Origin of the sequence: Streptomyces buecherae (assembly GCF_014295035.1) — a bacterium.
Lineage (GTDB): Bacteria > Actinomycetota > Actinomycetes > Streptomycetales > Streptomycetaceae > Streptomyces > Streptomyces youssoufiensis.
Window position 1 is genome coordinate 6601891 of sequence record NZ_CP060404.1, and the last position, 230686, is coordinate 6832576.

General features: G+C 73.5%; 183 protein-coding genes, 3 pseudogenes and 2 riboswitches (2 of these 188 running past the window's edge). Of the genes and pseudogenes, 104 read left to right on the forward strand and 82 right to left on the reverse strand.

Annotation, left to right across the window (positions count from 1 at the left end; genetic code table 11):
- Both H7H31_RS26245 and H7H31_RS26250 read right to left on the reverse strand, forming a co-directional pair.
- On the reverse strand, nucleotides 1-588 hold the 5' portion of the coding sequence (locus H7H31_RS26245) for a DsbA family oxidoreductase (RefSeq protein ID WP_187064235.1). Its footprint begins 147 nt before the window's first position; 588 of the gene's 735 nt are visible here — the first part of the coding sequence; the start codon lies at nucleotides 586-588; its stop codon lies off the left edge, out of view.
- Between the two features lie 158 nt (nucleotides 589-746).
- Nucleotides 747-1724 (reverse strand): XRE family transcriptional regulator, encoded by a 978-nt coding sequence (locus H7H31_RS26250; protein ID WP_187064236.1) that lies wholly within the window; start codon nucleotides 1722-1724, stop codon nucleotides 747-749.
- A 74-nt stretch (nucleotides 1725-1798) separates the two neighbouring features.
- Here H7H31_RS26250 and H7H31_RS26255 point away from each other — a divergent pair, with 74 nt between their 5' ends.
- From H7H31_RS26255 to H7H31_RS26265, 3 genes are all read left to right on the forward strand, one after another.
- Nucleotides 1799-2977, forward strand: a complete 1179-nt coding sequence (locus tag H7H31_RS26255) for a helix-turn-helix domain-containing protein (protein WP_187064251.1) — start codon at nucleotides 1799-1801, stop codon at nucleotides 2975-2977.
- A gap of 170 nt (nucleotides 2978-3147) precedes the next feature.
- Nucleotides 3148-3531: a hypothetical protein gene (locus H7H31_RS26260; protein ID WP_187064237.1), complete on the forward strand. Its 384-nt coding sequence runs from the start codon at nucleotides 3148-3150 to the stop codon at nucleotides 3529-3531.
- Nucleotides 3531-4004, forward strand: coding sequence for an NUDIX hydrolase (locus tag H7H31_RS26265; protein ID WP_187064238.1), 474 nt, complete (start codon nucleotides 3531-3533; stop codon nucleotides 4002-4004). Before H7H31_RS26260 ends, H7H31_RS26265 begins: the two co-directional genes overlap by 1 nt.
- Before the next feature lie 157 nt (nucleotides 4005-4161).
- Here H7H31_RS26265 and H7H31_RS26270 read toward each other — a convergent pair whose 3' ends face one another.
- Complete coding sequence (locus H7H31_RS26270) at nucleotides 4162-4560, reverse strand: DUF3307 domain-containing protein (RefSeq protein WP_187064239.1); 399 nt, start codon at nucleotides 4558-4560, stop codon at nucleotides 4162-4164.
- A gap of 235 nt (nucleotides 4561-4795) precedes the next feature.
- On the opposite strand from H7H31_RS26270, the gene H7H31_RS26275 reads away from it, so the two are divergent.
- Both H7H31_RS26275 and H7H31_RS26280 read left to right on the forward strand, forming a co-directional pair.
- Nucleotides 4796-5491, forward strand: coding sequence for a hypothetical protein (locus H7H31_RS26275; RefSeq protein WP_187064240.1), 696 nt, complete (start codon nucleotides 4796-4798; stop codon nucleotides 5489-5491).
- A 230-nt stretch (nucleotides 5492-5721) separates the two neighbouring features.
- On the forward strand, nucleotides 5722-5979 hold the full coding sequence (locus tag H7H31_RS26280; RefSeq protein ID WP_187064241.1) for a YrhB domain-containing protein: 258 nt from the start codon (nucleotides 5722-5724) through the stop codon (nucleotides 5977-5979).
- Between the two features lie 146 nt (nucleotides 5980-6125).
- Here the strand turns inward: H7H31_RS26280 and H7H31_RS26285 are convergent, their stop codons facing one another.
- Nucleotides 6126-7880 (reverse strand): NAD+ synthase, encoded by a 1755-nt coding sequence (locus H7H31_RS26285; RefSeq protein ID WP_187064242.1) that lies wholly within the window; start codon nucleotides 7878-7880, stop codon nucleotides 6126-6128.
- Nucleotides 7881-7945: 65 nt separating this feature from the next.
- Nucleotides 7946-8770 (reverse strand): helix-turn-helix transcriptional regulator, encoded by an 825-nt coding sequence (locus H7H31_RS26290; RefSeq protein WP_217202231.1) that lies wholly within the window; start codon nucleotides 8768-8770, stop codon nucleotides 7946-7948.
- An 84-nt stretch (nucleotides 8771-8854) separates the two neighbouring features.
- Between H7H31_RS26290 and H7H31_RS26295 the strand changes: the two genes are divergently transcribed.
- Entirely contained in the window at nucleotides 8855-9772 is a 918-nt protein-coding gene (locus tag H7H31_RS26295; protein ID WP_187064243.1) for an NAD(P)H-binding protein, read from the forward strand.
- 263 nt (nucleotides 9773-10035) lie between these two features.
- Here H7H31_RS26295 and H7H31_RS26300 read toward each other — a convergent pair whose 3' ends face one another.
- The 4 genes from H7H31_RS26300 to H7H31_RS26315 all read right to left on the reverse strand — a co-directional run bounded on the left by H7H31_RS26300 (nucleotide 10036) and on the right by H7H31_RS26315 (nucleotide 15451).
- Nucleotides 10036-11688 (reverse strand): multicopper oxidase family protein, encoded by a 1653-nt coding sequence (locus H7H31_RS26300; RefSeq protein WP_187064244.1) that lies wholly within the window; start codon nucleotides 11686-11688, stop codon nucleotides 10036-10038.
- A gap of 153 nt (nucleotides 11689-11841) precedes the next feature.
- Nucleotides 11842-12411, reverse strand: coding sequence for a hypothetical protein (locus H7H31_RS26305; protein WP_187118102.1), 570 nt, complete (start codon nucleotides 12409-12411; stop codon nucleotides 11842-11844).
- 121 nt (nucleotides 12412-12532) lie between these two features.
- A complete protein-coding gene (locus H7H31_RS26310; protein ID WP_187062160.1) occupies nucleotides 12533-13267 on the reverse strand; it encodes a GntR family transcriptional regulator in 735 nt (244 codons plus the stop codon).
- A gap of 186 nt (nucleotides 13268-13453) precedes the next feature.
- On the reverse strand, nucleotides 13454-15451 hold the full coding sequence (locus tag H7H31_RS26315; protein ID WP_187062161.1) for a collagenase: 1998 nt from the start codon (nucleotides 15449-15451) through the stop codon (nucleotides 13454-13456).
- A 364-nt stretch (nucleotides 15452-15815) separates the two neighbouring features.
- Between H7H31_RS26315 and glnA (H7H31_RS26320) the strand changes: the two genes are divergently transcribed.
- The 5 genes from glnA (H7H31_RS26320) (at nucleotide 15816) to H7H31_RS26340 (ending at nucleotide 23512) form a co-directional block, all read left to right on the forward strand.
- Nucleotides 15816-17177, forward strand: a complete 1362-nt coding sequence (gene glnA, locus H7H31_RS26320) for a type I glutamate--ammonia ligase (RefSeq protein WP_187062162.1) — start codon at nucleotides 15816-15818, stop codon at nucleotides 17175-17177.
- Between the two features lie 438 nt (nucleotides 17178-17615).
- On the forward strand, nucleotides 17616-17906 hold the full coding sequence (locus tag H7H31_RS26325) for a WGxxGxxG family protein (protein WP_187118103.1): 291 nt from the start codon (nucleotides 17616-17618) through the stop codon (nucleotides 17904-17906).
- A 191-nt stretch (nucleotides 17907-18097) separates the two neighbouring features.
- Nucleotides 18098-18241, forward strand: a complete 144-nt coding sequence (locus H7H31_RS26330; protein ID WP_187062169.1) for a hypothetical protein — start codon at nucleotides 18098-18100, stop codon at nucleotides 18239-18241.
- Between the two features lie 230 nt (nucleotides 18242-18471).
- A complete protein-coding gene (locus H7H31_RS26335; protein WP_187062164.1) occupies nucleotides 18472-19731 on the forward strand; it encodes a serine hydrolase domain-containing protein in 1260 nt (419 codons plus the stop codon).
- A 493-nt stretch (nucleotides 19732-20224) separates the two neighbouring features.
- On the forward strand, nucleotides 20225-23512 hold the full coding sequence (locus H7H31_RS26340; protein WP_187062165.1) for a bifunctional [glutamine synthetase] adenylyltransferase/[glutamine synthetase]-adenylyl-L-tyrosine phosphorylase: 3288 nt from the start codon (nucleotides 20225-20227) through the stop codon (nucleotides 23510-23512).
- A 34-nt stretch (nucleotides 23513-23546) separates the two neighbouring features.
- Here H7H31_RS26340 and H7H31_RS26345 read toward each other — a convergent pair whose 3' ends face one another.
- Both H7H31_RS26345 and H7H31_RS26350 read right to left on the reverse strand, forming a co-directional pair.
- A complete protein-coding gene (locus tag H7H31_RS26345) occupies nucleotides 23547-24581 on the reverse strand; it encodes a phosphatase PAP2 family protein (protein ID WP_187062166.1) in 1035 nt (344 codons plus the stop codon).
- An 86-nt stretch (nucleotides 24582-24667) separates the two neighbouring features.
- Complete coding sequence (locus tag H7H31_RS26350; RefSeq protein WP_187062167.1) at nucleotides 24668-25753, reverse strand: LacI family DNA-binding transcriptional regulator; 1086 nt, start codon at nucleotides 25751-25753, stop codon at nucleotides 24668-24670.
- Nucleotides 25754-26209: 456 nt separating this feature from the next.
- Between H7H31_RS26350 and H7H31_RS26355 the strand changes: the two genes are divergently transcribed.
- Entirely contained in the window at nucleotides 26210-28027 is a 1818-nt protein-coding gene (locus tag H7H31_RS26355; RefSeq protein ID WP_232110093.1) for a glycoside hydrolase family 13 protein, read from the forward strand.
- Nucleotides 28028-28079: 52 nt separating this feature from the next.
- Here the strand turns inward: H7H31_RS26355 and H7H31_RS26360 are convergent, their stop codons facing one another.
- From H7H31_RS26360 to H7H31_RS26405, 10 genes are all read right to left on the reverse strand, one after another.
- On the reverse strand, nucleotides 28080-29036 hold the full coding sequence (locus H7H31_RS26360) for a hypothetical protein (protein WP_187118104.1): 957 nt from the start codon (nucleotides 29034-29036) through the stop codon (nucleotides 28080-28082).
- 213 nt (nucleotides 29037-29249) lie between these two features.
- Nucleotides 29250-30266, reverse strand: coding sequence for a DUF4253 domain-containing protein (locus H7H31_RS26365; RefSeq protein WP_232110094.1), 1017 nt, complete (start codon nucleotides 30264-30266; stop codon nucleotides 29250-29252).
- A 209-nt stretch (nucleotides 30267-30475) separates the two neighbouring features.
- The gene (locus H7H31_RS26370) at nucleotides 30476-31342 is read right to left on the reverse strand and encodes a TetR/AcrR family transcriptional regulator (RefSeq protein ID WP_232110095.1); all 867 of its coding nucleotides are present in this window, start codon (nucleotides 31340-31342) and stop codon (nucleotides 30476-30478) included.
- Nucleotides 31343-31381: 39 nt separating this feature from the next.
- A complete protein-coding gene (locus H7H31_RS26375; RefSeq protein WP_187062882.1) occupies nucleotides 31382-32485 on the reverse strand; it encodes a PDR/VanB family oxidoreductase in 1104 nt (367 codons plus the stop codon).
- Nucleotides 32486-32487: 2 nt separating this feature from the next.
- On the reverse strand, nucleotides 32488-33417 hold the full coding sequence (locus H7H31_RS26380) for a metal-dependent hydrolase (RefSeq protein ID WP_187062883.1): 930 nt from the start codon (nucleotides 33415-33417) through the stop codon (nucleotides 32488-32490).
- A 223-nt stretch (nucleotides 33418-33640) separates the two neighbouring features.
- On the reverse strand, nucleotides 33641-35593 hold the full coding sequence (locus H7H31_RS26385; protein ID WP_187062884.1) for a hypothetical protein: 1953 nt from the start codon (nucleotides 35591-35593) through the stop codon (nucleotides 33641-33643).
- 84 nt (nucleotides 35594-35677) lie between these two features.
- Nucleotides 35678-38851 carry an alpha-N-acetylglucosaminidase gene (locus H7H31_RS26390; protein WP_187062885.1) on the reverse strand — a complete coding sequence of 1058 codons (3174 nt, stop codon included), beginning with the start codon at nucleotides 38849-38851 and terminating at the stop codon, nucleotides 35678-35680.
- 96 nt (nucleotides 38852-38947) lie between these two features.
- Entirely contained in the window at nucleotides 38948-39595 is a 648-nt protein-coding gene (locus tag H7H31_RS26395) for a LuxR C-terminal-related transcriptional regulator (protein ID WP_187062886.1), read from the reverse strand.
- A 161-nt stretch (nucleotides 39596-39756) separates the two neighbouring features.
- Nucleotides 39757-40584: an RluA family pseudouridine synthase gene (locus H7H31_RS26400; RefSeq protein WP_187062887.1), complete on the reverse strand. Its 828-nt coding sequence runs from the start codon at nucleotides 40582-40584 to the stop codon at nucleotides 39757-39759.
- A gap of 222 nt (nucleotides 40585-40806) precedes the next feature.
- Entirely contained in the window at nucleotides 40807-42087 is a 1281-nt protein-coding gene (locus tag H7H31_RS26405) for a sensor histidine kinase (RefSeq protein ID WP_187062888.1), read from the reverse strand.
- A 236-nt stretch (nucleotides 42088-42323) separates the two neighbouring features.
- Between H7H31_RS26405 and H7H31_RS26410 the strand changes: the two genes are divergently transcribed.
- Nucleotides 42324-44672, forward strand: coding sequence for an MMPL family transporter (locus H7H31_RS26410; RefSeq protein WP_187062889.1), 2349 nt, complete (start codon nucleotides 42324-42326; stop codon nucleotides 44670-44672).
- A gap of 201 nt (nucleotides 44673-44873) precedes the next feature.
- Here the strand turns inward: H7H31_RS26410 and H7H31_RS26415 are convergent, their stop codons facing one another.
- Together H7H31_RS26415 and H7H31_RS26420 are read right to left on the reverse strand one after the other, a co-directional pair.
- On the reverse strand, nucleotides 44874-45413 hold the full coding sequence (locus tag H7H31_RS26415; RefSeq protein WP_187062890.1) for a hypothetical protein: 540 nt from the start codon (nucleotides 45411-45413) through the stop codon (nucleotides 44874-44876).
- A 55-nt stretch (nucleotides 45414-45468) separates the two neighbouring features.
- Complete coding sequence (locus H7H31_RS26420; protein WP_187062893.1) at nucleotides 45469-46047, reverse strand: winged helix-turn-helix domain-containing protein; 579 nt, start codon at nucleotides 46045-46047, stop codon at nucleotides 45469-45471.
- Between the two features lie 975 nt (nucleotides 46048-47022).
- Here H7H31_RS26420 and H7H31_RS26425 point away from each other — a divergent pair.
- From H7H31_RS26425 to H7H31_RS26495, 15 genes are all read left to right on the forward strand, one after another.
- A complete protein-coding gene (locus H7H31_RS26425; RefSeq protein WP_187062957.1) occupies nucleotides 47023-47736 on the forward strand; it encodes a hypothetical protein in 714 nt (237 codons plus the stop codon).
- Nucleotides 47737-48000: 264 nt separating this feature from the next.
- Complete coding sequence (locus tag H7H31_RS26430) at nucleotides 48001-48612, forward strand: sigma-70 family RNA polymerase sigma factor (protein ID WP_187062958.1); 612 nt, start codon at nucleotides 48001-48003, stop codon at nucleotides 48610-48612.
- A 288-nt stretch (nucleotides 48613-48900) separates the two neighbouring features.
- Nucleotides 48901-49653: an aspartyl/asparaginyl beta-hydroxylase domain-containing protein gene (locus H7H31_RS26435; protein ID WP_187062959.1), complete on the forward strand. Its 753-nt coding sequence runs from the start codon at nucleotides 48901-48903 to the stop codon at nucleotides 49651-49653.
- A gap of 1027 nt (nucleotides 49654-50680) precedes the next feature.
- Nucleotides 50681-52096 carry an MFS transporter gene (locus tag H7H31_RS26440; protein ID WP_187062960.1) on the forward strand — a complete coding sequence of 472 codons (1416 nt, stop codon included), beginning with the start codon at nucleotides 50681-50683 and terminating at the stop codon, nucleotides 52094-52096.
- Nucleotides 52097-52315: 219 nt separating this feature from the next.
- Complete coding sequence (locus H7H31_RS26445; RefSeq protein ID WP_232110370.1) at nucleotides 52316-53368, forward strand: beta-ketoacyl-ACP synthase III; 1053 nt, start codon at nucleotides 52316-52318, stop codon at nucleotides 53366-53368.
- Complete coding sequence (locus H7H31_RS26450; RefSeq protein WP_187062962.1) at nucleotides 53365-53607, forward strand: acyl carrier protein; 243 nt, start codon at nucleotides 53365-53367, stop codon at nucleotides 53605-53607. The genes H7H31_RS26445 and H7H31_RS26450 overlap by 4 nt, the downstream gene beginning before the upstream one ends.
- Before the next feature lie 64 nt (nucleotides 53608-53671).
- Nucleotides 53672-54559 (forward strand): (3R)-3-[(carboxymethyl)amino]fatty acid oxygenase/decarboxylase, encoded by an 888-nt coding sequence (gene scoE, locus H7H31_RS26455; RefSeq protein ID WP_187062963.1) that lies wholly within the window; start codon nucleotides 53672-53674, stop codon nucleotides 54557-54559.
- Complete coding sequence (scoD, locus tag H7H31_RS26460; RefSeq protein ID WP_187062964.1) at nucleotides 54559-55116, forward strand: (2E)-enoyl-ACP glycyltransferase; 558 nt, start codon at nucleotides 54559-54561, stop codon at nucleotides 55114-55116. Before scoE ends, scoD begins: the two co-directional genes overlap by 1 nt.
- Nucleotides 55117-55212: 96 nt before the next feature.
- The gene (locus H7H31_RS26465) at nucleotides 55213-56850 is read left to right on the forward strand and encodes a long-chain-fatty-acid--CoA ligase (protein ID WP_187062965.1); all 1638 of its coding nucleotides are present in this window, start codon (nucleotides 55213-55215) and stop codon (nucleotides 56848-56850) included.
- A 45-nt stretch (nucleotides 56851-56895) separates the two neighbouring features.
- Complete coding sequence (locus H7H31_RS26470; protein WP_176161270.1) at nucleotides 56896-57153, forward strand: phosphopantetheine-binding protein; 258 nt, start codon at nucleotides 56896-56898, stop codon at nucleotides 57151-57153.
- On the forward strand, nucleotides 57140-61864 hold the full coding sequence (locus tag H7H31_RS26475) for a non-ribosomal peptide synthetase (protein ID WP_187062966.1): 4725 nt from the start codon (nucleotides 57140-57142) through the stop codon (nucleotides 61862-61864). The genes H7H31_RS26470 and H7H31_RS26475 overlap by 14 nt, the downstream gene beginning before the upstream one ends.
- Nucleotides 61865-61937: 73 nt before the next feature.
- The gene (locus tag H7H31_RS26480) at nucleotides 61938-62990 is read left to right on the forward strand and encodes an ABC transporter substrate-binding protein (protein ID WP_187062967.1); all 1053 of its coding nucleotides are present in this window, start codon (nucleotides 61938-61940) and stop codon (nucleotides 62988-62990) included.
- 269 nt (nucleotides 62991-63259) lie between these two features.
- Nucleotides 63260-64225 (forward strand): FecCD family ABC transporter permease, encoded by a 966-nt coding sequence (locus tag H7H31_RS26485; RefSeq protein WP_176165977.1) that lies wholly within the window; start codon nucleotides 63260-63262, stop codon nucleotides 64223-64225.
- A 175-nt stretch (nucleotides 64226-64400) separates the two neighbouring features.
- Complete coding sequence (locus H7H31_RS26490; RefSeq protein WP_187118105.1) at nucleotides 64401-65315, forward strand: ABC transporter ATP-binding protein; 915 nt, start codon at nucleotides 64401-64403, stop codon at nucleotides 65313-65315.
- A 616-nt stretch (nucleotides 65316-65931) separates the two neighbouring features.
- On the forward strand, nucleotides 65932-66504 hold the full coding sequence (locus H7H31_RS26495; protein ID WP_232110097.1) for a DJ-1/PfpI family protein: 573 nt from the start codon (nucleotides 65932-65934) through the stop codon (nucleotides 66502-66504).
- A gap of 201 nt (nucleotides 66505-66705) precedes the next feature.
- Here H7H31_RS26495 and H7H31_RS26500 read toward each other — a convergent pair whose 3' ends face one another.
- Nucleotides 66706-67074 (reverse strand): arsenate reductase family protein, encoded by a 369-nt coding sequence (locus H7H31_RS26500; RefSeq protein WP_187059951.1) that lies wholly within the window; start codon nucleotides 67072-67074, stop codon nucleotides 66706-66708.
- A 131-nt stretch (nucleotides 67075-67205) separates the two neighbouring features.
- Here H7H31_RS26500 and H7H31_RS26505 point away from each other — a divergent pair, with 131 nt between their 5' ends.
- The 6 genes from H7H31_RS26505 to H7H31_RS26530 all read left to right on the forward strand — a co-directional run bounded on the left by H7H31_RS26505 (nucleotide 67206) and on the right by H7H31_RS26530 (nucleotide 76752).
- Complete coding sequence (locus H7H31_RS26505; RefSeq protein ID WP_176161264.1) at nucleotides 67206-67490, forward strand: hypothetical protein; 285 nt, start codon at nucleotides 67206-67208, stop codon at nucleotides 67488-67490.
- A gap of 313 nt (nucleotides 67491-67803) precedes the next feature.
- A complete protein-coding gene (locus tag H7H31_RS26510) occupies nucleotides 67804-68667 on the forward strand; it encodes a HalD/BesD family halogenase (protein ID WP_187059952.1) in 864 nt (287 codons plus the stop codon).
- Between the two features lie 377 nt (nucleotides 68668-69044).
- Nucleotides 69045-71027: a choline/carnitine O-acyltransferase gene (locus H7H31_RS26515; RefSeq protein WP_187060258.1), complete on the forward strand. Its 1983-nt coding sequence runs from the start codon at nucleotides 69045-69047 to the stop codon at nucleotides 71025-71027.
- A gap of 470 nt (nucleotides 71028-71497) precedes the next feature.
- On the forward strand, nucleotides 71498-73648 hold the full coding sequence (locus tag H7H31_RS26520; RefSeq protein WP_187118106.1) for a glycosyltransferase family 4 protein: 2151 nt from the start codon (nucleotides 71498-71500) through the stop codon (nucleotides 73646-73648).
- Nucleotides 73649-74038: 390 nt separating this feature from the next.
- Nucleotides 74039-75070 (forward strand): DUF5954 family protein, encoded by a 1032-nt coding sequence (locus tag H7H31_RS26525; RefSeq protein ID WP_187061243.1) that lies wholly within the window; start codon nucleotides 74039-74041, stop codon nucleotides 75068-75070.
- Nucleotides 75071-75435: 365 nt separating this feature from the next.
- Nucleotides 75436-76752: a hypothetical protein gene (locus H7H31_RS26530; RefSeq protein WP_232110098.1), complete on the forward strand. Its 1317-nt coding sequence runs from the start codon at nucleotides 75436-75438 to the stop codon at nucleotides 76750-76752.
- 223 nt (nucleotides 76753-76975) lie between these two features.
- Here the strand turns inward: H7H31_RS26530 and glnA (H7H31_RS26535) are convergent, their stop codons facing one another.
- Nucleotides 76976-78385 carry a type I glutamate--ammonia ligase gene (gene glnA, locus H7H31_RS26535; RefSeq protein ID WP_187061244.1) on the reverse strand — a complete coding sequence of 470 codons (1410 nt, stop codon included), beginning with the start codon at nucleotides 78383-78385 and terminating at the stop codon, nucleotides 76976-76978.
- A gap of 253 nt (nucleotides 78386-78638) precedes the next feature.
- On the opposite strand from glnA (H7H31_RS26535), the gene H7H31_RS26540 reads away from it, so the two are divergent.
- Entirely contained in the window at nucleotides 78639-79106 is a 468-nt protein-coding gene (locus H7H31_RS26540) for an RDD family protein (RefSeq protein ID WP_187061245.1), read from the forward strand.
- A gap of 420 nt (nucleotides 79107-79526) precedes the next feature.
- Here H7H31_RS26540 and H7H31_RS26545 read toward each other — a convergent pair whose 3' ends face one another.
- From H7H31_RS26545 to lipB, 4 genes are all read right to left on the reverse strand, one after another.
- Nucleotides 79527-80207, reverse strand: a complete 681-nt coding sequence (locus H7H31_RS26545; RefSeq protein WP_176161242.1) for a DUF4191 domain-containing protein — start codon at nucleotides 80205-80207, stop codon at nucleotides 79527-79529.
- Nucleotides 80208-80217: 10 nt separating this feature from the next.
- Nucleotides 80218-80439 carry an SCO2195 family GlnR-regulated protein gene (locus H7H31_RS26550; protein WP_176161241.1) on the reverse strand — a complete coding sequence of 74 codons (222 nt, stop codon included), beginning with the start codon at nucleotides 80437-80439 and terminating at the stop codon, nucleotides 80218-80220.
- Nucleotides 80440-80697: 258 nt separating this feature from the next.
- The gene (lipA, locus tag H7H31_RS26555) at nucleotides 80698-81648 is read right to left on the reverse strand and encodes a lipoyl synthase (RefSeq protein WP_187061246.1); all 951 of its coding nucleotides are present in this window, start codon (nucleotides 81646-81648) and stop codon (nucleotides 80698-80700) included.
- 116 nt (nucleotides 81649-81764) lie between these two features.
- Nucleotides 81765-82574, reverse strand: coding sequence for a lipoyl(octanoyl) transferase LipB (gene lipB / locus H7H31_RS26560; protein WP_187061247.1), 810 nt, complete (start codon nucleotides 82572-82574; stop codon nucleotides 81765-81767).
- A gap of 562 nt (nucleotides 82575-83136) precedes the next feature.
- Between lipB and H7H31_RS26565 the strand changes: the two genes are divergently transcribed.
- A complete protein-coding gene (locus tag H7H31_RS26565) occupies nucleotides 83137-84759 on the forward strand; it encodes a regulator (RefSeq protein WP_187060260.1) in 1623 nt (540 codons plus the stop codon).
- Nucleotides 84760-84931: 172 nt separating this feature from the next.
- Here the strand turns inward: H7H31_RS26565 and H7H31_RS26570 are convergent, their stop codons facing one another.
- Together H7H31_RS26570 and H7H31_RS26575 are read right to left on the reverse strand one after the other, a co-directional pair.
- Complete coding sequence (locus H7H31_RS26570) at nucleotides 84932-86248, reverse strand: FAD-dependent oxidoreductase (RefSeq protein ID WP_187060261.1); 1317 nt, start codon at nucleotides 86246-86248, stop codon at nucleotides 84932-84934.
- A gap of 381 nt (nucleotides 86249-86629) precedes the next feature.
- Entirely contained in the window at nucleotides 86630-87523 is an 894-nt protein-coding gene (locus H7H31_RS26575; RefSeq protein WP_187060262.1) for a TIGR01777 family oxidoreductase, read from the reverse strand.
- Nucleotides 87524-87673: 150 nt separating this feature from the next.
- Here H7H31_RS26575 and H7H31_RS26580 point away from each other — a divergent pair, with 150 nt between their 5' ends.
- Nucleotides 87674-88306, forward strand: a complete 633-nt coding sequence (locus tag H7H31_RS26580) for a GNAT family N-acetyltransferase (protein ID WP_187059760.1) — start codon at nucleotides 87674-87676, stop codon at nucleotides 88304-88306.
- A 45-nt stretch (nucleotides 88307-88351) separates the two neighbouring features.
- Here H7H31_RS26580 and H7H31_RS26585 read toward each other — a convergent pair whose 3' ends face one another.
- The gene (locus tag H7H31_RS26585) at nucleotides 88352-88879 is read right to left on the reverse strand and encodes a DUF4240 domain-containing protein (protein ID WP_187059762.1); all 528 of its coding nucleotides are present in this window, start codon (nucleotides 88877-88879) and stop codon (nucleotides 88352-88354) included.
- A gap of 247 nt (nucleotides 88880-89126) precedes the next feature.
- Between H7H31_RS26585 and H7H31_RS26590 the strand changes: the two genes are divergently transcribed.
- Nucleotides 89127-90089, forward strand: a complete 963-nt coding sequence (locus H7H31_RS26590) for an SDR family oxidoreductase (RefSeq protein ID WP_187059761.1) — start codon at nucleotides 89127-89129, stop codon at nucleotides 90087-90089.
- 187 nt (nucleotides 90090-90276) lie between these two features.
- Here H7H31_RS26590 and H7H31_RS26595 read toward each other — a convergent pair whose 3' ends face one another.
- The 9 genes and pseudogenes from H7H31_RS26595 to H7H31_RS26635 all read right to left on the reverse strand — a co-directional run bounded on the left by H7H31_RS26595 (nucleotide 90277) and on the right by H7H31_RS26635 (nucleotide 104490).
- Complete coding sequence (locus H7H31_RS26595) at nucleotides 90277-91242, reverse strand: helix-turn-helix transcriptional regulator (protein WP_187061238.1); 966 nt, start codon at nucleotides 91240-91242, stop codon at nucleotides 90277-90279.
- A gap of 223 nt (nucleotides 91243-91465) precedes the next feature.
- Complete coding sequence (gene aceE, locus H7H31_RS26600; RefSeq protein WP_187061239.1) at nucleotides 91466-94210, reverse strand: pyruvate dehydrogenase (acetyl-transferring), homodimeric type; 2745 nt, start codon at nucleotides 94208-94210, stop codon at nucleotides 91466-91468.
- 351 nt (nucleotides 94211-94561) lie between these two features.
- Nucleotides 94562-95218 (reverse strand): response regulator, encoded by a 657-nt coding sequence (locus H7H31_RS26605; RefSeq protein ID WP_187061240.1) that lies wholly within the window; start codon nucleotides 95216-95218, stop codon nucleotides 94562-94564.
- Nucleotides 95215-96513, reverse strand: coding sequence for a sensor histidine kinase (locus H7H31_RS26610; protein ID WP_187061241.1), 1299 nt, complete (start codon nucleotides 96511-96513; stop codon nucleotides 95215-95217). Before H7H31_RS26610 ends, H7H31_RS26605 begins: the two co-directional genes overlap by 4 nt.
- A gap of 544 nt (nucleotides 96514-97057) precedes the next feature.
- Complete coding sequence (locus H7H31_RS26615; protein ID WP_176161228.1) at nucleotides 97058-97681, reverse strand: GntR family transcriptional regulator; 624 nt, start codon at nucleotides 97679-97681, stop codon at nucleotides 97058-97060.
- Between the two features lie 240 nt (nucleotides 97682-97921).
- A pseudogene (gene sucB / locus H7H31_RS26620) lies at nucleotides 97922-99728 on the reverse strand (2-oxoglutarate dehydrogenase, E2 component, dihydrolipoamide succinyltransferase).
- Nucleotides 99729-99778: 50 nt separating this feature from the next.
- Nucleotides 99779-101167: a dihydrolipoyl dehydrogenase gene (gene lpdA, locus H7H31_RS26625; protein WP_176161226.1), complete on the reverse strand. Its 1389-nt coding sequence runs from the start codon at nucleotides 101165-101167 to the stop codon at nucleotides 99779-99781.
- Between the two features lie 471 nt (nucleotides 101168-101638).
- On the reverse strand, nucleotides 101639-103171 hold the full coding sequence (locus tag H7H31_RS26630; RefSeq protein WP_187060389.1) for a leucyl aminopeptidase: 1533 nt from the start codon (nucleotides 103169-103171) through the stop codon (nucleotides 101639-101641).
- A 401-nt stretch (nucleotides 103172-103572) separates the two neighbouring features.
- Nucleotides 103573-104490: an adenosylcobinamide-GDP ribazoletransferase gene (locus H7H31_RS26635; RefSeq protein WP_187118107.1), complete on the reverse strand. Its 918-nt coding sequence runs from the start codon at nucleotides 104488-104490 to the stop codon at nucleotides 103573-103575.
- Nucleotides 104491-104523: 33 nt separating this feature from the next.
- On the opposite strand from H7H31_RS26635, the gene H7H31_RS26640 reads away from it, so the two are divergent.
- The gene (locus tag H7H31_RS26640) at nucleotides 104524-105261 is read left to right on the forward strand and encodes a hypothetical protein (RefSeq protein WP_187063306.1); all 738 of its coding nucleotides are present in this window, start codon (nucleotides 104524-104526) and stop codon (nucleotides 105259-105261) included.
- Here the strand turns inward: H7H31_RS26640 and H7H31_RS26645 are convergent.
- From H7H31_RS26645 to H7H31_RS26660, 4 genes are all read right to left on the reverse strand, one after another.
- Nucleotides 105192-106124 carry a hypothetical protein gene (locus H7H31_RS26645; RefSeq protein ID WP_187063307.1) on the reverse strand — a complete coding sequence of 311 codons (933 nt, stop codon included), beginning with the start codon at nucleotides 106122-106124 and terminating at the stop codon, nucleotides 105192-105194. The two genes, H7H31_RS26640 and H7H31_RS26645, sit on opposite strands and share 70 nt — an antisense overlap.
- The gene (locus H7H31_RS26650) at nucleotides 106121-107887 is read right to left on the reverse strand and encodes a phosphatidylglycerol lysyltransferase domain-containing protein (RefSeq protein WP_187063308.1); all 1767 of its coding nucleotides are present in this window, start codon (nucleotides 107885-107887) and stop codon (nucleotides 106121-106123) included. The genes H7H31_RS26645 and H7H31_RS26650 overlap by 4 nt, the downstream gene beginning before the upstream one ends.
- A gap of 135 nt (nucleotides 107888-108022) precedes the next feature.
- The gene (cobT, locus tag H7H31_RS26655; RefSeq protein WP_187063309.1) at nucleotides 108023-109069 is read right to left on the reverse strand and encodes a nicotinate-nucleotide--dimethylbenzimidazole phosphoribosyltransferase; all 1047 of its coding nucleotides are present in this window, start codon (nucleotides 109067-109069) and stop codon (nucleotides 108023-108025) included.
- A gap of 109 nt (nucleotides 109070-109178) precedes the next feature.
- On the reverse strand, nucleotides 109179-110390 hold the full coding sequence (locus tag H7H31_RS26660) for a bifunctional adenosylcobinamide kinase/adenosylcobinamide-phosphate guanylyltransferase (RefSeq protein WP_187063310.1): 1212 nt from the start codon (nucleotides 110388-110390) through the stop codon (nucleotides 109179-109181).
- Nucleotides 110391-110608: 218 nt separating this feature from the next.
- On the opposite strand from H7H31_RS26660, the gene H7H31_RS26665 reads away from it, so the two are divergent.
- The gene (locus H7H31_RS26665) at nucleotides 110609-110830 is read left to right on the forward strand and encodes a hypothetical protein (RefSeq protein WP_187063311.1); all 222 of its coding nucleotides are present in this window, start codon (nucleotides 110609-110611) and stop codon (nucleotides 110828-110830) included.
- 93 nt (nucleotides 110831-110923) lie between these two features.
- Here the strand turns inward: H7H31_RS26665 and H7H31_RS26670 are convergent, their stop codons facing one another.
- The 4 genes from H7H31_RS26670 to H7H31_RS26685 form a co-directional block, all read right to left on the reverse strand.
- Nucleotides 110924-112045, reverse strand: coding sequence for a S1C family serine protease (locus tag H7H31_RS26670; protein ID WP_187063312.1), 1122 nt, complete (start codon nucleotides 112043-112045; stop codon nucleotides 110924-110926).
- Between the two features lie 137 nt (nucleotides 112046-112182).
- A complete protein-coding gene (locus tag H7H31_RS26675) occupies nucleotides 112183-114036 on the reverse strand; it encodes an ABC transporter ATP-binding protein (protein ID WP_187063322.1) in 1854 nt (617 codons plus the stop codon).
- 168 nt (nucleotides 114037-114204) lie between these two features.
- On the reverse strand, nucleotides 114205-114915 hold the full coding sequence (locus tag H7H31_RS26680; RefSeq protein WP_187063323.1) for a class I SAM-dependent methyltransferase: 711 nt from the start codon (nucleotides 114913-114915) through the stop codon (nucleotides 114205-114207).
- 80 nt (nucleotides 114916-114995) lie between these two features.
- Nucleotides 114996-115592: a DUF3043 domain-containing protein gene (locus H7H31_RS26685; RefSeq protein ID WP_232110099.1), complete on the reverse strand. Its 597-nt coding sequence runs from the start codon at nucleotides 115590-115592 to the stop codon at nucleotides 114996-114998.
- 273 nt (nucleotides 115593-115865) lie between these two features.
- On the opposite strand from H7H31_RS26685, the gene H7H31_RS26690 reads away from it, so the two are divergent.
- The 4 genes from H7H31_RS26690 (at nucleotide 115866) to H7H31_RS26705 (ending at nucleotide 119303) form a co-directional block, all read left to right on the forward strand.
- Nucleotides 115866-116663: a PspA/IM30 family protein gene (locus H7H31_RS26690; RefSeq protein ID WP_187063314.1), complete on the forward strand. Its 798-nt coding sequence runs from the start codon at nucleotides 115866-115868 to the stop codon at nucleotides 116661-116663.
- A gap of 93 nt (nucleotides 116664-116756) precedes the next feature.
- Nucleotides 116757-117035 carry a PspA-associated protein PspAA gene (gene pspAA / locus H7H31_RS26695; protein ID WP_176161213.1) on the forward strand — a complete coding sequence of 93 codons (279 nt, stop codon included), beginning with the start codon at nucleotides 116757-116759 and terminating at the stop codon, nucleotides 117033-117035.
- A 154-nt stretch (nucleotides 117036-117189) separates the two neighbouring features.
- Complete coding sequence (locus H7H31_RS26700; protein WP_232110100.1) at nucleotides 117190-118617, forward strand: sensor histidine kinase; 1428 nt, start codon at nucleotides 117190-117192, stop codon at nucleotides 118615-118617.
- Nucleotides 118614-119303, forward strand: coding sequence for a response regulator (locus tag H7H31_RS26705; protein WP_187063316.1), 690 nt, complete (start codon nucleotides 118614-118616; stop codon nucleotides 119301-119303). The genes H7H31_RS26700 and H7H31_RS26705 overlap by 4 nt, the downstream gene beginning before the upstream one ends.
- Before the next feature lie 181 nt (nucleotides 119304-119484).
- Here H7H31_RS26705 and nadA read toward each other — a convergent pair whose 3' ends face one another.
- Nucleotides 119485-120687: a quinolinate synthase NadA gene (gene nadA / locus H7H31_RS26710; protein WP_187063317.1), complete on the reverse strand. Its 1203-nt coding sequence runs from the start codon at nucleotides 120685-120687 to the stop codon at nucleotides 119485-119487.
- 243 nt (nucleotides 120688-120930) lie between these two features.
- Between nadA and H7H31_RS26715 the strand changes: the two genes are divergently transcribed.
- Entirely contained in the window at nucleotides 120931-121284 is a 354-nt protein-coding gene (locus H7H31_RS26715) for a HesB/IscA family protein (RefSeq protein WP_187063318.1), read from the forward strand.
- A 277-nt stretch (nucleotides 121285-121561) separates the two neighbouring features.
- Here the strand turns inward: H7H31_RS26715 and H7H31_RS26720 are convergent, their stop codons facing one another.
- Both H7H31_RS26720 and H7H31_RS26725 read right to left on the reverse strand, forming a co-directional pair.
- Complete coding sequence (locus H7H31_RS26720; RefSeq protein ID WP_222625330.1) at nucleotides 121562-123289, reverse strand: hypothetical protein; 1728 nt, start codon at nucleotides 123287-123289, stop codon at nucleotides 121562-121564.
- Nucleotides 123290-123504: 215 nt separating this feature from the next.
- Complete coding sequence (locus tag H7H31_RS26725) at nucleotides 123505-123720, reverse strand: hypothetical protein (RefSeq protein ID WP_187063319.1); 216 nt, start codon at nucleotides 123718-123720, stop codon at nucleotides 123505-123507.
- Nucleotides 123721-123908: 188 nt separating this feature from the next.
- Between H7H31_RS26725 and H7H31_RS26730 the strand changes: the two genes are divergently transcribed.
- Nucleotides 123909-124895, forward strand: a complete 987-nt coding sequence (locus H7H31_RS26730) for a carbohydrate kinase family protein (RefSeq protein WP_187063320.1) — start codon at nucleotides 123909-123911, stop codon at nucleotides 124893-124895.
- A gap of 323 nt (nucleotides 124896-125218) precedes the next feature.
- On the opposite strand, the gene H7H31_RS26735 is transcribed toward H7H31_RS26730, so the two are convergent.
- Nucleotides 125219-126775, reverse strand: coding sequence for a cysteine desulfurase/sulfurtransferase TusA family protein (locus H7H31_RS26735; RefSeq protein WP_187118108.1), 1557 nt, complete (start codon nucleotides 126773-126775; stop codon nucleotides 125219-125221).
- A 506-nt stretch (nucleotides 126776-127281) separates the two neighbouring features.
- Here H7H31_RS26735 and ctaC point away from each other — a divergent pair.
- The 4 genes from ctaC to H7H31_RS26755 all read left to right on the forward strand — a co-directional run bounded on the left by ctaC (nucleotide 127282) and on the right by H7H31_RS26755 (nucleotide 131766).
- A complete protein-coding gene (gene ctaC / locus H7H31_RS26740; RefSeq protein WP_176161205.1) occupies nucleotides 127282-128244 on the forward strand; it encodes an aa3-type cytochrome oxidase subunit II in 963 nt (320 codons plus the stop codon).
- Complete coding sequence (ctaD, locus tag H7H31_RS26745) at nucleotides 128241-129974, forward strand: aa3-type cytochrome oxidase subunit I (RefSeq protein ID WP_176161204.1); 1734 nt, start codon at nucleotides 128241-128243, stop codon at nucleotides 129972-129974. The genes ctaC and ctaD overlap by 4 nt, the downstream gene beginning before the upstream one ends.
- Nucleotides 129971-130369 (forward strand): cytochrome c oxidase subunit 4, encoded by a 399-nt coding sequence (locus H7H31_RS26750; protein ID WP_187064191.1) that lies wholly within the window; start codon nucleotides 129971-129973, stop codon nucleotides 130367-130369. The genes ctaD and H7H31_RS26750 overlap by 4 nt, the downstream gene beginning before the upstream one ends.
- Nucleotides 130370-130512: 143 nt before the next feature.
- Nucleotides 130513-131766 carry a L,D-transpeptidase gene (locus H7H31_RS26755; protein WP_187064192.1) on the forward strand — a complete coding sequence of 418 codons (1254 nt, stop codon included), beginning with the start codon at nucleotides 130513-130515 and terminating at the stop codon, nucleotides 131764-131766.
- 204 nt (nucleotides 131767-131970) lie between these two features.
- Here the strand turns inward: H7H31_RS26755 and H7H31_RS26760 are convergent, their stop codons facing one another.
- Nucleotides 131971-132372: a DNA-binding transcriptional response regulator gene (locus H7H31_RS26760; protein ID WP_187064193.1), complete on the reverse strand. Its 402-nt coding sequence runs from the start codon at nucleotides 132370-132372 to the stop codon at nucleotides 131971-131973.
- Nucleotides 132373-132643: 271 nt separating this feature from the next.
- Here H7H31_RS26760 and ctaE point away from each other — a divergent pair, with 271 nt between their 5' ends.
- From ctaE to H7H31_RS26790, 6 genes are all read left to right on the forward strand, one after another.
- Nucleotides 132644-133264: an aa3-type cytochrome oxidase subunit III gene (gene ctaE / locus H7H31_RS26765; RefSeq protein ID WP_176161200.1), complete on the forward strand. Its 621-nt coding sequence runs from the start codon at nucleotides 132644-132646 to the stop codon at nucleotides 133262-133264.
- An 81-nt stretch (nucleotides 133265-133345) separates the two neighbouring features.
- A complete protein-coding gene (gene qcrC / locus H7H31_RS26770) occupies nucleotides 133346-134158 on the forward strand; it encodes a cytochrome bc1 complex diheme cytochrome c subunit (protein ID WP_176161199.1) in 813 nt (270 codons plus the stop codon).
- The gene (gene qcrA / locus H7H31_RS26775) at nucleotides 134155-135210 is read left to right on the forward strand and encodes a cytochrome bc1 complex Rieske iron-sulfur subunit (RefSeq protein ID WP_176161198.1); all 1056 of its coding nucleotides are present in this window, start codon (nucleotides 134155-134157) and stop codon (nucleotides 135208-135210) included. Before qcrC ends, qcrA begins: the two co-directional genes overlap by 4 nt.
- Nucleotides 135207-136835, forward strand: a complete 1629-nt coding sequence (gene qcrB / locus H7H31_RS26780) for a cytochrome bc1 complex cytochrome b subunit (RefSeq protein ID WP_176161197.1) — start codon at nucleotides 135207-135209, stop codon at nucleotides 136833-136835. The genes qcrA and qcrB overlap by 4 nt, the downstream gene beginning before the upstream one ends.
- Before the next feature lie 126 nt (nucleotides 136836-136961).
- A complete protein-coding gene (gene trpD / locus H7H31_RS26785) occupies nucleotides 136962-138086 on the forward strand; it encodes an anthranilate phosphoribosyltransferase (protein WP_187064194.1) in 1125 nt (374 codons plus the stop codon).
- Nucleotides 138087-138323: 237 nt separating this feature from the next.
- A riboswitch (SAM riboswitch) is annotated at nucleotides 138324-138441 on the forward strand.
- 267 nt (nucleotides 138442-138708) lie between these two features.
- Nucleotides 138709-140169, forward strand: coding sequence for an aminotransferase class V-fold PLP-dependent enzyme (locus tag H7H31_RS26790; RefSeq protein ID WP_187064195.1), 1461 nt, complete (start codon nucleotides 138709-138711; stop codon nucleotides 140167-140169).
- 127 nt (nucleotides 140170-140296) lie between these two features.
- Here the strand turns inward: H7H31_RS26790 and H7H31_RS26795 are convergent.
- The 5 genes and pseudogenes from H7H31_RS26795 to H7H31_RS26810 all read right to left on the reverse strand — a co-directional run.
- Nucleotides 140297-140560, reverse strand: a pseudogene (locus H7H31_RS26795) (glycerate kinase); the annotation flags it as partial.
- Nucleotides 140556-141089, reverse strand: a pseudogene (locus H7H31_RS34375) (two-component sensor histidine kinase); the annotation flags it as partial. The pseudogenes H7H31_RS26795 and H7H31_RS34375, both read right to left, overlap by 5 nt.
- Complete coding sequence (locus H7H31_RS26800; protein ID WP_187064196.1) at nucleotides 141076-141408, reverse strand: small secreted hydrophilic protein; 333 nt, start codon at nucleotides 141406-141408, stop codon at nucleotides 141076-141078. The gene H7H31_RS26800 and the pseudogene H7H31_RS34375, both read right to left, overlap by 14 nt.
- A gap of 184 nt (nucleotides 141409-141592) precedes the next feature.
- A complete protein-coding gene (locus tag H7H31_RS26805; protein WP_176161189.1) occupies nucleotides 141593-141874 on the reverse strand; it encodes an Lrp/AsnC family transcriptional regulator in 282 nt (93 codons plus the stop codon).
- Nucleotides 141871-142611: a rhomboid family intramembrane serine protease gene (locus H7H31_RS26810; RefSeq protein ID WP_187064197.1), complete on the reverse strand. Its 741-nt coding sequence runs from the start codon at nucleotides 142609-142611 to the stop codon at nucleotides 141871-141873. The genes H7H31_RS26805 and H7H31_RS26810 overlap by 4 nt, the downstream gene beginning before the upstream one ends.
- 288 nt (nucleotides 142612-142899) lie before the next feature.
- Here H7H31_RS26810 and H7H31_RS26815 point away from each other — a divergent pair, with 288 nt between their 5' ends.
- The 6 genes from H7H31_RS26815 (at nucleotide 142900) to H7H31_RS26840 (ending at nucleotide 150400) form a co-directional block, all read left to right on the forward strand.
- Nucleotides 142900-143139 (forward strand): hypothetical protein, encoded by a 240-nt coding sequence (locus tag H7H31_RS26815; protein ID WP_187064198.1) that lies wholly within the window; start codon nucleotides 142900-142902, stop codon nucleotides 143137-143139.
- A gap of 155 nt (nucleotides 143140-143294) precedes the next feature.
- Nucleotides 143295-144584: an NYN domain-containing protein gene (locus H7H31_RS26820; protein ID WP_222623741.1), complete on the forward strand. Its 1290-nt coding sequence runs from the start codon at nucleotides 143295-143297 to the stop codon at nucleotides 144582-144584.
- A 591-nt stretch (nucleotides 144585-145175) separates the two neighbouring features.
- Nucleotides 145176-146243, forward strand: coding sequence for a C40 family peptidase (locus H7H31_RS26825; RefSeq protein ID WP_187064200.1), 1068 nt, complete (start codon nucleotides 145176-145178; stop codon nucleotides 146241-146243).
- A gap of 441 nt (nucleotides 146244-146684) precedes the next feature.
- Nucleotides 146685-147803 carry a C40 family peptidase gene (locus tag H7H31_RS26830; protein ID WP_372456049.1) on the forward strand — a complete coding sequence of 373 codons (1119 nt, stop codon included), beginning with the start codon at nucleotides 146685-146687 and terminating at the stop codon, nucleotides 147801-147803.
- Between the two features lie 160 nt (nucleotides 147804-147963).
- Nucleotides 147964-149190, forward strand: a complete 1227-nt coding sequence (locus tag H7H31_RS26835; RefSeq protein WP_254391494.1) for a hypothetical protein — start codon at nucleotides 147964-147966, stop codon at nucleotides 149188-149190.
- A 67-nt stretch (nucleotides 149191-149257) separates the two neighbouring features.
- Complete coding sequence (locus tag H7H31_RS26840; protein WP_187064202.1) at nucleotides 149258-150400, forward strand: glycosyltransferase family 4 protein; 1143 nt, start codon at nucleotides 149258-149260, stop codon at nucleotides 150398-150400.
- Between the two features lie 301 nt (nucleotides 150401-150701).
- On the opposite strand, the gene H7H31_RS26845 is transcribed toward H7H31_RS26840, so the two are convergent.
- Entirely contained in the window at nucleotides 150702-152498 is a 1797-nt protein-coding gene (locus tag H7H31_RS26845; protein ID WP_187064203.1) for an AMP-dependent synthetase/ligase, read from the reverse strand.
- A 260-nt stretch (nucleotides 152499-152758) separates the two neighbouring features.
- Between H7H31_RS26845 and H7H31_RS26850 the strand changes: the two genes are divergently transcribed.
- From H7H31_RS26850 to H7H31_RS26875, 6 genes are all read left to right on the forward strand, one after another.
- Nucleotides 152759-153538: a metallophosphoesterase family protein gene (locus H7H31_RS26850; protein WP_187064204.1), complete on the forward strand. Its 780-nt coding sequence runs from the start codon at nucleotides 152759-152761 to the stop codon at nucleotides 153536-153538.
- 101 nt (nucleotides 153539-153639) lie between these two features.
- Nucleotides 153640-154089, forward strand: a complete 450-nt coding sequence (locus H7H31_RS26855; protein WP_176161181.1) for an SRPBCC family protein — start codon at nucleotides 153640-153642, stop codon at nucleotides 154087-154089.
- Nucleotides 154090-154094: 5 nt separating this feature from the next.
- Nucleotides 154095-155480 carry an ArsA family ATPase gene (locus H7H31_RS26860; RefSeq protein ID WP_187064205.1) on the forward strand — a complete coding sequence of 462 codons (1386 nt, stop codon included), beginning with the start codon at nucleotides 154095-154097 and terminating at the stop codon, nucleotides 155478-155480.
- 103 nt (nucleotides 155481-155583) lie between these two features.
- On the forward strand, nucleotides 155584-156168 hold the full coding sequence (locus H7H31_RS26865) for a DUF5304 domain-containing protein (protein ID WP_187064206.1): 585 nt from the start codon (nucleotides 155584-155586) through the stop codon (nucleotides 156166-156168).
- Between the two features lie 56 nt (nucleotides 156169-156224).
- Nucleotides 156225-157166 carry an ROK family glucokinase gene (locus H7H31_RS26870; protein WP_187064207.1) on the forward strand — a complete coding sequence of 314 codons (942 nt, stop codon included), beginning with the start codon at nucleotides 156225-156227 and terminating at the stop codon, nucleotides 157164-157166.
- Nucleotides 157167-157466: 300 nt separating this feature from the next.
- Complete coding sequence (locus H7H31_RS26875) at nucleotides 157467-158282, forward strand: endonuclease/exonuclease/phosphatase family protein (RefSeq protein ID WP_187063811.1); 816 nt, start codon at nucleotides 157467-157469, stop codon at nucleotides 158280-158282.
- 145 nt (nucleotides 158283-158427) lie between these two features.
- On the opposite strand, the gene H7H31_RS26880 is transcribed toward H7H31_RS26875, so the two are convergent.
- Both H7H31_RS26880 and H7H31_RS26885 read right to left on the reverse strand, forming a co-directional pair.
- The gene (locus H7H31_RS26880; protein ID WP_372456039.1) at nucleotides 158428-158961 is read right to left on the reverse strand and encodes a hypothetical protein; all 534 of its coding nucleotides are present in this window, start codon (nucleotides 158959-158961) and stop codon (nucleotides 158428-158430) included.
- A gap of 459 nt (nucleotides 158962-159420) precedes the next feature.
- Nucleotides 159421-160209, reverse strand: coding sequence for an alpha/beta hydrolase (locus H7H31_RS26885; RefSeq protein WP_187063812.1), 789 nt, complete (start codon nucleotides 160207-160209; stop codon nucleotides 159421-159423).
- A 267-nt stretch (nucleotides 160210-160476) separates the two neighbouring features.
- Between H7H31_RS26885 and H7H31_RS26890 the strand changes: the two genes are divergently transcribed.
- The 4 genes from H7H31_RS26890 (at nucleotide 160477) to H7H31_RS26905 (ending at nucleotide 164593) form a co-directional block, all read left to right on the forward strand.
- Nucleotides 160477-161277, forward strand: a complete 801-nt coding sequence (locus tag H7H31_RS26890) for a lysophospholipid acyltransferase family protein (protein ID WP_187063813.1) — start codon at nucleotides 160477-160479, stop codon at nucleotides 161275-161277.
- Between the two features lie 135 nt (nucleotides 161278-161412).
- Nucleotides 161413-162705, forward strand: coding sequence for a MacS family sensor histidine kinase (gene macS, locus H7H31_RS26895; RefSeq protein ID WP_232110102.1), 1293 nt, complete (start codon nucleotides 161413-161415; stop codon nucleotides 162703-162705).
- Nucleotides 162702-163376, forward strand: a complete 675-nt coding sequence (locus H7H31_RS26900; protein ID WP_187063814.1) for a response regulator — start codon at nucleotides 162702-162704, stop codon at nucleotides 163374-163376. The genes macS and H7H31_RS26900 overlap by 4 nt, the downstream gene beginning before the upstream one ends.
- A 188-nt stretch (nucleotides 163377-163564) precedes the next feature.
- Complete coding sequence (locus H7H31_RS26905; RefSeq protein ID WP_187063815.1) at nucleotides 163565-164593, forward strand: 6-phosphofructokinase; 1029 nt, start codon at nucleotides 163565-163567, stop codon at nucleotides 164591-164593.
- Nucleotides 164594-164714: 121 nt separating this feature from the next.
- On the opposite strand, the gene H7H31_RS26910 is transcribed toward H7H31_RS26905, so the two are convergent.
- The gene (locus H7H31_RS26910; RefSeq protein ID WP_187063816.1) at nucleotides 164715-166781 is read right to left on the reverse strand and encodes an anthranilate synthase family protein; all 2067 of its coding nucleotides are present in this window, start codon (nucleotides 166779-166781) and stop codon (nucleotides 164715-164717) included.
- 415 nt (nucleotides 166782-167196) lie between these two features.
- On the opposite strand from H7H31_RS26910, the gene H7H31_RS26915 reads away from it, so the two are divergent.
- The gene (locus H7H31_RS26915; protein WP_187063817.1) at nucleotides 167197-168540 is read left to right on the forward strand and encodes a class II 3-deoxy-7-phosphoheptulonate synthase; all 1344 of its coding nucleotides are present in this window, start codon (nucleotides 167197-167199) and stop codon (nucleotides 168538-168540) included.
- A gap of 161 nt (nucleotides 168541-168701) precedes the next feature.
- Nucleotides 168702-168974: a (2Fe-2S)-binding protein gene (locus H7H31_RS26920; protein ID WP_187063818.1), complete on the forward strand. Its 273-nt coding sequence runs from the start codon at nucleotides 168702-168704 to the stop codon at nucleotides 168972-168974.
- A gap of 56 nt (nucleotides 168975-169030) precedes the next feature.
- Here the strand turns inward: H7H31_RS26920 and bfr are convergent, their stop codons facing one another.
- Complete coding sequence (gene bfr / locus H7H31_RS26925; protein ID WP_187063819.1) at nucleotides 169031-169510, reverse strand: bacterioferritin; 480 nt, start codon at nucleotides 169508-169510, stop codon at nucleotides 169031-169033.
- 157 nt (nucleotides 169511-169667) lie between these two features.
- Between bfr and H7H31_RS26930 the strand changes: the two genes are divergently transcribed.
- Nucleotides 169668-170291 carry a sulfite oxidase-like oxidoreductase gene (locus H7H31_RS26930; protein WP_187063820.1) on the forward strand — a complete coding sequence of 208 codons (624 nt, stop codon included), beginning with the start codon at nucleotides 169668-169670 and terminating at the stop codon, nucleotides 170289-170291.
- Between the two features lie 36 nt (nucleotides 170292-170327).
- Here H7H31_RS26930 and H7H31_RS26935 read toward each other — a convergent pair whose 3' ends face one another.
- From H7H31_RS26935 to thiO, 5 genes are all read right to left on the reverse strand, one after another.
- Nucleotides 170328-171203 carry a deoxyribonuclease IV gene (locus tag H7H31_RS26935; protein ID WP_232110103.1) on the reverse strand — a complete coding sequence of 292 codons (876 nt, stop codon included), beginning with the start codon at nucleotides 171201-171203 and terminating at the stop codon, nucleotides 170328-170330.
- A 136-nt stretch (nucleotides 171204-171339) separates the two neighbouring features.
- Nucleotides 171340-173349, reverse strand: coding sequence for a Stk1 family PASTA domain-containing Ser/Thr kinase (pknB, locus tag H7H31_RS26940; RefSeq protein WP_187063821.1), 2010 nt, complete (start codon nucleotides 173347-173349; stop codon nucleotides 171340-171342).
- A gap of 197 nt (nucleotides 173350-173546) precedes the next feature.
- The gene (locus H7H31_RS26945; RefSeq protein WP_232110373.1) at nucleotides 173547-174290 is read right to left on the reverse strand and encodes a thiazole synthase; all 744 of its coding nucleotides are present in this window, start codon (nucleotides 174288-174290) and stop codon (nucleotides 173547-173549) included.
- Nucleotides 174291-174447: 157 nt separating this feature from the next.
- Entirely contained in the window at nucleotides 174448-174672 is a 225-nt protein-coding gene (thiS, locus tag H7H31_RS26950) for a sulfur carrier protein ThiS (RefSeq protein ID WP_176161167.1), read from the reverse strand.
- Between the two features lie 3 nt (nucleotides 174673-174675).
- Entirely contained in the window at nucleotides 174676-176316 is a 1641-nt protein-coding gene (gene thiO / locus H7H31_RS26955) for a glycine oxidase ThiO (RefSeq protein ID WP_232110104.1), read from the reverse strand.
- Nucleotides 176314-176425, reverse strand: a riboswitch (TPP riboswitch). Its footprint overlaps the gene before it by 3 nt.
- A 179-nt stretch (nucleotides 176426-176604) precedes the next feature.
- Here thiO and H7H31_RS26960 point away from each other — a divergent pair.
- From H7H31_RS26960 to H7H31_RS26980, 5 genes are all read left to right on the forward strand, one after another.
- Nucleotides 176605-177885, forward strand: coding sequence for an NAD(P)/FAD-dependent oxidoreductase (locus H7H31_RS26960; protein WP_187063823.1), 1281 nt, complete (start codon nucleotides 176605-176607; stop codon nucleotides 177883-177885).
- Between the two features lie 321 nt (nucleotides 177886-178206).
- Nucleotides 178207-178572 (forward strand): helix-turn-helix domain-containing protein, encoded by a 366-nt coding sequence (locus tag H7H31_RS26965; protein ID WP_176161165.1) that lies wholly within the window; start codon nucleotides 178207-178209, stop codon nucleotides 178570-178572.
- 188 nt (nucleotides 178573-178760) lie between these two features.
- Entirely contained in the window at nucleotides 178761-179447 is a 687-nt protein-coding gene (gene thiE / locus H7H31_RS26970; RefSeq protein ID WP_187063824.1) for a thiamine phosphate synthase, read from the forward strand.
- A 122-nt stretch (nucleotides 179448-179569) separates the two neighbouring features.
- A complete protein-coding gene (gene metF, locus H7H31_RS26975) occupies nucleotides 179570-180487 on the forward strand; it encodes a methylenetetrahydrofolate reductase [NAD(P)H] (RefSeq protein ID WP_176161163.1) in 918 nt (305 codons plus the stop codon).
- Nucleotides 180488-180532: 45 nt separating this feature from the next.
- Nucleotides 180533-181708, forward strand: coding sequence for a hypothetical protein (locus H7H31_RS26980; RefSeq protein WP_187063825.1), 1176 nt, complete (start codon nucleotides 180533-180535; stop codon nucleotides 181706-181708).
- 219 nt (nucleotides 181709-181927) lie between these two features.
- Here H7H31_RS26980 and H7H31_RS26985 read toward each other — a convergent pair whose 3' ends face one another.
- The 4 genes from H7H31_RS26985 to H7H31_RS27000 all read right to left on the reverse strand — a co-directional run bounded on the left by H7H31_RS26985 (nucleotide 181928) and on the right by H7H31_RS27000 (nucleotide 187868).
- The gene (locus H7H31_RS26985) at nucleotides 181928-183487 is read right to left on the reverse strand and encodes a phytoene desaturase family protein (RefSeq protein ID WP_187063826.1); all 1560 of its coding nucleotides are present in this window, start codon (nucleotides 183485-183487) and stop codon (nucleotides 181928-181930) included.
- A 460-nt stretch (nucleotides 183488-183947) separates the two neighbouring features.
- Entirely contained in the window at nucleotides 183948-184616 is a 669-nt protein-coding gene (locus H7H31_RS26990) for a TetR/AcrR family transcriptional regulator (protein ID WP_187059679.1), read from the reverse strand.
- A 44-nt stretch (nucleotides 184617-184660) separates the two neighbouring features.
- Nucleotides 184661-186883 (reverse strand): YhgE/Pip domain-containing protein, encoded by a 2223-nt coding sequence (locus H7H31_RS26995; protein WP_187118109.1) that lies wholly within the window; start codon nucleotides 186881-186883, stop codon nucleotides 184661-184663.
- Nucleotides 186855-187868 carry an ATP-binding cassette domain-containing protein gene (locus tag H7H31_RS27000; protein ID WP_187059686.1) on the reverse strand — a complete coding sequence of 338 codons (1014 nt, stop codon included), beginning with the start codon at nucleotides 187866-187868 and terminating at the stop codon, nucleotides 186855-186857. The genes H7H31_RS26995 and H7H31_RS27000 overlap by 29 nt, the downstream gene beginning before the upstream one ends.
- A 479-nt stretch (nucleotides 187869-188347) precedes the next feature.
- Between H7H31_RS27000 and H7H31_RS27005 the strand changes: the two genes are divergently transcribed.
- The 3 genes from H7H31_RS27005 (at nucleotide 188348) to H7H31_RS27015 (ending at nucleotide 190470) form a co-directional block, all read left to right on the forward strand.
- Nucleotides 188348-188869, forward strand: a complete 522-nt coding sequence (locus tag H7H31_RS27005) for an SAV_6107 family HEPN domain-containing protein (RefSeq protein ID WP_187061488.1) — start codon at nucleotides 188348-188350, stop codon at nucleotides 188867-188869.
- 115 nt (nucleotides 188870-188984) lie between these two features.
- Nucleotides 188985-189758, forward strand: coding sequence for a class I SAM-dependent methyltransferase (locus H7H31_RS27010; RefSeq protein ID WP_176161157.1), 774 nt, complete (start codon nucleotides 188985-188987; stop codon nucleotides 189756-189758).
- A 304-nt stretch (nucleotides 189759-190062) separates the two neighbouring features.
- Nucleotides 190063-190470, forward strand: a complete 408-nt coding sequence (locus H7H31_RS27015) for a DUF3040 domain-containing protein (protein WP_176161156.1) — start codon at nucleotides 190063-190065, stop codon at nucleotides 190468-190470.
- Between the two features lie 558 nt (nucleotides 190471-191028).
- Here the strand turns inward: H7H31_RS27015 and H7H31_RS27020 are convergent.
- The 4 genes from H7H31_RS27020 to H7H31_RS27035 all read right to left on the reverse strand — a co-directional run bounded on the left by H7H31_RS27020 (nucleotide 191029) and on the right by H7H31_RS27035 (nucleotide 196721).
- A complete protein-coding gene (locus H7H31_RS27020) occupies nucleotides 191029-193458 on the reverse strand; it encodes a transglutaminase family protein (protein WP_187061489.1) in 2430 nt (809 codons plus the stop codon).
- Nucleotides 193455-194819 (reverse strand): DUF58 domain-containing protein, encoded by a 1365-nt coding sequence (locus H7H31_RS27025; protein WP_187061490.1) that lies wholly within the window; start codon nucleotides 194817-194819, stop codon nucleotides 193455-193457. Before H7H31_RS27025 ends, H7H31_RS27020 begins: the two co-directional genes overlap by 4 nt.
- A complete protein-coding gene (locus tag H7H31_RS27030) occupies nucleotides 194819-195817 on the reverse strand; it encodes an AAA family ATPase (RefSeq protein ID WP_176161153.1) in 999 nt (332 codons plus the stop codon). Before H7H31_RS27030 ends, H7H31_RS27025 begins: the two co-directional genes overlap by 1 nt.
- 346 nt (nucleotides 195818-196163) lie before the next feature.
- Nucleotides 196164-196721 (reverse strand): beta-class carbonic anhydrase, encoded by a 558-nt coding sequence (locus H7H31_RS27035; protein ID WP_187061491.1) that lies wholly within the window; start codon nucleotides 196719-196721, stop codon nucleotides 196164-196166.
- Between the two features lie 385 nt (nucleotides 196722-197106).
- Here H7H31_RS27035 and rsmH point away from each other — a divergent pair, with 385 nt between their 5' ends.
- The 16 genes from rsmH to H7H31_RS27115 all read left to right on the forward strand — a co-directional run bounded on the left by rsmH (nucleotide 197107) and on the right by H7H31_RS27115 (nucleotide 216426).
- Nucleotides 197107-198066 (forward strand): 16S rRNA (cytosine(1402)-N(4))-methyltransferase RsmH, encoded by a 960-nt coding sequence (gene rsmH, locus H7H31_RS27040; protein ID WP_187061492.1) that lies wholly within the window; start codon nucleotides 197107-197109, stop codon nucleotides 198064-198066.
- Entirely contained in the window at nucleotides 198063-198767 is a 705-nt protein-coding gene (locus H7H31_RS27045) for a septum formation initiator family protein (protein WP_408647982.1), read from the forward strand. The genes rsmH and H7H31_RS27045 overlap by 4 nt, the downstream gene beginning before the upstream one ends.
- A gap of 813 nt (nucleotides 198768-199580) precedes the next feature.
- Nucleotides 199581-201662 carry a peptidoglycan D,D-transpeptidase FtsI family protein gene (locus tag H7H31_RS27050; protein WP_269475474.1) on the forward strand — a complete coding sequence of 694 codons (2082 nt, stop codon included), beginning with the start codon at nucleotides 199581-199583 and terminating at the stop codon, nucleotides 201660-201662.
- A 254-nt stretch (nucleotides 201663-201916) separates the two neighbouring features.
- On the forward strand, nucleotides 201917-203623 hold the full coding sequence (locus H7H31_RS27055; protein WP_187064997.1) for a UDP-N-acetylmuramoyl-L-alanyl-D-glutamate--2,6-diaminopimelate ligase: 1707 nt from the start codon (nucleotides 201917-201919) through the stop codon (nucleotides 203621-203623).
- Nucleotides 203624-203685: 62 nt separating this feature from the next.
- The gene (locus tag H7H31_RS27060) at nucleotides 203686-205122 is read left to right on the forward strand and encodes a UDP-N-acetylmuramoyl-tripeptide--D-alanyl-D-alanine ligase (RefSeq protein WP_187064998.1); all 1437 of its coding nucleotides are present in this window, start codon (nucleotides 203686-203688) and stop codon (nucleotides 205120-205122) included.
- On the forward strand, nucleotides 205119-206183 hold the full coding sequence (mraY, locus tag H7H31_RS27065) for a phospho-N-acetylmuramoyl-pentapeptide-transferase (RefSeq protein ID WP_176161149.1): 1065 nt from the start codon (nucleotides 205119-205121) through the stop codon (nucleotides 206181-206183). The genes H7H31_RS27060 and mraY overlap by 4 nt, the downstream gene beginning before the upstream one ends.
- Complete coding sequence (gene murD / locus H7H31_RS27070) at nucleotides 206180-207613, forward strand: UDP-N-acetylmuramoyl-L-alanine--D-glutamate ligase (protein ID WP_232110105.1); 1434 nt, start codon at nucleotides 206180-206182, stop codon at nucleotides 207611-207613. Before mraY ends, murD begins: the two co-directional genes overlap by 4 nt.
- 57 nt (nucleotides 207614-207670) lie before the next feature.
- Entirely contained in the window at nucleotides 207671-209158 is a 1488-nt protein-coding gene (gene ftsW, locus H7H31_RS27075; RefSeq protein WP_187065028.1) for a putative lipid II flippase FtsW, read from the forward strand.
- 6 nt (nucleotides 209159-209164) lie between these two features.
- On the forward strand, nucleotides 209165-210259 hold the full coding sequence (gene murG / locus H7H31_RS27080; protein WP_176161147.1) for an undecaprenyldiphospho-muramoylpentapeptide beta-N-acetylglucosaminyltransferase: 1095 nt from the start codon (nucleotides 209165-209167) through the stop codon (nucleotides 210257-210259).
- A gap of 28 nt (nucleotides 210260-210287) precedes the next feature.
- Nucleotides 210288-211088: a cell division protein FtsQ/DivIB gene (locus H7H31_RS27085; protein ID WP_187064999.1), complete on the forward strand. Its 801-nt coding sequence runs from the start codon at nucleotides 210288-210290 to the stop codon at nucleotides 211086-211088.
- A gap of 298 nt (nucleotides 211089-211386) precedes the next feature.
- Entirely contained in the window at nucleotides 211387-212655 is a 1269-nt protein-coding gene (gene ftsZ / locus H7H31_RS27090; protein ID WP_187065000.1) for a cell division protein FtsZ, read from the forward strand.
- 36 nt (nucleotides 212656-212691) lie between these two features.
- Nucleotides 212692-213453 (forward strand): peptidoglycan editing factor PgeF, encoded by a 762-nt coding sequence (gene pgeF, locus H7H31_RS27095; protein ID WP_187065001.1) that lies wholly within the window; start codon nucleotides 212692-212694, stop codon nucleotides 213451-213453.
- Entirely contained in the window at nucleotides 213450-214169 is a 720-nt protein-coding gene (locus tag H7H31_RS27100; protein WP_187065002.1) for a YggS family pyridoxal phosphate-dependent enzyme, read from the forward strand. The genes pgeF and H7H31_RS27100 overlap by 4 nt, the downstream gene beginning before the upstream one ends.
- A gap of 124 nt (nucleotides 214170-214293) precedes the next feature.
- Nucleotides 214294-214905, forward strand: a complete 612-nt coding sequence (locus H7H31_RS27105; RefSeq protein WP_176161142.1) for a cell division protein SepF — start codon at nucleotides 214294-214296, stop codon at nucleotides 214903-214905.
- Between the two features lie 65 nt (nucleotides 214906-214970).
- The gene (locus H7H31_RS27110) at nucleotides 214971-215255 is read left to right on the forward strand and encodes a YggT family protein (RefSeq protein WP_176161141.1); all 285 of its coding nucleotides are present in this window, start codon (nucleotides 214971-214973) and stop codon (nucleotides 215253-215255) included.
- Nucleotides 215256-215304: 49 nt separating this feature from the next.
- A complete protein-coding gene (locus H7H31_RS27115; protein WP_176161140.1) occupies nucleotides 215305-216426 on the forward strand; it encodes a DivIVA domain-containing protein in 1122 nt (373 codons plus the stop codon).
- A gap of 312 nt (nucleotides 216427-216738) precedes the next feature.
- On the opposite strand, the gene ileS is transcribed toward H7H31_RS27115, so the two are convergent.
- Complete coding sequence (gene ileS / locus H7H31_RS27120; RefSeq protein ID WP_187065003.1) at nucleotides 216739-219894, reverse strand: isoleucine--tRNA ligase; 3156 nt, start codon at nucleotides 219892-219894, stop codon at nucleotides 216739-216741.
- A gap of 784 nt (nucleotides 219895-220678) precedes the next feature.
- On the opposite strand from ileS, the gene H7H31_RS27125 reads away from it, so the two are divergent.
- The 4 genes from H7H31_RS27125 (at nucleotide 220679) to H7H31_RS27140 (ending at nucleotide 225485) form a co-directional block, all read left to right on the forward strand.
- A complete protein-coding gene (locus H7H31_RS27125; protein WP_308284279.1) occupies nucleotides 220679-221698 on the forward strand; it encodes a TraR/DksA family transcriptional regulator in 1020 nt (339 codons plus the stop codon).
- Between the two features lie 80 nt (nucleotides 221699-221778).
- Entirely contained in the window at nucleotides 221779-222375 is a 597-nt protein-coding gene (gene lspA, locus H7H31_RS27130) for a signal peptidase II (RefSeq protein ID WP_187065005.1), read from the forward strand.
- A 190-nt stretch (nucleotides 222376-222565) separates the two neighbouring features.
- On the forward strand, nucleotides 222566-223507 hold the full coding sequence (locus tag H7H31_RS27135) for an RluA family pseudouridine synthase (RefSeq protein ID WP_187065006.1): 942 nt from the start codon (nucleotides 222566-222568) through the stop codon (nucleotides 223505-223507).
- 364 nt (nucleotides 223508-223871) lie between these two features.
- Nucleotides 223872-225485: a Na+/H+ antiporter gene (locus H7H31_RS27140; protein ID WP_187065007.1), complete on the forward strand. Its 1614-nt coding sequence runs from the start codon at nucleotides 223872-223874 to the stop codon at nucleotides 225483-225485.
- A gap of 37 nt (nucleotides 225486-225522) precedes the next feature.
- Here H7H31_RS27140 and H7H31_RS27145 read toward each other — a convergent pair whose 3' ends face one another.
- Nucleotides 225523-226626: a mechanosensitive ion channel family protein gene (locus H7H31_RS27145; protein ID WP_187065008.1), complete on the reverse strand. Its 1104-nt coding sequence runs from the start codon at nucleotides 226624-226626 to the stop codon at nucleotides 225523-225525.
- Nucleotides 226627-226689: 63 nt separating this feature from the next.
- Here H7H31_RS27145 and H7H31_RS27150 point away from each other — a divergent pair, with 63 nt between their 5' ends.
- The gene (locus tag H7H31_RS27150; RefSeq protein WP_187065009.1) at nucleotides 226690-227313 is read left to right on the forward strand and encodes a dienelactone hydrolase family protein; all 624 of its coding nucleotides are present in this window, start codon (nucleotides 226690-226692) and stop codon (nucleotides 227311-227313) included.
- A 99-nt stretch (nucleotides 227314-227412) separates the two neighbouring features.
- Here the strand turns inward: H7H31_RS27150 and H7H31_RS27155 are convergent, their stop codons facing one another.
- The 3 genes from H7H31_RS27155 to H7H31_RS27165 form a co-directional block, all read right to left on the reverse strand.
- Nucleotides 227413-229071: an alkaline phosphatase D family protein gene (locus tag H7H31_RS27155; RefSeq protein ID WP_187065029.1), complete on the reverse strand. Its 1659-nt coding sequence runs from the start codon at nucleotides 229069-229071 to the stop codon at nucleotides 227413-227415.
- Nucleotides 229072-229191: 120 nt separating this feature from the next.
- Complete coding sequence (locus H7H31_RS27160) at nucleotides 229192-230040, reverse strand: thioredoxin domain-containing protein (protein WP_187065010.1); 849 nt, start codon at nucleotides 230038-230040, stop codon at nucleotides 229192-229194.
- A gap of 178 nt (nucleotides 230041-230218) precedes the next feature.
- A protein-coding gene (locus H7H31_RS27165; RefSeq protein WP_176161131.1) for a hypothetical protein crosses the window boundary here: on the reverse strand, nucleotides 230219-230686 show its 3' portion. It continues 213 nt past the right edge of the window; the window shows 468 of its 681 coding nt (coding positions 214-681); its start codon lies off the right edge, out of view; its stop codon occupies nucleotides 230219-230221.

The window sequence follows — 230686 nt, forward strand, 5'->3', positions numbered from 1 at the left end:
CGCCTCCTGGCCGCCCTGGACGGCCCACTGCCCCTCGAAGACGAAGGTGGGCACGGCGGTGACGCCACGGGCGCGGGCCACCTCGATCTCGTCCAGCACCTCGTCGTGCAGGTCGTCGCCGTTCAGGAACTCGGTGATCGGGTCGCGTTCGAGCCCGACCGCGACGGCGGCGTCGGCGAGCTGCGCGCGGTCGCCGATGTCCATGCCCTCACCGAAGTGTGCGGCGAGGAGGCGCCCCTTGAGCCGCGCCTGGGCCTCGCTCCCATACGTGTCGAGCACGTACCGCAGCAACCGGTGGGCCAGCAGCGAGTTGTTCTCCACGACCGTGTCGAAGTCGAAGACGAGGTTCTCGGCCGCGCCCAGCTCCGTGATCCGCGCGTCCATCTGCACGGACTGCGGCCCGTACTTGGCCGCCAGCACCTCACGGTGCGGCAGCGGCTCCTCCGGGGCGCCGGGGTCGAGCTGGAACGGCCGGTAGACCACCTCGACCTGGTCCGCCTGCGGGTACGCGGCCAGCGCCTGCTCGAAGCGCGTCTTACCGACGTAGCACCACGGGCATGCGATGTCGCTGTAGATCTCGACCTTCACCGGGCTACTCCTTGTCGCTGCGTCGTCATTCGACATACGCTTGAATCTTCAAGCGTTCCCGGTGTCAACCAGGCCGTGCGACCGAGTATTCCCGCCCGGTAGTGCGGGCGCCCGCCGGGGGCAGGCTGTTCCTTGCGGGCCCGAAGGGACCCGGCCCCTCACCCGAAGTCCAAGGGACCCGCACACGCGATGCCGGCGAGGTGCGTCAGCGCGTCCCGCAGGCTGGGAGGCGCGTTGTCGCGCCCGCGCCTCTGCTCCGCCGCCCGCCCGAGGGCGGAGCGGACGCGCTGGGAGGAGCGCATCCGCACGGCCGCGATGACCCGGTGGGTGAGCGCCTCGGCGTCGGACCAGGCGCGCTCCCGGAGCAGACAGTCGAGCAGGCGGGCGTCACTCATCCCCGCGTGGCCGACCGGCACGGTCGCCGGGCGGTTCACCACGCCCTGGAGAACCTCGATGGCCTCGCCCGTACGACCGGCCTCCTGGAACACGTGCCCCAGGTGCCCGTCGATCTCCTCGGGCGTCACCCACCACGCCCAGTACGGATCGCTGTCGCGCGTCCCGTCGTCCAAAAGGGAACGGGCGAGCGCCAGAGCCTTGACCGCCTCCGTGGTACGCGCCAACCCGGCCAGCCCCTTGGCCTCCCGAACGCGAAAGATGGCCTCCACGCGAGGCGAAAGCGCACCCTGTGCCAGCACACCCCGCGTGACGGCCAACGCCTCGGGATGGTTCCCTGTCCATTCGCTGCACATCGCGATGTTCTGCCGGATCAGCAGTTCCATGCTCGCGTCGCCGGCCTCTCGGGCCAGAGCCAGGGCCGTCTGGTTGGCCCGCCGCGCGGCGGCGTGTTGCTCGACGTCGAACAGCGCCCACCCGGCCACCTCGGCCAACTCCGCTGCTGCCGAACGGATGTCGCGCCCGTGTCGTGGGTCGTAGTCGGCACGGTCGAGCCGGTCGCGCACTATCCGGAACGCTCGCACGGCCGGCTCGGCCACGGGCACACCGAGCGGCCCGTTGTCCAGCGCGACGAGTTGCTGGGACGCCTGCCGAACGGCGTCGGCGAAGTCGGCTCCCCGGGTGTCACTGATGCGGAGGGGGGAGTCGGTGAAGGGTGGGGGGCCTTCGGTGGGTAATGCCATCAGCCGTTCCTCCTGGCCCTGCTAATCCGACCCACGCGGTACGTTCTCCACAAGGAGGAAGATGCCCCGTGGTCATGCCCATCCTCACCACCACCGGCGCTCGCATCGCACACGAGCGAAAGATTCGCGGTCTGACGCAGCATGCTCTCGCTGATCTGTCCGCCGTCAGCTACTCGACGTTGACGAAAGTCGAGCAGAACCGCATGCCCGCCAGTCCCTCCGTACTGGGGGCCTTGGCGCGAGCCCTGTCGGTTCCTGTGACGGCGCTGACGGGTCAGCCCTACCTGGAGGAGCTGCGCAAGGACCAGCTTGACGCGTTGATACAGCCCATTCGCGAAGCCCTCAACATCTACGACCTGGGCCCCGACCCGGATGTCGCTCCCCGCCCCCTGGCTGAGCTGAGCGAGGCCGCCGACCAGCTCTGCGCGCTGGTCCGCGCTGCGGAAATCAAGCGTGTGGCAGCGGATCTCCCGATCCTCCTGCATGAGACGACGACGACCGCCCACACGCATGCGAGTGCGCAGGCGTGGACGGTGCTCGCGAGCCTGTACCGCACCGCGTACGACATCACGACCAAGCTCGGCTTCCCGGACCTGTGCGGTGTGGCGCTTGACCGGTTGGAGTGGGCGGCGCAGCGGGCCTCTGATCCGGTACTCAGCGGGATGCGGCAGTACCTGCGCGCCCTGGCCTATTTCCGGGCCAGTGACTACCGAACTGGCAAACGGCTCATCGCGCTTGGTATGGGCGTACTGGACCAGGCGGAGCCCGGGCGAGTGAAGGACGTGCTCCAGGGACAACTGCACCTTGGAGCGGCGGTCCTCGCGGGGCGCGACAAGGACCAGGACGCCGCGGAGGGACACCTGACGGAGGCGAAGCGCATCGCCACGCGGACCGGCCACGCGGAGAAGGTCCACTGGCTCTCCTTCGGGCCGACCAACGTCGAAGTGCACCGGGTCAGCGTGCTCGCCGAACTGGACCTGTACCCCGAGGCCGTCACGTCGGCCAAGGCCGTGGCGTTTCCCGAGGGCTGGCCACCGTCGCGGCTGGCACACCACTACGCGGAACTGGCTCGGGCGCAGATGTGGACCGGACAGGCGGATGCCTCGTTCCAGAGCCTCGTCAAAGCGCGCAAGCTAGCTCCGCAGCAGACGCGATACCACCCGACGGTGCGTGAGACATACGCGGGGCTCGAAGCGGCGAAGCGTCGGATGTCGAACTCGTTCAACAACTACGGGGCTTGGCTGGGTTGGTAGCCGTTCACGTTGTGTTACGGCTAGGGCCAGAACTGTCATCGGGATGTGGCAGTTCTGGCCTTATGTGTCAGCAGTCTCAAGGCGGGACTCCATCCAGCCACGTTTTGAGGAGCTGACTCACGCATGATCGACCACGTTGGTGCCCGGCCACACTGCCGGGGAGCGGCTCGATGAACCAGACCCCCGCCCTCGCCGCAGGCGCCACACCCCCAACCCTCGCCGGAAGCGCCACGCTGAAACACCTCGTCTTCGAAGGCACGCACCGCGTCATCGTCAAGGGGGTGGCGCTGCGGTTCTTCCTACGGGCCGACGGCGTGTGGGCGCCGGCCACCGACACCGACTTCCAACGCGCATACGAACTCGCCCTTTTCGACCCCGACGCGCTGCGCAAGGACGTGCTGTGCCCGAACGCGCGGCGCGTCGAGCACACCACGGTCGAGGGGTGGTTCTGGTCCAACGGGTGTAACTCGGCGGGGCTGTGCACCTTCGATGACAGAAGCCCGGAGGAGTGCGCCGGCATGGCTCAGGTCGCGCGCGGGACGGCGACGCGCTGATGCCACGGCAGACATGGGTCAACCTGCTCGTGTGGCACCCGGAAGACCCGCTCAACTCGCTCAACCCACGTGACCTCAGCGGCCGTCTGCCTCGCGTACTCCAGGTCGTACGGGACGGTGAGGCGGGCCCGCCCGGAGTCATCCTGCGCCCCGACGAGCCACTGCGACAGGCTGCGGCACGGGTGTCGGCGGCCCTGGGGTTACGGGCCCCGGCGCAGCCGGCCCCGCTCCTGGCCATCGACCAGCGGCCATCGGGGCGCGGGGGCGACGTGGAGCAGATGGTGCTGGTGCTCGACGGCGGAACGCTGCCCACGGAAGAGCTCCCGCCGTGCGGCGGATGCGGCCGGTCCCACCTGGTGTGGACGCCACTGGAAGAGGCCGAACAGCCGACTCTGGTGCATGCTCTGCGCGCCCGCGTACAAGGCGGGCAGCCGCCGACGTTGTGGTGTGGCGAGCCCGTTGGCGGGGGCTGAGGTCCGACTGCACCGCGCGTGGCCCCGCCCGTACGTCTCCTTCGAGCGCGACGGGCGGGGCCTGACGCTGCCGTACGCCCGCTGCCTGAGCTTCGGCGCGAGCGTCAGCCCGACGGCGGGCCTGAGGCCCTCAACAAAGCCGTTGAGCATCATTCACTTAGGAAAGTCCAGCAATGGCAAGTGCGGCGACAGTCAACGCGGCAACGTGTGCGACCTGGTCGATATGAGCGGCTCCTCCTTTCTCGAAAGACTTCTCCTGGAGGTTGCTTTTCATCCACCGCTCCACTGGCCACCCGCGGTCGATAAAGGAATGGCTGGCGCCGATCCAGACCAGAGCGATCGCAGAGATGGGAACGCTGTAGCGGAGGTCGAGTACGGCCGCGCCCGTGGCGAGGAGGGTGGCTGACGTTCCCACATGGATCAGAGCGTGAGTGGCGTTAGCGCGCCGCCCGATCGCGGTTTGCTCTCCTTTGTGTGCTGTTTGATGGTCTGTCTGGAATGGGTAGTCGGCTAACAAATGGGCGACGTATAACAGAACAAAGAGCGATGCGAACACGCGTAGTGCCTCCCAGGGGGCATGGTGGTGGGCGATGCTGCTAGCGGGCCCCGCGAGTCGGCAGCTTTCCACGTCTCTCGCGGTGTCTGACGGCTTCAGGTCACCTCGGGGCGCCCGCCCGCGCACGCGGCAACGGCAACACCCTCGCCGTCCCGTGGCAGCGGGCCGCCGCCGGCGACTGAGTAGCCTGTGCCACCGAAGTCAGCCACCGCGCCTCAACACCGGAGGACAGCAGATGACCGGCCACGACTCCCTCGCCGACGGTGAGGTCTGGGACCCGTTCGGCACATTGCGCCGCGCGTTGTGGATCGGCGGTGGCCAGTGGGCCGGCAAGTCAACTGTCGCCCGGATGTTGGCCGTTCGGTACGGCGTCACCGTGTACCACTACGACTACCACGACGCCCGCGGCCACAACGACCGCAGGATCGCCCGTCGTGTCGCTCTCGGCGAGCCGGCCACCGAGCCTGACCCGGACACGGTGTGGGTCCACACGGGTCCGGAAGAAATGGCCGCCGAGACCCTGGCCGGCTTTCCGGTCCGGTTCGACTGGGCTCTCGACGATCTGCGCGCGCTCGTGTCCGGCCACTCCGTCATCGCCGAGGGCTGGGGGCTGCGACCCGAACTCGTCGCACCCATCGTGGACTCACCGCGCCGGATGGTCGTGATGGTTCCCACGCCCGAGTTCCGTGACCACCAGGTCCGTGAGCTACCCCGAGCCGCCTCGCTCGGCCACCACGTCAGTGATTCCGCCCGCGCACAGGCCAACCGGTTGGCCCGCGATCAACTCGTCGCCGAGGACGCCGTCCGTCAGGCGCACCAGCTCGGTATCCGCGTCATCGAAGTGGACGGCTCTCGCGATGCCGGGGCGATGGCGGAGATTGTCGCCGATCACTTTGGCCCCTACCTTCCCGAGCCCGATCGCACGTCTTGATCGGCGGAGGCATTGTGATCGGCGGAAGCATTCGAGCATGTCCGCGTTCGACGTCGCCGTGAACTCGGCTGGCCTGCGGCCCCAGGCCGCTTTCCCGTTTGTGGGCCGTGATGGGGAAGATCGAGAGTGCGCTGGCCGAGGGCCTGGTCGTCTGGCCCGTGTACGGTCCCGACGCGCGGATCGATACGGTGCTCGCCCATGGACAGCCGGGGACCCGAAGGCGCTGAGTGATGATCGAAGAGAGCGAAGCAAGGGCGTTGGCGGCGGAGTTCGCCAAGGGGAAATCGCTGGAGATGGAACTCGCTATCGCGCCCGAGCCTCCCGTGCGGCGGGGCACCGTGGCATATTTCGCCTGCCAGTCCGCCGAGTTCTTGCGGACCGGTAACTGGCGGGATATGGCCATCGGAAACGGCCCGGTCGCTGTGGATCTCGTGACCGGGGAGTGCCACATGCTGGGCGCCGATGAGGCCGCGGAGATGGAGCTCTAGCGCGGCCCAACCGCCCCCGCGCTCACGACGGCCCGCCGGAACCCACCGGCGGGCCGCTCGCACGCCACCCTGAGCCGACCCGCGTCAGCCATACCTCACCCGACCCGCGCCAGCCACCCCCCACCCGACCCGCGTCAGCGCCCCGCTCAACCCGACTCGCGCCACCGGTTGGTGATGGGCAGGCGGCGGTCCTTGCCGAAGCCCTTGGCGGAGATCTTGGTGCCCGGCGGGTACTGGCGGCGCTTGTACTCCGCCGCGTCCACCATGCGCAGTACCCGGGTCACCGTCTCCGGGTCGAAGCCGGCGGCGACGATGTCCGCGCTGCCCTGGTCGCGGTCGACGTAGCGCTCCAGGATCTGGTCGAGCACGTCGTAGTCGGGCAGCGAGTCGGCGTCGACCTGGCCCGGGCGCAGTTCGGCGCTCGGGGGCTTGGTGATCGAGTTCTCCGGGATCGGCGGCGTCTGGCCGCGTTCCTCGGCCGCCTGGTTGCGCCACCGCGCCAGGCGGAAGACGCCCGTCTTGTAGAGGTCCTTGATCGGGCCGTACGCGCCGACGGAGTCGCCGTAGAGCGTGGAGTAGCCGCAGGCCAGCTCCGACTTGTTGCCGGGGGCCAGCACGATGTGGCCCTCCTGGTTGGAGAGCGCCATCAGCAGCGTGCCGCGCAGCCGCGCCTGGAGGTTCTCCTCGGCGAGGCCGGTCAGGTCGAGCGAGCCCATGTACGCGTCGAACATCGGGACGATGGGCACCGTACGGAAGTTGAGGCCGGTGCGCCGGGCCAGCTCGGCGGCGTCCTCCTTGGAGTGGCCGGAGCTGTACTTCGACGGCATGGACACGCCGTACACGTTGCGCGCGCCCAGCGCGTCGCACGCGATGGCCGCCACCAACGCCGAGTCGATGCCGCCGGAGAGGCCGATGAGCACACTGCGGAAGCCGTTCTTGGCCACGTACGCGCGCAGGCCCACCACCAGGGCGGTGTAGATCTCCTCCGCGTCGCCGAGCCGCTCGGCCTCGCCGCCGGCCAACTCCCGCTCGTACGCCGGCACCGGGTCCTGGCTCAGGGTGACGTGGTCGACGCGCAGCCCGTCGTCCACCACGCCCGACGGGGGCTCGGGCGCGGCGGCCGGCAGGTCCAGGTCGACCAGGACGCAGCCCTCGGCGAACTGCGGGGCCCGCGCGATCACCTCGCCCTCCCGGTCGACCACGATCGAGTCGCCGTCGAAGACCAGATCGTCCTGGCCGCCGATCATGGCGAGGTAGGCGGTGGTGCAGCCGGCCTCGCGGGCGCGCCTGCGGACCAGTTCGAGGCGGGTGTCGTTCTTCTCGCGCTCGTACGGGGAGGCGTTGATGGACACCAGCAGGCCGGCGCCGGCGGAGCGGGTGGCGGGCACCCGGCCGCCCTCCTGCCACAGGTCCTCGCAGATGGCGAGGGCGACGTCGACGCCGTGGACGCGGATGACCGGCAGCGTCTCGCCGGGCACGAAGTAGCGGAACTCGTCGAAGACGCCGTAGTTCGGCAGGTGGTGTTTGGCGAAGGTGAGTGCCACCTGCCCGCGGTGCAGCACGGCCGCGGCGTTGCGCGGCGCGCCCGCGGGCTGGCCGTAGCGCGGCTGCTCCTTGTCGCTGCGGTCCAGGTAGCCGACGATCACCGGCAGCTCGCCGAAGCCCTCGGCGCCCAGCCGGGCGGCGAGCGCGGTCAGCGCGGCGCGGGACGCCTCGACGAAGGAGGCGCGCAGCGCCAGGTCCTCGACGGGGTAGCCGGTCAGCGCCATCTCGGGGAACGCCACCAGGTGGGCGCCCTGTTCGGCGGCGTGCCGGGTCCATTGGACGACGGCCTCCGCGTTGGCCGCGAGGTCACCGACGGTGGAGTCGATCTGGTTCAGAGCGAGGCGAAGTTGAGGCACGCCGGCCAGTGTAATCGTCTGTTTGACGCGATGGGGTGGTGAGGGCGGCCACACCGCGCCGGGCGTCACCCGGCGGGCTCCACCGGCTTCGCGGACTCCGCTCGCTCCGGGGGTTCCGCCGGCTCCGTGGGCTCCGCCGGCGGTGCGGCGCCGCGCGGCGCGCCCGGGATGGTGCCTGGTGGGCGCTCCGTCGCGCGGCCGAAGTCGGTGGTCAGCCAGTGCTCGATGGACGTGTCGGGGAACGGGCGTGGCGGGAAGCTGCCCGCCACCGGGGTGATGTCGGCGATCCGGTCGAGCCGGAAGGTGCGCCAGTCGTCCCGGTCCACGTCGAAGGCCACGAGGTACCACGCGCCGGCGCGCAGGTAGTGGCGGTACGGCTCGACCAGTCGCGTCGAGCGCCGGTCGTGCTGGTCGGTGTAGCGGAAGCGGAGCCGGCCGCCCTCGGCGACCGCGTCCGCGATCACGCCCACGGTCGCCGCCGCGACCACGGCCCCGGGCTGCTGGAGCACCTCGGTGGCCAGGTCGGTCGCGGCGGCGCGGCGGCGCAGCGGACGGGGCAGCACTTGGTCGAGCTTGAGCAGCGCGCTGGAGGCGACCGCCTCCTCCGGGAGCCAGGCGCGGATCAGGTGCAGGCCGGCCACCAGCGCGGTGATCTCGTCGGCGGTGAACAGCAGCGGCGGCACCTTGACCCCGGGGCGCAGCCGGTACGTGCTGCCGGGGCCCGGGCGGGCCTCGACCGCGTAGCCGAGCCGGCGCAGCCGCCGGGCGTCGCGGCGCACCGTGCGCGTGCTCGTGCCGAGCCGTTCGGCCAGGTCGGCGGCGGTCCACTCGCCGCCGGACTGCAACAACGTCAGCAGGGCCAGGGTCCTGGTCGTCGGGTCGTGGTCCATCTACGCAACCTCTCAGAAGAGGAGGACGGGTTCCGGCCGGCTCTCCTCCTAGCCTGCGGGCAGAGCCACCGAAGGAGAAAGACCATGCGGAGCGAGACAACCGTGCAGGACCAGGCAACCCCGCGGATCGCCGTGACCACCCCCACCGGCAACGTCGGCCGGCACGTCGTCACCGCGCTGCTGCGCGCCGGGGTGCGACCCCGCGTGCTGCTGCGCGACCCCGATCGGCTCGCCCCCGACCTGCGGGAGGCGGTGGACGCCGTACGGGTCGACCAGTTCGACGCCGACGCGGTGTCGGCGGCCACCACGGGCGTGGACGCGCTGTTCTGGGTGGACCCGACCACCGGCGGCCCGGACCCGCTCGACGAGTACGCGCGCGCCACCCGCAGCGTGGTCCGCGCCGTCACCGACAACTCGATCGGCCGCGTCGTCTTCCAGAGCAGCGTCGGCGCCGAGAAGCGGCGGGGCGCCGGCGACATCGACGGCCTGGCCCACACCGAAGTGGCCCTGGACGACACCGGCGTCGACGTCACCCACCTGCGCTGCGGCTACTTCTTCAGCAACCTCGAGTTCCAACTCGACGCCCTGCGGGCGGGCACCCTCCAGGTGATCCTGCCGCTCGACGCGCCCATGCCCTGGGTGGCGCCGCGCGACATCGCCGAGGTCGCCGTCGCGCGGCTGCTGTCGCCCGGCTGGTCCGGGCGGTGTGTGCGGGCGGTGCACGGACCGGCCGACCTGACCTGGCGACAGGTGGCCGACATCCTCAGCGAGGCCACCGGTCGGCCCGTCGGCGTCGAGCGGATCACCGACGACGCCATGCGTGCCCAGCTCCGGGGGTTCGGGATGACCGACGCGGCGGTCGAGGCCGTGCTCGGCATGTCGACCGGCCTGCGCGAGGACTTCGTCCCCGAACAGCCCCGCACCGTCCACACCACGACCCCCACCACCCTCGGCGCCTGGGCCTACGACCACCTGCGACCCCGGCTCACCGACGCGCCGTGAGGCGGCCCGGGCCGACCCGACCCGGCCTGACGCGGCCTGGCTCGCCCGGCCTGGCGCGGCCCGCCTGACCTGGCCCGACCTGACCTGACCTGGCCCGACCTGACCTGACCTGGCCCGGCCTGAGCCGGCCTGGCCTGACCTGGCCCGGCCTGAGCCGGCCTGGCCTGACTAGCGCGCGGGTGCCCGGGCCGGGCCCATAGCCCCGCGCCCGCGGCCCGTCGCGGGGCTACGGCGGACCCGCCGTAGCCCCGCGCGCCGGGGCGTTACTTCCGGTAGCCGAGGACCGTCATCATGCCCGACTCCGCGTGGTAGACGTTGTGGCAGTGCAGCATCCACAGGCCCGGGTTGTCCGCGTCGAAGTCCACGTCGAGGCGGCGGCCCGGCAGCACGATGGCGGTGTCCTTGCGCGCCCCACCGCCCGCCGCCGCCCCGGCGCGCGCGCCGGGGGGCGAGGCCAGCGCGAAGGTGTGCCCGTGCAGGTGCATCGGGTGCCACATGGTCGTGTCGTTGACGAACGACAGCCGCACGCGTTCGCCCGCCCGCACCGGATAACGCTGCTTCGGGCTGTAGCGCCTGCCGTTGATCGCCCAGTCGTAGCGCGCCATCGAGCCGGTCAGCCGCAGCCGCACCGTACGGTCCGGCGCGCCGGCGGCCAGCCGTACGGGCTCGGCCGCGCGCAGCTTCTCCGCGGTCAGCAGCTTGCCTGACAGCTCGCGCGGGCGGACGTCCGAGGCCGGCGCGGCACCGCCGCCGGTGCGCAGCACGGCGAGCGCGGCCTGCCGCTTCCCCTCGGCGACGGCGGTCAGCGGGAACACCCCGTCGCCCACCGTGACCAGCACGTCGTAGCGCTCGCCCATGCCCAGCAGCAGCGCGTCCGTGCGCGCGTGCTCGACGGGAAAGCCGTCGGTGTGCGTGACGGTCATGGCGTGCCCGCCGAGCGCCACCCGGAAGGCGGTGTCCCCGCCCGCGTTGACGAGCCGGATGCGCACCCGGTCCCCGGGGCGCGCCCTGAACGTGTGCGGGTCCTTGGCCGTACGCCCGTTGACCAGGTAGTACGGGTACGCCACATCGCCCGCGTCGCCGCCCAGGAGCTTGCTGGTCGCGCCCATCATCATCCGGGGCGGCCCGGAGCGCGCCGGCCCCGTCGGCGTACCGCTGGGGCTCGCGCCCCCGTGGTCCATCTCCCCGTGGTCCATGCCGCCGTGGCCGCCGGCGCCCGCGTCCCCGTGGCCCATGCCCGAGCTGAGTTCGGCGAGCACCGCGTCCGGGGTGCTGCCCTGGACGCCGTCCACCCAGTCGTCGAGCACCACGACCCACTCCTTGTCGTACGCGAGCGGCTCCTTGGGGTCCTCGACGATGAGCGGCGCGTACAGGCCACGGTCCTGTTGCACGCCGGCGTGCGGGTGGAACCAGTACGTGCCGGGGTGCGGCACCGCGAACCGGTAGGTGTGCGAGGCGCCGGCTCGCACCGGGCGCTGGGTGAGGCCGGGCACGCCGTCCATGTCGTTGCGCAGCGCGAGGCCGTGCCAGTGCAGCGAGGTGGCCTGCGGCAGGTGGTTGGCGAGGGTGAGGGCGAGCGTGTCCCCGGCGGTGATCCGCAGCTCGCGCCCCGGCAACTCGCCGTCGTACGCCCACGAGTCGACGCTCACCCCACCACCCAGGTCGAGCCGGGCGCGGGCGGCGGTCAGGCTCACCTCGCGTACCGGACCCGGGCGGCGCCGGCGCTCGGCGGCGGCGACCTCGGGGTCGTCGGGGGCGACGTAGTCGCCGGGGGCGGCGTCCTTGCCGTGGCCGCCATGGGAGCCGGAACCCGAAGGGGAACCCGGGTCGGAGTCGGAGGAACAGGCGGCGAGCAGGCCGCCGCCGGCCAGCGCGGTGGTGGCGGCCAACAGGGCACGCCGGGAGGTTGTGCGCATGACGAAAGCACCTCGATCGGTGTCGACGCGTAAGGGTGGGCTCGGCCGCCGCTCGCGGGCACCGCGCGGCACCCGGCCGACGCCCGGGCACACGCGCGCCGGGGCGATCGAGCGGGATCGCAGCGAGGTGGTGGGGGAGCGGCGCGGGCCGTCCTACAGGCGCAGCACCGTGGTACGTGTCGGGGGCGCGGGGCGGGGCGGCGGAGCGGGCCACGGCGCGGCGGCGTACGCGGTGCCGAGCGTGGCCACGGGGGCACTGGCCCGGCGTCGGGCAGCCGCGCTCAGCAGCAGCACGACGGACCACGCCGCGAGCACCGCGAGGCAGACCGACAGTGGGTCCATTCCGCCATGCCCGGGCGCGCCGAGCTGACGCGGATCGCCGAGGCCGACCGCGTCACCTGACGCGAGGAGATCGGCCGAGGCGCGGACGTCGTCCGGGGTGAGGGTGTCGTCCGAGGTGAGGGCGGGGTGGTCGGCGGCGTGGGCGGCCGGGGCGTGCGCGGGCGGCGGTGGGTCGGCTGGCGGGGCGTCAGCCATCGGCGGGTGGCCGGGCGCCGCCCCGCTCGGCCGCGTGTGTCCGGCCGTACCGCCGTGCTCCGTGGGATGACCGAGCGTGTGCATGGTGACGATGCCGAACAGCAGGGCCGTGAACAGCAGCAGCCGGGCACCCCAGGCGGTGCCGCCTCGCTGCTGGTTCGGCGCCGTGCGCTCCCGTACGGTCATCGCGGGCCAGCTTACCCCCGTGGGGTATGACCGCAGGAGGCTGGGTCGCGGGCCGCGCACCGCCGCCCGCCGCCACGCGACCACCCGCGCACCCGCGTACGCCGTGCACCCGCCCGCACGCCTACTCCGCCCCGCCTCTGTCTCCGTCCCCGCGCTCATCCCCGTCCCCGTCCCCGTCGCCGTCCTCGCCCTTGACCGGTGAGGACCACAGCGAGCGGACGTGGCCCAGGTGGCGGCGCATGCACTCCTGGGCACCTGCGGCGTCGCCCGCGATCATCAGGTCGAGGAGTTCCAGGTGCTCCTCGGCCGAGGCGATCAGCTCCCCGTTGCGGTCGAGCCGGGCGAGGCCGAACAGCCGGGCCCGTTTGCGCAGGTCGCCGACGACCTCCACCAGGCGGACGTTGCCGGCCAGGCCCACGAGCTGGAGGTGGAACCTGCGGTCCGCCTCCAGGTAGCCGATCAGGTCGTGCCGGCCGGCGGCGGCCACGATCTCCTGGGCCACCGGGCGCATCGACTCCAGGTCCTCCACGGAGACCGTGCGGGTCACCCGCCCGATGGTGGGCACCTCGATCAACTCGCGGATCTCGCTGTACTCGTCGAGGTCGCGGTCGGACAACTCGGTGATCCGAAAGCCCTTGTTGCGGACCGGCTCCACCATGCCCTCGCGGGCCAGGGCGAGCATGGCCTCGCGGACTGGCGTCGCCGAGACGCCCAGTTCGGCGGCGAGCGCCGGGGCGGAGTACACGGTCCCGGCCTGGAGTTCGCCGGCGATCATGGCGGCGCGCAGGGCGTTCGCCACCTGGTCGCGCAGCCGCTCCTGGACCAAGATCAGATTGCGTTGCCGCAGGTCAGCCACGTGGGCCTCCGTCCTAGGTTCGGCCCGGAGAGTATAACTTCACATGTCATCAAGCCTTCGGCCCAACCGGTAGCACCCACGGCGTGAGGGGCCGCCGCCCCCGGCCCGAGTGGGGTCCGGGCCGGGGGCGGCGGGGCGTGGCGGCGAGGCCGGCTTTGTGGGTGGCCGGGTCCCGCGGGGCGTGCGTCAGGCCGTCCTGGCGCAGCCGCCGGCCGCGCACTCGGTCAACCAGGCGTCCCAGTCGGCGTCGTAGTCGCTGCCGATGGTCCGCGTGAGGTGCTGCCGCGCGGCCCGCCAGTCGCCCGCGCGGTAGTGCCCGAGCACCGTGTCCACGTCGTCGCGGTGGCGTTCGAGCAGGTAGCGCACGGCGAGGTAGCCCCAGCGGTAGACGCGGGTGGTGTCGGCGTTCTCGTACGTGGTGTCGAAGAGCGTGCTCAGCGGGTAGGTGTGCTTGCCGGCCTCGGCGGCGGCCTCCTCGTAGGGCAGGCCGCGGTAGGAGTACGAGACGTACTCGGCGAAACCCTCGATCCACCACACGGTCGGCGTGCTGACCCCGGCCGCGAAGTCGCCGTGCATGTTGAACCGGCCATCGAGGTAGTGGGTGTACTCGTGGTTGAGGTTCCAGATCGCGAAGTCGGGCCGCAGCCACTCCGCCTCGTAGGCGATGAACCGAGGCTTGTTGCCCTCCGCCGACGGGTCGCCCTCCAGGTACATGCCGCCGTTGTTGGTGTCGATGCCGAAGATCGCGCCGGCGTACGTCTGGTAGTCGGTGCTGGAGTCGAAGGCGGTGACCTCGATGGTCTCGTTGTGGTCGTCGGCGACCGGGCCGCTGTCCCGCGCGATGTCGTGGAAGAAGGCGTCCTGGCCGGTCAGGCTGGCGCAGGTGGCGGCCAACTGCTCCGCGTTGATCTCCTGCGCGCGGATGTCGATGCTCGGCCCGCACGCGTGCCGCACCGGCAGCGCCGCCTCGGTCAGCCGCTCGGGCAGGTCGCAGGTGCCGTACGTGGCGCAGTTGGCCCCGTCGTACGCTGCGATCATCTCGGCGACGCCGACCCACAGCGGGGCCGTGCGGCCGGTGATCTCACTGCGTCGCAGCAACCCCCTGGCCAGCGGGGTGACCTCGGGCCGCAGCGCGGCGTGCTGGAGGAAGCGGCCGAGTTCGCGCCCGGCGTTCGAGGTCAGATAGCTCTGCTCGCCGCCGAGCAGGTCCAGGTGCTGCGCGGCGAAGTCGGAGAGCGTGCGCAGGATGCTCGGGTCCCGCTCGACGGCGCTCACGAACTCGGGCACCTGGTGACCGCGGAAGAGCACGGTGTACACGTTGTTGACCGCGTTGAGCATCCACCAGGAGTCGTCGTACGAGGCGTCGTACCCCTCCAACAGCCGCTTGACCACCGGCAGGTAGCGGGCGTTCTCCTCGGCGCTGTCGATCAGGGTGACGGCCTCGGCCAGGGTCTCGCCGTTGGCGTCCGTGACGTCGCCCGCGTGCGCGGAGTCGAAGAACGCGTCGAGGCCGCCCTGGATCGCCGCGCGCAGCGCCGGCCCGTACTCACCGACGTCGTCCGGGTTGTACCAGTGGACGAAGTACCCGGCCCGCAGGAACAGCACGATCTGTGGCATGCCGGTCGAGCCGTCGCCCGGGTAGTCGGCGGAGCCGGCGCGCAACGCGTCGGCCACGGTGACCATCTGCTCCTCGCGGAAGGCGCCGCGCGCGTCGGCGCCGGTGAGGTTGAAGAGGGTGTTGACGCAGTCCGGGGCCGCGCCCCTGACCTTCTCGACCAGGGCCGCGCCCGTGTTGCCGGTGAAGTCGCCGACGTCGCACGCCGCGCGCGTCCTCCCGCGTGCCGGGGGGCGGCGCTGCTCGGGGGAGAGCGTGTCGGGCGCGACGGGCATGTCGTAGTCCTGCCGCAGCGCGTCCCGGTCGGCCGACAGGGGCGGGCGCTGGTCGAGCGGGGTCCGCGCGTCGCGTACGTGCTCGGCCTCGACGGGCCGCGCGGCGGACGGCGCCGGCCCGAGCGGCCCCGCGCCGTCCGGGCCCTGCGCGGTGGTGGGCGCGGCGCTGGGCGTGGGGGGCGCGGCGGCGGGGGCCGCCTGGCTCGGGGCAGCGAGCAGCCCGCCGCCGAGGCACAGGGATATGGCCAGGGCCGCCAGTGGGCCGGTGCGCCGTCGCACCGGGGTCCTTCTCATCGCAGATGCCTCCTGTGGGGGTGGAGTGGCCGTGCGCGGGGCGCACGGGAAGCGCACCTCGTCGTGTCATGAACACGTACGGGGCGTGTGCCATGTAAAATTTCACACGTCACCTCACGCAGGGAAGAGTCGAGCGCGAACGAGTTCCCCGGGCGTGTTCCGGCCCGCGCCGGGCACCCGCGCGCGACGTGAGAGGGGGCCGGCCCGCCGGGCGCGGGCCCGGTCCCACGCCAACGCGCACGCGCCGGCGCGAAGCGCCGGCACGGATGCGAAACTCAACGGAAACCCGGTGGCGTGATACTGAGGTGTCACCGGATCTGCCAAGCACCCCAGAGCAGCCGTCTGACCTGCGAGGATAGGTACTATGGATAAGCAGCAGGAGTTCGTGCTCCGCACGCTCGAAGAGCGCGACATCCGCTTCGTACGGCTGTGGTTCACCGATGTGCTCGGCTTCCTCAAGTCCGTCGCGGTCGCTCCCGCCGAGTTGGAGCAGGCGTTTGACGAGGGCATCGGCTTCGACGGCTCCGCCATCGAGGGCTTCGCCCGGGTCTACGAGTCGGACATGATCGCGAAGCCAGATCCGGCCACCTTCCAGATCCTGCCCTGGCGCGCCGAGGCCCCCGGCACCGCGCGCATGTTCTGCGACATCCTGATGCCGGACGGCTCCCCGTCCTACGCCGACCCGCGCTACGTCCTCAAGCGCATCCTCGCGAAGACCTCCGACCTCGGCTTCACCTTCTACACCCACCCCGAGATCGAGTTCTTCCTGCTGAAGAACAAGCCCGTCGACGGCACCCGCCCGGTGCCCGCCGACTCCTCCGGTTACTTCGACCACACCCCGCAGAACGTCGGCATGGACTTCCGCCGCCAGGCGATCACCATGCTCGAGTCCATGGGCATCTCGGTCGAGTTCTCCCACCACGAGGGCGCGCCGGGCCAGCAGGAGATCGACCTGCGCTACGCCGACGCGCTGTCCACCGCCGACAACGTCATGACCTTCCGCCTCGTGATGAAGCAGGTCGCGCTGGAACAGGGCGTGCAGGCCACGTTCATGCCCAAGCCGTTCTCGGAGCACCCCGGCTCCGGCATGCACACCCACCTCTCCCTCTTCGAGGGCGACCGCAACGCCTTCCACGAGTCCGGCGCCGAGTACCAACTCTCCAAGGTGGGCCGCTCCTTCATCGCCGGGCTGCTCCGGCACGCCGCGGAGACCTCGGCCGTCACCAACCAGTGGGTCAACTCCTACAAGCGCATCTGGGGCGGCTCCCAGCGCACCGCCGGCGCCGGCGGCGAGGCCCCCTCGTACATCTGCTGGGGCCACAACAACCGCTCCGCGCTCATCCGGGTGCCGATGTACAAGCCGGGCAAGACCGGCTCCACACGCGTCGAGGTCCGCTCCATCGACTCCGGCGCCAACCCCTATCTGACGTACGCGGTGCTGCTCGCCGCCGGCCTCAAGGGCATCGAGGAGGGCTACGAGCTGCCGGCCGGCGCCGACGACGACGTGTGGGCGCTCTCCGACTCCGAGCGGCGCGCCATGGGCATCGAGCCGCTGCCGCAGAACCTCGGCGAGGCGATCGCCCTCATGGAGCGCAGCGAACTGGTCGCCGAGACGCTGGGCGAGCACGTCTTCGACTTCTTCCTGCGCAACAAGAAGCAGGAGTGGGAGGAGTACCGCTCCGAGGTGACCGCCTTCGAACTGCGCAACCTGCTCCCGGTGTTGTAGGGGCTGGTCAGCGGCACAGGGAACGCCAAGCGGGCGGGCCGTCTCGCTCGGCGGAGGCGGCCCGCCCGCAGTCATGATCAGTTCTGGGCCGTCCAGGGGCCGGCCGTCGAGCCCGGACGCCCCCCGGCACGCCTTGTCCGTGGTGACGCGGGCCCGCCCCTCACCGCTCGCAAGCAGGTGGGTACAGGACCGCGGGGCGAACCCGGTGCGTCGCCGCCCGCGGGCTGGTTGGGGCGTGTGTGGGGTGGGGTGAGTGGTGGACGAGGGCACTCCACTGGGTCACCCATTCGGCCGTACGGCCCCTGCTGGGCGCAGCGCCCGGGAGAGGGGCTCCACCGCCCTTCAGCGGGAGTTGTCGCGCCTGCCTGAGTTGCGCGCCTCTCCGAAGCCGTTCCTATGGGGAGCAAGGCCCACCTTTGGGTTATCCAAGGAGGAACTATGCGTCGCATGACTATCGGTGCTCTCCTGACCGCCGCTCTCCTCGCGGGACCCGCTGCGGTCACGGCGGAAGCGCAGACACCGGTGGTGGCCCAGGCGGCCACCGTGCAGGCCACCCAGAGTCAAGCGCAGGGTGATGACAAGGACGACGACAACGGAGGCTGGGGCCTTTGGGGTCTCGCCGGCCTTCTGGGTCTGCTCGGCCTCATCCCGCGTCGGAACAAGACTCACGACACGGGAACCCGTCGCGGCACAGGGACCGGTGGCGCGCACCCGAATGATCGTCTCTGAGTCAGACGCACGTCAGGACTGTCCTGCGGGTGACATCAGTGTCTGACACCGACAAGGGCGAACCGAACCGACTGACGACGTCTCTCCGCGTACCGCCCTTACCAGGTGGCTCAGGTCGGTTACGGCGGCGCCAAACCGCCCCCGTAACCGACCTGATGAGGACGCGGCCACAGGGTCGAATCCGTCAGTCAATGGTGTCGAGGTCCCCGGCCGGCGCGGTCGGGGACCTCGGTCGGTACGGGTCTTCCTTCCCGCGCGACAGGAAGCAGGAGTGCGAGGAGCACCGCTCCGAGGTGACCGCCTTCCAACTGCGCGAACGGCTGCCGGCGTTGTAGGGGCTGGTCGGGCGGGCCCTCCGGGCGGTGGGCCGCCTTTCGGCCGGCGCCGTCTCCCTCTGTCCCCTCCGTTCCCTCTGTTCCGCACGTTCCTCGACGCCCTCGGCTCGCGACGGGTGGCGGGCGTACCGAAAAACGCATACGCCCGCGATATGCGTCGCCGGCTTCGATGGGCGCGTGGACCGCCGCGCACCTGTGGGCGGTCCGTCGATCAGGAATGGAACGTGATCATGGACTCGGATTCCGTACGCGGCATCGACCGGCGGAAGCTGCTCGGATGGGGCGGGTTGACGGCCGCCGGGGTGGCGGCGGGCGGCGCGCAGTTAGTTGGTGCCCGGCCCGGCCACGCCGCCCCGGCCGCGACCGACCCCGACGCCATTCCGCCGGACGCCCGGCCCGGCGGGGCCTACGACCGGTATGTGGCGAAGCTGGCCGCCGAGGACAAGTTCTCCGGCGTGGTGCTGCTGTCGCACCGGGGCCGCACGGTGCTCTCGCGCAGTTACGGCATGGCGGACAAGGAGAAGGGCGTACGCAACCACGAGGGGGTCGCGTTCAACCTCTCGTCGGCGGGCAAACCGTTCGGGGCGGTGGCCATCCTGCAACTCGCGCAACAGGGCAAGCTACGCCTCTCGGACCCGGTGGGCGCGCACCTGACGGGCTTCCCCACGGAGATCGCCGAACAGGTCACCATCCACCACCTGCTCTCCGGCACCTCCGGCTTGAACACCCCGGAGGAGGACCTGGAGCGGATCTTCCAGAGCAGGGACGAGGTGCGCGAGTACTACGAGCGGTGGGCCCGCCAGGCCAAGCTGATGTCCGCCCCCGGCACCCCCACCGACCACGCCGGCGCCGAGGTCGCCATCCCCGCGCTGATCGTCGAGGCCGTGTCGGGCACGACGTACTGGGACTACGTCGAGGAGAACGTCTTCCGGCGGTGCGGCATGACCGGCACCGCGTTCTACACCCGGCCGCAGTGGCTGACCGACAAGCACATCGCGCACTCGTACATGCGGGTGGCGGACGGCAGCCGGGTGGACGCCGTCCGCAATCTGGACAAGGGCAGCCCTGACCCGTACCAGTTGGGCAAGAACCCGGCGCGCAGCTTCATCGACTTCCCCGGCGACGGCGGCTTCGCCACCGCGCCGGACCTGGTCCGCTTCGCGCACGGGCTGCGCGACGGCACGCTCCTCGACCGGCACTACGCCGAGCTGTTCTTCGGCCCCAAGGTCCCCCTTGCCCCCCAGGGCGGCGGTCTGGCCCGCAAGGCCCACAGGTCCGTCCCCGCGGACGCGGCCTTCGGGACCTACATGATGCCCGTCAGCCTCACCAACGGGCAGTGGGTGAACGGCCGCGCCGGCGTCAACCCCGGCAGCTTCGCCAGTTGGAACATCTATCCCGACACCGGCTGGGTCGGCGTCATCCTCGGCAACTCCGACGACGTGCCCTTCTTTGACGTGGTCCAGCGAGAGGTGGAACTCCTCACCGGCTGACGCGGCGACACCGGCTGACGCGGCCCGCCCCGCGCCCCGGCGGCCCGGCCGCGCCACCCGCCCCCTGAGCGGCGGCTCGACGTACACGTACCCCGTACGGCACCCGGTGTAGGGCAGCCGCGCAGGGCAGCCGTGTACGGCACACCGAGCCTCCCGCCCGCGCCCCGTTCACCCCACAGGCCACGCACATCACGCACGCCACGCACGTCACGTACGCCCCGCGACCACGGCCCCGGGCACGCCGCCCCGCGTGTCACCCCGCACGCCGTCCCCGTCCCCACCCCCGCGCGCGGGCCGGAGACAGTCGGTCTCCGGCCCGCGGCACCCCGTGCCGTGCGGGTATAGGGCACAGTGGACACGGCCGCCCGCGCCGGCGGGCCCCCGCTGGGCAGGTACTAAGCTCCCTCGCGGACCAGGGCGAGCGGTCGTGGCCAGGGCGCCGCGCCGTAGGCGCCGGCACCGGGTGACGACCGCGCGGAAAGGCGGGTACGCCGTGCTGCAAGGGCGACGGGACAGCCGGTTCGGCCGGCTGCTGCGCAATGGATTCACCGACCCCGCGGCGGCCGAGCGGCTGCTCGACGCGCCGGAGCTCGCCGCCGTGCGGGCCGATCCGGTGCTGCTCGACGCGCTGGGCGTCACCGCCGACCCCAACCTGGCCCTGATGGGCCTGGTGCGGCTGGCGGAGGCGCTGCCGGAGGACGAGCGGCAGACGCTGCTCACCACGGTCACCACGGCCAAGCCGCTGCGCGACCGGCTGCTCGGGGTGCTCGGCGCGTCCGAGGCGCTCGGCGACCACCTCGCCCGGCACCCCGACGACTGGCGCTCGCTGGCCACCTACGAATCCGCCGACCTGCATCCGAGCATCCCCGAGTTCGAGCAGGCCCTGACGCACGGCGTGTGGGGCGATCCGGCGGGCGAGCTGAGCAAGCCCGACGCGCTGCGCGCCGCCTACCGCAGGTGCCTGCTCGGCATAGCGGCCCGCGACGTGTGCGGCACCACCGGCGTGGCGCAGACCGCGGCCGAACTCGCCGACCTGGCCACCGCGACCCTCCGTACCGCCCTGCGGATCGCCGCCGAGGAGGCGCCCGAGGACGCCGCCGCGTGCCGGCTGGCCGTGATCGGGATGGGCAAGTGCGGCGGGCGCGAGCTGAACTACGTCTCCGACGTGGACGTCATCTTCGTGGCCGAGGCGCCGCACCGCCCCGCCACCGCGAGCCCCGACGCGTCCGGCGATCCGGCGCCCCCCGGGTCCCGGCGCTCCGGCGCGGCGGCCGACGACGAGTCGGCCGCGCTGCGCGCCGCCACCCGGCTCGCCGCCCGCCTGGTACGTATCTGCGGCGACGTCACCGCCGAGGGCACCATCTGGCCGGTGGACGCCAACCTGCGCCCGGAGGGCCGCAACGGGCCCCTGGTGCGCACCCTCGCCAGCCACCTCGCCTACTACCAGCGGTGGGCCAAGACCTGGGAGTTCCAGGCGCTGCTCAAGGCCCGCCCGGTGGCCGGGGACGCCGCGCTCGGGCAGGCGTACGTGGACGCGCTGGCCCCGCTCGTGTGGCAGGCCGCCGAGCGCGAGAACTTCGTCGCCGACGTCCAGCAGATGCGCCGCCGGGTCGTGGAGAACATCCCGGCGGCCCAGGTGGACCGGGAGATCAAGCTGGGCCCGGGCGGCCTGCGGGACGTCGAGTTCGCGGTGCAGTTGCTGCAACTCGTGCACGGCCGCAGCGACGCCTCGCTGCGCAGCGGCAGCACGCTGGACGCCCTCGCCGCGCTGGCCGCCGGCGGCTACGTGGGGCGCGCGGACGCCGCCGCGCTCGACGACGCGTACCGCTTCCTGCGCACCATGGAGCACCACATCCAGCTCTACAAGCTGCGCCGCACCCACCTGGTCCCCGAGGACGAGGCGGACCTGCGGCGCCTCGGCCGCTCGCTGTCGCGACCCTTCGACTGGCCGCGCACCGAGCCGGTGACCCGGCTGCGACAGGAGTGGAAGCGGCACGCGCGCGAGGTGCGCCGGCTGCACGAGAAGCTGTTCTACCGGCCGCTGCTCGACGCCGTCGCCCAGCTCGAACCGGGCGAGACCCGGCTCAGCACCAAGGCCGCGGGGCAGCGCCTGGAAGCGCTGGGGTACGCCGACCCGGTCGGCGCGCTGCGCCACCTGGAGGCGCTGGCCTCGGGCGTCACCCGCAAGGCCGCCATCCAGCGCACCCTGCTGCCGGTGCTGCTCGGCTGGTTCGCCGACTCCGCCGACCCGGACGCGGGCCTGCTGGGCTTCCGCAAGGTCTCCGACGCGCTCGGCAAGACGCCCTGGTACCTGCGGCTGCTGCGGGACGAGGGCGCCGCGGCCGAGAACCTGGCCCGCGTCCTGTCCGCCGGCCGGCTCGCCCCCGACCTGCTGCTACGCGCCCCGGAGGCGGTCGCGCTGCTCGGCGACCCGCAGGGGCTGCGCCCGCGCACCCGGGCCCACCTGGAACAGGAGGTGCTCGCCGCCGTCAGCCGCGCCGACGGGCCCGAACAGGCGGTCGCGGCGGCGCGCGGCGTGCGCCGGCGCGAGCTGTTCCGCACCGCGGCGGCCGACCTCATCGGCGCCTTCGCCCCCTACCACGAGCACCCGGGCCACCCCGGGTACGCCGGCGGCACCACGGCAGCGGCGGGGGCCGCGACCGGGAGCGGCGCCGGGGGGACGGGGCCCGCCGCGACCGGGCCGCTGCCCAGCGCGCCGCTGCCGGCGCGCGGCGGCTCGGGCGAGCCGGCGGCGCACGGCCCCGGCGCGGCGGCCGGCGGCGAACCACCGGCCGGGCTGGACGCGGGCGCCGCGGCCGACGCCGTCGGCGCTGCCCTCTCCGACCTCAACGCGGCCACCATCGCCGGCGCGCTGCGCGCGGCCGTGCGCGACACCTGGGGCGAGACCCTGCCCACCCGGTTCGCGGTCATCGGCATGGGCCGCTTCGGCGGCCACGAGTTGAACTACGGCTCCGACGCGGACGTGCTCTTCGTCCACGAGCCGCGCCCCGGCGTCGACGAGCAGGAGGCGGCCCGGGCCGCGTTCGCCGTCGCCAACGAGATGCGCCGGCTGCTCCAGCTCCCCACCGCCGACCCGCCCCTGCTCATCGACGCCGACCTGCGCCCGGAGGGCAAGTCGGGACCGCTGGTGCGCACCCTCGCCTCGTACGCCGCGTACTACCGGCGCTGGGCGAAGGTGTGGGAGAGCCAGGCCCTGCTGCGGGCGGAGCCGGTCGCGGGCGACGCCGACCTGGGGGAGCGGTTCATCGAGCTGATCGACCCGCTGCGGTACCCCGTCGACGGCCTCGGCGAGGACGCCGTACGGGAGATCCGCCGGCTCAAGGCGCGGATGGAGACCGAGCGGCTGCCGCGCGGCGCCGACCCCACCACCCACACCAAGCTCGGCCGGGGCGGCCTGTCCGACGTGGAGTGGACCGTGCAGCTCCTCCAGTTGCGGCACGCCTGGGCGGAACCCGGGCTGCGCACCACCCGCACCCGGCCCGCGCTGGCCGCCGCGCACGCCATCGGCCTGATCGACACCGACGACGCGCAGACCCTGGACGAGGCGTGGGTGCTGGCCACCCGGGTGCGGAACGCGGTGATGCTGGTACGCGGCCGGCCGGGCGACACCTTCCCCGCCGACGGCCGCGAGCTGGCCGCCGTCGGCCGCTACCTCGGCTACGAGCCGGGACACGTCGGCGAGATGGTGGACGACTACCGCCGCACGACCCGGCGTGCCCGTGGGGTGATGGAGCGGCTGTTCTACGACTACCCGGGCTGATCCGCCGGGCCCGGGCCTCGTCCGGGCCGGCCGGTCAGGAGCGGCGCGTCGCGGAGCCGGGGCGGCCGGCCGTCGGGCCGCCGGTGGCGGCGGGGTCCGCGTCGGCGGTCTCCGCCGGGCCCGACGCGAGCGGGGTGGCCGGCGCGGGGGCGGCCTCCGGGGCGGCGGCGCGGTCCGCCGCCGGTGGCTGGGCGGTCCGGCCGGGGACGGAGCGCCGCGCGACGGGGCTCGCGATGTGCCGAGGCAGCCGGTACGGCGAGGCCGCGTACCACAGCGCGGCGACCGCGAAGCCGAACGACAGACAGATCAGCCCGCCGACGGCGTCGAGCCAGAAGTGGTTGGCGGTGGCGACGATCACCACCAGCGTGGCCACCGGGTACAGCACGCCGAGCGTCTTGACCCAGCGCGGCCGGGCCAGCGCGGCGATGGTGATCCCGCACCAGGTCGACCAGCCGATGTGCATCGAGGGCATGGCCGCGTACTGGTTGGACACCTCGGCCAGGTTCCCCGAGGCCAGCGAGCCCCAGGTGCGGTGGACCAGCACGGTGTCGATGAAGTCCATGTCCGGCATCAGCCGGGGCGGGGCCAGCGGGAAGAAGAAGAAGCCGACCAGGGCCACGCCGGTGGTGGCGAACAACACCAGGCGGATCGCCGCGTACCGCCCGGGATGCCAGCGGTAGAGCCACACCAGGACGCCGATCGTCACCACGAAGTGGAGCGTGGCGTAGTAGTAGTTCATGCCGACGATCAGCCAGGTGACCGAGTCGACGCCGTGGTTCACGCCGCGCTCCACGGCCAGCCCGAGGGACTGCTCGGCGTCCCAGATCCAGTGGGCGTTGCGCAGCGCGGTGTCCTTGTGCGCCGGCACCGCGTTGCGGATCAGCGAGTACGTCCAGTAGCTCACCGCGATGAGCAGGATCTCGAACCACAGCCGGGGCCTGCGGGGCACGCGGAGCCGGGCCAGACGGGTGCGCGCGACCGGCGGACCGGCCTCTTCCGCGCGCTCCTCGATGGGTGGCGGGAGAGCTGCCGTCCGGCCTTCCGGAGTCCTCGAAATCGCTTCACCCATAGAAGAACAGTCTGCCAGACTTGTCTGCTCGGCAGATCACCCGCACGTCGGGTATCCGCCTCACCCGAGGGGCGGACATCCGCCCCTCACGCCCCCTGGGCGGGGCGCGTGGGGGCGGCCGGTGTGGCGCCCGGCGCGGAAGCGGTCGACTCCCGTACGACCAGCTCGGGCAGGAACACGAACTCGCTGTACAGCGGGGCCGAGGCGGCGCTCGCCGCGTCCGCCGAGTGCGCCCCGCCGATCTCCTCCAGCAGGGCCCGCACCGCCGCCTGGCCCATGGCGCGTACGGGCTTGCGCACCGTGGTCAGCGGCGGGTCGGTGAAGGCGATCAGGGGCGAGTCGTCGAAGCCGATGACGGACACGTCCCGTGGCACCCGCAGGCCGCGCTCGCGGGCGGCCCGCACCGCGCCGAGGGCCATCGTGTCGCTCGCGCACACCACCGCCGTACAGCCCCGCTCGAGCAGCGCGCCGCCGGCCGCCCGGCCGCCCTCCAGGGTGTAGAGCGAGTGCTCGATCAGCTCCGCGCACGCCTCGGGCGCGACGTCGAGCCGCTGCCGCATGCCGCGCTGGAACCCCTCGATCTTGCGCTGGACCGGTACGAACCGCGCGGGCCCGAGCGCGAGGCCGATCCGGTGGTGCCCGAGCGCGGCCAAGTGGGTGACGGCCAGCTCCATCGCGGCCCGGTCGTCGGGCGAGATGAAGGGCGCGCGCACCTGGGGCGCGTAGCCGTCCACCAGCACGAAGGGCATGCCAACGGCGCGTAGGCGCGCGTAGCGGCGCACGTCGGCGGTGGTGTCCGCATGCAGCCCGGAAACCACGATGATGCCGGCCACGCCCCGGTCTACCAGCATCTCGGTCAGCTCGTCCTCGGTCGGACCGCCCGGCGTCTGGGTGGCCAGCACCGGCGCGTACCCCTGCCGGGTCAGGGCCTGCCCGATGACCTGGGCGAGGGCGGGGAAGATCGGGTTCTCCAGCTCGGGCGTGATCAGCCCGACGAGCCCGGTGCCGCGCCGGCGCAGGCGCAGGGGACGTTCGTAGCCGAGCGCGTCGAGCGCGGCGAGTACGGAGGCGCGAGTGGCCGTGGCCACGCCGGGCTTCTCGTTCAGCACCCGGCTCACGGTGGCTTCACTGACCCCCGCCTGGGCTGCGATGTCGGCGAGCCGTGCGGTCATGGAGTGGGACCCTACCGGTCGCCCGCCGCCCTGCCCACCGTGGCCGGGACGGGCCCGGCCACCGCCCGCGCGCCACCACGGCCGGGCGTCGGGCGAGCGGCGCGCGGCGGGTGCGTGTCAGTGGAGAAGCCCGCTCTTGCAAGAGTTTGCAGCCGCTGGTCGGCGCGGTGCGAGAGTGGGGGATCTGTTGAAGACCCTCGGTGAGCTGGCTGTCAAGGGCGGGTAGTGGCTGGTGGGCCGGCGCGTGGGGGCGGTGTTCGGGGGGCGCGGTGGAAAACTTTCGCAAGCTCTTTCCGTGTCCTTGCAACCCTGTTACGTTCCTCGGCAACCCAGCCAGCCCGCCGTGGCCCGCCGCCGACCGGCGAGCGACCACGCCCCCGCCGCGCCCCACCGTGGCGCCGCACCGGCCCCGTGGGCCGGCGCCGCCGCTCCGTATCCGAGCACCCCAGGGATGACATGACAGAGCACCTCGCCGCCCCCACCGGCACGGCTCCGACGGACCACCCCGCAGCCACCCCGACCGCCCCCGCCCCCGCCGGCGCGGTGGCGCCGCGCGCCGACCACCGCCCCGCCGACGACCGTCCCGCCGAGGACCACGCCGCCGGCGGACCCCGCACCGCCGCACCCCACACCGCCGACCGTCGCGCCGAGGCCGGCGCGCGGCACTCCGAATGGTGGCGCGAAGCCGTCATCTACCAGGTCTATCCGCGCAGCTTCGCCGACGGTGACGGCGACGGCATGGGCGACCTGGCCGGGGTCCGCCACCGCCTGCCCCACCTGCGCGACCTCGGCGTCGACGCCGTCTGGCTCAGCCCCTGCTACGCCTCGCCGCAGGCCGACGCCGGCTACGACGTGGCGGACTACCGCGCCATCGACCCCATGTTCGGCACCCTGGCCGACGCCGAGGCCGTCATCGACGAGGCCCACCGGCTCGGGCTGCGGGTGATCGTGGACCTGGTGCCCAACCACTGTTCCGACCAGCACGCCTGGTTCCGGCGGGCGCTGCGCGAGGGGCCGGGCTCCGCGCTGCGGGACCGCTTCCACTTCCGGACCGGCAAGGGGGCGGACGGACACCTGCCGCCCAACGACTGGGAGTCCATCTTCGGCGGGCCCGCCTGGACCCGCACCACCGACCCCGACGGCACCCCGGGCGAGTGGTACCTGCACCTGTTCGCGCCGCAGCAGCCCGACTTCAACTGGGACCACCCCGCCGTCCACGACGAGTTCCGCACCATCCTGCGGTTCTGGCTCGACCTCGGCATCGACGGCTTCCGCATCGACGTGGCGCACGGCCTGGTCAAGGCCGCCGGGCTGCCCGACATGGGCCAGACCGGGCAGCTCAAGCTGCTCGGCAACCAGCCGCTGCCCTTCTTCGACCAGGACGGGGTCCACGCGATCTACCGGAGCTGGCGCAAGGTCCTCGACGAGTACCCCGGGCAGCGCATCGGCGTCGCCGAGGCGTGGACCCCCAGCGCCGAGCGCACCGCGCGCTACCTGCGCCCCGACGAGCTGCACCAGGCGTTCAACTTCCACTACCTCACCACCGGTTGGGACGCCGCCGCGCTGCGCTCGGTCATCGACGCGTCGCTGTCCGCCATGCGCCCGGTCGGCGCGCCCACCACCTGGGTGCTGTCCAACCACGACGTGGTGCGGCACGCCACCCGGTTCGCCGACGCCGGCCCGGAGCAGGGGCTCGCCCGCGCGCGGGCGGCGGCGCTGCTCATGCTGGCGCTGCCCGGCTCCGCCTACCTCTACCAGGGCGAGGAACTCGGCCTGCCCGAGGTCACCGACCTGCCCGACGAGGTACGACAGGACCCTTCGTTCTTCCGGGGCAACGGCCAGGACGGGCTGCGCGACGGCTGCCGGGTGCCGCTGCCCTGGTCGGGCGACGTCCCGCCGTACGGCTTCGGCCCCGAGCCCGGCGGCCCGAGCTGGCTGCCGCAGCCGGCCGCCTGGGCGCGGCTCAGCGTGGCCGCGCAGACCGGCGACCCGCACTCGACGCTGGAGCTCTACCGGCGGGCGCTCGCGGTGCGCCGCGAACAGCCGGCGCTCGGCGCGGGCGACGCGGTGCGCTGGCTGACGGCCCCCGACGGCGTGCTCTCCTTCCGGCGCGACGCGCCACAGGGCGGCGTGCAGTGCACGGTCAACACGACCTCCGCCCCCGTGCGCCTGCCCGAGCCCGGCCCGGTGCTGGTGGCCAGCGCCGAACTCGGCCCCGCCGAAGGGGGGACGCGCGAACTGCCCGCCGACACGGCGGTGTGGTGGGCGGTGTGAGCCAGGGCCCGGGGCGGGCGGGCCCGCCCGCCCCGGGCCGCCGCGAGCTGGCTCAGCCGCGTAGCCGCACCCCGTACCGGGAGCGCAGCCGGCTGATCTCCCAGCACGAGAGGGCCGTCACCGTGGCCGGGCCGCCGACAAGCAGTACGTACGCCAGGGCGGGCGGGCCGCCGGGCAGCCCGCCGATGGCCGCGATCTCCCAGACCAGGACGCTGGTCAACAGAGCCGGGGTCGCGGGGTGCACGGCCGCCGTGCCGAAGCCGGTGCGGACCACCGTGACCGACGCGAACAGGAACAGGAACACCGACCACCCGCCCGCCGCCAGGCTCGCCAGGACCAGCAGGGTGCCGAGGTTGCCGCCCGCGTGCGAGGGGTTGAGCAGGTCCACGCCGTAGAACAGGGCGGGAATCAGGGCCAACGAGCCGAAGAACAGGCCGAGTTGGCGCAGCGGACCGCGCAGCGCGGCCCGCATCGTGGCGCGGCGGGCGGGTGGCGCGAGCCAGATGAGGACGCCGAGGACGACCGGTCCGCTGGCGATGAGCAGCCAGGGCGCGAGGAGGAGCGTGGCCCACTGCTCGGTGAGGTGCTGGCCCACGTCCTGGGCGTTGCCCAGGGCCACGACGACCGCGATCGTGACCGCGACCGCCGCCCACGTCCGGAGGGTCTTGAGGCGCGCCACCCGGGGGTCGTGCACCGGGGCGGGGGCGCTCCCGCGTACGAAGACGCGCCAGGCCGCGAGGCGGGCGCTGCGGGCGAGCGCGTACAGCGCCACCAGCGGCGAGAGCAGCAACAGGACGGGCAGCAACACCGGGTACAGGCCGGCGGGCACGGGCCGCAGCATCCGCAGCACCGATGGCCAACCCCGGGGCCGGGTGGGGGCGTTCGGGTCGCCCGGCGGCGGGACCGGCGGCGCCGGCGGTGGGGTCGGCGGGCCCGGCTGTGGCGGCACGGGACCGCCGCCCGGTGGGCTCGGTGGGGGCGGGTCGCCTCCCCAGCGGATGGTCGTCATCTCCGCGCACCTCACTCTCCGGCGCTCCCGCACCGCCCGGGACCCTACCGCCCGCCAAGACGCCCGCGCGGGACGGCGCGGTTGCCGGACCGACGTGTCACCTTCCTGGCGGCAACCGATGCGAATCCGTGTCCCGACAAGCGAGTTGCGGGTCCGGTGAGGGCTCACCCCGGCCCGCGCGCGAGCGGGCCGGGGTGAGCCGTCACGGCCCGGTCAGTCCCACCAGAACGACCAGTTGTGCTTGCCCACCAGGTGCTCCCGCGCGTACCGCTCCAGGGTCTCGCTGTCCTGCCAGATGTTGTCCGGGCAGAACGCGAAGTGCTCGGCGGCGATCGGCAGCGCCTCCTCCAGGGTGCGGGGCGGGTGGGGCACCGACACGTGCAGCACGTCGAACTCCAGCGCCACCACGCGTATCCCGAACCGGTCCTCCCAGGACCGCAGCACGGCGGAGAACGGGGCCGCGTCCTCGTCGTAGTTCAGCGGGCCGAGCCAGCCGATCGCCGCGAGGACGTCCGCGCTGCGCTCGGCCGGCACCAGGGCTATCCGGGGCGCGGTGAGGATGTCGTACTCCACCAGGGCGGCGGCCACCTCGGCGGCGCGCTCGTCCGGGTCCACCACGGCCGGGCAAGCCGGCGCGAGGCCGGGCCACGCGGTGCCGTACGGAGCGAGCGCCACGGCGTCGTCCAGGTCCGCGCCACCCTCGCGCGCCGGCTGGCCCGGGGCGTGGGCCGCGCGCCAGGAACCCTCGGCCGCGCCGTCCGCCAACTCCTCCTCCGGGCCCGGCTCCAGCCCGTCCGCCAGCTCGACGCCCCCATCGACCACGGCGGCGCCCCGCTGGTCGGCGACCGCCGCAGCCTCTTCGTCCTCCGCCGGGGCGGTGTTGTCGGCCCACCACTCGGCCAGCAGCGCGCCGGCCTCGAAGTCGTCCGGGTCGGACGCCAGGTCCGGGCCCAGCTCCTCGTTCCACGGCTGGTCGCCATCGCTCTCGCGCTCCCCGCCGAGCAGCACCGGGCGCAACCCGGCCGCCTTCAGCGCGGGCAGCAGCCGCCCCCAGGAGTCCTCCGTGGCCGGCTCGGTGGCGCGCCACAGCAGCGGCTCGTGCCACAGACCGTCGAGGGTGAGCCGGTGCAGGGTGCCCGGCGGCAGGTCGAAGTCGAGTCCCAGGGTGCGTCCCGTGGGGTCGGCGGCCAGGATGTGGAGGGGGTTCGGGGGTGTCGCGTGCGTGGTCACAGGGGTGACGCTACCCCCAGTGTCTGACAACTCAGCGTCGAACAGGCGTCGGGCGATCAACGTCCCGGGGCGCAACAGCCGGCGACCCACCGGCCAGCACGCGGCGACCACCCGCCACCGCCCGTCCCGCAGGTGGGACGTAGCCGTAGAACCCGGGCATCCCGGGCCCGCGCGTCCCAGCCCTCGGGAAGCCCGGACGTGGGGAGTCCTCAGACCCGAGGGGCCTCGGGCGCCCGGGGAGCGTGCGGGAGGTGCGGGGTGTGAGAGACGTGCGGGGTGTGGGAGCTGTGGGGGCCCTGCGGAACCCGGGAGGCCGCAGATGCCTCGGGGGCCGCAGGTGCCGCAGGTGCCTCGGGTGCCGCGGGCACCAGCGTGACCAGCCGTGTCAGCAGGTCGGCGAAGAGGCCGTCCGGCGGCTCCTGCGCGAGCAGGTCCCGCACCAGGTCGGCCAGTTCCGGGTCCGCCACGGCGCCCACGGCGGCCAGCGCCACGAAGTCGTGCACGAGCTGCGTCTCAAGCTCCGCGCGCGCGACCGTGCGTCCGTCGAGCCACAGCAGGGCGGTGGTCTCGGCCAGCGAGACCCACGAGCGCACGATCAGCGCGAGGCGCGCGGAGGGCCGCTCGACCCCCAGGTGCGCCAGGATCTGCTCGTACGCCGCCTGCCGCACGTCGTCGATGGTCGCGCGGGCGCTGCCCGTGGCGTGCGGCACGTCGCCGCCGCCGACCACCGCGGCCGGGCCGCCGCGCATCAGGGCCGAGAAGCCGGGCCCGTGGTCCTCGACGAAGTCGAAGAAGCGGCCCATGACGCGCAGCAACCGCTCGCCCAACGACCCCTCTCGCGGCTCGACGAAGCGGGCGCTCAGCTCGTCGGCGGCCCGCCGCAGGGCCGCCTCGTACAGGCTCTGCTTGCCGGGGAAGTAGTGGTAGACCAACGGCCGGGAGATACCGGCGCGTTCGGCGATCTCGTCGATCGAGACGTCCTCGGGGGAACGACTGGCGAAGAGGTCGAGCGCCACCGTGATGAGCTGTTCGCGTCGTTCCTCGACGCCCATTCTGCGGCGCGCGCTCTTGGCCATGGCCTCATCCTAGTTGGCCGCCACACCGCCCCGACCGGCTCAGAGGTCGAGCACGAGCCTGTCCCCGTACGCCCGCGAGACGCAGATGAGCATCTGGTCGTCGCGCTCCGCGTCGGTCAGCAACTCGTCGCGGTGGTCGATGTCGCCGGCGACGACCCGTTGCAGGCAGGTGCCGCAGAAGCCCTGGGCGCAGGAGTACGCCAGGTCGGGCAGGGCCTGTTCGCGGATGGCGGTCAGCACGCTGGTCTTCGGCCCGACGCTGACCGTGGTGCCGGTGCGGCGCAGCTCCACCTCGAACGCCGTGTCCACGCCGCCGCGGTGCCTCGCCCCGCCCGGCGCGAACCGCTCCATGTGCAGCCCGCCGCCGGGCGGGTCGGCCGCGCACAGCTCGGCGACCGCGTCCATCAGCCCGTCGGGCCCGCAGCAGTAGACCGCGGCCCCCTCGGGCGCGCCGGCCAGCACGGCCGCCAGGTCCGGCCGGCCCCGCTCGTCCTCGGGCAGCACGCTGACCTTCTCGGGGCCGCCGAGCTTCTCGACCTCGGCCACGAACGGCATGCTGGCCAGCGATCGCCCCCCGTACACCAACCGCCACGGCACGCCGGCCGCCTCCACGGCGCGCAGCATCGGCAGGATCGGCGTGATCCCGATGCCGCCCGCGACGAAGACGTACGCCGGAGCCTCGACCAGCGGGAACCGGTTCCGCGGCCCGCGCACCTCGACCTCCTCGCCCTCGTGCAACTGCTCGTGGACCTCCCGCGAGCCGCCCCGGCCGTCCTCGATGAGCCGGGTGGCGATGGTGTACGAGGTGGTGTCGGCCGGGTCGCCGCACAGCGAGTACTGCCGGATCGTCCCCGAGGGCAGCACGAGGTCCAGGTGGGCCCCGGGCTGCCAGGGCGGCAGCTCGGCGCCGGTCAGCCGCAGGCGCACCACGCCGTCGGCCGCCTCCTGCCGCTCGGTGATCATCATGCGCAGGGCAGCGCCGCCGCTCCCGGCCCGGCCGCGCCCGGATATCGGGTCCTCAAGCGCGGGCATGGGCCACAGCGGGGACCGATCGGCCCCGCGGCCCAGGGCGTGCCGGACGACGAGCGCGGCGGCGGCGAGCGCGATGACGGTGCGGGGGCGGGGCAGCGGGACGCGGGCCATGGTCAGGCACCTCCGGTCGAGCGGGTGGGGGTCGGCTTGGCCTCGGCGGCCGTCGCGGCGGGGGAGTTGGCCAGGTAGGCCAGGGCCTGGGCGGTGCTGCACTCCCGCGAGGGGTGGTAGCCGGGGCTCAGGTACGCCGGTATGGAGCGGGCGATGGCGCCGGGACGGGGCAGCAGGCCCTGCCGCCCGGCCCGCACGAACTCCCGCAGGCTGGCCTTGCCGTCGCGCAGCGTCGGGTCGTTGGCCATGAAGAACCTGATGCCGCGCTGCCAGAGGAAGACCAGCGCGGTCAGCGCCGCGCCCCAGGTCCGCACCCGGCGCCGGTAGCCGCCGTCCACGTGCAGGAACAGGTCGAACGCCACCGACCTGTGCTCGACCTCCTCGGCGCCGTGCCAGCGCAACAGGTCGAGCATGACCGGGTCGCAGCCCTTGCGGTCGAGCGCGTCGGCGCCGAGGACCCAGTCCCCGAGGAACGCCGTGTAGTGCTCGATCGCCGCGATCAGCGCGATCCGCTCAAGGAGCCACCAGTCGCGCGCCCGGCCGGGCGGCAGCGTGCGGTCGCCGAGCAGCTTCTCGAAGAACCAGTCGACCTGTGCCGTGTACGGGGTGGGGTCGAGCCCGAGCCGCGCCAGGTGCGGCAGCACCTGGTCGTGCGCCTGGGAGTGCATGGCCTCCTGGCCGATGAAGCCGAGCACGTCCGCGCGCAGCCGCTCGTCCCGGATGAGCGGCAGAGCCTGCTTGTAGACGTGCACGAACCAGCGTTCGCCGGCGGGCAGGAGCAGGTGCAACACGTTGATCGTGTGCGTCGTGGCGGGGTCGCCCGGAACCCAGTGCAGGGGGGTGCCGGACCACTCGAAGTCCACGTTCCGTGCCGTGAGCGGGGTGTACTCCGAGGCCACGGGGGCGGGCCGCGCCTTGGCCTTGTTAGACATGGCGTCAATGTACTGGCGGGTAAGTAGTTGGCAACAGGGGTGCGCACCCGCGAATTTCCACCGCCGCCGGCCGCCCCCCGGCCCCGCGACCCGCGCTCGCCGCCCGGCTCCGCCCGGGTCCCTCCGCGAGCCCGCCGACCCGCCGCCCCCACGCGAACCGGCCCGGTCCCGGGGGCGAGTCCGGGACCGGGCCGGCCGGTCGGGTGCGGGGTGGGGCGAGTGGTCAGCGCAGCGCCGCGAGGCGCTCGCCGTTCGCCAGGGTCGCGCTGAGGTCGGGGCGGGTGCCGGGCTCGGTGGGCAGGGCCAGCAGGTTGCCCGGGGTCGAGCCGGTCAGCTCGCCGCTCAACGTGATCGAGGTGACCTCGGAGTCGCCCGCGGCCAGCACGTACCACTGGCCGGCCGGGGACTTCCACAGCACTCCGGACAGCACGTGCGGAGCGCGTGGCCCGCACGCCGCCGAGTCCTCCGCGCGGGCGGCGGCTGTGCCCGGCGTGTCGGGGCGGCGCGCGGGCAGTTGGAGTTGGGCCAGCGTCCTGGCGCCCGCGCCGCGCCACGTCTCCGCCCTGGCACACACCCAGGCGGCGCTGCCCGCGGCCTCCGGGAGCGGCTGGATGGCGAACTGCCAGGCGTTCACGCTGCGCACGCCGGCCCCGCGGAGCGCCGGCAGGTGGCAGGCGGTACGGGCGAGGCCGCGCAGCGCCTCCGCGCCCGTCGCGTCGGTGCCGGTGGTGCTGGGCGACCCGTACGTCAGCCGGGCCGGGACCAACTCCCCGAGGTCCGTGGCCAGGTGCGGGCCGAGTTGCAGGGCCGGCCAGGACGTGCACTCCCTGGCCTCGGCGGGGCTGCGCACCGGGGCGGTCACCCCGTCGGCGCCGCGCGTGACGGGCCGCGCGTCCTCCTGCGGCGCCAGCAGGTTCCGCACCGCGACCGAGCGCACCCAGGGAGCCGTCAGGTAGCGCACGTTGCCGTCGACGCGGCCGAGGACCAGGGCCGTCGCCGACGCCTGGTCGGCCGCGTCGGCGCGCCCGAGGTCGAGCAGCGCGCCGCCGCCGTCGCCGCTCCCGGCCTCCGCGTACCTGACCACCCGCAGCCCGTCGTGGAAGAGCACCACGGCGTCCTGGTCCACGGTGCCGGCGAACAGCAACTGGGGCGGCCCGGCGGGCGGTCCGGGCAGCGTGCCGGGGGTGGCCGAGACCCGCACCGAGCCGCCGGGCCGCGCCCACACGGCCAGCGCCCGCCGCAGCAGTTCGCGGTCGCCGAGCCGGTCGCCGCGCGCGGGCCAGGTCGCGAAGTCGCGCCGGCTGGCGGTGCGCCAGGCGTTCGGCTCGGCGCGGGTGAGCCGGTTGGGGTCGAGCGCCGCGTCGGCCGCGGGGTTACGGGCGTAGGAGGGGGCCGCGGCGCCGTCCGGGCCCCAGCCGTCGCCGGGCATCCCGAGCAACACGGCGCACACCGCGAGGGCCGCCGCCGCCGCCAACGCGGCCCGGCCGTGCTGGCGGCGGCGCGCCAGGTCCGTCGGCCGGGCGCGCAGCGCGCACGGGTCGAACGCCGGCGAGTCCAGCCGCGGCCGGTCGGCGCCGTCGACCCGGGGGACGCCGTCGGCCTCGGCGACGGCCGCGGCCGCGTCCGCCACGCCCGCCTCCGCGAGGACCCGCCGCAGCGCCGGCCCGTCGAGCCCGTCGAGGTCACGCAGCGCGAAGGCGGCCCGGCCGGGCCCGGAGAGGGAGGCCAGGGTCTGTTCCAGGGCCAGCGCGGCGGCCCCGTCAGAGCGGGTGGCCAACCGCAGCCCCCACACCTGCGGCAGCAGCGGCGGCAGGGCGGCGCGGGACGGCAACTCCCAGCGCCGTCGCGGTCGCGCGGCATCGAGGGCGGCCCGCAACACGCGCAGCCGCAGCGGCGCGTAGCCGCCGGCCGTCTCGCGCGCCCCGCGCTGCCCCGGCAGCCCGGCCGGGCGGGTCGCGACCGGCTCGGCGGCGGGTGTCGCGCCGCGCGGCAGGGCGCGCTGGGCCAGGGCGTGCGCGGTCAGGACGCGGCGGGTGCGGCCGAGGTCGGGCGGCAGGACGACGTAGCCGAGCCGCACCAGATGCGGATAGTGCTCCGCGAGGGCGGCTTCGGCGGCCTCCAGGTCGAGGGGGCCGGGGGGCTCGCTGGGGGGCGCTGTCGCCTGCTGCTGTTCCACGGCCCGTAGAACGAGCGAGGCAGGCGATGGTCACCTGCGCGGCAGGGTCGCGGGGCCCGCGCCGATGGCCCCGCGACCCGTGGCCTACCGCGTCTGCCAGTCGGCGAAGTCGACCAGCCCGTGGGCCCCCGAGCCGCCGTGCGTGGCCGTCATGAACAGGCCCGCGTCCTGCTGGTCGGCGGCGCCGGGCACGCTCACCGTGCCCACCGTGCGCCAGGTGGCCCCGTCGTCCGTGGACAGCGCACCGGTGAACGCGCCGGACGGCTCGCGGGTCAGCCGCAGCAGCACGGGCGCCCGCACGCCGGTGACGCGCCGGTAGGTGTCCACGGTGCCGTCCCCGTTGGCGTCGTAGGAGAGCACGACGCCGTTGCCGGGCGTGACGGCCAGGTTGAGGAAGCCCGGGGAGCCGGCGGTGGACAGGTCGTTACGGACGATGATGCCCGCGCGCGCCCACGGGCCGGTCGCCGGCTGCTGGGTCACGCGCACGCTCACCGCGCCGCCCGTGGCCAGCGACCGAGGCCGGTAGACCGCGCCGAACTCGGCCGTGGCCTTCCACAGGTCCCGGCCGCCGCCGGCGATGGCGTACCGGTCGCCCAGTTGGCCGAAGACCGCGTCGTTGGTGGTGACCGTGCGCAGCCCCGCCTCCAGCGGGCCGGCGACGTGCAGGGTGCCCCGTCGCACGTCGGTGATCCGGTCCTCGCCGCGCGGCCCGTAGACCGTGCTCAGCTCGTACGGCAGCGGCTCCAGCGGCGCCGCCAGCGGCGTGCTCGGCGCCGTCGCCCGCCACTGTGCGGTGGCGTGGCCGGCGGCCGGGACGCTGGGCACCGAGGTGGGGCCCTGCGGGGTGGCGTCCGGGCCGGTGAGGCGGAAGTCCACGCGGCCGGTGGGGGCCAGGCCGTTGATGTTGTGGAAGTCCACCGTCACCAGCGCGTCGCCGCCGGGCTCCAGCGCGGTCGGGTCGGCGCTGACCTCGATGGCGCCCTGGTAGGGGGCGCGGGCCAGCACCTCGCGGACCCGGCTCGCGGTGCGGTACGCGTCGTGCGTCGGCCGCTGCGGGTAGCTCTTGCGCTCCCGGGTCCACGGCTCCTCGATGGCGTACCAGTCGAACGTCTTCGGCTCGCGGCCCTCGGCGAGCGCGTCCTCCAACTCGTCCAGGTAGAGCCGCCACTGCGGCAGGTGGAAGTCGCCGATGAGCCCCTGCCAGTCGCGGTTGCCGTAGTTGGCGAGCCGGCCCGTGTCGGCGGTGGCGCGGTCGGCCCAGGTGGTGATCAACGCCCGTGCGGAGTGCTCCAGTTGGGCCTGTTCGGCCTCGCTGGACGCCATCCGCTTCGCGTCCTCGAGCCACGGGCCGAGCAGGAACCCGCGGTGCGCCGCCGACATCTCCTCGCTCAGCGCCATCAGTCGCAGCCACAGCCGGGACAGGGCGCGGAAGGCGGCCAGGTCGCCGCGCTGGTAGGCCGACTTGAGCTGGGGCTGCAACTGCCAGGAGCGGTTGGCCAGCACCTGCCGGCCCAGGTCCGTGATGTCGTACCGGTAGGCGTCCGAGCGGCGCAGCGCGGGCCGCACGCCGAGCAGGGCGGCGAAGGCGGTGTCGAAGACGGCCAGGTCGAAGGCGGGTTCGCGGGTGGCGTAGTAGGTGCCCGAGCGCGCGCCGAGGTTGGGCCGCGCCGCGAAGATCGAGTCGTGCGGCCGCCCATCGGCGCTGCTGATCTCGTACGCGCTCTCGCGCAGCGCGTCGAACGCCTCGTGGGCGTGCCGGTCCCGGCCGCCGTAGCGGGCGTCGGCGTACTCGCGGAACCAGGCCGTGCGGTCCACGGCCGCGTCCCGCCAGGCCAGCTCGCTGAAGAGTTCGAAGGCGGCCGGGTCGCGCTCGGCGGCCTCGGGCATGTACGCGGTGCCCACCAACGCGCTGTCGGCTTTGTCCCGCCAAACGGTGAAACGGTCCGCCCACATGTGGGTCTTGGCGCCGATCGTGGTGCGCCCGCCGAAGTTGGGGATGGTGCCGAACGCGTACGGCGTGCCGCCCCAGTCCCGCTCGCGGTCGCCGATCCGCTCCAGGTCCGAGAGCCCGTCGACGACCAGCAGCCGGCTCTTGTCGACGGCGTCCAGCAGCTCCCGGCGCGGGTTCTCCTGCCAGCCGAGAATCACCCAGACGGCCTCCGGCCGGGCGGCGGCGAGCGCGCCCTGCACGGCGCGCGCCGCGTCGGCGACCGGCACGTCGCCCGGGTTGCCGCCCTCGTGCAGCAGGTCCATCTTGTAGCCGACGGCCGGCCCGAACAGCTCCTCCTGATGGCGGTAGAAGGAGGCGGCGACCCGCTCGAAGACGGGCGTGCGCGGGTCGAGCCACTCCGGGCGCGGCAGCCCGTTCCAGGTGCCCTGCTCGATGGTGCGCGCGCCGGGGTTGCGCTCGGCGAAGCCGCCCGGGACGGTGCCGAAGTAGCCCGGGAAGATCGGCGACATGCCCAGCTCGCGCAGCCGGTCCGCGATGCGCTGGCCCAGCGCGGTCCGCTTGGCCAGCAGCTCGGGGCTGACCGGGCCCGCGTACTCGCTCATGTTCTGGAGCATCCACCAGGGCTGGTGGGACGGGGCGGGCAGCCAGGTGCGCAGCTCGGCGTCGGAGTAGCCGAACTCCTGGAGGAAGCGGTGGTAGACCGCCTCCTGGCCCGCGGTGATCAGCACCTCGTTGCAGCCGTGCAGCGCGAGCAGGTCGATCATCCGCTCCCAGCGGCCCCAGTCGGCGTACGGCGCGGTGTAGCCGTCGTGGGTGTCGTTGAAGGCGAAGCGGTGCGGGAGGGCGGTGGAGCGGCGCAGCGGCTCGCGCGGGGCGGGCAGCCGTTCGGGCAGGTCGAGCTGGTTGCCCGACCACGACAGGTGCGCCCGGCAGGTGTACTTGAGGTACCAGTGCACGCCGGTGAGGATCACCGCGGGGCTGGTCCCGGCGACCTCGACGCGTCCGGTGGAGCCGGTGACGGTGAAGCGCTCGCGCCGGTCGCGGTCGTGCCGGCCGCCGGGTCGCCGCCCGGCGCCGTGGCCGGGGCCGTCGGCCAGCAGCCGCAGCCGGAACTGGTCCACGTGGTCGGGCAGCAGCCGGGCCAGGGCCGCGCGGGCCGGGGCCAGGGAGTACGGCTTGCCGTCGCGGGCCGCGCCGGCACCGGCGTGCGGGGCGGCGCTCGCCCCGCTGCCGTGCGCGGCCAGCGCGGCGGTGACGCCGATGGCGCCGGCGGTGCCGAGGACGGTGCGTCTGGTCAGGTCACTCACGGATGCCCCCACGGTTCGTCAGGATCGGTGGACACATGCGAGGGCACCGTAACCGCTGCCAGACCCCGGGTCGAGACGCCTTGCGGGCCGGTGTCGTCAGCCCCGGTCGAGGTAGGCGAGGACGGCCAGAACGCGCCGGTTGTCGTCGTCGGACGGCGGCAGGTCGAGCTTGCCGAAGATGTTCGAGGTGTGTTTGGCGACCGCCCGCTCGGTGACGAAGAGCTGCGCGGCGATGGCCGCGTTGGACCTGCCCTGCGCCATCAGCTCCATCACCTCCTTCTCACGGGGCGTCAGGTTGCCCATCGGCTTGTCCTGCGAGCGCCGGGTCAGCAGTTGCGAGATGACCTGCGGGTCCATCGCGGTGCCGCCGGCGGCCACCCGGCGTACCGCGTCGATGAACTGGTCGGCGTCGAAGACCCGGTCCTTGAGCAGGTAGCCGATGCCGCCGCTGCCGTCGGCGAGCAACTCGCGCGCGTACAACTGCTCCACGTGCTGGGACAGGACGAGGATCGGCAGGCCCGGCTTCGCCCGGCGCGCGGCGAGCGCGCACTGGAGTCCCTCGTCGGTGAAGGACGGCGGCAGCCGCACGTCCACCACGGCCACGTCGGGCTCCAACTCGGCCAGCGCGCGCGCGAGTTCGGGACCGGACTCCACCGCGGCGGCGATCTCGAAGTCGTACGCCTCCAACATCCGCACCAGACCGTCCCGGAGCAGGAAGAGGTCTTCGGCCACGACAGCGCGCACGGCGTACTCCAGCGAAGGGGATCAGGCGCCGCCGGCGTTCCGGCGGCGGATGCCCTGGCACTCTACCGAGCGCGCCCCACCCGCCCGCCACGGAGTGGGCGGTGCCAGGTCGGCGCGGGGCGCGGCCCGGCCGGCGTACGCGCCGGACGACCCGGCGCGGCTCAGGCGGAGGAGGACCCCGCCGCCGCGGGCCCCTCCAGCCAGGCGGCCGGCCCGCCCGCGGGCAGCCGCTCCGCGACCGGCGTCCAGAAGTCGTCCCCCGGGTCGGCGGAGACCGTCACCCGCTCGCCCCCCGCCCACGTCGCGTCGAACGCCAGCCGCCACGAGTGCAGGCAGGTCCGCTCGCCACGGGCGGCGGCCTGCTTGTCGAACAGCGGGTCGCCCACGATGGGGAACCCGATCCACGCCAGGTGCACCCTGATCTGGTGCCGGCGCCCGGTCACCGGCTCGATCGCCAGCAGCGTGTGCCGCTCGTCCGCCCACAACCGGGTGAAGTGGGTGATCGACGGATACGTCTTGACGTGCGTGAACACCTTCTCGTCCGGCACCCGCCAGCAGCCGTGCGCCGCCTCCGTCGCCGCCGGCGCTTTGGTCATGATGTCCTCGCGCTGCGCCCCCACCCGCACCCGGTTCTTGCGCCCCACGCTCAGCGGCAAGTCGATGGTGCCGCGCTCCGGCAGCCCCCCGGGCCGCCCGTCGGTGGGCACCAGGGCCAGGTACGCCTTGTCCACCGTGCGCTTGTTGAACTGCCGGGTCACCTCGGACTGGATGCGCTGCTGCTTGGCGAAGAGCACGACGCCCGAGGTCGCCTTGTCGATCCGGTGGCACGGGATCAGCGTCTCGCCGACCTCCTCGGCCATCCGGACCAGGTCGCTCTCGTGCCGTTCGCCCATCACGGAGATGCCGGCGGGCTTGTTCACCACGAGGAACGCCGCGTCCTCCCGCACGATGGAACCCGCACGGTCCCGGATCTGGGTCCACTCGTTCATCTGCATCCATCTCAGGTCCCGGGCGCGGCGGTGCGCCAGCGCTCGGCCCATGCTCCCAAACCGCGCGGCAGGCGCGAAATCCAGCCGACCGCCCGAGCCCCCAGCCCGCCCATGGTCCCGGCTCCGGCCCGCCCACGGACCCGGCGCGCCCACGGCCACGGGCCGCGCCCGCTCACGCCCGGCGCGGCCCGACCGGGTCCCGTCCCCACCGCGCGGGCAGGCTCACGACCTGCGGGAGGAGACGGGGTACGGGTCGCACGGGATCTCCATGGTCACCATGGTCGGCCCGCCCACCGGGCTGCTGACGGCCAGCACCCCGTCGAAGGCGCCGAGCCGCCGCTCGATGCCGGTCAGGCCCGTGCCGGCGGTGGTGTCCGCCCCACCCTGACCGTTGTCGGTCACCGCGATCCGCAGCGTGCCGTCCGCGTGGTGCACGTCCAGCCACACCCGCTCGGCCCGCGCGTGCTTGGCCGCGTTCGTCAGCACCTCGCTGATCGCGAAGTACGCCGCCGACTCCACCGGCTCCTCGAACCGCCCGGGCAGCTCGACGTCCACCTCCACCGGCATCGCCATCCGCAGCGCCAGCGCCCGCACCGCGTCGCCCAGGCCGCGCTCGGCCAGCACCGGCGGGTGGATGCCGCGCACCAGGTCGCGCAGCTCGGCCAGCGCCTCGGCCGAGTTCGCCCGGGCCATCGACAGCATCTTCTTCGCCTGCTGCGGGTCCTTCTCGATCAGCGCCTCGATGGTGCCCAGGCTCATGCCCATCGCCACCAGCCGGGCCTGCGCGCCGTCGTGCAGGTCGCGCTCGATGCGGCGCAGCTCGGCGGCGGAGGTGTCCACCGCGTCATGCCGGGTCGCGGTCAGCCGCTCCACCCGGGCGGTGAGCGCCATCTGCGGGGTGGGCGCCAACAGGCTGCGGGCGACCAGGAAGTGGGCGCGCTGGAGCGCGGGGTTCACGAACACGGCGAGGACCAGGAAGCCGAGGCCGAGCAGCGCCGCGAGGTTCGCCGTGGACTGCGAGGAGACCGGGATGAAGGCGTACCACTCGTTGCCGCCCGAGTTCACGATCGGTCGCCAGACGCCCGCCGCCAGCACCGAACCGTAGATGCCGTACGGGATGAAGATGAATGAGAAGAGCGAGGTGACGTAGCCCGCCGTCATGTCGGTGAACAGCCACAGCAGATCCCGCCAGGTCGCCGGGTCCTTGAGCAGCAGGGTGCACCGCTCGACCAGGCCGGTGAAGCCGGGACGCAGGTCGGGCGGGAAGGGCCGGTAGGGCACGGGGATCGTCACCCCGGCCCAGTCGCCCGCGATCCGCCGCCGCCAGTTGGCGAAGCCGCGCACGGCGGCCAGCACGTACGGGGTCGTGATCAGGCCGATGCCCAGCAGGATGAACACGATCGACAGCACCGTCGCCACGAACAGGGTGATCGAGCCCGCGAGGGTGACGAACCCCAGCGCGAACCCCTGGGCGGATACGCGCAGCGCGTTGCGGACTCTCATATGTGCTCTCCCCGTCGTGGGCCGTACCGCCCGTACCTCGGGCACTGTCCAGTCTGGCCGCCCGACCATTGTGCGGCACTGGCGCCGGACCCCGAGCCGGGGTGTACCTAGCACCACCCCGCCGACCTCGCCTTTTGCTTCGGGCGTTGGGTGCCTTGGCGGCTGGGGCGCGGACCTGGCGATTCCTAGGTTGAGGACGTGACTTACTCGGTCCTTACCTCAGGGGGAGAAACGCCATGAAGCAGAACCTCGCGGCCCGGCTCGGCGGGTGGAGCACCCGCCACCGCAAGACCGCGATCTTCGGCTGGCTGCTGTTCGTCGTGCTGCTCGCCGTCGTCGGTGGCGCGTCGGGCATGGTCGAGATGACCAATTCGGAGGACGGCGCGGGCGATTCGGTCAAGGCCGAGAAGATCCTGGAGGACGCCGGCCTGACCACCCCCGCGGGCGAGATGGTGATGGTGCGCAGCGCCGAGCCGGACGGCTGGCGCGCCGTCGCCGACCAGCTCGCCGCCGACATCGAGAAGACCGGAGAGGTCGACGACGTCAAGGACCCGGTCCGCTCCGACAGCGGACGGGAGGGCCTGATCAGCTTCGACATGAAGGGGGACGCGGACACCGCCGGCGACCGCGTCGACCCCGTCATGGACCTGGTGGACAAGGCGGCCAAATCCCACAAGGAACTGGAGGTCTACCAGTTCGGCGAAGCCAGCTCCGCCACCTGGCTGGACACCGTGCTCGGCGAGGACATGAAGAAGGCCGAGTTCACGGCCGTACCGCTGGCGCTCGGCATCCTCTTCGTCGTCTTCGGCGCCGCGGTCGCCGCGCTGCTCCCGGTGATCCTCGCGCTGACCGCCTGCGTCGCGACCTTCGGCGTGCTGGCGCTGGTCAGCCACCAGATGCACCTGACGCCCACCATCAACTCGGTGATGTTCCTGGTCGGCCTGGCCGTCGGCGTCGACTACTGCCTGTTCTACCTGCGCCGGGAGCGGGACGAGCGGGCCGCTGGCCGGGACGCGGAGACGGCGCTGCGCATCGCCGCGGCCACCAGTGGGCGCACCGTGCTGGTCTCCGGCTTCACGGTGATGGTCGCCATGGCCGGCATGTTCTTCTCCGGGCTGCTGCTGTTCAAGGGCTTCGCGGTGGCCACCATCGTGGTCGTCTTCATCGCCATGCTGGGCTCCGTGACGGTGCTGCCCGCGATGCTGTCCTGGCTGGGTGACCGGGTGAACAAGGGCCGGCTGCCGTTCCTGGGCCGCCGGGCCGAGCGTCGGGCCGCGCGGCCCGAGAAGACCGGCCTCGTCACCGCGCTGATCAAGCCCGTCGTGGCCCGGCCGAAGGTGTTCGCCGTGCTGTCCGCCGTCGTGCTGGTGGCGCTCGGAGCGCCGGCCTTGGGCATGAAGACGGAGCAGCTCGGCCTGGAGAAGCAGTTCGGCAAGGACGCCGGTATCGCGGTCGCCTTCCGCCAGATCACCGACACCTTCCCCGGCGGCCCCTCCCCGGCCCAGGTGGTCGTCAAGGCCGACGTGACCGCGCCCGGCTTCGTCAACGCGGTCGCCGACTTCAGGAAGAAGGCCGCGGCGAGCGGCGAGTTCGGCACCGTCGAGGTCGTCACGCACCCGGAGAAGGGGGTCGCGGAGATCGACGTACCGCTGGCCGGCAACGGCTCGGACGAGAAGTCCAAGCACGCCCTGACCACCCTGCGCGAGGACGTCATCCCCAGCACGCTGGCCGACGCCACCGAGCAGGCGTACGTCACCGGTGACCTGGCCGGCTCGGTCGACTTCAACGCACAGCTCAAGACGGGCATCGTGCCGGTCTTCCTGTTCATCATCGCCATGACCTTCGTGCTGATGCTGGTCTGCTTCCGCTCGGTGCCCATCGCGCTGGTGTCGATCGTGCTCAACCTGCTGTCGGTGGCCGCCGCGTACGGCGTGATGGTCGCGGTCTTCCAGCACGGCTGGGGCGCCGGAGCGCTCGGCATGGAGAGCGTCGGCGCGATCGAGTCCTGGATGCCGCTGTTCGTGCTGGTCATCCTGTTCGGCCTGTCGATGGACTACCACGTCTTCGTGGTCTCCCGCATCCGGGAGGCGCACGACCGTGGCCGCTCCACCCGGGCGGCGATCGTCGAGGGCGTCCAGGCCACCGCCGGCTCCATCTCGGGCGCCGCGGCGATCATGGTGGCCGTGTTCGCGGTCTTCGCGATGCTGTCCATGCAGGACATGCAGCAGATGGGCGTCGGCCTGGCGGTCGCGGTCCTGCTTGACGCGACCCTGGTCCGCATGGTGCTGCTGCCCTCGGTGATGGCGCTGCTCGGCGAGAAGAACTGGTACCTGCCCCGCTGGCTCGGCTGGCTCCCGCACTTCTCGCACGGCGAGGAGCCCGTCGAGCCCACCACCCGCCCGCTGGCCCACCAGCCCGCGATGGCCGCTGCCCCCGGCCCGTACGCCCAGCGGGCCGGCCACGACCAGGACTTCGGTCAGGGCCACCACTCCGGCTACGGCGCCGGCCCGGGCCAGCGGCCCGGGAGCGGCCAGGGGTACGACGGCCACGGCCGGCCGTACGACGACGGGGGACGCCGCCCCTGACCCCGGCGGCCCGGCGGATGCCCCCGCCGGGCCACGGGCCCTCGGACTTCGGGCCCGTACCAAGGCCCGGCCCACACCACGCGCCGCCGCCGGACACGGAATGCCGTGTCCGGCGGCGGCGTACGCGTGCCCGGTGAACCGCGGCGCACGCGAGCGGGCGAGCGGCCGAGCGGGTGGGCGGCGCGGTGGCGCCGTGCGCCGTCAGGCCGCCGCGGCGACCGGCTCGACCCGCCGTGCGACGGCCTGCAACATCTCCAGCCGGACCAGCCCCGCGCCGCCCGCGCGGATCGCCAGCCAGTACGCCCCGAAGATCAGCCGGGACCGCTCGTCCGTGCAGCGCACCCGGGTCTCGATCGTCATGAGGCTGCCGTCGCCGTCGGCGACCACCCGGGCCCCGGTGACGGTCTTGGCCCAGCCGGGCTCGGTGAAGTCGCGGAACGCCGCCGGGTCACCGTCCGGGATCGGGGCCACCTCGGGCCGCACGTACCAGAACTTGGCGATCTTCCCGCGCACCTCGGCCAGCTCGTCACGCGCCAACAGCGGCACCGGCGCCGTCTCCGACACCCGCCCGCTGAGCCGCAGTGTGCCCAGCGAGCGGATGCCGGTCAGCATCTGCGTGATGTGGAGTTCCTCGACGGTCAGTTCCTGGAAGGCGCGCCAGGCCGTCGCGGGATCGGCCGCGATCCGACGGCTGTAGACGGACCGGAAGTCGTGCTCGGGCATGAAGCGGTCGAGTTCCATACGGGCACGCTATACCGCGACCCGCGCCCGTGGAGGGCCGCCCGCGGTACGTGAGTTAGCCGATGGGCGCGTACTTGTAGCCGACCCGGCGCACGGTGACGATGGCCGCCCGGTGTTCCGCGCCCAGCTTGCGACGCAGCCGGGCGATGTGGACGTCGACGGTCCGGCCGTCCCCGACGTGCCCGTAACCCCACACCGTGGTCACCAACTGGTCCCGGGTGTGCACCCGGTGCGGGTGCGCGACCAGGTGGGTCAGCAGCTCGAACTCCAGGTAGGTCAGGTCCAGCGGACGGCCGGCGACCTGGACGGCGCGCTGCTCGGGGTCGATCTGGATCAGCGCGTCGCCGTGCGTGGCGGCGGCCGGCGCCGGCGCCACCGGGGCGGCCCCGGGCCGCCGGTCGGCCGGGACCAAGACCAGGTAGCCGACCATCGGCGGCTGCCCGGGCAGCGTCGGCAGGCTGTGCGCGGGAGCGGGCAGCCAGGTGGCGTCCGCGTGCAGCAGGTCCGCGACGGGCGGCAGTTCGTCGGGGGCCACCGCCCGCAGCCGCTGCCGGGGCGGCTGCGGGCGCGCCGCGCGCAGCGGCGTGGCGGCGGACGCGGCGGAGACGGGGGAGCCGGCGGCGCTGGGGGACAGGCGCGCGGCCGAGGGTGCCGAGGAGACGGACGAGACGGGAGGCACGGAAGCCACCGAGGAGACCGGAGAAGCGGAGGTGGCGGGCGAGGGGGACAGCGAGCGTGCGTGGGTCATGAGAGGTCAGCTCTTTCGCGCAGAGGGCGTCATGGACGTCGTGCGCGCGGGCAGGGCTGGCGGCCGGAGAGCCGACGTCCCCGGGGGGCGTCAGGCGTCAGCGCAGTGAGCGGGCCCGCGCGTCAGAGCGCGCGACAACACTCGCGGTCGAAGTGATGCCCCTGGCGAGAAGGCCAAAACGGCTCAAGGTCGCTGCGACCTGTCGCGGTGCTGTGGAGGCTGGCCATGCCCCTATTGAAGCAGACAATCCGACGGGGGTCCCGGCTCGGTCGCAGGTCACATCCCCGCCCCGGCCCCGCCCGGCGCTTTCGTGTGCCGCACCGGACGGCGCGCGCGGAGCGCGGCCCGGCCACCGCCCGGCCCGCTCGCGCCGCCCGGCCCGCACGGAGTCGGCCCCGCCCGCCCCGCGCGCGGCGCCGGCCTCCGCTCGCCCGGCCCGGCCCGCCGCCTGTGCCGGCGCACCGCCCCGGCCGAGCGGCCGGCTTCCGGTGGGCCCGGCCGTGCGCCGGGAGTCGACGCCCGCGGGCGCCCGGCCGTCGGCGACGACGCGCGGATGCGGAGGGGACGGACCGGGTGCCGGCGGGGGCGTCGGCGCGGGGGAGCGGTTCCGAGGGGCGGAAGAACGGTTCGGTGATGGCGGTCGGGCCGTGACCACCGCAGTGTTTCGGACATGCCGACGCTGCGCCGGATCATGGAAGGCGGCAGTCCACATTTCCGTCGACGGATCGTCAAAACCCCGTCTCACCAGGCTGGACAGACGGTTAGTCACAATATGCGTTCGTGTCATGAACGTGTCGATCGTGGGCAAAGTTTCCCCTTGGTCTGCACCACTTGTCAGTGCTGGCTGGCAACATGTCGACTATGACCATTGGGTTGGCGTCCCGCGCCATACGAGCCGCGACCTTCGCGGCCGTGTGCGTCGCCGTCGCCGCCGCTGGTCACTCACTCGCTTCCGGCACGGGCGTGTCACCGCTCGCGCTGGGCAGCGCGTTCGCCGGGACGGCGTCGGCCGCCTGGTGGCTCGCCGGGCGCGAGCGGGGCGCGTTCGCGGTGACGGGGGCGACCGTCATGTCCCAACTCGCGCTCCACGTGCTGTTCTCCCTGATGGACCGGTCGGCGTCGATGACGGCGCACGGCCACGCGGGCCACATACCCGGGGCGGCGTACGAGGCGCGTGCCGGGCTCTCCCCACCCACGGGGCGACCGGGCGCCGCGGACGCCGCCGAACCCCTCGCCCGACCCGCCGCCGGCCCGCAGGGCGCGGGCCCGGACGGACTGGAGGGCCTGACACCCTTCTGCCACGGCTGGGGCATGCTGCTCGCGCACGTACTGGCGGCCCTGGCCTGCGGGCTGTGGCTGTGGCGCGGCGAGCGCGCCGCCTACCGGCTCGGCCGCGCGCTGGCCGCCGCCGTCTTCGTTCCCCTGCGCATCGCCTACCGCGGTCTGGTCGCCAGCCCGCGCCGATGTCCACGGCCACGCCTGACCCGCACCTCGCGCGTCCGGCGTCCGCGCCGACTCTTCCTGCGCCACGTCCTGGCCGGCCGCGCGCCGCCGCACCGCCTCGCCCTGCGCTGAACGCACCGTCACCCGCGCCCCGTCGGGCGCCCATGCCGTGGTGGCGGGCGCAGTTCCGATGCCGGTGGTCGTTCCCGCGAAGACGGCCCCGCAAGGCGTCGGCTCCAGGCCCCGCGGTCCCTCGCTGTGCCCCGCGCCGAAGACGTCGGTGCCCTTGCCGGCGCCGCGGCCACCGGCGTGGCCGAGTGAGGCGTGCGGAGCTGTCATCGCCGGGCCGTGGTCACCCATGGCGCGGCACACAGCCCCCAAAAGGACTCCGTTGCGATGATTCCTGCCCTAGTCCGGGCCTGCCCCGGACCGTCCCGCCCCGCGGACGACGAGGAGGTGACCGACTGGGCGCTGGCGGCACGGGATGGCAACCCCGCCGCCGTCGAGCGCTTCGTACGCGCCACCTACCGGGATGTCTGGCGGTTCGTCACCCATCTGAGCGCCGATGTGCACAGCGCGGACGACCTCACCCAGGAGACGTTCCTGCGCGCACTCAACTCCCTGCCGCGCTTTGCTGGACGCTCCTACGCGCGTACCTGGTTGCTCTCGATCGCCCGCCGCGTGGTCATCGACCGCTACCGGTCCGCCGCCGCCCGGCCCCGCGTCGCCGACGCCCCCAACTGGCAGTCGGCCGCCGAGGGGGCGCAGCCGTCGGGGCTGCCCGGCTTCGAGGAGGGCGTCGCCCTGCTCGACCTGCTGAACACCCTTGAGCCGCACCGGCGCGAGGCGTTCATCCTCACCCAGCTCCTCGGACTGCCCTACGCGGAGGCCGCCGCCGTCGTCGGCTGCCCGGTCGGCACGGTGCGGTCCCGGGTGGCCAGGGCGCGCGAGGACCTCATCACGCTGCTGCGCACGGCGGAGGTGTCCGGGGTCGCGTTCGCGGCCTGACCGGCGCACCGCCGTCGATATCGAGCCCGCGCGCCGGTCGTCGGGTGGCGCGCGGGGGAGGCACGCCTGTGCTCGACAAGATCCGGCCACCCCACGTGGCCGGATCGAGCGAGCTTCTGTATCCGGCCATCGGGGTATGCCCCGGTTGTCCGGACCGCGGCGGGACGAGGCCGCGCGGTCCCCGTCGCCGCCGCTGTTCCCCGCCCTGTTCCACGAGTGCCATTCCCCCCTCTTACGCTTTCTCCCCTAACTTTGCCTCACCTTTTCTCTCACCATCAGGAGAATTCAGTGACACCGGAGATTGAGAACGCCTTCGCCGCGATCCGGAGTGAGTACGGCTCCGACTCCATCGAGCGCGTGGAGGAGATGCTCGACAGCAAGAAGCAGGAGCGCCACCCGTTGCAACAGGGCGCCAAGTGGATCATGCCGGGAATTTCCCAGCAGCCCTGGCACGATCCGTACGGACATGCCGAGCACACGCCCTTCATAGCCGCCCTCGAGGAGCAGCACGGAGCGATCAAGTCGGAACTGGAGACGGCCTGGGCCGCGCGACGCGAGGCTTTTTCCAACTACGAGCACTACCTGACGCCGCAGGATGACTGGCAGGCGCTCTACCTCTACCGCAAGGGGGGCCTGGTCGCGGAGTCGCAGCCGACGGCGCCGACGGCGTACAAGGTGCTCAAGGAGTTCGCCGTCGACACCGAGAAGATCTGCCCGCTCCTCGAATGCCATTTCTCCACGCTGCTGCCCGGCGCCGCCATCAAGCCGCACTCCGACCTGTGGAACTTCAGCATCAACCTGCACCTGGCGGTGGACATCCCCGAGGGCTGCGGGATCAAGGTCGCGGGGGAGACCCGCTCCTGGGAGGAGGGGAAGTGCCTGCTCTTCGACTACTCCTTTGAGCACGAGGCGTGGAACTCCGGGACCCGCCCGCGCACCTGCCTGCTGGTCGACCTGTGGCACCCCGACACCACCGTGCCCGAGCGCGCGGCGCTGGTGGCGCTCATCACGGAGATCCGGAAGTTGATGGGCGAGGACTGACCGAACCCGCGCTCACCAGGTACGACTGCCGCCGTTCGTCGTTCGCGACGGACGGCGGCAGTCGTGTGTCCGGAAGCGGATTCCGGTGAACGCCAGGTGGACACTGGGCGAGGAGATCGCGACGCACCGTAGCCGTATATGCTCCCCCGACTTGGCGGGCGCTATCGCGGGTGCGGGAGGAATGCGTCGGGCCCGGCGGCGAACGGGCGGCTTTGAGACGCCTCATACCGCGGGTTCCCGGTCGCCTCCCGTTGGTCCAGTGGGCTTTCGGGTGAACGGCGGTCGGCATCGTCCTATGCGGGCGCAAATCGCTCGTCAACCGCCCAACGTCTAGACAGCTTGGTCTATGCCAAGGCAGCATGTGATGAAGAACTTCGGGTCTGTCGGGAACTCGATGTCTTTCTCGTCCGACTACCGAAAAAGGCCCTTCCTGGCACCCCGGAACGGCTCCCTCCGAATGACGGTGGGAATGCTTCCCTGGTGCCCGCATTTCGGCTGCCTAGCCGCTTGAATCGGTCATCCCTGCCCCTGTACGCTCACCTGGCGGTGGCCGAAAAGAGTCTGTTCGGAGCGGTCCACGGGACCCCTGAACCGGGCAAAAAGCGCGAAGTTCAACGGTGTTTCGCTCACTCTTTCGCGGGGTAACGCCCTGGCCCGCCGGATGTTCCTGTGGAGGGAGAGAGGGGAACGCGCCACTCCGAGTGGCTGAATCCCACTTGTCATGAAGACGCTCAGTGACGCCTTAACCAGAACTGCAACCGGAATCTGAGCCAGGCCGAAAAGAAGGCCAATTGCTTGCCGTGCCGATGGGGGTGAGCAAGCATCCAGGGCGAGTCGCCCAATGACGTGTGGCCAGGTGTTCACGGGCTGGGGAGGCCCGTCGCCGGGGCCGGTCATTCAGTGTCTGGTGCAGCATTTCGGCACCCAGCAATGATTCGCCGTACGCATCGCAGTGATGATCCACCGCACGAGGCATGGGGAACCGCTGTCGTGATTTCAGCAGGTTCCTAAGGGGGAATGTCCGAGGATGTCCGCAATAACGTCGTCACCCGCACCACCTCGTCAGCGGCTTGGGCTGTCCCTGTTCGTACTGGCCGCCGCGCAGCTCGTCATCGCACTCGACTTCAACATCGTCTACGTCGCCCTGCCGAGCATCCAGGAGGGCCTCGGCTTCTCCGAGCAGGACCTGCAGTGGGTGGTCAGCGCCTACGTCGTGGCCACCGGCGGGTTCCTGCTCCTCGGCGGCCGGGCCACCGATCTGCTGGGCCGCCGCCGGATGTTCGTGCTGGCCGCGGGGTTGTACGCCGGCTCGTCGCTGATCGGCGGGCTGACCGACACGGCCTGGCTGTTGGTCGCCGTGCGCGCCGTGCAGGGCATCGGCGGTTCGCTGCTGTTCCCCGCCACGCTCTCGCTGATCACCACGATCTACGAGGAGGGCCCGCGCCGTAACAAGGCGCTGGCCGTGTGGGGCGCGGCCGGTGCCGGCGGGCTGTGCTTCGGCTCGCTGCTCGGCGGCGTCCTGGTCGAGGCGTTCGGCTGGCCGTCGGTGTTCATGGTCAACGTCCCGCTGGCCGGGGCCATCGCGGTGGCCGGGTGGCTGCTCTTCCCCGCCGACCCGCCGCGTTCGCGAGAGCGCGACTTCGACGCCCTGGGCGCCGTCACCGCGACCGCGGGCATCACGCTCCTGGTGTTCCTGCTGGTCCGCGGGCCCGAGGTCGGCTGGACCAGCAAGGCCACCGTGCTGTGCGCGCTGTGCTCGGCGCTGCTGCTCGCGGCGTTCGCGGTCATCGAGTCGCGCACCCGCGATCCGCTCACCCCGGTGCGGCTGCTCACGCACCGCTCCCTGGTGGCCGGAATGGCGCTGGCCGCCGTGTTCAACGCGACCTTCGCCTCCGTCCCCTACTTCCTCACCCGCTACTTCCAGCTCGTGCACCACTACAGCGCGCTGGAGACCGGGTTGGCGTTCCTGCTGCCGGCCGTCATGGTCGCGGCCGGAACCCAGGTCGGCGAGCGGGCGGTCGCCGCCTTCGGCGTGCGGGTCACGCTGCTCGGCGGGTTGCTGCTCGGCGCGGCCGGCGCGGTCGCGCTCGCCGTGGCCTTCACCGACAGCGGCTCCTACGGGCGCCTGGTGCCCGGACTGGTGTTGCTGAGCCTGGGTCAGGGCGCGGCCTGGACCGCGCTGTGGATCGTGGCCGCCTCCGGCGTCGCCCCGAGCGACCAGGGCATCGCGTCGGGTCTGGCCTCCACGACGCTCCAGGTGGGCGGCGCCGTCGGGCTCGCGCTGCTGGTCGCCGTGGCCAACCCGCGCAGCGACGGGCTGACCGGTGACGCGCTGCGCGACGGGCTGGTCGACGGCGTACGCCTGGTCAGCTACCTGATCGCGGCCGGCATCTGCTGCGGGGCGCTCGTGCTCCTCGCGCTCAGGAGGACCCCGAGCCGGTAACGGTTCCGCCAACCGGTCGGCCCCCCGCCACCGCCCGTCGCCGGTCGGGCCCCCACCCCCACACCAGTACCCGACCGAACCCGCTGCCCCTGCTTGCCGACTTGCTCGCCGACTGAGGAGACCGCCGTGCCCAGCGATGCCGCCCCACCGCCCGAACCCGACGAACGAGCCCTCGCACACGCCCCGCGTGCGGCTGGCGCGCGGCCGGCGCGTGCCGCCGTGTTGTGCGGGCTCGCGGGTTGGCTGCCGCCGCGCATCGTCACCAACGACGAGTTGTCCACCTACCTCGACACCAGCGACGAGTGGATCGCCACCCGCACCGGGATTCGCCAGCGCCACTTCGCCGACCCCGGCCAGGCCACCTCGGACCTCGCCGTCGAGGCGGGCCGGCGCGCGCTGGAGTCGGCCGGCATCGGGCGGGTGGACGCCGTGGTCGTGGCCACCACCACGCCCGACCGGAGTTGCCCGGCCACCGCGCCGCTGGTGGCCCACCGGCTCGGCCTGGCCGGCGTCGCGGCCTTCGACGTCAGCGCCGTGTGCACCGGCTTCGTCTACGGTCTGGCCACCGCCGCCGGCCTGATCACCGCGGGCGTCGCCGAGCGCGTGCTGTTGATCGGCGCGGACACGTACACCTCCATCATCGACCCGCTGGACCGCGCGAACGCGATCATCTTCGGCGACGGCGCCGGGGCGGTCGTGCTGCGCGCCGGCGACGCCGACGAGCCCGGCGCCATCGGCCACTTCGACCTCGGCAGCGACGGCGCCGAGGAAGAGATGATCATGGTGGCGGCGGGCGGCTCCCGGCAGCGCTCGCGCCGCGACGAACAACCCAGCCACGCCGACCGGCACTTCTCGATGCAGGGCAGGGCGGTGTTCCGGCACGCGATCACGCGCATGTCGACCTCCGTCCGCGCCTCGCTCACCGCCGCCGACTGGAAGGTCGACGACGTCGACCACCTCGTGCCGCACCAGGCCAACCAGCGCATCCTGCGCGCGGTCGCCGACGATCTCGGCCTCCCGCGTGAGCGCTGTGTCTCCAACGTCGAGTCGGTCGGAAACACCGGTGCCGCCTCCATCCCGCTGGCGCTCGCGGACGCGGCGGCCGGCAACGTTATCGAGCCCGGGGACCGCGTGCTCCTCACCGCCTTCGGCGGTGGCCTGACCTGGGGCTCCTGCGTGCTGCGCTGGCCCGACCTGACGCCCCGTACGCCGACCGCATCCGCGGCAGCCGCACCCGTAACCGCCCAAGAGGGAGGACCTCTCGCACCATGAGCGCCACCTATGACCGACTCATCGCCCTGCTGACCAAGCTGCACGAGGCCCCGCCGGAGGACACCACCCCGGACGCGACCTACGCGGAGCTCGACGTCGACTCGCTGACGCTCGTGGAGATCGTCATGCACGTCGAACGCGAGCTGGGCGTGACCATCGAGGACAGCGAGCTGCACCCCGACCTCAGCCTCGGCGCCACGGCCAAGCTCATTGACGAGCGGCTTGCCGGACAGCCGTAGACGCCCTCCCCGAGCCAATTTCGACAGATCCGGTTCCATCCTTATTTCCCGAAAGGCAGTCACCATGGAGATCGTCCCGCAGGAAGGCAAGAAGCTCGGCGCGGCCGTGCACGGGTTCGACTACGCCAGCGCTTCTGAGGAGGACATCCAGAAGCTCAAGGAAACCGTCTACACGAAGAAAATCGCGGTGCTCAAGAACCAGGATCTGGACCCCGCGCAATTCCTGGAGCTGGGCAAGCGGCTCGGCCGCCCCGAGACGTACTACGAGCCGATGTACCAGCACCCCGACGTGCCCGAGGTGTTCGTCTCGTCCAACGTTCCGAAGGACGGCAAGCAGATCGGCGTGCCGAAGACCGGGAAGTTCTGGCACGCGGACTACATGTTCATGCCGGACCCGTTCGGCATCACGCTGATCTACCCCCAGGTCATTCCGCAGAAGAACCGCGGAACGTACTTCATCGACATGGGCAAGGCGTACGAGGCGCTTCCGGAGGAGCTCAAGAAGGCGGCCGAGGGCACGCGCTGCCGGCACTCCGTCCGCAAGTACTTCAAGATCCGCCCGCACGACGTCTACCGCCCGATCTCCGAGATCATCGAAGAGGTCGAGACCAAGACCCCGCCGGTGGTGCACCCCACGACCTTCACCCACCCGATCACTGGTGAAACGGTCCTCTACATCAGCGAGGGCTTCACCGTGGACATCGAGGACGCGGAGGGCAAGCCGCTGGAGACCGACCTGCTGCACGACCTGTTCCAGGCCACCGGGCAGCTGGACGACACCTTCTCCAACGACAACATCCACCTGCAGAGCTTCGAGAAGGGCGACCTGCTGGTCTGGGACAACCGCAGCCTGATCCACCGCGCCCTGCACACCTCAGCGCCCGAGCCCACCTCCTCGTTCCGGGTCACCGTGCACGACGAGCACAAGCTCTACGACGGACTCACGGTCTGATGGCGACCCACACCGCCGAACGTGCCGTCGGGGACAAGCCGTCGGCACCCGAGTGGTACGCCACCGACCGCGAGCTGCTCCCGCCGGTGCTGCGCCCCTACAAGGAGAACTGCAAGTACCTGCTCTCCGCGGAGGTCAGCGCCAAGGCGGGACTCGGCACGGCGCGTTGTGAGTTCGCCATTCCGGAGTCGTGCTACATCGACGACACCGGGCATCTCAACGCGGTCGAGGTGAACATCTGTTACAACCAGATGATGTATTACCTGGTCGCCAAGTCCGTGCAAGAGGGACTGATGCCGGGATTCGCCTCGTGGGCGATGGAGGATTACTGGCGGCACCAGCTTCCGGATATCCTCATCGCCCGCTTCGGCAGCAATTTCCGGCGACCGATCAATCCCCGTTCGTTCTCCGGTGAGATGACGTTCCTCTCGCTCACCCGGCGTACTCCGGGCGGCGGCGATCCCATGCTGCTCGCCGAAACGTCGTACCGGTACTGGGACGCCGACGGCGGACGCTGCGACGGCGAGGCCACCCTCGCTTTCGTGGGTGTCGCTTAGCCGTCACCTTCACACAGCGACAACACCTGCCGTGGTGCGGGCCGCCGAGAAAAGGGCGGCGGCCCGCACCACGGACCGAATGCGGAGGCGCAGGACATGGCCGATTCCACGATGACGCGTACAGCCGACGGCAGGCTCTACCACCCGAACCTGCACACCCTCGACGAGACGGCGCGCTTCCACGCCGAGCGGCAGCCGGACGTGCCGGCGGTGCTGTGCGAGGGCCGCGTCCTGACGTACGGGGACCTGCACCGGGAGAGCAACCGCATCGCGCGCGCCATCGAGGCCGCGGGGCTGGCGCCCGGCGCGCGCGTCGCCTACCTCGGCAAGGAATCCGAGCACTACTACGAGATCCTCTTCGGCTGCGCCAAGAGCCAGACCGTGCTCGTGCCCATCAACTGGCGCCTGACCGCGCCCGAGGTCAGCCACATCCTGCGGGACTCCGGCAGCGAACTGCTCCTGCTGGAGGAGGAGTTCGCACCCGTCATCGACCGGGTGCCGGACGCCGTGCCGACCACGGTGGTCCGGCTGAGCACCGGCGCGCGCCCCGCCACCGCCGGCGAGGACGCGCCCAGCGCCGCGGCCGTCGACTTCGCCGCCTGGAAGGGCGCCCAGCCCGACACCGAGGTGAACCGCCCCGCGACCCCCGACACCCCCGTCGCCCAGATCTACACCAGCGGCACCACCGGCCTGCCCAAGGGCGTCGTCCTCGCCCACCGCAGCTTCTTCGCCATCCGCGACGCGCTCGCCTCCCAGGGCCTGGACTGGATCGACTGGCGCGCCGGCGACATCGCCCTGATCGGCATCCCCGGCTTCCACGTCGGCGGCCTGTGGTGGGCCACGCAGAACTTCAGCGCCGGCGTGACCGTCGTCGCCATGCGCGCCTTCGCGCCGCACCAGGCCAACGCCCTGATCAAGGACCTGGGCATCACCACCGCCTGCGTGGTGCCCGCGATGCTGCGCATGATGCTGGCCGAACCCGGCGTGAGCCCGGCGGACTTCAGCACCCTGCGCAAGATCGTCTACGGCGGCTCGCCCATCTCCGAGGCGCTGCTCGAACAGAGCCTGGCCCTCTTCGGCTGCGAGTTCGCCCAGATCTACGGCCTCACCGAGACCGGCAACACCGCGGTGTGCCTGCCCCCGGCCGACCACGTGCCGGGACACCCCCGGATGAAGGCCGCGGGCCACCCGTACCCGGGCGTGCGCGCCAAGGTCATCGACGGGGACGGCAAGGAGCTGCCCGTCGGGACGGTCGGCGAGGTGTGCCTGGCCACCCCGGCCCGCATGGTCGAGTACTGGGGCCTGCCCGACAAGACCCGCGAGACGCTGGTCGGCGAGTGGATCCACACCGGCGACGCCGGCTACCTCGACGCCGACGGCTACGTGTTCATCAGCGACCGCATCAAGGACGCCGTCATCGTCGCGGGCGAGAACGTCTACCCCGCCGAGATCGAGGGCGCCCTGGAGGCGCACCCGGGCGTGCGCGAGGCGTGCGTGGTGGGCGCGCCCGACGAGCGCTGGGGCGAGACCATCCACGCCTTCGTCGTCGCCGTCCCCGGCGAGCAGCCGACCCCCCGGGACCTGCACCGCTTCCTGGTGGACCGGCTCGCCAGCTTCAAGCTCCCCGCCAAGTACGAGTTCATCGACCAGGTGCCGCGCAACCCCAGCGGCAAGATCCTCCGCCGCGAACTGCGCGACCGCTTCTGGAAGGACGCGGACCGCAAGGTCAACTGACCGCCGTCGCCGCAGCCCCTGCCCCGCTACCCAAGAGAGAACGACATGTCTGAGCCCTTGACGCTGGCGACCTTCCGCGCCGACCTCGCGGAGGTGCTGCACCAGCAGCCGGATGAAGTAGACCTCGACGAGAACCCCCTGTACGCGGGCCTGGACTCGCTGCGCATCGTCACCCTGGCCGAGCGCTGGCGCTCGGCCGGTGCCGAGGTGAGCTTCGTGGAGCTGGCCGAGCGCACCTCGTTCGCCCAGTGGTGGGACCTGATCGCCGAACGCCAGGCGGGAGTCGAACATGCCGAAGCCTGACGGCACCCAGAGCGGCACCGCGACCCCCGCCGGCCTCGGCGCGGACGGCGCGGGGGAGCGGCACCCGCTGCTCGCCGCGCAGGAGGGCATCTGGACCGGTCAGCAACTCGACCTGGACAGCCCCGCGTTCAACACGGCCGAGTACGTGTGCGTCGCCGGCCCCGTCGACACCGAGGTCTTCGTCGCCGCGCTGCGCCAGGTGGTCGCCGAGACCGAGGCGCTCGGCGTCCGCTTCACGGTGGAGGACGGCAAGCTCTGGCAGGTCACCGCGGACGCCACCGACTGGCAGCCGCACGTGGCCGACCTGACCCCGGAGGCCGCGCCGCGCGCCGCCGCGCTGGCCTGGATGGCCCGCGACATGGCGCGCCCCGTCGACCTGGAGCGCGAACCGGTCTTCGGACACGCCCTGTTCCGCGTCGGGCCGGAAGAGTACTGGTGGTACCACCGCGTCCACCACATCGCGCTCGACGGCTTCGGGCTCTCGCTCGTCGCCCGCCGCGTCGCCGACGTGTACACCGCGCTGGTCGCGGGCCGGCCCACCGGCGACAGCGGCTTCGGCACGCTGCAGTCCGTGCGCGACGAGGAGCACGCGTACCAGAACTCCGCGCGGCGCGACAAGGACGGCGCGTACTGGGCGGCGCGGTACGCCGACCGGCCCCCCGTGCCCAGCCTCACCGACGACTCCGCGCTGCCCGCCCGCACCTTCCGGCGGCAGATCACCGACCTGGCGCCGGCCGAGGTGACCACGCTGCGCCAGCGGGCCGACGAACTCTCCGTCACCTGGTCGGACGTGCTGCTCGCGATCACCGCCCGCTACATCCAGCAGGTCAGCGGCGCCCCCGAGGCCGTGCTGAGCGTGCCCGTCATGGGCCGGCTCGGCTCGGTGTCGCTGCGCGTGCCGTGCATGGTGCGCAACGTGCTGCCGCTGCGGGTCGCCTCCGGCCCGGACGACAGCCTCGCCGACCTCGCCCCGCGGGTGGCCGCCGAACTGCGCGCCGGCCTGCCCCACCAGCGCTACCGCTACGAGCACCTGCGGCGCGACCTCAAGCTGGTCGGCGGCAAGCGACGCCTCTCGGGCCCCGGCGTCAACATCATGCCGTTCGAGTACGACCTGCGCTTCGCCGGCCACGCCAGCACCGTGCACAACGTGTCCGCCGGCCCCGTCGACGACCTGTCCGTCAACGTCTACGACCGGGCCGAGGGCGCGGGCCTGCGCTTCGCCTTCGACGCCAACCCGGACCTGTACGACGCGAGCGACCTGGCCACCCACCAGCGCGGGCTGCTCGCGCTGCTGCGCGCCGCGCTCGCCGAGCCCCACCGCCCGCTGTCGCAGCTCGCCGAGAGCCCCGCGCCGGCCACCACCGCGACCGGCCCGGCAGGCGGCACCACGGCGGCCGACTGGCCCGTCGTGGACGGTGGCCCGCTGCGCGCGGCGGCCCGCCCCGTGCTCGACCAGATCGCCGAGCGGGTCGCCACCCGGGGCGACGCCACCGCCGTCGAACACGGCGACCAGCGCGTGAGCTACGCCGAACTGGACGCCGCGGCGCGCCGGCTCGCCGAGCGGCTCACCGCGCAGGGGCTCGGCCGTGGCGCGCTCGTGGCCGTCGCCCTGCCGCGCGGCATCGATGCCGTCACCGCCATCCTCGGCACGCTCTACGCGGGCGCCGCTTACTGCCCGATCGACCTCGGCGCGCCCGCGACCCGCACCACCGCCCTGCTGGCCGCCGCCGACGCCGCGGCCGTGCTCACCACCGCCAACCAGGTGGCCAAGCTGCCCGGCGGCGGCGCGGGCGCCGGCGGTTCGGCGGGGCTCGCCGTGGCACTGCCGGACGGTAGGGGCACCGTCCCCGTACTCCTCCTGGACGCCGCGGCCGACCCGGAGCCGGCGACCGCCGCCCAGCGCGCCGACCGCGCAGCCGCCGAGCGGGCCGCCTCCGACGAGTTGGCGTACGTCATCTACACCTCGGGCTCCACCGGCGAGCCCAAGGGCGTGGAGATCGGGCACGGCGCGCTGGCCCACTTCGTCGCCGGCGCCACCCAGCGCTACGAGCTGGGCGCGGACGACCGGGTCATGCAGTTCGCGCCGCTGCACTTCGACGCCAGTGTCGAGGAGATCTTCCTGACCCTGTGCGCCGGGGCCACGCTGGTCGTGCGTACCGACGACATGACCGAGTCCGTCGCCACCCTCACCGGGGCCTGCGAGCGGTTGCGCGTCAGCGTCCTCGACCTGCCCACGGCGTACTGGCACGAGGTCGCGTACGCGCTCGCCACCGGCTCCGCCACGCTGCCCGCCTCGGTACGTACCGTCATCATCGGCGGCGAGGCCGCCGTGCCCGAGCGGGTGGACGGCTGGCGGCGCGCGGTCGGGTCGTCGGTGCGCCTGTTCAACACCTACGGGCCGACCGAGGCGACCGTCGTCGCCACCGTCGCCGACCTGCACGACCCCGGGCTGGCCGCGGGCGACGTGCCCATCGGCCGCCCGCTGCCCGGCACCCGGGCGGTCCTCGTCCCGGTGGACGGGGGGACGGACCAGGGGGCCGGCGCCGGCTCGGGCGAGGGCGGCACGGTCGGCGAACTGCACCTGCTCGGCGACGCGTTGGCGCGCGGCTACCGCGGCGCCCGCACCGCGGACGCCGAGCGGTTCGCCCCGCTGGCCGACCTGCCGGGCGCGCCCCGCGCCTACCGCACCGGCGACCTGGTACGGCTCGCCGACGACGGGCTGCTGCGGTTCGTCGGCCGGGTCGACGGCGAGTTCAAGATCAGCGGACACCGGGTGCACCCCACCGAGGTGGAGGCGGCGCTGCTGCGCCAGCCCGGTCTGCGCGAGGCCGCGGTGATCGGGCAGATCCTGCCCGACGGCACCCGCCGGCTCGTCGCCCACCTGGTCGCCGACGGCACCGCGCCGCAGGCCACCGAGGTACGCGAGGCGCTGCGGGCCGTGCTGCCCGCCGCGATGATCCCCTCCGCGCTCACCTTCCACGAGCGGCTCCCGCTGACCGGCTCCGGCAAGATCGACCGCAAGGCGCTGGCCGCCCTCGACGCCCCGGCCCCCGCCGCCCAGGACGCCGACGCCGCCCCGGCCGACGCCCCGGGCGCCGCTTCGGCCAACCCGTTGGAAGCGGCCATCACCGGGGTCTGGGCCCAGGTCCTGGGCGCCGACCACATCGCCCCGGGTGACGACTTCTTCGACCTCGGCGCCCAGTCGCTGCAGGCCATCCAGGTCGCCAACCGGCTCGGCGTGGAGCTGGCCCGCGAGGTCAAGGTGGCCTGGCTGTTCCAGTACCCGACGGCCGCCGACCTCGCGGCCCATCTCGCCCAGCAGGCGGGCCCGGCCGGCTCCGCCACGCCGGCCGACGCGCGGCCGGCCGCCGCCCAGGCGACCGGCACGCCGGCCGCCGACGCGACGGAGGTGGCCGAGAACGGACTGCCGGCCGCCGTCGCCGCCGTGGCGCGCGACGCGGAGCTGGAGGCCGACATCGCGCCCGGCACCGGGACCCGGGTCGATCCGACGGCACCGCCGCGTCAGGTCCTGCTCACCGGCGCCACCGGCTTCGTCGGCGCCCACCTGCTGGCCGAGTTGCTGACCAGCACGGACGCCGAGGTCGTCTGCCTGGTACGGGCGGCCGACCGGGAGCAGGCCACCGCCCGGCTGCGGCAGGCGCTGGACGAGCAGCAACTCGCCGTCGGCGAGGCCGCCCGGCGCATCGTCGCCGAGCCGGCCGACCTGGGCCGCCCGCACCTGGGCCTGGCCCCGGAACGGCTGGCCGAACTCGCCGCGAGCTGCGACGCGATCTTCCACAACGCCGCGACCGTCAGCATCATGCGCGAGTACTCCAGCCTGCGCGGCGCCAACACGGAGTCCACCCGGGAGCTTCTGCGCCTGGCGGCCGACCGGAGCATCCCGTTCCACCTGGTCTCCACGCTCTCCACGGCCCCGCCGTACAGCCGCAGCCCCGAGGTGCCCGAGGCGTTCCTGCCGCCGCACCCCGGTCTCATCTACGGCTACCAGCAGAGCAAGTGGGCCTCCGAACGACTCCTGGAGCAGGCGGCGGAGCGTGGCCTTCCGGTCACCCTGCACCGGCTCGGCCGGGTCGTCGGCGCCCCCGACACCGGCTTCGTCAACGACCGCGACTTCGTCTGGAGCGTGCTGCGCGCCGGCATCCCGGCCGGCATCGTGCCCGACCTCTTCGAGGCCGAGGTGTGGACGCCGGTGGACTACGTCGCCCGCGCCGTCGTCCGGCTCGCCCTGCGCCACGAGGGCGGCACCGACGTCGTGTTCAACCACGCGCCGGCGCCGCAACTGAGGCTGGACGACCTGTACGACTGGATCGCCGCGTACGGCTACCGGGTGCGCCGGATGCCGCTGTCCCAGTGGCGCGCGGAACTGCCACGCGCCGCGGACGTGGCCACCACCACGCTCGCCTTCTTCGACACCTTCGACGGCCCGGGCGACGCGGACCACGGCTCCGACGCGAACGGCGCGCGGAGCGGCGACGGCGCCACCCCCGTACCCGAGGCGGCGGCCGAGCCGGAGCTGAGGCTCGGCCACATCCGCGCGGACAACGTGCTGCGCGGCCTGGCCGACACCGGCATCACCTGCCCGACCATCGACCGGTCGCTGGTCTTCCGATACCTGGACCATTGCGTGAAAACCGGCAGCCTGCCCCGCCCCACGGGAGGTGACCGGCCGGAACCCGTCACGGCGGGTTGAGGCATCTCGGGAACTGGGTCGGACTCCGCCACGACTACTGAGGCGGAGTCCGACCCACCCCCGAGGAGCCCGCATGCATAGGAAACGGCCCGCCATGGCGGTGCTGGCCGGAGCGCTCTGCCTGGTCACGGCGGCCTGCGGCGGAAGTTCGACGTCCGCCACGACCGAGAACGCCGCCAAGGGCGAACGCTCCGGCGCCGGCTACCCCGTCACGCTGAAGAACTGCGGGCGCAGCACCACGTACACCAAGGCGCCCAGCCGTGTCGTCGTCATGAACGGCGCCTCCGTCGCCGAGGTCTCCACGCTGCTCGCGCTCGGCCTCGGCGACCGGATCGTGGCCAACCAGCAGTCGTACGGTGCCTCCGAGGTGAAGGGTCGCGCCGAGGCCATCGAGAAGCTGCCCGACGGCGGCGTCAAGCCCAACGACGCCTTCGACATCCCGCGCGAGGCGATGCTGGGCCTGCGACCCGACCTGGTGCTCTCCACCACCGCGTACGGCTTCTCCTCGGGCAACGGCTTCGCCACCCGGGACGACCTGGCCTCCGTCGCGGCCAACAGCTACGTCTCGCCGCAGGGTTGCGACGAGGACACCTCGAAGATGACCATCGAGGACAGCTACCAACTGCTGCGCGACCTGGGCAGGATCTTCCAGGTCGAGGCGCGCGCGGAGAAGCTGATCGCCGACTCGAAGCGGAAGATCGCCGCCGTCTCCGACAAGATCAGGGCCAAGGGCGGCAAGCAGCCCCGCGTCATGGTGGTCTTCTCCAACATGTCGATGGGCGCCAACGACTTCAGCTCCGTGGCGGCCAACGGGATCTGGAACGACATCCTGAACAAGGCCGGCGGCACCAACGCCTTCGCCTCGGTCACCAAGAACACCTTCGCCGACCTCAGCAAGGAGAAGGTCGCGGCCGAGCCCGTGGACGCGCTGGTGGTCATCGGCTACCAGGACAAGAACCCGGCGGCCTTCGCCCGCAAGCTGCTGCGGGACTTCCCGCAGTGGCCCGCCGCCAAGAACAACCGGTACGTCACCCTCTCCGACTCGGCCTACCTCGGGCCCAGCAACGACCTGGCCGTGACGAAGATCGGCGAGATGCTGCACCCTGAGGCGCTGGGGGAGCGGTGAGCGCGCAGGCAGCGGAGGAGCCCTACCCGCCCCGGACACCGCACGCGAGCGCCGCCGGCGCCCCGCCGGGCCGGGTCGCCCGCTCGCTGGCCGGCGCCCTGCCGCGCGCCTTCGCCGCCCGTGGCGCGACCGACAGCGCGGTCGACGCCGGGACCAGGCCCACCCCGACGGCCAAGCCCCGCACACCGCGCCAGGCCAAGGGCCCGCGCATCCTCAACGTGCCCACCGGGCCGCTGCTCGTCGGCCTGCTCGCGGTGCTCGTCGCCACGATGATGGTGGCCATCAGCATCGGCTCGGTCACCATCCCGGTCGTCGACGTGTGGCAGATCGTCTGGCACCACCTCACCGGCGCGGGCGCCGCCGCGGACCCCGCCCTGGACCAGATCGTCTGGAACTTCCGCACCCCGCGCGTGGTGCTCGCCGCCCTGGTCGGCGCCGGTCTCGCGGTCGCCGGCGTGGTCCTGCAAGCGGTGGTGGCCAACCCGCTCGCCGACCCGTACGTCCTCGGCGTCTCCTCCGGCGCCTCGCTGGGCGCCGTCATGGTCATCACCATGGCCGGCGGCGCGCTGGGCGGGCTCGGCGTCTCGGCCGCGGCCTTCGCCGGCGCCATGGTCGCCGTCGCGCTGGTCTTCGTGCTCGGCCTGACCCGGGGCCGGCTCGCCCCCACCCGCCTCGTGCTCTCCGGCGTGGCCGTCGGCTACCTCTTCCTCGCCGGCACCAGCTACCTCCAACTCCAGGCCACGCCAACCGAGTTGCGCTCGGTGATGTTCTGGATGCTGGGCAGCGTCGCGGGCGCCAAGTGGAACCAGCTCGGCCTGGTCAGCACCGTCGTCCTGACCAGCACGGTCTTCCTGGCCCTGTTCGGCCGCCAGCTCAACGCGCTGCTGGCCGGCGACGAGTCGGCCACCGCGCTCGGCGTGGACGTGCACCGGCTGCGGGGCGCGCTGCTCGTGCTGTCCTCGTTGCTCACCGGCACCGTGATCGCCGTCGCCGGCGGCATCGGTTTCGTTGGCCTGATGATTCCCCATCTGGTACGGCTGGCCGTGGGCGCGGATCACCGCAGGCTGCTGCCGTTGGCCGCGGTCGTCGGGGCCATCTATCTCGTCGTTGTCGATCTGTTGTCACGCACCGTTAACCGGCCAAATGAGTTGCCGCTCGGCATCCTCACGGCACTTTTCGGGGCACCCTTCTTCTTGTGGCTGCTGCGTCGCAACAAGACGCTTGATGCCTCGTGAGTAGCGTGATGCGGTCCCGGGCCGCCCGCCCGCCCCTGGCGTACGCGCCCGTGACCCCGGCTCGGCCGACCGCCGCGCGGCGGCGCGAGGCACGGGCCCCGGAGACCGGGAGCCACCAGCTTGGACACCGCATGAACAGCGTGAACCGCGTGAACCCCCTGAGGAGCGTGACGACATGAAGCTCACCGTGGACGGGCTCCACGTCACCCTCGACCACCAACCCATCCTGCGCGACGTCAGCCTCGACGCCGCCCAGGGCGACATCGTGGGCCTCATCGGCCCCAACGGCAGCGGCAAGTCCACGCTGCTGCGCGCCGTCTACCGCTCGCTGCGCCCGGCCCAGGGCGTGGTGCGGGTGGCCGGCGACGACGTGTGGAAACTGCCCGCCCGCACCGCCGCCCGGCGCACCGCCGCCGTCCTCCAGGACAGCAACAGCAACGCGGTGGGCCTGTGCGTCCAGGAGATCGTCGCGCTCGGCCGCACCCCCCACCACGGGCTGCTCGGCCGGGACGGCGCCGAGGACCATCGCGCCGTGGCGGAGGCCATGGACGCCTGCGGCGCCCGCCCGCTGGCCGAACGGGACTTCGCGTCCCTCTCCGGCGGCGAACGTCAACGGGTGCTGCTGGCAAGGGCGTTGGCGCAGAAGCCGAAGCTCCTGGTGCTCGACGAGCTGACCAACCACCTCGACATCCGCGCCCGCTTCGAACTGCTCGACCTGATCCGCGGCACCGGCACCACGACCCTGGCCGTGCTGCACGACCTCGACCTCGCCGCCCGGCTCTGCGACCACCTCGTGGTGCTCGACGAGGGCGTGGTGGCGGCGGCCGGCAAGGTGCTCGACGTGCTGACCCCCGACGTCCTGCGCGAGGTCTTCGGCGTGCGGGCCGTCGCGGAACGGCACGCCGACGGCGTCATCCGCATCACCTACGGCGCCGACCCGCTGGCCCTCCACGACACGACGACGGACCCGGCCGCGTCGGCCGCGTCGGCTGAACCGTCCGACCACACGCCCCCGGCGCCGGTCCCACCGGCGCACCCCACCCCCCTGACCCCCACCGCACACGAGGCCCAGGCCCCGGTACCGGGCTGACCGCCCCGCCCCGCGAAGCGCGACCACCCGCCCGACCCGCACGCCCCGTACGAGCGCCCGACCTGCCCGGAGGCCCGGCCGCCCGACCCCCGGGCCGCACGGCCACCGTGACCGCACCACCGGAACCACCCGCGCCACCGCACCACCCGCACGCCCCCGCTCCACCCCCGCACGTGCGCCCGTGCGCCCGTTCATCCGGGCACGAGTGCACCCGTGGTCCGGTCCGACCGCGCGTCCCCACGCGCGGCCCCCGGCCGACCGCGGCGTACCACCAGCACCACAGCACGTCGGCACACCGGAACCCGCCGCTCGGTTCATGCTCCACTGCCCCACCGCGCGGTGTCGCCCGGCTCGTGCCCCGCTGTGCGCGCACGTCCCACCGCACAGCACCTGTCCCACGGCTCCACCGCTCGGCCCGCACCATCGCACCACCCGGGTGATGCCCCGCCCGTGGTGTTCGTCTGCCGCGAGCCCTCACCCCCTGGCCGGTTCCCCGGCCCGCGTGCGCCCTCGTGCGCCCGCACCGCACCACAACCGCACCATGCGCACCATCTGCACCCCCTACCGTCCCCCACATCACGAAAGCTGGTCACTCTCCATGAACACCGTCACGCCCGTGAACGTCGGAGTGCTGTTCTTCGAGGAAGTCGAGGAACTCGACGCCGTAGGACCCTGGGAGGTCCTCGGCTACTGGGCCCACCACGTCGCCTCGTTCCCCGTCCGGATCTTCGCGATCGGCCGCGAGGCCGGCGTCGTCCGCTGCTCCAAGGGGCTCGGCCTCACGATGGACTACGACGTGGAGCACGCCCCGCGGCTGGACTTACTGGTCCACCCCGGCGGTGACGGCACCAACGTCCTCCAGGAGGACGAACACCACCTCAAGTGGCTGCGCGAACTCCACGGCGAGGGCACCCTGTTGGCGAGCGTGTGCACCGGCTCCCTGGTGTTCGCCGCCGCCGGCCTGCTGGCCGGCCAGCCCGCCACCACGCACTGGCGCTACGGCCAGTTCTTCGCCGACATCGACACCTCGGTCGACGTCCGCGTCGAGGAACGCTTCGTCGACAACGGGACCGTCGTCACCAGCGCCGGCGTCTCGGCCGGCATAGACATGGCGCTGCACCTGGTCGGCCGCATGGACAGCCCCGAGGCCGCGGAGACCGTGCGGCAGGGCATCCAGTACGCCGCCTGACCCCGGCGCACCCACTCAAGCGGGGGCCGGCCGTCGTACGGTACGGGCCATCCGGCGCCGTACGCCCCGGCCCCCAGCACCACCTGACACCGCACCGCACCACCGCCCCCGGCCGAGCACGCCACCGGCCGGGGGCGGCGGCCCCCCGTGCGACGCGGGTCCGTGCGTGGGACACAGGCGTCGCGCCCCCGGCCGGCGGGCTCAGCCCCGGGAGCGGGCGACGGCCTCCCGCACCGCCTCGTCCGTACGCCCCACCACGGCCGAACCGTCGTCCGCCGTGATGATCGGCCGCTGGATCAGCTTGGGGTGCTCGGCGAGCGCCGCGATCCAGCGCTCGCGCGCGCCGGCGTCGCGCGGCCACTCCCGCAGCCCCAACTCCTTGGCCACGGCCTCCTGGGTGCGCGCGATGTCCCACGGCTCCAGGCCCAGCCGCTCCAACACGGCGCGGATCTCGTCCTGGCTCGGGACGTCGTCGAGATAGCGGCGGACGGTGTAGTCGACGCCCTCCGCGTCCAGCAGGGTGAGCGCGCCGCGGCACTTGGAACAGGCCGGATTGATCCAGATCTCCATGCCCGCCACGGTACCCCCTCCCGCCCGCTCCGACCCCGGTCAAACCCCGTCTGGCCTGGGGCGATTGTCAGTGCCCTGACGTAAAATAAGGGAGTAAGAGAGAGGGCAAGCGACCGATCTGGAGGACGCCGATGGCCGTTGCCGCAACACCTCTTCCGTACCTGCCGGACCTGCCCAGTTTCCCGACGCTACCGAAGAAGCGGGTGCCAGCCGGCCACCCGCGCGAGTGGTACGAGTCGCACCACCGCCGCCTGAAGGCCATGCGCCTGGCGATCGCCCTGCTGCACGCCGGGGTGTACCGCCCAGAGCAGGCGTCCAACCGCAAGATACGCACCACCGCGGCCCGGATCGGCGTGCACCCGCCGTCCGACACCACCTGCCGCATGGTGCGCTCGCTCATCCACTACGACGACTGACCGAGGCGACGGACCACCCCACCGCCCCGCGGCTTCGGCCGCGGGGCGGCGGGGTGCGCGCGGGGCGTCAGGGGCGGGGTATGGACGGCGCGGGTAGGGCAGCGTGTGACGTGTCACAGGCAAAGACGTCACCATGGCCGTCACCAACTGCGTTACTCGCCAGTAGAGTTGCTGCCGCTGAGGCGGTGGGCCGCAGGGCCCGTCAGTCGTGCCCGGGTGCCGCGGGGCGCCCAGGGGCGGGGCCGGGCGCGCGCCGGTTCGCCGCATTCGCCGCCGGCTCGCAACGGCCGACCCGTACCTGGAGAGGACCCCCATGGGCACTGCGGAAGCGACGTCGCTCGATCAGGTGGTCAACACGGCCCGATATCCCCTGCTGGACCTCGCGGGGCCCGTCGGGCGGTCCGTGGTGGACCGGGCGCGGCGCGAGTTGGCCTCGCTCGGCTGCACCGTGCTGCACGACTTCGTCCGCCCCGAGCTGCACGAGGCCCTGCGCCGGGAGTGCGCGGCGCTCGCGCCCCGGGCGTACGCCGACGTCGAGACGGTCAACGTCTACAACATCGCCGAGACGGCCGACCTGCCGGCCGACCACCCCGGCCGCACGCTCTTCGAGCGCGGCAACGCGTTCGTGGCCCGGGACCACATCCCGGCCGATGCCCTCATCAGCCAGCTCTACGCGCACCGGGCGTTCCAGCGCTTCATCGCCCGCTGCTTCGCACTGCCCGAGCTGTACGAACTCGCCGACCCGCTCTCCGGGTTGGTGCTCAACGTCGTGGAGCCGGGCAAGGGCCACCCGTGGCACTTCGACACCAACGAGTTCACCGTGAGCATGCTGACCCAGGCGCCACGGGAGGGCGGCCTCTTCGAGTTCTGCCCGCACATCAGGTCGGCGCGGTCCGAGAACTTCGACGACGTGCGGGACGTGCTCGCGGGCCGAGGCGAGCGGCTCATCAGGCGCCTGCGGCTCGGCCCCGGCGACCTCCAACTCTTCGCCGGCCGCTACAGCCTGCACCGGGTGAGCCCGGTGCGCGGCTCGGGCGCCCGGCACTCCGCGATCTTCGCCTACAGCCAGCGCCCCGGCGTCGTCGGCAGCGTGGCCCGTACCCGTCAACTCTTCGGCCGGGTGCTGCCCGCGCACCTGGCGGCCGACGCCGTACGCGGCGACAGCCTCCTCGACTAACCGGCGCACCCCCGCCGCCCGGGCCGGCGCACCCCGCCACCCGGGCCGGAGCACCCCCGCCGCCCGGGCCGGCGGAGCGCGCCGACCGGGCCGCTGCCCGTACGGTGGGCCCCACCTCGCCCCACCTCGCCCCGCCGTCCGGTCGGCGCCGGCCCTAGCCTCAACGCGCGGGCGCGCTCACGCTGTTGACCGCGCGCCCGGGCGCCCCGCCGTACCCTCGCCCCACCCAGGCCGCCCGTCCCGCGCACGCCCCTTCCCACCCCCGCCCGCGCCCTGAACAGCCACACCGGAGCCGCCCGCTCCGCCCGTTCGGGCGGGCCGGGGGAGCGGCCCGGTCGCCGTCCGTACCGTCCACCGCGCCCGAAGGAAGCAGCCCCATGCACACCAGCCAGGAAACGGACCTCACCTCGACCGGCCGAGGGGCGGCAGGTGCCCACGGCGCCGCCGCGCCGGCCCCCGACCCGGCCGGCGCGTCCACCTTCGCGCACGAGGACGTCCTCCCGCGTGTCCCGCTGCCCACGCTTGAGGAGAGTTGCGAGCGGTTCCTCGCCTGGTGCGCGCCGCTGCTGACCGCCGAGGAACGCGCGGCGACGGAAGCCGAGGTGGCGGCGTTCGCCGCGGAGGGGGGCGTGGGTCGGACCCTGCAGGCGGCGCTGGCGGAGTACGACGCGAGCGAGGGCGTGCACAGTTGGCTCGACATCTTCTGGCCCTACCGCTACCTGGGGCGACGCGACCGCATCGCGCTCAACGCCAACTTCTTCTTCCTCTTCCAGGACGTCGAAGGTGTCGAGGGTGCCCAGGGGGTCCAGGGGGTCCAGGACGACCAAGGTGTCCAGAACGGCCAGGGTGGTCAGGACAGCGAGGTGCGGGACTCCGACCAGCCGCAGGTGGAGCGGGCCGCCGGGCTCATCGCCGGGGCCGTGCACTACAAGCGGCTGCTCGACCAGGAGCAGGTGCCGCCGCTCGTGCAGCGCGGTCAGCCGCAGTCGATGGAGCAGAACAAGTACCTCTTCTCCACCACCCGCATCCCCGGCCCCGAACAGGACACCGTCCGCGCCCCGTACACCGCGCAGTGGCCCGGCCCGTCGCGGGCCCGGCACATCGTGGTCTTCCACCGAGGCCACATGTTCCGCCTCGACGTCATCGGCCCGGACGGGACCCCGCACAGCCTGGCCGACCTGACGGCCGGGCTGCGCGCCGTGCGGGCCGCCGGCGCGCAGCCGCCCGCCCCCGACACGTCCGTGGGCCACCTGACCACCATGGCCCGCGCGGAGTGGGCCGCGGCCAGGGACGCGCTGCTCGCCTGCCACCCGCGCAACGCGGCGGCCCTGGACGACGTCGAGACGGCGCTGTTCTGCCTCTGCCTGGAGGACTTCGCGCCCGCGGACACCCAGCAAGCCTGTGACGAACTCCTCTACGGCGACCGGGGCAACCGCTGGTTCGACAAGGCCCTGTCCCTGATCGTCTTCGCCGACGGCCGGGCGGGCGTCAACGTCGAACACTGCGAGCTGGACGGCACGACCATCCTCAGCTTCGTGGACGCCGTCCTCGGCACCCCGGCGTCCGAACACGCCTCGCGCGCCGGCGCGTGCACCCAGGGCGCGCCCACGCCCCGCCCGATCCACTTCGAGCTGGACGCGGCGCTGCGGGCCCAGGTGCGCTCGGCCGCCGACGCCTTCGCGGAGTACGGCGAGAACACCGCCACCCGCACCGTCTCCTTCGACGACTTCGGCGCCCAGCACGCCAAGTCGCTGGGCGTCTCGCCGGACGCGTTCGTACAGCTCGCCTACCAACTCGCCCACCAGCGCGCCAAGGGCCGGCTCGGCGCCACGTACGAGTCGATCGCCACCCGCCAGTACCGGCGCGGGCGCACCGAGGCGATGCGCGTGGTGACCCCGGGGATCCAGCGGTTCGTGGCGGCGATGGAGGACCCGGCGGCCGACGCCGCCACCCGCCGCGCCGCGCTGCGCTCGGCCGCCGAGCAGCACGTGACCCGGGCCAGGGAGTGCCAGCTCGGCCAGGCGCCCGAGCAGCACCTGTGGGAGCTGGAGCTGATCCAGCGCCGCCGAGGCGCGGAGCTCGGCGTCGCCGAGCAGCCCGCGCTCTACCGCAGCCCGGGATGGGTGATCATGCGGGACGACTACCTGAGTACGAGTTCCGCGCCCTCGGCCCACATCCAGTACTTCGGCTTCGGCTCCACCAGCCCCCGCTGCATCGGCGTCGCCTACGTCCTGCTCCCGGACCGCTTCCACGTCTACCTGAGCACCCCGCGCCCGGTGGCCGACCAGATGCACGCCTTCGCCGCCGAGTTGCGCACGGCGGTCGCCGAGATGCGCGCCCTGCTGGACGCGCCGGAGTGAGCCCGCCGACCGCCCGGCTCTGACCCGCCACACCCCTGCGCCGCCGCGCCCCGGACCGGCCCGCCACCCTGGGAAACGGCCGGTTCCCGCCCCGTCTCGCCGTCGCGCGAACCGGCCCGCTCCCCGTCCGGGGGGCGGGCCGCCGCGCGTACGGCCCGGCTCACGCGCCCCGCCCGCGTGCCCGGCGCGCGGCCCCGCGCGCCGCGCCCGAGGAGGGGCGTGCGACGGTGGGAGCAGGCAATTCAGCCGCGAGATGACGGGCGAACCAGCTTTGGGTTAATTTTGCTCCCGGAATGCCACGCATCCGATCATGCTCGTGCCCTTCGGCGGTTGCGAACCCCAGCGGTTCCGGGCCCCAGCGGTTCCGAACCCCTGGACGAGGGGCTTTCTCTGGCCGGACGAGGCCAGGGGTCCAACAGTCCACGACCTCACGGACGGGCCGTGACGACAGAAGCGGTGGGAGCCCCACAGTGAAGATCGTTTTCCTGATCCACAACGCGTACGGCATCGGGGGGACCATCCGCTCGACGGTGAACCTGTCCACCGCGCTGGCGGCCCGACACGACGTCGAGGTCGTCAGCGTGCACCGGGTCGCCGACGAGCCGCAGCTCACCTACGGCGCCGGGGTGCGGCTCAGCTCCCTGATCGACATGCGCGAGGACAGCCCCGGTTACGAGGGCGAGCACGAGCTGACGAAGCGGCCCAACACGATGTTCCCCGACAAGGGTGTCGACTTCGGCCGGCTGCACTACACCGCGCTGCACGACGAGCGCATCGCCGGTTTCCTGGCCCGCACCGACGCCGACGTGGTGATCGCCACCCGCCCCATCCTCAACGGCTACCTCGCCCGTTACGGCAAGCCCCACCAGGTGCGCATCGGCCAGGAGCACCTCTCGCTCGACGCGCACAGCGACCAACTGCGCACCGACCAGAACACCGCCCTGAGCGACCTCGACGCCTTCGTGACCGTCTCCGAGGCCGACGCCGCCCAGTACCGCGCGGCCCTCCCGGACATCACCACCACCATCCTGGCCATCCCCAACGGTGTGCCGAGGGCGCAGGTCGAGCCCTCCAACCTGGCCACGCGGGTCATCGTCTCCGCCGGCCGGCTGGTCGCCGTCAAGCGCTACGACCGGCTGATCAACGCGTTCGCCGCGGTCGCCGACGAGTTCCCCGACTGGACGCTACGGGTCTACGGCCGCGGCCCCGAGAAGGCCAAGCTGCGCCGGCTCATCGACCAACTGGGCCTGTACGACCGGGTGTTCCTGATGGGCGCCGTGTCGCCGATCGAGACCGAGTGGGCCAAGGGCGCGCTGGCCGCGGTCTCCTCGGACATGGAGTCCTTCGGCATGACCATCGTGGAGGCCATGCACTGCGGCGTCCCGGTCGTCGCCACCGACTGCCCGCACGGCCCCGCCGAGATCATCAGCGACGGCCAGGACGGCCTGCTCGTCCCCCTCGCCCCGGCCACCGGCACGGACGTCTCCGCGTACGCAGCCGCCCTGCGCTCGCTCATGTCGGACGACGCGCTGCGCCGCAAGCTGGGCGAGGGCGCGCTCGCCAAGGCGGCCACCTTCGCCCCCGACGTCATCGGGCGCCGCTACGAGGAACTGTTCACCACCCTCGGCAAGGGGCGCACCCCGGCCCGCGGCCAGCAGGCCGCGCGCGGCCAGGGCGCCGACCGCGCGCCCGAGCGCAAGCCCGCGCGCCCTGGCCTGTTGCGGCGCGTGCGGGCGGCGCTGCGCGGCGACGAGGCGACGTCGGCGCCGGCCGGCGACACGGCGGCCCAGGGCGCGGCGTCCGAGGCGCCGCGCACCGTGGCCTTCGCCCGATCGAGCGCCAACGGCGACATCACCATCCGGCTGGCCGACGTCCCGCCGGGCCCCCTCGACTTCGTCGCCCGGCTGCGCCGCGACCCGCAACGCCGGGAGATCCGCGTCCCGGTGCCCGAGGGCGAGGCCGGCGTGCTGCTGAGCCACCGCGACCACGCGCTCGCCGAGGGCCGCTGGGACTGTTACGTCGCCCCGCGCGACACCCACAACCGCACCCGCCTGACCGCGGCCATCACCGAGACCGCCCGCCTGATCGGCGAACCGCCCGCCCGCGACGCCGAGGGCATCGCCGCCTGGGTGCCGTACGCCACCACCGACGGCTTCCTCGCCCTACGGAGCTGGCAGCGCCCCGCCCACGCCGAGGTCACCAGGGTCGCCGTCGACCACGACGCGGCCACCCTCACCGCCCGCGTACTGGCCCCCACCGACCTCCCCCTGACCTCGGCCACCGTGCACGCCGCGGCCCGCGAGGACTCCGCGTACGACTTCGACGTCCCCGTCACGGACCTGGGCGACGGCCGCTTCAGCTTCACCCTCCCCTACACGGAGGCCCTGCGCCGCCGCTCCGTGGAACACGACCTGTGGGACCTCACCGTCCGCACCCCGGGCCGGGCCCCCGTCCCGGTGGGCCGCATCACCGGCGACATCGTCGACCGCAAGAAGACCGACTACGCACCCCCCGCCCACCACGAACACCCCACCCGCGGCACCACCCGCATCAAGCCGTTCTTCACGGCTACGAACAACCTGGCGCTGAGCGTGCGGGATGAGGGGGAGGAGGGGGAGTAGGGAGGGCTCCTCGGGGTGGGCGTGGGCGCAGACGTGGGCGGGCGTTCGGGAGCCCGTGGTGAGGGAGGTGACCGCTGTCGCGTGCGCGACGGCGGAGAGCACCGCGAGTACCCGCCAGCGCGCAAGGCGGGTTGACTGTGCACGCCCACACCCTGACGTGTTCACGTGGCAAGGGAGCTTGCGTCGGCTGCCGCGCCCCCAGCGCGCTCCAAGGCTCCGACCGCCCGCCCTGTGTCCTGCCACGGTTGTGCCACGCGCTCGTTGTATCCAGGTCGGCAGCGCCCCCGGACGTACTCCCCAACCAACCCACCATGCCCCAACCCCGCCCGCCCCTGGACCACTTGGGCGGTTTCAACCCGGCCACCAACCCACGTCGCTCACAATGTGCGCATGGTTGATGACTGGAAGCGACAGCTCGACGCCCTGCACGCAGCGCTGGTCCGCCGCGACGACCCGGTCGCCTGGGTGACGGAGGCCGACGCGGTGACCGCCTCGCGGCGCTACCCGAACCCGGCTCTGCGGGGGCCCGTCTTCGGGGTCGCCGCGCAGGACCCCGCCGTGGGGCCGGGCTGGCGAGTGCTGTTGCCGGTGACGGACGGCATGCCCCAGCAGTCCCGGGACGCACTCAACTCGCACCTGTGGTTCAAGGCCAAGGACGACACCGACGATCCCGCGGTGCGACGCGAACTGCTGGCCGCCGTTGCCGTGCTCGAACGCGAACCGGTCAACGAGATCGAGGTCCTCGGCGTCCGCTACCGGGTCGTACGCGGGGACGAGTTCGCGCGCAGCGGCGAGGACGGGTTGGAGCCGCCCCGCCCCACCGACCGGGAGCCGGCCGACCGGACCTGGGGCGTACCCAGCAAGGAGCCCTCGCCTGACGTGGCCTTCGCCATCGACCCCGACCAGGACGACGGCCTGATCGCGGGCGCCACGAAGCTGGGCATGCGCGACTTCGCCTACACCGGCTCCCGCTACCCCGCCGCCGTACGCGCGGACTCGCAGCGGGCAGCCGCCGCCTACCCGGACATCGCGCTGCTGCCCGTCGGCTTCCGCGTGGCCGAACGCAACGAGAGCGGCTGGGAGCCGCACGGCGCCATGATGGCCACCCCACACGAGGCCCGCGACCTGCTACACGGCGCGATGATCGAGTTCTGGCCCGTGCTCTACGAGTTCGACGAGCGGGAGAAGGCCGCGTACGTCGAGGCGGCCGAGAAGTTCAAGGCCGCCGGCAACGCCAACGACGTGTGCGTGGGCGACCGCCACTACCGCATCTGCCGCATCGAGCGCCTCATCCGCTGCGGCCCGGACGGCCCGGAGCCCCCGCGCCGCACCGACGTCGACGGGTACGGCCCCATGAAGCTCCACCCGACCATGGACGAGGACGGCAACATTCATCACGACCATGACCACGACGACGACTGAGCGCCGAGACCGCGACGGGACACGGGGCCATGGTCGAGCCCCGGTCGGCTTGAGTGGTCATGGGAGTGGGGGCGGCCGACGCGGCGAAGGCCCGCCGCACGGCCTGGCGCGCGAGTACGAACGTGATGGGGAGCCTGGTGCGTAACGGGTGCCCACTGTGCACGAGCCAGAGGCCGTAGACCGGAGGGGGCGCCGCCGGAGTAACAACTCGCCTGCCGGGAGCCTCTCTGGGAGTTCATGCGCACTTGCATGCGCCGGCTCCCCCCTCCGTACCGTGACACACCATGTCGGTACCTGCGGAAAGCACCCTGGCACTACTGCGCCATCGGATCCCTGTACGCGTCAACTCGACAGCCTCCCTGGTGATGGACACCGACAAGGCAGCCACGGCCATCGCCCGCAAACGTGCACGCGCGCACGGCGAGGAGGAACAAGTTCCTCGCAAGCCTGGACTGGAACCGCTGCAAACGGCCGAGCGCGAGGACCTCGCGAGCACGCCCTGGGAGTTGCTCGGCGTCTTCGCACGCGCCACCACTCTGGCTCGTCATGGGCGCGGCAGAGGCTTGGCTGAACACTGGCAGGCCCTGAAGTACTGCCAGGCTCTGGGGCCTGGTACCAGCGGCTATCTGGCCCTCACCGAGGAGGGGGAGAATCCAGAACTCTCCTACAGGGCGATGCAGGCTCGGGAGTTGGGGCGCGCGCTGGGGCTGGCCATCGCAGAACGCACGGTGCGGGCCCGCTTCCCGGATCACCTGATCTCGACCGTCGATGCCGAGGCGGTACTGCTCGCCGGATTCGCGCGCCCCGGCTCGCGGCCCTCCCTGGGGGCTCGACCACGGCCTGACTTCTTCATCGAGGCATGGAAGCCCGGCGAGCCCTCCCGGGTGTTCGTGGTGACGGTCAACGGAAATCACCAGAAGACGACCAAGCGCACAGGGAAGACCGACCGCTCGGCGTTCAAGCAACTAGCGAGGGCCAGCGAGCGTGCCGAGAACTTCCACCTCGCCGAGTGGAACGCCACTCCCTGCCTGCTGATGTCCACCGAGCTGCTGGCTCCAGGAGGCATCACTGTCAATGTTCTGCAGGCACCGGGACCGGGTCTGTTGCCTGAGCGGCCAACTACGGGAAGTGGTAGCGCGGATGCCGTGCCACCGAAGCGGAACCCTCCCTACGTCAACGCCGTCAGAGTCCCTGGAGTCGCAGGCAAGGAGAGATTCCACGACGGCTTTCTCATTCCACGGAAGGAACGCGCATGGTTCGGTCAAGTGCTCGCCCGAACCGGCGCCGCAGGACAACTGGCATTCGCTGGCGCCGGTACGGAGATCGCTCAATATCTCACCAGCGAACAGGGCCGAAAGCACTACGAACAGCGAACATTCGCCGGGTCGTCCAGCGTCCGGGACGCGGAGTACCGCTTTGGTGCGACACGCTTCTTCGGCACCGACCAGGTTTTCAGGTTGAACCGGACTCGCGTGGAGGCGTTCACAGGGCTGGCAGAGGACCTGTACCAGCTTCTGATTGGAGGGGAGGTCGAGGCGTACCGGGAGCGCGCATATGAGCTCCGTCCCACGCTGCCGAGTGGTGTGACTGCGCCGGGGTGGGGCCCGGTCTCCTTCGGTGAGGACGGCACTGTCATGGCTTTGCGAGTCTTCGCGGAAGAAGGCAGACGACCAGCTACGTGAGTCAGGACCGGCCTTCCGCGCGCTGGGGCAGTAGGCATTGCGCGTGATCTGTCAGGGGACTGTCCGTGGCGCTGTAGAAGCTGACTCACTTCACGCTGCCACTGCCGTACGGCTGCCGCATCCCTGACGAGCACATCGAGCGTCTACCTCCAGCATGGTGCGCTGGAGGTAGACGCTTGGTGAGTCCTCGGCCAACTAAATTGCCGAGTTCAAGCTCCACTTTCTACAAGTCGAAGTACAGCTCGAACTCGTGCGGGTGCGGCCGGAGCTGGATCGGGGCGATTTCCTGGGTGCGCTTGTAGTCGATCCAGGTCTCGATCAGGTCGGCCGTGAAGACGCCACCCTGTTGCAGGTACTCGTTGTCGGCCTCGAGGGCGTCCAGGACGGCCGGCAGGGAGGTGGGGACCTGGGGGACGCCCGCGTGCTCCTCGGGGGCCAGCTCGTAGAGGTCCTTGTCGATCGGCTCGGCCGGCTCGATCTTGTTCTTCACGCCGTCCAGGCCCGCGAGGAGGAGCGCCGAGAACGCCAGGTACGGGTTGGACGACGGGTCCGGGGCGCGGAACTCGACGCGCTTGGCCTTCGGGTTGGAACCCGTGATCGGGATGCGCATCGCGGCGGAGCGGTTGCGCTGCGAGTAGACCAGGTTGACCGGGGCCTCGAAGCCGGGGACCAGGCGGTGGTAGGAGTTCACCGTCGGGTTGGTGAAGGCCAGCAGCGACGGGGCGTGCTTGAGGATGCCGCCGATGTAGTAGCGGGCCATGTCCGAGAGGCCCGCGTAACCCTGCTCGTCGTAGAAGAGGGGCTCGCCGCCCGCCCACAGCGACTGGTGGACGTGCATGCCGGAGCCGTTGTCGCCGAAGATCGGCTTGGGCATGAAGGTCGCGGTCTTGCCGTTGCGCCAGGCGACGTTCTTCACGATGTACTTGAAGAGCATCAGGTCGTCGGCCGCGGCCAGCAGCGTGTTGAACTTGTAGTTGATCTCGGCCTGGCCGGCGGTGCCGACCTCGTGGTGCTGGCGCTCGACCTGGAGGCCGGACCGCTCCAGCTCAAGGGAGATCTCCGCGCGCAGGTCGGCGAAGTGGTCCACCGGCGGGGCCGGGAAGTAGCCGCCCTTGTAGCGCACCTTGTAGCCGCGGTTGTTCTCCACCGCGCCGGTGTTCCAGGCGCCGGCCTCGGAGTCGATGTGGTAGAAGGACTCGTTCGCGGCGGTGCTGAAGCGCACGTTGTCGAAGACGTAGAACTCGGCCTCGGGGCCGAAGAACGCGGTGTCCGCGATGCCGGTGGAGGCCAGGTACGCCTCGGCCTTCTTGGCGATGTTGCGCGGGTCGCGGCTGTACTGCTCGCCCGTGATCGGGTCGTGGATGAAGAAGTTGATGTTGAGCGTCTTGTCCCGGCGGAACGGGTCGACGCGCGCCGTGCTCAGGTCCGCGCGCAACGCCATGTCGGACTCGTGGATCGCCTGGAAGCCGCGGATCGAGGAACCGTCGAAGGCGAGCTCTTCGGAGGGGTCGAACACCGTCGCCGGAATGGTGAAGTGCTGCATCACGCCAGGCAGGTCGCAGAAGCGGACGTCCACGAACTTGACGTCCTCATCCGCGATGAACTTCTTGGCGTCGTCGCCGTTCTGGAACATCCCACTCCTCCTAGCCCGGCCGGGAGCGGTCGGGGTTGCTTCGATAGCGCTGACCTGTGCGGTGGTGCGCCGGGCCCGACCATAGGTAGCCGGGATTTCCCGAGCATGACCCATTTGTTTCGCTCAGGTTAACCGGTACGCGGGGCCGGAACGCGTGCTCCGCGCGCTGCCCGTGGCCGGCCACCGCCCCTCGCCGGGCCGTTCCTCGCCCCCGAGGGGCCGGGACGGGGCACTGTCGCAGTACCGTGGTGGGGTGGATAACAGGCAAGTAATCGGCTCGTGGCTCTCCGGGCCCCGCGCGGCGGCCGAGGAGATGGGCGTCGACTTCGGCTACCGGGGTGAACGGCTCGGCCTGCCCCGCGACGGACGGGGCGCCGTCGCGCCGCCCGGCCGGCGCATGCTCGCCCTCCTCGTCGACTGGGGGCTGTGCCTCCTCATCGCGTACGGGCTGATCGCCGACCGCGACGCGGCGTCGGCCGGGAACTGGGCGCTGCCCGTCTTCCTGGTGATGTCCCTGTTCACCGTGGGCACGCTCGGCTGCACGCCGGGCAAGATGCTGCTGCGTATCCGCGTCGTCGACCTGAACGGCAACCGGCTCTCGCTGCCGCGCACCCTGATCCGCTGCGTCCTGCTCGGCCTGGTCGTCCCGGCCGTCATCTGGGACCGCGACTCCCGTGGCCTGCACGACCGGGCCGCGGGCGCCGTCCAGGTCCGCCTGTAGTCCACGCCCCGCAGTCCACGCGGCGCGCGGCGCGTCGTAGCACGCGCGGTATCGGGCGCGGCGTCCGTCGCCCAATACCGACTCACCGCCGCTCGCGGGTCTTCGCGTACCGGCGGTTACGGCTGCCGGTGCGGTGCCTGCCACGCCTGTGTCTGCCGGCGTCCGCGTCCGCGTACGGCGCCATACGGTCCCGCCCGTACGCCCTTGCTCCACCCCCGCGCCCCTCGCGGTCTCACCGGCCCGCCAGGGGCGCGCTTCGTTGTCGTACGGCGGGCGTAGCGGGGGCGCACGGCGGCTCGCGCCCAGGCCCTCGCGTACGCGGCCCGCATGCGCCCGCACGTGCGAAGGGCGGCCCGAACGGGAGGGTTCGGGCCGCCCTTCGTGGGAGGCTCTGGGGCGCGCCGCGCCGGTGGTGGGGGACTAGCGACCCTTCGGCATGCGCACGTTCTTCGGCATGGGGCCCTTGGGGATCGGCATGTTGCTCATCAGGTCGCCGAGCGCCCTGAGGCGGTCGTTGACCGCGGTGACCTGCGCGCCGGGGAGCACGCGCGGCAGCTTCAGCAGCTTCGTCCGGAGCTTGCTGATCGGCACCTCGCCCTCGCCGTCACCGACCATCACGTCGTGCACCGGCACGTCGGCCACGATGCGGGCCATGCGCTTCTTCTCGGCCGCCAGCATCGACCGCAGCCGGTTCGGGTTGCCCTCGGCCACCAGCACGATGCCGGCCTTGCCGACGGCGCGGTGGATGACGTCCTGGTTGCGGTTCATGGCCACGGCCGGCGTCACCGACCAGCCACGGCCCACGTTCTCCAGTACGGCCGCCGCCGCGCCCGGCTGGCCCTCCATCTGCCCGAAGGCCGCCCGCTCCGCCCGACGGCCGAAGATGATGGCCATCGCGAGGAAGGCCAGCACGAAGCCCAGGATGCCCAGCAGGATCGGATGGTCGATCCACAGGCCGATCGCGAGGAAGACACCGAACGTGATGATGCCCACAGCCGCGACGACAAGACCGACCTTCGAGTCGACCTTCTTGGTCATCTTGTAGGTCAGGGCGATCTGTTTCAGCCGCCCGGGGTTCTCGGATGTTTCCTTCCTCGCCATGTACCGCAGTTTACGTCGCCTGCGGCGTGCGGGTCGCCACGGCCTCCAGCACGTGTTCGGCCTCGTGACGGGCCTTGGCGCGACGCCGGTCCTCCAGGACCGCCGTCCAGGCGTTGCGGCGCGCGGTGCGCTGCCCGGCACCGAGCAGCAGGCCCTCGATCGCGCGCAGGGCCACGGCGACGGTCGGGCGCACGGACGGGCGGGTGGCGGGGCGGGCGGGCGCGGCCAGCATGGTGGCGGTCTCCTCGGGCGAATCGCGGGTACGCGTGGGTGGGCTGTGCCGGGGTGTCGCTACGTCTCCATGGTCGCCCTCCGGCGTGAGCCGGGGGTGTCGGCCCGGTCAAGCCTCCGTTACGGGCCGAGCCCCGGCAAACGCCGGCGCGGCCCGCACGGACCGCGCGGTGTCGCGGGTGGTGCGGGCCGCGCGGGGCGTGCCGAAGTCGCTCACCGGCCGGGAGCGGGGCGGTGCCGCCGCGCCTGACCGGTGGGGTCAGGCGGTCTTGGCGGGGACCGCCGCGTTACGCCGCTCGATGGCCTGCTGGTAGAGCCGGCCGGCGCGGTAGGAGGAGCGGACCAGCGGGCCGGACATGACGCCGGCGTAACCGATCTCCTCCGCCTCTTCCTGGAGCTCCACGAACTCCTGCGGCTTCACCCAGCGCTCCACGGGGTGGTGGCGGGGGGTGGGGCGCAGGTACTGGGTGATGGTGATCAGCTCGCAGCCCGCCTCGTACAGGTCGTGCAGCGCCTCGCTGATCTCCGCGCGCTCCTCGCCCATGCCCAGGATCAGGTTGGACTTGGTGACCAGGCCGGCCTCGCGGGCCTTGGTGATGACCTCGAGGGAGCGCTCGTAGCGGAAGCCGGGGCGGATGCGCCGGAAGATGCGGGGCACCGTCTCGACGTTGTGGGCGAGCACCTCGGGGCGGGAGGAGAAGACCTCGGCGAGCGCGGCGGGCTCGGCGTTGAAGTCCGGGATGAGGAGCTCGACGCCGGTGTCCGGCATCGCCGCGTGGATCTGGCGCACGGTCTCCGCGTACAGCCAGGCGCCGCCGTCCTCCAGGTCGTCGCGGGCGACGCCGGTGATGGTGGCGTAGCGCAGCTCCATCTGCTGCACGGACTCCGCGACCCGGCGGGGCTCGTCGCGGTCGAGCGCCTGCGGCTTGCCGGTGTCGATCTGGCAGAAGTCACAGCGCCGGGTGCACTGGTCGCCGCCGATCAGGAACGTCGCCTCGCGGTCCTCCCAGCACTCGAAGATGTTGGGACAGCCAGCCTCCTGGCACACCGTGTGCAGGCCCTCGGTCTTGACCAGCTTCTGCAACTGGTTGTACTCGGGACCCATCTTCGCCCGGGTCTTGATCCACTCGGGCTTGCGCTCGATGGGGGTCTGGCTGTTCCGGACCTCCAGGCGCAACATCTTGCGTCCATCGGGTGCGACTGCGGACACGTCCGGCACTCCACTTCGCTTGGCGCGGCTTTCGAATCTTCGGCGAACACCAGGGTACGCCCGTACATCGCGTGCTCTTCTGTCGAGACCAACCCGCGAGCTGCGGGGTGCATTCCTCAGACAGCGCGGGGCAGCGGCACGCTCTCGGCCAGCACGTCCGTCAGGTGCCGCTCGACCAGCGGGAGCACCTCCGCGACGGGGACGTCGCGCCCGAGCTCGTGGGAGAGGGAGGTCACGCCGGCGTCGCGGATGCCGCACGGCACGATGCGGTCGAACGACGTGTTGTCCGGGTTGCAGTTCAGCGAGAAGCCGTGCATGGTCACGCCCTTGGCGATGCGCACGCCGATCGCGGCCAGCTTGCGGTCCTCGCGGCGCTGGCCCGCGTTGGACGGGGCGTACTCCGGGCCGTTCAGCCGGGCGTCGAACTCCTCGTCGGTCAGCCGCGGGTCGAAGTCCAGGTTGAGGCCGCCGATGGCCGGGCGCTGCTCGACCGGGTCGCCGAGCACCCACACGCCGCTGCGGCCCTCGATACGGGTGGTCTCCACGCCGAGCTCCGCGCAGGTGCGCAGCAGCGCCTCCTCAAGCCGCCGGACGTGGGCGATCACGTCCACGGGGCGCGGCAGCTTCAGGATGGGGTAGCCGACGAGTTGTCCGGGGCCGTGCCAGGTGATCTTGCCGCCGCGGTCCACGTCCACCACGGGGGTGCCGTCCAGGGGGCGTTCGTTGTCGGCCGTGCGCCGTCCCGCGGTGTAGACCGCGGGGTGCTCAAGGAGCAGGCAGGTGTCCGGGATCTCGTCGGCGAAGCGTGCCGAGTGCACCCGGCGCTGCTCTTGCCAAGCCTCCTGGTACTCGACCGCGTCCGCGCCGAATCCCAGGTGGACGAAGCGCAGCTCGCTCTGATCTCCGTGTGGCTGGGGAAGCCCCATGGCAGCTCCTTCGAACAAACTCGCAACCGTTCCGCCTCCGCCACTGTACGGCGGTGCCGCGACCTGCTGGCACGCGGCCGTCGGATGCGCTCGCCCGGCGCGGCTCGCGGGGCGCGCGAGCCGCCCCGACGGCCGGCCGCGCGACGCCCGGGAGCCGACCGGCGCGCGCGATGGGGACGGCCAAGGGAGCGCCAGGAGGCGGGCCGGAGGACGGGCGGGGGGCGGCCCGCGCGGTGGGCGGGACAGGGGCTCGCCGGCGTGGCGTGAGGGGAGTGGCGGGGACGAGTTCGAGCCGTGGCCGGGGCGGCGATCGGCCGGGTTTCGACCGTGCCCGGATGGGGGTGGGGGCGAGGCCGTGCCAAAGCGTGAGGTGGGGCCGTTGCCGGTGGTGGGAGGCGGGCGGGCCCGCGCCGGAGGGAACGGGCGTGAGCTGGGCGTTACGTATCTCATCGCTTCTCACACGATCGGATGAATGTAGGGCGAAGCTGGCGAGCAGCGCACTGTCAACCGCTAAATTCACGCCGTTCCACAGAGCGATGCGATCAGGGAGACCGGCAGGCTGATGACGGAACGATCCCCGCAGCACACCCCCAACCGTCAGCTCGCCGCGCTTATCGCCGAGGCCGGTTTCTCGCACGCGGGCCTCGCCCGGCGAGTGGACCAGCTCGGGCTTGAGCACGGCCTTGACCTGCGATACGACAAGACGTCGGTAACGCGCTGGCTACGCGGGCAACAGCCGCGTGGCACGACCCCGGCACTGATCGCCGAGGTCTTCACCCGCCGCCTCGGCAGGCGCCTGTCCGCCCAGGACCTCGGCCTCGACGCGTGCGCCCCGGTCTACGCGGGACTGGAGTTCGCGTCCTCGCCGGAGGAGGCGGTGGACATCGTCAGCGGACTGTGGCGGAAGGACTCCGGCAGCCACAGCGAACTACGGAAGATCGCCTTCACCCCGGCCGGCCTGGTGGTCCCGAGCCGGGACTGGCTGATCGGGCGGGCCGACGACCGGGTGGCCCGCGGCGTCCCCGCGCCCACCAGGCCGGGCCAGCCAGGGCCCGAGGGCGCCGGCCGACCCGGCGTCGGGGCACCGCGCGCCGGCGGGCCCACCCCCAGCGGGGTCGGCCGCGGCGGCGCACCCGGCGGCCCCGGCGCGGGCGCGGGGCAGCCGGCGGTCGCCGGCGCCGCGGGCGCCGTGGCGGGCGTCGGCAACGCGCGCGTGCCGCTGCAGAACCGGGTGGCGGTGCCGCGCCAGCGGCTCACCGACCGCACCGACCGGGGCCCGGGGCACCGGGTCACCGCCGGCGACATCGCCGCGCTGCGCTCGGTCGGCGAACTCTTCCGGGCACTGGACCACGCCTACGGCGGCGGCCACGCCCGGCAGGCGCTGGTGCGCTACCTGGAGCACGAGGGCGAGCCCATGCTGCGCGGCAGCTACGGCGAGACCATCGGGCGCCGCCTGTTCGCCGCCATCGCGGACCTGACCCGGCTGGCCGGCTGGACCTCGTACGACATCGCCGCGCATGGACTGGCGCAGCGCTACTTCGTGCAGGCCCTGCGGCTGACCCAGGCCGCGGGGGACCGGGCGTACGGCAGCTACGTGCTGGTCACGATGAGCCGGCAGGCCGTCTACCTGGGCCACGGCCGGGAGGCGGTGCAGCTCGCGCGGGTGGCGCAGCAGGGCGTGGGCTCCGGGGCGCCGCCGGTGGTGCAGGCGCTGTTGCACGCCGCCGAGGCGCGCGGGCACGCCGTCCTGTCCGAGGCCCGGGCCTGCACGGCGTCGCTGGCGCGGGCGGAACGGGCGCTGGAGACGGCGCGGCCGGGCGACGACGTGCCGTACTGGGCGCGCTTCTTCGACGAGTCGCAGCTCGCCGACGACTTCGGGCACTGCTACCGCGACCTCCAGCAGTACCGCGCCGCCGCCCAGCACGCGGAGCGCTCGCTCCAGCTCCGTGGGGCGGGGTTCGCGCGCAGTCGGGTGTTCTGCCGGGTGGTGCTGGCGACGGCCCGGCTCGGGCTCGGCGAGCTGGAGCAGGCGTGCGCGCTGGGCGCGGAGGCGGCCCAGCAGGCGGCGGAGATGCGCTCGGCGCGCGCGGTGGAGTACGTGCGCGATTTCGAGCGCCGGCTCGAACCGTATCGGGACGCGGCCCCGGTGCGCGGGTACCGGGAGCGGGTGGCGGCCCTGGGATGAGCCGGGGCACCTCGCTCGCGGGGGGAACGTCGAACGGGTGTCGTACACCCGGTTCCGCGTTCGAGTGCGGCACGGGCGCGAGTGGGAGCGGTTGCACGGCCCGCCCGGCGCGCGCGTGCCGTACGTGGCTCCCGCGGGCCGGCCGCCGCCTCCCCGGCCGGCCCGCGGGCGGTCAGGCAGCCGCGCTGAGCGGCGTGGCGTCACAGCCCGGGGTCAGCCCGAAGTCGCGCAGGACCTCCCAGGCCGCGCGGCGCCCGGAGTACAGCGCGCCCTGGGCCGAGCTGGTGTCGCGGTGGTCGCCGCACACGTACAGGCCGTGCAGCAGCCGCACCGGGCGGCGCAGGTCGTGGGGCGCGGGCATGGCCGGCACCGCGTAGGGGTCGGGGAAGGCGGCGAGCAGCCGCCAGTCGCGGGTGGAGGTGGCGTAGACGCGCGCGAGCTGGCCGCGCGCGGCGCCGTCCAGCGTGCCGGCCGGCGCCGTCGCCGCCGCGCCGAGCGCGACCGCGGTGATCAGCGCCTGGCCCGGCCGGCTGCGCGCCGGGTCCACCTCGCTGGCCACCATGGTGTACGCGACGGGACCGCGCCGGTCGCCGGCCAGCACGAGCGCGGGCTCGCGCAACGGCGCGCTCGGCGCCGCGTAGTGCAACACCGTCACCGGGTGGAAGGCCGGCAGCCGCAGCCCGGGCAGCAGGTCGGCCGCGGCCTTGGCGCCGGTGGCCACGACCACCGAACGGCAGCTCAGCTCGCCGTGCTCGGCGGTGGCCACCCGGGTGGTGGAGGCGGAGACGGCGCGTACGCCGGTGCGCACCGTCCCGGGCGGCAGCAGGTCGGCCAGCAGTTCCGGGACCGTGGCGGCGCCGCCCGCGGCCAGCGACAGCCGACCGCGCGCGTATCCGCGCAGCGCCAGATCGGCGCAGCGGCTCGAAGTGATCAGCTCCGGGTCGGAGAGCAGCGCGGTCAGCAGGGGGCGCAGGAAGCCGTCGATGGTGCGCGAGGGCAGTCCGCGGACCGTCAGGGACGCGGCGGCCGGGCGCTCGGGGCGCGCGAGGAGCCGGTGCGTGGGCACCGCCGCGAGCCGGCTGAGGGCCGCGCCGAGCCGGGCCTGGTCGAGCCCGCCGGCGCGCGGCGCGCGGGCCGCCGTCGCCAGCGCGCGCGCCGTGGTGAACGCGCCGCCGGTGCCGCGCGGCTCGCCCATCCGGTGCGTGCGGCCCTCGCCGTGCACCAGCACGCCGGGCGACAGCGGGCGCAGGGGCAGTTCCCCGAGCCCCGGCGTGCGCCGCAGCTCGGGGAAGGAGGTGTTGAGGAACTCGCCGGTGCGGTCGAGCCGGAAACCGTCGATGTCGTCGGTGGTCATGCGCCCGCCGACCCTGGGTTCGGCCTCCAGGACCGTCACCGTGAGCCCGGCGTTGATCAGTTGGTGAGCCGCGGCGAGGCCGGCGAGACCGGCCCCGACGATGACGACGTCCGTGTGGCGTGCGCTGCCGAGCACGTGCCCCTCCCCGAGGTCGCTGCGATGTTTCTGGGGCCTGATGCCCTCAACTGGCTAGGGGGATGCGTGAACCGGACTCGACGGTAGGAAGAAAGCCGGGCGACGGCAGTCGCGCATCGACCGAGCACGGTCGCACGACGGTCGCACGCGCGTCGGGTGGGACCGGCGGGCGACGCGGGCACCGGTGGTGGGGCCGGGGGCGCGAGGCCCGCGCGCGTGAGCCCCGCGCCGCCGGCACGCGGCACGGCGGGCACGCGGCACGGCGGGTACGCGGGCGCCGAGGCGCGGGCGCCGGCGGCGCGGGTGGCGCCGGGGCGGGCGGGGTGATGGCGGGCCGCGTCAACGGTCGCCGGCGGCGGGCGAGGCCGCGCCGGTGGCGTGTCAGGCGGCCCGGATCGCGTCGTCGATGTGCGGGAAGTCGAAGCGGAAGCCGGTGTCCAACAGGCGCCGGGGCAGGACGCGTTGGCTGCTCAGGACGTCGGAGGACAGTTCACCGAGGGCCAGGCGCAGCGCGGGCCGGGGCACGGCCAGCTTCGTGGGTCGGCGCAGCACGCGTCCCATGGCGGCGGTGACCTCGCGGTTGGTGACCGGCTCGGGCGCGGTGAGGTTCACCGGGCCCGAGAGCGACTCGGTCGCGATGATGTGGCGCAGCGCCGCCACCTCGTCCCGCAGGGCGATGAAGCTCCAGAACTGGGCGCCGGCGCCGAGCCGGCCGCCGAGCCCCAGCCGGAACAGCGGGAACATCCGCCCCCAGGCCCCGCCGCCGCGCGCCACCACGAGACCGGTGCGGGCGTACGCGGTGCGGATGCCGGCCTCGACGGCGGGCTCCGCCGCCTCCTCCCACTCCTGGCACAGATCGGCCAGGAAGCCGTGTCCGGGCGGGGTGTTTTCGTCCACCGGGCGGTCCCCGGTGTCGCCGTAGACGCCGATGGCGCTGCCCGAGACCAGCACCGCTGGCGGGGTGTCGAGCGACGCGACGGCCTCGGCGATGGCGGCGGTGCCCAGCACCCGGCTGTCCCGCAACTCCCGCTTGCGCGCCGCGCTCCAGCGCCGGTCGCCGATGCCCGCGCCGGCCAGATGGACGACGGCCTCGCAGCCGATCAGCCCGCTGGCGTCCACCCACTGTCGGTGGGGGTCCCACTCCACCTCGTGGTCGGTGCGCGGGGCGTGGCGTACGAGGCGTACGACGTGATGGCCGTCGCCCCGCAACGCGTGGGCGAGCGCGGAGCCGATGAGGCCGGACGCACCGGTGACTGCAATACGCATGCCCGCCATCCTGCCCCCGATCGGCCCGGGGATGTGCCCGGACAGGCGGGGTGGGCACCGCACGGCGGACAGGCCGGGCCCACTCGCTGGTGGCCCGTGGGCGGCCCGTGGGTGGCCGGGGGTGTCGGGGTGGCGGGGCCCGGTGGCACAGTGATCCACATGTGCGAACCCGCGCCCGCCGCGCGCCCGGCCGACCCGTCCGTATCCGCCCACGTCGAGCCCGCCGTGGCGGCCCCCGCCGCGCCGACCGGAGCCGACTCGGCCGAACCCGTCGCGTCGGCCGGGCCGGCGCCCGTGGGCGGTGTGGTGGTGCGGCCCGCGCGGTGGGCCGACGGGGAGGCGCTGGCCGCCATCGACCGGCGCGTGTGGTCCCCGGTGCACTCGCCCGCGCCCGAGCCCGCGCCGTCGACGGACCCGGCCCGGCCGTTCCTCGACGAGCAGGGTCCGCCGGCGCAGTACCTGGTGGTCGAGGTGGACGGCCGGGTCGCCGGCTACATCCGGCTGGGCCCGCCGACGCCGCTCGCTTCCAACGCCCACGTACGCCAGATCCTGGGGCTCGCCGTCGACGACGGGGCCCGGGGGCGCGGTGCGGCGCGCGCTCTGCTGCGCGCGGCGTGCGCCCAGGCGCGTGCGGAAGGTGCCACGCGGATCACGCTGCGCGTGCTCGGGCACAACGACGCGGCCCGGAAGCTGTACGCGTCCGAGGGGTTCGCCGTGGAGGGCGTGCTCCCCGGGGAGTTCCTGCTCGCGGGCGCGTACGTGGACGACGTGCTGATGGGGCGCGGCCTGTGAGGCGGCGGGCCCGCCCCCCGGGGGCCGGGGCGCCGCGTCGCCAGGTCAGCCGCCCGTGCCCCGGAACCGGTCCCACAGCAGCGGGAAGCGGTCCGCCAGCGCCTTGTCGTCGCGGAGCGGGAGGGCGGGGCCGGCCGGTTCGCCCGGCGGCTCGGGAAGGCCGAGGTCGGGCGTTTCGAGGCCGGTGAGCTGCTCGTACGCCTCGTCCGCCGCGTACCCCAGATCCTCCGCGTCGCCGTCCGCGCGCGGGTCGAAGTCGTCGAGCAGCCGCGCCAGGTCGTCGGGCTCGTGCAGCGCCCCCTCGAAGACCTCCCGGCCCTGCCCGATCAGCCAGCAGCGGAAGTCGTCGAACATGTCCTCGCTCGTGTCGTCCAGCAACACGGTGGCGGCGCCCCACAGGTCCCAGCGGTAGGCGCGGTGGTAGCGCGCCTCGAAGTGGCGGGCGAAGTCGGCCACGGAGTCCGGGTCGAGTTGGAGCAACCGGTCGATGAGCAGGTCCGCCTGGTACTCGGGGTCGCCGTCCGCGGCCTCGCGCGAGGCGTCGATCAGTGCCCAGAACTCCGTCTCGTCCATCACAGGGACCAGCATCGGCCCTGCGCCATGGCCGTGCACGCCGAGTGCCCCGGATGCGGCTGTGTCGTTACCGCGCGCGGGGTCGGCCCGTTATCCCGCTGTTCGTACGACTGCCGCGCGCCCGCCGGTCGCGTCGGCCCGAACGGCGGGCGCGCGATCTTCGACGGCCGCGAGTTCCTCGGCAATCACGACAGGAGATGACTCCTTTCCCCGACACAGTCGTCGGCGGCAACACCGTGAGGCACCGATGAAGGGACGAGGACACGTGAACACCCAGGGCGGGCGCGCACTGTCGGACAAGATCGCACTGGTGGCGGGGGCGACCCGCGGCGCGAGCCGGGCGATCGCCGTCGCGCTGGGCGAGGCGGGCGCGACCGTGTACGTCACGGGGCGCACCTCGCGCGGCGACGACGGGGCCGGGGCCCGGCTGAGCGAGGTGGGCCGGGCGACTGAGACCATCGAGGAGACCGCGGAGCTGGTCACGGCGGCCGGCGGCACGGGCATCGCCGTCCGCACCGACCACCTGGAGCCGGAGCAGGTATGTGCCCTCGCGCGGCGCATCGACGACGGGCACGGGCGGCTCGACATCCTGGTCACCGGCGTCTGGGGCGGCGACCGGCTGATCGAGTTCGACACCAAGGCGTGGGAGGTGGACCTCGACAAGGGGTTGCGCATGCTGCGGCTCGGCATCGACTCGCACCTGATCACCCACCACCACGTGCTCCCGCTGCTGATCCGGCGGCCCGGTGGCCTGGTGGTCGAGCTGACCGACGGCACCGCCGACTTCAACACCACCTACCGGGGCAACCTCTTCTTCGACATCGCCAAGAACGTGCCGATCCGGGCCGCGTTCGGGATCGCGGAGGAGCTGAAGGAGTACGGCGGCACGGCCGTCAGCATGACGCCCGGCTTCCTGCGGTCGGAGGAGATGCTCGACCACTTCGGGGTGACCGAGGAGAACTGGCGCGACGCCATCGCGCGGGAGCCGCACTTCGCCATCGCCGAGTCCCCGGCGCTCATCGGCAAGGCGGTCGCCGCGCTCGCCGGCGACGAGGACCGGGCCCGCTGGAACGGCGCCTCGCTCTCCAGCGGCGAACTGGCCAGGGTCTACGACTTCCGCGACACCGACGGCTCCCAGCCTGACTGCTTCGGCTACTTCCGTGACCTGGTCTTCGGCAAGAAGGAGGGGTCGGTCGAGGACTACCGGTAGGGCGCGCGGGGGCCGCTTCGGGGAAGGGCCGTGCCGCCTTTCCCGGGGCGGGCGGGGCGGCGCGGCCCGGGCCCAGGTACGTCCCCGAGTCGTGGCCGGATGCTGCGGGGGAGCGGGGACGGGAGCGGGAGCGGGAGCGGGGGCGAGGACGGGATCGGGGGCCGGAGCGGGGGGCGCCGGGCCGGCGTCAGGCGTAGAGCGCCGCCGCCTGGGCCAGGGCCTCGGCCATGCGTGCGCGCAGCGCGGGGGGCTCGATGACCTCGCACTCCGGGCCGAGCCCGAGGAGCTGCTCGTAGGCGACGTCCAGCGTCTCGACGGGCAGGGTGACCGTGATCCAGCCCCGCGGGTCGGGGTTGGCCGCCGCGGCGATCGACTCCCGGGCCGTGCCGGGGTCCGTCCTGCGCGGCAGTAGCCGGGCGCCGCGCTCCGACAGGCGGAGCACGACCTCCGCGTGCAGGATCGAGCGCCGGAAGTCCGCCGCGCGGTCCGCCCAGAAGGCGGGCAGCTCGAAGGAGGCGTCGCGCTCGAAGCGCTCCCCGGACGGCTCGACGGCCGTGAACCGGTCGACGCGGTAGACCCGCCACGAGGCGTCCACGCGCGCCGCCAGATACCAGACCCCCGCCTTGAGCACGAGCCCGTACGGTTCCAGCTCGCGCTCCACCTCGCCGCCGCCCCGGCGGTAGCGGGCGGTGAGCCGGCGGTCGTCCCACACCGCGTCGGCGATCACCGGGAGCAGCTCGGGGGCGCTCGGCGCGTGGAACCAGCCCGGGGCGTCCAAGTGGAAGCGCTGGGCCGCCCCGTCCGCCGCGTCGCTCAGCTCGGGCAGCAGGGCGGCCGACACCTTGAGCCGGGCCGCGGAGGCGGCGTCCGCGAGGCCCATCTCGCGCAGCGCCGACGGCACCCCGGACAGGAAGAGCGCCTCGGCCTCCGTGCGGCCGAGGCCGGTGAGGCGGGTGCGGTAGCCGCCGATGAGGCGGTACCCCCCGGCCCGGCCCCGGTCCGCGTAGATCGGGACGCCGGCCTCGGACAGGGCCAGTACGTCCCTGGCCACCGTCCGCTCCGAGACCTCCAACTCCTCCGCCAGCTCCGCCCCCGTCATCAGGGCCCGGGACTGGAGCAGCAACACCATCTTGATCAGTCGGGCCGCGCGCATGGGCTCATGATGCACGCGGCCACTGACAGTCGCGGCTGCCGCGCCCCACCGACCCGGGGGAGCGGGCCGGTGGCGCGGTCAGGAGGGGAGCGGGTCGGCCCGAGGGCGGTCCGTACGGGAGAGCCGCCCAGGGAGCGGCCCTCCGGGGAACGGCCTTCGAGGGAACGGCCACCGGGGCGGCGGGCGGGCCGATGGCGCTGGCCGGCCCGCCCGCCGCGAACCGTCAGAGCCCGTACCGCTCCGCGGCCTCGCGCACCGTCTCCGGCTTGACCTCCCCGCGCTTGGCCAGCGCGGCGAGCGCCGCCACGGTCACGGACTGGGGGTCGACGCCGAAGTGGCGGCGGACGGCCTCGCGGGTGTCGGAGAGGCCGAAGCCGTCCGTGCCGATCGAGGTCCAGTCCTGCTCCACCCAGGGCGCTATCTGGTCGGGAACCGACCGCATCCAGTCACTGACAGCGAGGACCGGGCCCGGTGCGCCGGCCAGGGCACGGGTGACGTACGGGACCCGATCCTCGCCCTTGAGCTGCGCCGCATCGCAGGACAGGGCGTCGCGGCGCAACTCGGTCCATGAGGGTGCCGACCACACGTCGGCGGCGACTCCCCAGTCGTCGGCCAGCAACCGCTGGGCGTCCAGGGCCCAGTGGATGGCGGTGCCGGAGGCGAGGAGTTGCAGGCGCGGCGGGCCGCCACCTTCGGTGGTGGGCGCGCCGGTGTTGGCTGCGGCCGATGCCGCCGCGGCCTGTTCGTCGGCCGGCCGGTAGCGGTAGAGGCCCTTGATGATGCCCTCCTCGACGCCCTCCGGCATCGGCGGCTGCACCTTGGTCTCGTTGTAGACCGTCAGGTAGTAGAAGACGTCGGGGTCCTCGCCCGCCTCGGGGCGGTACATCCGGCGCAGCCCCTCCTTGACGATGACCGCGACCTCGTAGGCGAACGCCGGGTCGTACGAGAGCGCCGCCGGGTTGGTGGAGGCGATCAGGTGCGAGTGGCCGTCCGCGTGCTGGAGCCCCTCGCCGGTCATCGTGGTGCGGCCGGCGGTCGCGCCGATGACGAAGCCGCGGCCCAACTGGTCGGCCAGTGCCCAGAACTGGTCCGCCGTGCGTTGCCAGCCGAACATCGAGTAGAAGATGTAGAACGGGATCATCGGCTCGGCGTGCGTCGCGTACGACGTCGCCGCCGCGGTGAAGTCGGCCAGCGAACCCGCCTCGGTGATGCCCTCGTTGAGGATCTGACCGTTCTTGGCCTCCTTGTAGTACAGGAGCTGATCGCGGTCGACCGGGTCGTACGTCTGACCGACCGGCGAGTAGATCCCGGCCGACGGGAACAGCGACTCCATGCCGAAGGTGCGCGCCTCGTCCGGCACGATCGGCACCCAGCGGTGTCCGGTCTCCTTGTCCCGCATGAGGTCCTTGACCAGCCGGACGAACGCCATCGTGGTGGCGATCTCCTGGGTGCCCGAGCCCTTGTACAGCGCCTCGAACGGCTTCTGCGCGGGGGCCGGCAGGGGCCTCGCGACCACCTTGCGGGCCGGGGCGGGGCCGCCGAGCGCGGCACGGCGCTCGTGCAGGTAGCGCACCTCGGGGGAGTCCTGGCCGGGGTGCCAGTACGGCACGAGGTCGCCGCTCAGCGCGCTGTCCGGAATGGGCAGCTCCAGCAGGTCCCGCATGGCGCGGAACTCCTTGCCCGTGAGCTTCTTCATCTGGTGGTTGGCGTTGCGGGACTCGAAGCCCGGGCCGAGGGTGTACCCCTTGACGGTCTGCGCCAGGATCACCGTCGGCGCCCCGCGGTGCTCGACCGCCGCCCGGTAGGCCGCGTACACCTTGCGCGGCTCGTGCCCGGCGCGCGAGGTCTGGAACAGTTCGAGGAGCTTGGCGTCGGTCAGCTCGCGGCCGAGCGCGGCCAGCGCGGGCTCGCCGTCGAAGAAGTGCTCGCGCACGTAGCTCGCGTCCCGCGTCGCGTACGTCTGGAACTGGGCGTCCGGCACCTCGCGCAGCCTGCGCAGCAGCGCGCCCTCGGTGTCGCGGGCCAGCACCTCGTCCCACGCGGCGCCCCACAAAGCCTTGACGACGTTCCACCCCGCGGCGCGGAACTGCGCCTCCAGCTCCTGCACGATCTTGAAGTTGGGCCGCACCGGGCCGTCGAGGCGCTGGAGGTTGCAGTTGATGACGAAGGTGAGGTTGTCCAGCCCCTCCCGGCCGGCCAGCGCGAGGGCGGCGGTCGACTCGGGCTCGTCCATCTCGCCGTCCCCGAGGAAGGCCCACACCCGGGAGGCGGAGGTGTCCTTGATGCCACGGTGCTCCAGGTACCGGTTGAACCGCGCCTGGTAGATCGCCGAGAGCGGGCCGAGGCCCATCGAGACCGTGGGGAACTCCCACAGCCAGGGCAGCCGGCGCGGGTGCGGGTAGGACGGCAGCCCGCCCGCGTTGCCCGCGGCCTCCTGCCGGAACCGGTCGAGCTGCGCCTCGCCGAGCCGGCCGTCGAGGAACGCGCGGGCGTAGATGCCGGGCGACGCATGGCCCTGGAGGTAGAGCTGGTCGCCGGACTGGTCGCCCTCCTTGCCGCGGAAGAAGTGCTGGAAGCCGGTCTCGTAGAGCCAGGCGGCGGAGGCGAAGGTGGCGATGTGCCCGCCGAGGCCGAACCGCGCGCCACGGGTGACCATCGCGGCGGCGTTCCACCGGTTCCACGCCGTGATCCGGGCCTCCAGCGCCTCGTCGCCCGGGTAGGCGGGCTCGGCGGCGGTGGGGATCGTGTTGACGTAGTCGGTCTCCTGGAGCGGGGGCAGGCTCAGGCCCCGCGGGGCGTCCGGGCGCGCGGCGTGCTCCAGCGTGCGGCGCAGCAGATACGCGGCGCGGTGCGGGCCCGCCGCCTCGGTCACGGCGTCGAGCGACTCGCGCCACTCGGCCGTCTCCTGCGGGTCCCGGTCCGGGAGCTGGTCGAGCTGGCTGTACGGCGGGCGTACGGCGTCGGGCATGGGTGGCCCCTTTCCGGACGAGTGAAGGCAAGAGCGGCAGGCAGGGGTCGCACCCCGCGTTCGACGATACGACTGTGATCGATGATCGATCAATGGTTCTCGGGCGAATGGGCAAAAGTCGGCACGCGGTGTCGCCATCGCCGGCACTGCGTGCCGCAACTGGGCGATGGCGAGACGCCGTTCGCGCTCGCGCCGGAGGGCTCGGGGGAGGGCCCGTGGGCGCCGTGCGGGACCCCGCCGGGCGCACCCCCGCCCGGTCCCACCGAGCCCGTCACCGATCCCCGTACCGCGCGCCGAACCGCCGGCGGATGGCACCCGCGCGGGCAGGCCGCCGCGGTGCGGTGGCGCGGCTCAGCGCGTCGGGGTGACCAGGCCCGCCTCGTACGCGGCGATGACCAGGTGCACCCGGTCGCGGGCGCCGAGCTTGGTGAACAGCCGGGCCACGTGCGCCTTGGCGGTGGCGACGGCGATGCACAGCTCGCCGGCGATCTCCGCGTTGGACAGCCCCCGGCCGACGAGGGTCAGCACCTCGCGCTCCCGGTCGGTGATGCCACTCGGCGGCGGGGGCGGCGGCGCGGGCTCGGGGCGGCCCGCGAACTCCTCGATCAGCCGGCGGGTCACGCTCGGCGCGATCAGCCCGTCCCCGGCGGCGACCACCCGGATGGCGTCCAGGATTGCCTCCAACGCCATGTCCTTGACGAGGAACCCGCTGGCCCCGGCCCGCAGCGCGGCGTACACGGAGTCGTCGTCATCGAAGGTGGTGAGGATGAGGCTGCGGACGTCCGGCTGGTCGGCCGTGAGCCGCCGGGTGGCCTCGATGCCGTCCAGCTCCGGCATCCGGATGTCCATCACCACCATGTCGGGCGCGACCTCGGCGGCCAGTCGCACCGCCTCGGCGCCGGTCGCCGCCTCGCCCACCACGACGATGTCCGGCGTGTCCGCCATCAGCACCCGCAGGCCGGTCCGCACCAGCGGCTGGTCGTCGGCCAGGACGACGCGCACGCTCATCCCGCCACCCCCGTCGCCACCGCCGCCGCACCCGACCCCGAACTCGCGGCCACATCGGCCTCCTCCGCCCCGTCCGGCACCGGCAGCACGGCCGCCACCGTGAACCCGCCCTCCGGCCGCGGGCCCGCCGTGAACCGGCCGCCCAGCAGCGCGGCCCGCTCCCGCATGCCGACGATCCCGAGGCCGGCGCCGGGCGGGATCGTGCCGCCGCGCCCGGCGTCGACCACCTCGACCGCCACCGCCGTCGTCCGGTAGGCGACGGTCACCCGGCACGCGTCGGTCCGCGCGTGCCGGATGACGTTGGTGAGGGCCTCCTGCACGATCCGATAGCCCGCCAGGTCGATGTCGGCCGGCAGCGGCCTGCGCGCACCCTCCCAACACACCTCGACCCGCACGCCCGCGTCCGCCGTCGTCGCGGCGAGCTTGCCCAGGTCGTCCAGGCCGGGGGCGGGCTCGCGGGAGCCGGCCGCGCCCGCCCCGTCCGACTCGTCGCGGCGCAGCGCGACCAGCGTCCGGCGCAGCCCGGCGAGCGTCTCGCGGCTGGTGGCCTCGATGACGGACAGGGCCTTGCGCGCCTCGGCGGGCTGGGAGTCGATCACCCGGCCCCCCACGCCCGCCTGGATGGCGATGACGCCGATGCTGTGCGCGATCATGTCGTGCAACTCGCGGGCGATGCGCAGCCGCTCGGCGGTGACGGCCCGGGCGGCGGCCTGGTCGCGGAGCGCCGCGGCGTGCTCGCGGCGCTCGCGCAGCGTCCGCCCGCTCGTCCAGGCCACCAGGGCGGTCAGCGCGAACAGCACGGAGGCGTTGAGGGCGTCGTCGTTCGCCCGGGCCCCGGTCGATACGACGGTGACGTGCGTCAGCAGGGTCAGCGCCGCCATCGACAGGCTCACGCGGCGCGACCGGCGCGCCGCGAGGTAGCCGAGCGCCACGTCGTCCACCAGGGCCAGCAGGTAGACGACCTCCCAGGTGATCTCCGGCGGGGTCGACGCGGCGAGCGTGCCCGCCAGCATGAGCGGCAGCGCCGCCACCGGGCTGCGTCGCAGCAGCGACACCGGCAGCATCGTGGCGATCACCAGGAGCATGATCTGGACCGCCACCGCCTGGCGCGGCTCCGCCTGCACCGCCGCGAACAGGGCCACCGGATACACCAGGGCCCCGCCCCAGGCCAGCGCCGTCGCCGCGACGGACCGGGCGCGTCGCAGTGCCCCCGAGGGCGCGGCGTCGGACGCGGCGCCGGGGGCGGGGGTCGGCCGGGGTGGGCGGACGCGCCCACGGCGCGCGGTGTCAGGCATGGCCGGATCGTACGGCCCGCCGCCGCGCCGGGGCATCGGCCCGGGGGCGTACGCCCGTGGGCTACCTCCGGCGCCCCGCGTTGTCGCCGCCGGCCCGATGCCCCGTGGGTGGCGGGCGCGGCACCGTGGACCCGTGACCACGCACCGGGGCCCGCCGCCCGAGCGCGGGCGGCGCTCCGGCGCGTGCCCGACCCAGCGGCGCGCGCCGGGCGCCGCCGGCCGGGGCGCCGAACCCCACCGGCGCGGCCCGCGCCCACCGCGAGCCACCCCCCTGGGGGCGGCGGCCGGAAGACCGGTCACACCCCGTACTCCCGTAGGAGGAAACGTGCCCATGGTCTGGCTGCTGCTCGCGGTGATCGTCGCCATGGCCTTCGCGTCCGGACGCCGCCTGTGACCGACCGCGCGCCCGGCCACGACCGAACCGATCACCGCCGAACGGAACTGATCCCGGCCGAACCGGACCAGACCGAAGCAGCCCCAGCCGAACCGGTCATCACCGGCCCGAACCGGTCACAGCCGAACCGGCCCGGCCGACCCGACCCGGTCACAGCCGGGGCGCGCAGCTCAGCACGTGCGTGCGCAGCAGTTCGCCGATGGCCGGGTCGCGGCGGCGGAAGGCGTCCACGAGTTCCTGGTGCTCCTGCGCGTGGGAGCGCGGCTCGGGGCTCAGCCAGCGGATGGAGAGCGTCGTCCACACCTCGACGCCCAGCGACTCCCAGGTGTGCAGCAGGACGCTGTTGCCGGAGGCCAGGACGATCTCGCGGTGGAAGGCCACGGTGTGCCTGACCTGCGCCTCACCGTCCGGGGCCCGGTCCGCCTCGCACAGCGCCGCCACCTCGCGCTCCAGCGCCGTCGTGTCGGCGGCCAGCTTGCCGGCGGCCAGCTCCGCCGCCACCTGTTCGAGCCCGGCCCGTACCGGATAGCTCTCCTTGAGGTCGGCGGCGGTCAGACTGCGGACGCGTACGCCCTTGTTCGGGGCCGACTCGATGAGACGCAGCGACTCCAACTCGCGCAGGGCCTCGCGCACCGGGGTCTGGCTGACCTCGAGTTCCACGGCGATGTGCCGCTCCACGATCCGCTCACCCGGCTGCCATCGCCCGCTGATGATCCCTTCCAGGATGTGCTCGCGGATCTGCTCGCGCAGCGAGTGGACGACTGGCGGGGTCATGAAGGTGCTCCTCGGGGTCGCGCACCGCGCACCGTACGGGGCACGCGGAAACGTCGGCCATTATCCCGGTATCGCGGCCACCGGCCGAGCCCCGTCACGCGCCCGGCGACGGCTCGCACCGCGTGGGGCCGGCCCGCCACGGCCGGATGGCGCGGGCGCGCGCCGGCGCGCGGACGGCAGCGGCCCCGGTTCACCGAGGTGAACCGGGGCCGCCGGGCTACCGCGTCAGCGCGGCGTCGTTCACAGGCCGAGCTCGACCTCGAACTCGCCGGCCTCCAGGATCGCCTTCACGGCCCCCAGGTAGCGGGCGGCGTCGGCGCCGTCCACCAGGCGGTGGTCGTAGGAGAGCGTCAGGTAGGCCATGTTGCGGACGGCGATGGTCTCGCCCAGCTCCGGGTGGTCGATGACCACGGGGCGCTTGACGGTCGCACCGATGCCCAGGATCGCCACCTGGTTCGGCGGCACGATGATCGTGTCGAACAGCGCACCGCGCGAACCGGTGTTGCTGATCGTGAACGTCGCGCCCGCCAGGTCGTCCGGGCTGATCTTGTTGGCCCGGACGTTGCCCGCCAGCTCCGCCGTCTTACGGGCGATGCCGGCCAGGTTCAGGTCACCGGCGCCCTTGATGACCGGGGTCATCAGGCCCTTCTCGGCGTCCACCGCGATACCGACGTTCTCGGTGTCGAAGTAGGTGATCGTGCCGTCGGCCTCGTTGATCCGGGCGTTGACGGTCGGGTACGCCTTCAGCGCCTGGACCGCGGCCTTGACGAAGAACGGCATCGGCGAGAGCTTGACGCCCTCGCGCTGCGCGAACGCGTCCTTGGCCCGGGCCCGCAGCTTCATGATCTTGGTGACGTCCACCTCGACCACGCTGGAGAGCTGCGCCTGCTCGTGCAGCGCCTTCATCATGTTGTCGCCGATGAGCTTGCGGATGCGCGGCATCTTGACGGTCTGCCCGCGCAGCGGGGAGACCTCGAGGGCCGGAGCCTTCGGCGCGGCGGCGGCCGGAGCCGCGGCCGGGGCGGCCTGCTGGGCGGCCTTGGCGGCGGCAGCGGCGTCCACGACGTCCTGCTTGCGGATGCGGCCACCGACGCCGGTGCCCTTGACCGTGGACAGGTTGACGCCGCTCTCCGCGGCGAGCTTGCGCACCAGCGGCGTGACGTACGCGCCCTCGGCGTCGCCACCGGCCGAAGCGGCCGGGGCCGAGGCGGCGGGGGCGGCGGCCGGGGCCGGCGCGGGCGCCGGAGCGGCCGGAGCCGGGTCCGGGGCGACCGGGGCCGGCGTGGCGGCCTGCGGGGCCGGAGCCGACGGCGCCTGCGGAGCCGGGGCGGGCTGGGCCGGAGCCGCCTGCTGAGCCGGGGCGGGCTGGGCCGGGGCGGCGGCCGGGGCCGGAGCCTCGGCGGGCGCCGCCGGAGCGGCGGCCGGGGCAGCGCCCGCGGCACCGATGACGGCCAGCTTGGCACCGACCTCGGCGGTCTCGTCCTCGCCGATGACGATCTCCAGCAGGGTGCCGGAGGCCGGCGCCGGGATCTCGGTGTCGACCTTGTCGGTGGAGACCTCGAGCAGCGGCTCGTCCTCCTCGACGGAGTCGCCCACGGACTTGAGCCAGCGCGTGACGGTGCCCTCGGTCACGGACTCGCCGAGCGCCGGCAGCGTGACCGCGGTGCCCTCGGCCGCGCCCGACTCGGCCTGCGGCGCCTGCGCCTGCGGGGCCTCGGCCTGGGCCGGCTCGGGCTGGGCGGCCGAGGGCCGGCTCCTCGGCGGGGGCCGGGGTCTCCTCGGCGGCGGGCTCCTCGGCGGGGGCGCCGGAGCCGTCGTCGATGACGGCCAGTTCGGCGCCGACCTCGACGGTCTCGTCCTCGGCCACCTTGATGGAGCTCAGGACACCGGCCGCGGGGGCCGGGATTTCGGTGTCGACCTTGTCGGTCGAGACCTCGAGCAGGGGCTCGTCGGCCTCGACGCGCTCACCCTCGGCCTTGAGCCAGCGGGTGACGGTGCCCTCGGTGACGCTCTCGCCGAGCGCCGGCAGGGTTACGGAAACCGCCATGGTTTCGGTTGCTCCTAACGATCTTGCGGATGTGGTCGCGCCCGGGACTACTAGTCGTGCGAGTGCAGCGGCTTGCCGGCCAGGGCCAGGTGGGCCTCGCCGAGGGCCTCGTTCTGCGTGGGGTGCGCGTGGATGAGCTGGGCCACCTCGGCGGGCAGCGCCTCCCAGTTGTAGATGAGCTGGGCCTCGCCAACCTGCTCACCCATGCGGTCACCGACCATGTGGACGCCGACCACGGCGCCGTCGCGCACCTGGACGAGCTTGATCTCACCCGTGGTCTTCAGGATGCGGCTCTTGCCGTTGCCGCCCAGGTTGTACTTCAGGGCCACGACCTTGTCGGCGCCGTACAGCTCCTTGGCCTTCTCCTCGGTGATGCCGACGGAGGCGACCTCGGGGTGGCAGTACGTGACGCGCGGCACGCCGTCGTAGTCGATCGGCACGGTCTGCAGACCGGCGAGCCGCTCCGCGACCAGGATGCCCTCGGCGAAGCCGACGTGCGCGAGCTGCAGGGTGGGGACCAGGTCGCCCACGGCCGAGACGGTCGGCACGTTGGTGCGCATGTACTCGTCGACCAGGACGTAGCCGCGGTCCATGGCGACCCCGGCCTCCTCGTAGCCCAGACCCTGCGAGACCGGGCCGCGACCGACGGCGACGAGCAGCAGCTCGGCCTCGAAGGTCTTGCCGTTCTCCAGCGAGACCTTGACGCCGTTGGCGGTGTACTCGACGCCGGAGAAGCGCGAGCCGACGGAGAACTTGATGCCGCGCTTGCGGAAGGCGCGCTCCAGGAGCTTGGAGCTGTTCACGTCCTCGACCGGAACCAGGTTCGGCAGCGCCTCGACGATGGTCACGTCGGTGCCGAAGGACTTCCAGGCGGAGGCGAACTCGACGCCGATGACGCCGCCGCCGAGCACGATCGCGGACTCCGGCACGCGGTCCAGGGTCAGCGCGTGGTCCGAGGAGATGACGCGGTTGCCGTCGATCTCCAGGCCCGGCAGCGACTTCGGCACGGAGCCGGTCGCCAGCAGGATGTGCCGGCCCTCGTAGCGCTGGCCGTTCACGTCGACGGAGGTCGGCGAGGACAGTCGGCCCTCGCCCTCCACGTAGGTGACCTTGCGGCTGGCGATCAGGCCCTGCAGGCCCTTGTACAGGCCGGAGATCACGCCGTCCTTGTACTTGTGCACGGCCGCGATGTCGATGCCCTCGAAGCTGGCCTTCACGCCGAACTCGGCGCTCTCCCGCGCCTGGTCGGCGATCTCGCCGGCGTGCAGCAGCGCCTTGGTGGGGATGCAGCCGTTGTGCAGGCAGGTGCCGCCGACCTTGTTCTTCTCGATCAGGGCGACGTCCAGGCCAAGCTGAGCTCCGCGCAGGGCAGCGGCGTAACCACCGCTGCCGCCCCCGAGGATCACTAGGTCGAAAACAGTGCTGGCGTCGTTCGCCACGTCACGTCCTCCATGCATGGGTACGCCGGAGCCGGTCACTCCGCTGCGCTTCGTTTCTCGGTTGTCTCCAACAGAGCCTACGGAAGCAGAGCCCGTGACCGGGCGGCGGCTGTTGTTCGGCCGCTGTGTAATCGGCCCTGCGGTCTGGCTCGTGTCCGAGCCGGGGCCCTGTCCTGCCGAGACAACATCTTCGCACTTGTTCGCGGACGGCGGGACGCCGGGCCGGTCCGTGAGGTGGTGGAAAGCACCACGTACGGCCCGAATCCCGGGCGGGCGCGGCGCTCGGCGCCGTTCGTACCGGCGAGTAGATCGCTGTGAGCGAACGCGCCACGGCCCCGCGCGCGCACGCGCGGGGCCGTTGGTCACGCTCCGGAGTGGGCCGCGTTCATCCGGGGGTCGGCTGCTCGACTGCTCAGGTGGTGGACGCCCGAGGCGGGCGACCGAGCCCCCGGATCACGCGGCGCCGGGCGCTCAGCCCAGGTCGCCCGCCGCGGTGCGCTCGGCGAGCCGCACCAGGGTGCGCACCGCCGAACCCGTGCCGCCCTTGTGCGTGTAGCCGTACGGCGCGCCCTCGTGGAAGGCCGGACCCGCGATGTCCAGGTGCGCCCACGTGATGCCCTCGCCCACGAACTCCTGCAGGAACAGGCCGGCCACCAGGCCGCCGCCGGCGCGCTCGCCCATGTTGGCGATGTCGGCGATGGGGGAGTCCATGCCCTTGCGCAGCTCGATCGGCATCGGCATGGGCCAGGACTGCTCGCCCACCTCCCGCGAGATCTCGTGCAGCGCGGCGCGGAAGGCGTCGTCGTTGGCCATGATGCCGAAGGTGCGGTTGCCGAGCGCGAGCACCATGGCGCCGGTCAGCGTCGCCACGTCCACGATCGCGTCCGGCTTCTCCTCCGAGGCCCGGGTGAGCGCGTCCGCGAGCACCAGGCGGCCCTCGGCGTCCGTGTTGAGCACCTCGACCGTCTTGCCGCTGTACATCCGCAGCACGTCGCCGGGGCGGGTCGCCGAGCCCGACGGCATGTTCTCGGCGAGCGCCAGCCAGCCGGTGACGTTGACCTTCAGGCCCAGCCTGGCGGCGGCCACGACGGCGGCGAAGACGGCGGCGGCGCCGCTCATGTCGCACTTCATCGTCTCGTTGTGGCCGGCCGGCTTGAGCGAGATGCCGCCCGAGTCGTACGTGATGCCCTTGCCGACCAGCGCCAGCGTCTTGCTCGCCTTGGAGTGCCGGTACGCGATCTTGACCAGCCGGGGCGGGTTCTCCGAGCCCTGGCCGACGCCGATCAGGCCGCCGTAGCCGCCCTTGGCCAGCGCCTTCTCGTCCAGCACCTCGATGCTGAGCCCGAACTCCTTGGCCGCGGCCTGCGCCTGCGCGGCGAAGGACTTCGGGGTCAGGTCGTTGGAGGGGATGTTGACCAGGTCGCGGGCGCGGTTGACCTCGCCGGCCAGCGCCTCGGCCCGCTCGATCGCGGCCTTGTACGCCTTGTCCCGCGGCTTGCCGCCGAGCAGGGTGACCTCGGCCAGCGGGGCGTTCTTGCCGGCGTCGCCCTTGGCGGCCTTGCCGTCGCCGCCCCGGTAGGCGGTGAACGCGTACGCGCCGAGCAGCGCGCCCTCGGCGACCGCGGCGGCGGACTCGACGTCCGCCAGCGGCAGCGCGAACGCGGCCTTCTTGGTGCCGGTCAGCGCGCGGGCGGCGGAGCCCGCGGCCCGGCGCAGCGTCTCGGCGTCGAAGTCCTCGCCCTTGGCCGGGGCGTCGCCGAGGCCGACCGCGAGCACGACCGGGGCCTTGATCCCGGACGCGGACGGCAGCTTGGTCACCTCGCCCTCGCCGCCGCTGGCGCCGAGGGTTTCCAGTACGGCGGCCAGCTTGCCGTCGAACGCCTTGTCGATGGCCTCGGCGCCCAGCGCGACGACGGGGCCCTTGGCGCCCTTCGCCACACCGACGACGACGGCGTCCGTACGCAGTGTGGTCGCACTCGACGTGCTGAGAGTCAGAGCAGTCACGGTGGTGGGGTCTCTCTTCCGTTGAGGTAAGGCCGCCTGGTGGGCCGGCCGCGCCGTGGGCATCGTATGCGCCGGCCTGGGGGCGGGCGCGGCCCGGTGCGGTGGTCGTGGCGGCCAGCGCGAGCCTAACTCGCGCTGTACGGGGCGTGTTGTGCGAGCATCGGCCGACCTGGCCGATGGACCAGGGCAGCGGCGGCGCGCGGCCGTCGGCCCGGCGCGCGCGGGGTCCCATCTGCCGCCCGCCGCCCGGCCGTTGACCCCGACCGCCCCTCCGACCAGCACTTTCGGCAAGCCGTCCGGTGCGGCGGGCTGGCCGAATCCGTAACGTGCGTGGTGCTCAGCCGAGCGTGAGGACAGCGTGCGCGGTGCTCAGCCGAGCGTGAGCGCGGTGTGTGTGGTGCTCAGCCGAGCGTGAGTACCACCAGCGCCGTCGTCGCCGCCGTCTCCGCCAGGGCCCCGAACACGTCGCCGGTCACCCCGCCGAAGCGGCGCCGGCAGTGCCGCAGCAGCGCCTCGGCGACGGCCAGCGCGGCGAGCACGGCCAGGCCGCACCGCAGCGCCCCGTACGGCCCCGTCAGCGCGCCCGCGCCCGCGCAGCACCCGGCCGCCACCACCGCGACGGCCAGCGCGGCGCGCGCCGGGACGACGCCGGCCACCGCCGCGCCGAGCCCCGTCGGGCGCGCGGCCGGCACCCCGGCGCGGCTGGCCAGGGTGAGGGCGCAGCGCGCGGCCAGCCCGGCGACGGCCACCGCGAGCGCGCCGGTGGCCCAGTGGTCCGCGTACAGCTCGCGCACGGCCGCGACCTGGGCGAGGGTGACGAAGAGCAGCGCGAGCACGCCGAACGGGCCGATGTCGGAGCGCTTCATGATGTCTAGGGCCCCCGCCGGCGGCTTGGCGCTGCCGAGGCCGTCGGCGGTGTCGGCGAGGCCGTCCAGGTGCAGGGCGCGGGTGAGGACGGCCGGCACCGCGACGGTGGCGACGGCCGCCAGCAGCGGACCGGCGCCGGCCAGCAGCAACAGACCGCCCGGAACGGCCGCGCACAGCCCCACCGCGAGGCCGACCAGCGGCGCGCACAGCATGCCCGCGCGCGCGGCGTGCCGGTCCCAGCGGGTGACCCGTACCGGCACCGCCGTGAGCGTGCCGAAGGCGAACCGCAGGCCGTGCGCGAGCGCGGCGGCGCGGCCCGGACGATCGGGGTCGGTGGCCTCGGCGGAGGCGTCGGCCTCGGCGGGGGCGTCGGCCCCGGTCGGGGCGTCGGGGGCGTCGGCGCGGTCGGGGCCGGGCGGGCGTGCGGGGGACGGGGGCGGCGTGGTGTCCATCGCGCCGCAGGTTATCGCGCAGGGTGAGGAGCCATGGGGCACTGGTGGCAACGCGACATCGTGGAGCCGGGCAAGCTGCCGCTGCTGCTCGCGCTCGCCTCGTTCGTGCTGGCCTTCGTCGCGGCGCGGCTGGTCACGCGGCTGATCCGGGCGGGCAGGGGGCCCTTCCGCAACGTGACGGCCGGCGGGCTGCACGTGCACCACGTGGTGCCGGGCGTGGTGCTCACCGTCGTCGGCGGCTTCGGCGCGGTGGCCAGCGGGCGGCAGGGGGCGGGGGCCGCGGTGTGCGCGGTGATCTTCGGTCTCGGGGCGGGGCTCGTCCTGGACGAGTTCGCGCTCGTGCTGCACCTGGACGACGTGTACTGGTCGGAGCAGGGCCGCAAGAGCGTGGAGGTCGTGGTGTTGACGGCCGCCCTGGTGGCGTTGCTGCTCGGCGGCTTCCTGCCGTTCGGGGTCAACGACCTGACGGCGGCCGAGCGGCACGACCGGCGGCTGGTCGCGGCCAACGTGGCGGTCAACTTCCTGTTCTCGCTGGTCGCCCTCGCCAAGGGCAAGCCACGGATGGCGGTGCTCGGCGTGCTGGTGCCGCTGGTGGCCCCGTTCGGCGCCGTGCGCCTGGCCCGCCCCGGCTCACCCTGGGCCCGGCGCTGCTACCGGAACCGGCCGCGCGCCATGGCCAGGGCGCGGCGCCGGGCCCTGGCTCACGACGCCCGGTGGAGCCGGCTGCGCCGCAGGGTCCAGGACTGGCTGGGCGGCTTCTCGCACTCGTGAGCCCCGCCGTCGCGCGGGGCGGGCGCCGCCGCGCGCCCGGGGCGCTGGGCGTGCGGGCGCAGCAGGCGCGCCGTGCGCAGCACCCGCAGCAGCGGCGGGCCCGGGTAGCCGTGCGGGCCCCGTAGCCCGTCGGCCGCCCGGACGAGCCACTCGCGTGGTCCGGCCCGGCCCGGGCGCGCGGCGCGCCGCCGCTCGGCCCAGGTGCCCACCGCGCACACCACGAGGATGGCCCCGATCGCCACCAGGTGCTCCCGGCCGGCCAGGTTCGGCTTGGCGTGCACCTCGACCACCATCGAGGCGATCGTCAACGCGCCGGTCAGCCAGGCGCGGTGGCGCCAGCACACGTACACCGAGAGCCCGACCACGGCCGCCGAGGGGCCGGTGTCGTGCACCTGAGCGGTCTCCGGCGGCAGCCCGAGCGGGCCGCCGGGGCCGAGCGCGATGCCGATCCGCGCGTACGTCGTGCCCGCCAGCGTGGCCACGTACGCGATGACCAGCGTGCGGCGCCAGCCCAGCGCGCACTCGCAGATCGCGAAGACGACGAAGATCTGGAGGAGCCCGCCCCACACCGGCAGGTCGGGGGCGGGCACGAACAGCGACAGCGGGGTGCGCAGCAGCGCGCCCCACCAGGGCTGGTCGGCCTGGACGTAGCCGAGGAGCGCGATGGGCTCGCGGCCCCAGGGCTGGTTCTGCACGTACTGGCAGGCCACGATCAGGAACACGGCCGTGATCGTCACCGTCAGCGCGGCGAACCGGCGACGGACCAGGCCGTCGCGTACGGCCCCGGCCAGCGAGCCCCACTCGGCGCGCACCAGCCGGCGCACCGGCGCGGGCACGAGGCCGAGCGGCGTCGGGGGCGTCATCTGTGGGTCTCCAGGTGTTTGCGGTTGAGCCACTTGGGCAGCCCCGGGGCCTCCAGGAAGCCCTCGGCGCGGGCGCTGGCGAGGCCGATCCGCAACAGGTCGGTGCTCTTCTCGAAGAGCAGGTAGCGCGGCTCCCAGATGGGTCGGTACTTCGCGTTGGCCCGGTACAGCGACTCGATCTGCCACCAGCGCGAGCAGAAGCTGAGCAGCGAGCGCCACAGCCGCAGCACGGGGCCGGCGCCCAGCCTGGCGCCCCGCTCGAAGACCGACCGGAACATCGCGAAGTTCAGCGAGATCTGGCGGACTCCCACCTCCTCGGCGCGCTGGATCAGCTCCAGGACCATGAACTCCATCAGCCCGTTGTCGGAGTCGCGGTCCCGGCGCATCAGGTCGAGCGAGAGGCCGTGCGGCCCCCAGGGCGCGAAGCTGAGCAGGGCCCTGGGCGTGCCGTCGGCGTCGAAGCACTCCAGCATCACGCAGCGGCCGTCGTTCGGGTCGCCGAGGCGGCCGAGCGCCATGGAGAACCCGCGCTCGGTCGCGCCGTCACGCCAGTCGTCGGCGAGGCGGACCAGCTCGGCCATCTCCGCGTCCGGAATCTCCTCGTGCCGCCGGACGCGCACGGTGTACCCGGCCCGCTTCACGCGGTTGTACGCCTGCCGCACGGTGCGCATCGCGCGCCCTTCGAGGGTGAACTCGGCGGTGTCCACCAGCGCTTCGTCGCCCAGCTCCAGCGCGTCCAGGGCGTGCCGCGCGTAGACCGTGCCGCCCTCCTCGCTGGCGCCCATGACGGCGGGGGCCCAGCCGTGCTCGCGGGCCTCGGCCAGCCAGCGGTCGATCGCGCCGGGCCACGCCTCGGGGTCGCCGATCGGGTCGCCGGAGGCCAGGGAGACGCCGCCGACGACGCGGTAGGTGACGGCGGACTTGCCGGACGGGGACCAGATGACGCTCTTGTCGTGGCGCAGCGCGAAGTAGCCGAGCGAGTCCCGCTCGCCGTGCCGGGCCAGCAGGGCGCGCAGCTTCTCCTCGTCGCCCGGCGTGATCGGGTCGACGGCGCGCCGGGAGCGGAAGGCGACGTACAGCACCAGGAGCAGCAGCAGCGTGCTCATCATGTTGATGATCACGTCCGCCCAGCCGGGGGTGGCGATGCCGGCGAACCGGTCCTCGTCGGCGGCGAGCGAGATCAGTCGCATGACGCCGTACCGCCAGCGGGTGAGGAAACTGGAGCGTTCGTCGTCGGTGGCGGTGTTGGCGACGGTGACCAGGCCGGCGGCGAGCAGCGAGCCGACCAGGAGCCCGCCCACCGCGACGACGGCGGCGAGCTTGGGGTTGGAGCGGTCGCCCTTGGCGTAGAACTCGCGCCGGCCCACCAGGAGCGCCGCCACGAACAGCGCGGTCAGCAGCAGCGAGACCCAGTTCTGCGCGTGCTGGCGGAACTCCTGGAAGGGCATGGCCAGCGCGAAGACCGCCAGCAGCAGGCCGCTGAGCACCAGGTTGAGGATCCAGGCGGCGCGCTTGCGGCGGCGCATGGTGACGGCGAGGAAGAGGGAGAGCGCGGCCGAGAAGAAGCCCGCCGTCAGCAGGTAGGGCGTGAAGTACTCGTCGACGTTGTGGCGGCGCACGTCGTTGCCGAAGGACACCCACACGGCGCTCAGCAGGTTGACGAACGTGACGGCGCGCAGATACCAGACCGCGAACGCCGCACTCCGCTGAGCCCAAGGGCCGCGCTGCTTGCCTTCATCCGGACTCAAGCGGACTTCTCCCATGAAAGTAGAGCATATGAGGGAGAAGCGTTTTATCCGAATTTTGGGCCGTTTTGCCCGATTGGATCGCACCGGGACCCGGCACGTCCCCGCGGCGCGAGCGCGCGCCGCGGGGTGCCGGGCCAGCGGGCCCGTACGTCAGTCCCGCAGCGGAAGCTCCGCCGCCAGGGCGGCAGCCGCCTGCACCATCGGCAGGGCGAGCAGCGCCCCGGTTCCCTCACCCACACTGACGCCGTGGTCGAGCAGAGGGTTGAGCGCGGTCCGGTCCAGCGCCTTGGCCTGCGCGGGCTCGCCGCTCGCGTGGCCGGCCAGCCACCAGTCCGGCGCCCGGAACGCCACCCGCTGCGCCACCAGCGCGCACGCGGCCGAGACCACCCCGTCCAGGATCACCGGGGTGTGCCGCACGGCGCTCTGCAACAGGAACCCGGTGATGGCGGCCAGGTCCGCGCCGCCCGAGGTGCGCAGCAGCTCCAACTGGTCACCGAGGACCGGCCGGGCCCGGCGCAGCGCGTCCCGGATCGCCGCGCACTTGCGCATCCACGCCAGGTCGTCGATCCCGAACCCGCCGCGCCCGGTCACCACGGAGGCGTCGGTGCCGCACAGCGCCGCGACCAGGGTGCTGGCGGCGGTGGTGCCGCCCACGCTCAGATCGCCGAGCACCACCAGGTCGGTGCCGGAGTCGGCCTCCTCGTCGGCGATCGCCATTCCGGCCCGGAACGCCTGCTCGACCTCCTCCGCGCTGAGCGCGTCCTCGATGTCGATCCGGCCGGAGCCCCGCCGCACCCGGTGCCGGGTGACCTCCTCGGGCAGCTCGGCCGGGTCGCAGTCCACCGCGAGGTCCAGCACGCGCAGTCCGACGCCGTAGCGGCGGGCCAGGATCGCCACCGCGCTGGTGCCGTCCAGCGCGGCTCGTACGAGGTCCTTGGTGGTGCCCGCCGGGCGCCCTGAGACGTCCAGCTCGGCGACGCCGTGGTCGCCGGCGAACAGCAGCACCCGCGCCCGTTCGATGGGCTTGACGGGCACGCTCGCCTGCGCGGCGGCCAGCCACTCGCCCAGCTCGTCCAGCCGCCCCAGTGCACCGGGTGGCGTGGCGAACCGGGCGCGGCGCTCCTCGGCGTCACGGCGTACGCCGCCGTCGGGGCGCTCGATCAGGTCGACGAAGTCATCGAGGTGTAGACCGCTCATCCGCCGCACCCTACCGTTCCCGCCCCTCCCGTAGGGCCCCCAGCCCCGCCCCGTGGAACGGGGGGCCCGGCCGCGTGCCCGGCGGACCCGTGGCCACCGGCGGGCCCGCTCAGCGCAGCGTCAGCGGCTGGCCCGCGACCACCAGCAGGACGTGCTCGCACTCGGCGGCGACGGCCGCGTTCAGCCGCCCCAGCTCGTCCCGGAAGCGGCGGCCGGAGGCCGTCGCGGGCACGATGCCCGAGCCGACCTCGTTGCTGACCGCCACCAGCGGGCGCCGGGTGGCCCGGACCGCGGCGACCAGCGCCGCCACCCGCTCGCGCAGGGCGTGCTCGCCGCCGTCGGCCCAGCGCTCGTCCTCCCACGCCCCGACCGTGTCCATCGCGTCCGTCAGCCACAGCGACAGGCAGTCCACCAGCAGCGGCGGGCCCTCGTCCGCCAGCAGCGGTTCCAGGTCGCACGTCTCGGCCGTCCGCCAGCTCCCCGGCCGCCGCTCACGGTGCGCGGCCACCCGCGCCGCCCACTCCGGGTCGCCCGCGCGGCGCCCACCGGTCGCCACGTACAGCACCTCGGGGAACGTCTCCAGCCGCCGCTCGGCCTCCAGCGACTTCCCGGACCGCGCGCCGCCGAGCACCAGCGTGCGCCGCGGCAGGTCGGGCACCGCGTGGTACTCGCCGACGACCAGCGTCCGCCCGTCCGCGACGGTGCGCGCGCCCGCGGCGGCGAGCCGGCGGTGCAGCTCGGGGCCCGACGGCACGGTGTGGTCGATGTGCACGGCCAGCACGTCCGTGGTGGGCGCCACCAGCCCCGCGGCCCGCAGCCTGGCCAGCGCGTCGGGCCGGCCCAACACGTCGAGCAGCACCATGTCGTACGGCCTGCCGGGACGCGCGGGCACCGGGTCGGCCAGGCCCGCGGGCGCGGCGTCGGGCGGCAGGTACAGCAGCCGCTCGCCGTCGGGTCCGGTCACCTCGTACCCGGTGCCGGGGGCGTCCAGGGCGATGGCCCGCACCCGGTGCCCGCTGAGCAGCGCCAGCTCCCGCCCGTCCGCGGCCCGGCCGGGCGCCGGCAGCCCGGGCGGCACCTCGACCGCCGGCCCGTTGTGCGGGTGCGAGAGCAGCACCTGCCGCACGCCGGCCAGCGTGCGCCCGGCCCGCGCCGCGGCCAGGGCCGGGCCCGGGGTGAGGTCGAGCAGCAGCGCGTCGTCGATGAGCAGCGCCGTCGCGGCCCGCGCGGCGGCGCCCACGGCGGTGGCGCAGGCGGCGCAGGGGCAGTCGGGCCGGGGCAGCCCACCCGGGGCTCCGGTGCCGAGGAGAGTCAGTTCCACGCCCTGATCGTCTCGCGTCCACGGTCGGCCAGCGCGCGGGGCCACCTCCGATGGGGTGTTCGGCCGGGCTACGCTGCGGTCACCAGGCCGTACCGGCACGGCGCGACCGCCCCGCGCGGCGGCGTGACGTGCCGGGCGCGCGGGGCGCGGCGCGTCGCCAACGGGCGGGCGGCGCGGCCCGGGCGGTACGGCGAGACGGCGGCAGAGACGGAGCGGACATGGCGTGGACGTGGCGGTTCGAGAAGGCCGATGGGACGCAGACGGCTCCCCCGGTGGAGCCGGAGGACTTCCCGACCCAGGGCGACGCGGAGTCGTGGCTCGGCGAGGTGTGGAAGGAACTGGCCGGCGGCGGCGTGGACCAGGTGCACCTGTATGAGGACGACACCAAGATCTACGGGCCGATGAGCCTGCACGCGGACCAGGCCGAGTCGACCGGCTGAGCACCCCGCCGTGCCGTGGCGCCCGCCGAGTACCGGGGCGGGCGCCACGGCACGTCAGGCCCCGTTCCACCGACCGGCGACGCCCCGGCCCCGCTACAGCTCGCCCAGCCTGACGGACACGGTCCGTTCCCGCCCGCGCCGGTCGTACGTCACCTCGACCCGGTCGCCCGGCTGGTGCCGGGCCAGCACGTCGGTCAGGGCCGACATGGTCGCCGTCGACGTGTCGTCGACGCGGACGATCCGGTCGCCGGCCCGCAGCCCGGCCCTGGCCGCGGCGCCGCCCCGGGTGACCGCGACGACCGCGATCCCGGCCGGCTCGTACCCCGGACCGAGCACGGTGCGCCCGCTGATGCCGAGCGCGGCCTTGCCCGACTGCGTCACCCGGCCGTGCTCGATCATCTGGTCGGCGATGTGGGTGACGGTGGAGGCGGGGATGGCGAAGCCGATGCCGGCGGCCTGAGCGCCCTGCTCGGGGTCGGCGGCGGCCAGCGTCGGGACGCCGATGACCTGGTGGTCGAGGTTGACCAGGGCGCCACCGCTGTTGCCCGGGTTGATCGCGGCGGACGTCTGCACCAGGTTGCCGATGGTGGCCCCGGTGCCGCCGCCGCGCCGGCCCTCGCCCACGGTGCGGTCCAGGGCCGAGACGATCCCCTGGGTGACGCTGCCCGACAGGCCGAGCGGGCTCCCCATGGCCAGCACGAGCTGCCCGATGCGCACCTTCCCCGAGTCGCCGAACTCCGCGGGCTTGAGGTCCTTCGGCGGGTCCTCCAGCCTGATGACGGCCAGGTCCTGCGGCGGGAAGCTGGCGACCAGGCGGGCCGGCAGCGTCGCGTTGCCGGTGGCCAGGGTGACCTCGAACGCGCGCGCGTCGCCCACCACGTGCGCGTTGGTGACGATGTGGCCCCGCCGGTCGTAGACGACGCCCGAGCCGAGGCCGCCGTCGGTGGTGATCTGGACGACCGACGGCAGCACGGCCCGCACCGTCTCCTCGTACGCGCGCTGCACCTGCGGCCCGTCGCCCCCGCCGCCCAGTTCGCTCGCGCCGGACGCCCTGGTGGCCGGCCCGGACTCCGCGCCGGTGGCCGACGCGGTCTCAGGGCCCGGGGTGGAGCCGGAGTCGGAGCTGCACCCGGCCAGCAGGGCCAGCACGCACCCGACGGCGGGCGCCGCCCGGCGCAGCCGCCGCGGGAGACCGTACGCACGAGGAAGGCTCATGCCGGAAGTCTCCCGTGCCGGCCGGCCGTTGGCCCGTGGACGCCGCCGCTCGGGTCACCCTCACGGCCCCGCCCCGGGGCCCTCGCCGACCGCCGTCGCCGGGCCGCCGCCCGTCGTGGGTCTGACCGCGCCGCCCGCTACGGGCCCGTGGCCAGGAGCTGGGCCGCCGCCAGTTCCCCGTACAGCGGGTCGGCGGCCACCAGCTCCGCGTGGGTGCCCACCGCGCGCACCCGGCCGCCGTCCATCACCACGATGCGGTCGGCGAGCGTGACCGTCGACAGCCGGTGCGCGACGACCAGGATCGTCGTCTCGCGGGCCGCGAGCGCCACCGTGTCCCGCAGGGCCATCTCGTTGACCGCGTCGAGCTGGGACGTCGCCTCGTCCAGGAGCAGCAGCCGGGGGCGGCGCAGCAGCGCCCGGGCGATCGCCACCCGCTGCCGCTCGCCGCCCGAGAGCTTGCTGCCCCGGTGGCCCACCAGCGTCTCCAACCCGTCCGGCAGCCGCTCCACCAGCGCGTCCAGCTTGGTGCGCACGAGGGTCTCGCGCAGCTCCTGTTCGCTGGCGGTCGGATGGGCGAAGAGCAGGTTGTCGCGGAGCGTCCCGGCGAGCACCGGCGCGTCCTGTTCGACGTACCCGATGGCGGCCCGTAGCTCGTCCAGCGGCCAGTCCAGGACGGACCGCCCGTCCACCAGCACCCGGCCGCCGGTGGCCTCGTAGAAGCGCTCGATCAGCCCGAAGACCGTGGTCTTGCCGGCGCCGGACGGGCCGACGAACGCGGTCAGCCCGCCGCTGGGGATGGTGAAGCTGACGCCGTGGTGGACGTGGGGCAGGTCGTCGCGGTAGCGGAAGCTGACGTCGTCGAAGACGACGGTCGCGGGGCGGGCCGGCCCGTTCCCGCCAGTCCCCTCGGCTTCCTCGGCTCCGCCAGCGCCCTGCCTGGCCGGCGCCCCGACCCGTGGCCGGGCCGACCCCACCGGCTCGGTCGCCAGTTGCTCCGCCTCGCTGATCCGGGCCACGGCGGCGGCCCCGACCTGGTACTGGGAGACGGCCTCGACCAGGCGGCTGACCGGGTCGATCAGATAGAAGAGGAAGAGCAGGAAGGCGATGAGCGTGCCCACGTCGGTCGCGCCCGACGCCACCCGCGCGCCGCCCACGCCGAGCACCGCGAGGAAGGAGACCTGCACCGCGAACCCCACCGACGACCAGGCGAGCGCCCGCCACTTGGCGGCCCGTACGCCGTGTCGCCAGGCGTCGTGCGCCGCCGCGTCCACCGCGGCGTTCTCCCGGTCCTCGGCGCCGGACGCCTTGATGGTGCGCAGGGCCCCGAAGGAGCGCTCCAACACCGTGGAGATCGCCCCGACCGCCTCCTGGGCCGCCTTGCTGGCGAGGGCGATCCGCGGCATGACGAGCCCCACCGCGCCGCCGATCAGCACCATCACGCCCAGCGTGACCATGAGCAGCACCGGCTCCATGAGCCCCATCAACACCACGGTCGCGATCAGCGTGAGCGCCCCGGTGACGGCCCCGACCAGCGATTCCGTGGCCACCGAGCGCAACAGCGTGGTATCGGAGGTCACCCGCGACATCAGGTCACCGGGCTGGGTGCGCTCGACCTCGGGCACCCGCAGCCGCAACAACCGTCCCACCAGCCGGCGCCGGGCGGCCAGCACCACGGACTCGGCCGTGCGCTCCAGCAGGTAGGCGCCGAACGCCTCGATGGCCGTACCGAGCACCACCAGCAGGGTCAGTACGACCAGCATCCCGGCGATCGACTCGTCGTCCCCGAGCCGGTTGACCAACTCCTTGGCGGCCAGCGGCTGCGCGAGCCCGGTCGCCGCGCCGATCAACGCGAACACCGCGGCGAGCACGATCGTCCAGCGGTGCGGCCGGATGTGCTCGCGCAGGATGGCCCACGTCTGACGGGCGGGCAGCTTGGTCGGCGGCGCCGACCCCGCCGCCGGGTCCGATCCGCCCCCGGGCGGCTGGGCCATGGGCGTCGACGGCGGCGCGGCGTCCTGCTCGGCGGGCACGTTCTCTCCTGGGCTCCGGGACCATCTGGCGAAGGACAGGACGCGGTACGGACACCCTTACCTGACCCGAACACCCGGCCGATCTCGCCCCGCGCGGCACCGGAGGGCCGCCCTTCCCGGACAGGGGAGCTAGCCGCGCACCCCACACAGGTGCAGCAGCGCCGCCAGGGACCGGTACGGGTCGGTGCGGCCGGCGCGGTCCTCCGCGTCGAGCAGCCGGGCCAGCTCGTCGGCGACCGGCGGCGCCGTGCCGTCGGCGGCGGCGTCGGTGAACAGCCGCACGCCGTACCAGGCGTGCACCGGAGCGCCGATGCCCGCCAGCGTGGCCGTCAGGTCCGCGCGCCGGTCGGCGCGCACCGGCAGGCCGAGCCGGTTGGTGTACGCGGGGGAGTCGAAGGCGGCCAGCGCGCCCGCCCAGTCGCCGGCGAGCCCGGGCCGCAGGGCGAGCGCGTCCGCGTTCCGCACGACGAGCGAGAGCAGCCCACCGGCGGCCAGCACGCGGGCGAGGCCGGCGAGCATCGGGTCCGGGTCGGGCACGTACATGAGCACGCCGTGACAGAGCACGACGTCGAAGGCGCCCGGCAGGAAGTGCGCGCCGGTGTCCCGGCCGTCGCCCTGGATCAGCCGCACCCGCTCGCGCACGAACCGCGGCTCACCCTCCAGGGCGGCGCGCAGCGCCGCGAGCATCGCCGGGTCCGACTCCAGGCCGGTCACCTCGTGCCCGGCGCGCGCCAGCCGCAGCGCCTGGGTGCCCTGCCCGAGGCCGACGTCGAGCACGCGGAGCTGCTGCCCGGCGGGGTAGCGCCCGGCGATCTGCTCGTCGAGCTGTCGGGCGACCAGCTCCTGGCGGACGGTGTCGCGCAGCCCGCCGAGGCCGCTGAGCCAGTTCTGCGCGCCGCGGGCGAAGGCAGCGCTCCCGGTCAGGGCCGCTCTCCGCGCTTGACCTGCGGCTTGGGCAGCCGCAGCCGGCGCATCTGGAGGCTGCGCATCAGGGCGTAGGCCACGGCGCCGCGCAGGTTCTCGTCGGGGAAGCGCTGGCGCAACTGGCGCTTGAGCGAGATGCCGATGACCACCGAGTTGATCACGATCAGGAAGATCACGACCATCCACAGCAGCAGCACGTACTGCTGCATGGCGCCGGCCTGCACCAGGCTCAGGATCAGGATGATCACCGCGAGCGGCAGGAAGAACTCCGCGATGACGAACCGGGAGTCCACGTAGTCCCGGGCGAACCGCCGGATCGGGCCCCGGTCGCGCACCGGCAGGTACCGCTCGTCGCCGTTGGCGAGAGCCTCCCGCTGCTTGGCCAGGTCGGCCCGCCGGGCCTCCCGCTGCCGCCTGGCCGCGTCCTTGCGGGACGTCGGCGTGTTGGCCAGGCTGCGGCGCTGCGACTGTGCCTGGCTGCGCTTGGGCGTGGGGCGGCCCTTGGGCGCCTGCGGGTCACGGGGCTGCTGCGGATCGTCCGCGCTCACCCGTGAGGGCGCGGACTGCTCATCCTTCGAACGGCTTCGGAACACAAAACCCAAGGGTACGGGGTGGCGGGGGGTGGACCACAGCCTCGGGGGGAACGATCCGGCAACGGCGGTACGTCTCATGAGTGAGGCACCCGCGTGTAGCGGTGTTTCCCCGGGCGCCACCTACTCCTCGCGCCGGAGGCCGGTCGCGCCCGATCGTCCTTCAGGAGGAGTCCGAAGGCGCCCGAACAGTGCGGTAATAGATGTGGGGCCCGTACGCTGGGTCTGTAGAGGGTGCTGGAGCCGAAGTCCGTCAGAAGGGGGCGCGCGAGGCCCATGAGCGGTGTCATGAAGCGTATGGGAATGATCTTCCGCGCGAAGGCCAACAAGGCCCTGGACCGGGCCGAGGACCCACGAGAGACTCTTGACTACTCGTACCAGAAGCAGCTCGAGCTGCTGCAGAAGGTGCGGCGCGGGGTCGCGGACGTGGCGACCTCCCGGAAGCGGCTCGAACTGCAGCTGAACCAGTTGCAGGGCCAGTCGTCCAAGCTGGAGGAGCAGGGCCGCAAGGCGCTCGCGCTCGGGCGCGAGGACCTGGCCCGCGAGGCGCTCTCCCGCAGGGCCGCCCTCCAGCAGCAGGTCACCGACCTGGAGACGCAGCACCAGACGCTCCAGGGCGAGGAGGAGAAGCTCACTCTGGCGGCCCAGCGACTCCAGGCCAAGGTGGACGCCTTCCGCACCAAGAAGGAGACCATCAAGGCCACGTACACCGCCGCCCAGGCCCAGACCCGCATCGGCGAGGCGTTCTCCGGCATCTCCGAGGAGATGGGCGACGTCGGCATGGCGATCCAGCGCGCCGAGGACAAGACCGCGCAGCTCCAGGCGCGGGCCGGGGCCATCGACGAACTGCTGGCCTCGGGCGCGCTCGACGACCAGTCGGGGCTCGCCGCCAAGGACGACATCGCGGCCGAGCTGGACCGCATCTCCGGCGGCACGGACGTGGAGATCGAACTCCAGCGCATGAAGGCCGAGCTGGCCGGCGGCAGCGGGGCGCCCGCCATCGAGGGCGGGCAGGCCGCGCCCGGCGGCCAGGTCCAGCCCGTGGACCGGCAGAAGCCGCGCTTCGAGAAGTAGCCTCGACGGACGCGACGTCGTGCGCGACGTGGCGAGGACACCGGCGCCGGCCGCTCGGCCGCGCCGGGGAGACCGTGAGCTGAGGAGGCCATCGTGATCGTACGGATCATGGGGGAGGGCCAGGTGGAGCTGGACGACGTCCACTTCGCCGAACTCAACCGCCTGGACGACGAGTTGCTCGCCGAGATACAGGGCGGCGACCACGACGGCTTCCGACGCACGCTGGCCGCGCTCCTCGACGCCGTGCGACGCCTGGGCAAACCTCTGCCCGACGACGCGCTCCAGCCGTCGGAGTTGATCCTCCCCGGGCCCGACGCCACCCTCGAAGAGGTCGAACAGATGCTCAGCGACGACGGACTCATCCCGAACTGAGCACCGCCCGACCGCTCCAGCCACCCCACGCGCCCGGCCCGGACCGAGTGCGCCCGCCGCCCCCGGCGCCCGGAGGACGCCCTCCCGGCGCCGGGGGCGGCGCGTGCTCCACGGTGACCACCGGCCCTCGCGCCAGCCCGTACCGTTGGATGCCGTGACTCCTCCCGCCACCGGACCGAGCACCCCGAGACCGGGGCCGATCCGCGACTGCTGGCTCCGTGCGCGCCCGCTCGCCGTGGACGCGGTGATCGCCGCCGGCGTCTTCGTCTGCATCCTGGTCAGCTCGGTGACCGGGCCGTCCGAGAACAGGCCCGACGTCGGCCCGCTGCTCGTCGGCCTGGCCGGGCTGTGCAGCGCCGCGCTCGTGCTGCGCCGCCGGCGCCCGCGGACGGTGCTCGCCGTCACCACGGTGCTGAGCGTGCTGGGCATCGCCGGCTCGCGGGACGGCGTCGTACCCCCCTCCCAACTGGCCATCAGCGTGGTCATCGCGCTCTACACCGTCGCGGCCTCCACCGACCGGCACACCACCTGGCGGATCGGGGCGGCCACCGTCGCGCTGCTCACCGGCACCGTGATGATCTTCGGGGTCCAGCCCTGGTACGCGCAGGAGAACCTCGGCATCTTCGCCTGGACCGGCATGGCCGCGGCCGTCGGCGACGCGGTGCGCAGCCGGCGGGCCTTCATCGCGGCGATCGAGGAGCGCGCGGTGCGCGCCGAGCGCACCCGCGAGGAGGAGGCCAGACGCCGGGTGGCCGAGGAGCGGCTGCGCATCGCCCGCGAGCTGCACGACGTGGTCGCGCACCACATCGCGCTGGTCAACGTGCAGGCCGGGGTGGCCTCGCACGTCATGGACAGCCGCCCGGACCAGGCCAAGCAGGCCCTGGCGCACGTGCGCGAGGCCAGCCGCTCGGCCCTGGGCGAACTGCGCGCCACCGTCGGCCTGTTGCGCCAGTACGGCGACCCGAAGGCCCCCACCGAGCCGGCGCCCGGGCTCAGCGTCCTCGACCAGCTCATCGACGGCTTCGTCCGCACCGGGCTGCGGGTCACCGTGGAGGCGGCGAGCGAGGGCGAGCCGGGTACGCGGGTGACCGACGCGGCCGGCGTCGCCGAGGTCTCCGGCGCCCTGCCGACGGCCGTCGACCTCACCGCGTACCGCGTCATCCAGGAGGCGCTGACCAACGTGCACAAGCACGCGGGGCCCAGCGCCACGGCCTCGGTGCGCATCGTGCGGCAGCGGGACGAACTGGAGATCACCGTCGTGGACGACGGCGGCGGCACCGGCGAGCCTGCGGCGCAGCCGGCCGCCCGCGTCGGCGCGCTCCAGGGCAAGGCGGGCCCGGCGGCCGGCAAGGGCCAGCCCGCGACACGGGGTGGCGACCGGGGCGCGCCGCCCGCCGCCCGGGACCTCGACGGCGCCTGGCGGGAGGCGGCCGACGGCGGCGGGCACGGCCTGATCGGGATGCGCGAGCGGGTCGCCGCGCTGCGCGGCGACTGCGAGGCGGGCCCCCGGCTCGAGGGTGGCTTCCGGGTGCGCGCGACACTTCCCGTACGGGGCCGCACGGGAGGGGACGAGAGCGTATGACGATCAAGGTGGTGCTCGCGGACGACCAGGCGCTGTTGCGCAGCGCGTTCCGCATCCTGGTGGACTCCGAGCCCGACATGGAGGTCGTCGGGGAGGCGTCGGACGGCGCCGAGGCCGTGCGGCTCACCCGCGAGACCGGCGCCGACGTGGTGCTGATGGACATCCGGATGCCCGGCACCGACGGGCTCGCCGCCACCCGGCTGATCAGCGCCGATCCCGCCCTCGCGGACGTGCGGGTGGTCATGCTGACCACGTTCGAGGTGGACGAGTACGTGGTGGAGTCGCTGCGCGCGGGCGCCAGCGGCTTCCTGGGCAAGGGTGCCGAGCCCGAGGAACTGCTGGCCGCCATCCGGGTCGCGGCGGCGGGCGAGGCCCTGCTGTCCCCGGTCGCCACCAAGGGGCTGATCGCCAAGTTCCTCGCGCAGGGCGCCGGTTCGGGCGACAGCGCGGCCGACGGCGGCTATGAGGCGGCCCGGCTCGAAGCGCTGACGGTGCGCGAGCGCGAGGTGCTGGTGCAGGTCGCGGGCGGGCTGTCGAACGACCAGATCGCCGAGCGGCTCCAGGTCAGCCCGCTCACCGTGAAGACGCACGTCAACCGGACGATGGCCAAGCTCGGCGCCCGCGACCGGGCCGGGCTCGTGGTCATCGCGTACGAGACCGGCCTGGTGCGCCCGCGCTCGGAGTAGCTGGCGTGCCCCGTGAGGACGGGGGCGCGGCCGGCGGTGAGCGGCCGGCGTGCTGCGGGGCGTGGTGCGGGGCGTGGTGTGCGAACGCCCCGCGCCGCGTCGGTGGGACGTCGGGCGGGGCGTGCGCGCGGCGGGCCCCGGCGGCCCCGCTGGAAGGGGGGGCTGCCGGGGCGCGGGACGGCTACGGCAGGGACAACATCCGCTCCAGGGCCAGCTTGGCGAAGCTCTCCGTCTCCGGGTCGACCTCGATGCGGTTGACCACCTTGCCGTCGGCCAGCGACTCCAGGGCCCAGACCAGGTGCGGGAGGTCGATGCGGTTCATCGTGGAGCAGAAGCACACCGTCTTGTCGAGGAAGACGATCTCCTTGTCCTGGTCAGCGAACCGGTTGGCCAGCCGCCGCACCAGGTTCAGCTCGGTGCCGATGGCCCACTTGGACCCGGCCGGGGCGGCCTCCAGGGTCTGAATGATGTGCTCGGTCGAGCCCACGTAGTCGGCAGCCGCCACGACCTCGTGCTTGCACTCGGGGTGGACCAGCACGTTCACGCCGGGTATGCGCTCGCGCACGGCCCGCACCGACTCCAGTGAGAACCGGCCGTGCACCGAGCAGTGGCCGCGCCACAGGATCATCTTCGCCGCGCGCAGCTCCTCGACGGTCAGGCCGCCGCCGGGCTTGTGCGGGTTGTAGACGACGCAGTCCTCCAGGGACATCCCGAGGTCCCGCACGGCCGTGTTGCGCCCCAGGTGCTGGTCGGGCAGGAACAGCACCTTGGCGTCGCCGGCCGGGCCGCCCTGCGCGAAGGCCCACTCCAGGGCCCGCCGCGCGTTGGACGAGGTGCAGATCGTGCCGCCGTGCTTGCCGGTGAACGCCTTGATGTCGGCGGAGGAGTTCATGTACGAGACGGGCACGGTCGCCTCCGCCACCCCGGCCTCGGTCAGCACGTCCCAGCACTCGGCGACCTGCTCGGCCGTGGCCATGTCGGCCATGGAGCAGCCGGCGGCCAGGTCGGGGAGGATGACCCGCTGGTCGTCGCCGGTGAGGATGTCGGCGGACTCGGCCATGAAGTGCACGCCGCAGAAGACGATGAACTCGGCGTCCGGCCGGGCGGCGGCGTCCCGGGCGAGCTTGAACGAGTCCCCGGTGACGTCCGCGAACTCGATGACCTCGTCGCGCTGGTAGTGGTGGCCGAGCACGAAGACCCGGTCCCCGAGCCGCTCCTTGGCCGCGCGGGCGCGGGCCACCAGGTCGGGGTCGGAGGGGGCGGGGAGGTCGCCCGGGCACTCCACGCCGCGCTCGCTCCTCGGGTCGGACTCGCGACCCAGGAGCAGCAGGGCCAGAGGCGTGGGCTGGACGTCGAGAGGTTGGGCGGTGGTCACAGCACGCACCCTTTCTGTTTCCGCAGACAAGCCTTTTCGTCTGATTGACGCTATTTATCATAACCGCTTCGCGTCACGTTGACGATGCCCATCGCGTCGATGTGACGCATGCCCGGTTCGGCGGCCCGTGTCCGGGCGGAGCCCGGTGTGCGAGCATGAAGACGGAAGACGCGCGCCAGACCCGGAATGAATTCGGCACGGCGTGGGTTGCAGCCGAGGGCAAGCAGTCCGTACAACCCGGGAGAGAAGCAGATGACGGTTCAGGACGACACCACCACGAGTGACGGCATCCTCCTGTCCGATGCCGCCGCGGGCAAGGTCAAGGCGCTCCTTGAGCAGGAAGGCCGCGAGGACCTCGCGCTGCGCGTCGCAGTTCAGCCTGGTGGCTGCTCCGGCCTGCGCTACCAGCTCTTCTTCGACGAGCGTTCGCTCGACGGCGATGTCGTGAAGGACTTCGACGGGGTCAAGGTCGTCACCGACCGCATGAGCGCCCCGTACCTCGGTGGCGCCTCCATCGACTTCGTGGACACCATCGAGAAGCAGGGCTTCACCATCGACAACCCGAACGCCACGGGCTCCTGCGCCTGCGGTGACTCCTTCAGCTAAGGCCCCCGCCCCTCCGCGGGCGCACCCGCCCGCGGGGCCGAGGGTCCGACACGGCGGCCGACGGCGCACCGCGCCCCGGTCCCACGCCCGCCGGACCGCCGCGCGCTCCGGCCGCGCCGACACCCGGCTCGCGGCACAGCACGACAAAGGCGGCGGCCCCCGCCCCATGGCTTCCAGGCCATGGCCGACGGGGGCCGCCGCCTTCTTCGCGTCCGCCGCACTGCCGACGCTCTGACGCTCCGGCGCCAGGTGCCGTACGGGCCGCGCCGCGCTCGCGCTACTTGTCCCGCTTCGCGCCCTCACCCTTGGGCACGGACTCGCCGGTCGCGGCGTCCACCACCTCGCGGTCGCCCAGCGGCTCGTCGAGCGTGATCTTCTTCTCGAACTCCTCGGCGACCAGGACGCACTTCGCGCCCGGCTTCTTCTCCTTGCCCGTCACCCGCACGGTGACCGCCGAGTCGGAGGCGTCGGCGGTGGCCTGGTACGTCGAGCACACGCCGCCGTAGAACCGGACGGTCAGGCTCCTGCCGTCCGCGCTGTAGGACTCGATGTGCTTGCCCGGGCGGGTGCCGTTCCCGGACTCCCGGCTCGAGTCCCCGTCAGCGGGCGCGCCGGGGCCGGTCTTGGCGCCGATCACGTACTTCGGGTCCACGGCCGGGTGCGTGACGGTGAAGTCGGACTCGCCGTCCTTGGCGTCCGCCGGGCGCACCGTGAAGATCCACGAGGGCACCAGCACCTGCCGGCCCTCCTCGAACCGCATGCCGAGCCCGAACGTGGCCTCACGCACCTCGTGCGCGGCGGACTGCTTGCCGCCGGCCGGCGCGCACGGCGCGATCTCCCGCTCGCCGTCCCCGGCGCCGCTCGCGCCGTCGGTGCCCTTCTCGGCCTTGGCGCCCTGGTCGCCCTTCTCCGCGTCGTCCGCCACGTCGGGCGCCCCCGGCTCGGTCCGCGCGCAGTCGCCGACGGGGGCCCGGCCCGCGTTGCCCGGGCCGGCGTTGAGCGCCTTGACGGCCTCGTCCGCGTCGATCAGCGGGTACTCGTCACCCTTGGCCAGCTTGTTGAGGAAGCCGTTGGCCCCGTCGACCCCGCCGTCCACGCCGACCTCCAGCGTGGTCTGCCAGCCGTAGCTGGGCAGCCCGTCGAAGGTCGGGTCGGCGGTCACGGCGCGGACCGCCCCGTAGGAGCGGCTCGCGTCCAGCTTCGCGTCGGACTGGCCGAGCGCGTTGAGTACGGGCTGCGCGGCCTTCTTGGCCTCGGCGACGGAGACCGGCCGGGAACCGCCGTCGGGCACCGCCGGCGCGTTCTTCGGGCCGCGCGCCTCGCGGCCACGCCCGGCGTCCTTGGTGCCGCCGCCGGAGGTGCCGTCCCGCAGCGAGCCGCAGCGCGGGCCGGCCGGGCCGGACTGGGTGGCGTCGTCGGCGTCGCCCATGGTGTGCGGCGGCTCCAGGCAGCCGTCCCCGCCCGGCGCGCCGAACTTCGTGTACGACCAGCCGCCGGCGCCCGTCTCCTTCACGCGCAGCGTCGGGCTCATCCGGTCCGGGGTGCCGCCGACCTTCCACACGCCGCGCTCCAGCCGGGGCTCGCCGGCCACGCGCAACGCCTTGGCCAGGCGCTCCACATCGGCGCGGGAGACCTTCGGGGCGGTGCGGTAGACCGGGGCCGCCTCCCGTGGCGCGGCGGGCAGTTCGCCGGGTGCCTGGTAGTGCGCGCGGCCGGGGTCGGGCTCGCCGGGGGCGATGCCCTCGCGCGACCCGTCCGCCTCGCGCTCGTCGCTGGCCCGGTCGCCGATGGCCAGCGGCGCCGGGTCACTCGACCGGCCGCCGTCCTTCGATCCGCCGTCGTCGGAGGCCGACGACGCCCAGTAGGCGCCGCCACCGCCGACCACCATCACCGCCGCGGCCACCGTGGCGATGGCCCACGGGGAACGGCGCCTGCTCGCGGTCTTCGTGCTGGTGTGGCCGGAAGTCTCCTCGGAGAGGTCCTCGGGGGTGTCCTCGGTGCTCACGGTGTTACTCCTTCGGCTCCGCTCTTTGGTTCGGCTCCATCCCCGGGACGGGGACGCCGATGGGACGGAGCGGGGGAGCGGTCGGTTCCACCGGGCCGCTTCCACCGGGTCGGCGCGGCACGGAAACGGGCCGCCGCGCGCCCGGGTGGCACGCGACGGCCCGATGGCCCGATCGGCGGGGACGCGGCCGGAGTCGGTCGCTCCGCGCGCGGCGGTCAGTCGCCGTAGTCGGCCATGCCGTCCACCAGGTGAGCGGAGGCCGAGGGCACCCGTACGCCGCGGATCTGGGCCGGACCCACCGGCGGCACGGCGTCCGCGGCGCCGCTGGCGCCCCAGCGCGGCGCCATCCGCGCGCAGTCGGCCCGCAGTTCGGCGAACGACTCCGGCTCGGCGGCGTGTACGGGAAGGTCGGGGGTGGCGTCCTGTGGCATGGGCTCTCCCGGTCCGTGGGGCGGCTGGCGCACACCCCGGCTAGGGGAACCGTAGGCACGTCGTACGCTGCGAAGAAAGCCCTACTATCGGGTAGTTTTGCCCGTTCGGCGCGGGGCGGCGGAGCCGGTAGCGTGAAGCGACCGTCCTCACCACCGTCCTTGTCGTCGCCCGCAGGAGCAGACTCGCCGTGCGCATTGCTGTCACCGGCTCTATCGCCACTGACCACCTGATGACCTTCCCCGGCCGTTTCGCCGACCAACTGGTCGCCGACCAGTTGCATACGGTCTCGCTGTCCTTCCTGGTCGACGCCCTCGACATCCGCCGCGGTGGTGTCGGCCCCAACATCTGCTTCGGGATGGGCGCGCTCGGCCTGCGTCCGGTCCTGGTCGGCGCGGCGGGCGAGGACTTCGCCGAGTACCGCGCCTGGCTGGAGCGGCACGGCGTCGACACCGAGTCGGTGCGCATCTCGGAGCTGCTGCACACCGCGCGCTTCGTGTGCACGACCGACACCGACCACAACCAGATCGCCTCCTTCTACACCGGCGCCATGAGCGAGGCCCGCCAGATCGAGCTGCAGCCGGTCGCGCAGCGCGTCGGCGGACTCGACCTCGTGCTGATCGGCGCCGACGACCCCGAGGCGATGGTCCGGCACACCGACGAGTGCCGTGCGCGCGGCTACGCGTTCGCCGCCGATCCCTCGCAGCAACTCGCCCGGATGGAGGGCGAGGACATCCGCCGTCTGGTGGACGGCGCCACGTACCTGTTCACCAACGAGTACGAGAAGGCGCTCATCGAGAGCAAGACCGGCTGGAGCGCCGAGGAGATCCTCGCCAAGGTCGGCACCCGGGTGACCACGCTGGGCGCGCAGGGCGTGCGCGTCGAGCGCGTCGGCGAGCCCGCCATCGAGGTGGGCGTGCCCGAGGAGAAGGCCAAGGTCGACCCGACCGGCGTCGGCGACGCCTTCCGCGCGGGCTTCCTCGCCGGCCTGTCCTGGGAGCTGACCCTGGAGCGGGCGGCGCAGGTCGGCTGCATGCTGGCCACGCTGGTGATCGAGACGCTCGGTACGCAGGAGTACGAGCTGCGCTCCGGCAACTTCGTCGAGCGGTTCCAGAAGGCGTACGGCGCCGAGGCGGCCGCCGAGATCACCCCGCACCTGCCGGCCGACCTGGTCTGAGCACCCCGCTCGGAGCGACCCGCTCCGAGCACCTCCAGCGAGCGACCTCCGCTGAGCGCTTCGGGCGCGGGCGCGCCCGGCCACCGTGCCGGGCCCCGCGCCCGACCCGTGCGCGCGCCCCCGCGCACCAGAGCCCGCGCCCACCCGTCCGTCCCGCCGCGCGAGCCAGACCAGCGGCGGCGGGCGGCCGGGACGGGCCCGAACGGCCCCCTGGCCGGACGTGACGGAAGCGGTACACGGCACCGCCCACGGCGCTCCGGGTACGCGGCGCTGCCCACGGCGCACCCGGTAACGGCGCCGCCCACGGGGCCCGGTGCGGGGCGCTACCTGCGGCGCACCCAGTACGCGGCGCCGCGCTGCGCCGCGCGCTCGCCCACGTACTCCTGCCCCCGCATGTCACACCAGGCCGGGATGTCCAGGCGCGCCGCGTCGTCGTCGGCCAGCACCGCGACCACCGCGCCGACCGGCACGTCCTCGATCACCTTGGCCAACTCGATGACCGGCAGCGGGCAGCGCTTGCCCAGCGCGTCCACGGTCAGCGCCGGCGCCTCCTCGCGCGCGTCGGCCCCCGCCCCGCCACGGCTCTCGACGCCACCGCCGGCCCCGACCCCGCCCTCGTCCTCGGCCCCGCCCCCGGCCGCGTCCGCGGCGGCCGAGCTCTGGGCGCCGGGCGCGTCCGCCACGCCCGACGGCGCCGCGCCGTCGGCGCGCGGCCCCCGTACCGAGGCCGACTCCCGCCCCGTCGGCGCCCCCAGCTTCGCGCGTACCGCCGACACGATGCCGGGCAGCAGCTCCAGGAACAGCTCCACGTCCGCCTCGGTCGTCCCCACCGGGAGCGACACGCGCACGTTGCCCTCCGACAGCACCCCCATCGCCCGCAGCACATGGCTCGGGGTCAGCGTGCTCGACGTGCACGAGGAGCCGGACGAGACGGCGAACTCCGCCCGGTCGAGCCCGTGCAGCAGGCTCTCCCCGTCGACGTACAGGCAGGAGAAGGTGACCAGGTGCGGCAGTCGCCGCGTCGGGTCCCCGACCACCTCCACGTCCGGCACCAGCTCCGGCACCCGGGTGCGGATGCGATCGACCAGGCCGCGCAGCCGCAGCGCCTCGGACTCGGCCTCCGCGCGCACGGCGCGCAGCGAGGCCGCCGCAGCGACGATGGCCGGGATGTTCTCGAACCCCGCCGACCGGCCCGACTCCCGCTCGTCCACCGGGCCCTGCGGCGCGAACCGCACGCCCTTGCGCACCACCAGCAGCCCCACGCCCGCCGGCCCGCCCCACTTGTGCGCGCTCGCCGTCAGCAGCGACCAGCCGCCCTCGACCCGGCCCCAGCCCAGCGACTGCGCGGCGTCCACCAGGAGCGGCACGCCCGCCGCGCGGCAGACCTCCGCGACGTCGGCCACCGGCTGCTCGGTGCCCACCTCGTGGTTGGCCGACTGGAGACAGGCCAGCGCGACGGGCTCGGCCGACCCGCGCAGCGCGTCGGCGTACGCGGTGGGCGCCACCCGACCCGTGCGGTCCACGCCGACCTCGGTGACCGTGCCGCCCGCGACCGTGTGGGCGGTGGCCGCGTGGAGTACGGACGAGTGCTCGACCGCCGAGACGACCAGACCCCGGCCGACCCGCCGCCGGCCGGCGAGGGCGCCCGCGATGCCCTGGTGCACCGCGCGCGTCCCCGACGCGGTGAAGACCAGTTCGTCGGGGCGGCAGCCGACGGCGTCGGCCGCGGTCTGCCGCGCGGCGTCGAGCAGCAGCCGGGCCCGCCGCCCCTCCCGGTAGAGCCGGGCCGGGTCGCCCCACCCCTCGTCCAGGGCGGCGAGCAGCGCCTGCCGGGCCACGGGGTGCGGGGGAGCGGAGGAGGCCGCGTCGAAGTAGGGCACGCGACGACGCTAGACGACCGGTGCGCCCGGCGCCGTAGCGCGGCTCACGCGGCGTCGCCCGGGCGGACCAGGGAGCGCCGGGTGACCGGCCGCCCCGAGGCGGGGCCGAGCGGACCCGGCCGCGCCCGGCCGCGCCCGGGCGGTCCCGGTCAGGCCCGTTCAGCCCCGGTCAGCCCCGGTCGGGCCCGCCGCCGAAGCCGGGCCCGGGCCCGCGCGCGGCCGGCGGCGCACGCCGTCCCGACCCGGCGTTCGACCAGGCAGCCGCCCCTTCGGCGGGCCGCCACAGGGCGCCGTCAGCACACCGTCAGATGCCGTCCGGAGCCGGCTGTTCCACCCCTTCGGGGCCCGGACCGGCGCGTTGGGCACCCTCCCCGCGCGACCTCAAATAGCGTCCAGTAGGGTTTGGTCCGCATAAACATCCAAACCCCTGCCCGCAGCGGGCCGGCGACCGACCAGCGAGACGGCCGCAGCCGGCCGCACGGGCGAGACTCTCGGGAAGGCGCTACGTGAGTCCCAACGGCTCCGACCGCTCGTCGCGGCGCCCGATGCGGCGGAAGCTGCCGCAGGCGCTGGCCGCGGGCCTGGTCCTCGCGACCGCTACCGGTTGCACATCCAAGGACTTCCCCCGCCTCGGAATGCCCACCCCCGTCACGGAGGAGGCGCCGCGGATTCTCTCCCTGTGGCAGGGCTCCTGGGCGGCAGCACTTGCCACAGGCGTGCTGGTCTGGGGCCTGATCCTGTGGAGCGTCATCTTCCACCGGCGCAGCAGGACCAAGGTCGAGGTTCCCCCGCAGACGCGGTACAACATGCCCATCGAGGCGCTGTACACCGTCGTGCCGCTCGTCATCGTCTCGGTGTTGTTCTACTTCACCGCGCGCGATGAGAGCGAGCTCCTCAAGACTTCCAAGAAGCCCGACCACGTCATCAACGTCGTGGGCTACCAGTGGAGCTGGGGCTTCAACTACATGGAGAACGTGGACGGTGATCTGTCCACACCCGCGAAAACCCCCAAGGAGGTCGCCGGCATCCCGGACCGGATGCTGAAGGCCGTGCCCAAGGGCGCCGAGGGCGTGTACGACCAGGGCATCCCGGGCGACCGTGACCCGGACAAGGGTTGGCCGGGCCCGACGCTGTGGCTGCCGAAGGGCGAGACGGTCCAGTTCGTGCTCACCTCGCGGGACGTCATCCACTCGTTCTGGGTGATTCCGTTCCTGATGAAGCAGGACGTCATCCCGGGCCACACGAACCGATTCGAGGTGACTCCGAACAAGGAGGGCACCTTCATGGGTAAGTGCGCCGAGCTCTGCGGCAAGGACCACTCCCGGATGCTCTTCAACGTCAAGGTGGTTTCCCCCGAGGAGTACCGGAAGCACCTGAAGGACCTGGCGAAGAAGGGTCAGACCGGATACCTCCCGGCAACCATCAAGCAGACGGACGCCGCCAAGAACGCGGAGACCAAGAACCAGTGAGCATCCTCAACGAACCTCAGGGTGCCGCCGCCGACACGGCAAAGGCAGCACCACCCGAGTACCGGAAAGCCCCCGGCAGTGCCGTGGTGAAGTGGCTGACCACGACCGATCACAAGACGATCGGCACGATGTACCTGGTCACCTCGTTCGCGTTCTTCTGCATCGGCGGCGTCATGGCGCTGTTCATGCGCGCCGAACTCGCTCGGCCCGGCACGCAGATCATGTCGAACGAGCAGTTCAACCAGGCGTTCACGATGCACGGCACGATCATGCTGCTGATGTTCGCGACGCCGCTGTTCGCCGGATTCGCCAACTGGATCATGCCGCTGCAGATCGGCGCGCCCGACGTGGCGTTCCCGCGGCTGAACATGTTCGCCTACTGGCTGTACCTCTTCGGCTCGCTCATCGCGGTCGGCGGGTTCCTCACCCCCAACGGCGCGGCCGACTTCGGCTGGTTCGCCTACTCCCCGCTGTCGGACGCGGTCCGCTCGCCGGGCGTCGGCGCTGACATGTGGATCATGGGTCTGGCCCTCTCGGGCTTCGGCACCATCCTCGGCTCTGTCAACTTCATCACCACGATCATCTGCATGCGCGCTCCCGGCATGACGATGTTCCGGATGCCGATCTTCACCTGGAACGTGCTGCTCACCGGTGTTCTGGTGCTGCTCGCCTTCCCCGTGCTCGCCGCCGCGCTGTTCGCCCTCGAGGCGGACCGTAAATTCGGGGCGCACATCTTCGACGCGGCCAACGGTGGCGCACTGCTGTGGCAACACCTCTTCTGGTTCTTCGGCCATCCAGAGGTGTACATCATCGCCCTGCCGTTCTTCGGCATCATTTCCGAGGTCATTCCGGTCTTCAGCCGCAAGCCGATGTTCGGCTACATCGGTCTGGTGGCCGCGACGATCGCCATCGCCGGTCTCTCGGTGACGGTCTGGGCGCACCACATGTACGTCACAGGCGGCGTGCTCCTACCGTTCTTCTCCTTCATGACCTTCCTTATCGCGGTGCCCACCGGTGTGAAGTTCTTCAACTGGATCGGCACCATGTGGAAGGGCAGTCTGAGCTTCGAGACGCCCATGCTGTGGGCGGTCGGCTTCCTGATCACCTTCACCTTCGGTGGTCTGACCGGCGTCATCCTGGCCTCGCCGCCGATGGACTTCCACGTCTCCGACTCGTACTTCGTCGTCGCGCACTTCCACTACGTCATCTTCGGCACCGTGGTCTTCGCGATGTTCTCCGGCTTCCACTTCTGGTGGCCGAAGTTCACCGGCAAGATGCTGGACGAGCGGCTCGGGAAGATCACCTTCTGGACGCTGTTCATCGGCTTCCACGGCACGTTCCTGGTGCAGCACTGGCTGGGCGCCGAGGGCATGCCCCGCCGGTACGCCGACTACCTGCACGCGGACGGCTTCACCACGCTCAACACCATCTCCACCATCAGCTCGTTCCTGCTGGGCCTGTCCGTGCTGCCGTTCTTCTACAACGTGTGGAAGACCGCGAAGTACGGCAAGAAGGTCGAGGTCGACGACCCGTGGGGCTACGGCCGTTCGCTGGAGTGGGCGACCTCCTGCCCGCCGCCGCGGCACAACTTCCTCACGCTGCCGCGCATTCGCTCCGAATCCCCGGCGTTCGACCTGCACCACCCGGAGATCGCCGCGCTCGACCAGCTTGAGAACGTCGGGCACACCGAAGAGAAGGCCCTCGCGGGTGGCAAGGAGGCAGGCAAGTGAAGATCCAAGGCCGGATGTTCATCTGGCTCGCCGTCTTCATCCTCGCCATGGCGATCGTCTATGGCGTCTGGTCCAAGGAACCGGTCGGCACGACCGCGCTGTTCCTGTCCTTCGGCCTGAGCATGATGATCGGCTACTACCTGGCGTTCACCGCGCGCCGGGTGGACGCCGGAGCGCAGGACAACAAGGACGCTGACGTCGCTGACGACGCCGGTGAGCTGGGCTTCTTCAGCCCGCACAGCTGGCAACCGCTGTTCCTCGCGGTGGGTGGCTCGTTCGCCTTCCTCGGCGTGATCTTCGGTTGGTGGCTGATGTACTTCTCGGCCCCGATCATCATGATCAGCATCTTCGGCTGGGTCTTCGAGTACTACCGGGGCGAGAACCGCACCCAGTAGGCACACCCGTCCGCCGTACGGCCCGGACGTCCCCCACGGGGGCGTCCGGGCCGTACGCGTGCCGGGCCCCGTCACCGCCGTGGCCGACCCTCGTTTGGCCCGCTGCGCGCGCCGAAACCGGCCGCCGTTCTTAGCGTGTGGTCATGAGCCACACCTCTCGCTCCCGAATACCCATCCGCTGCGCCCTCCTGGTGACGCCGCTGGCGATAGGCGCCGTGGCCTGCGCGGGCTCCCCCTCCGACCCGCTGGCTGACAAGCCGTACGACGCCGCCGAACAGGTGGTCTTCAACGGCGACCCGCACGGCCGCCAGGCCGACCCGGACCGGCCCCTGGAGGTCACCGCCAAGGGCGGCGGCAGCCGCATCACCGACGTGACCGCCACCGACGCCACCGGTCGCTACCTGCGCGGCGAACTCACCGCCGACGGCAAGCGGTGGCGCTCCACCGCCCCGCTCGCGGCAGGCGCCCACTACACGCTCCGGGTGAGCACCGAGAACGCCGACGGCAGGCCGGGCCGCAGGACCATCAGCTACGACACCGCCCCCGCCGACACGTTGCTCCGCGTGCGCTTCGGCCCGGACAGCGGCACCTACGGGGTCGGCCAGCCGGTCACCGCCGAGCTGAGCGCCCCCGTCAAGAACCGCAAGGACCAGGCCACCGTCGAGCGTGCCCTGCGCGTCAGCTCCCGGCCGGCCGTCAAAGGCGCCTGGCACTGGGTGGACGACCGGAGCCTGCACTACCGCCCGCGCGCGTACTGGCCCGCCAGAGCCACCATCACCGTGCGCAGCCACCTGGACGGCATCAAGGTCGCCGGCGGCCTCTACGGCGGCCCCACCAAGCCCCTCACGCTGCGCACCGGCGCCAGGATCGAGGCCGTCACGGACGCGGCGGCGCACCGGATGACCGTACGGCGCGACGGCAGGACGCTGCGCACCATCCCCGTCACCACCGGCAAGCCGGGCTTCGACACGCGCAACGGCGTCAAGGTCGTGCTCGCCAAGGAGTCCTTCGTCCGCATGCGCGGGACCAGCATCGGCATCGCGGAGGGCAGTTCCGAGTCGTACGACCTGCCGGTGCACTGGGCCACCCGGGTCACCTGGAGCGGCGAGTACGTGCACGCCGCGCCCTGGTCGGCGGGCTCGCACGGCGCCGCCAACGTCAGCCACGGCTGCACCGGCATGAGCACCGCCAACGCCCGCTGGTTCTTCGACACGGTGCGCCCCGGCGACCTGGTGACGGTCACGGGCAGCGGCGGCACCACGATGACGCCGTTCGACAACGGCTTCGGCGACTGGAACCTGTCCTGGGACAAGTGGCGCCAGGGCAGTGCCCTCACCGCCGGTCTGCGCGACGGCGGCGACGCGGCCGACGCGGCCCGGCTGCGCCCGGCGATCTGAGCCGCGACCGGTCCGAGCCGCGGCCGGTCCGAGTCACGGCCGGTCCGAGTCACGGTCGACCCGGGTCGCGACCGCTCCGAGCCACGGTGGCCCGCCGCCCAGGCGGCCCACGACACGCCGAGCCGGCCCACCACATGCCGAAGGGGGTCCCGACCGCTCCCGCGGACCGGACCCCCTTCGCCGTCGACCGGCTGTGCGCCGCTCTCAGGCGCTGACGGCCCGCCGCTGGCGCAACAGCCCGGCCAGCGCGTCGGCGAGCGCCACCGGGTCCACCGGGAGCGTCACAGCGGCCTCGGCGCGGCTCCAGGTGGCCAGCCAGGCGTCCTGCGGGCGGCCCATGAGCAGCAGCACCGGAGGACAGGCGTAGATCTCGTCCTTGATCTGCCGGCACACGCCCATGCCGCCGGCGGGCGCGGTCTCGCCGTCCAGGACGCAGACGTCGATCCCGCCGGCCTCCAGGGCCTCCAGGACGGCGGGCAGGGTGGCGCACTCCAGGTACTCGACCTCGGGGACGTCCGCCGCTGGTCGCCGCCCGGCGGCCAGCCGCACCTGCTCGCGGGTGCCCGCGTCATCGCTGTAGACCAGCACCGTGGCAGTGGGCCGCATCTTTCCTCCAGGCAGGTGGACGGCACGGAACGGACTGGGTCCGTGGGGCGGATGCTACTGCGCCGGGGCCCGCGGCGAGGAGAGGTTGTACGGATCTTCCCCGGGCTCGACGGGGCGTCAGGAGGGCTGGCGCGCGGAACGCGTTGCGGAGCCCCGGATACCGTTTCCCTCCTTCGAGGGACCGCCGCAATAGGCCGTACGAGCCGCTTGAACAGCCTTGACACTCCGAACGGGACCCCCCGAGGTGAGGGCGGGATAAGCGACCGACATAATGTCGGTCGTGGCGACAGCAACAGCAGTAGATACCGGGCACGCGCACCCGTCGGTCAACCGGCCGAACCTCACCAGCGTCGGAACCATCATCTGGCTGAGTTCCGAGCTGATGTTCTTCGCGGCCCTCTTCGCGATGTACTTCACCCTCCGATCGGTGACCGGGGCAGAGCACTGGAAGGAAATGGCCGATGCGCTGAACTTCCCGTTCTCCGCCACGAACACCACGATCCTGGTGCTCTCCTCCCTCACGTGCCAGCTCGGCGTCTTCGCCGCCGAGCGCGGTGACGTGAAGAAGCTGCGCATGTGGTTCGTGGTCACCTTCGTGATGGGTGCGATCTTCATCGGCGGTCAGGTCTTCGAGTACACCGAGCTGGTCAAGCACGAGGGGCTCACGCTCTCGTCCGACCCGTACGGTTCGGTGTTCTACCTGACCACCGGCTTCCACGGGCTGCACGTGACGGGCGGACTCATCGCGTTCTTGCTGGTCCTGGGCAGGACGTACGCGGCCAAGAGGTTCACGCACGAGCAGGCGACGGCGGCCATCGTCGTGTCGTACTACTGGCACTTCGTCGACGTCGTCTGGATCGGCCTCTTCGCCACGATCTACATGATCAAGTAACCGGTCCCGCACCGGACCCGCGTTTCACCCGAGACGCAGCCAAAAGCATCGACGCTGAAGATCCTGACACCGGGGTAATCCGTGAAAAAGCTCTCCGCACGACGGCGCCATCCGCTGGCGGCGCTCGTCGTCCTACTCTTCGCGCTGGCGGCCACGGGGGGGCTTTACGCCGCGTTCGCGCCGGCGGACAAGGCCAAGGCCGACGAGGCCCAGACCTCCCTCGCCATCGACGAGGGCAAGAAGCTCTACGCCGTTGGCTGCGCAAGCTGCCACGGCACCGGCGGCCAAGGCACATCTGACGGTCCGAGCCTGGTCGGCGTCGGCGCCGCCGCCGTGGACTTCCAGGTGAGCACCGGCCGCATGCCGGCCCAGCAGAACGGTGCCCAGGCCCCGAAGAAGCCCAAGGTCTACACGGCCGCCGAGACCGAGCAGCTCGCGGCGTACGTCGCCTCGCTCGGCGCCGGCCCGGAAACGCCGACCAAGAGCCAGTACAGCCTCAACGGCAAGGAGGACGCTGCCAACGGTGGGCAGCTCTTCCGTTCGAACTGTGCCCAGTGCCACAATTTCTCAGGCAAGGGTGGCGCGCTGAGCAACGGCAAGTACGCGCCCGCTCTTGACGGTGTGAGCCCGAAGCACATCTACGAGGCCATGCAGACCGGCCCGCAGAACATGCCGTCTTTCCCCGACACGGTCATGCCGGAGAAGGAAAAGAGGGACATCATCGCCTACCTGAACAAGGTCAACAGCGAGGACACCGAGAGCCCCGGTGGTTTCCAACTGGGTGGCCTCGGCCCGGTGGTCGAGGGCTTGTTCGCCTGGGTGTTCGGCCTGGGCGCTCTGGTCGCCATCACCATTTGGGTCGCAGCCCGGACCACGAAGGCCAAGAAGTCATGAGCAGCCAAGACAACTCAGAAGAGAACCTGCCACAGCAGCAGGACGACGCCGACGGCGGCGTGCTGGCGACCCGGGACAACCCGTTCGCCAACCCGGGGCTGCCGCCCCACGAGCACCGTGTGCAGGACATCGACGAGCGGGCCGCCAAGCGCTCCGAGCGCGTGGTCGCCGGGCTGTTCACGCTGTCGATGCTGTCGACGATCGGCTTCATCGCCTCGTTCGTCGCCTTCCCGGTCGACAAGATCGTCTACGTCTTCCCGATCGGGCGTGTCAGCGCGCTCAACCTCTCGCTGGGCCTGACCCTCGGCCTCGCACTGTTCTGCATCGGCGCCGGCGCCATCCACTGGGCCCGCACGCTGATGACCGACGTCGAGGTGCCCGAGGAGCGGCACGACATAGAGGCCACCCCCGAGGTGCGCGAGGAGGTGCTCGCCGGGTTCCAGGACGGTGCCCGCGAGTCGGACCTCGGCCGCCGGAAGCTGGTCCGCAACACGCTGATCGGCGCGATGGCCATGGTGCCGCTGACCGGCCTGGTGCTGCTGCGCGACCTCGGCCCCATGCCGGGCACGATGCTCCGGCACACCAAGTGGGCCAAGGGCAAGATGCTCATCAACGAGAACACGCACGAGCCGCTGCGTCCCGAGGACATCGCCGTCGGTTCGTTGACGTTCGCCATGCCCGAGGGTCTGAGCGAAGAAGACCATGACTTCAACAACCAGATCGCCAAGGCGGCGCTCATGATCGTCCGGCTGCAGCCGGAGAACATCAAGGACAAGCGCGAACTGGACTGGTCGCACGAGGGCATCGTCGCGTTCTCGAAGATCTGCACGCACGTGGGCTGCCCGATCAGCCTCTACGAGCAGCAGACGCACCACGTGCTGTGCCCGTGCCACCAGTCGACCTTCGACCTGACCGACGGCGGCCGAGTCATCTTCGGCCCGGCGGGCCACGCCCTGCCGCAGCTTCGGATCACGGTCAACGACAAGGGCTACCTTGAGGCGATGGGCGACTTCGCGGAGCCCGTCGGTCCTGCCTACTGGGAGCGCGGATGAGTACTGCAACCGACACTCGGCGCAAGAAGGCTCCAGCGGGCGAGCGCGTCGCCGACTGGGCCGACAGCCGGCTGGGCATCTACAGCCTGGCCAAGGCCAACATGCGCAAGATCTTCCCCGACCACTGGTCGTTCATGTTGGGTGAGGTCTGCCTCTACAGCTTCATCATCATCATCCTCACGGGCGTCTACCTGACGATGTTCTTCAACCCCAGCATGGGGGAGGTCGTCTACGACGGTCCGTACGTCCCGATGCAGGGCATCCGGATGTCGGAGGCGTACAAGTCGACACTGGACATCAGCTTCGAGGTCCGCGGTGGTCTGCTGATCCGGCAGATCCACCACTGGGCCGCGCTGATCTTCATCGGCAGCATGTTCGTGCACATGATGCGCGTCTTCTTCACCGGTGCGTACCGCAAGCCGCGTGAGATGAACTGGGTGTTCGGCTTCCTGCTGCTGGTGCTCGGCCTCTTCACCGGCCTCACCGGCTACTCGCTGCCGGACGACCTGCTCTCCGGCACCGGTGTCCGCTTCACCCAGGGCGCCATCCTGTCGGTCCCGCTGGTCGGCACCTACCTGTCGATGTTCCTCTTCGGAGGCGAGTTCCCCGGGCACGACTTCGTCGGCCGGTTCTACTCGATCCACATCCTGTTGTTGCCCGGCATCATGCTCGGCCTGGTCGTGGCGCACCTGATCATGGTGTTCCTGCACAAGCACACCCACTGGGCCGGGCCCGGCAAGACCAACACCAACGTGGTGGGCACGCCGTTCCTGCCGGTGTACATGGGCAAGGCCGGTGGCTTCTTCTTCCTGGTGTTCGGTGTCATCGCGGCCATCGCCGCCGTGGCCACCATCAACCCGGTGTGGGCGATCGGTCCCTACCGACCAGACCAGGTCTCCACCGGTGCCCAACCAGACTGGTATCTCGGCTTCGCCGAGGGGCTGATCCGGGTGATGCCTGGCTGGGAGATCAACATGTGGGGCCACACCCTCGTCCTGGGTGTGTTCATCCCGCTGGTGATCTTCCCGCTGATGCTGGTGTCCATCGCGGTGTACCCGTTCATCGAGTCCTGGGCCACCGGCGACAAGCGCCACCACCACCTGCTGGACCGCCCGCGGAACACCCCGGTCCGCACGGGCTTCGGTGTCGCGTGGTGCGTCAGCTACCTGACCATGCTGGTCGCCGGTGGCAACGACATCTGGGCCACGCACTTCCACCTGTCGATCAACGCGATCACCTGGTTCTCGCGCATCGCGTTCTTCGTCGCACCGGTCGTGGCGTTCATCGTCACCAAGCGGATCTGCCTGGGTCTGCAGCGCCGGGACAAGGAGAAGGTGCTGCACGGCCGCGAGTCGGGCATCATCAAGCGGCTGCCGCACGGCGAGTTCATCGAGGTGCACGAGCCGCTGTCGTCGGACCAGCTGCACACGCTCACGGCGCACGACCAGTACCAGCCGCTCGAGCTGGAGCCCGAGGTGGACGAGAACGGCGTGGTGCGCAAGCCCACCCGCTCCGAGAAGCTCCGCGTCAAGCTGTCGAAGGGCCTGTACGGCGAGGACAGCCAGATCGCCAAGCCCACCGTCGAGGAGTACAAGGAGATCACGAGCGGCCACGGTCACCACTGACCCCTCCTGATCACCTGCTGATCGCCACACGAAGAACCCCGTCCGATGGTTGGACGGGGTTCTTCGTCTGTTCCCGGCCCTGGATAGGCTGGCTCCACACCTCACCCACCACCAGGAGCGTGGACCATGAACGTTGTGACCCCGGCAGGCGGCGACAGCGCGACGGCCCACACCTGGCCGGGCATCCTGCGCAGCCTCCTCGCCGGACAGGACCTCGGCGCCGACGCCTCCGCCTGGGCGATGGACCGCATCATGACGGGCCAGGCCAGCGACACCCAGATCGCGGGGTTCGCGGTCGCCCTGCGGGCCAAGGGCGAGACGGTCGACGAGGTCGCCGGCATGGTCCGCACGATGTACGAGCACGCCAACCTGATCGACGTCCCCGGGCCCACCGTGGACATCGTGGGGACGGGCGGCGACGGGGCCAGGACGGTCAACATCTCCACGATGTCCTCGATCGTGGTGGCCGGCACCGGCGCCCGGGTCGTCAAGCACGGCAACCGGGCCGCCTCCTCGGCCAGCGGCGCCTCCGACGTGTTGGAGAAGCTCGGGGTCAACCTGGACCTCACGCCGGCGCGGGTGGCCGAGGTCGCCGAGCGGGCGGGCATCACCTTCTGTTTCGCCGTCAAGTTCCACCCCTCGCTGCGCCACGTGGCGGCGGCCCGCCGCGAACTGGGCATCCCCACCACGTTCAACTTCCTCGGCCCCCTCACCAATCCGGCCAAGGTCGCGGCCCAGGCCACCGGGGTCGCCGACCCGCGGATGGCGCCGATCCTGGCGGGGGTGCTCGCCGGGCGCGGCACCAGCGCGCTGGTCTTCCGTGGCGACGACGGCCTGGACGAGCTGACCACCACGGCGACCTCACGGGTGTGGGAGGTGCGCGACGGGACCGTACGCGAGCAGAGCTTCGACCCCCGCGACGTCGGTTTGGAACTGGTCCCCGTGGAGGCCCTGCGGGGCGCTGACGCCTCGTACAACGCCGACGTGGCCCGCCGGCTGCTGGCCGGCGAGCGCGGGCCCGTACGGGACGCCGTGCTGCTCAACTCGGCGGCGGCGCTCGTCGCCCTGGACGCGTTGAGCACGACGTCGGCGGCGGAGTCGGCCGCGCGGTTCGAGGCGGGGGCTCCCGCGCCGGAGCTGCCGCCGCTCACCGAGCGGATCGGGGCGGCGATGGGGCGCGCGGCCGAGGCCATCGACTCGGGCGCGGCCAAGCGCACGCTGGAGCGGTGGGTGGCGGCCAGCCAGGAGTAGCCGCGCGCCGCGACGGAGCGGGCCAGGCGGCACAGCACGCAGCGGTACAGCACGCGGCGGTACAGAGCGGCACAGGGCGAGGGCGCGTCCCCGGGTGGGGGCGTGCCCTCGCGCCGCGTACGGGGTCCGTCAACGGCCCCCGCGGACCGAGCGCGTGGCCGATTCGCCACCCCGCGCGCTGCCGTCGGGAGAGGTCGGCGGTTGCGGTGTGGGCGCGGTATGGCATGATGCTTCGCAGGTCACGAGTGACAGCGACACAGGCCCCGGCCCGCTGTCCGGCAACCCTCCGTCCGTGGCGGGGTGCCCCGGGTGATGACCAGGCCGTAGGCAGCGAGGTCTACGGCAAGCGCGGACCCCTCGCACTCGTTTCCTCGAGTGAGACATCCAGGGGTCCTGGTGGTCGAGGGAGAAGCTCCGTGAGTCAGCGAATGCGATAGGGCCGACCGGCCCCGTTCCGCACGCTCCGGTTTTCCGGACATTCCGGTCCATCCGATCCGCGCCAGCGCGCGGGCACCCCCGGGCCGTTTCCCGCACCCACCGACGGGTCAGCCGTCGGCCGTGCGTATCCCCAAGCCCTGTTGCTTCCCTCGTGTGAAGCCCTGCCCTGCCGGGAGATCTCGCCATGTCCACGCGCCCCTTCACCACCGCCCCGTCCGCCGCCACCGCCGCCCCGTCCGCCACCGCCGACACCGGGGTGGCGGCCGAGCCCGCCTGTGCCGCCCCGTCGGCCTCGCTGCCGCTGCCCGTGCTCGGGGCGGACGTGCGGGTGCCGTTGGTCACCGGGGGCGAGGTCAGCTACGCCGCGCTGGACTACGCCGCCAGCGCCCCCGCGCTGCGCCGGGTGTGGGAGGACGTGGCCGCGTACGCCCCGTACTACGGCAGCGTGCACCGTGGGGCGGGCTACCTCTCGCAGTTGTCCACCGACCTGTTCGAGACCAGTCGCGCGGACGTGGCCGCGTTCCTCGGCTGCCGCGCGGACGACCAGGTCGTCTTCACCCGCTCCACCACCGACTCGCTCAACCTGCTCGCCGCCGTGCTGCCCACCGGCACGCGGGTGTACGTCTTCGAGACCGAGCACCACGCCGCGCTGCTGCCCTGGGAGCGGCAGGAGGGCGTGTCGGTGACCTACCTCAGCGCGCCCCGCTCGCCCGCCGCCGCCGTGCGGACGTTGGAGGCGGCGCTGGCGGGACAGGCGACCGACGGGCCCGCGCTGGTCTGCGTGACCGGCGCGTCGAACGTGACCGGTGAGCTGTGGCCGGTGCGCGAGTTGGCGGCGACGGCGCACGCGCACGGCGCCCGGATCGTGCTCGACGCCGCCCAGTTGGCCCCCCACCACCCGGTCGACATCGCCGAGTTGGACGTGGACTGGGTCGCGTTCTCCGGCCACAAGCTGTACGCGCCGTTCGGCTCCGGCGTGCTCGCCGGCCGCGCGGACTGGCTGCGCGCGGCCGAGCCGTACCTCGCCGGCGGCGGCGCCAGCCGCACCGTGGTGCGGGCCGCAGACGGCGGCGTGGACGTGGCCTGGCACACCACCGCCGCCCGGCACGAGGCCGGCTCGCCGAACGTCATCGGCGTGTACGCCATCGCCTCGGCGTGCCGGGCGCTGACCGAGGCCGGCTTCGACGCGCTGGTCGAGCGCGAGCAGGAGCTGATCGCCGCCGTACGGGCCGGCCTCGCCGACATCCCGCAGGTGCGCGTCCTGTCGCTGTTCGGCGACGACGCGCCCCGGGTCGGGGTGCTCTCCTTCGTCGTGGACGGCTGGAACAGCTCGCACTTCGCCGCCGCGCTCTCCGCCGAGTACGGCATCGGCGTGCGGGACGGGCTGTTCTGCGCCCATCCGCTGGTGCGCACCCTGCTCGACAGCGAGGCGTCGGAGCCGGGCGAGTGCGGCGCGCCGGACCAGGCGCCCGGCGGCTCCGGCTCGCTGAACGCGATCCGGGTCAGCTTCGGCGCCGGGACGCCCGACGAGCACGTCGAGCGGTTCGTGCGAGCGGTACGGGAGTTGGTGCGCGACGGCGCCCGCTGGAGCTACCGCACCGAGGACGGCCGCTGCGTGCCGGACCGCGGGGCGGCGGCGCACTGACCCGTGGCGTCGTAGCGCCGTAGCCCCCGCACGTCGCCGCGCTCCCGCCACGGGCCGGCGGCGGGCGGGGCGCAGCGCGGTGCGGCGGGCGGTCCGGGCAGCGGCACGAGTCGGCCGGGGCCCGGGGGGCGAGCCGGGCCAGGGCCCGGCCGCCGGGCGGGAGTTCGCGGTCGTCCGCGTCGAGCAGCCGGGCGCCGAGGGCCTGGAGCGCGCCCGCGCCGCCGTCGGAGGTGCCCGAGTCGCCGCAGCCGACGAGGATACGGCGCGCGCCGAAGTCCAGGGCGGCGCGGATGAGTTCGCCGACGCCTCGGGTGGTGGTGGCGCCGGGGTCGCGCTGGTCCGGCGGCACCAGGGACAGCCCGGCGACGGCGGCCATCTCGACCGCCACGGTCCGCGTGGAAGGCGACCACGAAGGTGCCCTCGGGGCCCGCGCCGCCCGGCCGGATGGCGACCTTGGCCCAGCGCACCTCGCCCCCGTCCTGATCGAGGGTGCCGGTGTGCCGGTCGGAGCGGGCGATGGCGGCCAGCGCCCGGTCGTCCCGGTACAGCGGCAGCCGCACAGGGATGTCGCGCTTCTGCCGGACCAACGACGGCGGCTTCGCGTCGTGCACCAGGCCGAGCAGCTCCTCGTACGGGTCGGCGTACTGCCGCTCCAGAAAGACCTTGAGCAGCCGGCGCGGCTCGGTGAACGGGGCGCCGGTGCGCGGGTCCTGGCCGCGCTCGACGAAGTTGGCGAACTCGCCGGCCTCCTGCGCGAGGAGTTCCGTGGTGCGCTGGTCGACGTCGCGCAGCAGGATCGAGCGGGTGGTGGTGGCGACGGCGGCCAGCGCGACGGCCATCACCAGGAGCAGCCACAGCAGGATCCGTACCCGGGCCGAGATCCGGCGCCCCGGCGCGGGGGGCGCGTCAGCCGTCGTCACCGGGTCCGTCGTCGCCCGCGTCGTCGTCGTGCTCGGTGGTGTCGTCTGCGGTGTCATCGGCCATACCGTCGGTCGCTGGCGGTGGGGGTACGGCCTCGTGGCTCGGGGAGGCGGGCCGGTCGGACGCCGGGGGCGGCCCGGTGGGCGTGGCGTCCGGCGGGGCGCTCGGGTCGGGCGCCGGGGTGCCGGATTCGAGCTCGACCTTGGAGGGGGCCTTGGGCGAGTCGGGGCTGTCGGTCAGCAGGTAGCTCGTGACGGCTATGCCGAGCGGGATCGCGACGACGGCCGTGAGGGTGGCGAGCCGGTGGGAGAGGGCCATGGGCCCACGGTGTCCCGCCGACCCGCTGGCCGCGATGAAGACACCATGAGGGCTTCTTCATCCTCGCTGGTCGCGCGGTGCGCCGACGGCGCGGACGGGCCGCCGCGCGAGCGGGCCCGCGGGCCGGCCGTAGCGCGCGCGGCGGCCCGCGCCGGCTCCGCGCGCGCCCGCCGCGCGGCCTTCGTTACGCGTCGAGCCCGATCGCGAACGCCGCCTCCAGGTCGTGCTGCGAGTACGTGCGGAAGGCGATGTGCGTCTCCGTGGAGGCCACGCCGGGCACCTTGCTGATCTGGCCGGGGATGACGTCGGCGAGGTCGTCGTGCCGGGCCACCCGCACCATGGCGATCAGGTTGTGCGCGCCGGTGACCGAGTAGACCTCGCTCACCCCCTCCAGGGCGGCGATCTTCTCGGCGACCTCGGGGATCTGGTCCACGCTGGTCTTGATGAGCACGATTGACGTGATCACGGCTGGCTGTCTCCCTCGGTGGCCTGAACGGGCTCTTTCACTCTAGCCGGCGGCCCGGAACCCGCCCCGGGGCCCGTCCGCCCACGCCAGCGGAGCAGGGCGTACAGGAACCCCACGCCGAAGCCGATCAGATGGGCGAGGTAGGCCACGCCGGGGCGGGGGCCGCCGTGCCGGGCCGCCAGCCACTGGAGCGCGCACCACAGCGGCAGCACGAACCAGGCGGGGAAGCGCAGCGGCAGGAAGAACAGGAAGGGGAACAGGCTGGTCACCCGGGCCCGCGGCAGCAGAAACAGGAAGGCGCCGAGCACCCCCGAGATCGCCCCGGACGCCCCGACCAGCGGCTGCGTGGAGTCCGGGTACGCCACGGCGAAGCCGACCAGCGCCAGGTAGCCGGCGGCCAGGTAGCAGGCCAGGAACCGCAGCCGACCCATCCGGGCCTCGGCCAGCGAGCCGAAGACCTGGAGGAAGAGCATGTTGCCCAGCAGGTGGAGCCAGGTGCCGTGGACGAACAGCGCGGTCAGCGGGGTCAGGGCGGCGCGGACGGGGCCGGCCCACAGGTCGGCCGGGACCACGCCCCACCGGGCGAAGTGGTCCTGCCGCGCGCGCAGGAGTTCGGTGCGGTCCCCGTCCGGGGGAGCGAGCCCGGCGGCGGGGCTGAGAAGGAAGAGCAGACAGCAGGCGGCGATGAGCGCATATGTCACCAGAGGGCCGTCGGACGCCGTCGCCTTCTTGAACATGTTCAGATCATCCCGTACCACACGGAACCCCGCAGATCCCCGCACCGGCCGCGGGTGCCGCCGGGGCCCCACCCGGCGACCGTCAGGCCGTAGGGTTACGCCCAGCACTCCCGCAGTCCGACGGCGCACCGCGGAGGGCCCGGGCCCTCCCGGGGGCAGGTGGCAGCCGTGTGCGGCGTACCGCGCTCGGTGCGACGCGCGTGGTCGCGGCGTACCGGGTGCACCAGGCCGGGCGGAAGGCCGCGTGGACCGCGAACGAATGCGAACGAAGACGTGAAGGACGACACGATGGCCGCTCCCCAGCCCACAGCCGACACCCGCTGGCGCTGCACCCTGTGCGGAAACCTCACCCGTTTCGACGTGACGCGCTCGACCAAGGCCGTCGAGTACGTGCACCTGGACCTGGCCGGGGAGCCCAGCACCGAGGAGCGCAAGGTGGTCAGTGAGACCATTGAGTCGGTGCGCTGCCGCTGGTGCAACGCGGTCGACCAGATCGAGCTCGTCGACCGCCCGGGCGCGAGCGCCTGAGAACGGAGCGGTGACAGGTGGAGGAGCGGACGAGCGGCCCGGGCGCCGTGGACGGCGCCGACGGAGCTGACGGCGTCGCGGGTGCCGTCGGCCCCGACGGCACCGACGGGCCCGACGGCGGCACCGGCGAGGCCGCCGAGGCGCTCGACCGCCCCCTGCCCGAGGGGGTCAGGCACCGGGTGGTGGCCCTGGTCGCCGACGCCTTCGGTGCCCTGACCGTCGGCGAGCTGCCGCCCCAGTTGCGGCAGTACGCCCGCTTCACCCCGACCCGACGGGCCAAGTTCGCGGGCAACGCCATGGCCGCCGCCATCGCCACCGCCCCCGCCTTCCGGCAGCGGATCGCCGCCCGGCTGCGCGAGACGCAGCCCGAGCTGGCCGAGACCGTCGAGGCCGGCTCGCCGCCCGCCGCGGCCGACCCGGTGGACGTCGCGGCCCTGGCGTACGTGCTGCGCCCCACCGGCTGGGTCAAGCTCGTCGAGGCCGCGGGCGAGGAGGCCCAGCGCGCCAACGCGGAACGCGCCGGCGCGCGCGCCCTGGACGAGATGCGCCGGCTGCGCGAGGAGCTGGACCAGGTACGCACGGCCGCGCGCGGCGACGCCGAGCGCTCGCGCGCCGAGCTGGAGGCGGCCCGCAAGGAGGCCGACGCGCTCCAGCGCAAGCTGCGCAGCGCGCTCAGCGACGTACGCCGGGGCGAGGCGGCGCTGCGCAAGTCCGCGAGCGAACTGGAGGCGCAGCGCGCCGCCGCGGCGGCCGAGCAGACCAGGGCCGAGGGGGAGGCACGGCGGCTCAAGACGCGGCTTGCCGAGACCGAGGCGGCGCTTGAGGCCAGCCGCCGCGCGGTGCGCGAGGGGCGCAGCGTGGAGGACATGCGGCTGCGGCTGCTGCTCGACACGATGCTCGACGCCGCGCAGGGGCTGCGCCGCGAACTCGCGCTGCCGCCCGCGTCGATGCGTCCGGCCGACACCGTGGAAGCCGTCGAGCCCGGCAAGATGACGCCCAAGGACATCGCCACCCGCGCGCTGTCCGACATGGACCCGGCGCTCCTGGACCAACTCCTGGCCCTGCCGCAGGCCCACTTGGTGGTCGACGGTTACAACGTGACCAAGACCGGCTATCCGACGATGCCGTTGGAGAAGCAGCGGTTGCGCCTGCTCGGCGGGCTCGCGGTGCTCGCGGCGCAGACCGGCGCGGAGATGACCTGCGTCTTCGACGGGGCCGAGCTGGCCGCCCCGGTGCTGCTCGCGCCGCCGCGCGGGGTGCGGGTGATGTTCAGCAAGCCCGGTGTGACGGCGGACGAGTTGATCCGGCAACTGGTGCGGGCCGAGCCGCCAGGCCGTCCCGTCGTGGTGGTCTCCACCGACCGCGAGGTGGCGGACGGCGTCGCCAAGGCCGGGGCCCGCCCGGTGGCCTCCGCCCTGCTTCTCAAGCGCCTCGCCCGCACCTGAGGCCCCGCCCGCGTCCGCGCCGGAGCCCCACCCCCGTCCGTGCCGGGGCCCGCTCCCGTGGCCGCTGGCGGCCCCGTGCGCGCCCTCGTCCCGTACGGCGTCGGCGGACCCCGTGCGGGCGCGGCGGGCCGGTGCGCGCGAACGCCCGCCCGCCCTCGCGGGTTTGTCCCTCGGGGCCCGCAATGTGATCAACGCCTCGGTCAGCCGCGCCATCGCATCTGACCTGATAGTCGCTCATCTGCCGCTATCCCCGGGCGGATCGGTCAGGTCCCGTCATAGGGCGATCAAGAGCGGCAAACTCATCGCCTCCTCATGAGCTGTGTGTCAATCCGGGGTGACAGATTGTGTGATGTTGGTAAAGGATGGGCTCGTGAGCCAAGTTTTTTCCCTGTGGGTTTGAACGGATCACGGCGAGGTCACTAAGGTCAGGCCCCGAACCTTCGCGCGGTTGATCACTCATCCGGAGTGGCAGCGGAGGTACCGCCGAGTCCGTGTTGGCGGCCGTCCGCCCTGGGCGCTCGCGACGCGGAGCCGGGGTTAGCGCCCCCCGCCACCCGGTAGGCGGCTGGAGGAAGAAGGAGCTCGCCCACTGTGGCGTCCCACCGTCGACCCAAGCAGCCGAGCCGCACTCGGGTAACCGTCCTCACCGCGACCGCCGCCGCTGCCGTCGCCCTCACCTCGCAGGCCGCCCAGGCCGACCCGAAGCCGACCAAGAAGGACGTCAAGGCTCAGGTCGACAAGCTGTACGAAGAGGCGGAGGTGGCCACCGAGAAGTACAACGGGGCCAAGGAGAAGCAGGACACCCTCGAAGAGCAGGTGGACGGCCTCCAGGACAAGGTCGCGCGCGGCCAGGAGGAGCTCAACAAGCTGCGCAACGGCCTCGGCTCGATGGCCACCGCCCAGTACCGCTCCGGTGGCGTGGACCCCTCCCTCCAGCTCATCCTCTCCTCCGACCCGGACGACTACCTGGACAAGGCGTCCACGCTCAACCAGGTCACCAGCAAGCAGGCCGGGGCGCTCAAGAAGATCGCCGACAAGCAGCGCACCCTCAAGCAGCAGCGCGAGGAGGCCGGCCTCAAGCTCAAGGACCTGGCCGACACCCGCAAGGCGCTCGGCGACAAGAAGAAGGAGATCCAGGGCAAGCTCTCCAAGGCGCAGTCGCTGCTCAACTCGCTGACCGCGCAGGAGCGCGAGCAGCTCGCCAAGGAGGAGCGGGAAGAGCAGGAGCGGGCCAACCGCTCGGCCAACCAGCGCGAGGACCTCGACGCCGACAAGGGCGGCGAATCCGACCCCGCCAAGGACGTCCCGACCTCGGGACGCGCCGGCATCGCCCTCGCCGCCGCGAAGACCAAGATCGGCTCCCCGTACGTCTGGGGCGCGACCGGCCCGAACTCCTTCGACTGCTCCGGCCTCACCGGCTGGGCCTACAGCCAGGCCGACGTCTCGCTGGACCGCACGTCGCAGGCGCAGGCCAACAACGGCACCCGCATCGGGCAGAGCGAACTCCAGCCCGGCGACCTGGTGCTCTTCTACAGCGACCTGCACCACATCGGCCTGTACGCCGGCAACGGCCAGGTGCTGCACGCGCCCAAGCCGGGCGCCAACGTGCGCTACGAGTCGATCAACAACATGCCGTTCCAGTTCGGCGTCCGCATCTGACGCCTCACCCGCTCGCTCCGTCGGCGCCCGTGGCCCCCTCCGGCCCGGGCGCCGCGGCGTACCCGAAGCCCTCGCTGGCCCGCCCCGGCGGCGGCGCGCCCGCCAACTGCCGCCCGTAAGGCCGTGGTTGGCCGCCAGTCGGGCGACCCGCCCCCTCGCCGCGACCGGGCCGCGGCGCGCGGGCCACCGGGCCGCCCCATCGGCCGAACCCCGGCGGCCACCCGTACGAGGGAATCGCCCGGTCCCCGGTTGACCGGCCACCCGGCCGGTGACCTGCGCCTGAGGCGACGGCGCCGGGCGCGGACGGGATGCGGCGCGGCGCACGGTCTTTGGACCCTCCGTGTCCGTACGGCTACTCTCTGCCGCGCGCGGTCACGCCCTGTCGTACGCCTGTCCGTGGGCGCGGGGGACCGCCGCCAGCGGAAGGGAATGCGGCCTCCAGTGGCGTCCCATCGCCGTACCTCGCCCTCAGCTCATGACCGGCCGGCCCGAGTGGCCATGCTGTCCGCCGCGCTGGCCGCCTCGGCGGTCGCGCTCACCGCGGTCCCGGCCGGCGCCGACCCGGGGGCCCCGCCGTCCGACGCGCACAGCAGCGACGCGCACAGCAGCGGTCCCAGCGGTCAGAGCAGCGGCCAGAGCACCAGTTCCGCCCGGCGCACCGTGGAGCGCCTCTTCCACGACGCCGAGCGGGCCACCGAGAAGTACAACCTGGCCAAGGAGCGGTCCGACCAACTCCGCGAGCGGGTCGGCGCGCTGCAGAGCAGCGTGGCCCGGGGTCAGGACCGGGTCAACCAGTTGCGCGGGGCGCTCGCCGGGCTCGCCGGCGCCCAGTACCGCTCCGGCGGCGTCGACCCGAGCCTGACCCTGCTGCTCACCGAGGACCCGGACGGGTTCCTCACCAAGTCGGCGGCGCTCGACCGGATCTCCAACCGTCAGGCGGGCCAACTCCGCGTGTTGCACGCGGCGCAGCGCGCCCTGCGGCAGGAGCGCGCCGAGGCCACCGGCAAGCTCGTCGAACTCGAACGCAGCCGGGAGGCGGTGGCCCGGCACAAGCGCGAGGTCACCGCCAAGCTCGCCGCCGCCCGCACCGTGCTCAACGGGCTCACCGAGGCCGAGCGCGCCGCCCTGCGCCGTAGCGAGCGCGCCAAGGAGGAGGACCGCCGGGCCGCCGCGCGGCACGAGCGGCAACAGCCCACGGGCGGGGCCGCCGCCTCCCCGCGCGCCGCCGCCGCGGTGCGCGCCGCGCAGAGCGCCGTCGGCGCCCCGTACGCGTGGGGCCAGAGCGGGCCCGGCTCCTTCGACTGCTCGGGGCTGACCCAGTGGGCCTGGCGGCAGGCCGGGGTGGCCGTCCCGCGCACCTCGCAGGGCCAGGCCGGTGTCGGGCAGCGGGTGCCGCTGAGCCAGGCGCAGCCGGGCGACCTGGTGGTGTACCGCGGCGACGCCAGTCACGTCGGCATGTACGTGGGCGGCGGCCAGGTCATCCACGCCCCGCACCCCGGCGCCAACGTGCGCTACGACCCGGTGGGGATGATGCCCGTGACGTCCGTCAACCGCCCCTGACGGCGGGCCGCGTCGTCCGGTGTTCGCCTGCTGCCGCGCGCGCTCACCCCGTACGATCGACGGCGTGGCGGGCAGGTTGCGACGGGGTGGACGGTGGGCGGTCAGCGGTGTGGTGGCCGCCCTTGTGGTGTTCACGGCGCTGCTCAGCACGCTGGCGGCGATGGCCGGCTGGGGCGGCGAGTCGGACGGGCCTGACCCGGACGCGCGGGCCATAGAGCGGCTGTTGGAGCGGCGCGCCGACGCGGTCCGCGAGCGGGACGAGGGCGCCTTCATGGCCACCGTCGACCGCGCGCCCGGGCGCTACCGCGCCCAGCAGCAGCGGACGTTCGACAATCTGGCGGAGGTCCCCCTCAGCTCCGTGCAGTACCGTTTCATCCGAAAGGGCGGTTTTCCGCCCGTCGACGGCACCGGCCGAAGGGTCACCGCCCAGGTCGAGATGCGCTACCGGCTCGCCGGCTACGACACCGCGCCCGTCGTCGCCCCCCAGCGGCTCACCCTCGCCCAGCGCGGGCACCGGTGGTACGTGGCCGCCGTCCAGGCACCGACCCGCACCGCGCCGGGGGCGGCGGAGCGCGGCGCCGCGCAACTGTGGGACCAGGGCCGGGTCTCGGTGGTCCGCGGCGAGCGCAGCCTCGTGCTCGGGGTCGGGCAGGACCGGCGCTACCTCCAGGGCGTCGCCGCGACCGCGGACAGCGCCGTGCCGAGCGTGCACCGCGCCTGGCGCGGGCCGTGGGCGGGCCGCGTGGTGGTCCTGGTGCCGCGCTCGCTCGCGGACATGGCGGCCCTGCTCGGCGGCTCCGCCTCCGGCTACCGGGGCATAGCGGCGGTCACCACCGGCGAGATCGGCGGCTCGGGTACCGTCCCCGCGGACCGCGTGATCATCAACCCGGAGGCGTACGACGCGCTCGGCGACCTCGGCCGGCAGGTCGTCATGACGCACGAGGCCACCCACGTCGCGACCCGCGCCCACACCTCGGCCAGCACGCCGCTGTGGCTCTCCGAGGGCTTCGCCGACTGGGTCGGCTACCGCGACACCAAGACCTTCCCGCGCCAGGTCGCCCCCGAGCTGACCCGCGCCGTCGAGGGCGGCGACCTCCCCAGCGACCTGCCGCGCGACGCCGACTTCGGCTTCGCGGGGGACGGCAACGTCCTGGCGCAGGCGTACGAGCAGGGTTGGCTCGCCTGCCGGATGATCGCCGAGCAGTGGGGCGAGCGGAAACTGGTCGCCTTCTACCGCGCGGTCGGCAGCGCGCCCGAGCGTGAGGCGGGCGTGCGGGAGGCGCTCCGCGACGAACTGCGGGTGGGCGAGGAGGAGTTCGTCCGGCGCTGGCGGGCCTACCTCAGGAAGCAGCTCGCCGCGCCCGCCCTGCCACGGGCCGTGTCCTAGCACGGACGCGCGGACCCGGCTCGCCTGCCGACGTGCGGCGGGGGCGCCTTGGGTACTGTCGGCGGCGATGGACAAGACCCTGATCGTCACGAACGACTTCCCGCCCCGGCCCGGCGGCATCCAGACCTTCCTGCACAACATGGCGCTGCGCCTCGACCCCGACCGCCTCGTCGTCTACGCCAGCACCTGGAAACGCGGCGCGGAGGGCGCCCGGGCCTGCGCGGCCTTCGACGCGGAACAGCCCTTCACCGTGGTGCGGGACCGCACGACCATGCTGCTGCCCACGCCCCGGGTCACCCGGCGGGCGACGGAACTGCTGCGCGCCCACGACTGCTCGTCCGTGTGGTTCGGCGCCGCCGCCCCGCTCGGGCTGATGGCGCCCGCGCTGCGCGCGGCGGGCGCGCGCCGGCTGGTGGCCACCACGCACGGGCACGAGGCCGGCTGGGCCCAGCTCCCCGCCGCCCGCCAACTCCTGCGCCGCATCGGCGACGGCACCGACACGCTCACCTACCTGGGCGAGTACACCCGCTCCCGGATCGCCGGCGCGCTCTCCGGGCCGGCCGCGGCCCGCATGGTCGAACTCCCGCCCGGCGTGGACGAGAAGGCGTTCCACCCCGGATCGGGCGGCGACGAGATCCGGGCCAGGCTCGGCCTCGCCGACCGGCCGGTCGTGGTGTGCGTCTCACGGCTCGTGCCGCGCAAGGGGCAGGACACCCTGATCCTCGCGCTGCCGCGCATCCTGAGCCGGGTGCCGGACGCGGTGCTCCTGATCGTCGGGGGCGGCCCGTACCGGGGGGAGCTGGAGCGGCTGGCCCGGGAGACCGGGGTGAGCGATTCGGTGCGCTTCACCGGCCCGGTGCCCGGCGCCGAACTGCCGGCCCACTACGGGGCGGGCGACGTCTTCGCCATGCCGTGCCGCACCCGGCGCGGCGGGCTCGACGTCGAGGGGCTCGGCATCGTCTACCTGGAGGCGTCGGCGACCGGACTGCCGGTGGTGGCCGGCGACTCGGGCGGCGCGCCGGACGCGGTGCTCGACGGCGAGACCGGCTGGGTCGTACGGGGCGGCTCGGTCGAGGAGAGCGCGGACCGGATCATCGCGCTACTGGGCGACCCGGAGCTGCGCCAGCGGATGGGCGAGCGGGGCCGCGCCTGGGTGGAGCAGCGCTGGCGCTGGGACCTGCTGGCCGAGCGCCTGACCGAGCTGCTCTGACCGGGCTGCTCTGCCGGGCTGTCCTGGCGGAGCTGCTTCGGCCGGACTGGTCGGGCCGATGTGACCGGCTGACCGGGCTGCTCTGCCGGGCTGTCCTGGCGGAGCTGCTTCGGCCGGACTGGTCGGGCCGATGTGACCGGCTGACCGGGCTGCGCTGACCGGGCTGTCCCGGCGGAGCTGCTGCGGCCGGGCTGGTCGGGCCGCTGCGACCGGCTGACCGGGTTGGCGCGGGGCGCGGGCCGTTGGCGCGCTGGTGGTACGCGGGCGTCCGGGCCCGCCGTGGGCCCGGACGGGGCGGATCTCAGGTGCGGTAGATGGCCTCGATCTCGTCCGCGAAGTCCTTGGCCACCACGTTCCGCTTGAGCTTCATGGACGGCGTCACGTGGCCGGAGTCCTCGGTGAACTGGGTCGCCAGGATGCGGAACTTGCGCACCGACTCGGCCTTGGAGACCGCCGCGTTCCCGTCGTCGACCGCGCGCTGGATCTCGGCCAGCAGCTCCGGGTCGGAGCGCAGCTCGGCGGCGGGCGCGTCGGCGGGCCTGCCCCGCTCGGCCGCCCAGCGCGGCAGGAACTCCTCGTCCAGCGTGATCAGGGCGCCCACGAACGGCCGCGCGTCGCCCACCACCATGCACTCGGCGACCAGCGCGTGCGCCCGGATGCGGTCCTCGATGACGGCCGGGGCGACGTTCTTGCCGCCCGCCGTCACGATGATCTCCTTCTTGCGGCCGGTGATGGTCAGGTAGCCGTCCTCGTCCAGCGAGCCCACGTCGCCGGTGTGGAACCAGCCGTCGGAGAGCGCGTCGGCGGTGGCCGCCTCGTTGTTCCAGTAGCCGCTGAACAGGTGCTCGCCGTGCAGCAGCACCTCGCCGTCGTCGGCGATGCGCACCACCGAGCCGGGCATCGGCTGGCCGACCGTGCCGATCTTCTGCCGGTCCCAGGGGTTGAACGTGGTGGCCGCGCAGGACTCCGTCAGCCCGTAGCCCTCCAGGACCGTGAAGCCGATGCCGCGGTAGAAGTGCCCGAGCCGCTCGCCCAGCGGCGCGCCGCCGGAGATCGCGTGCGTGGCCCGGCCGCCGAGCACGGCGCGCAGCTTGCGGAAGACCAGCCGGTCGAAGACCTTGTGCTTGAGCCGCAGCCCGAGCGGCACGCCGCCCGGGGTGTCCAGGGCGCGGCTGTACGCGATGGCGCACTCCGCGGCCTTGTCGAAGATCTTGCCCTTGCCGTCGGCCTGGGCCTTGGCGCGGGCCGAGTTGTAGACCTTCTCGAAGACGCGCGGCACGCCGAGGATCAGCGTCGGGCGGAAGGCGGCGAGTTCGTCGGTGAGGGTCTTGATGTCGGCGACGTGGCCGAGCTTGATCGGCGCGAGCACGGAGGCGACCTGCACCAGGCGCCCGAAGACGTGTGCGACGGGGAGGAAGAGCAGCACCGACGACTCGTTGGTCTGGAAGATCGGCTTGAGTCGCTCGACGGCGTTGCCGCACTCGGCGAAGAAGCTGCGGTGGGTCAGCACGCAGCCCTTGGGCCGGCCCGTGGTGCCGGAGGTGTACACGATGGTGGCGGGGGAGTCGGCGGTCGCCGCCGCGCTGCGCTCGTCCACGGCCTGGTCGGTGACGCCGTCGCCGGCCGCCGCCAGCGCGCCCACCGCGTCGCCCTCGATCTGCCACACGGGGCCCAGGGAGGGCAGCCGGTCGCGTACGGAGTCCACGACGGCCTCGTGCTCGGGGGTCTCCACCAGGCAGGCCACGGCGCCCGAGTCGCCCAGGATCCACTGCACCTGCTCGGCCGAGCTGGTCTCGTACACCGGCACCGTCACCGCGCCGGCGCTCCAGATGGCGAAGTCGAACAGCGTCCACTCGTACCGGGTGCGCGACATCAGCCCGACCCGGTCGCCGGGGCGCACGCCGGAGGCGATCAGTCCCTTGGCCGCGGACCTGACCTCGGCCAGGAAGGTCGCCGCCGTGACGTCCTGCCAGCGGCCGTCGACCTTGCGTCCCAGCACGGGAACGTCCGGGTGCTGGGCGGCGTTGCGCCGGATGAGGTCCGTCAGATTGCCGTCGGCCGGTACTTCATAGAGGGCCGGGAGGCTGAACTCGCGCAAGACTGCTGCTCCTCGTCGGGCGCCGGCGCCACGTCGCTGTGGCGTGCTGCGTCGGCTGCGGTCCATCAGGCAGAGGTGTAGGACTGCCCGGACGTTACCCATCGGTACGGCTAGGGGATAGGGGTCACGCCTAGATGTTTGATGCGTCACACACTTGGAAGCTGGCTTCGCGCACAGTAGTCCCAAACCCGGGTGACGCGGAAGTAACCGCAGGTGGGGGCCCTTCCGGCGAGCTGCTTAACGGGCATAAGGTGAGCCGCATGCGAGTTCACGTGGTCAGTGATGTGCATGGCAACAGTGCCGACCTCGGCAAGGCGGGGGCCGGCGCCGACGCCCTGGTGTGTCTCGGGGATCTCGTGCTCTTCCTGGACTACGCCGATCACTCGCGCGGCATCTTCCCGGACCTGTTCGGGGTGGAGAACGCGCACCGCATCGTGGCCCTGCGCACCGCCCGCCGCTTCGACGAGGCCCGCGACTTCGGCCGCGCGCTCTGGGCGGACCTGGAGGAGCGCACGGGCGGCAGCCGCGAGCAGGCGATCGAGACCGCGGTGCGGGGGCAGTACGCCGAACTCTTCGCCGCCTTCCCCACCCCCACGTACGCCACGTACGGAAACGTGGACATCCCGGCCCTGTGGCCCGACTACGCCGGCCCGGGCACCACGGTCCTCGACGGCGAGCGGGTGGAGATCGGCGGCCGGGTCTTCGGCTTCGTCGGCGGCGGGCTGCGCACCCCGATGCGCACCCCGTACGAGATCGACGACGACGCCTACGCGGCGAAGATCGCCGCGCTCGGCGAGGTGGACGTGCTCTGCACGCACATCCCGCCCGACGTACCGGAGCTGTGCTACGACACGGTCGCCCGGCGCTTCGAGCGCGGCAGCTCCGCGCTCCTTGAGGCGATCCGCGCGACGCGTCCCGCGTACGCCCTCTTCGGCCACGTGCACCAGCCGTTGGCGCGCCGCATGCGGGTGGGCGCGACCGAGTGCGTGAACGTCGGCCACTTCGCCTCGTCCGGCACCCCCTGGGTGTTGGAGTGGTGAGCCGGCGCCGGGCTCATGGGGCGGTCGGTGCGGCGGGCGGCGCGCGATAGCCTTCACCGCAGGCGCACCAGGCGGCGAACGGGTACGGAGGAGCCACGGCGATGGCGGAACACACCAGCTCAAGCATCACGATCGAAGCGGCCCCGGCCGACGTGATGGGGGTGATCGCCGACTTCGACCGCTACCCCGAGTGGACCGGAGAGGTCAAGGAAGCCGAGGTCATCGCCAGGGACCCGCAGGGCCGCGCCGAACAGGTGCGCCTGCTGCTCGACGCCGGCGCCATCAAGGACGACCACACCCTGGCGTACACCTGGATCGGCGAGCGCGAGGTGAGCTGGTCGCTGGTCAAGTCCCAGATGCTGCGCTCGCTCGACGGCTCCTACCGGCTCGACCCGCTCGACAGCGGCGCCCGCACCCTGGTCACCTACCAGCTCACCGTGGACGTCAAGATCCCCATGCTCGGCATGATCAAGCGCAAGGCCGAGAAGGTCATCATCGACCGCGCGCTGGCGGGCCTGAAGAAGCGCGTGGAGAGCGCCCCCACGGGCTGACCCGCATGCGCACCGTTCTGATCACCGGCGTCGGCGGCAGCGGACGCACCACCGTCGCCGCCGCCACCGCGCTCGCCACGGCCCGCTCCGGGCAGCGCACGCTGCTGCTCAGCACCGACCGCGCCGGCGCCCTGGACGAGGTCTTCCACCCCGCGGGCCCGGCCCCCGCCGCCGAGCCGACGGCCGAGACCGCGCCCGCGCCCTGGAGCCCGCCCACCGAGCTGGCCCCCCGGCTGTGGGTGGCGCGGATCGCCACGCCGGAGTACTTCCGGTCCGAGCTGGCCTCGGTACAGGAGCGCGCCCGAAGCGTCCTCGACTACCTCGGGGCCAACGCCGTGGCCGCCGAGGAGGCCACCGAACTGCCGGGCGCCGACGCGTTCGCCCTCATGGCCACCCTGCGCGCGGTCCACCAGGCCGCGGACCGCGCCGCCGCCGCCCGCGCGGCCGGCGGGCCCCCGCGCGGCTGGGACGTGCTCGTCGTGGACCTGCCGCCGGCGCCCGAGGCGATCCGCCTCCTCGGCCTGCCCGAGCAACTCGGCCGCTACCTGCGCCGACTGCTGCCCGCCGAGCGCCAGGCGTCCCGCGCGCTGCACCCCATGCTGGCCCAGCTCGCCGGCGTGCCCGTGCCCGCGCAGCGGCTCTACGAGACCTTCGGCCGCTGGCAGGAGGACCTGGCGGCGGTGCGGCAGATCATCGAGTCGGACGCGGTGACCGTACGGCTGGTCGCCGAGCCGGGACCGCTGGCCGCGCGGGCGCTGCGCGCCGCGCGCGCCGGGCTCGCCCTGCACGGCTGCCGGGTGGACGCGGTGATCGCCAACCGGCTGCTGCCGGTCGGCTCCGCCGATCCGTGGCTGGCCGCGGCCTCGGGCCAGCAGCAGGCCGCGCTCAAGGAGCTGCGCGAGGCGTGCGGGCGCGGCCCGGCCGCCCCGGAACACGGCGCCGCCGCGGAGGCCACCGGCGGCGGGCCGGCCGGCATCCCCGTACCCGGCATCCCCGTACCCGGCATCCCCGTACCCGGCATCCCCGTACGCGAGGTGCCGCACGCCGGCCGCGACCCACGGGGCCTGGCCGACCTCGGGCCGCTCGCGGACGCCGTCGGGCCCGTCGACGCGCGCCCCGACCGGCCCGCCGCCGAGCCGTGGACGGTCGAGGACCGGCTGGCGGACGAGGGGCTGCTGGTGTGGCGGCTGCCGCTGGACGGCGCCGAGCGGGACGACCTGTCCCTGGTGCGGCGCGGCGACGAAATCGTCGTCACCGTGGGCGAGTTCCGCCGCGTGCTGCCGCTGCCCTCCGCGCTGCGCCGGTGCACCGTCGCCGGCGCGGGACTGCACGAGGGCGCCCTGCGCGTGCGCTTCGCCCCCGATCCACGGTTGTGGCCCCGCGACCACTGAACGGCACACCGCTGTTCGGGTACCGTCGAAAGAGCCGACCAGACCAGGCCGGGCCGATCGCGCCGGACGGACCGACGGCCCCGCCGCACCGCAGGAGCCCGCCATGAGCGATGCCACCGAGCGCCCGGACGACGCCGCCAGCGCGCCCGGGCCCGCCTCCCGACCCGGCGCCGACGGCCCCGCCGGCGACCGGCCCCGCCCCGACGACCAGGACACCCGCGACAGCGAGCCGCGCCAGGCGCCCGACCCGGGCGCCTGGGAGCAGGCGTGTGCCGAGGACCTCGACGCCGAACGCGCCAGGCGACGCGACCGCTACGGACCGCAGCAGGTCAGTGCCGCCGAAGAGTTGCGTAAGTTGGCGGAAACAGTGACCAACAAGCTCTCTTCGCTTCAAGGCCCGATTGCTGGCGCCGCCGCCCAAACCGTCGTACGCCAACTGATCGGACAGGCGAAGGCGGTGGTCGAGCCCGTCATCGAGCGCAACCCCGACGTCTTCGACCACCTGGCAACTGCCGGTACAGAGCTGCTCGCTGCTGCTCGGGCCGCGGTCAGCGGACAGGAACAGCGCTGGACCCGGGGCGACGACGAGGCGGCGCGCGGGGCGGCGCCGGGGGCGGCGACGGAGCGGGAAGACGACGACCGCCGAGACGATACGCCTCCAGGAAGTGAACACATCGACCTCGACTGAGCCCGCGCTCCGGTACGGTGGGCCGCAGCGGGGTTCGACCGGAGACTGAGGGACACATGGGACTCACCATCGGCGTCGACATCGGCGGCACGAAGATCGCAGCGGGCGTGGTCGACGAGGAGGGCGCGATCCGGGACACCTGCAAGGTGCCGACCCCGCCCACCCCCGAGGCCGTCGTGGACGCGATCGCGGAGGCCGTACGCACGGTCAGCGCGCACCACGAGGTGGAGGCGGTCGGCATCGGCGCGGCCGGCTACGTGGACGACAAGCGGGCCACGGTGCTGTTCGCCCCGAACGTCAACTGGCGCCACGAGGCGCTCAAGGACAAGGTCGAGCAGCGCGTCGGGCTGCCCGTCGTGGTGGAGAACGACGCCAACGCCGCGGCCTGGGGCGAGTACCGGTTCGGCGCGGGCCAGGGCCACGAGGACGTCATCTGCATCACGCTCGGCACCGGCCTCGGCGGCGGCGTCATCATCGGCAACAAGCTGCGCCGCGGCCGGTTCGGCGTGGCGGGCGAGTTCGGGCACATCCGGGTGGTCCCGGACGGTCTGCTGTGCGGCTGCGGCAGCCAGGGCTGCTGGGAGCAGTACGCGTCCGGCCGCGCCCTGGTCCGGTACGCGCGCCAGCGCGCCGCCGCGACGCCGGAGAACGCGACGGTCCTGCTCGGCCTCGGCGACGGCACCCCCGCCGGGATCGAGGGCAAGCACGTGAGCCAGGCCGCCCGGAGCGGGGACCCGGTGGCCATCGACTCCTTCCGTGAACTCGCCCGGTGGGCGGGCGCCGGCCTCGCCGACCTCGCCTCGCTCTTCGACCCGTCGGCGTTCATCGTCGGCGGCGGCGTCTCCGACGAGGGCGACCTCGTGCTCGACCCGATCCGCAAGTCCTTCCGCCGCTGGCTGGTGGGCAGCCAATGGCGGCCCCACGCCCAGGTGTTGGCCGCCCAGCTCGGCGGCAAGGCGGGGCTGGTCGGCGCGGCCGACCTGGCCCGCCAGGGCTGACCTCACACCGACGGCGCGCTGCCCCCCCCCCGCCCACCCGCGCGGGCCGGCACCGCGCCGTCGCGTCGTACGCGGCACGCCGGTGCGCCGCGGGCGTACGCTCGCCCCGCGGCCCGGCGGTGACACTGCCTCGCGCGCGGCTCGAACGGGCCGCCGCCGACGGGAACTTCCGTCACACCAGCATCGTCGGCACCATGGGGCACGCATCACCAGACTGCCTCAGCACCACCAGCGTGACCCAGCACCACGGAACAGCGCACAGCAGATCATCGAGTCCGGTCCCAGTTCTGGAGTGGCGAAGTGACGTTCGCGGCCGTACGGAGTCAACAGCACGACCTGCCCGCCTCACGCAGGGAGCCGGACGGCTCCGTCGTGGTGCGGGTGCTCAGCTACAACGTCCGCTCGCTGCGCGACGCGCCCGGCCAGCCGTCCGGCGCCGCCTGCCGCGCGGTGGCCCGGGTCATCCGCGCCACCGCCCCGGACGTGGTGTGCGTCCAGGAGGCGCCGAGGTTCTTCCGCTGGCGCAAGGCGCTCGCCCGGCTCGCCCGCGAGGCCGGCCTGGTGCACGTGACGGGCGGCGCCACCACCGCGGGGCCGGCGATCTTCAGCACGCTGCGGGCCCATGTGGAGCGGACCGAGGAGATCCTGTTGCCCCGCACGCCCGGCGTGCGGCGGCGCGGCGTGGCCGCCGCGGTGCTGCGCTTCGGCGACGTCCGGCTCGGCGTGCTGAGCTGCCACCTCGGCCCGGACGCCGGGGAGCGCCACACCCATGCGGGGGCGTTGCTGTCCCGACTCGACGGGCTCGACGCGCCGTACGCGGTGCTCGCCGGCAGCCTCGGCGAAGCGCCGGACGGCCGGGCCTTCCGGCGGCTGACCGACGACCGGTTGCGGGACGCGTGGGCCGAGCGGCCGTGGGGCGGGGAGCACACCGCGCCGCCCGCCGGGCCGCGCGAGCGCGTGGACGCTGTACTGACCACCGGTGGCGTGGAGATCCTCGGCTGCGGCGTGCCGGCCGAACTGCCCGCCGTACGCCCCGCCGACCTGCGCGCGGCGGCCGACCACCTGCCCGTGCTGGCCGCCCTCCGGCTGCCGCACCCCGCGCCGCCCAAGGGCTGACCCGCCGGCACGCCCGGGCCCGGGCGAGGCCCGGCGGGCCGGGTGCGCTCCGTCGGGGAGGAACAAGCCCGCGGGCCGGTCGCGGGGCGAGCCGGCCCGCCGGGAGGTCGACGGGCGGGCCGGATCAGACCGGCCCGTCCGTCGCTCAGACGACCGCGCCCCGGCCGGGGTCCTCGTCCTCGTCGTCCTCGTCGCCGCGCATCCGCATCACCAGCGTGGCGAAGCCGCCGAGGAAGCCGCCGACCCCCAGGGTCGCGATCCACCAGGTGATCTCCTGGCGCAGCACCACCATGAGCAACAGCAGCAGTGGCCCGCCGAGCACGGCCAGCCAGGCGAAGCGGGCCGTGGTGTCCGCGTGCGGCAGCGGCGGCGGCTCGGGCGGTACGAAATGGCCCTCGTCGCTCGCGTCGAAGTCGTCGTCGGAGGGTTCGGCCGGGGACCAGTCGCGCGGGCCGACGCCCGGCGCGAAGATCACGGAGCCGCCGAGCGCCATCGCCGGCTCCGCCGGGGGCTCGTCCGCCTCCCGGCCGGAGCCGCCCGCCGTGCCGAGCGTCTTGTCCGGCTTGCCCGGCGCGATCTCGCGGGTGGGCCCGTTCGCCGCCCGCTCCCGCGCGTCGGCCGACGACCAGGGGGCCACGCCCGGCGGGTCCGGCGGCTCGTCCCCGTAACCCGCGACGATCTCGGCCCACGCCGCCTCCTCGGCCGAGCGCCGGGCCGCGTCGTGCTCCGGCTCCGTGGCGGTCGCGCCCGCCCCGCCGCCGCTCGCCGCGCCGTCACCCGTCGCGCCGTCGCCCGTCGGCTGCTGTGCGGCGGCCGGGCCGGTGGTGGTCTCGGGGCCCGGCGCTCCGTCGCGGGGGGCGAGGTCGCCCGTGGCGCGGTGGGTGTCGCCGGGCGGCCCGTCCTGCGGCTCGGTCGCCCCGGACGCGGGCGCCTCGTCGGCCGCCCGCGCGGCCTCGGCCTCGCCGGCCGGGCCCGGTGCGCCCAGCGCGCGGTCGGTCGGCGCGTCGACGGTGGGTTCCTGGGCGCCGGGGGTGGCCGGCCGCTCGTCGGGGGCGCCGGCGTCCGCCGGGTCGTCGGTGTGTGCGTCGCGCTCGGGCACCGGTCCCTGTCCTGCCTCTCCCTCAGCCCGCGGCATGGCTCAACCCACCCGGTCCGGGCGCGGCGCGTCGGCGGGCGACGCCAGGCGGCTGATGAACGCGTGCGTGTCGGCGAAGATCAGTTCCGCGTCGTGGTCCAGCGTGGCCACGTGGAAACTGCGCTCCAGCAGCCGTTCGGTGATGTCCGTGGACGAGACCCGGGCCAGGATGCGCGCCGAGTCCACCGGCGGCACCACGTGGTCCTGCGGGCTGTGCAGCACCAGCAGCGGCTGGGTGACCTGCGCCAGCTCCGCGTCCACGATCCGGAAGAACTGACGCAGCGAGTGCGCGGCGTGCAGCGGCACCCGGTCGTAGCCCAGCTCCTGGCTGCCCGGCTTGGCGATGTCGCTCGCGATGCCCTTGGTCGAGGGGACCAGGTGGCGCACCACGGGCAGCGCCCTGGCCGCCACGTCGTGCATCTTGTTCGCCGGGTTGACCAGGACCAGGCCGCTGATGGTGGCCCCGTGCCGGGCCGCGAGCCGCAGCGCCAGCGTGCCGCCCATGGACAGGCCGCAGACGAAGACCCGCGAACAGCGCGCCGCCAGCCTGCCGAGCTCCCGGTCGACCTCCGCGTACCAGTCCTGCCAGCCGGTGAGCGCCAGGTCCTGCCACCGGGTGCCGTGGCCGGGCAGCAGCGGGAGCGAGACCGCGTACCCGCGCTCGGCGAGCGAGGTGGCCCAGGGCCGAACGGACTGGGGGGAGGCGGTGAAGCCGTGGCAGACGAGGACACCGACGGAGTTGCCGGGGTTTCCTGGGTGGTGGAACGGCTCGGCTCCGGGGGACAGCGGCACCGGGGTCTCCGTTCGGTCAGGGGCCGGGCGCGGCCGGACGGTTGGGACCTCAGCCTACGCGGAGCGCCGCACGTGGGATAGGCCGATCGGTGCCCCGCGCGCGGGCCGTACGCGGGGCCCGGGGGGAGCCGGGCCACGGACGCGGAACCGGGCCGGTTCCGCGGCCCGGCCCGCCGGCCGCCGCCGAACGCGGGCGAGAGGCGTGCCCCGCGGCGGGTTAAGGTCTCCTCGTCGGATACAGGAGGTCCTCGGTTGTTCTACGGCGCAATGAAGCTTTCCATCGGTGGGTCGCTGAAGCTTGCCTTCCGGCCCTGGGTGGAGGGCCTGGAGAACATCCCGGCCGAGGGGCCCGCGATCCTGGCCAGCAACCACCTCTCCTTCTCGGACTCCTTCTTCCTGCCGGCGATGCTCGACCGCAAGGTCACCTTCATCGCCAAGGCGGAGTACTTCACCTCGCCCGGCCTCAAGGGCAGGATGACCGCCGCCTTCTTCAAGGGCGTCGGCCAGCTCCCGGTGGACCGCTCGGGCGCGCGCGGCGCCGGCGAGGCCGCGATCAAGAGCGGCATCGAGGTGCTGGAGCGCGGTGAACTCTTCGGCATCTACCCGGAGGGCACCCGCTCCCCGGACGGCCGGCTCTACCGTGGCAAGCCGGGCGGCCTGGCCCGGGTCGCGCTGGCCACCGGCGCGCCGGTGATCCCGGTCGCGATGATCGACACCGAGAAGATCCAGCCGCCGGGCAAGGTGATGCCCAAGCTCATGCGGCCGGGCATCCGGATCGGCAAGCCGCTGGACTTCAGCCGCTACCACGGCATGGACGGCGACCGGTTCATCCTGCGCTCGGTCACCGACGAGGTCATGTACGAGATCATGAAGCTCTCGGGCCAGGAGTACGTGGACGTCTACGCGACCGCCGCCAAGCGGCAGCTCGCCGAGGCCGCCAAGCAGGAGAAGGAAGAGAAGGCGGCCAAGGCGGCGAAGGACGAGGCCGCGAAGGCCGGCAAGCCGGGCCGGACGGGCCGGGCCGGCACGAAGGGCCCGGACGCGGCGGGTCGTAGCGAGGCGGAGTAGGCCGGGGATCGCTGCCGAGTGGGCTGGGCACCGCAGCCGACTCGGTCGGGATCGCTGCCGAGTGGGTCGGGTCGCTGTCGACTAGGCCGGGCCGCTACGGTCAACGGGGGAGCGGTGCCCAGCGGGGGGTGGCAGATGGCTCAGCAACCGGTGCGCGAGCGTCCGGTGCGCGAGCGCGTGGTGCGGATGTCGGTCGAGCAGCCGCTGTGGCGAGCCCTCACCGGCTACCGCATCCTGACCGCGCTCTACGCGATCGCCCTGTACGTACACGCCTACGGCGAGTACGCGCACCCGCTCGGCGCCGGCGCGTACATGCTGCTGCTGGCCGGCTGGATGGTGTTCAGTTGGCGCATGGTCAGCTCCGCCGAGCGGTGCACCAAACGGTTCCTGATCGCGGACCTCTCCGTGGCGATCGTCGGCATCCTGCTGACCCCGCTGGTCGACACGGACCAGCGGATCATCGACGGCGGCCCCACGCTGCCCTCGATATGGACCGCGGGCGCCGTGCTCGGCTTCGCCATCAAGGGCGGCTGGCGCTGGGGCGCGGTGGCCTCGGCCATAGCGGGCGCGGCCAACATTATCGAGCGCGGGGCCTTCGCCCAGAACACGGTGCACAACGTGATGTTGGTCTGGGTGGCCAGCGTGGCGATCGGCTACGTGGTCGAGGTGGCCCGCGCCAGTGAGCGCACCCTCGCCCGGGCCCTGCAGATCGAGGCGGCCACCCGGGAGCGGGAGCGGCTCGCCCGCGACATCCACGACAGCGTCCTCCAGGTGCTGGCCATGGTGCAGCGGCGGGGCGTGGCCATCGGCGGCGAGGCGGCCGAACTCGGCCGGATGGCCGGCGAGCAGGAGGTCGCGCTGCGCACCCTGATCACCAGCGGCCTGGACCGGTCGAGCCCCCCGTCCGGCGCCCGGCCCACCGACGCGACACCGTCCGCCGGCCCGGCGGCGCCGTCCCCCCTCGCCACCGCCCGGGACGTCGCGGGCACCGCCCGCGAGGCGGCGGACGCGGGTCCAGCGTCCGAGCCGCGGGACCTGCGCACCCTGCTCGCGCCGTTCGCCGGGGCCTCGGTCTCGCTCGCCGAGCCGGGCGCCCCCGTGCTGCTGCCGGCGCACGCGGCGACGGAGTTGGCCAGCGCGGTCAGCGCCGCGCTGGACAACGTGCGCCAGCACGCCGGCGAGGGCGCCAAAGCCTTCATTTTGGTCGAGGACGAGCCGGACGCCGTGCTCGTCACCGTCCGCGACGACGGCCCGGGCATCCCGGAGGGCCGACTCGTGGACGCCGAGCGCGAGGGGCGGCTCGGCGTCGCCCAGTCGATCCGGGGGCGGCTGCGCGACCTGGGCGGCAGCGCCGTCCTCGACTCGGTGCCGGGGCAGGGCACCGAGGTGGAGTTGAGAGTCCCACGGGGGAGGAAGGACGCGTCATGAGCGAGGCAGCGGCCGTACGGGTGATGGTGGTGGACGACCATCCGATGTGGCGGGAGGCGGTCGCCCGTGACCTGGCGGAGGCCGGGTTCGACGTGGTGGCGACCGCCGGCGACGGGCCGCAGGCGGTGCGCCGGGCGACCGCCGCGCGACCCGACGTGCTGGTGCTCGACCTCAACCTGCCGGGGCTGCCCGGGGTGCGGGTGTGCAAGGAGCTGGTGGGCGCCGACCCGGCGCTGCGGGTGCTGGTCCTGTCGGCCAGCGGCGAGCACGCGGACGTGCTGGAGGCCGTGAAGTCGGGCGCCACCGGCTACCTGGTGAAGTCGGCGTCGACCGCCGAACTCCTGGACGCGGTGAGCCGCACGGCCGCCGGCGACGCGGTGTTCACGCCCGGTCTCGCGGGCCTGGTGCTCGGCGAGTACCGGCGCCTGGCCACCGACCCGACCCCGGCCAGCACCGACGAGCCGGGCGCGCCCCGGCTGACCGACCGGGAGACCGAGGTGCTGCGGCTGGTCGCCAAGGGCCTTTCGTACAAGCAGATCGCCGAGCGGCTGGTCATCTCGCACCGCACCGTGCAGAACCACGTCCAGAACACCCTGGGCAAGCTGCACCTGCACAACCGCGTCGAGCTGGTGCGCTACGCCATAGAGCGCGGCCTGGACGGCGACGCGTAGCGCGCGAGGCCGCCGAGATCCGTCCGCCGCCGCTCGCCCGCGCCCCGCGCGCCCCTCGTACGAGTGAACGCGCCGGCCCAACTTCCGCGCGGTGCGCGGCACTTCGCCCCCTATCCCCACTCGTGTGACCTGCGTCACCATTAGCGTGGCTGCCATATCGGGTCATTCACGGGAGAAGGGAAGATGCGATGCGGGTCGGAGTGCTGACCGGTGGTGGTGACTGCCCCGGTCTCAACGCGGTCATCCGCGCGGCCGTCCGCAAGGGCGTCCAGGAGTACGGATACACCTTCACCGGGTTCAGGGACGGCTGGCGCGGACCGCTGGAGGGCCAGGTCGTACCGCTCGACATCCCCGCGGTGCGCGGCATCCTGCCGCGCGGCGGCACCATCCTCGGATCGTCGCGGACCAACCCACTGGGGGCGCCGGACGGTGTCCGCCGGATCAAGGAGAACCTCGCCAAGCACGAGGTGGACGCGCTGATCGCGATCGGCGGCGAGGACACCCTCGGCGTCGCGGCGCGCCTGTCCGACGAGTACGGGGTGCCGTGCGTCGGCGTCCCCAAGACCATCGACAACGACCTGTCCGCCACCGACTACACCTTCGGTTTCGACACCGCCGTCAACATCGCCACCGAGGCCATCGACCGGCTGCACACCACCGCCGAGTCCCACATGCGGGTCCTGGTGGTAGAGGTGATGGGCCGGCACGCCGGCTGGATCGCCCTGCACTCGGGCCTCGCCGGCGGGGCCAACGCGATCCTCATCCCCGAGCAGCGGTTCGACGTGGCCGAGGTCTGCGGCTGGGTGGAGTCCCGCTTCAAGGTCCGCTACGCGCCCATCGTCGTCGTCGCCGAGGGCGCCATGCCCAAGGACGGCCAGATGGTCCTCAAGGACGGCTCGCTGGACTCCTTCGGCCACGTGCGGCTCTCCGGCGTCGGCGAGTGGCTGGCCAAGGAGATCGAGCGGCGCACCGGCAAGGAGGCCAGAACCACCGTCCTCGGCCACGTCCAACGCGGCGGCACGCCCAGCGCCTTCGACCGCTGGCTGGCCACCCGCTTCGGCCTGCACGCCATCGAGGCCGTACGGGACCAGGCGTACGGCGCGATGGTCGCGCTGCGCGGCACGGACGTGGTGCGCGTGCCGCTGGCCGAGGCCACGGCCAAGCTCAAGACCGTGGACCCGCGCCTCTACGCGGAGGCCGGGGTCTTCTTCGGCTGAGCGACCGGCGGGCCCGCCACGCACCCGCGGCGGGCCCGCCCGGCCGGGGCCCGGCGGGGCGCGCGACACCCCGCCGCCGGGGCGACCGGCCACCGCGCCGGCCGCCCCTGGGCCCGCCCCGCTACGCCTGCGGCACCGTCTGCCGGGCCAGCGCCAACTCCTGGGCCACCAGCGCCGCGCCGCCCAGCGTCAGCACCGACTCCGGATGGAACTGGAGCCCGCCGAACCCGGGCCCGCGCAGCGCGTGCACCTCGCCGCTCACCGTGTCCCGGCTCAACGCGACCCGGTGCGGCGCGAGTGCCGCCTCCGCCTCCGCGTCGCAGCGGGCCGTGAAGGTGTTGTAGAAGCCGACCGTCTCCGGCCGGCCGAAGAAGTCGATCCGCTCCTGGGCCCCCTGGGCCGGCACCCGCTTGCGGACGATCTCCAGGCCCAGCTCCGCGGCGATCAACTCGTGTCCCAGGCACACCCCGAGCAGCCCGTGCCGGTGCTCGCGTAGCAGGTCCGCCGCCAGGCCGCGCAGCAGCCGCATCCTCGGGTCGGCCGCGTCCGACGGATCGCCCGGGCCCGGACCGAGCACGATCGGCCCCGGGTGCGCGAGCGCGGCCTCCCGCAGCCCCGGCTCGGCGAACCCGCGCACCTCGACCCGCAGCCCCGAGGTGGCCAGCAGGTGCGCCAGCATCGAGGTGAACGTGTCCTCGGCGTCGATGACCAGCGCGTGCCCCGCGCTCCCCGCGTCCGGCCCCGGCGCGTTCATCCGCAGCCAGAACGGCGCCAGGTCCGCGCGCCTGGCGTCGAGCGCGGCCCGCACCCGCGGGTCGTCCGCCAGCCGGCCGGCGCCCGTGCCGGCCACCCGGGCCGGCTCCGCCCGCACTCCGAGCGCCGTCAGCACCCCGGCGGCCTTGGCGTGCGTCTCGGCGACCTCGCCCGCCGGGTCGGAGTGACGCACCAGGGTGGCCCCGACCGGCACCCGCAGCCGCCCGCGCCCGTCGATGTCGGCGGTACGGATGAGGATCGGCGAGTCCAAGGTGCGGGCCCCGCCGGCGTCCCGGCCGATCAACGCGAGGGCCCCCGCGTAGTAGCCGCGCCCCCGGCCGTCCGTGCCGCGCGGCTCGTGCCGGGCGATCACCCGGCACGCGTTCTGTACGGGCGAGCCGGTGACGGTCGCCGCGAACATCGTCTGCCGCAGCACCTCGCGCACGTCCAGCGTGCTGCGCCCGCGCAGCTCGTACTCGGTGTGCGCCAGGTGCGCCATCTCCCGCAGTCGCGGGCCGACCACCACGCCGCCCCGGTCGCCGACGGCGCACATCATCTTCAGCTCCTCGTCCACGACCATCGACAACTCCTCCACCTCCTTGCGGTCGCCCAGGAACGCCAGCAGGCCCTCGACGCTCGGGCCCTGCTCGGGGTAGCGGTAGGTGCCGCTGATGGGGTTCATCACGACGGTCTCGCCCGACATCCGCACGTGCACCTCGGGGCTGGCGCCCACCAGCGTCCGCTCGCCGGTGTGCACCACGTACGTCCAGTACGCGCCGCGCTCGCCGGCCAGCAGGCGGCGGAAGAGCGCGAGCGCGTCGCGGGCGGCGAAGCCGGGGATCTCGCCCTCGAAGGTGCGCCGGATCACGAAGTTGGCGCCCTCGCCGGTGCCGATCTCCTCGTCGATGACGCGCCGCACGATCCGCGCGTACCCCTCGTCGTCGACGTCGAAGGCGCCACCCGTCACCCGCACCTGGTGCGCGGGCAGCGCCGCGAGCAGCGCGGGCAGCGGCAGCGCGTACGCCTCGTCGGGTCGCAGCACCGCCAGCGGGGTCCCGTCGTCGTGGGCCTGGAAGCCGCGCTCGCGGATCTGCCGGAAGGGCACCAGGGCCAGCGCGTCCCACGCCGGCCGCCCGGCCCGCGCGGGGTCCGCGCCCGGCTCGGGCAGCGGGATGTCGGCGAGCTGGTCGACCTCGGTGACCGGCCCGATCAGGACCTCGACGGTGTCCGCGTCGTGCCCGGGCGCCCGGCGGCGCAGCAGCGCGTACGGCGGGCAGTCGGCGGCGAGGAGGCGACGGACGAGCGCGGCGGCGCCGGGCTGGGCGCGCTCTGGCCCGCCGGGCGGTGGCGTCGACTCGGCCCGCCGCGACCGCTCGGCCCGCTGTGACTGATCTGACGGCTGTGACTGCTCTGGCTGGTCTGGCTGCTCTGACATGGGGTCCTTCCGTCCGGAGGGGTCCACGGGTCAGGTGGACCTACGGGGGAGGGACGGCCCGCACACGCAGCGAAGGCCGCCCCTCGGGGCGGCCTTCGCGTGGTGTTGAGGACAACGCGCGCTAGTGGGCCGCCGAGTGAGCGGTCCACCACCAGAATCGGTTGAGCTGCGTGTGCATGGGCGGCACCCTACCCGAAGCGGGACGGGCGGCGGCCGTGCCGCGTCCACGGGTTGGGCGGCGCCGGCAGCGGCGCCCCGGAGCGCGCGAAGCGGACGGGCCACAACCGGTCGTGAAGCCCTCCATCGCAGGTCAACAAGGTGTCGGCATCGAGCCAGGAACCGGTCGGAAACCGTCTCAACCCGTGGGCGGCGGCATGGACGCCCGGAGAGACCCCGTAATGTTGACAACGTGACCGTGAACGCTGAAACCCACGCCGGTGGACACACCTGGCGCTCCCTGCCCGCGGCGCAGCAGCCTGACTGGCCGGACCACGAGGCTCTGCGCGATGTGATCGCGGAGCTCGAGTCCTATCCGCCCCTCGTCTTCGCCGGCGAGTGCGACCAGTTGCGTGCCCGGCTGGGCGCGGTGGCCCGCGGTGAGGCGTTCCTGCTCCAGGGCGGCGACTGCGCGGAGGCGTTCGACGCCGTCGGCGCCGACCAGATCCGCAACAAGCTCAAGACGCTGTTGCAGATGGGCGCCGTCCTCACGTACGCCGGCTCGGTGCCGGTGGTCAAGGTCGGGCGGATCGCCGGCCAGTACAGCAAGCCGCGCTCCAAGCCGACCGAGACCCGCGACGGCGTCACGCTGCCGACCTACCGGGGCGACTCCGTCAACGGTTTCGAGTTCACCGAGGCCGCCCGCATCCCGGACCCGCAGCGGCTCAAGCGGATGTACCACGCGTCGGCCGCCACGCTGAACCTGGTGCGCGCCTTCACCACCGGCGGGTACGCCGACCTGCGCCAGGTGCATGCCTGGAACCAGGACTTCGTGAAGTCGTCCCCGTCCGGGCAGCGTTACGAGGCGCTGGCGCGCGAGATCGACCGCGCGCTGAACTTCATGAACGCCTGCGGCGTGGACCCGGAGGAGTTCAAGACCGTCGAGTTCTTCGCCTCGCACGAGGCCCTGGTGCTCGACTACGAGTCGGCGCTGACCCGCGTCGACTCGCGCACCGGCGACCTGTACGACGTCTCCGGGCACATGGTGTGGATCGGCGAGCGCACGCGGCAGCTCGACGGCGCCCACATCGAGTTCGCCTCCAAGATCCGCAACCCGATCGGGGTGAAGCTCGGCCCCACCACCACGGCCGAGGACGCCCTCACCCTGATCGAGCGGCTCGACCCCAACCGCGAGCCGGGGCGGCTCACCTTCATCACCCGAATGGGCGCGGACAAGGTCCGCGACAAGCTGCCCACGCTGGTCGAGAAGGTCACCGCCTCCGGCGCGCAGGTCGCCTGGATCTGCGACCCGATGCACGGCAACACCTTCGAGGCGGCCTCCGGCCACAAGACGCGGCGCTTCGACGACGTCCTGGACGAGGTCAAGGGCTTTTTCGAGGTCCACAAGGGCCTGGGCACCCACCCGGGCGGCATCCACGTCGAGCTGACCGGCGACGACGTCACCGAGTGCGTGGGCGGCGGCGACGAGATCTTCGTGGACGACCTGCACCAGCGCTACGAGACGGCGTGCGACCCGCGGCTCAACCGCAGCCAGTCGCTTGACCTGGCGTTCCTGGTCGCGGAGATGTACCGGGACCAGTGATGGACGGGGCCTGAAACGGCGTGTGGGGCGCGGATCTGTGATCCGCGCCCCACTGCTGTGACCCCGACTGTTATCCCCGTGGGGTGCCGGGTAAGGTAAGGGTAACCTCAGCGATCAATGGCGATGGGGTTTCCCTATCAATCCCGTACGGGGGTGACCGCGTGTACGTCTGCTCATGCTTCGGCATCACCGAGCAGCAGGTACGGGAGCATGCGGAAAGCGGCGCGTGCACCCCTCGCCAGATAGCCTCCGCCAGCAAGGCGGGCACCGACTGCGGCTCGTGCGTGCGCCGCATCCAGGCGCTCCTGGGGCGGGGGGCGGGCTGTCCCCGGCGCTCGGTCCTCGACCAACTCGGTCCGGACGGTGCCGCCGCCGCGCTGGCCGCCGAACAGCCGGCCGCTCCCGCGCCGCTGTCCACCGCCGAGGCCGCCTGACGCCACGCCCCGCGCGGTCTTCCGCGCGCACGGGTGCCGCCCCGGGGAACGCGGGATCAGCTGTCGGGCTGCTCGATGAGTTGCGCGATGTACAGCGGCTCGCCCAGTTTCTCGATCAGCTCGAGCTGGGTGTCCAGGTAGTCGATGTGGTGTTCCTCGTCCTCGAGGATGCTCTCGAAGATGTTCGCCGACGTGATGTCGCCCTTGGCCCGCATGACCTCGATACCGCGCCGCAGGCGATCGATCGCCTCCACCTCGACCTGCCGGTCCGCCTGGAACATCTCGGTCACCGTCTGCCCCACCCGCACGTGGAACAGCCGCTGGTAGTTGGGTAGGCCGTCCAGGAACAGAATCCGGTCGGTCAGCACCTCGGCGTGCTTCATCTCGTCGAACGACTCGTGCCGGGTGTACTTCGCGAGCTTGGTCCAGCCGAAGTTCTCCTGCATTTTCGCGTGCAGGAAGTACTGGTTGATCGCGGTGAGCTCACCGGTGAGCTGCTCGTTGAGGAATTCGATGACCTCGGGGTCGCCCTGCATCGCAGAGACTCCTTCCAATCCAAGCGGGAACGTGAGTTCGCGCGCATCCTCGCACCGCGCCGGCGACACCGTCCAGTAAGTGCATGCTTAGTGTGAGTTGCCCGAATAGCAGAGCCGCTGGTCACGACCACCCCCGAAGGTCTGACACCATGGAGGCATGGGTCAGCCGGAAAGCCGCGAAGGGGAGCAGGGACAGCTACCTCCGGGGCAACGGCTACAACGGGGCTGGCCGGTCACCCACTACGGCCCGGTGCCCAGGTTCCGACCCGACCGCTGGGAGTTCCGGGTATTCGGCGCGACGGCCGACGGGGACAAGCACTGCTGGACGCACGAGGAATTCGCGGCCCTTCCGTACTCCACGGTCGTGGCCGATCTGCACTGCGTGACGAAGTTCAGCATGTTGAGCGCGGAGTGGGGCGGCGTGCCCGCCCGATTGTTCCTCGAACTCGCCCCGCCGGCCGAAGACGTCACCCATGTGATGGTGTGGGCGGAATACGGGTTCAGCTCGAATCTGCGACTCGCGGATTTCGCGGCCGAGCGGACGATTTTCGCCACGCACAAGGGCGGCGAGCCGCTGACGGCGGAGCACGGATTTCCGGTCCGCCTCATCGTTCCCCAGCTCTACGCGTGGAAAGGCCCGAAATGGGTGCGCGGCGTGGAGTACATGACCGCCGACCGTCGCGGCTTCTGGGAAGAGCGGGGCTATCACAACCTCGGCGACCCCTGGCGCGAGCAGCGCTACTCCTACCAGGAGGAGCCGGGCGACGGCCCCGAGCTCTAGTCGGCGCCCCGCGACGGCCCGCCCCGGCGGGCGCCGTCAGGCCCCGCGCAACTCCTTGAGTCGGGCCACGTCCGCGGCGTGCCCCTCCTTGCCGCCAGGGGTCTCGATCACCAGCGGCACGCCGGCCGTGGCCGGGTGCGTGAACAGCTCGCCGAAGGCGTCCGCCCCGATGTGGCCGGCGCCGATGTTGGCGTGCCGGTCCTTGTGGGCGCCGACGACGTCCTTGGAGTCGTTGGCGTGGATCAGTCTCAGCCGCCCCTCGCCCACCACCGCGACCAGTTCGTCGAGGAGCGCCTTGGTGCCCCCGGCGGCGGCCATGTCGTGCCCGGCGGCGAACGCGTGGCAGGTGTCCAGGCACACGCCGAGCCGTGGATGCCGGTCGAGCACGTCGAAGTAGGGGCCCAGGTCCTCGGCGAGCGCGCACAGCGACGCGCCCTGCCCCGCGGTCGGCTCAAGGAGCAGCCAGGGGTCGTCGTCGTGCGTCAGCTCGTCGAGCAGGGGCAGCAGCCGCTCCCTGACCTGCGCGAGCGCGGTCGCGCGGGGTCGGCCGCCGGTGGCCGAACCGGTGTGCACGACCACCCCGAGCGCGCCGATGGCCCGGCCCCGGCGCAGCGAGTGCCGTAGCGACTCCACGGACTTCTCGGCCGTCACCTCGGTGTGCGAGCCGAAGTTGATGAGGTACGGCGCGTGCACGTACGCCGGCAGCGACTCCGCCGCGCAGGCCGCGCGGAACTCCTCGTCCTGGCGCGGGTTGCCGGCCGGCGTGGCCCAGCCGCGCGGATTGGCGACGAAGACCTGGAGGCTCTCGGCGCCGAGGTCGCGGGCGTAGGACAGGCCGACGGAGGCGAGCCCTCCGGCCACGGGTACGTGGCCGCCGATGGGGTTGCGGGTGCGGATGGCAGACGTGCTCACGCACCAAGGGTGCCAGCCGGGCACCCCGTCCGGAGCGCCGGCCCGGGTGGCGTCGGCCACCCCGCCGCCCCGGGCGTGCCGGCCCCCGGGGCGGCGGGGGCCAGCGGGGTCGAGGGCTCGGTACGGCGGCGTCGGGTCAGCGCACCCGCAGGGTGATCTTGCTGCCCTTCGGCGCCTCGTCGCCGCCGTCGACCGACTGGTCGAAGACCGTGTCGCCGAAGAAGAAGCGGTTGACGCCGACCTTGAAGCCCGCGTCCTCCAGCTTCCGCTTGGCGTCGTCCAGGTGGTTGCCCTCGACGTGCGGTACCTCGATCATCTCCTTGCCCTTGGACGGCGTCAGGGTGATCGTGTCGCCCTCGGCGACGCGCGACCCCTCGGGCGGGTTCTGCAGCGCGACGGTGTCCTTGTCCTCGTCCGAGAAGACCGGCTCGGCGATCCGCACGTCGAGGCCGGCGTCCCGCAGCTCGCTCTCGGCGTCGTCGAGCGCGTCGCCGACGACGTCCGGCAGGTCGATGGGGGCGCCCTTGCTCACGGTGACCGCCACGGCCGAGTCCGGGCGCCGCTCCGTACCGGCCGCCGGCTCGGAGCCCAGCACGTCGCCCCGGGGGGTCTCCTCGCTGAACCGCTTGGTCACCTTGCCGAGACTGAGCCCGGCTCCCTCGATCTTCTTCTTGGCGTCCTCCAGCGACATGCCCGCCACGTTCGGCACCTCGGCCATCTCCGTGCCGCGCGAGACCGTGAGCGTGACCGTTCCGGTGTTGCGGATGCGGGCGTTGCTCTCGGGATGGGTGGAGATCACCCGGCCCTTCTCCACGACGTCGCTGAAGCCGTGCTTGATCTTGACGTCGAGCCCCGCGTCCCGGACCTTCTCCTCGGCCTCGGCCTGCTTCATGCTCAGCACGGCCGGCACGTGCGTGAACTGGCCGGAGTTGATGTACCAGATGCCGAGCCCGACGCCGAAGACCAGCAGCAGCGCCGTCACCGCGGTGAGCACCGGACGGCGCGGCATGCGCAGCCCGCCGGGGCGCCGGCGGACGGGCTGCGGCGGCGGGTCGTCGTTGACGGGGCGCTCGGCCAGCAGCGGCGGGCCCAGCACGCTGGTGCGGTTCAGCTCGTCATCCGCCGCCGCGCCATCGGCCGCGGGGCTCGGCGCCGGCTGCCGCCGGGTGGCCGAGGCGCGCGCCGCGGCGGCCCGCGGGATCACGCTCGTACGGTCGTCGGGGCCGCTGCCGGAGCGCGGCACCGGGGCACCGAGCGTGCCGGCCTTGGCCCGTGGCGGGGCCACGTCGAGCTGCGCGTCGGTCAGGCCCGAGCGGGCGGTGCGCAGCAGGCCGAGGAGTTCCACGGCGCCGGCCGGGCGCTGCTCGGGGTCGCGGGCGGTGGCCTCGGCCACCAGGTCGTCCAGCGCGGGCGCGAGCCCCGGCACGCTGCGCGAGGGCGCCGGGACGTCCTCGTGCAACTGCTGGTAGAGCACCTGGGCCGGGGTGGTGCCGGTGTGCGGCTTCGCGCCGGTGAGCATCTCGTACAGGACCACGCCGCAGGCGTACACGTCCGCCCTGGTGTCGGCCGTGCCGTGCTCGATCTGCTCGGGCGCCAAGTAGGAGACGGTGCCGAGGACGGCGCCGGTGGAGGTGTTGGTCGCCGCGTCCACCGCCCGCACCAGCCCGAAGTCGGCGACCTTGACCCGGCCGTCGTCGCCGATCAGCACGTTCTCCGGCTTCATGTCGCGGTGCACGAGGCCGGCCAGATGGGCCGCGCCCAGCGCGGCGAGCACCGGCTCCGCCACGTCCAGGGCGATGCGCGGCTGGAGCGCCCCGCGCTCGCGCAGCACGTCGCGCAGCGTGCAGCCGGCCACGTACTCCATCGCGAGGTAGACGTACGTGCCGTCCGTGCCCTGGTCGAACACGCCCACCACGTTGGGGTGGTCGAGCCGGGCCACGGACTTGGCCTCGCGGATGAAGCGTTCGACGAACGCGTCGTCGGTGGCCAGCGTCGGGTGCATCACCTTGAGCGCGAGCACGCGGTCGAGTCGGGTGTCGACGGCCCGGTAGACCGTCGCCATACCGCCGATGGCGATCCGCGCCTCGATCCGGTAGCGGCCGTCGAGTACCTGCCCGACGAGCGGGTCCTGCAGGGTCGTATCCACGACAGAGGAGTCTACGAGCCGTGCCCGACACCCGGACTCACCAGCGCTGGCGCCGGCCGCGACTGAAGCCGAACGGTGACCGGAGGGTGGCACTCCCGTGCGAACCACCCAGCCGGGCCCGGGCCGGCCGCCCCGCCGGCCGGCCCACCCGCGCGGCCGGCCGGCCCCGGGCCGCCGCCGGCGCCCCTTGGGCGTGGCTATTCGAACGCGGGCCGCTCCGGGTCGAGGTGCGCCCTGCCCTCGTCGGGCGAGGAGGCCAGCGCGAAGTGCCGGCGCGGTATGCGGCCCGCGCGGCTGGCGAGGCGGCCCGCCGAGACCGCGTACCGCATCGCCTCGGCCATCAGCTCGGGCTCCTGCGCGCGCGTCACCGCCGAGGCGAGCATGACCGCCGCGCAGCCCAGCTCCATCGCGAGCGCGACGTCGGACGCGGTGCCGGCGCCGGCGTCGAGGATGACCGGCACCCGCGCCCGCTCGGCGATGAGCTGGAAGTTGTGCGGGTTGCGGATGCCGAGCCCGGAGCCGATGGGGGAGCCGAGCGGCATGATCGCCGCGCAGCCGACGTCCTCCAGCTTCTGCGCGAGCACCGGGTCGTCGTTGGTGTACGGCAGGACCGTGAACCCGTCGTCCACCAGCGTCTCGGCCGCGTCAAGCAGCTCGATGGGGTCCGGCAGCAGCGTGCGCTCGTCGGCCACCACCTCCAGCTTGACCCAGGCCGTGCCCAGCGCCTCGCGCGCCAGCCGGGCGGTGAGCACGGCCTCGCCCGCGGTGAAGCAGCCCGCGGTGTTCGGCAGCACCTGGATGCCGAGCCGGTCGAGTACGGACAGGACCGAACCCTGCACGCGCGGGTTGAGGCGGCGCATGGCGACGGTCGTGAGCTGGGTGCCGGAGGCGATGAGCGCGCGCTCCAGGATCTCCAGGCTGGGCGCGCCGCCGGTGCCCATGATCAGCCGGGAGGCGAACTCCCGGTCACCGATGGTCAGCGGGTCCGCGCTGGGCAGGAAGCCGGGCGCGGGCGCCGCGCCCGTGGACACGGGCGGGTCGGACGGGGTGCCGGGGGAGTGGTGGTGGTCGAGTGCGGGGTGGGACATGAGGGACGGATCAGCCTCCCTGTACGGCGGTGAGCACCTCGACGCGGTCCTCGGCGGACAGCGCGGTGGCGGGCCACTGCCCGCGCGGGACGACCGCCTCGTTGACGGCGGCGGCGACGCCGCCCGGCGCGGTGGTGAGCGTGGCGACGAGCTGGTCGAGCGTGGTGCCGTCCGGCACCTGCCGGGGCTCGCCGTTGACGGAGACGGTGAGGGTGACGGGAGGGGAGACGGTCATGGCTTACGGCTCCTGGGGTGCGTCGGTCGGCCGAGTGGCCGGGGCGGGCCGGTCGGGCGCCGGGGCCGGCGCGGGCCCGGCGGGCGCGACCGGTGACGTGGCGTACGGCGGCGGCGTGGCGTACGGCGGCGGCCTGCGGGCGCCGTTGGCCTCCGCGCGTGCCGGCGCGGTCGCTGGTGCCGGTGCCGGTGCTGGTGCTGGTGAGAAGCGCAGGGGCGTGAACGGGCGGGCGTGCGGGGGCAGCTCGCCGGTGGTCAGCACGTCGGCCAGGACGTCGCCGGTCACCGGGGTGAGCAGCACGCCGTTGCGGTGGTGGCCGGTGGCCAAAACCAGGCCGGGCAGTCGGCTCGGGCCGAGCAGCGGCGCGTTGTCGGGCGAGCCGGGGCGCAGCCCGGCCAGTGTCTCGACGAGTTCCAGCTCCGTGACGCCCGGCAGCACCTCGTGCGCGTCCCGCAGCAGCTCGTACAGGCCGCCCGCGGTGACGGTGGTGTCCCAGCCGAGTTCCTCGGTGGTCGCCCCGACGATCAGCTCGCCGTTCACCCGGGGCACCAGGTAGATCTGCCCGCCGCGCACCACGGCCCGTACGGTGCGGGACAGGAACGGGCCCGCGGCGGCCAGCGGGGCCGGCACCCGCAGCCGCAGCAACTGCCCCTTGACCGGCCGCACCGGCGGCACCACGTCGGCGGGCAACCCGGCGAGCCGGCCGCTGAGGCTGCCGCCCGCGAGGACCACCTGGCCCGCCGCGACCCGGGCGCCGTCGGCCAGCACGGCACCGGTCGCGCGCCGGCCGTCGACGTGCTCCGCGGCCTCCCGGGTCTCCCCGGCGCCGGCCAGCGTCAGCCGCCGCGCCCAGGAGTGCCGGAAGGTGACCCCGGCGCGCCGGCAGGCGGTCAGCAGGGCGGCGGCGAGCAGCCGAGGGTCAATTTGGTGGTCGCCCTCGACCCATACGCCACCGCGCACGCCGGGCGCGAGCAGCGGCTCCAGGCGCCGGCACTCGCGCCCGGTCAGCCACCGCGCGTCGAGCCCGCAGCGCTGCTGGAGGGCGTGCAGGTCGCGGAGCTGGGCGCGGTCGTCGCTGTCGAGCGCGACGGCGAGGGTGCCGCAGGCGCGGTAGCCGGTGGGCTGGCCGCTCGCCTCCGTCAGCTCGGCGGCGAAGTCGGGGTAACGGCGCGCCGACGCCAGGTTCAGGCCGAGCAGCGTCTCCTCACCGAAGTGCGTCTCGGTGACGGCGGCCAGCATGCCCGCCGCGACCTGGGCGGCCCCGCCACCGGGCGCCGGGTCGGCCAGCACGGTGCGCAGCCCGCGCTGGGCGGCGCGCCACGCGGTGACCAGGCCGATGATGCCGCCGCCGATGACCAGCACGTCACACCGGACGTCGGAGGCCGCGGCCCCGGCGCCGTCGGGCCGGTGCTCGGCGACGCTGCCGGGCGCGGGTGCGGGCGCCGCGGTGGTGGGCGGCGGGCCGGCCGTGCGGGGCGTGGCGCCGGTCGTAGGCGCCGCTCCGTCCGACGCGGGCTGCGACATGGCCACGGTCGGGTCCTCGGGGATCACGGCCTCGGGGCGCGCCCCGTGCGGGGGACGGTGTGGGTCGTCGTGGTGCGGGGACGCGGTCGCGGTGGTCCCGTCTTCGGCAGACGCGTGCATGGGCGTCCAGCCCCTCCCTTCGCCGGAATGACCCGGATCAGGTTCGTACGGTCGGGGGCCGCCAGCCCCCCTCTCAGCCCGGTGCGTCCGGGCTCCCGCGAGTGGTGTGCACCCGCCACCCTAGTACGCCCCCCGAGGACCCGAAACGGAGCGGGGCCGGCATCCGTGGTCAGGCCACCGACCCGGGCCCGGGGCGCGGGCGCGCGGCGTCACGGCGGGTGACCTTGTGTCGGAGATCTCCCCGCACGGCGCTGCGGCCCGCGACACGCGTCGTCCTACAGTGATCGCGTGAGCGAGGACACCGAGGAGACGCGCAACGGCGGCCAGGGCCGCGCCGTGACCGGTGGCCCGAGCGGCGACGACCGCAGGGTCGTGATCGTCGGGGCCGGCATGGCCGGGGTACAGACCGCGGTCGCCCTGCGTGAACAGGGTTGGCCCGGCACCATCACGCTGCTCGGGGCCGAGCCCCACCAGCCCTACGACCGGCCGCCGCTGTCCAAGGCGGTGCTGCTCGGCAAGGCCGAGGGGTCGGCCTTCGACGTGGACTTCGCCGCGCTCGGCATCGACCTGCACCTCGGGCGCCGGGTGTCCGGCGTGCGACCGGCCGAGCGCCTGGTGGACACCGACGCGGGCCCGGTGCCGTACGCGCACCTCGTGATCGCCACCGGCGCCGAGCCGATCGCGCTGCCCGGCAGCGAGGGCGTGCCCGGGGTGCACCTGCTGCGCACCCTGGACGACGCGGAGCGGCTGCGGCCCGTGCTCGCCGGCCAGCACGACATCGTCGTCGTCGGAGCCGGCTGGATCGGCGCCGAGTTCGCGACCGCGGCCCGCGAGGCGGGCTGCGCGGTCACGGTCGTCGAGGCCGCGGACCGCCCGCTGGCGGGCGCGCTGCCGGCCGAGGTGGCGGCGCACATGGTCGGCTGGTACGCGGACAGCGGGGCCGTGCTGCGCACCGGGGCGCGGGTCGCGGCGGTGGAGCCGGGGGCGGTCTCGCTCGCCGACGGCACCCGGCTGCCGGCCGACGCCGTGGTGGTCGGCATCGGGGCCAGGCCCGCGACGGGCTGGCTGGCGGACTCGGGCATCGCCCTCGGACCCGACGGCTCGGTGCTGGCCGACGGCGCGCTGCGCACCTCGGCCCCGGACGTGTACGCGGTCGGCGACTGCGTCTCCTTCCCCTCGGCCCGCTACGACCAGCGGCTGCTCGTGCATCACTGGGACAACGCGCTCCAGGGCCCGCGCACGGTCGCGGCCCACATCGTCGGCGGCGACGCCGCGCACTTCACGGGGCCGGTCTACGACCCGGTGCCGTACTTCTGGTCCGAGCAGTTCGGCCGGTTCGTGCAGTACGCCGGGCACTACACAGCCGCGGACACGATGGTCTGGCGCGGCGACCCGACGAGCGCCGCCTGGAGCGTGTGCTGGTTGCGCGACGGTGCCCTGATCGCCCTGTTGGCGGTGGGCCGCCCGCGCGACCTGACGCAGGGCCGCAAGCTGATCGAGCAGGGCGCCCACCTGGACGAGGCCCGCGCGGCCGACCCGTCGGTGCCGCTCAAGTCCGCCGTCCGCTGACGCGCGGGTCACGGCGGCGGGGCGGCGGCGTCGGCGGCCGGGGCTTGCGGGCGCACCGCGCGGGGCCCGCCGCGCCCCGCGGGCGGCTGTCGCACGGGCTGGGCGGGGTGGCCGCCTGGCGCGTACGCGGCGCGGCGGTCGGGCACCCGCGCCGGCTGCGAACCGGCCGGAGGGGGGTCTGACGGCGGTGCCGTCCGGTGGCCGTCACGGATCGCTTCTCAGCGTAAACCCGCTGGTCAGAGCGGGTGGGAGGGACGTGAGGGGGAGAAAGCCGGCCGCTTTCGGCTACCGGGTGTCAGTCCCAGATGGCAGGCTTGTCCCGTGACCGAGATTGACGCAAAGACCGATGCTCTCGTCCCTGCCTGGCTCACCCTCCCCGACATCGCCGAACTGCTCGACGTCGAGGTAACCCGGGTGCGGCAGTTGGTCAAGGAGGGCCAGTTGATCGCGGTGCGCCGTGGCGAGAACCGGGCGCTCCACGTGCCAGCCGAGTTCATCGGCGACGGCCGCATCGTCAAGGGCCTGGTAGGCACCCTGACGCTGCTGCGGGACGACGGCTTCACCGACGAAGAGATGCTGGAGTGGCTGTTCACCGCAGACCCGACACTCCCCGGCACCCCAGCGCAGGCGCTCCGCGAGAACCGCGGCACGGAGGTGAAGCGCCGGGCGCAGGCGCTCGCGGTGTAGGGCGCACACGCGGTGCCGGGGCGCCGTCGCGGGCCACCGGCCCACGGCGCCCGGGCACGCGCGATCCCGCGCGACCCGCTTCGCGATCCGTTTCGTAGTGCCCACAGCACGTAACCGTCCGGCGTACGGGCCGGGCCGGCGACCCCGCGCCCGGCCCGTACGCCGCTGATCTGGGGGGAGGCCATCCCATGGCCGCCGCAGTCACCGCAGCCGCCGCTCGCGAGCACCTCGCCGACGCCCGGCTGTACCTGTGCACCGACGCCCGCAAGCGCCAGGGGGACCTGCCGGAGTTCCTGGACGCGGTGCTCGCCGCCGGCGTGGACATCGTGCAGTTGCGCGACAAGGGCATGGAGGCGGCCGAGGAACTCGACCACCTCGCCGTCTTCGCCGAGGCGTGCCGCAGGCACGGCGCGCTGCTGGCCGTCAACGACCGCGCGGACGTCGCCTTCGCCACCCGTGGCGCCCACCAGCCGGGAGCCCACGTGCTGCACTTGGGCCAGGGTGACCTGCCGGTGCCCGCCGCCCGCGCCATCCTCGGCGACCAGGTGCTGATCGGGCGGTCGACCCACGCGGAGGCCGAGGCCCGTGCCGCCTCCGTCGAGCCCGGCGTGGACTACTACTGCACCGGCCCCTGCTGGCCGACCCCGACCAAGCCGGGCCGGCACGCCCCCGGGCTCGACCTCGTGCGGTACGCGGCGTCGCTCGACTCCGACCGGCCGTGGTTCGCCATCGGCGGCATCGACGCCGGCAACCTGGACGAGGTCCTGGACGCCGGGGCCCGCCGGGTCGTGGTGGTGCGCGCCATCACCGAGGCCGCGGACCCGGCCGAGGCCACCGCCCACCTGGCCAAGCGGGTGCGGGAGCGCTCGGCGTAGCCGCCCGGAGCGGCCCGCCCATGAGCGGGCCGGTGTCCGAAAACCCTGGAGCGATCCGTGCTATTCGGGCATAACGCAGCGGATGGTTGGGGGCCTCGGGCGCGGCTCGATAACCTGCTGGTATGGCCCTTGGCACAGCATCCACCCGGACCGATCACGCCCGTACGGTGCGCGAACTCCTCGCATCCGGTGAACAGTCGTATTCGTTTGAGTTCGCGGCCCCGAAGACGGAGAAGGGCGAGCGGACCCTGTGGAATGCCATTCGCCGCATTGAGGCCGTCGCTCCGACCTTCGTGTCCGTGACGTACGGCGCGGGCGGCTCCTCGCGCGAGGGCACCGTCCGCGCCACCGAGCGGATCGCCACCGACACCACCCTCACCCCGGTCGCCCACCTCACGGCCGTGAACCACTCGCTGACCGAGTTGCGCAACGTCATCGGCCAGTACGCCGACGCGGGCATCCGCAACATGCTGGCGGTCCGCGGCGACCCGCCAGGCGACCCGATGGGCGAGTGGGTGCGCCACCCCGAGGGCGTCTCGTACGCCGCCGAACTCGTCGAACTGATCAAGGAGTCCGGCGACTTCTGCGTCGGCGTCGCGGCCTTCCCGGAGATGCACCCGCGCTCCCAGGACTGGGAGACCGACATCCGGCACTTCATCAACAAGTGCCGCGCGGGCGCCGACTTCGCGATCACCCAGATGTTCTTCTACCCGGAGGACTACCTGCGCCTGCGGGACCGGGTCGCGGCGGCCGGTTGCCCCACGCCGATCATTCCGGAGATCATGCCGGTCACCAACGTCCGCCAGATCGAGCGGTTCGCGCAGTTGAGCAACGCCGCGTTCCCGCCCGAACTCGCCTCGCGCATCCTGGCGGTGAAGGACGATCCGGCGGCTGTACGCTCAATCGGAATCGACTACGCCACCGAGCTGTGCGCGCGGTTGATGGCCGAGGAGATCCCCGGGCTGCACTTCATCACCCTGAACCACTCCACGGCGACGTTGGAAATCTACGAGAACCTGGGGCTGCACCAACGGCCCTGACCGCGGTGACGGCCGCGCACCGGCGGCCGGACGAGAGGGGCGTACATGGGCATGGCGGTCCTCTACTGCGCGTTCGGCATCGTCGCCCTGTGGCTGCTCGGCGAGGTGCTGTTGCAGCACAAGGCGCGACTGCGCTGGCGACTGCTGGCCTTCACCGGCTTCCTCGGCGTCGTGCTCGGTGTCGTCCTCGGATCGGTGCCGCTGATCGCCGCGGGTACGGCGGCCTTCGCGGTCGGCCAGACCTACGTCACGCTCTCCTTCCGGCGCGGCTTCGCCACCGGCTGGTCGCTGCGCGGCCCGGGCGGCGCGGGGCGCGCCACCGGCGGCGGGAAGGGGCGCCGCCGCGGCGGCGCCCCCGCGGCCGAGCCGACGCTGCGCGTCTCCGACCTCCAGGCCGAGCCGGAGACCCCGCCGGCCCCCGCCGAGGCGCCCGTCCCGCCGACCTACCAGCCGGAACCGCTGCCCGACGACACCGACGGCTACGGCATATACCGCACGGACTCCGCCGACACCCCGTTCGCCGCGGCGCCGAGCGGCCCGCCCCCCGCCGGCGACGCCGCCGCCGGTCCTGGCGGAGCCGGCGGGTACGAGGCGTACGCGGCCTACGACGGCCAGGGCGCGGGCGACGGCCAGCACGGCTACCCGCCCGGCGGCTACGACGGCTACGCCGCGGACCCGTACGCCGGCTACCCCGAGCAGCCCTACGGCACCCCGCCGCCCCCGCTCGCCGACGACCCCTACGCCCACACCGGCGACCCGCTGGGTGGCTACGGCCCGGACCCCCTCGGCGCGCCGGGCCCGTACGACCAGGGCGGTCACGGCCAGGCCCCGCACGACCCCTACGGCCAGCCCACCGCCGCCCCGAACGCCTTCGCCCCGACCGGCTTCGCTGCGGGTGACCTCGCTCCGCACGACTACGCCCCGGGCGGCTACGCCCCGGCCGCGGGCTACTCCGAACCCGCGGGCTTCCCGGGCGAGGCCGCCGGCGGCTACGGCACGGGCTACAACCCGGGCGGCCTCGGCAACGACGGATACGACCCGGCGGGCTACCCCGCGTCCGGCTACGGCGTGCCGCAGCAGTTCTCCCCGCAGGCACCGTCCGAGGGCGCGTGGGTCCCGCAGCAGCGCGACGGCGAGACCCCGCCGATCGCCCCGCCCCCCGGCGAGCCCGACCCGTACTACCCCGGCCACCACGACCCGGACGGCCAGTACCGGTACTGACACCGCCGCACCGCACCGCTCCTGACGCCGCCCGCGACCGCCTGAGCGCGGGCGCGGGACGGGGAACGCGCCGCTGTGCGGGCACCGGCTACCGGGCGGTAGCCGACGCGTGCGGGCCCGCCGCGTACGAGACCGTCGCGCGCTGGGCGGCGGTCGCGCGCCGGACGGGGCGGCGCACCGGCGAACCGGGGCCGGGAGCCGGCCCCCCGGGCGGGGCGGCTACTGGGAGCCGCGCCAGTCCGCGCCGTCGACGATGAGCCCGGCCACCATGGCGCCCGACATGCCCGCGTGCGCGAGGCCGCCGCCCGGGTGCGACCAGCCGCCCACCCGGTACAGCCCGGGCAGTTGGCCCGGGTTGGCCGGGGCCAGGTACCGGCCGCCGGCCCCCGCGAGCGCGGGGACCGGCACGCTGCCGGTGGCGACGCCCGTGTCCCGAGCCGTGTCGTACGGCGTGCGTATCTCGCGCCACAGCAGTCGGTCCCGCAGGTTCGGTACGGCCGCCTCGGCCGCCGCGACCAGCCGGTCCGCCGACCGCTCGGCCAACTCCGCGTCGGCCCAGTCCACCGCCGTGTGCGGGCGCGCGGCAGCCGTGAGCGTCACCGCCTCGTGGTCGCCGTCCGGCACCAACTCGGGGTCGGCGGGCCGCAACACCGTCACCGTCGGCGCCGTGGCCACCCCCGGGCCGGGCGCCGGAGCCGCCCGCCGCCGGCCGGGGCGGGTCGGGAACAACTCCGCGTACTCCGCGTCGGGGTCCGCCGGGTGCACCACCGTGCGGTGCGGCGCGTCCACGGGGCGGGCGCCGCGCAGCGCCAGCAGCACGGAGAACCGGCCGAGCGGCGCTTGCGGCCCGCTCTCCTCGCCGCCCGCCACGGCCGGCGCCGAGCCGGCGACGGCGGCCTCCGGCGGGAGCAGGCGCGCCAGTCGCTCCGGGCTCACGCCGGCGACCACCGCGTCGGCGGCGACCGTGGTGCCGTCCGCCAGCTCGACGCCCGCGGCGCGACCGTCCTTGGCGAGCACGGCCGTGGCCTCCGCGCCGAAGGTGAACTCCACCCTGCGGGCCAGGCAGCGTGCGTGGAGCGCGTCGGCCAGCGCGCGCATCCCACCCCGCGCGTACCAACTCCCGAAGGTCTGCTCCAGGTAGGCGAGCACGCTCGCGCTGGCCGGCGCCGCGCGCGGATCGAGGCCGTACGCCAGGGCCTGGCTCTCCAGGAGCGCGGCCAGCCGGGGGTCGGCCAGCTCGCGCCGGGCGACCTTGGCCAGCGGGGCGGGGCCGCGCTGGAACCAGCCGCGTCGCAGCGCCGGATACGGGTCGTCGGCCAGCGCGGCCCGGTCGGCGCGCAGCGGCTCCTCAAGGAGCGGGCGCCGGGTGGCGTCCCAGACCTCGCGCGCGCGGTTGATCAGATCGCTCCACCGCTCGCCCGACCCGGCGCCGAACGCGGCGTCCAGCGCGCTGACCACGCCGGCCCGGGACGCGTTGGGCAACGTGACCGTGGTGCCGTCGGGGAAGACGTGGGCGCCGGCCGGATCGACCTGGCGCAGCTCGACGCACTGCTCCAACGGCTCCTTGCCGGTCTTGACGAACAGGTCGCGGTAGACGGCGGGCAGGTGCAGCAGGCCGGGGCCGGTGTCGAAGGCGAAGCCGTCCCGCTCAAGCCGCCCCACGCCGCCGCCATGCGTCGCGCCGCGCTCGTACACCGCCACCCGGTGGCCCGCGACGGCCAGCCTGGCGGCGGCTGCCATCGCGCCCATCCCGGCGCCGATCACCGCAATCCGTGCCATGCCCGCGACTTTATCCGCCCCCTGTGACAACGCCGCCGACCGGCCCCGACCTGGGCGCGGTCACTCACGCGGTAGGTACACGTACTCAGTCACCCAGATGAGTAGGTGCGCGGATGGGGCTCCACCTGCGGAGACGGGAGAGTGAGGGCGCGGCAGGGACGCGGGCGTCACACCGCCGACACGGGGCGGCGGAGGGCGCGGCGACCCAGCCGAGCACGGGGGGCGGGTTGGCTCGGGGGGCCACCGCGACGCGGCGGCCCCCCGGGGCCGCCGGACACGGGGGGACGGGGGTACGGGGGTAACGGGGGGACGGGGGAACAACGGGGGAGTACGGGGGAGGCGCTGTTCTGGGGTCGGTCGAGGGGGATCGATCGACGCCAGGACAGCGCCTTCGCGTGCGCTCCGGGGCGCGCGGCGCCGGCGCACCCGCCGGCCCCGGCCCCGTCCGACGCCCGTCCCGCTACGCGGCCGGGCCCGGGGCCCTGGTGCCGCCCACCCGGCCCTGGACCAGCAGCGACAGCGCGGCGTGCACGTCGTCGATGCTGCGCTGCGGCTGGTACGACTTCCAGTCGACCCCGGCCACCAACACCATCCCGAACAGGGCCGACGCCGTCAGCCCGATGTCGATCTCGGCGCTCAGCTCGTCCCTGGCCACGCCGTCCCGCAGGACGGCCTCGATGACGGCGAGCACCTGGGCGCGCACCACCATCAGGGTCGACTGCCAGGCCCGGTTCGTGCGCCACAGCTCGGCCGCGTAGAGCTGGGTCAGCGCCGGGTAGCGGTCGATGAAGGCGAGCCCGGAGCGGATCATGGCGTCCAGCGCGTCGACGCTGCCACCACCGCGGGCGGCCACCGTGTCGGCGGCCTCCTGCAACGCGTCCCGCAGCAGCTCGATGCCGTGCCGCAACAACTCCTCGAAGAGCACCGACTTGCTGGCGAAGTTGTAGTAGACGGTGCCCTTGGCGACCCCGGCGCGCTCGGCGATCTCCTCCACCGTGGTGGAGGAGAAGCCCTGCTCCGCGATGAGCGTGACCGCCGCCTCGAAGAGCCTGCGCCGCGTGCCCTCGCGGCGCTTGTCGGCGGGTGGCCCCGGGGGCGTCTTCGGGGCGGACGCGGCACTGGTGTTCATGCCCCCGATTCTGCCCGTCGGCGGGGTCGGCCTGCTCGCGCCGTTCACAGAGTGAGCTCCGGGTGCAGCCGGTCGATGGTCCACACCTGCTTGCGCCGGGCCGTGAGGGTGGTCAGCGCGAGCGCGCCGACGGTGAAGGCGAGCAGCACCAGGCTGCCCTGCCACACCGGCTCCAGGCCGCCGCCGGTGATCAACCTGCGCAGCGCCTCCACGACGTAGCTCATCGGGAGCAGCGGATGCAGCGCGTTGAAGAACGCCGGGCTCGTCTGCACCGGGTAGGTACCGCCGGCCGACGTCAACTGCAACATCAGCACCGCGAGGACGAGGATGCGCCCGGCGGGTCCGAAGCGCGCGTTCAGCCACTGCACGATCGCCGCGAAGCAGCAGGTGACCAGCGCCAGGAAGGCCACGGTGCCGGCGGCGCGGGTCATCTCCAGGCCGAGCCCCCAGTGCAACACGGCCATCAGCGCCGCCGTCTGGAGGGCGCCGACGGCCGCGACCGGCAGCCACCCCGCCAGCGTGATCCGCACGGGCGAGGCCCCGGCGGCCAGCGCGCGCCGGTTCAGCGGCTGGATGAGCATGTACGCCACCATCGCGCCGACCCACAGGGAGAGCGGGATGAAGTACGGCGCAAAGCCGGTGCCGTAGTTCGGTGCCGCGTGCATCGACTGGGAGGCGAGTTGGACGGGGTCGGCCATCACCTCGGTACGGGCGTCCCGCTGCTTCTTGTCGTAGTCGGGGATCTTCCGGACGCCGTCGTGCAGGCCGCCGGACAGCTTCTCGGAGCCGTCCACCAGCTTGAACAGGCCGCCGTTGAGGGTGCCGGCTCCGGTGTACAGGTCGTCGACGCCGGTGTGCAGGGAGGTGGCTCCGCTCTTGGCGCTGGTGAGGCCGGTGTGCAGGTCGACGGCGCCGGTGGCGACCTTGTGCGCGCCGTCGTTGAGCGCGTTGATCTTGGCGACGGCGGAGTCGATGTCCCGGCTCAGGTGCGGGGCGCGCTCGGCCAGCCAGACGGCCTTGTCGTGGACGTCGTCCAGGTTCCGGGCCAGCTCGGCAAGGCCCTTGGTGTTGCCGCGTACCAGCGTGTCGAGGTCCCGCGCGACGTCGGCGGCGCGCTCCGCGGCGTCCACGGCCTTGCCCAGCGAGGCACACACCGAGCCGGGCGGCGTGCCGGGCGTGCCGGGGCGCTGGGTGGGAGTGGCGGGAGTGGTGCCCGGAGCGGGGGTGGCGGCCGTCGGGGGCGTGGGGTTCGCGGTGGGGCTGGGCGCGCCGCCGCTCGGCGCTCCCGTGGGCGGCCCGGCGTCCGTGCACTGCTCGCGGTACTCGGTGGCGAGGTCGTCGGCCGCCGTGCGGGCCTTGCGGGCCGCGGTGCCGGTGGACTCGGGGAGCGTGTCAAGGTTGTCGCCGACGCGCTGCGATGTGTCGGCGACGAGCCGGGCGGCCTCGCCGATGTCCTTGCCGTGCTCCTTGAGGAAGGCGCGCGCCTTCGCGTTGTCGCGGTAGGCGCCGTTGACCTTGTCGGCGAGCTGCTGGGTGCCGTCGGCCACGTCACCCGCACCCGTCTTGAGGCGGCCGGCCCCGGAGTGCAGTTTCGTCACGCCGCCCTTGAGGGAGCTGCTGCCCTTCTCGGCCTTGTCGAGGCCCTGGTGGAGCTTGTCGGCCCCGTTCTTGGCGTCCCCGATGCCCTTGCCGAGCTTGTCGGCGCCCTTGGCGGCCTCCTCCGTCTTGCCGTGGATGTCGGAGAAGCTCACGAAGATCTTGTCGTAGAAGCCGCGTGACGCCTTGGCCGAGGCGGCGGCGCGCACCTCGGAGAAGACGCTGCGGGAGATCTGGCCCACGATGTAGTTGTTGGCGTCGTTGGTGCGCACCTTCAGCGCACCGGTCTCCGGGGCGTCGCCGGAGCTGGACGCGAGCTGGCCGCTGAAGTCGGCAGGGACGGTCAGCGACAGGTAGTACGTGCCGTTCTCCACCCCCTCGCGCGCCTGCTCGGCGCTGGTCTCGTGCCAGTCGAAGGTGTCGCTGTCCCGCAGCCCGCGCACGAGGCCGTCGCCGACTACCCGCTTCTCACCGCCCACCGAGGCGCCCTCGTCCGCGTTGACGAGCGCGACCGGGATCTTGTCGAGGCGGTGGTACGGGTCCCAGAAGGACCACAGGTAGAGCGCCCCGTACAGCAGGGGAAGCAGCGTCATCGCGGCGAGCGCGGCGCGCGGGAGCTTCCCCCGGCCGAACCGCTTCAGCTCAAGCGCGGCCAGCTTCGGCGATCGCATCGAACGCCCCTCCCTCGTACTCGCGGGCGTCGTGCCGCCCGTCGCCCTGCTCGTTGCCCTGCTCGTCGTTCTGTCCGTCGCGCTGCCCGCCGGCCCCGTCCGCGCCGCGCGGCGCGGACGCCGTCTCGGACGCCGCATCGGACGCGCCGGCCGTCGGCGCGGGCCGCTGGGGGGTCGGCCCGCTCGCCGGGGCGTCGCCGGCCTCCTCCCGTTCCTCCCGCTCCTCCCGCGCGTGCGCCGGATCGTCCGTCCGCGGCCGGTCGTGCGGGCTGGTCGACAGCACCACGGCGTCCGCCGGCGGCTCGCTGCACACCGCGAGGACCGTCGTGCCGCCCTCCGCGATGCCGCGCAGCATCGACCAGGCGTGCGCCCGGTCGGCCGGCGACAGCTTGAGGTCCGTGTCGTCGACGGCCAGCAGGCGCGGGGCGCCGATGAGCGCGAGGGCCACCGAGAGCCGCAGGACCTCAAGGCGCTCCAGGTCGCGCACGGCGGTCCTGGCGCCCTTGGGCAGCGCGTCCACGTCCAGACCGGCGCGCTGGAGCGCGTCCTCGATCCGCGCACGCGACTCGGCCGCACGCGCGGAGCGCGGCCGGAACAGGCCACGCAGCGTCCCGCCGAACCGTCGCGTGAGGAGGGCGCGTTCCCGCAGGTGCTCGGCGACGGTGAGCGCCGGTTCGAGATCGGTCACGCCCGGCACGGGGCCGAGCCCCGTGCTGCGGCGTACGGCCGTCATATGGCGCGGCAACCGGTGGCCGCCCACCTCCGCGTGGCCGGCGGCGACGCGCATCCGGCCGGTGAGCGCGAGCAGCAGGCAAGTGCGGCCGGACCCGGACGGGCCCGTGATCGCGATCAGCGCGCCGGGCTCCGCCGCCACGCTGATGTCGCGGAAGGCCCAACCGCGCGGCCCGCGCACGCCCAGCCCCTCGGCCGTGACGGCCGCCCCGGACGGAGAGTGAGCCTCCTCGGCAGGACGAGGGGATCGCACCACGAGACTCCTTTGCTCTGACTGGTCAGTCTAAAAAGTATGCACACGGAGGGCGTCGCGACACCACCCGGGTGACGGGAGGGGGAGCGGGGGAGGGTGGTTCGGGGTTCGTGCGGCGGCGGTACGGGGCGGCGTCGGGCGGCACCGGGCGCGGGCGCGCACGGCGCTCGGAGGCGTGCGGGGCGCGGAGGGGCGTGCGGGAGCGGTGGCTGGTCGCCGCGGAATTGGCTCGATGCGGTGGGTACCGGGGCGGGCGGAGGCGCGGGGCCGGCGAGGGCGCCCGGGCCGGCTGGCGGGAGGGGAGGGCCGGCACCCGGGACGGGCGGCGTCGCCGGGGCGCACGAGGGGCCGCCGGACCCCCGCGTATCGGGCGTTCGTGCAGGTCAGCGCCGATTGTCAGTGGTGTGCCCCACGATGGACACATACGGCGGCCCTTTTACCACACGGGCGGGCCGCCCGACGACGACAGGAGGTTCGTCATGGCCAGTACCGCCGCCGCACGACGGCACCGTGCCGCCGCTGCCCCCTCGTTGACCGGTCCCGCGAGCGATGTCCACCCCGTCATCCGCCGTGCCACGGCCCCGCCCGCGGCCCTCGACCTGCTCACCCAGGCCCACCAGGGTCTGGAGGAGGCCGCCGCGCTGGCGGCGCCCAACGAGCGGTTCGCCACCGCCCACCTCGCCGCCCTGCGCACGGCCGCCGCCGTGCTCGCCGTCCACGGCCGCCCGGAGACCAACCCGCGAAGGCGGCAGCGCATCCGCAGCGCCTGGGAGGTACTGCCCGAAGTCGCGCCGGAACTGACCGAGTGGAGCGCGCTGTTCGCCTCCGGCGCCGCCCGCCGGGCCCGGGCCGAGGCGGGCATACGCGGCGCGGCCAGCGACCGCGACGCGGACGACCTGCTCCGGGACGCGAGCATGTTCCTGCGCATCGTCGAGCGCATGCTGGTGCTGCAACCCGTGCTGCCCCGGCAGGCGCCACACGACGACGCGGCGCACGGCTGACCGCACCGCCGCGGCCGGCCGCGGCGCCGGAGGCAATAGGCTGGGGCTTCACGACGTCATTTCCCGCCGACCCCGCCACAGGCCGAGTCGGCGCCGCGCCGAGGAGCCACCCGCTGTGTCAGACCCGTTGCGCCCCCGCGCATCCCTCCGTACCGCCGTGGTCTGGGATGTCCTCAAGGACGCCCTGGACCGCCGGGTCAAGGCCGAGCAACAGGGCGGCGATGGTGCGCGCGACGCCCTGGACGTACTCGACACCGGCGGCGGGACCGGCAACTTCGCCGTGCCCGTCGCGCGGCTCGGGCACCGGGTGACCGTGGTCGACCCGAGCCCCAACGCGTTGTTCGCGCTGGAGCGCCGGGCCGCCGAGGCGGACGTGGCCGACCGGGTGCGCGGCGTGCAGGGCGACGCGCACGGCCTGTTCGACGTGGTGGAGCGCGGCGGCTACGACGCGGTGCTCTGCCACGGTGTTCTGGAGTACGTGGACGACCCGGCCGAGGGCGTGCGCAACGCCGTCGCCGCGCTCCGCCCCGCGGGCGTGCTCAGCCTGCTCGCGGCCGGGCTCGGCGGCGCCGTGCTCGCCCGCGCGCTGGCCGGGCACTTCACCGAGGCCCGGCAAGCGCTCACCGACCCGGCCGGCCGCTGGGGCGAGGGCGACCCGGTGCCGCGGCGCTTCACGGCCGACCAGCTCTCCGACCTGGTGACGGCGGCCGGGCTGCGGGTGGGCGCGGTGCACGGCGTCCGCGTCTTCGCCGACCTGGTCCCCGGGGTCCTGGTGGACACCGAGCCCGGCGCCATGGACGCGCTGCTGCGGCTGGAGGCCGCGGCGGCGGAACAGCCCGCCTTCCACTCCGTCGCCACCCAGTTGCACGTACTGGCCGAGCGGCCGTGATGCCGCGGCGTGCGCAGCCCCATCCGTCACTCGCGTGGGCTAGCGCGTGGCAATGGCCGTGGGACCGGCGTGCAGTCGACCACAGGCCACCCGATCAGCCCGTTCCCCCCGTATGATCGAAGGCACACGGTCCGGCATGGCGGGTCGGTGGGTGGGGAATGGACGTCTCAGAGCTATCAGGCACCACTGCGGTTCTGGTGGGTGAATTGGCGCAGAGGGGCGGGTTTCACGGGGGCGATTCCCTGCCTATCCTGGAAGGGTCGCACCCCGGTCGCCCCCCGCGACCGACGAGTAGGAGGACTCCGTGCCGCTCTCGGAGCACGAGCAGCGCATGCTCGAGCAGATGGAGCGAGCGCTGTACGCCGAAGATCCCAAGTTCGCGACAGCGCTTGAGGGTAGCGGCCTGCGCACGTACACCCGGCGACGGGTCTACCAGGCGGTCGCGGGTTTTCTGGTGGGCATCGCGCTCCTTATGGCTGGGATGGTCGCCCAGCAGATCTGGATCAGCGTCGTAGGCTTCCTCGTCATGCTGGGCTGTGCCGTGTTGGCCGTGACCGGCTGGCGCAAGGCGCCCAAGCCAGGCGAGCAAGCGCAGGCGACGGGTGGTGGCGGGGCGGCGGCGCCGCGCAAGCCAAGCCGCCACCAGCGTCGTTCGATGATGAATCGCATCGAGGAGCGGTGGCAGCGCCGCCGCGACGAACAGGGTCACTAGGGATTCACCGCACTCCGTCAGCGCGACGGCGCGGGTGTCCTGGACGACGAACCCTCGCCGACGCGGAGTCGGGCCCTTCGACCCGACTCTCGTATCACCACCCCTGAACACCACGTTCACCAGCGAAGAGCTGTGGGCGGAGCACCGCGTGTTGGCGGTTCCCCCACAGCTCTTTCGCGTGCCGGCGCGGCTTGTCCGCGACGCGGGGTTCCGCCGCAGTGTCGCACCGGGACGGGTCGCGCCCGTGAGCCGTACGCCGGGTGGGCGGAGGCCGTGTGTCACGTCGCGTGCCGCCGCGTCGCGTGCCGTGGCGAGAGGCCGAGCGCGGGCGGGCCGGCGCGGACCGCCCGGACACGAGCGGCGTCCGGGGCCCGCGCGCTCCACGCGGGTCCGCGAGCCACCCGGCCAGTCGGCAATCGACCAACCGGCCAGCGGGCCAGTCACCAACCGGCCAGCGGGCCAGTCACCAACCGGCCAGTCGGCCAGATCGACCCACAGCCAACCGCCGGGGTTGGTCCGGGGCGCCCGGCCGGCGAACCACCCGCCGGGCGCTCCGCGTCAGCCGCGCTGCCGGCTCGGGAAACGCAGGTTGGTGAGCCTGCGCCGCCAGGCGGAGGTGCGCCAGCGATCGAGCACTTCGGCCCAGCGCCGGGCGGCCTGCTCGGTGATCCGCGAGGCCGAGCGGGGCAGCAACAGGGCGCGCAGCCGCGCGGGCTTGGTGGCCGCCTCGCGCAGCCCCGCCGCCACCAGTCGTACGTCCTCCGTCAGGCCCGCCGCCGGCCGTGGCCGGGGTGCGTACCAGGTCTCCTCCACCGCCGCCGCCACGCGGTGCGCGGCCTCCGCCGGTGGTCCGGTCAGCTTGCCCACGCCGACGACGCGGGCCGCGGCCTTGCGTGGGGTCAGCGAGTCGTCGGGGGGTATGCCGTAGTCCCAGCCGGTGTCCAGCAGCTCCTGCCAGGCGGCCACCGTGCGCGCGGTGGCGGCCTCCGGGGTGCGGCCGGCCGTCTCGCCCAGCCGTCGCGACCGCGTCCGCACCCGCCAGAGCAGCGGCAGCAGCGGGATGGCCACGGCGGCCAGCGCGCCCCCGCTGATCAGCGTGACCCTGACCCAGGGGAACCCGCTGTCCTTGTCGTCCTCGTCCGGCTCCTTCGGGGCGGGGCCGCCGCACTCGCCGAGCCGCTTCATGTCGACCGTGCAGCTCTCCGACGGCGAGGGACGGGTGGACGGCTCGGTCGAACGGCTCGGCCGCGGCAGCGGCTGGGCCGAGCCGTCGTCCGAGGGAAGCTCCTCGATGGTGTAGTCGGGTTGCGTACCCCGGCTCGGGGTGGGCTCGAAGCGCGTCCAGCCGATGCCCTCGAAGTACAGCTCGGGCCAGGCGTGCGCGTCCCGCAGGCCCACCGACATGGAGCCGTCGGTCTGCGCGGTCCCCGGGGTGAAGCCGACCGCGACGCGCGCGGGGATGTTCAGCGTCCTGGCCATGGCCGCCATGGAGAAGGAGAAGTGGACGCAGAAGCCCTCCCGGTCCCGCAGGAAACGGGCGATGGCCTTGCTGCCGCTGCCGGTCTCCACCTGGGTGTCGTAGCGGAAGCCGCCCTCGAGGGAGAACCAGTCCTGGAGCTTGACGGCCTGTTCGTAGGCGTTGCTCGCGCCCCGGGTCACCTTGTCCGCCGTCTGGGCCACGACCGACGGCAGCGAGTCGGGCACCTGGGTGTACTCGCGGAGCAGCTCCGGGGGTGGTGGCGGGGCCTGGGAAAGCTGTGCGGCGGTGGGGTCCACGGCCAGGCTGGACACCGCGTACCGGATGCCGCGCGTGGTCTGTCCCCGGTCACCGACGATGGTGCGGCCCTCGGGTTCGAAGCGCCAGCGCCCGTCCAGGCGCACCTCGGAGACGGGGTAGGGGAGCGGGAGCCAGTTCTGCGCGTACCAGTCGGCCGCCTGGAGCTGGGTCTCGACCCGGTTCGTGCGGATGTCGGGGCCCAGTCCGGCGGGGGAGGGGAGGATGTCGGGGATGTCCCGCACCGGGCGCTCGGACGGCTTCCACGAGGAGCCGTCGAACTTGTCGAGCGCCACGATGCGCAGGTACATGTCCCGGGTCTCGGGGCTGGAGGTGCGGTAGCGCAACACCTCCTTGTCCTCCGGCTGGTTGAGGCTCTCGCGCAGCGACACCGCGGGATCGACGGCCGAGACCGTGCCGCCGGTGCCGTTGCCCCGCGCGCGGTTGCCGGCCTGCTGGTCGAGCAGCCCGCCGTCCAGCGACGGGAGCACGGCCGGCACGGCCAGCGCGATGCCGAGCGCGAGGACGCCGATCCTGCGCCCCGTGCGCACCGGCGAGGGAGAGGTGCTGCCCACGTCCAGGCCCGAGGACGCCCGGCCCTGGCCGCGCGGGCCCGTGCCGCCGGTGAAGACGCGGCCCCACTGCGACAGCCGGTCGCGGCCCTCGGCCAGCAGGAGCAGCAGGTAGCCGGCGCCGGCGGCCAGGAACCACAACCAGTCGGAGCCGCCTTCGGACAGGCCGGCGGCGATGGAGAACAGCGCGAGCAGGGGCAGCCCGGCGGGGGCGGCGCTGCGGAACGTCACCGCGAGCGCGTCCACCACCAGGCCGACCACGAGCACGCCGCCGATGAGGAGCAGCTCGATGCCGGTGGTGCCGGGCGCCGGGATGGCGTACCGCTCGACGTCGTCGACGCCCGTGCTCAGCAGCCGGCCCAGCTCGCGGAAGGCGGCGGGGGTCGGCAGCACGCCCGCGATGGCCTGGTCGCGCGCGAAGGCCAGGGTCAGCAGCAGCAACCCGGCCAGGGCCTGGGCCGCGATGGTCAGCGGGCGGGCCAGCGGCACCCGGCGGGCCAGCACCCCGATCACGGCCTGGACGCCGAGCAGCACCATCGCCTGCAGGAGCCAGCCGGAGTCTTCCACGAGCGGCAGCAGGGCGCAGCTCGCCGCCAGCGTGGCCAGCGTCGCACACAGCGCCAGCCGGGCGCTTCCACTCATGCCCAGCCTCCGTCCGCCGCGCCGGGCGCCGTGACGCCACCGTGCTGCGCTCGATACTGATCGGCCTGCCGCCACAGCTCGGGCAGCGGCGTCCCGGGGGCGACCGGCAGCGCCGCCCAGCCGGCGTCCCGCAACAGGCGCAGCCGCTCGTCCAGGTGCCGCGGTCGCGTCCACGCCCCGCCGCGCGCCCAGGCGGCGCCGTCGAGGACGAACGCCACGGCCACGCCGCTGCGCTGCCGCATCCTGGCGACGAGCATCGCCTGCTCCTCGTCCAGCTCGCCGAGAAAGGCGACGAGCAGGCCCTCGTTGCCGCCGCGCAGCACGTCGTGGGCGCGGGAGAACCCGGCGCCGTCCGAGTGCCGCACGACCGAGAGGGTGTCCAGCACCAGTCCGGCCGCGTCCGCCGAGTCGTGCGCGCTGGCGTGGCCGCCGGCGCCGTCGTGGCCGGGCACCGAGCTGCCGGTGTCGGTGAGCAGCCGCACCGAGTAGCCCCGCTCCAGCAGGTGCACCGCGGCCGATGCCGCGCCGGAGACGGCCCACTCGAAGGGGGAGTCGGGGCCCGCGCCCTGGTGCGCCACCCGGCGGGTGTCGAGCAGCACCGTGCAGCGGGCGCGCTGGGGTTGCTCCTCGCGGCGCACCATCAGCTCGCCGTAGCGCGCGGTGGAGCGCCAGTGCACCCGGCGCAGGTCGTCACCGTGCCGGTAGCCGCGCGGAATCACGTCGTCCTCGCCGGCCAGCGCCAGCGAGCGGTGCCTGCCGTCCCCGTACCCCGCGCTCTCGCCCGACAGCCGCACGGGGGGAAGGGGCTCGGCCCGGGGCACCACCGTGAGCGTGTCGTAGCCGCTGAAGGCGCGGGTCAGCTCGCACATGCCGAACGGGTCGGTCAGCCGCAGTTGCAGGGGCCCCAGCGGATAGCGCCCGCGCAGGTCGGAGCGGACCCGGTAGGAGACCTCGCGCCGACCGCCCGTCTCGACGCGGTCGAGGACGAAGCGGGGCCTGGGACCCAGCACGTACGGCACCCGGTCCTGGAGCATCAGCACGCCCGTGGGCAGCCGGGACACGTTGTCGATCCGCAACTGCACCCTGGCCTCCGAGCCCGCCGGCACCCGGCCCGGGTCGAGCCGCCGGCTGCCGGCCACCCGGTACCTGGTGCGGTAGACCACGGCCACGCAGACCAGCGGCAACGCGATGAGCAGCAGCCCCACGCGCAACAGATCCGCCTGGCCGAGCACGAAGCTGCACAGCGCCGCGGCCACGCCGGCGGCGAGGAAGGACCTGCCGCGCGTCGTCAACCCGGCGAGCGCCGCGTGCACACCCCCCAGCCCGGGGTCCCGATCCACCGACGTCCCCCCGGCGGACATCACGCCCTCCGGGCGCCCGGAGGCTGCTGGCCGTACGGCGAAGGCACCGGCGTGCGGTGCAGTATCTCGCCTATGACCTGCTCCGAGGTACGGCGGCCCAGCTGGGCCTGGGCCGTGGGCAGCAGGCGGTGCGCCAGCACGGGGGTGGCCAGGGCCTGCACGTCGTCCGGGAGCACGTACTCCCGGCCGGCGAGGGCCGCGGCCGCCTTCGCGGCGCGCACCAGGTGCAGCGTGGCCCGAGGTGACGCGCCCAGCCGCAGCTCCGGATGGTGTCGCGTGGCGCCGACGAGCTCCACGGCATAGCGCCGCACGGGCTCGGCCACGTGCACCGTGCGCACCGCGTCGACCAGCTTGACGATGTCGTGCGCGTGCGCCACCGGCCGCATGTCGTCCAGCGGGGAGACGCCGCCGTGCACGTCGAGCATCTGGAGCTCCGCCTCGGGGTGCGGGTAGCCGATCGACACCCGGGCCATGAAGCGGTCCCGCTGCGCCTCCGGCAGGGGGTACGTGCCCTCCATCTCGACCGGGTTCTGTGTGGCGATGACCATGAAGGGGCTCGGTAGTTCGTACGTCTCGCCGTCCATGGTGACCTGCCGCTCCTCCATCGATTCGAGGAGGGCCGACTGGGTCTTGGGGGAGGCGCGGTTGATCTCGTCGCCGATGACGATCTGCGCGAAGATCGCGCCCGGCTTGAACTCGAACTCCTTGCGCTGCTGGTCGTAGATGCTCACCCCGGTGATGTCCGACGGGAGCAGGTCGGGGGTGAACTGGATGCGACGCACCGAGCAGTCGATGGAGCGCGCGAGCGCCTTGGCGAGCATCGTCTTGCCCACGCCCGGCACGTCTTCGATCAGTAGGTGCCCCTCGGCGAGCAGCACGGTCAGCGAAAGGCGCACGACCTCGGGCTTGCCCTCGATCACTTCCTCCACCGACCTGCGGACTCGATCCGCTGTGGCGGTCAGATCACTGAGGCTCGCTCGATCGTCATAGGTCGTCACCCGGCCCTCCTCGGCCCGTTCCCCGAGCCGCGTCCACGCTGTGGAGCGGCCCACCCCAAACACCGACACCACTCCACGGTGGCGGGGCGTGATGTCACGTAGGCATTCTTGCCGCCCTTGCCACTCCCCGTCACTCGCCTGTGGATAACTCGGGGCGAAATGCCGGACGCGGGAGTGTTGCGGCGGATTTGACTGTGCTGTTGTGGTGCTCTCACCGCGACCGCCGCCCGTGGCGGCCCGGCGCGCGCGGCCCGGTCGACTGGCGGGCTCGTCATGATCGCAGGTTCCCCGCGCGACGAGGTGGTCGGGTGGGCGATGCTCAGCCGGCCGGGCTCGGGCGGTCGGCTCAGGAGCGCGGGGCGATCTCCCGCAGCAGCCCGGTGGTCACGTCGAAGACGAAACCGCGCACGTCGTCGGTGTGCGGCAGGAACGGCGAGGTGCGGACCCGCTGCATCGACTGCCGCACGTCCGCGTCCAGGTCGCGGAACGCCTCGACCGCCCACGCGGGGCGCTGGCCGACCTCTTCCTCGATCTCGTGCCGGAAGTCCTCGGTCAGGGTGAGCAGGCCGCAGTCGGTGTGGTGGATCAGCACCACGCTGCGGGTGCCCAGCGCCCGCTGGCTGATCGTCAGCGAGCGGATGATGTCGTCGGTGACCACACCGCCCGCGTTGCGGATCGTGTGGCAGTCGCCGAGTTCGAGACCCAGCGCCGCGTGCAGGTCGACGCGGGCGTCCATACAGGCGACCACCGCGACGCGGCGCACCGGGCGGGCGTCCATGCCGGGATCGGCGAACGTGGCGGCGTAGCGCTGGTTGGCGGCGACGAGGGCGTCCGTCACCGTTCCCACGGCGGCACTGTCACTGTCCGGGGGAGGGGGCACCGGTGAGGGCGCAGAGGTCGACATGGCACGACCGTAACCGGCGCCGGCCCGAAACGCGGCGAGAGGACGGGGTAAAGCCGATCAACCAGGCCCTATGTGAGGTAACCCACAGGGAGTGGTTGGCTGCGCCGGACGGGTGAATCAGGCGGCGAAGAACAGGCGGGAGACGCGCTGGCCAGTTGGTTGACCGAAGGGACGAGTGGACTAAAGTGACGCGAAGTGGGAGACGTGGCGCTCCCCTTTTCACATCGACAGACCTCCCGCGTGTGCGGCGTGTACGTGCCACTCGGCCTCCTCCCGCTCCCGGCCGCCTGACGTCACTTCCCCGGCGCCAGTAGGCCGCTTCCCCTTCAGCGAGCGGGCGGGGACCCGGCGGCACGCGACCCCCTCACCCTCCCTGGAAGGGCGCATGAGCAGCAACGCTCTCCACGTTCCCGTGATGCTCCAGCGCTGTCTGGATCTGCTCGCTCCGGCGCTCGCCGAGCCAGGGGCGGTGGTGGTGGACTGCACGCTGGGGCTCGGCGGGCACAGCGAGGCGCTGCTCACCACCTTCCCCGCCGCCCGGCTCGTCGCGCTCGACCGCGACCCGGCCGCGCTCAGGCTCGCCGGCGAGCGGCTGGCTCCGTACGGCGACCGCGCCACCCTGGTGCACGCGGTCTACGACGAACTGCCAGAGGTCCTCGACCGGGTGGGCGTCCCGCGCGTGCAGGGCGTCCTCTTCGACCTGGGCGTGTCCTCCATGCAGTTGGACGAGGCCGACCGTGGCTTCGCCTACGCCCAGGACGCCCCGCTCGACATGCGGATGGACCAGAGCACCGGCATCAGCGCCGCCGAGGTGCTCAACACCTACCCGCCGGGCGACCTGGTGCGGGTGCTGCGCACGTACGGGGAGGAGAAGTTCGCGCGCAAGATCGTGGAGGCCGTGGTGCGCGAGCGCGCGAAGGAACCCTTCACCAACAGCGCCCGGCTGGTCGAGTTGATCCGCGACGCGCTGCCCCAGGCGGCCAAGCGCACCGGCGGCAACCCCGCCAAGCGCACCTTCCAGGCGCTGCGCATCGAGGTCAACGGCGAGCTGCGGAGCGTCGAGCGGGCCATCCCGGCCGCCGTGTCCCGCCTCGCCGTGGGCGGCCGGATCGCCGTACTCGCCTACCACTCCCTCGAAGACCGGCTGGTGAAGCAGGTGTTCGCGGCCGGAGCCGCCAGCACGGCGCCGCCCGGGCTGCCCGTCGTGCCCGAGCAGTACCAGCCGCGCCTCAAGCTCCTCACGCGCGGGGCCGAACTGCCCTCCGAGGAGGAGGTGGCCGAGAACCGGCGCGCCGCCCCGGCCCGACTGCGAGGTGCGCAGCGCATCCGCGAGGAGGCCCCGTGAGCGGCCCGCGGCAGCGCACCGGCGACGGCCGGATGAACCGGCTGGTCCGACTGCGGCCGACGGGCCGGGGCTCGGCCCGGCGGGCCCCGTTCGTGCTGCTGGTCGTCGTTCTCCTGGGCTCCGGGCTGATCACGCTGCTGGTGCTGAACTCCTCGCTCAACCAGGGCTCCTTCGAGCTGAGCCGGCTGGAGCGGCAGACCGACGACCTGACGGACGAGCAGCAGGCGTTGCAACAAGAGGTGGACGAACTCGCCCAGCCGAACACCCTGGAGCGGCGGGCCCGCGAGCTGGGCCTGGTGCCGGGCGGCGGCCCCGCGTTCCTGAACCCGGACGGCACCGTGCGCGGCGTGCCGGCGCCGGCGACGAAGGGGCCGACGACGCGGAGCGGCTCGACGGCCGCGCTGCCGCCCGCGCTCCAGCCGCCCAGCCCACCGGCCACCCCGACCCCCGCCCCGTTCGGCCGCACCCTCGGCCCGGGCACCACGACGCCCACCCGGCCGGAGGCCGCGCCAGCCCCCGTCACCCCGGCCCCCTCGTCCATCCCCGGCACCCCGACGCCCACCCCCTCCGGCCCCACGGTGGGCCCGGGGGCCGCCGCGCCCGCCACCGGCCACGCCGCCCCGGGCGCCGCGCCCGTCGGCCAGCCACCGGCGCCCGGCGCCGCACCACCAGCGAACTCCACCCCGACCTTCGGCAGGTGACGTTGTGCCGCACATCGACGACGGAGGCCGCGGATGACCGGCCGGGAGCCGCGAGACCCCCGCGAGCCGGGCGACCGGCGCGCGCCCCGCGACCGTCGTGGCGCCGGCGGCGCCGGCGGTGACCGTACGCCGAGGGAGCCGCGCGACGGCGGACCCCCACGGGGCGCGCGCGAGTGGGAGGAGCGCCGCGCGGCGCGCGAGGCCCGCCGGTCGCAGGGCGCGCCCGGCGGCCCGCGCGAGCCGGGCCGGCAGGACGGCGGCGCGGGTCCCGCGCGCCCGCGCGGCGCCGCCCGGCGCGACGACGGACGCCCGGCCGACGGCGCGGGGCGCGGACGCCCGCTCCCGAGGGACGAGCGGCCGGAGCGGGCCGGCCCGCGCGAGAGCGGCGGCCCACGTGAGCGCGGTGGACCGGACGAGCGCGCGCGCCGCGCGGACGGCGCGCCGCGCGGCCCGCGCGGCCCACGCGGCCCCCGTGACGCGGCGCCCCGACGCGACGGCGCACGCCCCTACGCCAGCGAGCCCCCGCGCCGCGCGGAGCGCGCGCCGGGCCAGGCGCCCGGGGCGCGCCCAGGCGCGCGCGGCGTCCGCCCGCCGGCCGCCGGCGCCCCGCAGGGGGACGCGGAGCGGCTGCGCGCGCGGGGCCCGTACGGCCCGGCCGGCCGGCCCGCCACCCCGCGACCGGGCGATGAGGGCCGGCCGCGCGGCGTGGTCCGGCCCCGGGACGAGGAACGAACCGGCGGCGAGCGGCGCGCGGCGGCCCCCGGCCGAGCCCGCCCCCGGCCGCCGTACGCGGACGGGGAGCGGGGCGAGCGCGTGGGCGCGCGCCAGCGGCGCGAGGGCGCCGGCGCGAACGCGGCGGGCCCCGGCCCGAGCGACGCGGGCCGGCGCGACGCGGGCCGGGCCGGGGCCGAGCGCGCGCCCGGCAACCGGCGAGAGGCGGAGCGCGAGCGCCCCGCACGCCCCAAGGCGCCCGCCGCGGGGCGCCGCACCCCGGAGCGGCCGGGCTCCGGGCGGCCACGGCCGCCCAGGCCACGCGGCGGTTCGGGCGGAGCGGGAGGCTCGGGCCGTCCGCCGTCGCGGCTGCGCAACCCGCGCCCGAGGCTGCGCCTGGTGAGCCTCGCGCTCACGCTCGTGATGCTCGCCTTCGTCGTACGGCTGCTCCAGGTGCAGGCCGTGGACGCCAACGCCTACACCGCCAAGGCCAACGTCAACCGCTACATTCCGGTCACCCTCGCCGCCGAGCGCGGGTCGATCACCGACCGTACCGGCGTCGAGCTGGCCACCACCGTGGACGCGTACGACATCACCGCGGCGCCCGACCTGCTCACCCCCGAGCGCGCCAAGGTCGACGACGCGCCGCAGCAGGCCGCGGCGCTGCTCTCGCCGATCCTGGGCGTGGGCGAGCGCGAGCTGGTCGGCAGGCTCACGGCCAACCCCACGTCGAAGTACGCCGTGCTCGCCCGGCAGCGCACGCCGCAGGTGTGGAACCAGATCAAGGACCTCAAGAGCGCGCTCTCCGACAAGGAGGCCAAGGGCCGGGGCGTCAACGTGCTGGCCGGAATCAACCGGGAGCGGCACAGCAAGCGGGTTTACCCCAACGGCGACCTCGCCGCCGGCGTGCTGGGCTTCGTCAACGCCCAGGGCAAGGGCAGCGCCGGCATCGAGCAGATGCTCAACACCGAGTTGGCCGGCAAGGACGGCAAGCGTGTCTACGCCCAGTCCGGCGGCCGGCAGGTGCCCACCGCGGACGTGAAGGAGCAGCCCGCCGTGCCGGGCTCGGACGTCGAGCTGACCATCGACCGCGACCTCCAGTGGGCCGCGCAGAAGGCCATCAGCGACCAGGTGCGCGAGTCGAAGGCCGACGGCGGCTACGTCGTCGTCCAGGACACCCGGACCGGCGAGATCCTCGCGCTGGCCAACGCGCCGGGCTTCGACCCCGCCGACGTCTCCGCCGCCGACCCGGCGGCCCTCGGCAACGCGGCGCTCACCGACGCCTACGAGCCGGGCAGCACCAGCAAGCTCATGTCGCTGGCCGCCGTCCTGGAAGAGGGTGCCGCGACCCCGCACACCCGGGTCGTGGTGCCCAACCGGCTGCCCCGGGCCGACCGCGCGTTCGCCGACGACATCGACCACCCCACCTGGTACCTGACGCTCAACGGCGTGCTCGCCAAGTCCAGCAACATCGGCACCATCCTGGCCACCGAGCAACTGGGCGAGAACCAGCCCGAGGCCAACGAGGTCCTCTACTCCTACCTGCGCCGGTTCGGCCTCGGCCAGCCCACCGGGCTCGACTTCCCCGGCGAGACCGCCGGCATCCTGGCCAAGCCCAAGGACTGGAGCGCCTCGCAGCAGTACACGATCCCCTTCGGGCAGGGCCTGTCGCTCAACGCCGTCCAGGCCGCCTCGGTGTACTCCACCATCGCGGGCGGCGGCGAGCGGGTCGTACCGACGCTGGTGCGCGGCACCAAGGGGCCCGACGGGCGGTTCACGCCCGCGCCCGAGCCGCAGCGCACCCGGGTGGTCAGCGAGAAGACGGCCAGGACGCTCGCCCGGATGCTGGAGTCCGTCGTCGACGACGAGGAGGGCACCGGCGCGAAGGCCAAGATCCCCGGCTACCGCGTCGCGGGCAAGACCGGTACGTCCAACCGGGTCGACCCCAAGACCGGCCGCTACCACGGCTACACCGCCTCCTTCGCCGGCTTCGCGCCCGCCGACAAGCCACGGGTGACCGTCTACTGCGCCGTCCAGAACCCCACCAAGGGCAGCTACTTCGGCGGCCAGGTCTGCGGCCCGATCTACAAGCAGGTGATGGAGTTCGCGCTCAAGACCATGCGGGTGGCCCCCACCGGCAAGCAGCCCGCCCGGCTGCCCGTCACCTACCAGCCCGGACAGTGAGCGCGGGCCGCCGTGAGTACGATCACCCCCGGCCCCGGGAACCACGGCTCGCGGCCCCCGGCGCACCCCCCGTTCGGCCCACGGGAAGACCCCCGCGACGCCTCGTCCGTCGCGGGGCGCCCGGCGGCGTGCCCGGGCGCCCCGCGACCCCCGCCCCGTCGAGGTCCGCCGCCGTCCGCCCGGGCCCCGCGAGCGCCGGGCCCCGGCCCCCCTCATTTCGCGGCGGACCCCATGGGCCCGGTACGCTCACCGCCGTGCCACACGCTGATCAGTCTCAAACCACCCAGAAGGACGCCGCCCCGGTCTACCCGGGTCCGCCCCGCCCCGTACGGGTCCGCCCCACCCCCCTCGCGGAGCTGGCCGGTCAGCTCGGAATCGAGGCCCCGGCGGCGACCGAGGAGGGCGCCGAGGCCACCGGCATCACCCACGACTCCCGGGCGGTACGCCCCGGTGACGTCTACGCCGCGCTGCCGGGCGCCCGCGTACACGGCGCCGACTTCGCGGCCCAGGCCGCCGACCTCGGAGCCGTCGCCGCGCTGACCGACCCGGCGGGAGCCGAACGGGTGGCGGCGGCCGGCCTCCCGGCGCTGGTCGTGCCGGACCCGCGGGCCAGAATGGGCGCGCTGGCGGCCACCATCTACGGCGAGCCGGGCGAGGACCTGCTGCAGATCGGCATCACCGGCACCTCGGGCAAGACCACCACCGCGTACCTCATGGAGGGCGGCCTGCGCGCCGCCCTGGCGGCCGACCACGCGTCGGGCGCGCCCGAGGAGCGGAACGAGGGCGCCCAGGCCGCCGAGCTCACCGGCCTCATCGGCACCGTGGAGACCCGCATCGGCGACGACCGGATCAAGTCCGAGCGCACCACGCCCGAGGCCACCGACCTGCAGGCGCTGTTCGCGGTGATGCGCGAGCGCGGCGTGCGCTCGGTCGCCATGGAGGTCTCCAGCCACGCGCTCGTGCTCGGTCGCGTCGACGGCTGCGTCTTCGACATCGCCGTCTTCAACAACCTCAGCCCCGAGCACCTCGACTTCCACCCGGACATGGAGGACTACTACCGGGCCAAGGCGCAGTTGTTCACCAAGGCCCGCAGCCGGGCCGCGGTCATCAACCTCGACGACGAGTACGGGCAGCGGCTCGCCCGCGAGACCCAGATCCCGGTCACCACGTTCTCCGCCGAGGGCCACCCGGACGCCGACTGGCGCGCCGCCGGCGTCGAGATCGGCCCGCTCGGCTCGACGTTCACCGCGCTCGGCCCCGAGGGCCAGGCGGTGCGCGCCGCCGCCCCGCTGCCCGGCACCTTCAACGTCGCCAACGCGCTCGCCGCGATCACCGCCCTGGTCGTCGCCGGGATCGACCCGCAGACCGCGGCCGACGGCGTCGCCGCGGTGCCCGGTGTGCCTGGCCGCCTGGAGCGCGTGGACGCCGGCCAGCCCTACCTGGCCGTCGTCGACTACGCGCACAAGCCCGACGCCGTCGAGTCCGTGCTGCGCGCCCTGCGCAAGGTCACCGACGGCAAGCTGCACGCCGTACTCGGCTGCGGCGGCGACCGCGACCCGCACAAGCGCCACGCCATGGGCGCGGCCCTGGCCCGGCTGTCCGACACCGCCGTGCTCACCTCCGACAACCCGCGCTCCGAGGACCCGTTGGCGATCCTGGCCGCGATGCTCGCCGGCGCCGCCGAGGTGCCCACCCACGAGCGCGGCACGGTGCTGGTCGAGGAGGAGCGCGCCGTCGCCATCGCCGCGGCCGTCGCCCGCGCCGAGCCCGGCGACACCGTCGTCGTGGCGGGCAAGGGCCACGAACAGGGCCAGGACATCGCCGGCGTGGTGCGCGCCTTCGACGACCGCCAGGTGCTGCGCGAGGCCATCGAGGCGGCCCGCCAGCACCCGGGCCACCCGTACTACGCATCCGCAGCGCCCAGCGCCTCTCGTACGCAGCACCACGACGACCAGGGATGACCCACCGCCATGCGCGCATCACCCTCTCCAAGGCAGCTCACGGGAACCGCCGGAGGTGACCTGTGATCTCGCTGTCCCTCGCTGAGGTCACCGCCATCGTCGGCGGGCAGCCGTACGACATACCGGACCTCGACCAGCGGGTCGCCGGGCCCGTCGTGATCGACTCCCGTGAGGTGCGCCCCGGCGGCCTGTTCGCCGCGTTCGCCGGCGAGCGGGTCGACGGGCACGACTACGCCGAACGCGCCGTCGCCGCCGGCGCGGTGGCGGTCGTCGCCACGCGCCCCGTCGGGGTGCCCGCCATCGTCGTGGACGACGTGGTGGCCGCGCTCGGGGCGCTCGCCCGCGCCGTCGTCGAGCGACTCGGCGCCCGCGTCGTCGGCCTCACCGGCTCGGCCGGCAAGACCAGCACCAAGGACCTGATCGCCCAACTCCTGGAGCGGCTCGGGCCGACCGTGTGGACGCCGGGCTCGTTCAACAACGAGATCGGCATGCCGCTGACCGCGCTGCGCGCCGACGACGCGACCCGCCACCTCGTCCTGGAGATGGGCGCGCGCGGCATCGGCCACATCCGCTACCTGGCCGAACTGACGCCCCCGCACATCGGCCTGGTGCTCAACGTCGGCACCGCGCACATCGGGGAGTTCGGCGGCCGGGAGCAGATCGCCCAGGCCAAGGGCGAACTCGTGGAGGGACTCCCGTCGGCCGAGGCGGGCGGTGTCGCCGTGCTCAACGCCGACGACCCGCTGGTGCGCGCCATGAGCGCGCGTACCAAGGCCGAGGTCCTGCTGTTCGGCGAGGGCGCCGACGCCCACGTACGCGCCGAGAATGTCCGGCTTACCGACCTCGGTCAGCCCAGCTTCACGCTTCACACACCCACCGGGTGCGGCGACGTGACCATGCGCCTGTACGGTGAGCACCACGTGTCGAACGCGCTCGCCGCTGCCGCCGTCGCCCATGCGTTGGGCATGTCCGCCCCTGAGATCGCCGAGGCGCTCTCCGAGGCGGGACAGCTCTCCCGCTGGCGGATGGAGGTCACCGAGCGCGCGGACGGCGTGACGATCGTCAACGACGCCTACAACGCGAACCCCGAGTCCATGCGAGCCGCGCTGCGCGCGCTCGTGGCGATGGGCACGGCCCACCGGGCGCAGGGGGGACGCACGTGGGCGGTGCTCGGTCAGATGGCCGAACTCGGCGAGGAGTCACTCGCCGAGCACGACGCGGTCGGACGGCTGGCCGTCCGGCTCAACGTCAGCAAGCTCGTGGCGGTCGGCGGCCAGGAGGCCGCCTGGATCGACATGGGCGCCAAGAACGAGGGTTCGTGGGGTGAGGAGTCGGTGCACGTGTCCGACGCGCGGGCGGCGGTCGAACTGTTGCGCAGAGAGTTGCGCCCGGGAGACATCGCGCTGGTGAAGGCGTCTAGGTCGGTCGGCCTGGAGCAGGTCGCGGCGGAGCTGTTGGGGGAACCGAGCACGGCCGAGGGCGAGGGTGCCGGGCGATGAAGCAGATCCTCTTCTCCGGAGTGATCGGACTCTTCCTGACCTTGGTCGGCACGCCGCTGCTGATCAAGCTCCTCGCCCGTAAGGGATACGGGCAGTACATCCGTGACGACGGCCCCCGCGGCCACCACGGCAAGCGCGGTACGCCCACCATGGGTGGTATCGCCTTCATCCTGGCCACCATCATCGCGTACGCGCTGACGAAGGTGATCACCTCAAGCGAGCCGACGTTCTCCGGCGTGCTCGTGCTCTTCCTCTTCGCCGGCATGGGTCTGGTCGGCTTCCTCGACGACTACATCAAGATCGTCAAGCAGCGGAGCCTGGGCCTGCGGGCCAAGGCGAAGATGGCCGGCCAGCTCATCGTCGGCGTCGCGTTCGCGATCCTCTCGCTCAACTTCGCGGACGCCCGCGGCCAGACCCCGGCCTCCGACAAGCTCTCCTTCACCCAGGACTTCGGCTGGCAGATCGGCCCCGTGATCTTCGTGATCTGGGCGCTGTTCATGATCCTGGCGATGTCCAACGGCGTGAACCTCACCGACGGCCTCGACGGCCTGGCCACCGGCGCCTCGGTGATGGTCTTCGGCGCCTACACCTTCATCGGCGTCTGGCAGTACCAGGAGTCCTGCGCCAACATGCCCACCGCCGGCCAGGCGTGTTACGAGGTCCGCGACCCGCTGGACCTGGCCATCGTCGCCTCCGCGCTGATGGGCGCCTGCTTCGGCTTCCTGTGGTGGAACACCTCGCCGGCCAAGATCTTCATGGGTGACACCGGTTCGCTCGCCCTCGGCGGCGCCCTCGCCGGCCTGGCGATCTGCTCGCGCACCGAACTCCTGCTCGCGCTGCTCGGCGGCCTGTTCGTGCTGATCACGATGTCCGTGGTCATCCAGGTCGGCTCCTTCCGGATGACCGGCAAGCGCGTGTTCCGCATGGCACCACTCCAACACCACTTCGAACTGAAGGGCTGGAGCGAAGTGCTGGTCGTGGTCAGGTTCTGGATCATCCAGGGCATGTGCGTGATCGTCGGCCTCGGCATCTTCTACGCGGGCTGGGCGGCGGCCAAGTGACGAGCCAGTACGCCGGACGCCGCGTCACCGTCGCCGGCCTCGGCGTCTCCGGGGTCCCCGCGGCGCGCGCGCTGCGGGGCCTCGGCGCCCTGGTGACCGTCGTCAACGGCAGCGACGGCGAGCGCCAGCGCGCCGAGGCGGCCGAACTCGAAGCGCTCGGCATCACCGTCCGCCTCGGCGACGGCGCGACCCTGCCGGAGGGCACCGAACTGGTCGTCACCACCCCCGGGTGGAAGCCGACCAGCCCGCTGTTCGAGGCCGCGGCCCAGGCCGGCGTCCCGGTCGTCGGCGACGTGGAGGTCGCCTGGCGACTCCGCGCCGAGCAGGACCGCCCCGCCGCCCCCTGGCTGGCCGTCACCGGCACCAACGGCAAGACCACCACCGTACGGATGCTCGCCGCCATCCTGGAGGCCGCCGGACTGCGCACCGCGGCCGTCGGCAACATCGGCGTCTCGCTCTTCGACGTCATCCTCGGCGAGACGGAGTACGACGTGCTCGCCGTCGAACTGTCCAGCTACCAGTTGCACTGGGCACCCTCGCTGCGCGCGCACTCGGCCACCGTGCTCAACCTGGCCCCCGACCACCTCGACTGGCACGGCTCCATGGAGGCGTACGCCGCCGACAAGGGCCGCGTCTACGAGGGCAACCAGGTCGCCTGCGTCTACAACGTGGCCGACCCCGCCACCGAGGAACTGGTCCGGGCCGCCGACGTCGCCGAGGGCTGCCGCGCCATCGGCTTCACCCTCGGCACGCCGGGCCCCTCCCAACTCGGCCTCGTGGACGACATCCTCGTCGACCGCGCCTTCGTGGCGGACCGGCAGCGCCAGGCCCAGGAGCTGGCCGAGGTCAGCGACCTGGCCTCGCCGGCGCCGCACAACATCGCCAACGCGCTCGCCGCCGCCGCGCTCGCCCGCGCCTACGGCGTGCCCCCGGCCGCCGTCCGCGACGGGCTGCGCGCCTTCCGGCCTGAGGCGCACCGCATCGAGCACGTGGCCACCGTGGACCGGGTCGACTTCGTGGACGACTCGAAGGCCACCAACACGCACGCGGCGCAGGCGTCGTTGGCCGCGTACGAGCCGGTCGTGTGGATCGCGGGCGGCCTCGCCAAGGGCGCCACCTTCGACGAACTGGTCAGCGCGTCGGCCAGCCGGCTGCGCGGCGCCGTCCTGATCGGCGCCGACCGCGCGCTGATCAGGGACGCCCTCGCGCGACACGCGCCGCAGGTCCCGGTCGTGGACCTCGACCGGACGGACACTGGGGCGATGTCCGCGGCGGTCCAGGCGGCCGTCGGACTCGCGGAACCGGGCGACACCGTGCTTCTGGCCCCCGCGTGCGCCTCGATGGATATGTTCACCAACTACAACAAGCGCGGCGAAGCGTTCGCCGCCGCCGTGCGTGCGCTCGCCCCCGGACGAGCCGCGCACGAGTAGCCGTTGGTCCCCGTGCCGTGGACCACGGCGCCGCACACCAGTGGAGGGGACACCGAGATGATGGCCGACGACTCCGCGCGCCCCGCCACCCGCGGCACCTGGCGGGCCCGATGGCTCCGCCCCGGCCTGGCCGCCGCGCGCCCGGCGCTGGCCGGCGGCGCGGGCCCACTGCCGGGTGACGGCCTCGGCATGGGCCTCGCGCTCCGCGGGAAGGCCACCGCGCGCCCCCCGCGCGCCGCCGCCCGGCCCGGGCCCGGCGGCGGACCGCCCGGCCGCGCGCCCCGGCCGCGCCCCGCGCGGCGCAGCCCGCTGGCGGCGCTGGCGCGGCTGCGTGAACGGGCCCGCCGCGCCTGGGACCGGCCGCTGACCGCCTACTACCTGATCCTCGGCGGCAGTGTGCTGATCACCGTGCTCGGCCTGGTGATGGTCTACTCCGCCTCGCAGATCAAGGCCCTCCAGTCCGGGCTCGCCCCCTCCTTCTTCTTCCGCAAGCAGTTGCTCGCGGCCGTCATCGGCGGGCTGTTGATGCTGGCCGCCGTACGCCTGCCCATCAGGGCGCACCGGGCGCTGGCCTATCCGCTGCTCGCCGTCTCCGTCTTCCTGATGTGCCTGGTCCAGGTGCCCGGGATAGGAGTCGCGGTCAACGGCAACCAGAACTGGATCTCCGTCGGCGGCCCCTTCCAGCTCCAACCCAGCGAGTTCGGCAAGCTCGCCCTCGTGCTCTGGGGCGCCGACCTGCTCGCCCGCAAGCACGACAAGAACCTCCTCGGCCAGTGGAAGCACCTGCTGGTGCCGCTGGTCCCGGCCGCCTTCGTACTGCTCGGGCTGATCATGCTGGGCGGCGACATGGGCACCGCGATCATCCTCACCGCGGTCCTGTTCGGGCTGCTGTGGCTGGCGGGCGCACCGACCCGACTCTTTGTCGGCGTGCTGGGGGCAGCGGCCGTCGTCGGGCTCGTCCTCATCAAGACCAGCGCCAACCGCATGTCGCGCCTGGCCTGCATCGGCGCCACCGACCCCGGCGCCAACGACCAGTGCTGGCAGGCCGTGCACGGTATCTACGCCCTGGCCAACGGCGGCTGGTTCGGTTCCGGGCTCGGCGCCAGTATGGAAAAATGGGGTGAACTCCCCGAGCCGCACACGGACTTCATCTTCGCCATCACCGGCGAGGAACTCGGCCTGGCGGGGACACTGTCAGTGCTCGCCCTCTTCGCGGCTCTAGGCTATGCGGGTATCCGCGTGGCCGGACGCACGGAGGACCCCTTCGTGAGGTATGCCGCGGGAGGTGTGACCACCTGGATCACGGCGCAGGCCGTGGTCAACATCGGTGCGGTGCTCGGCCTGCTGCCGATCGCCGGTGTCCCCCTGCCGCTGTTCTCCTACGGAGGTTCAGCCCTGCTCCCGACCATGTTCGCCATCGGTCTGCTGATCGCCTTCGCGCGTGCGGAACCCGGTGCCCGAGCTGCGTTGGCCATGCGGCAGCCTGGGGTGAGATGGAAGACGATGAGACGGCGCGTCAAGAAACGTCCGTCCGGAGAGCGGTGAAATTCGGTGCATGTCGTACTCGCCGGTGGGGGGACCGCCGGCCACATCGAGCCAGCGCTCGCCCTCGCGGACGCCCTGCGTAGGCAGGACCCGACCGTGGGGATCACAGCGCTGGGCACGGAGAAGGGCCTGGAGACCCGACTCGTGCCCGAGCGGGGTTATGAGCTCGGGCTCATCCCCGCCGTGCCGCTGCCCCGTAAGCCCACGCCCGAGCTGATCACCGTGCCCGGACGGCTGCGCGGCACCATCAAGGCCGCCGAGCAGATCCTGGAGCGCACCAAGGCCGACTGCGTCGTCGGCTTCGGTGGCTACGTCGCGCTGCCCGGCTACCTCGCCGCCAAGCGCCTCGGCGTGCCGATCATCGTCCACGAGGCCAACGCCCGTCCCGGCCTGGCCAACAAGATCGGTTCCCGGTACGCGAAGTTCGTCGCGGTCAGCACCCCGGACAGCAAGCTGCGCAACGCGCACTACGTGGGCATCCCGCTGCGCCGCACCATCGCGACGCTGGACCGGGCCCGGGTCAGGCCCGAGGCCCGCGCCGCGTTCGGCCTCGACCCGGGCCTGCCGACCCTGCTGGTCTCCGGCGGCTCGCAGGGCGCCAGGCGGCTGAACGAGGTCGTGCAGTCCGTCGCGCCGTTCCTCCAGCGCGCCGGAATCCAGATCCTGCACGCGGTCGGCCCGAAGAACGAAATGCCGCGCGTCGACAACATGCCCGGAATGCCGCCCTATATCCCGGTACCGTACGTGGACCGGATGGACCTGGCGTACGCCGCGGCCGACATGATGCTCTGCCGCGCGGGCGCCATGACCGTGGCCGAACTCTCCGCCGTCGGGCTGCCGGCCGCCTTCGTTCCGCTGCCGATCGGCAACGGCGAACAGCGGCTGAACGCCCAACCGCTCGTCAAGGCGGGCGGCGGGCTGCTCGTCGACGACGCCGAGCTGACGCCGGAGTGGGTGCAGAACAACGTGCTGCCCGTACTCGGCGATCCGCACCGGCTGTTCGAGATGTCGCGCGCGGCCTCGGAGTTCGGCCGCCGGGACGCCGACGAACTCCTCGTCGGGATGGTGTACGAGGCGATCGCCGCCCGCCGGGCCGGGTAGCGGCCATAACAGCAGGAGGCTTGGGAGCGTGGCCGGACCGACGACCGCCCAGCGCGGCAGCGCGCACCGTGAGAACCGTTCGTCGTCCGGCCCGCCGCCGCCGCCCGCGCGCGGCGGGTTCCGGCTCCCCAGCCGCCGCACGCTGGTGCTGATCCTCGTCGCCGCCGTGCTCGTCGGTGGCGGCGGGACCTGGCTGCTGTACGGCTCCTCCTGGCTGCGGGTGGAGAAGGTGCGGGTGCGCGGCACCGAGGTGTTGCGCCCCGGTGAGGTGCGCGAGGCGGCGGCGGTGCCGATGGACTCGCCGCTCGTCTCGGTGGACACCGACGCGATGGAGCAGCGCCTGCGGGCCAGGTTGCCCCGGATCGACGCCGTACACGTTGAGCGCTCCTGGCCGAACACAATCAGCCTCAATGTGACCGAGCGTCAGCCGGAACTCGTACTGGAAAAGGCCGGAAAGTTCATCGAAATGGACGCCGAGGGAGTGCGATTCGCCACGGTGGCCAAGCCGCCGAAGGGCATTCCCCGACTGGAAATGGAAGCGGAACGCTCGCCCAGTCTGCGGAGGTTCGGTGAAGAACGGCTGCGCCGCGCCGCGGTCGAGGTGGCCACCAGCCTGCCGCCCGAGGTCCGCGCCCAGACCCGGGTCCTCCGCGTACGCTCCTACGACGCCATCAGCCTTGAGCTGTCCGGCGGCCGTTCGGTGCGCTGGGGCAGCCCCGAACGGGGTGAGGCGAAGGCCACCGCGCTGCTCGCGCTGATGAAAGCGGAGCGCGAAGCGGAGCACTTCGACGTCAGCGTGCCGGGTGCCCCTGCGGCGGCCGGGAGTTGACCGGGATTTATCGCCGAGTTGACGCCCGTCGCGGCGGGCCAGCCCCCTGGCTGGCTAGCCCCCTGGGTGATCACATAGGGTGAAAAGAAAAACGGGAGGTTCGGCGTGTTCGTTGAACGCGCGCCACTTGTCGACTTAGTGTCCTGTCCCGAAGACTTCAAGGAACAGGCACACGGATAACCCTAAACTTCAGGGTTAGGGTTTGGGTCGGCAATGAGGACCGCCCTATCGGCATCCGTCGACGCACCGCGACAACAGCGGGGCGGCGACACGTAAATCGAGGCGAGAGGCCTTCGACGTGGCAGCACCGCAGAACTACCTCGCAGTCATCAAGGTCGTCGGCATCGGCGGCGGTGGCGTGAACGCCATCAACCGGATGATCGAGGTCGGGCTCAAGGGCGTCGAGTTCATCGCGATCAACACCGATGCACAGGCCCTGCTGATGAGCGACGCCGACGTCAAGCTCGACGTCGGTCGGGAACTCACCCGTGGCCTTGGCGCGGGCGCCAACCCCGATGTCGGCCGCAAGGCGGCCGAAGACCACCGCGAGGAGATCGAGGAGGTCCTCAAGGGGGCCGACATGGTCTTCGTCACCGCGGGTGAGGGCGGCGGCACCGGCACCGGCGGCGCTCCCGTCGTCGCCAACATCGCGCGCTCCCTGGGCGCCCTGACGATCGGCGTGGTCACCCGCCCGTTCACCTTCGAGGGTCGCCGCCGCGCGAACCAGGCGGAGGACGGGATCGCCGGCCTGCGGGACGAGGTCGACACCCTGATCGTCATCCCCAACGACCGACTGCTGTCCATTTCGGACCGTCAGGTCAGCGTTCTTGACGCGTTCAAGTCCGCCGACCAGGTACTGCTGTCCGGCGTGCAGGGCATCACCGACCTGATCACCACCCCCGGCCTGATCAACCTGGACTTCGCGGACGTCAAGTCCGTGATGTCGGAGGCGGGCTCGGCCCTCATGGGCATCGGCTCCGCGCGCGGCGACGACCGCGCCGTCGCCGCCGCCGAGATGGCGATCTCCTCGCCCCTGCTCGAGGCGTCCATCGACGGTGCCAGAGGCGTGCTGCTGTCCATCTCGGGCGGCTCGGACCTCGGTCTCTTCGAGATCAACGAGGCCGCACAGCTCGTCAGCGAGGCGGCACACCCGGAGGCGAACATCATCTTCGGCGCCGTCATCGACGACGCGCTCGGCGACGAGGTCCGCGTCACCGTGATCGCCGCCGGCTTCGACGGCGGCCAGCCGCCGGCCAAGGGCAGCCGCGAGAAGGCGCTGGGCTCGTACGGCGGCCGCGACGACGGCGCCACCGCCGGGCAGTCCGCCCGGCCGGCCACCTCGGCCGAGCCGCGCCCCTCGTACGGCGGCCTGACCAGCGTCTCCTCGCGGGAGAGCGTGCCGGCGGCCGAGCCGGTCGAGCCCGAGCCGGCCCCGGTCTCCGAGGCGCCGAGCGGGTACCCGAGCCAGACCCCGGCCCCGCCCATCAGCTCGCCGCAGGTTCCCCCGGCCCGCCCCTACCAGGACAGCGCGGCCGAGGAGCTCGACGTGCCGGACTTCCTGAAGTAGCCGGCCGCGTGAGACGACTGAAGTGATCCACACACCGTGATAGGCCAGCACGAGAAGACGAGCGGCGCGCACTTCGCCTTCACCGACCGGTGGGGCGGGGTGAGCGCCGCTCCGTATGACCGGCTCAATCTCGGCGGCGCGGTCGGCGACGACCCGGCCGCGGTACGGGCCAACCGCGTCAGCGCGGCGCGGGCGCTCGGCATCGACGCGGAACGCGTCGTGTGGATGCGTCAGGTGCACGGCCGCGAGGTGGCCGTCGTCGACGGTCCGTGGGGCGACCGCGAGATTCCGGAGGCCGACGCGGTGGTGACCGCCCGTCGGGGCCTGGCTCTCGCGGTGCTCACCGCCGACTGCACCCCGGTGCTCCTCGCGGACCCGGTGGCCGGCGTCGCCGGCGCCGCGCACGCCGGGCGGCCGGGGCTCGTCGCCGGGGTCGTCCCGGCGACCGTCGAGGCCATGGTCGCGCTCGGCGCGGAGCCCGCCCGGATCATCGCCCGCACCGGCCCCTCGGTCTGCGGCCGTTGCTACGAGGTGCCGGCGGCGATGCGTGCCGCGGTGGCGGACGTGGTGCCCGCGGCCTGGGCCACCACGAGTTGGGGCACGCCGGCGGTCGACGTGGCCGGCGGCGTACGGGCCCAACTCGCGGCGCTCGGCGTCGAGGTGACGGTCTCGTCCGAGGTCTGCACCCTGGAGTCGACGGACCACTTCTCCTACCGGCGCGAGCGCGACACCGGGCGGCTGGCGAGCTACGTGTGGCTTTCGGAGGCGGCTGACCAGGACGGGGAGGCGGAGCGGTGACCGATCGTAGAAGTGAGTTGGCGGACAACCTGGCCCGGGTCGAGGAGCGCATCGCCGCCGCGTGCGCCGCCTCCGGGCGCAAGCGCTCCGAGGTCACCCTGATCGTGGTGACCAAGACCTACCCGGCCAGCGACGTACGGCTGCTGTCGGAACTCGGGGTGCGCGAGGTCGCCGAGAACCGGGACCAGGACGCCGCGCCCAAGGCCGCCGCGTGCACGGATCTGCCGCTGCGATGGCACTTTGTGGGGCAATTGCAGTCGAACAAGGTTCGTTCCGTGGCCAGTTACGCTGACCTCGTACAGTCCGTTGACCGGAAGCGGTTGGTCAACGCGCTGTCAACGGCCGCCGTACGCGCCGGCCGCGAGCTCGACTGCCTGCTCCAGGTGGCCCTTGACGCGGAGTCGGGGGACGCCGGGGGCCGGGGCGGCATCGCGCCCGACGGCGTGGCCGACCTCGCCGACGCGGTGGCCGAGTCCGAAGGGCTGCGGCTGCGTGGGCTGATGACGGTCGCTCCGCTCGCCGGACCGTACGCGGGCAGGCCGCGGGCGGCTTTCGAGCGGTTGAGGGAAATCTCATCGAGCCTGCGCGTGGCTCATCCGGCTGCGACCATGGTCTCGGCGGGGATGAGTTCAGACCTCGAGGACGCCGTGGCCGCTGGTGCGACACATCTACGCGTCGGCACTGCGGTGCTCGGAGTCCGACCCCGCCTCGGGTAACGTCGCCAAGCAAGTCGGACCACAGTAGAAAATATGGTCATTCCCGCCAAAAGGTGGGCAGGCCGCGTGGATTCAAGGCATCTGGTGGCGGAAGCGATCCACCACAGAGCGGAGGACGCAGAGAATGGCCGGCGCTATGCGCAAGATGGCGGTCTACCTCGGCCTCGTGGAGGACGATGGGTACGACGGCCGGGGGTTCGACCCCGACGACGACTTCGAGCCCGAACCCGAACCGGAGCGTGCGCGGCGGCAGCACCAGCCGGAGACCGAATCGCGACCGGAAATGGACGAACCGGTGCGAGTCGCCCACCCGCCAGCGCAGCGTGAACCCGCTCCGCTCGTAGCGGAAACCGGGCGTCCCGCCCGCATCGCCCCCGTGGCGTCTATCACACCCGAACGTCAAAGCCTGGAGAAGAACGCACCGGTGATCATGCCCAAGGTCGTGTCCGAGCGGGAGCCCTACCGCATCACCACGTTGCACCCTCGCACCTACAACGAGGCCCGTACCATCGGGGAACACTTCCGCGAGGGCACACCCGTGATCATGAATTTGACTGAGATGGATGACACTGACGCGAAGCGACTCGTCGACTTCGCGGCCGGTCTAGTCTTCGGTCTGCACGGAAGTATTGAGCGGGTGACGCAGAAGGTGTTCCTGTTGTCGCCTGCTAACGTCGATGTCACGGCGGAGGACAAGGCCCGTATTGCAGAGGGCGGGTTCTTCAACCAGAGCTGAGACGCAATACCTGGCAATCACGGCCGCAAGGCCACGTACGAGCAAGGGGAGAGGGACGCGCGGGGATGGGCATCGCACTGGACGTGATCCACGTCGCGCTGTTGGTTTTCCTGGTCGTGTTGATCTTCCGGCTGGTGATGGACTACGTGTTCCAGTTCGCCCGCTCATGGCAACCCGGCAAGGCGATGGTGGTGGTCCTTGAGGCCACTTACACTGTCACCGATCCGCCACTCAAGCTTCTGCGGCGGTTTATCCCGCCGCTGCGTCTCGGGGGCGTGGCGCTCGATCTGTCCTTCTTCGTACTGATGATCATCGTTTACATCCTGATCTCCGTCGTGAGCCAGTTGTGAACGATACGGTCTTGCCGATTGCCGACGACAACGTTGAGGTGAAGAAGAGATGCCGTTGAGCCCCGAGGACGTGCGGAACAAGCAGTTCACGACCGTCCGCCTCCGAGAAGGCTATGACGAGGACGAGGTCGATGCCTTCCTCGACGAAGTCGAAGCGGAACTGACCCGACTGCTGCGCGAGAACGAGGACCTCCGGGCCAAGCTCGCCGCCGCGACGCGTGCCGCCGCGCAGAACCAGCAGCAAGGCATGCGCAAGCAGGAGCAGCAGGACCGACCCGGTGCCCCCGTGCCCGCCGCCATATCAGGTCCGCAGCCGGTGCCGCCTCAGCAGCAACAGCAACAGATGGGCGGACCGCCCCAGTTGCCCGGTGGCGCACCGCAGCTTCCGGCCGGCCCCGGCGGCCACGGCCCGCAGGGTCCGCACGGCCCCGGCCCCATGGGCCAGGGTGGCCCGGGCCCGATGGGCCAGCACGGTCCGATGGGTGGCCCCATGGGCCCCGGCGGCCCGCAGCTCCCGCAGCCCGGCCAGGGCCCCGGTGGCGACAGCGCGGCCCGAGTGCTCTCGCTGGCGCAGCAGACCGCCGACCAGGCGATCGCGGAGGCCCGTTCCGAGGCCAACAAGATCGTCGGCGAGGCGCGCAGCCGTGCCGAGGGCCTGGAGCGCGACGCGCGTGCCAAGGCCGACGCGCTGGAGCGGGACGCGCAGGAGAAGCACCGCGTGGCGATGGGCTCGTTGGAGTCGGCCCGCGCGACGCTGGAGCGCAAGGTCGAGGACCTGCGTGGCTTCGAGCGCGAGTACCGCACCCGTCTGAAGTCGTACCTGGAGAGCCAGCTCCGCCAGTTGGAGAACCAGGCCGACGACTCGCTGGCCCCGCCGCGCACCCCGGCGACCGCCTCGCTGCCGCCGTCCCCCTCGATGAGCGGCTCGATGGCCGCGGCCGGTGCCAGCTCCATGGGCGGTGGCGGTGGCCACACCATGGGCGGCAACCAGAGCATGGGTGGCAACCAGGGCATGGGCGGCAACGGCGGCGGCCCCTCGTACGGTGGGCAGCAGCAGATGTCCCCGGCGATGACGCAGCCGATGGCGCCGGTGCGACCGCAGGGTCCGCAGCCGATGCAGCAGGCCCCTTCGCCGATGCGGGGCTTCCTGATCGACGAGGACGACAACTGATCACCCCGACCGGGCGCCACTAGGCGCCAGTTGTCGGCGCACGTACGGGCCGGGCCCCTGGGACTTCCCAGGGGCCCGGCCCGTTGTGCTGCCGGCGCACGCCGGAGCGGGCGCGCTTCCCCCGTGCTGCTGAACCCGACGCACGGTGCGGGGGGTCCCCTGCGCGGGTGAGGCGCGCCGCGGTGCGGGGGAGTGGTCGCGGGAGCGGCGGGGTGGCGCGGGTGTCGTACGGCTCGGCGGTGCTCGAACGCGACGGCGCCCCCGGTTCGCGGGGTGCGCGGACCGGGGGCGCCGTCTGGGGCGGGACCGGGGTTACACCTTGCGCAGCCGGAAGGTCAGGCCCAGCGGCTCGTCCGTGAACGGCTCGCCGTAGCTGTCGTCGGCCTCGCCCTCGGCGAAGTCGGTGCCCAGCACCTCGTCGGCGATGAGCGCCGTGTGTTCGGCGACGGCCGCGGCGGTCTCCTGGTTCGAGGCCGACCAGCGCACCGCGATCCGGTCCGCGACGTCGAGCCCGGAGTTCTTCCGCGCCTCCTGGATCAGCCGGATGGCGTCCCGGGCCAGGCCCGCGCGGCGCAGCTCCGGGGTGATCTCCAGGTCGAGGGCGACGGTCGCGCCCGCGTCGGAGGCCACCGACCAGCCCTCGCGCGGGGTTTCGGTGATGATGACCTCGTCGGGCGCCAGCTCCACGCGCTCGCCGTCCACGGTCACCGCGGCGGTGCCCTCGCGCAGCGCCAGCGAGAGCGCGGCGGCGTCCGCCTCGGCGACGGCCTTGGCCACCGCCTGCACGCCCTTGCCGAACCGCTTGCCCAGGGCGCGGAAGTTGGCCTTCGCCGTGGTGTCCACCAGCGAGCCGCCCATCCCGGACAGCGAGGCCAGCGACGTGACGTTGAGTTCCTCGGCGATCTGCGCCCGCAGCTCCTCGGGCAGCGACTCGAAGCCCGCGACGCCGATCAGCGCCCGCGACAGCGGCTGCCGGGTCTTGACGCCGGACTCGGCGCGCGAGGCGCGGCCCAGCTCGACCAGCCGGCGCACCAGCAGCATCCGCTCCGAGAGCAGCGGGTCGATCAGTGCCGGGTCCGCCTCGGGCCACGTCGCCAGGTGCACCGAGTCCGGGGCGTCCGGGTCGACCGGGACCACCAGGTCCTGCCAGACGCGCTCGGTGATGAACGGGACGAGCGGGGCCATGAGCCGGGTCACGGTCTCCACCGCCTCGTGCAGGGTGCGCAGCGCCGCGGCGTCGCCCTGCCAGAAGCGGCGCCGGGAGCGGCGCACGTACCAGTTGGACAGGCCGTCCACGAACGCGGACAGCAGCTTGCCCGCGCGCTGCGTGTCGTACGCCTCCAGGGCGGCGGTGACCTGGTCGGTCAGCGCGTGCAGTTCGCTCAGCACCCAGCGGTCGAGCAGCGGCCGGTCGGCCGGCGCCGGGTCGGCGGCGCTGGGGGCCCAGCCGGACGTGCGGGCGTACAGGGCCTGGAAGGCGACGGTGTTCCAGTACGTGAGCAGGGTCTTGCGCACGACCTCCTGGATCGTGCCGTGCCCGACCCGGCGCGCGGCCCACGGGGAGCCGCCGGCGGCCATGAACCAGCGGACGGCGTCCGCGCCGTGCTGGTCCATCAGCGGGATGGGCTGCAGGATGTTGCCCAGGTGCTTGGACATCTTGCGGCCGTCCTCGGCGAGGATGTGGCCGAGGCAGACCACGTTCTCGTACGAGGACCTGTCGAAGACCAGGGTGCCGACGGCCATCAGCGTGTAGAACCAGCCGCGGGTCTGGTCGATCGCCTCGGAGATGAACTGCGCCGGGTAGCGCTTCTCGAACAGCTCCTTGTTCTGGTACGGGTAGCCCCACTGCGCGAAGGGCATCGAGCCCGAGTCGTACCAGGCGTCGATGACCTCCGGCACGCGCTCCGCCGTCAGCGCGCACCCCTCGTGCGGGCAGCCGAAGGTGACCGCGTCGATGTACGGGCGGTGCGGGTCGAGGCCCGACTGGTCGGTCCCGGTCAGCTCGGTCAGCTCGGCGCGGGAGCCGACGCAGGTGAGGTGGCCCTCCTCGCAGCGCCAGATGGGCAGCGGGGTGCCCCAGTAGCGGTTGCGGGACAGCGCCCAGTCGATGTTGTTGTTGAGCCAGTCGCCGAAGCGACCGGTCTTGACCGAGTCGGGGAACCAGTTGGTCCGCTCGTTCTCCTCCAGGAGCCGGTCCTTGACCGCCGTGGTCCTGATGTACCAGGACGGCTGCGCGTAGTAGAGCAGCGCCGTGTGGCAGCGCCAGCAGTGCGGGTAGCTGTGCTCGTACGCCACGTGCCGGAACAGCAGGTCGCGCGCCTGGAGGTCGGCGACCAGGGCCTCGTCGGCCTTCTTGAAGAACTGGCCGCCGACCAGCTCGATCTCTTCCTCGAAGGTGCCGTCCGGGCGGACCGGGTTGATCACCGGCAGGCCGTAGCCCCGGCAGGTCTTGAGGTCGTCCTCACCGAAGGCGGGGGCCTGGTGGACCAGGCCGGTGCCGTCCTCGGTGGTGACGTACTCGGCGCAGACGACGAAGTTGGCGTCCTCCAACTCGACCAGCTCGAACGGGCGCTGGTAAGTCCAGCGCTCCATCTCGCGCCCGGTGAAGGAGTCGCCGGTCGCCTCCCAGCCCTCGCCCAGCGCCTTGGCCAGCAGCGGCTCGGCGACCACCAGCTTCTGTCGGCCGTCGGTCGCGACGACGTAGCGCACGTCCGGGTGCGCGGCGACGGCGGTGTTGGACACCAGCGTCCACGGCGTGGTCGTCCAGATCAGCAGCGCGGCCTCGCCGGCGAGCGGCCCCGAGGTGAGCGGCAGCCGCACGTAGACCGACGGGTCGACCACGGTCTCGTACCCCTGGGCCAGCTCGTGGTCCGAGAGGCCGGTGCCGCAGCGCGGGCACCACGGGGCGACGCGGTGGTCCTGGACGAGGAGTCCCTTGCCGAAGATCTCCTTGAGCGACCACCACACGGAGTCCACGTAGCTCGGGTCCATGGTGCGGTACGCGTTGTCGAGGTCGGTCCAGTACCCCATGCGCGTGGTCAGCTCGGCGAAGGCGTCGGTGTGGCGGGTCACCGACTCGCGGCACTTCGCGTTGAACTCCGCGATGCCGTACGCCTCGATGTCCTTCTTGCCGTTGAAGCCCAGCTCCTTCTCGACCGCCAGCTCGACGGGCAGCCCGTGGCAGTCCCAGCCGGCCTTGCGGGCGACGTGGTAGCCGCGCATGGTGCGGAAGCGGGGGAAGACGTCCTTGAAGACGCGGGCCTCGATGTGGTGGGCGCCCGGCATGCCGTTGGCGGTGGGCGGGCCCTCGTAGAAGACCCACTCCGGCTTGCCATCGGACTGTTCGAGCGACCGGGCGAAGATCTTGTTCTCGCGCCAGAAGTCGAGCACGGCGTGCTCCAGGGCAGGCAGGTCGACCTGGGCGGGCACCGGGCGGTACTGCGGCGGCTGCGACGACTGTGGCGTCATGAGGGTGTCTCTTCCTCCGGCGGAACGGCTGCTGCGTGGTCCGTCGGAGGGACGAGAGCAGGGCTGCTCCCGCGGTACCACCCTCCTTGGCCGTGAGCGGTGCTCACGGCCCCCTCATTGGGGTCGCGCTGTCGGTTCTACTCGCATCCGTCTCGCGGAAACTTTCTTCCGACGACTCCGGGGTGATCTTCACGCCGCGCTGACCCTCGGGCTCACACCGTCCCCGAGTCGCTCGTGGCCGCCTTCGGCGCTACTCGTCCCCTTCCACGCCTCTCGCTGCGCACAGTGTACGACCCGTCTGCCGCCCGGCCGACCGCGTTTCCGCGCCGGGGGAGCCCGGCGCGGGCCGGTTGGGGTTACCCCCGCGTACACGCCGGCGGGTGGCGGGCGCCGTGGACGTCGGTGGCGTTGGCGTGGCCGGGGGCCGGATTACCGCGCGTGCGGCGGGGCACAACGGATGAGACCGGCCTGCCAGGTAGCGGGCCGATTACCGCGTCTTCTCGGGTGGAGGTGCCCGGGCCCCGGAGGTCGGCGTGCCCTGTTGCCGCGTGGTGGGAGTCGTTTTATCGTTCCGGCACGATTCGCGCGCAAGGTCACCATATGTGAAGGGGTTGCGGCCATGGTGGCGAAGAAGACCGCCGTGCGGCACTCCACGGCCCCGGCCCCAGCGGCCCCGTCCGCGCGGCACAGCACCTCCGTCGCGCCTCCCCCCACGGGGGACGGGGCGCCTACGGGAGGGGAGGAGACGGCGGCTGGCGGAGCCGCGCCGGCGGCGGGGAAGCCGGTGAGGAAGCGGACCGGGCGACCCGCCACGCCATCCGCCGGGCAGCCGGCGGCGAAGCGGGGCGCGACGAGGCAGGGCGCGACCAAGCAGACGGCGCACGACCCGAGCGCAGCAACGGAGACCGCGCCGAAGAAGGCGGCGGCGAAGAAGGCCACGACGAAGAAGAGCGCGGCGAAGAAGAGCGCGGCCAAGAAGACGACGGCCACGAAGGCCCCGGCGAAGAAGACGTCCGCGGTGAGGAAGGTCGCACCGAAGACGACCACCGAGCCAGACACCGCGGCGGCGCCGGCCACGAAGGCCCCGGCCGACAAGCCCGCGCGGAAGGCGGCGGCCACGCCGCCAGCACCGTACGACCAGGAAACACCCGGTCCCGACGTGTCGGGGCCCGGGGGCACGACCGCACCACAGGGCACGACCGCCGCGCCCGCCGCGAACACCGTGGCCGCCCCGGCGCTGAAGAGCACGGCCAAGAAGGCTGCACCTGCCGAGAAGGCGGTGCCCGCGAAGAAGACGGGAGCCAAGAACGTGGCTGCTAAGGAGACTCCGGGTGGGGCGTCGACCGCCAAGCGGGCCGTGACGGAGGTGGCCGCGCTGCCGGGAGCGCGCGCGGCCACCGCCGCCGAACCCGGCGAGCTGGCCGTTCGGCCGGGCGAGGACCCCTGGTCGCCCGAGGAGGCGCGACAGGCGCGCACCGCGTTGCAGGAGGAGGCCGAGCGGCTGCGCGCCGAGATCCAGGCGTCGGAGGAGGCGCTCAGCGGTCTGATGCGGGACTCCGGCGACGGGGCGGGCGACGACCAGGCCGACACCGGCACCAAGAACGTCACGCGCGAGCACGAGATGGCGTTGAACAGCAACGCCCGCGAGATGCTGCTGCAGAGCGAGCGCGCGCTCGCCCGGCTCGGGGCCGGCACGTACGGGCTGTGCGAGAACTGCGGCAAGCCGATCGGCAAGGCCAGGATGCAGGCGTTTCCGCGGGCCACCCTGTGTGTGGAGTGCAAGCAGCGGCAGGAACGCCGCTGACGGCGCTCGCTCGCGGTGTCGTACCCTCGTGCTCTACCGGGCGTGGCGTGGCGCACGGGGAGCGACGTAGAGGGACTTACGTGACAGAGGCGGAGCAGGCCATCGGAACGCCAGAGCCGGAGCGGCCGGAAGAGGCCGACAAGGCGGCGCAAGCCGATGCCGCGGCGGAGCCGGGCACGGACGGCGGGCGGGGCCAGCGGCGGATTCCCGTGCTGCTGGTGGTCGCCGCGTTCGCCTATCTGCTCGACCTGGTGACCAAGATCGTCGTGGTCTCCGAGCTGGAGCACGAGGGCGCGATCGAGATCCTCGGCACCTGGCTGCAGCTTGAGGTGATACGCAACCGCGGCGCCGCCTTCGGCTTCGGCGAGGCCATGACCATCGTCTTCACCTGCATCGCCGCCATCGTGGTCGGGGTGATCGCCCGGATCGCGCGCAAGCTGTACAGCGTGCCGTGGGCGATCGCGCTCGGGCTGCTGCTCGGCGGGGCGCTCGGCAACCTCACGGACCGGCTGCTGCGCACGCCCGGCGGGTTCAAGGGCGCGGTGGTCGACTTCATCGCGCCCGCGCACTTCGCGGTCTTCAACCTCGCCGACTCCGCCATCGTCTGCGGCGGCATCCTCATCGTGATCCTGTCCTTCCGGGGCCTGGACCCGGACGGCACGGTGCACCGGGACTGACCCCGCGCGGGGGCCGACCCTCCCTCGTCCCCCACCGATCCCCGACCGACCTCCACCGATGCCCGGCCGGGCCACGGCGCCCGGCCGGGCATCGGCGTTCCCCGCGCCGCCGGGCCCGGAGGCGGTGGGCCGTGCCCCGGTGCGGGACAGGGCGTACGGGGGCGTGTCGCTCGTCCGGCATACTCGTCGGGTGAGCACGCTTCCCGAGATCCGCACGCTGCCCGTACCCGATGGCCTGGAGGGCGAACGCGTCGATGCCGCGCTGGCCCGTATGTTCGGCTTCTCCCGCACCAAGGCGGCCGAGCTGGCCGCCGCGGGGAAGGTGCGGGTGGACGGCTCGGAGGCCGGCAAGTCCGACCGGGTCTCCGGCGGCGCCTGGCTGGAGGTGGAGATGCCACGGGCGGCGCCGCCCGTGCGGGTCGTCGCCGAGCCCGTCGAGGGCATGGAGATCGTGCACGACGACGAGGACATCGTCGTCGTGGTCAAGCCGGTCGGCGTCGCCGCCCACCCGAGCCCCGGCTGGACCGGCACCACCGTCATCGGCGGCCTCGCCGCCGCCGGCTACCGCATCTCCACCTCCGGCGCCGCCGAGCGCCAGGGCATCGTGCACCGGCTGGACGTGGGCACCTCGGGCCTGATGGTGGTCGCCAAGTCGGAGCGCGCCTACACGCTGCTCAAGCAGCAGTTCCGGGAGCGCACGGTCGACAAGCGCTACCACGCGCTGGTGCAGGGCCACCCCGACCCGATGAGCGGCACCATCGACGCGCCGATCGGCCGGCACCCGAGTGCCGACTACAAGTGGGCGGTCACCGCCGAGGGCAAGCCCAGCGTCACCCACTACGACCTCATCGAGGCGTTCCGCTCCGCGAGCCTGCTGGACATCAAGCTGGAGACGGGGCGTACGCACCAGATCCGGGTGCACATGGCCGCCCACCGCCACCCGTGCGCCGGCGACCTCACCTACGGCGCCGACCCGACGCTGGCCAAGCGGCTCGGGCTGACGCGGCAGTGGCTGCACGCCATGCGGCTGGGGTTCGAGCACCCGGCGGACGGGCGCTGGGTGGAGTTCGAGAGCGGCTACCCCGACGACCTCCAGCAGGCCCTGGACCGGGTGCGGGCCGACAGCGCCTGACCCACCGCGCCCCGAGGCTGCCGCACCACCCCGCCGTCGTACGCCGCGCCCAGCCGGCCCTCCGCGCGCCCGCGCCGTGACCAGCCCGGCCCCGGCGGCTCACCCGGCCGGCCGAGCCGCCGGGTCCGGGTCATCCGCTGGGCGCGTCACGGCCGGGGCCGCGCGCACCCGAGCCGCCCCGCGTACCCGCCCCGCGTGCGCCGCGCGCACGTCCCGCGCGGGTGCCGTGGGTGCCTCGGCGCCGTGCCGGGGCGCGGTGTCGGGTGCGCCGGGTGACCGGGCCCGGAGCGAGCGCGGCGGGTGGCGTGCGGAAATGGCACGCTGGAAGCCGTGATCACCTGACCGTCATCGGAAGGTTCGGCCCGTGGACCAGCTCGCCCTGCTGCTCCTGCTGCTGCTCGGGGCCGTGGTGATGGTCCCCGTCGGGGAACGGCTCAGCCTGCCGCCGCCGGTGCTGATGACGCTGATCGGGGTGGGTCTCGCGCTGGTGCCGTGGGTGCCGAACGTGCGGGTGCCGCCCGAGCTGATCCTCCCGCTGGTGCTGCCGCCGTTGCTGTACGCGGCCGTGCAGCGCACCTCGTGGCGACAGTTCGCGGCCAACAAGCGGGCCATCTTCCTGCTCGCGGTGGCGCTGGTCTTCGTCACCACCGCCGCGGTGGCCGCGCTCGCGCACGCCATCGTGCCCGGGCTGCCGCTCGCCGGCGCCGTCGTGCTCGGCGCGCTGGTCGCCCCGCCGGACCCGGTCGCGGCCACCGCGGTGGCCGGCCGGCTCGGGCTGCCGCGGCGCATGGTCTCCATCCTGGAGGGCGAGGGCCTGTTCAACGACGTCACGGCCATCGTGCTCTACCACGTGGCCCTGGCCGCCGCGGTGAGCGGCAGCTTCTCGCTGCCGGCCGCGCTCGGCACGCTCGCGCTGTCGGCGGTGGTGGCGGTGGCCGTAGGGCTCGGTCTCGGCTGGGCGACGGCCCGGCTGATGGGGCGGCTGGAGGACCCGACGCTCCAGATCGGGCTGACGCTCCTCGTGCCGTTCGCCGCGTACGTGCTCGCCGAGGAGTTCCACGGCTCCGGCGTGCTCGCGGTGCTGACCACCGCGCTCTTCCTGACCGAGCACGCGATGGACGCCGACGACGTGCTGGGGCGGCTCGCCGGGCGCACCTTCTGGGAGGTCGTGGACACCCTGGTGACCGGCGTCGCCTTCGGGCTCATCGGCCTTGAGCTGCACAACGTGTTCGGCACCGTGTCCGGGCGCTGGGGCGAACTCCTGGGCACGGGGGCGGCCGTCGTCGGCGTCGTGGTCGGCGTGCGGCTGCTGTGGCTGCTGCCCGCGGCCTGGCTGGCCCGGCGGCTGCACCGGCGCCGGGACTACGACGAGGACATCCCGATGAGCTGGCGGGAGACGGTGATCATGTGGTGGTCGGGGATGCGCGGGGTGGCCTCGGTCGCGCTGGCGCTGGCCATCCCGTTCACCGTGGACGGCGGGGACGCGTTCCCGGCCCGGGACGAGATCCTCTTCATCGCCTTCTCGGTCGTGCTGGCGACCCTGGTCATTCAGGGCCTGACCCTGCCGTGGCTGGTGCGGCGGCTGCGGGTGAGCCCGGACGCCAAGGCGGAGCAGGCGTTCGAGCGCGAGCTGGCCGAACGCGTCCTGCGGGCGACCCGCCGCCGGCTCAAGGAGATCCAGGAGGAGGAGGAGGACCTGCCCGACGAACTCCTGGAGCAGGTCGCGCGCCGGGCGTACGACCTCGGCGTGCGGATCTACCCGGACATCCTGGAGGAGGACCGGCGGGAGGGGCACGAGAAGCGGGTGGCGCGCCTCAAGCGGCTCCAGCGCGTCAACGGCGAGCTGTTGTCGGCCGCCCGGCACGAGGTGCTGAGCGCCCGCAGCGAGCCGGGCGCCGATCCGGAGATCGCCGACCGGGTGCTGCACCAGTTGGACATGCGCAGCCTGCGCGGCGCCCCGCCGCCCGAGCAGAGCTGAGCCCGACCGGGGCTGAGCCCGCCAGCGCCGCGCCCGGTCAGGGCCGCGGCGCGACCTCGGCCGGCTCCGGGGACGGGCCCTGCGCCGGCAGCTGGGCGGGGTCCTGGCCGGGCGCGGGCGCGGTGAGGACGCGCGGCAGCGCGTACGGGTGCTCGTCGCGCAGCCAGATCAGCAGTTTCTCGCGGACCTCGCAGCGCAGCGTCCACAGGTCGTCGGCGTTGCGCGCGGTGGCCAGGGCCCGTACCTCCATGGTGGTCGGCGTGGAGTCGGTGACGACGAGGTTCCAGGCCCGGCCGTCCCAGGCGGGGCACTCGTCGAGGATCTCGCGCAGCCGCTCGCGCATCTGGGCCACCGGCGTCGCGTGGTCGAGCTGGAAGAAGACGGTGCCGGTCATCTGGGCGCCGCCACGGGACCAGTTCTCGAAGGGCTTGCTGGTGAAGTAGGAGACCGGCATCGTGATCATGCGCTCGTCCCAGGTGCGGACGACCAGGTAGGTGAGCGTGATCTCGTGCACCGTGCCCCACTCGCCCTCCACGACCACCGTGTCCCCTATGCGGACGGTGTCGCCGAAGGCGATCTGGAGCCCGGCGAAGAGGTTGCCCAACGTGGACTGGGCGGCGATACCGGCGACGATGCCGAGCACACCGGCCGAGGCCAGCATCGAGGTGCCGAACGCCTGCATCGCCGGGAACTGGAGCAGCATCACCGCGGCGGCCACCACGCCCACCACCGCCGTGACCACCCGCTGGATCAGCGTCAGCTGGGTGCGCACCCGCCGGGCGCGCGCGGGATCGCGCCGTCCCGTGGCGTAGCGCGCGTAGCTGGACTCGATGACGGCGGCCGAGACGCGCACTATCAACCAGCCCACCATGACGATGCTCACCAGGGTGAGCACCAGGCCCACCGCCTCCCAGTGGTTCTCGTCACTGAGCAGGTGCGTCTCCCGGTACGAGCCGTGGATGACGCTCGTACACAGCGCTACCTGGAACGGGAAGCGGCAGCGCCGAAGCAACCCCCACAGCGGTGTCTCCGGGTGGCGCTGGTCGGTCCTGCTCAGCAGTCGATCGGCCAGCCAGCCGACGACGACGGTGAGCGCGACCGAACCGCCGATCACGATCAGCGGTCGCAGCACGTCCTCCATGGACTACTCAGCTCCTCTTCGGGTCCTCTTCGCGGGTCACCGCCCGCCACCGTAACTGGCACGATGGGGTGCGAACGAAACAGCGACAGGGATGTGACAGCGGTGGCCCCGACATCGACGATTGTGCTCTTCCACTCCGCGTACGGGCTGCGGCCGGCAGTCCACGCGGCTGCCGAGCGGCTGCGCGCCGCCGGGCACGAGGTGCATGTGCCCGACCTGTACGAGGGCCGAACCTGCGAATCCGTCGAGGACGGCATGGCGATCAGGGAAGAGATCGGCACGGACGAGCTGCTGGTGCGCGCCGTGCGCGCGGTGGCCCCGCTCTCCGACCGAGGTGTGGTCTACGCGGGCTTCTCGCTGGGCGGCTCGATCGCGCAGACCCTGGCGCTGGGCGACGCCAAGGCGCGCGGCCTGCTCCTGCTGCACGGCACGTCCGACATCGCGGAGGACGCGGCGACCGACGGGCTGCCGGTGCAGCTCCACGTCGCCGACCCGGACCCGTTCGAGCCGCACGACTGGCTGAGCGCCTGGTACCTGCGCATGGGCCGGGCCGGAGCGGACGTGGAGGTATACCGCTACCCGGGCGCGGGCCACCTGTTCACCGACCCCGAGCTGCCGGACTACGACGCGGAGGCCGCGGAGAACACCTGGAAGGTGGCGCTGGCCTTCCTGGACGAGGTCGCCTGAGCCGCCCTCGCCCCGCTGGGCGCCCACCCCGCTCGGCGTGCACCCCGCTCGGCGCCCGCCCCCGCCGCACAGGCCGGGGCGGGCGCCGAGCCGCGTGCGCTAGCGCACCGGCTGGTCGGCGCGCTCCACGCGCTGGGTGCCGGACCGGGTGCGGTACGAGCGGGCCCAGGAGGCGGTGGCGTTCGGATCGGTCCGGTCGGAGAGGGTGAAGTAGTCCATCTGCGTGCGCTGTTCCGTCACGTCGAGCACGCCGTAGCCGTGCGAGTCCATGTCCAGCCACTTCACGTGCCGGTTGGCGGCCTTGATCGCGGCGACCGCGGCCAGCGAGACCGTGTGCGGCGCGACGTTCAGCAGGTCGTCGATGTTGTCCGAGGTCACCGACGTGACCACGAACTCGGTCGCGGCCGAGGGCGAGAGCGGGTACGTCGCCGCCCTGGTCGGCACGTCGTTGGCCCAGGCCATGTGGATGTCGCCGGTGAGGAAGACCGTGTTGTCGATGCCGCGCTCGCGCAGGTGGGCCAGGAGTTCGCGGCGGTCGTCGGTGTAGCCGTCCCACTGGTCGACGCTGGGCGCGACGCCCTCCGTGGGCAGGCCGAGGAGTTCGACCAGCGGCTTGAGCAGGTGCGCGGGGAGCGACCCGAACGCGAACGGGGAGATCATCACCGAGGTGCCGACCAGCTTCCAGCGCGCGTTCGAGGCCGCCAGCCCGGACTTGAGCCAGTCGAGCTGGGCCCGCCCGGTGATGGTGCGCTCCGGGTCGTCCACCGCGCCGCTGCCCGCCTTCGCCTGTGCCGAGCGGAACGAACGCAGGTCGAGCAGGTGCAGATCGGCCAGCGAGCCGAAGCGCAGCCGGCGGTAGGTGGTGCCCTCGGTGCTCGGCCGCACCGGCATCCACTCGAAGTACGCCTGCTTGGCCACCGCGACCCGGCGCGCCCACTCGCCCTCGGCGCCCGGGGTGTGGTTCTCCGCGCCGCCCGACCAGGCGTCGTTGGCGAACTCGTGGTCGTCCCAGATCGCGATGACCGGGTGCGCGGCGTGCACCGCCCGCAGGTCGGTGTCGGTGCGGTAGTGGCCGTGCCGCGCCCGGTAGTCGGCGAGGGTGACGATCTCGTGCCGGGGCGAGTGCTGGCGCACCACGTCCTTGCCCTCCGGGTAGGTCCCGGTCCCGTACTCGTACAGGTAGTCGCCCAGGTGCAGCACGGCGTCCAGGTCGCGGCGCGCGGCCAGGTGCCGGTACGCCGAGAAGTACCCGGCCTCCCAGTTGGCGCACGAGACCACGCCGAACCGCACGTTGCCGTCCGAGGCGTCCGCCGCCGGGGCGGTACGGGTGCGCCCGACCGGTGAGCGCACGTCGCCGACCGCGAACCGGTAGTAGTACGCGGTGGCCGGTCGCAGCCCGCGCACGTCGGCCTTGACGGTGTGGTCGCTGTCGGCCGTGGCCCTGACGCTGCCGCGCGCGGTGGGCGCGGCGAAGTCCTGGGACTCGGAGACCTCCCAGGTGACCTCGACCGCCGCGCCCCGGCCGGAGCCGGGCACGGCGTCCGGGCTCGGCGTCACGCGGGTCCACAGCAGCACGCCGTCGGGCAGCGGGTCGCCGGAGGCGACGCCGTGCGCGAAGGCGGGGCCGGGGTCGGCGGCGTGCGCCGCGGGGAGCCCGAGCGGGAGCAGGGCCGCGGTGGTCGCGGCGGCCGTGACGGCGGTGCGGCGGGTGATGCCGGTCGCGCGGCTCGCGGGGGAGGTCTCGGTTGCCTGGGATATGGCGTCTGGGGAGGTCACGGCCGTTGACCATACTGGCCAGTAGCCGATGGGGTAAGAGCGGCGGGCGGGCGGACACCGAGTGTTCGCCCGCCCGCCGCTGTCAGGTCGCCGGTGCGCTGACTACTTCTTCAGGTTCTGGTCGACCACGGCGGTGAACTCCTCGGGCGACATGGGCGGGTTGTCCTTGCCCACCGTGAGCTTCTTGCCGTTGAGCTGGAAGGCGGGGGTGCCGGTGATCCCCTCGTCCTTCGCCTTGTCGAAGACCTTCGACATCTCCAGCGCCCACTTGTCGTAGGTGCCGTCCTTCACGGCCTTCTCGAAGTTCTTGTTGTCCTTCAGCGACTTCACGTCCTGGGCCAGCTCGACCAGGCGCTTGTCGTCGGAGTACTCGTCCTCGCGCTCGTCGGGGTGGTTCTTCGCGTCGAAGAGGACCTTCTTGTACTCCAGGAACGCGTCCGGGCTGACGTTCAGGGCGGCGCCGAGCGCGCTCAGCGCGTTCTTCGAACCCGAGCCGCTAATCTGCGGCACGTCGTCGAGGAAGGTGCCCATCTTGAACTGGGCCTTGTACTTGCCGTCCTCGATGTCCTTCAGCAGCGTCTCGCCGGTGCTCTGCTCGAAGGTGGAGCAGACCGGGCACCGCATGTCCTCGTAGACGGTGAGGGTGTTCTTGGCGTCCTTCTTGCCTATGACGACCTCGGTGCCCTTGTCGCCCGCGCTGTTGGCCGGCTTCGCGAACGCCTTCTTCTTGGCCTCGCTCTTCCACTCCTTGTTGCTGACCTTGGTCTCGGCGCCCTCGTTCATGTTGGCGATGGCCACGCCGATGCCGCCGGCCACGGCGAGGACCGCGACGATGGAGCCGCCGACGACCAGTTGCCGCCGCGTCTTCTCCTTCTTCGCCTGCTTCTCCCGCTCGGCGCGCAGCCGCTCACGGGCCGCCTGCTTGTTCTGCTGGTTGTTTCGCTTGCTCATGGCTGTGTCTTCTCCGTCGTCGTGGGGCTGGGGGTTCGACCGCGGGCGGCCTCGTGAGCACCGCGGGAGCCGGCGTACGCGGGCGCGCGGCGTACCGCGGCGTCCGGTGTGCCGGCTTCGGCGCGCTGGGCGTTAGGCCCCGCGCGAGGGCGCTGGCCGCTCGCGGCGGGCGCTGGGCTCAGGCCGCGAGGGCGAGCGGCGGACCGCGCCTGACGACGGAGTGCAGGAGGAGTGGCAGGCCCCGCGCGGGCAGGGCGCGGCGCGCGGGGCGACCCGGTGCGCGGGGCGGCGGGTTCGCCGCGGCGGCGAAGGCCACCAGGAGCGGGCGGAACGCGAAGGCGGCGAGCGCCCGCAACAACTGGCCGAGCGCGGCCTCGCCCCGGCGCAGCCACGCGGCGGCGACCAGGCCGATCGCCACGTGCGCGGCGAGCAGCAGCCACGGCGCGGCCGAGTCGGTGCCCGACCCGACCGTGACGGCGGCGCTGTTGCCGTCGGCGGTCATCTGGGCCAGCGGCGAGCCGACGTCACCGCCGTGGCACAGCAGGTCCACGCCCATCGAGCGCAGCGGACCGGCCACCGGCCCGCCCGCCTGTCCGTAGCACGCGTGCTGGCCGGCGGTGAAGACGGTGTCGGCGGCCAGTTCGAG

What these genes read in the sequence shown, in the direction of transcription:
- aceE (WP_187061239.1), bottom strand. Translation starts at nt 94,210, where the DNA reads ATGCCCGACGCCGTACGCCCGCCGTACAGCCAGCTCGACCAGCTCCCG.
- H7H31_RS26760 (WP_187064193.1), bottom strand. Translation starts at nt 132,372, where the DNA reads ATGCGGCCCACTGCCACGGTGCTGGTCTACAGCGATGACGCGGGCACC.
- scoD (WP_187062964.1), top strand. Translation starts at nt 54,559, where the DNA reads ATGGCGACCCACACCGCCGAACGTGCCGTCGGGGACAAGCCGTCGGCA.
- H7H31_RS26335 (WP_187062164.1), top strand. Translation starts at nt 18,472, where the DNA reads ATGGACTCGGATTCCGTACGCGGCATCGACCGGCGGAAGCTGCTCGGA.
- H7H31_RS26480 (WP_187062967.1), top strand. Translation starts at nt 61,938, where the DNA reads ATGCATAGGAAACGGCCCGCCATGGCGGTGCTGGCCGGAGCGCTCTGC.
- H7H31_RS26835 (WP_254391494.1), top strand. Translation starts at nt 147,964, where the DNA reads ATGGCCGGCTGGGGCGGCGAGTCGGACGGGCCTGACCCGGACGCGCGG.
- H7H31_RS27020 (WP_187061489.1), bottom strand. Translation starts at nt 193,458, where the DNA reads ATGAGTGGAAGCGCCCGGCTGGCGCTGTGTGCGACGCTGGCCACGCTG.
- H7H31_RS26405 (WP_187062888.1), bottom strand. Translation starts at nt 42,087, where the DNA reads ATGAGAGTCCGCAACGCGCTGCGCGTATCCGCCCAGGGGTTCGCGCTG.
- H7H31_RS26500 (WP_187059951.1), bottom strand. Translation starts at nt 67,074, where the DNA reads ATGGAGATCTGGATCAATCCGGCCTGTTCCAAGTGCCGCGGCGCGCTC.
- H7H31_RS26425 (WP_187062957.1), top strand. Translation starts at nt 47,023, where the DNA reads ATGACCATTGGGTTGGCGTCCCGCGCCATACGAGCCGCGACCTTCGCG.
- H7H31_RS26300 (WP_187064244.1), bottom strand. Translation starts at nt 11,688, where the DNA reads ATGCGCACAACCTCCCGGCGTGCCCTGTTGGCCGCCACCACCGCGCTG.
- thiE (WP_187063824.1), top strand. Translation starts at nt 178,761, where the DNA reads ATGGCCGCCGCAGTCACCGCAGCCGCCGCTCGCGAGCACCTCGCCGAC.
- H7H31_RS26725 (WP_187063319.1), bottom strand. Translation starts at nt 123,720, where the DNA reads ATGCCACAGGACGCCACCCCCGACCTTCCCGTACACGCCGCCGAGCCG.
- H7H31_RS26580 (WP_187059760.1), top strand. Translation starts at nt 87,674, where the DNA reads ATGTGCGAACCCGCGCCCGCCGCGCGCCCGGCCGACCCGTCCGTATCC.
- H7H31_RS26815 (WP_187064198.1), top strand. Translation starts at nt 142,900, where the DNA reads ATGGCCGCTCCCCAGCCCACAGCCGACACCCGCTGGCGCTGCACCCTG.
- H7H31_RS26985 (WP_187063826.1), bottom strand. Translation starts at nt 183,487, where the DNA reads ATGGCACGGATTGCGGTGATCGGCGCCGGGATGGGCGCGATGGCAGCC.
- H7H31_RS27115 (WP_176161140.1), top strand. Translation starts at nt 215,305, where the DNA reads ATGCCGTTGAGCCCCGAGGACGTGCGGAACAAGCAGTTCACGACCGTC.
- H7H31_RS26715 (WP_187063318.1), top strand. Translation starts at nt 120,931, where the DNA reads ATGACGGTTCAGGACGACACCACCACGAGTGACGGCATCCTCCTGTCC.
- H7H31_RS26605 (WP_187061240.1), bottom strand. Translation starts at nt 95,218, where the DNA reads ATGAGCGTGCGCGTCGTCCTGGCCGACGACCAGCCGCTGGTGCGGACC.
- thiO (WP_232110104.1), bottom strand. Translation starts at nt 176,316, where the DNA reads ATGCACGCGTCTGCCGAAGACGGGACCACCGCGACCGCGTCCCCGCAC.
- H7H31_RS26295 (WP_187064243.1), top strand. Translation starts at nt 8,855, where the DNA reads ATGCGGAGCGAGACAACCGTGCAGGACCAGGCAACCCCGCGGATCGCC.
- H7H31_RS26670 (WP_187063312.1), bottom strand. Translation starts at nt 112,045, where the DNA reads ATGAGCCTTCCTCGTGCGTACGGTCTCCCGCGGCGGCTGCGCCGGGCG.
- H7H31_RS26930 (WP_187063820.1), top strand. Translation starts at nt 169,668, where the DNA reads ATGGGTCAGCCGGAAAGCCGCGAAGGGGAGCAGGGACAGCTACCTCCG.
- H7H31_RS26665 (WP_187063311.1), top strand. Translation starts at nt 110,609, where the DNA reads ATGGCGTGGACGTGGCGGTTCGAGAAGGCCGATGGGACGCAGACGGCT.
- H7H31_RS26305 (WP_187118102.1), bottom strand. Translation starts at nt 12,411, where the DNA reads ATGACCGTACGGGAGCGCACGGCGCCGAACCAGCAGCGAGGCGGCACC.
- ctaE (WP_176161200.1), top strand. Translation starts at nt 132,644, where the DNA reads ATGTCGGTCGTGGCGACAGCAACAGCAGTAGATACCGGGCACGCGCAC.
- scoE (WP_187062963.1), top strand. Translation starts at nt 53,672, where the DNA reads ATGGAGATCGTCCCGCAGGAAGGCAAGAAGCTCGGCGCGGCCGTGCAC.
- H7H31_RS26980 (WP_187063825.1), top strand. Translation starts at nt 180,533, where the DNA reads ATGGGCATGGCGGTCCTCTACTGCGCGTTCGGCATCGTCGCCCTGTGG.
- mraY (WP_176161149.1), top strand. Translation starts at nt 205,119, where the DNA reads ATGAAGCAGATCCTCTTCTCCGGAGTGATCGGACTCTTCCTGACCTTG.
- macS (WP_232110102.1), top strand. Translation starts at nt 161,413, where the DNA reads ATGGCTCAGCAACCGGTGCGCGAGCGTCCGGTGCGCGAGCGCGTGGTG.
- lipB (WP_187061247.1), bottom strand. Translation starts at nt 82,574, where the DNA reads ATGGGGCTTCCCCAGCCACACGGAGATCAGAGCGAGCTGCGCTTCGTC.
- H7H31_RS26640 (WP_187063306.1), top strand. Translation starts at nt 104,524, where the DNA reads ATGGGGCACTGGTGGCAACGCGACATCGTGGAGCCGGGCAAGCTGCCG.
- H7H31_RS26860 (WP_187064205.1), top strand. Translation starts at nt 154,095, where the DNA reads ATGCGCACCGTTCTGATCACCGGCGTCGGCGGCAGCGGACGCACCACC.
- H7H31_RS26585 (WP_187059762.1), bottom strand. Translation starts at nt 88,879, where the DNA reads ATGGACGAGACGGAGTTCTGGGCACTGATCGACGCCTCGCGCGAGGCC.
- H7H31_RS26840 (WP_187064202.1), top strand. Translation starts at nt 149,258, where the DNA reads ATGGACAAGACCCTGATCGTCACGAACGACTTCCCGCCCCGGCCCGGC.
- H7H31_RS26515 (WP_187060258.1), top strand. Translation starts at nt 69,045, where the DNA reads ATGCACACCAGCCAGGAAACGGACCTCACCTCGACCGGCCGAGGGGCG.
- H7H31_RS26800 (WP_187064196.1), bottom strand. Translation starts at nt 141,408, where the DNA reads ATGGCCCTCTCCCACCGGCTCGCCACCCTCACGGCCGTCGTCGCGATC.
- H7H31_RS26450 (WP_187062962.1), top strand. Translation starts at nt 53,365, where the DNA reads ATGAGCGCCACCTATGACCGACTCATCGCCCTGCTGACCAAGCTGCAC.
- H7H31_RS27105 (WP_176161142.1), top strand. Translation starts at nt 214,294, where the DNA reads ATGGCCGGCGCTATGCGCAAGATGGCGGTCTACCTCGGCCTCGTGGAG.
- H7H31_RS26255 (WP_187064251.1), top strand. Translation starts at nt 1,799, where the DNA reads ATGCCCATCCTCACCACCACCGGCGCTCGCATCGCACACGAGCGAAAG.
- H7H31_RS26410 (WP_187062889.1), top strand. Translation starts at nt 42,324, where the DNA reads ATGAAGCAGAACCTCGCGGCCCGGCTCGGCGGGTGGAGCACCCGCCAC.
- cobT (WP_187063309.1), bottom strand. Translation starts at nt 109,069, where the DNA reads ATGAGCGGTCTACACCTCGATGACTTCGTCGACCTGATCGAGCGCCCC.
- H7H31_RS26465 (WP_187062965.1), top strand. Translation starts at nt 55,213, where the DNA reads ATGGCCGATTCCACGATGACGCGTACAGCCGACGGCAGGCTCTACCAC.
- H7H31_RS26525 (WP_187061243.1), top strand. Translation starts at nt 74,039, where the DNA reads ATGGTTGATGACTGGAAGCGACAGCTCGACGCCCTGCACGCAGCGCTG.
- H7H31_RS26995 (WP_187118109.1), bottom strand. Translation starts at nt 186,883, where the DNA reads ATGCGATCGCCGAAGCTGGCCGCGCTTGAGCTGAAGCGGTTCGGCCGG.
- glnA (WP_187062162.1), top strand. Translation starts at nt 15,816, where the DNA reads ATGGATAAGCAGCAGGAGTTCGTGCTCCGCACGCTCGAAGAGCGCGAC.
- H7H31_RS26675 (WP_187063322.1), bottom strand. Translation starts at nt 114,036, where the DNA reads ATGGCCCAGCCGCCCGGGGGCGGATCGGACCCGGCGGCGGGGTCGGCG.
- H7H31_RS26545 (WP_176161242.1), bottom strand. Translation starts at nt 80,207, where the DNA reads ATGGCGAGGAAGGAAACATCCGAGAACCCCGGGCGGCTGAAACAGATC.
- H7H31_RS26275 (WP_187064240.1), top strand. Translation starts at nt 4,796, where the DNA reads ATGACCGGCCACGACTCCCTCGCCGACGGTGAGGTCTGGGACCCGTTC.
- H7H31_RS26595 (WP_187061238.1), bottom strand. Translation starts at nt 91,242, where the DNA reads ATGCGCGCGGCCCGACTGATCAAGATGGTGTTGCTGCTCCAGTCCCGG.
- H7H31_RS26550 (WP_176161241.1), bottom strand. Translation starts at nt 80,439, where the DNA reads ATGCTGGCCGCGCCCGCCCGCCCCGCCACCCGCCCGTCCGTGCGCCCG.
- H7H31_RS26325 (WP_187118103.1), top strand. Translation starts at nt 17,616, where the DNA reads ATGCGTCGCATGACTATCGGTGCTCTCCTGACCGCCGCTCTCCTCGCG.
- thiS (WP_176161167.1), bottom strand. Translation starts at nt 174,672, where the DNA reads ATGACCGTCTCCCCTCCCGTCACCCTCACCGTCTCCGTCAACGGCGAG.
- H7H31_RS26470 (WP_176161270.1), top strand. Translation starts at nt 56,896, where the DNA reads ATGTCTGAGCCCTTGACGCTGGCGACCTTCCGCGCCGACCTCGCGGAG.
- H7H31_RS26910 (WP_187063816.1), bottom strand. Translation starts at nt 166,781, where the DNA reads ATGTCAGAGCAGCCAGACCAGCCAGAGCAGTCACAGCCGTCAGATCAG.
- H7H31_RS26415 (WP_187062890.1), bottom strand. Translation starts at nt 45,413, where the DNA reads ATGGAACTCGACCGCTTCATGCCCGAGCACGACTTCCGGTCCGTCTAC.
- H7H31_RS26990 (WP_187059679.1), bottom strand. Translation starts at nt 184,616, where the DNA reads ATGAACACCAGTGCCGCGTCCGCCCCGAAGACGCCCCCGGGGCCACCC.
- H7H31_RS26610 (WP_187061241.1), bottom strand. Translation starts at nt 96,513, where the DNA reads ATGCCTGACACCGCGCGCCGTGGGCGCGTCCGCCCACCCCGGCCGACC.
- H7H31_RS26330 (WP_187062169.1), top strand. Translation starts at nt 18,098, where the DNA reads ATGGTGTCGAGGTCCCCGGCCGGCGCGGTCGGGGACCTCGGTCGGTAC.
- H7H31_RS27035 (WP_187061491.1), bottom strand. Translation starts at nt 196,721, where the DNA reads ATGTCGACCTCTGCGCCCTCACCGGTGCCCCCTCCCCCGGACAGTGAC.
- H7H31_RS26705 (WP_187063316.1), top strand. Translation starts at nt 118,614, where the DNA reads ATGACGATCAAGGTGGTGCTCGCGGACGACCAGGCGCTGTTGCGCAGC.
- H7H31_RS26635 (WP_187118107.1), bottom strand. Translation starts at nt 104,490, where the DNA reads ATGGACACCACGCCGCCCCCGTCCCCCGCACGCCCGCCCGGCCCCGAC.
- glnA (WP_187061244.1), bottom strand. Translation starts at nt 78,385, where the DNA reads ATGTTCCAGAACGGCGACGACGCCAAGAAGTTCATCGCGGATGAGGAC.
- H7H31_RS26485 (WP_176165977.1), top strand. Translation starts at nt 63,260, where the DNA reads ATGATGGTGGCCATCAGCATCGGCTCGGTCACCATCCCGGTCGTCGAC.
- H7H31_RS27005 (WP_187061488.1), top strand. Translation starts at nt 188,348, where the DNA reads ATGGCCAGTACCGCCGCCGCACGACGGCACCGTGCCGCCGCTGCCCCC.
- H7H31_RS26530 (WP_232110098.1), top strand. Translation starts at nt 75,436, where the DNA reads ATGGACACCGACAAGGCAGCCACGGCCATCGCCCGCAAACGTGCACGC.
- H7H31_RS27160 (WP_187065010.1), bottom strand. Translation starts at nt 230,040, where the DNA reads ATGAGCAAGCGAAACAACCAGCAGAACAAGCAGGCGGCCCGTGAGCGG.
- H7H31_RS26370 (WP_232110095.1), bottom strand. Translation starts at nt 31,342, where the DNA reads ATGGCCAAGAGCGCGCGCCGCAGAATGGGCGTCGAGGAACGACGCGAA.
- H7H31_RS26850 (WP_187064204.1), top strand. Translation starts at nt 152,759, where the DNA reads ATGCGAGTTCACGTGGTCAGTGATGTGCATGGCAACAGTGCCGACCTC.
- H7H31_RS26505 (WP_176161264.1), top strand. Translation starts at nt 67,206, where the DNA reads ATGGCCGTTGCCGCAACACCTCTTCCGTACCTGCCGGACCTGCCCAGT.
- H7H31_RS26260 (WP_187064237.1), top strand. Translation starts at nt 3,148, where the DNA reads ATGAACCAGACCCCCGCCCTCGCCGCAGGCGCCACACCCCCAACCCTC.
- H7H31_RS26945 (WP_232110373.1), bottom strand. Translation starts at nt 174,290, where the DNA reads ATGGGCACCGGCGGCGCGCCCAGCCTGGAGATCCTGGAGCGCGCGCTC.
- H7H31_RS26865 (WP_187064206.1), top strand. Translation starts at nt 155,584, where the DNA reads ATGAGCGATGCCACCGAGCGCCCGGACGACGCCGCCAGCGCGCCCGGG.
- H7H31_RS26565 (WP_187060260.1), top strand. Translation starts at nt 83,137, where the DNA reads ATGACGGAACGATCCCCGCAGCACACCCCCAACCGTCAGCTCGCCGCG.
- H7H31_RS26790 (WP_187064195.1), top strand. Translation starts at nt 138,709, where the DNA reads ATGTCCACGCGCCCCTTCACCACCGCCCCGTCCGCCGCCACCGCCGCC.
- H7H31_RS26755 (WP_187064192.1), top strand. Translation starts at nt 130,513, where the DNA reads ATGAGCCACACCTCTCGCTCCCGAATACCCATCCGCTGCGCCCTCCTG.
- H7H31_RS26280 (WP_187064241.1), top strand. Translation starts at nt 5,722, where the DNA reads ATGATCGAAGAGAGCGAAGCAAGGGCGTTGGCGGCGGAGTTCGCCAAG.
- H7H31_RS26905 (WP_187063815.1), top strand. Translation starts at nt 163,565, where the DNA reads ATGCGGGTCGGAGTGCTGACCGGTGGTGGTGACTGCCCCGGTCTCAAC.
- H7H31_RS26265 (WP_187064238.1), top strand. Translation starts at nt 3,531, where the DNA reads ATGCCACGGCAGACATGGGTCAACCTGCTCGTGTGGCACCCGGAAGAC.
- H7H31_RS26440 (WP_187062960.1), top strand. Translation starts at nt 50,681, where the DNA reads ATGTCCGCAATAACGTCGTCACCCGCACCACCTCGTCAGCGGCTTGGG.
- H7H31_RS26355 (WP_232110093.1), top strand. Translation starts at nt 26,210, where the DNA reads ATGACAGAGCACCTCGCCGCCCCCACCGGCACGGCTCCGACGGACCAC.
- H7H31_RS26430 (WP_187062958.1), top strand. Translation starts at nt 48,001, where the DNA reads ATGATTCCTGCCCTAGTCCGGGCCTGCCCCGGACCGTCCCGCCCCGCG.
- H7H31_RS27110 (WP_176161141.1), top strand. Translation starts at nt 214,971, where the DNA reads ATGGGCATCGCACTGGACGTGATCCACGTCGCGCTGTTGGTTTTCCTG.
- qcrA (WP_176161198.1), top strand. Translation starts at nt 134,155, where the DNA reads ATGAGCAGCCAAGACAACTCAGAAGAGAACCTGCCACAGCAGCAGGAC.
- H7H31_RS26400 (WP_187062887.1), bottom strand. Translation starts at nt 40,584, where the DNA reads ATGAACGAGTGGACCCAGATCCGGGACCGTGCGGGTTCCATCGTGCGG.
- H7H31_RS26650 (WP_187063308.1), bottom strand. Translation starts at nt 107,887, where the DNA reads ATGGGAGAAGTCCGCTTGAGTCCGGATGAAGGCAAGCAGCGCGGCCCT.
- metF (WP_176161163.1), top strand. Translation starts at nt 179,570, where the DNA reads ATGGCCCTTGGCACAGCATCCACCCGGACCGATCACGCCCGTACGGTG.
- H7H31_RS26690 (WP_187063314.1), top strand. Translation starts at nt 115,866, where the DNA reads ATGAGCGGTGTCATGAAGCGTATGGGAATGATCTTCCGCGCGAAGGCC.
- H7H31_RS26380 (WP_187062883.1), bottom strand. Translation starts at nt 33,417, where the DNA reads ATGTCTAACAAGGCCAAGGCGCGGCCCGCCCCCGTGGCCTCGGAGTAC.
- H7H31_RS26250 (WP_187064236.1), bottom strand. Translation starts at nt 1,724, where the DNA reads ATGGCATTACCCACCGAAGGCCCCCCACCCTTCACCGACTCCCCCCTC.
- H7H31_RS26590 (WP_187059761.1), top strand. Translation starts at nt 89,127, where the DNA reads ATGAAGGGACGAGGACACGTGAACACCCAGGGCGGGCGCGCACTGTCG.
- H7H31_RS27145 (WP_187065008.1), bottom strand. Translation starts at nt 226,626, where the DNA reads ATGGAGGACGTGCTGCGACCGCTGATCGTGATCGGCGGTTCGGTCGCG.
- ftsW (WP_187065028.1), top strand. Translation starts at nt 207,671, where the DNA reads ATGATGGCCGACGACTCCGCGCGCCCCGCCACCCGCGGCACCTGGCGG.
- H7H31_RS26375 (WP_187062882.1), bottom strand. Translation starts at nt 32,485, where the DNA reads ATGGCCCGCGTCCCGCTGCCCCGCCCCCGCACCGTCATCGCGCTCGCC.
- H7H31_RS27150 (WP_187065009.1), top strand. Translation starts at nt 226,690, where the DNA reads ATGGGGTGCGAACGAAACAGCGACAGGGATGTGACAGCGGTGGCCCCG.
- H7H31_RS26315 (WP_187062161.1), bottom strand. Translation starts at nt 15,451, where the DNA reads ATGAGAAGGACCCCGGTGCGACGGCGCACCGGCCCACTGGCGGCCCTG.
- H7H31_RS26575 (WP_187060262.1), bottom strand. Translation starts at nt 87,523, where the DNA reads ATGGCGGGCATGCGTATTGCAGTCACCGGTGCGTCCGGCCTCATCGGC.
- H7H31_RS26490 (WP_187118105.1), top strand. Translation starts at nt 64,401, where the DNA reads ATGAAGCTCACCGTGGACGGGCTCCACGTCACCCTCGACCACCAACCC.
- H7H31_RS26870 (WP_187064207.1), top strand. Translation starts at nt 156,225, where the DNA reads ATGGGACTCACCATCGGCGTCGACATCGGCGGCACGAAGATCGCAGCG.
- H7H31_RS26810 (WP_187064197.1), bottom strand. Translation starts at nt 142,611, where the DNA reads ATGTTCAAGAAGGCGACGGCGTCCGACGGCCCTCTGGTGACATATGCG.
- H7H31_RS26350 (WP_187062167.1), bottom strand. Translation starts at nt 25,753, where the DNA reads ATGACCGCACGGCTCGCCGACATCGCAGCCCAGGCGGGGGTCAGTGAA.
- H7H31_RS26645 (WP_187063307.1), bottom strand. Translation starts at nt 106,124, where the DNA reads ATGACGCCCCCGACGCCGCTCGGCCTCGTGCCCGCGCCGGTGCGCCGG.
- H7H31_RS26345 (WP_187062166.1), bottom strand. Translation starts at nt 24,581, where the DNA reads ATGGGTGAAGCGATTTCGAGGACTCCGGAAGGCCGGACGGCAGCTCTC.
- H7H31_RS26360 (WP_187118104.1), bottom strand. Translation starts at nt 29,036, where the DNA reads ATGACGACCATCCGCTGGGGAGGCGACCCGCCCCCACCGAGCCCACCG.
- bfr (WP_187063819.1), bottom strand. Translation starts at nt 169,510, where the DNA reads ATGCAGGGCGACCCCGAGGTCATCGAATTCCTCAACGAGCAGCTCACC.
- H7H31_RS26475 (WP_187062966.1), top strand. Translation starts at nt 57,140, where the DNA reads ATGCCGAAGCCTGACGGCACCCAGAGCGGCACCGCGACCCCCGCCGGC.
- H7H31_RS27025 (WP_187061490.1), bottom strand. Translation starts at nt 194,819, where the DNA reads ATGTCCGCCGGGGGGACGTCGGTGGATCGGGACCCCGGGCTGGGGGGT.
- rsmH (WP_187061492.1), top strand. Translation starts at nt 197,107, where the DNA reads ATGAGCAGCAACGCTCTCCACGTTCCCGTGATGCTCCAGCGCTGTCTG.
- H7H31_RS26615 (WP_176161228.1), bottom strand. Translation starts at nt 97,681, where the DNA reads ATGACCCCGCCAGTCGTCCACTCGCTGCGCGAGCAGATCCGCGAGCAC.
- H7H31_RS26510 (WP_187059952.1), top strand. Translation starts at nt 67,804, where the DNA reads ATGGGCACTGCGGAAGCGACGTCGCTCGATCAGGTGGTCAACACGGCC.
- trpD (WP_187064194.1), top strand. Translation starts at nt 136,962, where the DNA reads ATGAACGTTGTGACCCCGGCAGGCGGCGACAGCGCGACGGCCCACACC.
- H7H31_RS26900 (WP_187063814.1), top strand. Translation starts at nt 162,702, where the DNA reads ATGAGCGAGGCAGCGGCCGTACGGGTGATGGTGGTGGACGACCATCCG.
- H7H31_RS26890 (WP_187063813.1), top strand. Translation starts at nt 160,477, where the DNA reads ATGAAGCTTTCCATCGGTGGGTCGCTGAAGCTTGCCTTCCGGCCCTGG.
- H7H31_RS26290 (WP_217202231.1), bottom strand. Translation starts at nt 8,770, where the DNA reads ATGGACCACGACCCGACGACCAGGACCCTGGCCCTGCTGACGTTGTTG.
- qcrB (WP_176161197.1), top strand. Translation starts at nt 135,207, where the DNA reads ATGAGTACTGCAACCGACACTCGGCGCAAGAAGGCTCCAGCGGGCGAG.
- ileS (WP_187065003.1), bottom strand. Translation starts at nt 219,894, where the DNA reads ATGACGCCACAGTCGTCGCAGCCGCCGCAGTACCGCCCGGTGCCCGCC.
- H7H31_RS26855 (WP_176161181.1), top strand. Translation starts at nt 153,640, where the DNA reads ATGGCGGAACACACCAGCTCAAGCATCACGATCGAAGCGGCCCCGGCC.